197 protein-coding genes, 1 tRNA gene and 3 pseudogenes (1 of these 201 cut by a window edge) are annotated in these 228385 nt (G+C 65.6%); 94 read left to right on the forward strand and 107 right to left on the reverse strand.

Annotation, left to right across the window (positions count from 1 at the left end; genetic code table 11):
- From RS901_RS09030 to RS901_RS09055, 6 genes are all read right to left on the reverse strand, one after another.
- On the reverse strand, positions 1-128 hold the 5' portion of the coding sequence (locus RS901_RS09030) for an ABC transporter ATP-binding protein (protein WP_316153045.1). 1405 nt of this gene lie to the left of the window's left edge; the window shows 128 of its 1533 coding nt (coding positions 1-128); it begins with the start codon at positions 126-128; the stop codon falls past the left edge of the window.
- A gap of 972 nt (positions 129-1100) precedes the next feature.
- A tRNA-Met gene (locus tag RS901_RS09035) sits at positions 1101-1177 on the reverse strand.
- Between the two features lie 133 nt (positions 1178-1310).
- Positions 1311-3011 carry an MFS transporter gene (locus tag RS901_RS09040; protein WP_316153046.1) on the reverse strand — a complete coding sequence of 567 codons (1701 nt, stop codon included), beginning with the start codon at positions 3009-3011 and terminating at the stop codon, positions 1311-1313.
- Between the two features lie 243 nt (positions 3012-3254).
- Positions 3255-3590 carry a DUF4212 domain-containing protein gene (locus RS901_RS09045; protein ID WP_316153047.1) on the reverse strand — a complete coding sequence of 112 codons (336 nt, stop codon included), beginning with the start codon at positions 3588-3590 and terminating at the stop codon, positions 3255-3257.
- Positions 3587-5143: a sensor histidine kinase gene (locus RS901_RS09050; protein WP_316153049.1), complete on the reverse strand. Its 1557-nt coding sequence runs from the start codon at positions 5141-5143 to the stop codon at positions 3587-3589. Before RS901_RS09050 ends, RS901_RS09045 begins: the two co-directional genes overlap by 4 nt.
- A gap of 55 nt (positions 5144-5198) precedes the next feature.
- Positions 5199-5888 (reverse strand): response regulator transcription factor, encoded by a 690-nt coding sequence (locus RS901_RS09055; protein WP_316153050.1) that lies wholly within the window; start codon positions 5886-5888, stop codon positions 5199-5201.
- A 226-nt stretch (positions 5889-6114) separates the two neighbouring features.
- Here RS901_RS09055 and recA point away from each other — a divergent pair, with 226 nt between their 5' ends.
- The 8 genes from recA to RS901_RS09095 all read left to right on the forward strand — a co-directional run bounded on the left by recA (position 6115) and on the right by RS901_RS09095 (position 14653).
- Positions 6115-7179, forward strand: a complete 1065-nt coding sequence (recA, locus tag RS901_RS09060; protein WP_316153052.1) for a recombinase RecA — start codon at positions 6115-6117, stop codon at positions 7177-7179.
- Between the two features lie 101 nt (positions 7180-7280).
- Positions 7281-7748 (forward strand): recombination regulator RecX, encoded by a 468-nt coding sequence (gene recX / locus RS901_RS09065; RefSeq protein WP_211980735.1) that lies wholly within the window; start codon positions 7281-7283, stop codon positions 7746-7748.
- A 311-nt stretch (positions 7749-8059) separates the two neighbouring features.
- Positions 8060-8755 (forward strand): DUF2889 domain-containing protein, encoded by a 696-nt coding sequence (locus tag RS901_RS09070; protein ID WP_316153057.1) that lies wholly within the window; start codon positions 8060-8062, stop codon positions 8753-8755.
- Between the two features lie 89 nt (positions 8756-8844).
- Positions 8845-10011 carry an ADP-forming succinate--CoA ligase subunit beta gene (gene sucC / locus RS901_RS09075; RefSeq protein ID WP_013955623.1) on the forward strand — a complete coding sequence of 389 codons (1167 nt, stop codon included), beginning with the start codon at positions 8845-8847 and terminating at the stop codon, positions 10009-10011.
- Between the two features lie 99 nt (positions 10012-10110).
- Positions 10111-10992, forward strand: coding sequence for a succinate--CoA ligase subunit alpha (gene sucD / locus RS901_RS09080; protein ID WP_011614568.1), 882 nt, complete (start codon positions 10111-10113; stop codon positions 10990-10992).
- Positions 10993-11228: 236 nt separating this feature from the next.
- The gene (locus RS901_RS09085) at positions 11229-11924 is read left to right on the forward strand and encodes a TerC family protein (protein ID WP_013955624.1); all 696 of its coding nucleotides are present in this window, start codon (positions 11229-11231) and stop codon (positions 11922-11924) included.
- Between the two features lie 318 nt (positions 11925-12242).
- Entirely contained in the window at positions 12243-12755 is a 513-nt protein-coding gene (locus RS901_RS09090; RefSeq protein ID WP_316153062.1) for a pilin, read from the forward strand.
- Positions 12756-12850: 95 nt separating this feature from the next.
- Positions 12851-14653, forward strand: a complete 1803-nt coding sequence (locus tag RS901_RS09095) for a PglL family O-oligosaccharyltransferase (protein WP_316153064.1) — start codon at positions 12851-12853, stop codon at positions 14651-14653.
- Position 14654: 1 nt separating this feature from the next.
- On the opposite strand, the gene RS901_RS09100 is transcribed toward RS901_RS09095, so the two are convergent.
- The 3 genes and pseudogenes from RS901_RS09100 to moaC (RS901_RS09110) form a co-directional block, all read right to left on the reverse strand.
- Positions 14655-15170, reverse strand: a complete 516-nt coding sequence (locus RS901_RS09100) for a hypothetical protein (protein ID WP_316153067.1) — start codon at positions 15168-15170, stop codon at positions 14655-14657.
- Between the two features lie 14 nt (positions 15171-15184).
- Positions 15185-15619: a hypothetical protein gene (locus RS901_RS09105; protein ID WP_316153069.1), complete on the reverse strand. Its 435-nt coding sequence runs from the start codon at positions 15617-15619 to the stop codon at positions 15185-15187.
- Positions 15620-15847: 228 nt separating this feature from the next.
- A pseudogene (gene moaC / locus RS901_RS09110) lies at positions 15848-15955 on the reverse strand (cyclic pyranopterin monophosphate synthase MoaC); the annotation flags it as partial.
- A 452-nt stretch (positions 15956-16407) separates the two neighbouring features.
- Between moaC (RS901_RS09110) and RS901_RS09115 the strand changes: the two are divergent.
- Complete coding sequence (locus tag RS901_RS09115; RefSeq protein WP_316153071.1) at positions 16408-17418, forward strand: ADP-ribosylglycohydrolase family protein; 1011 nt, start codon at positions 16408-16410, stop codon at positions 17416-17418.
- Here the strand turns inward: RS901_RS09115 and RS901_RS09120 are convergent.
- The 4 genes from RS901_RS09120 to RS901_RS09135 form a co-directional block, all read right to left on the reverse strand.
- Positions 17405-18280, reverse strand: a complete 876-nt coding sequence (locus tag RS901_RS09120) for a hypothetical protein (RefSeq protein ID WP_316153072.1) — start codon at positions 18278-18280, stop codon at positions 17405-17407. The genes RS901_RS09115 and RS901_RS09120 overlap by 14 nt on opposite strands.
- Positions 18281-18294: 14 nt before the next feature.
- Positions 18295-19182 carry a hypothetical protein gene (locus tag RS901_RS09125; RefSeq protein WP_316153074.1) on the reverse strand — a complete coding sequence of 296 codons (888 nt, stop codon included), beginning with the start codon at positions 19180-19182 and terminating at the stop codon, positions 18295-18297.
- Between the two features lie 86 nt (positions 19183-19268).
- Positions 19269-19868, reverse strand: a complete 600-nt coding sequence (locus tag RS901_RS09130; protein WP_316153076.1) for an SLATT domain-containing protein — start codon at positions 19866-19868, stop codon at positions 19269-19271.
- A gap of 9 nt (positions 19869-19877) precedes the next feature.
- Positions 19878-21170 (reverse strand): SMODS domain-containing nucleotidyltransferase, encoded by a 1293-nt coding sequence (locus RS901_RS09135; RefSeq protein WP_316153078.1) that lies wholly within the window; start codon positions 21168-21170, stop codon positions 19878-19880.
- Between the two features lie 399 nt (positions 21171-21569).
- On the opposite strand from RS901_RS09135, the gene RS901_RS09140 reads away from it, so the two are divergent.
- The 5 genes from RS901_RS09140 to RS901_RS09160 all read left to right on the forward strand — a co-directional run bounded on the left by RS901_RS09140 (position 21570) and on the right by RS901_RS09160 (position 27580).
- Positions 21570-22151, forward strand: a complete 582-nt coding sequence (locus RS901_RS09140) for a recombinase family protein (protein ID WP_316153080.1) — start codon at positions 21570-21572, stop codon at positions 22149-22151.
- 89 nt (positions 22152-22240) lie between these two features.
- Positions 22241-22909 carry a hypothetical protein gene (locus RS901_RS09145; protein ID WP_316153081.1) on the forward strand — a complete coding sequence of 223 codons (669 nt, stop codon included), beginning with the start codon at positions 22241-22243 and terminating at the stop codon, positions 22907-22909.
- Between the two features lie 442 nt (positions 22910-23351).
- Positions 23352-25775 (forward strand): phage/plasmid primase, P4 family, encoded by a 2424-nt coding sequence (locus RS901_RS09150; protein WP_316153082.1) that lies wholly within the window; start codon positions 23352-23354, stop codon positions 25773-25775.
- Between the two features lie 26 nt (positions 25776-25801).
- Positions 25802-26806, forward strand: a complete 1005-nt coding sequence (locus tag RS901_RS09155; protein ID WP_316153438.1) for an FRG domain-containing protein — start codon at positions 25802-25804, stop codon at positions 26804-26806.
- 138 nt (positions 26807-26944) lie between these two features.
- Positions 26945-27580 (forward strand): recombinase family protein, encoded by a 636-nt coding sequence (locus RS901_RS09160; RefSeq protein WP_316153440.1) that lies wholly within the window; start codon positions 26945-26947, stop codon positions 27578-27580.
- On the opposite strand, the gene RS901_RS09165 is transcribed toward RS901_RS09160, so the two are convergent.
- Complete coding sequence (locus RS901_RS09165) at positions 27575-27817, reverse strand: helix-turn-helix transcriptional regulator (RefSeq protein ID WP_316153083.1); 243 nt, start codon at positions 27815-27817, stop codon at positions 27575-27577. The genes RS901_RS09160 and RS901_RS09165 overlap by 6 nt on opposite strands.
- A gap of 108 nt (positions 27818-27925) precedes the next feature.
- Between RS901_RS09165 and RS901_RS09170 the strand changes: the two genes are divergently transcribed.
- The 5 genes from RS901_RS09170 to RS901_RS09190 all read left to right on the forward strand — a co-directional run bounded on the left by RS901_RS09170 (position 27926) and on the right by RS901_RS09190 (position 32485).
- A complete protein-coding gene (locus RS901_RS09170; protein WP_316153085.1) occupies positions 27926-28894 on the forward strand; it encodes a lysozyme inhibitor LprI family protein in 969 nt (322 codons plus the stop codon).
- A 135-nt stretch (positions 28895-29029) separates the two neighbouring features.
- Positions 29030-30202, forward strand: coding sequence for a PIN domain-containing protein (locus RS901_RS09175; RefSeq protein ID WP_316153087.1), 1173 nt, complete (start codon positions 29030-29032; stop codon positions 30200-30202).
- Positions 30203-30637: 435 nt separating this feature from the next.
- A complete protein-coding gene (locus RS901_RS09180; protein WP_316153089.1) occupies positions 30638-31114 on the forward strand; it encodes a hypothetical protein in 477 nt (158 codons plus the stop codon).
- 250 nt (positions 31115-31364) lie between these two features.
- A complete protein-coding gene (locus RS901_RS09185; protein WP_316153091.1) occupies positions 31365-32243 on the forward strand; it encodes a restriction endonuclease in 879 nt (292 codons plus the stop codon).
- A gap of 14 nt (positions 32244-32257) precedes the next feature.
- A complete protein-coding gene (locus tag RS901_RS09190) occupies positions 32258-32485 on the forward strand; it encodes a hypothetical protein (protein WP_316153093.1) in 228 nt (75 codons plus the stop codon).
- On the opposite strand, the gene RS901_RS09195 is transcribed toward RS901_RS09190, so the two are convergent.
- From RS901_RS09195 to moaC (RS901_RS09205), 3 genes are all read right to left on the reverse strand, one after another.
- Positions 32486-33406, reverse strand: coding sequence for a hypothetical protein (locus tag RS901_RS09195; RefSeq protein ID WP_316153095.1), 921 nt, complete (start codon positions 33404-33406; stop codon positions 32486-32488).
- A 134-nt stretch (positions 33407-33540) separates the two neighbouring features.
- Positions 33541-34395, reverse strand: a complete 855-nt coding sequence (locus RS901_RS09200) for a site-specific integrase (RefSeq protein WP_316153097.1) — start codon at positions 34393-34395, stop codon at positions 33541-33543.
- 270 nt (positions 34396-34665) lie between these two features.
- The gene (gene moaC / locus RS901_RS09205) at positions 34666-35151 is read right to left on the reverse strand and encodes a cyclic pyranopterin monophosphate synthase MoaC (protein WP_316153099.1); all 486 of its coding nucleotides are present in this window, start codon (positions 35149-35151) and stop codon (positions 34666-34668) included.
- A 97-nt stretch (positions 35152-35248) separates the two neighbouring features.
- Between moaC (RS901_RS09205) and RS901_RS09210 the strand changes: the two genes are divergently transcribed.
- Positions 35249-37087 carry a M48 family metalloprotease gene (locus tag RS901_RS09210; RefSeq protein WP_316153101.1) on the forward strand — a complete coding sequence of 613 codons (1839 nt, stop codon included), beginning with the start codon at positions 35249-35251 and terminating at the stop codon, positions 37085-37087.
- Between the two features lie 80 nt (positions 37088-37167).
- Here the strand turns inward: RS901_RS09210 and RS901_RS09215 are convergent, their stop codons facing one another.
- A complete protein-coding gene (locus RS901_RS09215; protein ID WP_316153103.1) occupies positions 37168-38205 on the reverse strand; it encodes a helix-turn-helix domain-containing protein in 1038 nt (345 codons plus the stop codon).
- A 245-nt stretch (positions 38206-38450) separates the two neighbouring features.
- On the opposite strand from RS901_RS09215, the gene RS901_RS09220 reads away from it, so the two are divergent.
- The 3 genes from RS901_RS09220 to RS901_RS09230 are packed head-to-tail and all read left to right on the forward strand — an operon-like array spanning position 38451 to position 45334.
- Complete coding sequence (locus RS901_RS09220) at positions 38451-39473, forward strand: serine hydrolase (RefSeq protein ID WP_316153105.1); 1023 nt, start codon at positions 38451-38453, stop codon at positions 39471-39473.
- A gap of 18 nt (positions 39474-39491) precedes the next feature.
- Positions 39492-42383, forward strand: coding sequence for a hypothetical protein (locus tag RS901_RS09225; RefSeq protein ID WP_316153107.1), 2892 nt, complete (start codon positions 39492-39494; stop codon positions 42381-42383).
- The gene (locus RS901_RS09230) at positions 42380-45334 is read left to right on the forward strand and encodes an autotransporter outer membrane beta-barrel domain-containing protein (RefSeq protein WP_316153109.1); all 2955 of its coding nucleotides are present in this window, start codon (positions 42380-42382) and stop codon (positions 45332-45334) included. Before RS901_RS09225 ends, RS901_RS09230 begins: the two co-directional genes overlap by 4 nt.
- A gap of 14 nt (positions 45335-45348) precedes the next feature.
- Here RS901_RS09230 and RS901_RS09235 read toward each other — a convergent pair whose 3' ends face one another.
- The 6 genes from RS901_RS09235 to RS901_RS09260 form a co-directional block, all read right to left on the reverse strand.
- Entirely contained in the window at positions 45349-45930 is a 582-nt protein-coding gene (locus RS901_RS09235) for a DUF2946 family protein (protein WP_316153111.1), read from the reverse strand.
- A gap of 39 nt (positions 45931-45969) precedes the next feature.
- The gene (locus tag RS901_RS09240; protein ID WP_316153113.1) at positions 45970-47064 is read right to left on the reverse strand and encodes a YheT family hydrolase; all 1095 of its coding nucleotides are present in this window, start codon (positions 47062-47064) and stop codon (positions 45970-45972) included.
- Positions 47065-47125: 61 nt separating this feature from the next.
- Positions 47126-47566, reverse strand: a complete 441-nt coding sequence (locus RS901_RS09245; protein WP_316153115.1) for a YybH family protein — start codon at positions 47564-47566, stop codon at positions 47126-47128.
- Between the two features lie 31 nt (positions 47567-47597).
- Positions 47598-48620: a lipopolysaccharide heptosyltransferase II gene (waaF, locus tag RS901_RS09250; RefSeq protein WP_013955638.1), complete on the reverse strand. Its 1023-nt coding sequence runs from the start codon at positions 48618-48620 to the stop codon at positions 47598-47600.
- 112 nt (positions 48621-48732) lie between these two features.
- A complete protein-coding gene (locus tag RS901_RS09255) occupies positions 48733-48927 on the reverse strand; it encodes a zinc-finger domain-containing protein (RefSeq protein WP_010812205.1) in 195 nt (64 codons plus the stop codon).
- A 97-nt stretch (positions 48928-49024) separates the two neighbouring features.
- Positions 49025-49945 carry a branched-chain amino acid transaminase gene (locus tag RS901_RS09260; protein ID WP_316153118.1) on the reverse strand — a complete coding sequence of 307 codons (921 nt, stop codon included), beginning with the start codon at positions 49943-49945 and terminating at the stop codon, positions 49025-49027.
- Between the two features lie 181 nt (positions 49946-50126).
- On the opposite strand from RS901_RS09260, the gene RS901_RS09265 reads away from it, so the two are divergent.
- Together RS901_RS09265 and RS901_RS09270 are read left to right on the forward strand one after the other, a co-directional pair.
- A complete protein-coding gene (locus tag RS901_RS09265) occupies positions 50127-53123 on the forward strand; it encodes a DEAD/DEAH box helicase (RefSeq protein WP_410054164.1) in 2997 nt (998 codons plus the stop codon).
- 145 nt (positions 53124-53268) lie between these two features.
- Positions 53269-54288, forward strand: a complete 1020-nt coding sequence (locus tag RS901_RS09270; protein ID WP_316153119.1) for a tripartite tricarboxylate transporter substrate binding protein — start codon at positions 53269-53271, stop codon at positions 54286-54288.
- A 79-nt stretch (positions 54289-54367) separates the two neighbouring features.
- Here RS901_RS09270 and RS901_RS09275 read toward each other — a convergent pair whose 3' ends face one another.
- Both RS901_RS09275 and RS901_RS09280 read right to left on the reverse strand, forming a co-directional pair.
- Complete coding sequence (locus RS901_RS09275; protein WP_316153120.1) at positions 54368-55510, reverse strand: helix-turn-helix transcriptional regulator; 1143 nt, start codon at positions 55508-55510, stop codon at positions 54368-54370.
- A 108-nt stretch (positions 55511-55618) separates the two neighbouring features.
- Complete coding sequence (locus RS901_RS09280) at positions 55619-56725, reverse strand: helix-turn-helix transcriptional regulator (RefSeq protein ID WP_316153122.1); 1107 nt, start codon at positions 56723-56725, stop codon at positions 55619-55621.
- A 382-nt stretch (positions 56726-57107) separates the two neighbouring features.
- On the opposite strand from RS901_RS09280, the gene RS901_RS09285 reads away from it, so the two are divergent.
- The 7 genes from RS901_RS09285 to RS901_RS09315 all read left to right on the forward strand — a co-directional run bounded on the left by RS901_RS09285 (position 57108) and on the right by RS901_RS09315 (position 64969).
- Complete coding sequence (locus RS901_RS09285; RefSeq protein WP_316153124.1) at positions 57108-58304, forward strand: phosphoglycerate kinase; 1197 nt, start codon at positions 57108-57110, stop codon at positions 58302-58304.
- Between the two features lie 54 nt (positions 58305-58358).
- Positions 58359-59795, forward strand: a complete 1437-nt coding sequence (pyk, locus tag RS901_RS09290) for a pyruvate kinase (protein ID WP_013955647.1) — start codon at positions 58359-58361, stop codon at positions 59793-59795.
- Between the two features lie 168 nt (positions 59796-59963).
- Entirely contained in the window at positions 59964-61028 is a 1065-nt protein-coding gene (gene fba / locus RS901_RS09295; protein WP_035817682.1) for a class II fructose-bisphosphate aldolase, read from the forward strand.
- A 104-nt stretch (positions 61029-61132) separates the two neighbouring features.
- A complete protein-coding gene (locus tag RS901_RS09300) occupies positions 61133-62041 on the forward strand; it encodes a phosphoribosylaminoimidazolesuccinocarboxamide synthase (RefSeq protein ID WP_316153129.1) in 909 nt (302 codons plus the stop codon).
- A 146-nt stretch (positions 62042-62187) separates the two neighbouring features.
- Positions 62188-62685 (forward strand): 5-(carboxyamino)imidazole ribonucleotide mutase, encoded by a 498-nt coding sequence (gene purE / locus RS901_RS09305; RefSeq protein ID WP_316153130.1) that lies wholly within the window; start codon positions 62188-62190, stop codon positions 62683-62685.
- A gap of 28 nt (positions 62686-62713) precedes the next feature.
- Positions 62714-63958: a 5-(carboxyamino)imidazole ribonucleotide synthase gene (locus tag RS901_RS09310; RefSeq protein WP_316153132.1), complete on the forward strand. Its 1245-nt coding sequence runs from the start codon at positions 62714-62716 to the stop codon at positions 63956-63958.
- Positions 63959-63979: 21 nt separating this feature from the next.
- Positions 63980-64969, forward strand: a complete 990-nt coding sequence (locus RS901_RS09315) for an L-threonylcarbamoyladenylate synthase (protein WP_316153134.1) — start codon at positions 63980-63982, stop codon at positions 64967-64969.
- A 7-nt stretch (positions 64970-64976) separates the two neighbouring features.
- Here the strand turns inward: RS901_RS09315 and RS901_RS09320 are convergent, their stop codons facing one another.
- From RS901_RS09320 to RS901_RS09350, 7 genes are all read right to left on the reverse strand, one after another.
- Positions 64977-65303 carry an AzlD domain-containing protein gene (locus RS901_RS09320; RefSeq protein WP_013955653.1) on the reverse strand — a complete coding sequence of 109 codons (327 nt, stop codon included), beginning with the start codon at positions 65301-65303 and terminating at the stop codon, positions 64977-64979.
- Positions 65300-66127 carry an AzlC family ABC transporter permease gene (locus tag RS901_RS09325; protein WP_316153137.1) on the reverse strand — a complete coding sequence of 276 codons (828 nt, stop codon included), beginning with the start codon at positions 66125-66127 and terminating at the stop codon, positions 65300-65302. Before RS901_RS09325 ends, RS901_RS09320 begins: the two co-directional genes overlap by 4 nt.
- 189 nt (positions 66128-66316) lie before the next feature.
- Positions 66317-67909: a D-alanyl-D-alanine carboxypeptidase/D-alanyl-D-alanine endopeptidase gene (gene dacB / locus RS901_RS09330; RefSeq protein ID WP_316153139.1), complete on the reverse strand. Its 1593-nt coding sequence runs from the start codon at positions 67907-67909 to the stop codon at positions 66317-66319.
- A gap of 48 nt (positions 67910-67957) precedes the next feature.
- On the reverse strand, positions 67958-68545 hold the full coding sequence (locus RS901_RS09335; RefSeq protein ID WP_316153141.1) for a MarR family winged helix-turn-helix transcriptional regulator: 588 nt from the start codon (positions 68543-68545) through the stop codon (positions 67958-67960).
- Positions 68542-69693, reverse strand: coding sequence for an ABC transporter substrate-binding protein (locus RS901_RS09340; RefSeq protein ID WP_316153143.1), 1152 nt, complete (start codon positions 69691-69693; stop codon positions 68542-68544). Before RS901_RS09340 ends, RS901_RS09335 begins: the two co-directional genes overlap by 4 nt.
- Positions 69694-69744: 51 nt before the next feature.
- A complete protein-coding gene (locus RS901_RS09345) occupies positions 69745-70998 on the reverse strand; it encodes a flavin-dependent oxidoreductase (RefSeq protein ID WP_316153144.1) in 1254 nt (417 codons plus the stop codon).
- 156 nt (positions 70999-71154) lie between these two features.
- A complete protein-coding gene (locus RS901_RS09350; RefSeq protein ID WP_316153145.1) occupies positions 71155-71607 on the reverse strand; it encodes a PACE efflux transporter in 453 nt (150 codons plus the stop codon).
- A 111-nt stretch (positions 71608-71718) separates the two neighbouring features.
- On the opposite strand from RS901_RS09350, the gene RS901_RS09355 reads away from it, so the two are divergent.
- Positions 71719-72624: a LysR family transcriptional regulator gene (locus tag RS901_RS09355; protein ID WP_316153147.1), complete on the forward strand. Its 906-nt coding sequence runs from the start codon at positions 71719-71721 to the stop codon at positions 72622-72624.
- Here the strand turns inward: RS901_RS09355 and RS901_RS09360 are convergent.
- The 4 genes and pseudogenes from RS901_RS09360 to RS901_RS09375 all read right to left on the reverse strand — a co-directional run bounded on the left by RS901_RS09360 (position 72611) and on the right by RS901_RS09375 (position 81970).
- Positions 72611-74083 (reverse strand): efflux transporter outer membrane subunit, encoded by a 1473-nt coding sequence (locus RS901_RS09360; RefSeq protein ID WP_316153149.1) that lies wholly within the window; start codon positions 74081-74083, stop codon positions 72611-72613. The two genes, RS901_RS09355 and RS901_RS09360, sit on opposite strands and share 14 nt — an antisense overlap.
- A gap of 17 nt (positions 74084-74100) precedes the next feature.
- Complete coding sequence (locus RS901_RS09365; protein ID WP_316153151.1) at positions 74101-77400, reverse strand: efflux RND transporter permease subunit; 3300 nt, start codon at positions 77398-77400, stop codon at positions 74101-74103.
- A 2-nt stretch (positions 77401-77402) separates the two neighbouring features.
- Positions 77403-80524: pseudogene (locus RS901_RS09370) on the reverse strand (MdtB/MuxB family multidrug efflux RND transporter permease subunit).
- Between the two features lie 9 nt (positions 80525-80533).
- Complete coding sequence (locus RS901_RS09375) at positions 80534-81970, reverse strand: MdtA/MuxA family multidrug efflux RND transporter periplasmic adaptor subunit (protein WP_316153153.1); 1437 nt, start codon at positions 81968-81970, stop codon at positions 80534-80536.
- Positions 81971-82311: 341 nt separating this feature from the next.
- Here RS901_RS09375 and RS901_RS09380 point away from each other — a divergent pair, with 341 nt between their 5' ends.
- Entirely contained in the window at positions 82312-83055 is a 744-nt protein-coding gene (locus tag RS901_RS09380) for a response regulator (protein ID WP_010812236.1), read from the forward strand.
- Positions 83056-83107: 52 nt separating this feature from the next.
- Complete coding sequence (locus RS901_RS09385; protein ID WP_013955666.1) at positions 83108-84379, forward strand: ATP-binding protein; 1272 nt, start codon at positions 83108-83110, stop codon at positions 84377-84379.
- Positions 84380-84408: 29 nt separating this feature from the next.
- Here the strand turns inward: RS901_RS09385 and plsY are convergent, their stop codons facing one another.
- From plsY to RS901_RS09415, 6 genes are all read right to left on the reverse strand, one after another.
- Positions 84409-85017 carry a glycerol-3-phosphate 1-O-acyltransferase PlsY gene (gene plsY / locus RS901_RS09390; protein WP_011614592.1) on the reverse strand — a complete coding sequence of 203 codons (609 nt, stop codon included), beginning with the start codon at positions 85015-85017 and terminating at the stop codon, positions 84409-84411.
- Between the two features lie 122 nt (positions 85018-85139).
- Complete coding sequence (locus tag RS901_RS09395; protein WP_316153155.1) at positions 85140-85631, reverse strand: aminoacyl-tRNA deacylase; 492 nt, start codon at positions 85629-85631, stop codon at positions 85140-85142.
- A gap of 23 nt (positions 85632-85654) precedes the next feature.
- The gene (gene xerD, locus RS901_RS09400) at positions 85655-86593 is read right to left on the reverse strand and encodes a site-specific tyrosine recombinase XerD (protein ID WP_316153157.1); all 939 of its coding nucleotides are present in this window, start codon (positions 86591-86593) and stop codon (positions 85655-85657) included.
- On the reverse strand, positions 86590-87069 hold the full coding sequence (locus tag RS901_RS09405) for a methylated-DNA--[protein]-cysteine S-methyltransferase (protein ID WP_316153159.1): 480 nt from the start codon (positions 87067-87069) through the stop codon (positions 86590-86592). Before RS901_RS09405 ends, xerD begins: the two co-directional genes overlap by 4 nt.
- A 106-nt stretch (positions 87070-87175) precedes the next feature.
- Positions 87176-88144, reverse strand: coding sequence for a tripartite tricarboxylate transporter substrate binding protein BugE (locus RS901_RS09410; protein WP_013955671.1), 969 nt, complete (start codon positions 88142-88144; stop codon positions 87176-87178).
- 103 nt (positions 88145-88247) lie between these two features.
- Positions 88248-88919: a chalcone isomerase family protein gene (locus RS901_RS09415; RefSeq protein ID WP_316153161.1), complete on the reverse strand. Its 672-nt coding sequence runs from the start codon at positions 88917-88919 to the stop codon at positions 88248-88250.
- 186 nt (positions 88920-89105) lie between these two features.
- On the opposite strand from RS901_RS09415, the gene RS901_RS09420 reads away from it, so the two are divergent.
- Positions 89106-89999 (forward strand): AEC family transporter, encoded by an 894-nt coding sequence (locus RS901_RS09420; RefSeq protein WP_316153163.1) that lies wholly within the window; start codon positions 89106-89108, stop codon positions 89997-89999.
- On the opposite strand, the gene queG is transcribed toward RS901_RS09420, so the two are convergent.
- Positions 89996-91201: a tRNA epoxyqueuosine(34) reductase QueG gene (queG, locus tag RS901_RS09425; protein ID WP_316153165.1), complete on the reverse strand. Its 1206-nt coding sequence runs from the start codon at positions 91199-91201 to the stop codon at positions 89996-89998. The genes RS901_RS09420 and queG overlap by 4 nt on opposite strands.
- Before the next feature lie 16 nt (positions 91202-91217).
- Between queG and tsaE the strand changes: the two genes are divergently transcribed.
- Together tsaE and RS901_RS09435 are read left to right on the forward strand one after the other, a co-directional pair.
- Entirely contained in the window at positions 91218-91730 is a 513-nt protein-coding gene (gene tsaE, locus RS901_RS09430) for a tRNA (adenosine(37)-N6)-threonylcarbamoyltransferase complex ATPase subunit type 1 TsaE (RefSeq protein WP_013955673.1), read from the forward strand.
- Positions 91724-93226, forward strand: coding sequence for an N-acetylmuramoyl-L-alanine amidase (locus RS901_RS09435; RefSeq protein ID WP_316153166.1), 1503 nt, complete (start codon positions 91724-91726; stop codon positions 93224-93226). Before tsaE ends, RS901_RS09435 begins: the two co-directional genes overlap by 7 nt.
- A 56-nt stretch (positions 93227-93282) precedes the next feature.
- On the opposite strand, the gene RS901_RS09440 is transcribed toward RS901_RS09435, so the two are convergent.
- Positions 93283-94308 (reverse strand): bile acid:sodium symporter family protein, encoded by a 1026-nt coding sequence (locus RS901_RS09440; RefSeq protein WP_316153168.1) that lies wholly within the window; start codon positions 94306-94308, stop codon positions 93283-93285.
- 103 nt (positions 94309-94411) lie between these two features.
- On the opposite strand from RS901_RS09440, the gene RS901_RS09445 reads away from it, so the two are divergent.
- Positions 94412-95329 carry a LysR family transcriptional regulator gene (locus RS901_RS09445; RefSeq protein WP_035826059.1) on the forward strand — a complete coding sequence of 306 codons (918 nt, stop codon included), beginning with the start codon at positions 94412-94414 and terminating at the stop codon, positions 95327-95329.
- Positions 95330-95344: 15 nt separating this feature from the next.
- Here RS901_RS09445 and RS901_RS09450 read toward each other — a convergent pair whose 3' ends face one another.
- Entirely contained in the window at positions 95345-96124 is a 780-nt protein-coding gene (locus RS901_RS09450; protein WP_316153172.1) for a class I SAM-dependent methyltransferase, read from the reverse strand.
- A gap of 154 nt (positions 96125-96278) precedes the next feature.
- On the opposite strand from RS901_RS09450, the gene RS901_RS09455 reads away from it, so the two are divergent.
- A complete protein-coding gene (locus RS901_RS09455; protein WP_316153173.1) occupies positions 96279-97091 on the forward strand; it encodes a helix-turn-helix domain-containing protein in 813 nt (270 codons plus the stop codon).
- A gap of 18 nt (positions 97092-97109) precedes the next feature.
- Here the strand turns inward: RS901_RS09455 and RS901_RS09460 are convergent, their stop codons facing one another.
- The 7 genes from RS901_RS09460 to RS901_RS09490 all read right to left on the reverse strand — a co-directional run bounded on the left by RS901_RS09460 (position 97110) and on the right by RS901_RS09490 (position 102453).
- Complete coding sequence (locus RS901_RS09460; protein ID WP_316153174.1) at positions 97110-97868, reverse strand: 3-hydroxyacyl-CoA dehydrogenase; 759 nt, start codon at positions 97866-97868, stop codon at positions 97110-97112.
- 201 nt (positions 97869-98069) lie between these two features.
- Positions 98070-98735 carry an adenylate kinase gene (adk, locus tag RS901_RS09465; RefSeq protein WP_035822081.1) on the reverse strand — a complete coding sequence of 222 codons (666 nt, stop codon included), beginning with the start codon at positions 98733-98735 and terminating at the stop codon, positions 98070-98072.
- Between the two features lie 383 nt (positions 98736-99118).
- Entirely contained in the window at positions 99119-99928 is an 810-nt protein-coding gene (gene kdsB / locus RS901_RS09470) for a 3-deoxy-manno-octulosonate cytidylyltransferase (RefSeq protein ID WP_316153176.1), read from the reverse strand.
- Positions 99929-99937: 9 nt separating this feature from the next.
- The gene (locus RS901_RS09475; protein ID WP_013955684.1) at positions 99938-100144 is read right to left on the reverse strand and encodes a Trm112 family protein; all 207 of its coding nucleotides are present in this window, start codon (positions 100142-100144) and stop codon (positions 99938-99940) included.
- Positions 100125-101228 (reverse strand): tetraacyldisaccharide 4'-kinase, encoded by a 1104-nt coding sequence (gene lpxK, locus RS901_RS09480; protein WP_316153179.1) that lies wholly within the window; start codon positions 101226-101228, stop codon positions 100125-100127. Before lpxK ends, RS901_RS09475 begins: the two co-directional genes overlap by 20 nt.
- A gap of 151 nt (positions 101229-101379) precedes the next feature.
- The gene (locus tag RS901_RS09485; RefSeq protein ID WP_316153181.1) at positions 101380-101811 is read right to left on the reverse strand and encodes a biopolymer transporter ExbD; all 432 of its coding nucleotides are present in this window, start codon (positions 101809-101811) and stop codon (positions 101380-101382) included.
- A gap of 21 nt (positions 101812-101832) precedes the next feature.
- Positions 101833-102453, reverse strand: coding sequence for a MotA/TolQ/ExbB proton channel family protein (locus RS901_RS09490; RefSeq protein ID WP_316153182.1), 621 nt, complete (start codon positions 102451-102453; stop codon positions 101833-101835).
- A 1074-nt stretch (positions 102454-103527) separates the two neighbouring features.
- Between RS901_RS09490 and xseA the strand changes: the two genes are divergently transcribed.
- From xseA to RS901_RS09505, 3 genes are all read left to right on the forward strand, one after another.
- On the forward strand, positions 103528-104913 hold the full coding sequence (xseA, locus tag RS901_RS09495) for an exodeoxyribonuclease VII large subunit (RefSeq protein ID WP_316153184.1): 1386 nt from the start codon (positions 103528-103530) through the stop codon (positions 104911-104913).
- Between the two features lie 211 nt (positions 104914-105124).
- On the forward strand, positions 105125-105706 hold the full coding sequence (gene sodB, locus RS901_RS09500) for a superoxide dismutase [Fe] (protein ID WP_013955690.1): 582 nt from the start codon (positions 105125-105127) through the stop codon (positions 105704-105706).
- A 289-nt stretch (positions 105707-105995) separates the two neighbouring features.
- A complete protein-coding gene (locus RS901_RS09505; protein ID WP_316153185.1) occupies positions 105996-107372 on the forward strand; it encodes an alginate export family protein in 1377 nt (458 codons plus the stop codon).
- 65 nt (positions 107373-107437) lie between these two features.
- On the opposite strand, the gene RS901_RS09510 is transcribed toward RS901_RS09505, so the two are convergent.
- Genes RS901_RS09510 through RS901_RS09520 form a run of 3 tightly spaced genes read right to left on the reverse strand, consistent with a single transcriptional unit; the run spans position 107438 to position 109775 of the window.
- Positions 107438-107917: a GNAT family N-acetyltransferase gene (locus RS901_RS09510; protein ID WP_316153443.1), complete on the reverse strand. Its 480-nt coding sequence runs from the start codon at positions 107915-107917 to the stop codon at positions 107438-107440.
- A gap of 59 nt (positions 107918-107976) precedes the next feature.
- Positions 107977-109308 (reverse strand): GAF domain-containing protein, encoded by a 1332-nt coding sequence (locus tag RS901_RS09515; RefSeq protein WP_316153186.1) that lies wholly within the window; start codon positions 109306-109308, stop codon positions 107977-107979.
- The gene (locus tag RS901_RS09520; protein WP_316153188.1) at positions 109305-109775 is read right to left on the reverse strand and encodes a pyridoxamine 5'-phosphate oxidase family protein; all 471 of its coding nucleotides are present in this window, start codon (positions 109773-109775) and stop codon (positions 109305-109307) included. The genes RS901_RS09515 and RS901_RS09520 overlap by 4 nt, the downstream gene beginning before the upstream one ends.
- 119 nt (positions 109776-109894) lie before the next feature.
- Between RS901_RS09520 and RS901_RS09525 the strand changes: the two genes are divergently transcribed.
- Complete coding sequence (locus RS901_RS09525) at positions 109895-111418, forward strand: flavin-containing monooxygenase (RefSeq protein WP_316153190.1); 1524 nt, start codon at positions 109895-109897, stop codon at positions 111416-111418.
- 368 nt (positions 111419-111786) lie between these two features.
- Here RS901_RS09525 and RS901_RS09530 read toward each other — a convergent pair whose 3' ends face one another.
- Both RS901_RS09530 and RS901_RS09535 read right to left on the reverse strand, forming a co-directional pair.
- A complete protein-coding gene (locus tag RS901_RS09530; protein WP_316153445.1) occupies positions 111787-112137 on the reverse strand; it encodes a tripartite tricarboxylate transporter substrate-binding protein in 351 nt (116 codons plus the stop codon).
- The gene (locus RS901_RS09535; protein WP_316153192.1) at positions 112026-112580 is read right to left on the reverse strand and encodes a cupin; all 555 of its coding nucleotides are present in this window, start codon (positions 112578-112580) and stop codon (positions 112026-112028) included. The genes RS901_RS09530 and RS901_RS09535 overlap by 112 nt, the downstream gene beginning before the upstream one ends.
- Before the next feature lie 439 nt (positions 112581-113019).
- On the opposite strand from RS901_RS09535, the gene fdxA reads away from it, so the two are divergent.
- Complete coding sequence (gene fdxA, locus RS901_RS09540; protein WP_316153193.1) at positions 113020-113349, forward strand: ferredoxin FdxA; 330 nt, start codon at positions 113020-113022, stop codon at positions 113347-113349.
- Here the strand turns inward: fdxA and RS901_RS09545 are convergent.
- Complete coding sequence (locus tag RS901_RS09545; protein WP_316153195.1) at positions 113346-114446, reverse strand: substrate-binding domain-containing protein; 1101 nt, start codon at positions 114444-114446, stop codon at positions 113346-113348. The two genes, fdxA and RS901_RS09545, sit on opposite strands and share 4 nt — an antisense overlap.
- Before the next feature lie 150 nt (positions 114447-114596).
- Here RS901_RS09545 and RS901_RS09550 point away from each other — a divergent pair, with 150 nt between their 5' ends.
- The 5 genes from RS901_RS09550 to RS901_RS09570 are packed head-to-tail and all read left to right on the forward strand — an operon-like array spanning position 114597 to position 120701.
- A complete protein-coding gene (locus RS901_RS09550; protein WP_316153197.1) occupies positions 114597-115124 on the forward strand; it encodes a formate dehydrogenase subunit gamma in 528 nt (175 codons plus the stop codon).
- A complete protein-coding gene (locus RS901_RS09555) occupies positions 115121-116683 on the forward strand; it encodes a formate dehydrogenase beta subunit (protein ID WP_316153199.1) in 1563 nt (520 codons plus the stop codon). Before RS901_RS09550 ends, RS901_RS09555 begins: the two co-directional genes overlap by 4 nt.
- A gap of 35 nt (positions 116684-116718) precedes the next feature.
- Positions 116719-119598, forward strand: coding sequence for a formate dehydrogenase subunit alpha (gene fdhF / locus RS901_RS09560; protein WP_316153200.1), 2880 nt, complete (start codon positions 116719-116721; stop codon positions 119596-119598).
- A 15-nt stretch (positions 119599-119613) separates the two neighbouring features.
- Entirely contained in the window at positions 119614-120480 is an 867-nt protein-coding gene (gene fdhD, locus RS901_RS09565; protein ID WP_316153202.1) for a formate dehydrogenase accessory sulfurtransferase FdhD, read from the forward strand.
- Entirely contained in the window at positions 120477-120701 is a 225-nt protein-coding gene (locus RS901_RS09570) for a formate dehydrogenase subunit delta (RefSeq protein WP_010811246.1), read from the forward strand. The genes fdhD and RS901_RS09570 overlap by 4 nt, the downstream gene beginning before the upstream one ends.
- 18 nt (positions 120702-120719) lie before the next feature.
- On the opposite strand, the gene tssA is transcribed toward RS901_RS09570, so the two are convergent.
- Complete coding sequence (gene tssA / locus RS901_RS09575) at positions 120720-121766, reverse strand: type VI secretion system protein TssA (RefSeq protein ID WP_316153205.1); 1047 nt, start codon at positions 121764-121766, stop codon at positions 120720-120722.
- 89 nt (positions 121767-121855) lie between these two features.
- Between tssA and RS901_RS09580 the strand changes: the two genes are divergently transcribed.
- The gene (locus RS901_RS09580; protein ID WP_316153446.1) at positions 121856-122905 is read left to right on the forward strand and encodes a transposase; all 1050 of its coding nucleotides are present in this window, start codon (positions 121856-121858) and stop codon (positions 122903-122905) included.
- Positions 122906-122924: 19 nt separating this feature from the next.
- On the opposite strand, the gene tssG is transcribed toward RS901_RS09580, so the two are convergent.
- Genes tssG through RS901_RS09605 form a run of 5 tightly spaced genes read right to left on the reverse strand, consistent with a single transcriptional unit; the run spans position 122925 to position 127795 of the window.
- Positions 122925-123965, reverse strand: a complete 1041-nt coding sequence (tssG, locus tag RS901_RS09585) for a type VI secretion system baseplate subunit TssG (RefSeq protein WP_316153207.1) — start codon at positions 123963-123965, stop codon at positions 122925-122927.
- A gap of 2 nt (positions 123966-123967) precedes the next feature.
- Positions 123968-125848, reverse strand: a complete 1881-nt coding sequence (tssF, locus tag RS901_RS09590) for a type VI secretion system baseplate subunit TssF (protein WP_316153209.1) — start codon at positions 125846-125848, stop codon at positions 123968-123970.
- A gap of 4 nt (positions 125849-125852) precedes the next feature.
- A complete protein-coding gene (gene tssE, locus RS901_RS09595; RefSeq protein WP_227312681.1) occupies positions 125853-126374 on the reverse strand; it encodes a type VI secretion system baseplate subunit TssE in 522 nt (173 codons plus the stop codon).
- Entirely contained in the window at positions 126367-127203 is an 837-nt protein-coding gene (locus RS901_RS09600; protein ID WP_316153212.1) for a type VI secretion system accessory protein TagJ, read from the reverse strand. The genes tssE and RS901_RS09600 overlap by 8 nt, the downstream gene beginning before the upstream one ends.
- Positions 127193-127795 (reverse strand): TagK domain-containing protein, encoded by a 603-nt coding sequence (locus RS901_RS09605; RefSeq protein WP_316153213.1) that lies wholly within the window; start codon positions 127793-127795, stop codon positions 127193-127195. Before RS901_RS09605 ends, RS901_RS09600 begins: the two co-directional genes overlap by 11 nt.
- 454 nt (positions 127796-128249) lie before the next feature.
- Here RS901_RS09605 and tssH point away from each other — a divergent pair, with 454 nt between their 5' ends.
- From tssH to RS901_RS09695, 18 genes are all read left to right on the forward strand, one after another.
- Entirely contained in the window at positions 128250-130964 is a 2715-nt protein-coding gene (gene tssH / locus RS901_RS09610; protein WP_316153215.1) for a type VI secretion system ATPase TssH, read from the forward strand.
- Positions 130965-131003: 39 nt separating this feature from the next.
- Positions 131004-131537, forward strand: a complete 534-nt coding sequence (tssB, locus tag RS901_RS09615) for a type VI secretion system contractile sheath small subunit (RefSeq protein ID WP_316153216.1) — start codon at positions 131004-131006, stop codon at positions 131535-131537.
- Between the two features lie 49 nt (positions 131538-131586).
- The gene (gene tssC, locus RS901_RS09620) at positions 131587-133080 is read left to right on the forward strand and encodes a type VI secretion system contractile sheath large subunit (RefSeq protein WP_316153218.1); all 1494 of its coding nucleotides are present in this window, start codon (positions 131587-131589) and stop codon (positions 133078-133080) included.
- Between the two features lie 130 nt (positions 133081-133210).
- Positions 133211-133696, forward strand: coding sequence for an Hcp family type VI secretion system effector (locus tag RS901_RS09625; RefSeq protein ID WP_316153219.1), 486 nt, complete (start codon positions 133211-133213; stop codon positions 133694-133696).
- Between the two features lie 130 nt (positions 133697-133826).
- On the forward strand, positions 133827-136424 hold the full coding sequence (locus RS901_RS09630; protein ID WP_316153221.1) for a type VI secretion system Vgr family protein: 2598 nt from the start codon (positions 133827-133829) through the stop codon (positions 136422-136424).
- Between the two features lie 21 nt (positions 136425-136445).
- Positions 136446-138122 (forward strand): hypothetical protein, encoded by a 1677-nt coding sequence (locus RS901_RS09635; protein WP_316153223.1) that lies wholly within the window; start codon positions 136446-136448, stop codon positions 138120-138122.
- Positions 138119-139207, forward strand: coding sequence for a T6SS immunity protein Tli4 family protein (locus RS901_RS09640; protein WP_316153225.1), 1089 nt, complete (start codon positions 138119-138121; stop codon positions 139205-139207). Before RS901_RS09635 ends, RS901_RS09640 begins: the two co-directional genes overlap by 4 nt.
- A complete protein-coding gene (locus tag RS901_RS09645; protein ID WP_316153227.1) occupies positions 139204-141825 on the forward strand; it encodes a type VI secretion system Vgr family protein in 2622 nt (873 codons plus the stop codon). Before RS901_RS09640 ends, RS901_RS09645 begins: the two co-directional genes overlap by 4 nt.
- A gap of 33 nt (positions 141826-141858) precedes the next feature.
- Positions 141859-144207 carry a T6SS effector phospholipase Tle3 domain-containing protein gene (locus RS901_RS09650; protein WP_316153228.1) on the forward strand — a complete coding sequence of 783 codons (2349 nt, stop codon included), beginning with the start codon at positions 141859-141861 and terminating at the stop codon, positions 144205-144207.
- A gap of 91 nt (positions 144208-144298) precedes the next feature.
- Complete coding sequence (locus RS901_RS09655; RefSeq protein WP_410054169.1) at positions 144299-145756, forward strand: hypothetical protein; 1458 nt, start codon at positions 144299-144301, stop codon at positions 145754-145756.
- A gap of 115 nt (positions 145757-145871) precedes the next feature.
- The gene (locus tag RS901_RS09660; protein WP_316153447.1) at positions 145872-147332 is read left to right on the forward strand and encodes a hypothetical protein; all 1461 of its coding nucleotides are present in this window, start codon (positions 145872-145874) and stop codon (positions 147330-147332) included.
- Positions 147333-147411: 79 nt separating this feature from the next.
- Entirely contained in the window at positions 147412-147834 is a 423-nt protein-coding gene (locus tag RS901_RS09665; protein ID WP_316153232.1) for a hypothetical protein, read from the forward strand.
- A 71-nt stretch (positions 147835-147905) separates the two neighbouring features.
- A complete protein-coding gene (locus RS901_RS09670; protein ID WP_316153234.1) occupies positions 147906-148166 on the forward strand; it encodes a PAAR domain-containing protein in 261 nt (86 codons plus the stop codon).
- Between the two features lie 29 nt (positions 148167-148195).
- Positions 148196-148702, forward strand: a complete 507-nt coding sequence (tssJ, locus tag RS901_RS09675; RefSeq protein WP_410054170.1) for a type VI secretion system lipoprotein TssJ — start codon at positions 148196-148198, stop codon at positions 148700-148702.
- 4 nt (positions 148703-148706) lie between these two features.
- Positions 148707-150050: a type VI secretion system baseplate subunit TssK gene (gene tssK / locus RS901_RS09680; RefSeq protein ID WP_316153238.1), complete on the forward strand. Its 1344-nt coding sequence runs from the start codon at positions 148707-148709 to the stop codon at positions 150048-150050.
- Positions 150047-151324 (forward strand): type VI secretion system protein TssL, long form, encoded by a 1278-nt coding sequence (gene tssL, locus RS901_RS09685; RefSeq protein ID WP_316153240.1) that lies wholly within the window; start codon positions 150047-150049, stop codon positions 151322-151324. The genes tssK and tssL overlap by 4 nt, the downstream gene beginning before the upstream one ends.
- A 12-nt stretch (positions 151325-151336) precedes the next feature.
- Positions 151337-155155: a type VI secretion system membrane subunit TssM gene (gene tssM, locus RS901_RS09690; protein ID WP_316153242.1), complete on the forward strand. Its 3819-nt coding sequence runs from the start codon at positions 151337-151339 to the stop codon at positions 155153-155155.
- Positions 155152-155871 carry a TagF domain-containing protein gene (locus RS901_RS09695; protein WP_316153243.1) on the forward strand — a complete coding sequence of 240 codons (720 nt, stop codon included), beginning with the start codon at positions 155152-155154 and terminating at the stop codon, positions 155869-155871. The genes tssM and RS901_RS09695 overlap by 4 nt, the downstream gene beginning before the upstream one ends.
- 47 nt (positions 155872-155918) lie before the next feature.
- On the opposite strand, the gene RS901_RS09700 is transcribed toward RS901_RS09695, so the two are convergent.
- The gene (locus RS901_RS09700) at positions 155919-156614 is read right to left on the reverse strand and encodes a transglycosylase domain-containing protein (protein WP_316153245.1); all 696 of its coding nucleotides are present in this window, start codon (positions 156612-156614) and stop codon (positions 155919-155921) included.
- A gap of 324 nt (positions 156615-156938) precedes the next feature.
- Here RS901_RS09700 and RS901_RS09705 point away from each other — a divergent pair, with 324 nt between their 5' ends.
- Together RS901_RS09705 and RS901_RS09710 are read left to right on the forward strand one after the other, a co-directional pair.
- A complete protein-coding gene (locus RS901_RS09705; protein ID WP_010811526.1) occupies positions 156939-157184 on the forward strand; it encodes a hypothetical protein in 246 nt (81 codons plus the stop codon).
- Between the two features lie 50 nt (positions 157185-157234).
- A complete protein-coding gene (locus RS901_RS09710) occupies positions 157235-158056 on the forward strand; it encodes a tyrosine-protein phosphatase (RefSeq protein ID WP_316153247.1) in 822 nt (273 codons plus the stop codon).
- A 1-nt stretch (position 158057) separates the two neighbouring features.
- Here the strand turns inward: RS901_RS09710 and RS901_RS09715 are convergent, their stop codons facing one another.
- Positions 158058-159293, reverse strand: coding sequence for an acetate/propionate family kinase (locus RS901_RS09715; protein WP_316153249.1), 1236 nt, complete (start codon positions 159291-159293; stop codon positions 158058-158060).
- Positions 159294-159340: 47 nt separating this feature from the next.
- Complete coding sequence (locus RS901_RS09720) at positions 159341-160303, reverse strand: phosphate acetyltransferase (RefSeq protein WP_410054171.1); 963 nt, start codon at positions 160301-160303, stop codon at positions 159341-159343.
- 353 nt (positions 160304-160656) lie between these two features.
- Between RS901_RS09720 and RS901_RS09725 the strand changes: the two genes are divergently transcribed.
- The 5 genes from RS901_RS09725 to RS901_RS09745 all read left to right on the forward strand — a co-directional run bounded on the left by RS901_RS09725 (position 160657) and on the right by RS901_RS09745 (position 165996).
- Positions 160657-163038, forward strand: a complete 2382-nt coding sequence (locus RS901_RS09725; RefSeq protein WP_316153252.1) for a DUF3141 domain-containing protein — start codon at positions 160657-160659, stop codon at positions 163036-163038.
- Positions 163039-163079: 41 nt separating this feature from the next.
- Positions 163080-163859 carry an enoyl-ACP reductase FabI gene (gene fabI, locus RS901_RS09730; RefSeq protein WP_316153253.1) on the forward strand — a complete coding sequence of 260 codons (780 nt, stop codon included), beginning with the start codon at positions 163080-163082 and terminating at the stop codon, positions 163857-163859.
- Positions 163860-163947: 88 nt separating this feature from the next.
- Entirely contained in the window at positions 163948-164742 is a 795-nt protein-coding gene (locus RS901_RS09735) for a TOBE domain-containing protein (RefSeq protein WP_316153255.1), read from the forward strand.
- 96 nt (positions 164743-164838) lie between these two features.
- Positions 164839-165438, forward strand: a complete 600-nt coding sequence (locus tag RS901_RS09740; protein ID WP_316153256.1) for a LysE/ArgO family amino acid transporter — start codon at positions 164839-164841, stop codon at positions 165436-165438.
- 18 nt (positions 165439-165456) lie between these two features.
- Positions 165457-165996, forward strand: coding sequence for a class IV adenylate cyclase (locus RS901_RS09745; protein WP_316153257.1), 540 nt, complete (start codon positions 165457-165459; stop codon positions 165994-165996).
- On the opposite strand, the gene RS901_RS09750 is transcribed toward RS901_RS09745, so the two are convergent.
- The 4 genes from RS901_RS09750 to RS901_RS09765 all read right to left on the reverse strand — a co-directional run bounded on the left by RS901_RS09750 (position 165966) and on the right by RS901_RS09765 (position 168611).
- Positions 165966-166688, reverse strand: a complete 723-nt coding sequence (locus RS901_RS09750) for an ATP-binding cassette domain-containing protein (RefSeq protein WP_035821992.1) — start codon at positions 166686-166688, stop codon at positions 165966-165968. The two genes, RS901_RS09745 and RS901_RS09750, sit on opposite strands and share 31 nt — an antisense overlap.
- 11 nt (positions 166689-166699) lie before the next feature.
- Complete coding sequence (modB, locus tag RS901_RS09755) at positions 166700-167410, reverse strand: molybdate ABC transporter permease subunit (RefSeq protein ID WP_013955716.1); 711 nt, start codon at positions 167408-167410, stop codon at positions 166700-166702.
- 18 nt (positions 167411-167428) lie between these two features.
- Positions 167429-168202 (reverse strand): molybdate ABC transporter substrate-binding protein, encoded by a 774-nt coding sequence (modA, locus tag RS901_RS09760; protein ID WP_316153260.1) that lies wholly within the window; start codon positions 168200-168202, stop codon positions 167429-167431.
- Positions 168203-168416: 214 nt separating this feature from the next.
- Positions 168417-168611, reverse strand: a complete 195-nt coding sequence (locus tag RS901_RS09765) for a DUF1059 domain-containing protein (RefSeq protein ID WP_013955718.1) — start codon at positions 168609-168611, stop codon at positions 168417-168419.
- 210 nt (positions 168612-168821) lie between these two features.
- Here RS901_RS09765 and RS901_RS09770 point away from each other — a divergent pair, with 210 nt between their 5' ends.
- Complete coding sequence (locus RS901_RS09770; protein WP_316153261.1) at positions 168822-169382, forward strand: nucleoside 2-deoxyribosyltransferase; 561 nt, start codon at positions 168822-168824, stop codon at positions 169380-169382.
- A 16-nt stretch (positions 169383-169398) separates the two neighbouring features.
- Here RS901_RS09770 and RS901_RS09775 read toward each other — a convergent pair whose 3' ends face one another.
- The 6 genes from RS901_RS09775 to RS901_RS09800 all read right to left on the reverse strand — a co-directional run bounded on the left by RS901_RS09775 (position 169399) and on the right by RS901_RS09800 (position 175974).
- Positions 169399-170004 (reverse strand): PqiC family protein, encoded by a 606-nt coding sequence (locus RS901_RS09775; RefSeq protein ID WP_316153262.1) that lies wholly within the window; start codon positions 170002-170004, stop codon positions 169399-169401.
- The gene (locus tag RS901_RS09780) at positions 170001-171665 is read right to left on the reverse strand and encodes an intermembrane transport protein PqiB (protein WP_316153263.1); all 1665 of its coding nucleotides are present in this window, start codon (positions 171663-171665) and stop codon (positions 170001-170003) included. Before RS901_RS09780 ends, RS901_RS09775 begins: the two co-directional genes overlap by 4 nt.
- Positions 171652-172404, reverse strand: coding sequence for a paraquat-inducible protein A (locus tag RS901_RS09785; protein ID WP_316153264.1), 753 nt, complete (start codon positions 172402-172404; stop codon positions 171652-171654). Before RS901_RS09785 ends, RS901_RS09780 begins: the two co-directional genes overlap by 14 nt.
- Positions 172401-173090, reverse strand: coding sequence for a paraquat-inducible protein A (locus RS901_RS09790; RefSeq protein ID WP_316153265.1), 690 nt, complete (start codon positions 173088-173090; stop codon positions 172401-172403). The genes RS901_RS09785 and RS901_RS09790 overlap by 4 nt, the downstream gene beginning before the upstream one ends.
- Positions 173090-174247: an AI-2E family transporter gene (locus RS901_RS09795; protein ID WP_316153266.1), complete on the reverse strand. Its 1158-nt coding sequence runs from the start codon at positions 174245-174247 to the stop codon at positions 173090-173092. The genes RS901_RS09790 and RS901_RS09795 overlap by 1 nt, the downstream gene beginning before the upstream one ends.
- A 587-nt stretch (positions 174248-174834) precedes the next feature.
- On the reverse strand, positions 174835-175974 hold the full coding sequence (locus RS901_RS09800) for an HPP family protein (protein WP_316153268.1): 1140 nt from the start codon (positions 175972-175974) through the stop codon (positions 174835-174837).
- A 137-nt stretch (positions 175975-176111) separates the two neighbouring features.
- Between RS901_RS09800 and RS901_RS09805 the strand changes: the two genes are divergently transcribed.
- On the forward strand, positions 176112-177869 hold the full coding sequence (locus tag RS901_RS09805) for a chloride channel protein (RefSeq protein WP_316153269.1): 1758 nt from the start codon (positions 176112-176114) through the stop codon (positions 177867-177869).
- An 8-nt stretch (positions 177870-177877) separates the two neighbouring features.
- Here RS901_RS09805 and RS901_RS09810 read toward each other — a convergent pair whose 3' ends face one another.
- Complete coding sequence (locus RS901_RS09810; RefSeq protein ID WP_316153270.1) at positions 177878-178297, reverse strand: Lrp/AsnC family transcriptional regulator; 420 nt, start codon at positions 178295-178297, stop codon at positions 177878-177880.
- A 162-nt stretch (positions 178298-178459) separates the two neighbouring features.
- On the opposite strand from RS901_RS09810, the gene RS901_RS09815 reads away from it, so the two are divergent.
- Together RS901_RS09815 and RS901_RS09820 are read left to right on the forward strand one after the other, a co-directional pair.
- Positions 178460-179338, forward strand: coding sequence for a dimethylarginine dimethylaminohydrolase family protein (locus tag RS901_RS09815; RefSeq protein ID WP_316153272.1), 879 nt, complete (start codon positions 178460-178462; stop codon positions 179336-179338).
- A 35-nt stretch (positions 179339-179373) separates the two neighbouring features.
- Positions 179374-180459, forward strand: coding sequence for an ornithine cyclodeaminase (locus RS901_RS09820; protein ID WP_316153274.1), 1086 nt, complete (start codon positions 179374-179376; stop codon positions 180457-180459).
- Between the two features lie 46 nt (positions 180460-180505).
- On the opposite strand, the gene RS901_RS09825 is transcribed toward RS901_RS09820, so the two are convergent.
- From RS901_RS09825 to RS901_RS09860, 8 genes are all read right to left on the reverse strand, one after another.
- Positions 180506-181102 (reverse strand): helix-turn-helix domain-containing protein, encoded by a 597-nt coding sequence (locus RS901_RS09825; protein ID WP_013955733.1) that lies wholly within the window; start codon positions 181100-181102, stop codon positions 180506-180508.
- Between the two features lie 489 nt (positions 181103-181591).
- A complete protein-coding gene (locus RS901_RS09830; protein ID WP_316153276.1) occupies positions 181592-182911 on the reverse strand; it encodes a sigma-54 dependent transcriptional regulator in 1320 nt (439 codons plus the stop codon).
- Positions 182901-184850, reverse strand: coding sequence for a sensor histidine kinase (locus RS901_RS09835; RefSeq protein ID WP_316153278.1), 1950 nt, complete (start codon positions 184848-184850; stop codon positions 182901-182903). The genes RS901_RS09830 and RS901_RS09835 overlap by 11 nt, the downstream gene beginning before the upstream one ends.
- 182 nt (positions 184851-185032) lie before the next feature.
- The gene (locus tag RS901_RS09840; protein WP_316153280.1) at positions 185033-186343 is read right to left on the reverse strand and encodes a dicarboxylate/amino acid:cation symporter; all 1311 of its coding nucleotides are present in this window, start codon (positions 186341-186343) and stop codon (positions 185033-185035) included.
- Positions 186344-186886: 543 nt separating this feature from the next.
- A complete protein-coding gene (locus RS901_RS09845) occupies positions 186887-188185 on the reverse strand; it encodes an MFS transporter (RefSeq protein ID WP_316153282.1) in 1299 nt (432 codons plus the stop codon).
- 81 nt (positions 188186-188266) lie between these two features.
- Positions 188267-189961 (reverse strand): urocanate hydratase, encoded by a 1695-nt coding sequence (hutU, locus tag RS901_RS09850; RefSeq protein WP_316153284.1) that lies wholly within the window; start codon positions 189959-189961, stop codon positions 188267-188269.
- Positions 189962-190149: 188 nt separating this feature from the next.
- Positions 190150-190896, reverse strand: a complete 747-nt coding sequence (gene hutC, locus RS901_RS09855) for a histidine utilization repressor (protein WP_013955740.1) — start codon at positions 190894-190896, stop codon at positions 190150-190152.
- A 46-nt stretch (positions 190897-190942) separates the two neighbouring features.
- Positions 190943-194326, reverse strand: a complete 3384-nt coding sequence (locus RS901_RS09860; protein WP_316153285.1) for a diguanylate cyclase — start codon at positions 194324-194326, stop codon at positions 190943-190945.
- Positions 194327-194668: 342 nt separating this feature from the next.
- Between RS901_RS09860 and RS901_RS09865 the strand changes: the two genes are divergently transcribed.
- Positions 194669-195067: a nuclear transport factor 2 family protein gene (locus tag RS901_RS09865; protein ID WP_153954881.1), complete on the forward strand. Its 399-nt coding sequence runs from the start codon at positions 194669-194671 to the stop codon at positions 195065-195067.
- A gap of 99 nt (positions 195068-195166) precedes the next feature.
- Positions 195167-196054: a c-type cytochrome gene (locus tag RS901_RS09870; RefSeq protein ID WP_316153287.1), complete on the forward strand. Its 888-nt coding sequence runs from the start codon at positions 195167-195169 to the stop codon at positions 196052-196054.
- Positions 196055-196063: 9 nt separating this feature from the next.
- Here the strand turns inward: RS901_RS09870 and RS901_RS09875 are convergent, their stop codons facing one another.
- Positions 196064-197152, reverse strand: a complete 1089-nt coding sequence (locus tag RS901_RS09875; RefSeq protein WP_316153448.1) for an acyltransferase — start codon at positions 197150-197152, stop codon at positions 196064-196066.
- Positions 197153-197483: 331 nt separating this feature from the next.
- On the opposite strand from RS901_RS09875, the gene RS901_RS09880 reads away from it, so the two are divergent.
- A complete protein-coding gene (locus tag RS901_RS09880; protein WP_010813052.1) occupies positions 197484-197948 on the forward strand; it encodes a (2Fe-2S)-binding protein in 465 nt (154 codons plus the stop codon).
- Between the two features lie 15 nt (positions 197949-197963).
- Complete coding sequence (locus RS901_RS09885) at positions 197964-200222, forward strand: xanthine dehydrogenase family protein molybdopterin-binding subunit (protein WP_316153290.1); 2259 nt, start codon at positions 197964-197966, stop codon at positions 200220-200222.
- 36 nt (positions 200223-200258) lie between these two features.
- On the opposite strand, the gene RS901_RS09890 is transcribed toward RS901_RS09885, so the two are convergent.
- Complete coding sequence (locus RS901_RS09890; protein WP_316153292.1) at positions 200259-201062, reverse strand: anti-sigma factor; 804 nt, start codon at positions 201060-201062, stop codon at positions 200259-200261.
- A complete protein-coding gene (locus RS901_RS09895; protein ID WP_316153294.1) occupies positions 201049-201681 on the reverse strand; it encodes an RNA polymerase sigma factor in 633 nt (210 codons plus the stop codon). The genes RS901_RS09890 and RS901_RS09895 overlap by 14 nt, the downstream gene beginning before the upstream one ends.
- Positions 201682-201855: 174 nt before the next feature.
- Here RS901_RS09895 and RS901_RS09900 point away from each other — a divergent pair, with 174 nt between their 5' ends.
- From RS901_RS09900 to RS901_RS09910, 3 genes are all read left to right on the forward strand, one after another.
- Positions 201856-202734 carry a metallophosphoesterase family protein gene (locus RS901_RS09900; protein WP_316153296.1) on the forward strand — a complete coding sequence of 293 codons (879 nt, stop codon included), beginning with the start codon at positions 201856-201858 and terminating at the stop codon, positions 202732-202734.
- 12 nt (positions 202735-202746) lie between these two features.
- Positions 202747-203121 carry a cupredoxin domain-containing protein gene (locus tag RS901_RS09905; RefSeq protein ID WP_013955750.1) on the forward strand — a complete coding sequence of 125 codons (375 nt, stop codon included), beginning with the start codon at positions 202747-202749 and terminating at the stop codon, positions 203119-203121.
- A 187-nt stretch (positions 203122-203308) separates the two neighbouring features.
- The gene (locus RS901_RS09910; RefSeq protein WP_316153298.1) at positions 203309-203596 is read left to right on the forward strand and encodes an ArsR family transcriptional regulator; all 288 of its coding nucleotides are present in this window, start codon (positions 203309-203311) and stop codon (positions 203594-203596) included.
- 78 nt (positions 203597-203674) lie between these two features.
- Here the strand turns inward: RS901_RS09910 and RS901_RS09915 are convergent, their stop codons facing one another.
- The 3 genes from RS901_RS09915 to RS901_RS09925 form a co-directional block, all read right to left on the reverse strand.
- Positions 203675-205216: a transglycosylase SLT domain-containing protein gene (locus RS901_RS09915; protein ID WP_316153299.1), complete on the reverse strand. Its 1542-nt coding sequence runs from the start codon at positions 205214-205216 to the stop codon at positions 203675-203677.
- A gap of 181 nt (positions 205217-205397) precedes the next feature.
- A complete protein-coding gene (locus tag RS901_RS09920) occupies positions 205398-205808 on the reverse strand; it encodes a hypothetical protein (RefSeq protein ID WP_316153301.1) in 411 nt (136 codons plus the stop codon).
- A 326-nt stretch (positions 205809-206134) separates the two neighbouring features.
- A complete protein-coding gene (locus tag RS901_RS09925) occupies positions 206135-207886 on the reverse strand; it encodes a SulP family inorganic anion transporter (RefSeq protein ID WP_316153303.1) in 1752 nt (583 codons plus the stop codon).
- A gap of 347 nt (positions 207887-208233) precedes the next feature.
- Here RS901_RS09925 and groES point away from each other — a divergent pair, with 347 nt between their 5' ends.
- Both groES and groL read left to right on the forward strand, forming a co-directional pair.
- Positions 208234-208524, forward strand: a complete 291-nt coding sequence (groES, locus tag RS901_RS09930; protein WP_010813047.1) for a co-chaperone GroES — start codon at positions 208234-208236, stop codon at positions 208522-208524.
- Positions 208525-208569: 45 nt separating this feature from the next.
- Positions 208570-210213 carry a chaperonin GroEL gene (groL, locus tag RS901_RS09935; protein ID WP_013955756.1) on the forward strand — a complete coding sequence of 548 codons (1644 nt, stop codon included), beginning with the start codon at positions 208570-208572 and terminating at the stop codon, positions 210211-210213.
- Between the two features lie 390 nt (positions 210214-210603).
- Here the strand turns inward: groL and RS901_RS09940 are convergent, their stop codons facing one another.
- Positions 210604-210819, reverse strand: a complete 216-nt coding sequence (locus RS901_RS09940; RefSeq protein ID WP_316153306.1) for a hypothetical protein — start codon at positions 210817-210819, stop codon at positions 210604-210606.
- 282 nt (positions 210820-211101) lie between these two features.
- Between RS901_RS09940 and RS901_RS09945 the strand changes: the two genes are divergently transcribed.
- Positions 211102-211662, forward strand: a complete 561-nt coding sequence (locus RS901_RS09945; protein ID WP_316153307.1) for a fimbrial protein — start codon at positions 211102-211104, stop codon at positions 211660-211662.
- Positions 211663-211778: 116 nt separating this feature from the next.
- On the opposite strand, the pseudogene RS901_RS09950 reads toward RS901_RS09945, so the two are convergent.
- A pseudogene (locus RS901_RS09950) lies at positions 211779-211919 on the reverse strand (metallophosphoesterase); the annotation flags it as partial.
- A gap of 464 nt (positions 211920-212383) precedes the next feature.
- On the opposite strand from RS901_RS09950, the gene RS901_RS09955 reads away from it, so the two are divergent.
- Genes RS901_RS09955 through RS901_RS09965 form a run of 3 tightly spaced genes read left to right on the forward strand, consistent with a single transcriptional unit; the run spans position 212384 to position 214562 of the window.
- A complete protein-coding gene (locus tag RS901_RS09955) occupies positions 212384-213622 on the forward strand; it encodes a pilus assembly protein TadG-related protein (RefSeq protein ID WP_316153309.1) in 1239 nt (412 codons plus the stop codon).
- Positions 213623-213631: 9 nt separating this feature from the next.
- Entirely contained in the window at positions 213632-214123 is a 492-nt protein-coding gene (locus RS901_RS09960; RefSeq protein ID WP_316153311.1) for a TadE/TadG family type IV pilus assembly protein, read from the forward strand.
- The gene (locus tag RS901_RS09965; protein ID WP_316153312.1) at positions 214116-214562 is read left to right on the forward strand and encodes a pilus assembly protein; all 447 of its coding nucleotides are present in this window, start codon (positions 214116-214118) and stop codon (positions 214560-214562) included. The genes RS901_RS09960 and RS901_RS09965 overlap by 8 nt, the downstream gene beginning before the upstream one ends.
- Before the next feature lie 85 nt (positions 214563-214647).
- Here RS901_RS09965 and RS901_RS09970 read toward each other — a convergent pair whose 3' ends face one another.
- The 12 genes from RS901_RS09970 to RS901_RS10025 form a co-directional block, all read right to left on the reverse strand.
- Positions 214648-215433, reverse strand: coding sequence for a metallophosphoesterase (locus tag RS901_RS09970; RefSeq protein ID WP_316153314.1), 786 nt, complete (start codon positions 215431-215433; stop codon positions 214648-214650).
- A 219-nt stretch (positions 215434-215652) separates the two neighbouring features.
- Entirely contained in the window at positions 215653-216627 is a 975-nt protein-coding gene (locus tag RS901_RS09975) for a type II secretion system F family protein (RefSeq protein WP_316153316.1), read from the reverse strand.
- 76 nt (positions 216628-216703) lie between these two features.
- On the reverse strand, positions 216704-217681 hold the full coding sequence (locus RS901_RS09980) for a type II secretion system F family protein (RefSeq protein WP_316153319.1): 978 nt from the start codon (positions 217679-217681) through the stop codon (positions 216704-216706).
- Between the two features lie 42 nt (positions 217682-217723).
- Positions 217724-219094: a CpaF family protein gene (locus tag RS901_RS09985; RefSeq protein ID WP_316153321.1), complete on the reverse strand. Its 1371-nt coding sequence runs from the start codon at positions 219092-219094 to the stop codon at positions 217724-217726.
- A 61-nt stretch (positions 219095-219155) separates the two neighbouring features.
- Complete coding sequence (locus tag RS901_RS09990; RefSeq protein WP_316153323.1) at positions 219156-220349, reverse strand: AAA family ATPase; 1194 nt, start codon at positions 220347-220349, stop codon at positions 219156-219158.
- 64 nt (positions 220350-220413) lie between these two features.
- Positions 220414-220758, reverse strand: a complete 345-nt coding sequence (locus RS901_RS09995; RefSeq protein ID WP_316153325.1) for a hypothetical protein — start codon at positions 220756-220758, stop codon at positions 220414-220416.
- Between the two features lie 34 nt (positions 220759-220792).
- Positions 220793-222661 (reverse strand): type II and III secretion system protein family protein, encoded by a 1869-nt coding sequence (locus RS901_RS10000; protein ID WP_316153328.1) that lies wholly within the window; start codon positions 222659-222661, stop codon positions 220793-220795.
- 66 nt (positions 222662-222727) lie between these two features.
- Positions 222728-223567, reverse strand: a complete 840-nt coding sequence (cpaB, locus tag RS901_RS10005) for a Flp pilus assembly protein CpaB (RefSeq protein WP_316153330.1) — start codon at positions 223565-223567, stop codon at positions 222728-222730.
- A gap of 44 nt (positions 223568-223611) precedes the next feature.
- Complete coding sequence (locus tag RS901_RS10010; protein WP_316153331.1) at positions 223612-225030, reverse strand: ATP-binding protein; 1419 nt, start codon at positions 225028-225030, stop codon at positions 223612-223614.
- A gap of 51 nt (positions 225031-225081) precedes the next feature.
- Positions 225082-225588, reverse strand: coding sequence for an A24 family peptidase (locus tag RS901_RS10015; protein ID WP_316153332.1), 507 nt, complete (start codon positions 225586-225588; stop codon positions 225082-225084).
- Between the two features lie 24 nt (positions 225589-225612).
- A complete protein-coding gene (locus RS901_RS10020) occupies positions 225613-225786 on the reverse strand; it encodes a Flp family type IVb pilin (protein ID WP_316153334.1) in 174 nt (57 codons plus the stop codon).
- A gap of 179 nt (positions 225787-225965) precedes the next feature.
- Entirely contained in the window at positions 225966-226136 is a 171-nt protein-coding gene (locus RS901_RS10025; RefSeq protein WP_316153335.1) for a Flp family type IVb pilin, read from the reverse strand.
- A gap of 907 nt (positions 226137-227043) precedes the next feature.
- On the opposite strand from RS901_RS10025, the gene RS901_RS10030 reads away from it, so the two are divergent.
- On the forward strand, positions 227044-228381 hold the full coding sequence (locus tag RS901_RS10030; RefSeq protein WP_316153337.1) for a glycosyltransferase family 87 protein: 1338 nt from the start codon (positions 227044-227046) through the stop codon (positions 228379-228381).
- Positions 228382-228385 lie beyond the last annotated feature (4 nt).

A 228385-nucleotide genomic window follows, 5' to 3' on the forward strand; every position in this document is an offset into this window, starting at 1 on the left:
GAAAGTCCGGCCACGAATGCCACAAAAAGCGTGGCACCGATGAAATGCATTGGCAATGCCTGGTATCTACTGGCCGTGATCCGGTAGGCAATGAGCCAATCCTTGAACAATTGAGCAATGAACTGCATCGCTTCTTCCTCGAGGAATTCTCGGTCTGAGCACGTCGGCGTCGTTGGCCGAGTCAACGAGAATTGTTTCTTCTGCCCCGCGCTTGCCGGCCATGCAGTCAAACTCCGCGGTCAAGCCCGCGCATAAACATTTCCACGGAATAGAGGCGTGCTCTAAGGCTGATCCCGGAACAAGCGGTTATCGATCCGTTCAAGGGATAGTAGGAAGCGAATCGAACAAATCTACGTGGAAAGATCTGAAAACTAAGTGTGAAATTTCTGCTCTTCGGAGCCCCGGATGGACTTCGTGAAGGGCAATATTTACGGTCGCTCAGAATCGATGCTGCAGTTGCTGCGGCTGTCTATGTGGGGGAGGGAAGAATGACCCAAGGGGGTCGCGATCCTGGTTGCGCCGGGCCCGAGGCCAGCCGAGGTATTCCGGCTCTCGCTGCGTTGCGGCCGCCCATCTCTAACTCTGCTGCACTTCCGGTTCAGTGATATTCAGGCGGTGCAATGGGATCGCTTCGCGCTGATGAAGCGGGTGGATGTGGGGCGGTTGCTTCTTTACCGGAGAGTTCGACGTTGTCATGACCAGGGAAGAATGGCCAGCGCGGATAGTCGTGGGTGCCGCAGAAGAATGTCTGTCGTTAGCGGGGAGGCGTGTTGGCTACGACTTGCAAGCTCTTGGTGGGGGCGCACGCCGCTTCAGGCCACCAAGAGGCATATTAGGCACCCCGGCGTGGCGTGAAAGGCTTGGCAGGCTGTTGCGGGCAGAAGGCGTTATTTCGGACAAGAACCGGAGTCCGCTGAGGGCAAGTGTCTCGCGGCTTGCCCCTGAGAGGCTGATTAGCTCTCCAGGGAAGAACGCAGTCCCATGTCGCGGTTGCCACAGGAAATCGCCTGCCACAAGACCTCCGTGCATGACCGCATCCTCAGCAATTCCCCAAAGAAAAAAGCCGCGAACCCATACGGGATCGCGGCTTTTTAAATAGATGGTGGCGAATCAGGGACTCGAACCCCGGACCTGCGGATTATGATTCCGTCGCTCTAACCGACTGAGCTAATTCGCCAACGAAGACTGAGATTATACCTGGGCTTTCGAGGCTGTCAACACCTTCCTGCGAAGATTTTGCATGAAGGGCCGGTGCATAAAAAAACGGCAGGCCGGATGGCCTGCCGTTTCCGTTAGTGCCGGACGACCGCTCAGTCGTTGGCGTAGATGTTCACGTCCTTGGTCTCGCGGATGAACAGCGCGCCGATCACGAAGGTGATGGCTGCGATGATGATCGGGTACCAGAGGCCGTAGTAGATGTTGCCGTTCTGGGCGACCAGCGCGAACGAGATGGTGGGCAGCAGGCCGCCGAACCAGCCGTTGCCGATATGGTAGGGCAGCGACATCGAGGTGTAGCGGATGCGGGTCGGGAACAGTTCCACCAGCATGGCGGCGATCGGGCCGTAGACCATGGTGACGTAGATCACCAGGATGGTCAGCAGCACCAGCACCATGATGGTGTTCATCTGTGCCGGGTCCGCCTTGGTCGGGTAGCCGGCGGCGGCCATGGAGTCCGCCACTTGCTTCTTGAAGCTGGCAATCTGCTTCTTGCTGGCGTCGTCGAAGCTGTGGCCGGCGGGGACCAGGCTGGCGTTGAAGGAGGGGATCTCCGTGTCGCCGATCTTTACCGTGGCGGTGGTGCCGGCGGGCGCGTCGACGACTTCATAGCTGGCCGATGCCTGGGCCAGGGTGCGCTTGACGATGTCGCACGAGCTGCGGAAGTCGATCTCGCGGGCGATCGGGCTGCCCTGGAAGGAGCACTGCTTCGGATCGGCGGTGACGACGATCTGTGCGCTTTGCTGGGCGCGCTCGAGCGAGGGGTTGGCGTAGTGGGTCAGGCCCTTGAAGATGGGGAAGTAGGTCAGCACTGCCAGCGCGCAACCGGCCATGATGATCCACTTGCGGCCGATCTTGTCGGACAGCGAACCGAAGAAGACGAAGAAGGGGGTGCCCAGCACCAGCGCGCCGGCGATCAGCAGGTTGGCGGTCTTGGCGTCGACCTTCAGCACCTGGGTGAGGAAGAACAGCGTGTAGAACTGGCCGGTGTACCACACCACCGCCTGCCCGGCGGTCAGGCCGACCAGCGCCAGGATCACGATCTTCAGGTTGCGCCACTGGCCGAAGGACTCGGTCAGCGGGGCCTTGGAGGTCTTGCCCTCTGCCTTCATGCGCTGGAACGCCGGGGATTCGCTCATCGACAGGCGGATATACACCGACACGCCCAGCAGCAGGATCGACACCAGGAACGGGATGCGCCAGCCCCAGGTCTCGAAGTCGGGCCCGGTCATTTCGCGGCACAGCAGGATCACGATCAGCGACAGGAACAGGCCCAGCGTGGCCGTGGTCTGGATCCACGAGGTATAGGCGCCGCGCTTGCCGTGCGGTGCGTGCTCGGCCACGTAGGTGGCGGCACCGCCGTACTCGCCGCCGAGCGCCAGGCCCTGCAGCATGCGCAGTGCGATCAGGATGATCGGCGCGGCCCAGCCGATGGTGGCATAGCCCGGCAGCAGGCCGACGATGAAGGTCGACAGGCCCATGAGCAGGATCGTCACCAGGAAGGTGTACTTGCGTCCGATCATGTCGCCCAGGCGGCCGAACACCAGCGCGCCGAACGGCCGCACGATAAAGCCGGCGGCGAATGCGAGCAGCGCGAAGATGAAGGCCGAGGTGGGATCCAGTCCGGCGAAGAACTGCTTTGCAATGATCGCCGCCAGCGAGCCGTAGAGATAAAAGTCGTACCACTCGAACACCGTGCCCAGCGATGAGGCAAAGATCACCTTGCGCTCTTCAGCTGTCATCGGTGCGTTCTGCGCGCCCCCTCCGGGCACCGCAACGTTTTGCACGTTTGCCATATTGTCTCCTCCGTCTGGAATGGATCTCGGGTGGGCGTGGCGCGGGAAAGACCGCGCGGCTGGCCGCTATGCCTGAGTTGCAGAGGATTGTGGGTGGCGAAACTTACTGCGTTCTGACAGACCCGGGCGCGGAATCGTCAAAGAATGTCGGGGTATACGCTAGCCGCCGGCGGGCGGCTGGATGCTGCGCTGCGGGGAGCGATGTGCTTGTGCGGCTGAATGGCGCGCTTTGCAGGGGTGCGGCTATGCAGCATCGGCGCCCGTGCCGCGCGACGCGCCCTGCGAAGGCGCCGGGGCGGGCGCGGCCAGGCTGTCGGTGCCGGCTTCGCCGTCGGCGCGGTTCATGCGCCAGGCGTAGAGCGCGGCCATCAGCACGTAGACCACCAGCGCGCCTTGCGCGCCGACCCAGAACGAGAACGGCCAGCCAAAGAAGTCGAAGCGCAGCTCGCGCGCAAACCATGCCACCACGAAGGTGACGGTGAACCAGATCGCGAGCAGGCCGCAGATCCAGCGCAGGTTGCGCCGCCAGGCCTGGCGCTGGCGGGCTTCGGCACTATCGGGGGCGGGGCTGTCGTTCATGCGGGCGGGAGGTAGTCGGGCCGGCGCAGCGTCACGCGGAAATGCGCGCCGGCCAGCCGTGGCGATTGCTGGTAGACATGGTCGGAGATCTGGACGTCGCCGCCGTGCTGCTGCACGATCTCGCGCACGATGGCCAGGCCCAGGCCGCTGCCTTCGGTATTGGTGCCGAGCACGCGGTAGAAGCGCTCCATCACGCGCTCGCGCTCGGCCGGCGCAATGCCCGGGCCAGTGTCTTCCACATCCAGGTAGGCGAACGGCTCGAAGGCATCGGCGCTGACGCGCACGGTGGCATGCCCGCCGCGCGGCGTGTAGCGGATGGCGTTGTCGAGCAGGTTGTTCAGCATCTCGGTCAGCATCAGGCGGTTGCCCTGCACCATCACAGGATGGTCGTCCGCATCCAGTCCCAGGTCGATGTCGCGCGCCCAGGCCTGCGGCAGCCAGTCCTTGATCACCTCGCGCGCGAGCGCCGCCAGGTCCAGCGCCGCCATGCCGCCGGTGCCCGCCAGGTTTTCCATGCGCGCCAGCGACAGCAGCTGCGTGACCAGGTGCGCGGTGCGCTCAGAGCTGCCGGCGATCTGCGCCAGCGAGCGCCGCAGCTCTTCCGGCGACTGCTCGCGCTGCGCCAGTTCGGCCTGCATGCGCAGGCCCGCCAGCGGTGTCTTCATCTGGTGCGCGGCATCGGCGATAAAGCGCTTCTGCGTCTGCACCGACTGGTCCAGGCGCGCCAGCAGGTCGTTGAACGAACCCACCAGCGGCGTGATTTCCTGCGGCGCAGCGCGTTCGTCGATCGGGCTGGTGTCGCCGGGGTTGCGCGCGCGGATGCGCTGCTGGATCGCGGTCAGCGGCGCCAGCCCGCGCGACAGCCCGAACCACACCAGCACCACCGCCAGCGGCAGGATCACGAACTGCGGCAGGATCACGCCCTTGATGATCTCGTTGGCCAGGCGCGCGCGCTTGTCCAGGGTCTCGGCCACCTGCACCAGCACCGGCTGAGTGCCGCTGACCTGCTTCAGGTCGATATAGGTGTAGGCCACGCGCACGTCGTTGCCGGCCACGTGGTCATCGCGCAGGGACACCAGGCCCGCATGGCCCTGGTCTTCCTCGGACGGCAGCGGCAGGTCGTGGTCGCCGGCGATGTACTCGCCGCGCTTGCCGACCACCTGGTAATAGATGTTGTCGGTCTCGTCCGCGCGCAGGATCTCGCGCGCCGACAGCGGCAGCTGCAGCGTGATGCGCCCGTTGACCTCGCGCACCTGCTGCGACAGCACGATGGCGCTGGCTTCCAGCGCGCGGTCGAAGGGCCCGTTGGCGATCGACTTGGCCACCAGGTAGGTCACCGCGATGCTCATCGGCCAGAGCAGCAGCAGCGGCGCCAGCATCCAGTCGAGGATCTCGCCGAACAATGAGCGCGGCGACGGATGCGCGGTGCTTTCCTCCAGGTGCGGCAGCGCGTCGGCCAGGTCCTGGTCGGCGGCGTCCGGGGCCGGGGCGGCGGAAGGAGGGGGTGGCGCGGCGCGGGGCGCGCGCCGCCAGGGCAGTCGCAGCAGGCTCATCTCGGCGGTTTGCGCTCAGGTCGGTCGCTTGGCCTGCGGTGGCGTCGGGCGGGGATCAGTGGTGCGTGGCCACCGCCGGCTGGAATTTCTCCAGGCAGTAGCCCAGCCCGCGCACGGTGGCGATGCGGATGCCGCCGACTTCGATCTTCTTGCGCAGCCGATGCACGTAGACCTCGATGGCGTTGTTGCTGACTTCCTCGCCCCACTCGCACAGGTGGTCCACCAGCTGCTCTTTCGATACCAGGCGGCCGCTGCGTGTCAGCAGGATCTCCAGCAATCCGATCTCGCGCGCGGACAGGTCCAGCATCTGGTCGTTGAGATAGGCGATGCGCCCGACCTGGTCGTAGGCCAGCGGCCCGTGCCGCATCAGCGTGGCGCCCCCGCCGGCGCCGCGCCGCACCAGCGCGCGCACGCGCGCTTCAAGCTCGGACAGGGCAAAGGGCTTGGCCATATAGTCGTCGGCGCCCAGGTCCAGGCCCTTGACGCGCTCGTCGACGCTGTCGGCGGCGGTCAGGATCAGCACCGGCAGCATGGCGCCGCGCGCGCGCAGGCGCTTGAGCACTTCCAGCCCGGACATGCGCGGCAGGCCCAGATCCAGGATCAGCAGGTCGAAGGTCTGGGTCGACAGCGCGGAATCGGCTTCCAGGCCGTTGGTGACGTGGTCGACGGCATAGCCCGAGTGGCGTAGCGAGCGCGTCAGGCCGTCGGCCAGCACGTCGTCATCTTCGGCGATCAGAATGCGCATGGTTGTCTCCACCCTGGCCGGCATAGCCGGCGCCGGCGGAATGGGGCGCGATGGGGCTTGCCAAGCATACTGTTTTTTTATACAGTACCCGCACGTTCCGCTGGGGCCGCCCGGGGAGACCCCCTGGAGAGCGGCCGCGCAGACAGCCGGGCCGGCACTGGCGCCGGAAAATGCCGGTGCCGCGCCACATGCGGCCTATTTATACACCATTGATTCAAGGACGACCATGGACGACAAGAAGGCAGGTGCCGGCGTGAGCGCCGAGAAGCAGAAGGCGCTTGCCGCCGCGCTCTCCCAGATCGAGAAGCAGTTCGGCAAGGGCTCGATCATGCGCCTGGGCGACGGCGAGGTCGAAAAGGACATCCAGGTGGTATCCACCGGTTCGCTCGGCCTGGACATCGCGCTTGGCGTCGGCGGCCTGCCGCGTGGCCGCGTGGTCGAGATCTATGGTCCGGAATCGTCGGGCAAGACCACGCTGACGCTGCAGGTCGTGGCCGAGATGCAGAAGCTGGGCGGCACCTGCGCCTTTATCGACGCCGAGCACGCGCTGGACGTCAGCTACGCCAACAAGCTGGGCGTCAATGTCGGCGACCTGCTGATCTCGCAGCCGGACACCGGCGAACAGGCGCTGGAAATCACCGACGCGCTGGTGCGCTCGGGCTCGATCGACCTGATCGTGATCGACTCGGTGGCGGCGCTGGTGCCCAAGGCCGAAATCGAAGGCGAAATGGGCGACTCGCTGCCGGGCCTGCAGGCCCGCCTGATGAGCCAGGCGCTGCGCAAGCTGACCGGCACTATCAAGCGCACCAACTGCCTGGTGATCTTCATCAACCAGATCCGCATGAAGATCGGCGTGATGTTCGGCTCGCCGGAAACCACCACCGGCGGCAACGCGCTGAAGTTCTACGCCTCGGTGCGCCTGGATATCCGCCGCATCGGCTCGATCAAGAAGGGCGACGACGTGATCGGCAACGAGACCAAGGTCAAGGTGGTCAAGAACAAGGTGTCGCCGCCGTTCCGCGAAGCCTTCTTCGATATCCTGTACGGCCAGGGCATCTCGCGCCAGGGCGAGATCATCGACCTGGGCGTGGACGCCAAGATCGTTGAAAAATCCGGCGCCTGGTACAGCTACAACGGCGACAAGATCGGCCAGGGCAAGGACAACGCGCGCGAATACCTGCGCGAGAACCCGGACATTGCCGACGAGATTGAAAACAAGGTGCGCGCGGCGCTGGGCGTGGTGGCCATGAACCCCACGGCGGCTGCCACGGCGGTAGCGGTCGAAGACTGACCGCGCCAGCGGCCATTGCGCCATCCGGAAGGCCGGGGCATCGCCGATGCCCCGGCCTTTTTGCTTGGCGCGGCCCCCCCATCCACAGAATCCGGTAACCCATGGCAACCCGTCCCCCGCTTTCGCTGAAGGCCCGCGCCGTCGGCTACCTGTCGCGCCGCGAGCACAGCCGTGCCGAGCTGGCGCGCAAGCTGGCGCCGCATGCCGAGTCGGCCGAGCAGCTGGAGCAGTTGCTGGACGCGCTGGAGCGCGAGAACTGGCTGTCGAACCAGCGCTTTGCCGACAGCCTTGTGCACCGCCGCGGCGCCCGCTACGGCACCGCGCGCGTGATGCAGGAAGCCAAGACCCACAAGCTCGGCAGCGAGCAGCTGGGTGATCTGCAGGAGCGGCTGCGCGCCACGGAAGTAGAGCGCGCCCGTGAGGTCTGGCGCAAGCGCTTTGGCACACCACCCGACACGCCCGAGGCGCGGGCCAAGCAGATCCGCTTCATGGTGGCGCGCGGGTTTTCGCGTTCGGTCGTCAGCAAGATCATCCAGGGTGCGGACGAAGACTACGGCGACGAGGGTTAAGTACCGGCGTATGGCGCATGCGCCATTTTTCACCCGGAGTACCTGCACTGTTATCAGGGTGTATTCGCTGCATTGCGTCATCTCGGGGCTGGACTGGGGACGATCTTGTTGCCACCGCTGAGCCCGTGTCACTGGTGCGTTGCGGCAAGGCGCGATGCCATGGCGGGGTGCCATGGTCGGCCGACAATCCTGCCGCGACAGTTGCTGCGCAAGGATGTTCCCGGCCAACGCAGCGCGGCATGTTAAACTCCCCGGGTTATTCGGTGCTCCGGCACCGCCGTTCCCCAGCCCCCCGTATTTCCAGCCTGGCCATGCCTCTGTCCCAGCCCGTCAACCGCTCCCAGCGTCACCGTCGCGCCATTACGGCCGAGGCGTACCAGAGAGAGGACGGCTTGTGGGACATCGAGGTGCGCCTGACCGACACCAAACCTCGCGACATCGAACTGGCCGGCGACCGCGTCCGCCCGGTGGGCCAGCCCCTGCACGACCTGTGGCTGCGCGTCACGATCAATGAGGAAATGACGGTGCTGGATGCCGAGGCCTGCTCGGACTGGGTGCCGTATCCGGCTCATTGCGACACGATTGGCCCGGCTTACCGCAAGCTGATCGGCCTGAACCTGCGCAAGGGCTTTCGCAAGGCCGTGCGCGAGCGCCTGGGCGGCATGCACGGTTGCTCGCACCTGACCGAGGCCGCCGGCGTGCTGCCCAGCACGGCGATCCAGGCCTTTGCCGGTGAAGTCATCAATATCCGCGACAACGGCGAGGACGACCCGAATCCGGAGCCGCCCTATCAGTTGAACGGCTGCCACGCCCTGCGTTTCGATGGCGAGGTGGTTCGTCAGTTTTACCCGCGCTGGTATGGTCACCAGCCGACGCCCAAGGTACGGGCCGAGGCAGCACCTGCCGTCGCATCTGCGCCTCAGGCGCCAGCCGCGGCCAATGGCGACCGCGGCGAACACGGCAACGACGCTGTCCCGGCCGAGCGGCCGACCGGCACCTCCGGCTGATTCTCAGGATTGGCCAGCCTGACGAGAGAGTTCGTCTTCTTTCAGATTCTTCCCTTCTACCTTTTACGCCTACCCGAAAGGAAACACGCATGAATATCCATGAGTATCAAGGCAAGGAAATCCTGCGCAAATACAATGTGCCGGTTCCGCGCGGCATCCCCGCGTTCTCGGTTGACGAGGCCCTGAAGGCCGCAGAAACGCTCGGCGGCCCGGTGTGGGTCGTCAAGGCCCAGATTCATGCGGGTGGCCGCGGCAAGGGCGGCGGCGTGAAGGTTGCCAAGAGCATCGACGACGTCAAGACCTACGCCTCGAACATCCTGGGCATGCAACTGGTCACGCACCAGACCGGCCCGGAAGGCAAGAAGGTCAACCGCCTGCTGATCGAAGAAGGCGCCGACATCAAGAAGGAACTGTACGTTTCGCTGGTGGTGGACCGTGTTTCGCAGAAGGTCGCGCTGATGGCCTCGAGCGAAGGCGGCATGGACATCGAGGAAGTCGCTGCCCACAGCCCGGAAAAGATCCACACCCTGATCATCGAGCCGTCGGTCGGCCTGACCGACGCTGAAGCCGACGACATCGCCCGCAAGATCGGCGTGCCCGACGCGAGCGTGGCGCAAGCCCGCCAGGCCCTGCAAGGCCTGTACAAGGCGTTCTATGAAACCGACGCTTCGCTGGCTGAAATCAACCCGCTGATCCTGACCGGCGACGGCAAGGTCATCGCGCTGGACGCCAAGTTCAACTTCGACTCGAACGCGCTGTTCCGTCACCCGGAAATCGTCGCCTACCGCGACCTGGATGAAGAAGACGCCAACGAAATCGAAGCCTCGAAGTTCGACCTGGCCTACATCTCGCTGGACGGCAACATCGGCTGCCTGGTGAACGGCGCCGGCCTGGCCATGGCCACCATGGACACCATCAAGCTGTTCGGCGGCGAGCCGGCCAACTTCCTCGACGTGGGCGGCGGTGCCACCACCGAGAAGGTGACCGAAGCCTTCAAGCTGATGCTGAGCAACCCGAACGTGGAGGCCATCCTGGTCAACATCTTCGGCGGCATCATGCGTTGCGACGTGATCGCCGAAGGCGTGATCTCCGCGTCCAAGGCGGTGCACCTGACGGTGCCGCTGGTCGTGCGCATGAAGGGCACCAACGAAGACCTCGGCAAGAAGATGCTGGCCGACTCGGGCCTGCCCATCATCTCGGCCGACACGATGGAAGAAGCCGCCCAGAAGGTGGTGGCCGCTGCCGCTGGCAAGTAAGCCGTCGCACGAACGCAACCATACGCGAACGCGGGCGGTGCGCAGGCGCTTTGATGCGCCCTCGCGCGCGCCGCTCGTAGCCAAGCAAAGGATTACAGCATGTCGATTCTGATCAACAAAGACACCAAGGTCATCACCCAGGGCATCACCGGCAAGACCGGCCAGTTCCACACCCGTGGCTGCCGCGACTACGCCAACGGCAAGAACTGCTTCGTCGCGGGCGTGAACCCGAAGAAGGCCGGTGAAGACTTCGAAGGCATTCCCATCTACGCCAGCGTCAAGGACGCCAAGGCCCAGACCGGCGCCACCGTGTCGGTCATCTACGTGCCGCCCGCAGGCGCCGCTGCCGCGATCTGGGAAGCCGTTGACGCCGACCTGGACCTGGTGGTCTGCATTACCGAAGGCATCCCCGTGCGCGACATGATGGAAGTCAAGGACCGCATGCGCCGCGAGAAGAAGAAGACCCTGCTGCTGGGACCGAACTGCCCGGGCCTGATCACGCCGGACGAAATCAAGATCGGCATCATGCCGGGCCATATCCACAAGAAGGGCCGCATCGGCGTGGTGTCGCGCTCGGGCACGCTGACGTATGAAGCCGTGGGCCAGCTGACCGCGCTGGGCCTGGGCCAGTCGTCGGCTGTCGGCATTGGTGGCGACCCCATCAACGGCCTGAAGCACATCGACGTGATGAAGATGTTCAACGACGATCCGGAAACGGACGCCGTGGTCATGATCGGCGAGATCGGCGGTCCGGACGAAGCCAACGCGGCTTACTGGATCAAGGAAAACATGAAGAAGCCGGTGGTTGGCTTCATCGCTGGCGTGACCGCGCCTCCGGGCAAGCGCATGGGCCACGCCGGCGCGCTGATCTCGGGCGGTGCCGATACCGCCCAGGCCAAGCTGGAAATCATGGAAGCCTGCGGTATCAAGGTGACCAAGAACCCGTCGGAGATGGGCCGCCTGCTGAAGGCAATGCTGTAAGACGTACCTTGCCATTCCCGCCAGCGCGGGGATGGCGCACCAGGCAATGCCCCCGCCCGCGCGGGGGCATTGTCATTCTGGCGCAGCGGGGGTCAGGGATACCCCCTAGGCGAAACATGACAGGATTGAAATGTAATCGAAAGGTTCATGCGGTAAATAGTCATGTTCGTATTTTGAGACATCCGAAACCCGTCAGATGACGGGTGTGCCACCTAAAAAAATCGAGGAGCCCTGCCGTGGAACTGCTGTCTTCCACCACATTCTGGATTGCGTTGGGATCGATCATCCTGACCAATATCGTCCTGTCCGGCGACAACGCGGTGGTGATCGCGCTCGCCTCGCGCAACCTGCCGCCCGCCCAGCAGAAGAAGGCCATCTTCTGGGGCAGCGCCGCCGCCATCATCATGCGCGTGGTGCTGACCGTGGCCGCGGTCAAGCTGCTGAGCCTGCCGTACCTGAAGATCGTCGGCGCCGTGCTGCTGGTCTACATTGGCGTGCAGCTGCTGACCGGCGATGACGACGAGGAAGGCCACGACGGCAAGGACAATATCTGGGCCGCCATCCGTACCATCCTGATCGCCGACCTGGTGATGTCGCTGGACAACGTGGTGGCCGTGGCCGCCGCCGCGCAGAAGGGCCCCGAGGGCAGCCAGCTGATGCTGCTGATCATCGGTCTGGGCCTGTCGATCCCGCTGATCGTGTTCGGCAGCACGCTGCTGCTCAAGGTCATGGAGCGCTTCCCGGTCATCATCGTGCTGGGCGCCGCGCTGCTGGGCTACCTGGCTGGCGAAATGCTGGTCAGCGACCCGGTCGACGCCGCCTGGTTCGAAGTCCACGTGCCGCACGCCCACCTGGTATTCGGCGCCGCCGGCGCGATCCTGGTGGTGCTTATGGGCAAGCTGCTGAGCCGCCGGTCGGCACAGACCGCCTGACGAGGTTCCGCCCAGGCGAGAAGGGCGGCCATCTGGCCGCCCTTTTTCATTGGTGCGCCGGCAAGGCGGCCGTCGGTGCCTTGGCCAACTAACTCATGTGAGTGATCGCACATTTTGTCGCTTCGCGCGGTGGTAGCGGGCGCAAGTGACAAATTTTGGCGCATCCGGCAAGCATCCCCCTGACGGGTGACGAAATTTGTCGCTTTTTGCCCCCTACGGATGGGGGATGCCGCTGGCACGCTTACTGCTCCATGGTCCCCGCGTCACGAAACCGAAGACGTGCAACGCTTAACCAAAATCTCTTCGAGGGGTCAAATCATGCAACGGGTACAACTGAAGAAACTGGGCCGTCGTGTCCAGAAGGGCTTTACGCTGATCGAGCTGATGATCGTGGTGGCGATCATTGGTATTTTGGCGGCGATTGCTATTCCGGCGTATCAGGACTATCTGATTCGTTCTCGGGTTACCGAAGGCCTGAGCTTGGCCGCTTCAGCCAAGACGTCAGTTACGGAAAATGCAGCAAACGGCATTGCGCTTGCTAACGGTTGGACGGCTCCGTCGCCGACGCAAAACATAACGGCTATGGCAGTCGGCGCTACTGGGCAAATCACGATCACGTATTCTGCTCGCGCCGGTGGCGGTACGCTGGTCCTGGTGCCCTCGTCTGCCGCCGCCGCTCTGGTAGTCGGCACTCCGCCGGCCGGTGGTTCGGTGGATTGGGAGTGCTTCTCGGCGGCCAAGGCTGCGTCGACTCTGCCGACTCCGGGCCCGGCACCTGCCGCGGCCGCCACGCTTCCGGGTAACGTCGCCCCTGCAAGCTGCCGCAGCTAATACCATTTCATAGCCAAAGAAAAAGCGCCTTCGGGCGCTTTTTCTTTGCCCGTGCGCCAAGCTATCATGCGCCTTTCCCCTATCCAGGCGCCTCAATGCCGCCGTCCAGGACCAACCACTCATCGGCTTGCCTCATCGCGGCCATCGTTATCCCGCTGCTAGTCTCCCGGCACACCCTGCCGTTGGCCACGTTCTACGGTGAATGGATAGCCGCACTGTGTGCGATCGCCGTCCTAGCGATCCAAGCGGGTCGCCGCCCCGCTGCATCGCCTGGCGTGTCGCTGCCTTGGGTGTCACTGCTGTTTCTCTGGCTGGTCGCCGTCGGCCTTGTATTGGGCGCCACTGGCCACCACGACATCACCGGTAGCCGCGTTACCACCATCCTCACGCTGTTCCTAGGCGCAACGGTGACATGCGCCGTATGGTCGTACCAAGGCACGCCTGCGGCATCCACTCAGAACATCGGCGATACCCTCGCCACCGCCTTCCTAACCGCCGGTCTGCTCGGTACCCTCACACAATGGGTGCAGCTCTTCCACCTCGAACCCCGCGCCTTCGGCCTCGTCTCCACCTACTTCTACGACACCAACCGCCGCCTCTGGGGCAACCTGAACCAGCCCAACCACCAGGCCACCGTTGAAGGCCTGGCGCTGGTGGCATCAGTGTGGCTGGCCTCGCGGGGCCGCTTGCGTTTCCCGATGTGGCTCGCCGCGGTGGCCTTGCTGGAGGGCGGCATTGTGCTGTCCGGTTCGCGAACCGGCGTGCTGCATGTTGGCCTGGCTGCGGTCTATGCACTGGTCGCGGCGTGGCTGGCACGAGGCGCTCGACGTGACTCGGATCCAATGCAGCGGCCAGTCGGTCTGCTCGTCGCAGCAGTAGCAATCGTGGCGATGCTGCTGATCCTGCAGCCAGCAATCCGCGCAGCAGGGCAAGCGTTCGACTGGCGCCTGTTCGACACCATCGCGCAACTCGAAGCCGAAGACCAGATGTCCGCGCGCGGCGCGCTGTGGACCCACGCGCTGGCAATGTTCCGCTCCCACCCCTGGTTCGGCGTCGGCTGGGGCGAGTTCGGCTGGGCCCAATTCCAGCAAATGCAGCAAGTCGGCGTGAAGGTGGAGATGTCCCTGCACGCCCACAACGCCATCCTCGACTTGCTGGCGAAGACGGGCATCGTCGGCACCGCCGGCGTGGGCCTGATCCTGCTGGCGTGGCTATGGCGCGTGGTTCGCGTTCGCCTGTGGCACGGCGATACCGAAGAGCGCAAGCAGACCGTGCTGGTTCTTACCTGGCTGGCGATGCTGTGCGCGCATTCGATGCTCGAATACCCGCTGCATTACCTCTATTTCTTCCTGCCGTTCTGCTTCATGCTCGGTTGGCTGGAGCCGTCGGGCTTCGGGCGTTGGCGCGTGCCGGTGCCAGTGGCACGGGGGCTGGCGATCGCGTTTGTCGTGGTGGCTGTGGCAGTGCTGGCCACCATGTGGCAAGACTACCGCCGCGCCGAAGCCCGCGAATACGCCAGCAGCGAAGACCGCCGCAATGCCTTGCCGATGCCGCGCTTCTGGTTCCGCCAGCACGCGCAGGCCGACGCTGCCGGCCAGGCCACCATCACACCGGCCAATGCGGCAGAGTTGTTGCCCGCCCACATCGCCGCCGTCCACCTGCTGCCCACGCCGACCATGATTGCGCGCACGGCATGGCTGCTGGCGCTGACCGGCGATCCTGCGCAAGGCCGCCAGTGGATGGAGCGGCTGCGCTGGTACTACCTTGGCGATGAAGTTGCGCAATACGCTGCGATTGCGAAGGCATGCCGCGATCTGGCACCAGACCAACGTCCGCAGGCATTCTGCGCATGGGTTGGCGACCGTTCGCGTCGGTACTCCGAATGGCCCCGGGACTGACCTAATAGTACGGATACGGGCTGTAATAGACCGGTGGCGGGGGCGGCGGATAGTAGTACCGCGGTGCCGGCGGCGGCGCAGCGGCGACGCGTCCGGGGGCCGGCACGCGGTTGCCGCTGGCGTACATGCACTGGACATAGGCCGCATCGTATTGCTGCTGTGTGCCGTAACCGGCGTACTGGGCATTGCCCGCGCCGACCGCCGCGCCAGTCAGCAGGCCGACGCCAGCACCCACCGCCGCACCCGATCCGCCATTAAAGGCCGCGCCCGCCGCTGCGCCCAGCGCGGTGCCGACCACGGCGCTGCCGACGGCGGCATTGTTGGCGGCCTGCGAGGATGAGACACCGCCCACCCGCCCGAAGGCGAACTGGCGGCAGTTGTAGTCGTCGGCGCGGAACTGGTCGAAGCTCTTGCCGGTGCCCGGCAGCACCATCACGCTGGGGCCGGCAGGCATCACGGCGCACGCGCCGAGGGTCAGGGTGGCCACGGCCAGCGTGGCGCGGGTCAGGGCATGCATGGTGTCACCCCGCATCAGGAGTTTGCCGGCGGCTGTGCCAGTATGCGCTGCCAGCCGCCGGGGCAGGACTGCACATAGGGGTAGTAGCCTTCGGGCTGGTCGCATTGGTACCACCAGCCCTGCTGCGGCGCTACGCCGTCCGGGCCGGGGACCGGCACGGGGCCGTTCGGTCCCTGTTCGATGTACTGCGGCGGCGCCGCGGGTGCGGTGACCACGGCGGGCGGGTAGTAGTACGGGGCGGGGTAGCCATACGGGTAGCCGCCGTAGAACACGCCAGGCCCGAAATAGAGGCCCACGCCGACGCTTGTGCGCGTCTTGATAAAGCCGCCGCGTGCGTCGCTATCGTGTAAAGCGGCATCGTGGAGATTGGCCCGCCCGGCGAGGGCGGCGCCGCTTGCGGCCGTGGCCGCCAGTGCCAGGGCGATCTGGCAGAGCATGCGCCCGTTCATGGTATTCACCTCTTCCCCGCGCGCACCGCATGGCACGCCACGGACAGGGTCAGCAGGCCGCAACCAACGCGGGCCTGCAATCGTATTGAATACCAAATTGTCCCGCGCCGGCGCCACGGCGGCGCGGCTGGAAATGCGGCGTTACCTTTATTACCGGGGAACGACGTTGGCGTAAGACGCCGTGACAGGGCCCATCGCGGCGCGTGTTGCAGGCGTCACGTGCGGAGGTCAGCCTGCCGCCACCCAATCCCCCGACTTGCCCCCATGCTTTTCCAGCAACTTCACATTGCCGATCACCATGCCGCGGTCCACCGCCTTGCACATTCCGAGCATGGTTGCGGGCGTTGATATAAACGCCTTGAAAATCAAGGTGTTACGGAGATCGATGTCTTCGATCTTGACCAGATTCGTTGGTCAAATTGGACAGCGTTTGGACAAGGCTTGGACAACAATCGCACCGGGCCAAACGCGCCGCCCATAAGTTTACGAGATGGCGTTGGGATTTGCGATAGCTGTCTGCTTGATGGATCGCCGCTTGACAGTCGATCACTGTTGGCCTGCCAATGCCGGGGCAGTTGCCACCGTCCGACATTCGCAGCGAGGGCTGTAAACGGATCGCCGCATCAACCGTTGTGTATGTCCCCAATGATTGTCACAGTCGCAGTGCCGGTGGCACGACCATTGTTCCGGCAACCATTGGTGGACACTGGTCCAGTGGAACGAATGTCACCCTTGGTCGCGACAGTCGCTTCCATTGGGGGACAACCATCACCATTAGGGGGTCGCATTTGACGGACAAAAACAGCAAGAAGAATGGGTTCGCCGCACTGCTGCCGGGCTATGGCACCAATCAGGCGGTTGGAGGACTTATCGGCCTTTTGGTTGGCGACGCTGTTGGTGTCCCATATGAATTCAATGCACCAGAACACCTACCAGACCGCCACCAGATCGACATGGTGCCACCCATTGATTTCAGACGGTCCCATGCTGGCGTAGGGCCGGGGGTGTGGTCGGATGATGGTGCACAAGCCCTCTGTTTGGCAGCAAGCCTTCTCGAATGTGGGACCTTCAGCTTGCCAGATTTCGCCGACCGGCTGCTGCGGTGGTACGACGATGGCTATATGGCAGTTGACGGCCACGTATTCGACTGCGGCTTACAAACAGCGGATTCCATCGAGAAGCTAAGGGATGGCGTGTCGCCATATCTTACGGGCGGAATGGACGAACGCAGCAACGGCAATGGTTCCGTCATGCGCTGTTTGCCGTTGGCCCTGTGGCACACCGGTAGCGACGAAGAACTGGTCCGAGACGCGGCCCTACAATCTATTCCGACCCATGCACACCCCCGGTCACTGGTATGTTGCGCGTACCTGTGCATGGTGGCCCGAGGCTATCTGCATCAGCTTGCCGACCCGTGGGACTGGGCTGATCAAAGGCTGGCCGACATCTACGATGACTGGCCCAACGGACAGGAACGGCAGGCATTGCTGCGTGAACTGGATGTGCTGAGATGGTTCCTGAAGACTGAACAGGCACGCGGGACCGGCTACGTGTTGGATTGCCTGGCTACAGTCAAGCGAAGTATGGAAGATGGGGATTCGTTCGAAGACGTGATCAAGACCGCTATCCAGTTCGGCCACGATACGGATACGAGCGCAGCGGTTGCGGGCGGACTGGCAGGCATCCGCCATCGACTTCGGTCCATCCCCGTGCGTTGGCTGGGAAAGTTGCGAGGGTTCGAACTGGTGGAGCCGCTAATCGCCACGCTGGTAGCAACGCAACGCGTCAGAGTTTTCTGATGAAGTCTGCAAACTGGTGGGACGTAAAGATGACCTTTCCTTTTGGTTTCCACAGGTCCTCGAACGCTTGACGCAGGAACCCTTGTTCGTTTGAAACAAGCGCATCGGCATGCAAGAGATGCGTCATCAAGTCCAAGTCGGCTTGGGCGTTGAGGTCGATCTTATCGTTGTGCCGGGTCATCGCATGATGCCCGGCATAGCACATATTGATAGCAAACATCGTAAAGTAGGGGTACTGCATCTTCGCCCTAGCCCATCGGTCTGCGACGGCAGCAGGATTCCAACAGCTAACCAACGTGGTCAGAAGCTGTCGGCCCATTCCCTCAACTTCGCTCTCGAAGAACTCATCCAGCCGACTTGTATCGCCCCGTTTGGGCCGGTAGTTCATCATCTTTCGCACGTCAGCCACTTCCTTTCGGATGGCCTTCGATGTAGCGAACTGGGCTTCTCGCTTGACATTGTCCGCAAGCCGTTCCGCCGTTGATTCCTGCCAAGCCCGCCAACTGCCATCCAACGGGATATTCGGCAACCTACGCAGCAGCGTTTCTTGATCCTTTGGGGCCATGAAGATGTTGCATTTCACCCCACGTCCCTGTACCAACTCCTTGCGCCAGATGCCGACGAAATCGTTACAAAGCCGGTCGGCTGTACCTGAAATGAACGGCAACCAGCGTTCAATTAAGTCTTGCCGCTTGTTCTCTGATTCATAGGCCCGGAGCGTTTCTTCGAGAAATACATGCCCATAGATAGGGACAAGGCGTCCAATGGCACACAGTGCACGCATAGGGCTGTCCGCGAGAGCATCGAAGTTCTCGCGGGTAAAGGCATTCGTATCGAAGACGACGCGAAAGGGATGCGCCATGGTGCCTTAGTGCATTAGCCCGCGAGCAGGCTTGAGACGGCTGATGTTAGGCCCGATGCAACGAGGTTACCGGCCGCTCCCTCGCAGACTTGTCGAAGAGAGGCCAAGGTCGCCCTTAACTTGCTTTCATTTGGCCGAGCCTTCCGAGACTCACCATCCAGTTCGGCTAATATGCTCGACACTTGGTCTGCCATGTTTTTAGGTAACTGACTGACGAGCGAGTTTGCTTGATGCACTAGGTCGCGTACATTACCAATAGATAGCGAACCTGTAATCTGCTGATTATTAGTTACCGCAGCATTGTCAGAAACACTTCCAACTACCCCGGCATTTTGAATGAAAAATTGTTGCGTCACGGGTGCTGCCTCCTTTTTTTCCGAAACTGAGAATGACATATTCGCGCCAAGAACGCCTGCTTGTTCCAGTTTAAGGCACCAATCTAAAGTCAAATTTCGAACTGCGTCAAATATTCCAGCTAGATGTCCTTTGGTTAAATAAATCCCAAACTTCATGTCCTCTCTGAATAATGTTTGGAGAATCTTTTCTTGCTCAAATGTGAATGGAAAGATGGCATGGTCGCTATCTCCAAATACCAAAGGCTCCATGGACCCAAGAGACTGAGCTACATTAGCCTCGGAGCAGAGGTCATGAAGTTCTGAGTTCGGAAACTGTGCGGGTATCCATCCTCGATAAGGATTGAACGCCCTACATTCGCCAAACAAAACCCTATATTTGGGGAGCGGTTGATTGCGATATCCGTTCAATTCTGCGTCGATCCAATCGGCGACATCCGCCAGTGCCAGCTTGCCCGCAATTAATTTTGCGGTTCGCACTAACTGTACGACCGACGTGCGTTCATCCACGGCCATGCGTTGCAGTTCAATAACAAGCGGAAGACTCATTGTAAATTACTGCTATATTGAAATGGCTAGAAAATGTCATTCGACCCCGAAAGGTCGCACTCCAACGAGACCTAATTCTGGTTATGTCAGGACGGCAAGGTGCACCACTTGACGTGGTACGCAGCAGCGACGCCCATGGCAACTAACGCAACTATGAGCGTGGCCGTAAAACTGAGAGGAACTTTATCTCGCCAAAATCTAAAGTTCTTTTGTTCATCGATCCAGTCGATTTGATGCTGCCAGAAGAATTTGTAATGCGCATACCAATCACTGAAGGTGATTTGCTTGCTTAAACTTATTCCATAATAGGTTTGCTCTATCGCGGAAAGCTGCTGAACATAAGCACTTAAGTCGGGATTGGTTGTTGTTTGTACCGTTCGATACAAATCGCGGAGGCCGTTAAATTGCTTCGTCAGTTCGATTCCCGCATTTTCATACGCAGTCTTCTTGGAGTCGTAAAATGTGATATAAAGCGCCACGATTCCAAAGACTACGAATGTCGCAGAGAGAAACTTGGTCGATAAGCTGTCGAAGACAAGAGCGTAAACGCCGAACGCGGTAGAAATAAACCCAATCCAGCCAGGTGTTTTCTCAACGATGTCGTATGTTGCGAAATGTTTCTTGGCACCAAAACCGACATTATATCCAGTCGTGGCGATATTTTTTAGGAGATTATCCTTTTGCATATTGTCGGCTCAATTCGAGATTGGCACTTCGATCCTGTCTTTTGCTATTACCACACCATTTTTTATGGCATAACATTCCACAATGTGGTCGCCTGCAAAATCGGTGGATTCTGAGATCGACATGGCACCATCATCTTTTCGGATTTGACCTCGTATGCAATCCCTTCTTACTGCTTCGGGGCCACGATTCAGAACTTTCCAATACAGGTCGAAGTTGCCGCCAATGTTGTGTTCAGTTACAAAGAAGCGAAGATTCTTCCTGACCCTGAGAGGCAGTCGTCGGCGAAGCATTTCTCTTAATGGAGATTCGCGAAAGCCGTTCTGTGAGACGTCGCATTCGATTTTAAGAACGGCACGAATATCAATGGAATGTTGATTTTCGATGAATTGCTCAGTGTCTCGCGCAGCTTCCAATGCAATCTTTCTCGCTTCAGCCTTCTCTTTCGCCTGCGGAAATGGAGTGCCGAAAACTTTTCGCCACTTATCACATTGTTTAGCTTCGTCTGACTCTTCGATGGCCTTCACTGCGAGATCGTGAGCGATTTTCGCTTTCTTCTGAAATTTGTCTTTGACTCGGACACGTTGGCCGCTACCAAGTGCCGCAAAGTAATCCTGATTGGGTAAGTCTGCGAGATACTTGAAGAAGTCGCGTGACATCCAATCATAATAAAGGTAGCTTTTGCTATCAAAATCGGAAGTGCCCTTGAGGAAATTATGAGCAAGGGTATCAATCAAGAGGCCGCCTATGCCGACTCCATGTTTATTCTTCCAGGCTCTTGCCATTTTGCAAAGGCGACGCAAATTCTTGTTTTTTTGGTCGTCGAATTCCTTGATGGCGCTTATCTCGTCACGCGGCTTGGTGATTTTCCAGCTTCCACCATTATATGTGTCGGGATATTTGAAACTGCCGTCATTTTGTTCGAAAACGGGCTGAACTTCAACGTGAAAGTCTTTGTACAGTACCCGAACGACAAGGCGATCAACGAATACTTCTGTACGAGGGTATCTTGCCTTAATTGCGTCCTTTGTGCGGGTAAGCAGTCGGGATTGACCGCCCGCGCAATTATAGTCGGACCAAACGGAGGCTGGGACAATATAGAGCATATCGAGGTCTGAGATGCCCCGAATGGCAGTCCAGCGCCCATAAGACCCAACCTGCAAATTATTCGCAGACTTTGAATCCGTATCACGGAACTCATTGTTTAGCGCGCCGGTAATTTCTCCATATCGTAGCGAAATCTGATCGTCATTATCGACCGCGAGATTCGATATAAAATCCCGAAAAATGTCAGCAGTACTCACTTTGCCCTTTCTTTTTGTTACCGGTTGGCGGCTTGTGATCGATCTGTGCCGAACCCACGTCCCATATGGCACTTTGGCAATCTACCAGCAAGGCTCCCGTGCTCGTTACCTGCAAGAACTGAGACGGCAGGCGTAGACCCGCCTTGTAGTCTGCCACGAATCGAACGTGATTTCCCGGACTGTCCCTGCGTTAGGCACGACCATCGTGTTCAAAGGCATACCAACAGCCTTTGTTCAGCCGGACTTCGTTTTGTCCCCGCGACGAGCGTTGGGAATCTCGAAGCGTCCGAAACCGAGCACTGTCGGACTCCCATGTGAACCCATGTCCGAAAGTAGGCTTGTAAACCTTGCGGACATGATGTATATTCCGTACTCCTATTTCGGACATGCGAGGTGCGGATGTCACGACTATTTGCGTATTGCCGGGTATCGACTGCGGACCAAACGACCGAGAACCAAGTGAAGGAGATTGAGGCTGCGGGATTCACCGTCGCCAAGCAGCGGATCATCGCTGAAACCGTCTCCGGTTCGGTGGCCGCTTGCGAACGCAAGGGCTTCTCCAAGTTGATGGACAAGCTGGAAGAAGGCGATGTGCTGATCGTGACCAAGCTGGACCGACTTGGCCGCAACGCCATTGACGTGCGGGCGACGGTGGAACGGCTGGATGCCGCTGGCGTTCGCGTTCACTGTCTGGCGCTTGGCGGTGTAGACCTGACCAGTCCGGCAGGCAAGATGACCATGCAGGTCATCAACGCGGTAGCCGAATTCGAACGGGACCTTCTCATCGAACGGACGCAGGCTGGCATCCGACGTGCGAAATCCGAAGGGAAGACCTTTGGCAGGCCCTCCGCCCTGACACCCGATCAGCGTGCCGTGGTCGTGGACCGGCTGAATACTGGTGTCTCAGTCGCCCAGATCGCCCGCGACATGAAGACAAGCCGCCAGACGATCATGCGGGTTCGGGAAGCTACGGCGGGTTGATAGCCCGATGGTGGATTGATCGTGGGTCGTGCAGGCATTACAGATTGAGTGGTCAGCCTCGATACACGATCAATCTTGCAGGAGAGCCGATGTCCATCGCTGATGCCGAAAGGCTTGCTCAGTTCGTCCGGTCTCTTCCTGACTTCGTGGTCTCGGAGAACATGGATTGCAACTACAACCACATGGGTGCGACGGTTGCCGATGCGGTTCTCCAAGCCAACTTGCGATATTCAACACATGTGAAACCACGCGTGAACCGCATCTTGGCCGAATACCCGGTGGCACGAACGACCACTGCCGTCCTTGCCCTACTGCGAACAATCAGTGCCACGGACTTCCTTAACTGGCGGGGCCAAGACCGGGCGGACCGGTTCTGCCATGTTCTTAGCCTGTTCGCATCGCAAGGCATAGACGACGAAGCCGATCTTCGGAACTGGCTTACCGGCAATGACAGCCCTTCAAAGCTTCGGTCCATCAAAGGCATCGGCCCGAAGACGGTGGACTATTTCCGCATCTTGGTCGGGGTATCGACCAGTGCGATTGACCGGCATCTCCGCAATTTTCTCTGGCTGGCAGGACTGGTGCCAAAGGGCTACGGCGAAGACCAAGCCATAATCAACGCTGCGGCAGACATCCTTGGCATCGACCGCGCCCACTTCGATCACAGCATCTGGCACTACATGAGCAAGCGTGGGATGACATCTCGCATTGCCGATTGCAGTCGCGGCAGGGACGGTGGCAATTTGCAATGGACCTGACCAACGGTCGCGCTGCCGTTTGGTCGAGGGGCCTGACTGGAAGGCGCGGTGTCGTGTGGTAATGCGTGACAACAAATCCGTCTGCATGTCAAGAATTTTGTTGACAAAAACGGTCCTGCCATGGCATAATGCGCACTATGTCGTTCATGCTTTCGGCTGAACGCTACGTGGCTTCTGCCACAACGCTTCGACTGTTCTGGTCAAGCGTCTACATGAATTCCCTTAGCAGTACCTAAGCCGTTCTCGGGCTTGTTGCGTTCGCATTCCGCATGGCGTTTCTGCGTCTGCTGCGGCCATCCGTCTCCGAGAACTCAATTCAATACCGGAGGCTTCCTTCCTTGCTGTCTGGTCGCGTTTCTGCGCCATGCGGTGCGTCCGTTCGCGCCCTTTCCAAGGCTGGCGGGGAAGGCCTATTGCTATGCGCAATTGTGCGCAACAACTAATGAATCAAACCAAAAACAATGTAGTTTTCACCCAAGACCTATATGGTGCCTTCGCCCAAGTGGGCATCCCGTTCCCGAAGTGCAAGCTGGAACGTGGTCAGTTTGTCCGGTTCCCGACTGATGGAACCCAAGCCGACGACGCCGGTTGGTGCAAGCTTTTCCCTGATGGCATAGGCGCGGTGTTCGGCGACTACCGTACTGGCGAAAAGTACGTGTGGCAGCAGCGTGATCTCCATGCACCGCCGCCGTCTGCGGACGAACTGAAGGAAGCCCGCCGCCGCGCAAAGGAACAGCGCGAACAGGCTGAGGCAGACCTTGCAGCCAAACACGCTCAGGGTCGCGAGACAGCGGTTCGCATTTTTGCCGACAGCACGGAACTTGAAGCGGCACACCCGTATGTAATGCAAAAGGGCATCACTCCCTTCGGCGCACGGCAGTGTTCGGATGGTGTGCTGGTTCTGCCGGTGTTTGGCCCTGACGACGAGTTGCAGAGTTTGCAGTTTATCGAAGACGACGGGGGAAAGCGGTTTCTCACCAATGGAAAGATGAAATCCGGGCGTCTGATCTTGGGTGATCCGGTTGAAGGGCTTCCGTTGATCGTGTGCGAAGGCTGGGCGACTGGTTGTTCGTTGCATGAAGCGACCGGCCAACCGACGGTGATTTGCTTCAATGGCAGCAACCTTGCTGCGGTGGTCCAGGACCTTGGACCGCAGTATCCGAATACTCGCATTGTTGTCGCTGGTGATCTGGACAAGTCCGGTGCAGGTAAGCGGTATGCCGAAGACGCCATTGCTGTCGCGGCTAACGCGGTTGCGGTCTACCCGGTCTTTGCTGATGGTCGTGATGCGGGCGACTTTAATGACCTGCACAAGGCTGAAGGAATCGAGGCAGTGGAAGGACTGATTCGGGGAATCCCTCAGACAGCGGTGGTGGTGCCTGTGACGGATGTAATCGGCCCGTCCACCGTGCCCAACTTGCCGGGGTTCGATGTCCGCAACGGTACTGCGACAACGCATCCCCTGACTGACTATGGCAATGCGCAAAGGTTGTTCGATCTCGTTGGCAATCGCTTGAAGTACGTGTTCGACATCAACAAGTGGCTTGTCTGGGACGGCACCGCGTGGCAATGGGACGATGGGTCTTGGGTCTACACGCTTGCCGCCAAGCAGTTGCCGGTAATGCTTCACGCCGAGGCCGGGCAATACCTATCGCATTCGATTGAATTTGCGAAGTGGTCCCGGCAGTGCCAGCAGCAGAAGGTGCTAACCAATGCGATTTCTGCGTTGAAGAACTTTCAGCAGGTCCGCGTCTCCCTAGCAAGTCTCGATGCCGATGACACGCTGGTCGGCTTTGACAACGCTCGGCAAGTCCTTGATCTGCGCACCGGTCGGGCACGGTCTGCGACACCCGTGGATTACGTCACCAAGTCGCTCAATGTGACCGAACTTGGGGACCCGGACCGCGCCGAACGTTGGACGCAGTTTCTTTGTGAGGTCTTCAGAGGCGATCTGGAACTGCTTGATTGGTTCCAGCGGTTCTGTGGCTACTTGCTGACGGCTTCGACGGAAGAACAGTTTTTCCTGTTCCTGCATGGACGCGGGGCCAACGGCAAATCCGTGCTTGCTGAGACGCTGAAACATCTCATGGGTGACTACGCCCGCGTGGTGGCTCCCGAGACGCTGTGTGCGACCAACCGGCAGGGCGGCGCAGCTACGCCTGACCTTGTTCCGCTTGTCGGCGCACGCATGGTGATGTCCTCCGAGGCAGAGGAAAACTCGAAATTCGCGCAATCGCGGATCAAGAGCCTTGTGGCTGGTGATTCGATGACTGTGCGGGCGAACTACGGTGAACCGATTACCTTCACGCCGGTGATGAAACTCATCATCACCGGTAATCACATGCCGGACTACTCGGGTAACGATGGCGGCTTGGAACGCCGGTTGAAGATCATCCCGTTCAAGAAGACGTTTGCGCCGGAAGAAAGGGACCAGCAACTTCCGGCGAAGCTGCGGGAAGAGGCGGCGCACATCCTTGCGTGGATGGCGAAAGGTTGTTTGGAATGGCGTCGTCGTGGCTTGTCCGATACGCCTCGTGCGGTTCTCGAAGCAACGGCGTCTTACAAGGAAGACCAAGACATCATCGGGCAGTGGTTGAAAGAATGCACTGAATCTTCGTCCAGCGATCTGCCTTGTCCGGAAGCCTACGACAACTACACGTTGTGGGCACAAGACAACGGCATCCGCCCCATCAGCTCGCGCAAATTCAATAGCGGATTGCGTGATCGCGGCCGTGACATCAGAAAATCGAACAGCAAGATGCTGATCTCCGGTCTCGCCTTGACCGATTTCCGCCACTCCCTCCGGGGCGGTGTCTCGCCGGAAAGAAAGCAGGTTCAACCTGTACCGAGACCGGTGCTCAACTGATCCGCTGGTCGATCAGTGACGAAGTGATGAACTACGTCTGTTTTTGGAAACTTCTTCTATATCAATCAGATAAGAAAAAGTTTACGAAATCGACCGCTGTTCGTCACTTCGTCACTGGTCTTTTTCTTCCGGCGGGGGTTTCGGGGTTCCGTTGCGAGGAAGGGGGTATGCGACCGCTGTGTTCGCGAAGCGGGCGACCGCAGGTCGCTACACCAGTGATCGACCGGTTCCTGATTCACATCGGCTGCGCAGTGCTGTATCTGCGAGAATTTCAGGCATCGGGGAATTCGACCAACAACCAATCGAAGAACATGGAATACGGGACGATCAAGCTGACCGACGTGGATATGCTTCACAAGGTCTTTCGCGGATTCAGAAGCCACGACGGGGTAGGGTGGCTATTCAGAGGTCATGCTCAGGCGAGTTGGGAACTGCTGCCGAAGGCGGGACGGCCCGAGTTTTATTTACCGGATAACAGGGACCTTGGTCGATTCCATAACTGGACCAAAAGCGCCGTTGCATACACTTCGCTGTCATCAAGCTATCTTGAACAACTTGCATTGGCGCAACATCACGGCCTTGCGACGCGGTTGCTTGACTGGTCGATGAACCCTTTGGTCGCGTGTTACTTTGCGTGTTCCGATCATGCCGACAGGGATGGTGCGATATGGATGTACGAGATGGGTGACACATTGATGACTGACCAAATCACCCAAGACACATTGAAAGGGTGCCACGGAGTATTTGGCTACATTCCCAAAGCTGCGTTCCCGCGAATCATCAATCAGAAAGGTCTGTTCACCGTTCACTGCGATGCAGCGCATGCGATTGGCGTGAAGGAGTCGCGTCTGGGAAATGGAGACCCCAATCTGATATGCCTTCACATCCCGGCGAACCTGAAGCCCGATATCGTGAAGCTTCTCGCGGACTACGGCATTGATCGGACGCATCTGTTTCCCGACCTTGATGGTCTTTCAGCACACATCAACGCTGCTACGGCGCGAATGCGAAAACCCGGTTCAGGGGATTAGCCGATTCCATGCTGCAACCAGTTCCAGACGGGTATGCCTTTCGCGAACCGGTCTGGAATTGGTTCGGTATGTGGATTGACACAACCCTAATCGAACTTGTATTATTCGAACTATCCTAAAGGAACCGATAGGGTGGTTATGTACGTCAGAGCGTACCTTCGTGCATCAACCAAGGAACAGGATGCTGGTCGTGCCAAGTCGGACCTGGTCGAGTTCGCGAAGGACCGGGGATTACAGATCGTGTCCTTCTACATCGAGAACGAATCCGGGGCTTCGCTTCAAAGACCTGAGTTGTTCCGTCTGTTGTCTGACTGCCATGAAGGCGACATTTTGCTGTGCGAGCAAGTGGATCGGTTGTCGAGACTGAACAATGAAGACTGGCAACGGCTGAAGTCTGAACTTCAAGCCCGTCGCGTTCGGGTCGTTGCACTTGACCTGCCGACCTCATGGATGTTGACCACCAGCACTGACGACATTACCGGTCGAATGATGGATGCCCTCAATGCCATGATGCTGGACATGCTGGCCGCGATTGCTCGGAAGGATTACACCGACCGCAGGCGGCGGCAGGCGCAAGGAATCGCCAAACTGAAGGCGGAAGGTGGCTACAAGGGGCGCAAGCCTGATGTCCAGCGGAACGCTGCCATCATGAACATGCTGCGCCGGGGCGATAGCTGGAACACCATCATCGCGGCCACCGGCTGTTCCCGGTCCACGCTGTCGCGGCTGGCACAGCAGGTCAAGGAAGAAGCTGCCGTTGAGGCTGTCTCATAACCCGGCTTCGGCCATCAGTTCGGCCAAAGAAATGCCAAGGGCATTTGCCAGTCTTTTCAATGTCAGTGTTGCGGCGTTGTTGGTGCCGCGTTCCACCCGTCCCACATAGCTTCGGTCTACGTCGGCATGCAAGGCCAATGATTCCTGCGACAGGTCTTTGGCTTCGCGGAGGCGGCGAATCGCTTCTCCAAGAGCAACTAAAGAGGGGTCTTTGCGTTTGTGGGTCCGAATTGGCATCCCCGCATCGTGTGCGGTATCATCGCGCCCTGACGACGGACCATGGTCCCCATTGAGGCGCCGGACTGCGTCGAAGCGGGCTTGGGAAAGGGTTCAAGGGGAGATTCGATGAAAAAATGCGTTTTCTGTAGTGAAGACATTCAGGATGCAGCGATCCGTTGCAAGCACTGTGGCGGTGATATAGCCGCAGCCGAAGCTGCCGCCGCAGAGGTCGAAGCGGAAAAGGGACTGAACTGGGCCCTTGGCATCTTCTTCGGCATCGTGGGTGCGGCCATCTTCGGATTCTTCGCCTACCGGGCTTTCGTGGGCAGTGAACAGAAGGTTGCTATGGTCATTGGCGGGTTCGCGGCAGCCTTCTTGGTCGTCGGACCCGTGGCGTCCCGGTTGGGCGATGCATTCAGGCAGGCCGTGATGCCGGACGTTGTGTTCGCACGTAGTGCGTCGGAACTTGCCGGACAACAGTTGTTTTGGAGTTTTGGGCCGCAAACCATCGGCGCCGTTGCAGCCTTCATTGGCATGGCAGTGCTGCTGACCAAGGTAGTTCCGATGGAAGACATCGTGAATGAGGCGTTCGGATCGGCCCCGGCCAAGACTGCGCAGGTTGCCGAAGTCCAGAACGAACCGACCAGCCCTGTAGTGCCGGTTGAGGCGGACAAGTCGTCTGACCGAGTTGTAGCGCAGCAGCAGGCTGTAACCGTTCCGAACCCGGTACAGCCACCGGCTGTTCAAGAATCAGCAGCACCGGCACAGGTAATGCCCGCGCCTGAAGCCAAGGAAGAACCTGCGACTGCTGCGACGGTGCTTGCCCGCCCTGAGAAATCCGTGATCGAGGCAAGCTTTGACTGTGGCAGGGCGGCTTCCAAGATCGAGAAGCTCATTTGTTCGACCCCCGAGACTGCGGCTGCGGACAGACGCCTTGCAAAGGCATACGGTGAAGCCAAGGCGAAGTCCACCGACATCAATGCCCTGAAGGCACAACAAGTCGAATGGATGAAACAAGAGCGAAACGCCTGTACCGATTCGGCCTGTCTGTTGAAGGCGGTGAACGACAGAATCCAGAAGCTGGCGGCGTCATAATCGACCACACTCATATCACGAAGGATGCCTCGGCATCCTTTTTTTCGTTCTTGCGCAACCAAACTTGGGTCGGTATCACTAATGACGTGCTTCTGCACGAAGCGGCTATTTCTGCAAGGGCCAACGGTGCTACGCTTGCAGCACCGTGATGCCGGTCAGGGAAGCGACGACATTGCGGCAGAATTAATGGAACAACGGGAACAGTTCGTCGGGCACGACTTCCTACAGCGTTGGCAAGAACAACTATCCAAACCAATGTTCAACCTGCTCATCGACACCAGTGTCTGGCTTGACCTTGCTGAGAACGCCAAACAGACGCCTCTGCTGGAACTACTCGAAGACCTTGTTGCTGCCGGACGTGTGAACCTTCTGGTGCCGCACATCGTTGTCAATGAATTTCAGAAGAATCGAACGCGGGTTGCCAAGTCCAGCGCCAAGAGCCTTTCCACCCATTTCAATCTGGTCAAGGACGCCATCCGAAAAGCTGACGGCGACAGACGGCAGAAGGACAGGGTGCTGGCCTACCTGTCAGACGTAGACCACCGGATTCCCATCATGGGCGGCGCAGCGGAGGGCGTGCTAAACCGGATCAGTACAATTCTCACTTCGACGACCGCCATTGAGGCCAGCGACGAGGTAAAGATTCGGGCAGCAGACCGCGCACTGCACCGGAAGGCTCCCTGTCACCATGAAAACAAGAACTCGATGGCAGACGCGGTCCTGATCGAGACTTACTTCGACTACGTGCGGACAATGGGCGGCGCGGGACAGCGGTTCGCTTTCGTGACACACAACAAGCACGATTTCAGCGTTGTCAACGGCAATCAGAAACTGCCGCACCCCGATCTAGCGGGCTCGTTCTCGAAGATCAAGTCCATGTACTTCATCAACTTGGCTGAATGCCTGCGACGTATCGACCCAATGCATGTCACCCACGCTATGTGGGAACAGGAATGGCATCAAGAACCAAGAAGTCTCACAGAGATTCTGGAAGCAATGGACCGCTTGACGACGCAGGTCTGGTACAACAGGCACAAGAACCGCGAGTGGTGGGTCGAGCAAGGCAAACTGAAGATTATTAGCCGGGCGGATTGGGAAGACGGGTGGAACAAGAAGAAGTTGACGACGCAGACCCACATCGCAGACGACATCTGGAAGGGAGCCTTAAGGGCAGCAAAAAAGGCGGAACGGCAGCTTGGCGCTGGCAACTTTGGCCCGTGGACCGATTTCGAGTGGGGCATGATCAATGGCAAACTGTCCGCTCTTCGCTGGATGCTTGGCGATGAATGGGATCAGTTGGACACGTAAGCCGAGACCGACAAACTTTGCAGACATCAAGCCGTGACTAGCTACACAAGGAACTTGCATGAAAGGCTGACTAACCGTGGACCGAGCATCGGGTACTGTGCGATCTGCCGCGCTCATGGCTCCCTTACGAAGGACCATGTCCCGCCGAAGGGTTGCGGGAACATAAATGACTCAGTCATTAGCCACGTCTACGAGAGCAGATCGCAAGGACGGCTAAAGCCCGTTCTGTCACAAGGTGGATCGCATTTCCGAACGATTTGCGGGCATTGCAACAGCACCCTGCTTGGCACCCAATACGATCCCGCACTGAGCAAGGTTGTTCTCGACATCGAACAGTATTTCCGACAGGCGTCAGGCAGCCGGTTGGCGTTGCCTCGGACACGGCTATTCGACTATCAGCCGAACCGGTTTCTTCGTTCTGTACTCGGACATTTGTTGGCCGCCAACGCTGTCAGAGACGTTGTGGCGAATGACCTCGCAATTCCGCTGGACGATGCACTGAGGGCGTATGTGCTTGACCCGACAAGACGTTTGCCCAACGAGGTGTGCATCTACTACTGGTTCTACCCACATCGGCGGCGGGTCGTCATGAAGCATTCGGTGATGGGCTTCTTCGGCGGGAACGGGGCGTCGATCTATGGACACGTATTCAAGTTCTTCCCCTTCGGCTTCTGGATCGTCTGGGATGAACAAGGCGACCGTAGTCGCCAGTTTGGCCTGAGAAGGCTTGATGACTCGTCACAGTTCATCGCTGCAACTTCCCGTTTGCCGGTAGACCTGTCACCACTACGGTCGCCGAACTTTCCCGAAGCCCCGCCTGATACCGGTATGTGGCTCACTGCCGACTACCTTGCCTCCCAAGCCGAGGATCGGGCCTCTGCGCCATCGTCGAAGGGAGCGGAAACGTCATAGCTTGCGACAGAACGGTTGCTGTGGTGACAGCGCAAATTGCTACCGTGGTCCGTCGTTGAGCCAGCCTGAAAATAGCCAATACGTGGGGTGTTGGTCCCGCACAACCGGCATGCCACGGTACTTCTGCTAGATTGGACGCCAATACGATTTGAACAAGAAATGAGGTGGCTTAATGGGTCGAAGGAGAAGGGAACCGTCTCTGAGTGACATCCTGCTGGATGCGCCGTGGTGGGTATCGGCTGCATTGGCCTTGGGCAGCTACATCGGGTTCTATGCAATTCTGCCTGCCTTGTTCGCGTCAAATCCCTTCTTGATCGGCCTTGCTATGGTCAGCCGGTCCCTCGCATGGGTCCCGGCGACGATGTTCGGCTTTCTTGGGCTGCTTGCCTACCTGCGCGCACGAAAGCGCCAATCCGACGTAGTTGCGGCATCTGGCAATGCACGGCCCTTACGCCGGGAACATACCATCCGTGTAGTTCCTAGTCCTAGCCCCGTGGTGAACAGGAATCCAGAGGCGAAAGACCGGATTGATGAGGCGCTCTCAGTCCTGCGCCAGAAGACTGCGCCTGCAAAACCCACAGAATGGTCCCTGGATGCACTCAAACAACTGGAATGGAAGCGGTTTGAGATGCTATGCGTTTGGTACTACGAGGCCCTGGATTTCACCGTCAAGACGGTGTCGCATGGGGCAGACGGCGGTATCGATGCCACGCTGTACAAGGATGGACTGTCGGCCCCTATTGCGGTCGTCCAGTGCAAGGCATGGCGTTCACGGGTCAAGGTCGAACCGGTTCGGGCACTTGGTGGGGTCATGCACTCGAAGCAGGTGAAGCGGGGCGTCTTCTGGTCGTTGGCGGGGTACATCGGCCAGCCAGTGCAGACCTATGCCGCCGAGGCGGGCATCCAGCTACTGGACGGTGCGGGCATCGTCGAACGTATTCGCGCACTCGATCAGTATAAGCAGGCGACGTTGCTGGCGCAGGCGTTCAAAGGCGACTACTGGACACCGACATGTGCGGCCTGCGGCGTGAAGATGGTGGAGCGGCAAGGTAAGGACAGTTCATTCTGGGGTTGCCGAAACTATCCCAAATGTCGCGTCAAGATTGCCCGTGCGGCTAACCTTGTTTGACGCGGCTTGACCCGGTGAACCAGTCCCAACTGCGAGAGAGGGGCATTGCAGCTATCGACTGGACACAGCTTGCTCCCCATGCCAAGGTTGGCATGACACGGAAGGAACTGATCGATCTGTACTTGCAGATTGAACCGGGAACGAAAGAAAAGACGGCGATTTCAGGGGCGGCGCAGGTTTGGCGGTTCATGAACGCGAAGGCCCACCATGTAGTGGGCCTTCTGCTTTATGGCGTTCTCTAGTTACAGCGGTGATACCTTGCCTGTGCCGCCAAGTCCCATTTTGAGAAACCCTTCCTTGGCATGGGCGGCGTGTTGCTCGTTGAAGTTGCGCCTGTCGCAAGGATGAGCAAGAGGGAGGTAAGGAATGGTACGTTTACCGCAGATCAGTTCCAAGGGGCGACCAAAACCTTCCGGCGAACGTGCGTGAACGCAAATCCCAAGGGGCTTCTGTAGATCAGCAACCTGCTTCCTTAGCAGTTCCCAAACGTTTGCTCCCCAACTAATGACCTGAACCTTGAAGTTTCTACTGACTGCATCGACGAGCGCATTGAAGCCCTCTGAACAGCGGGCATACGGTTCAAAGGGGCCCACTGTTGGTGAGTTGGGCGGGCGAAAGTCAGGCTTGAAGTTCAAAAAGATCAGCATCTCCGATTTGTCCATGATGGACGCAGGTACAGCGCCGACATTGATGTACTTAATGAGGCCACGCAACCCGGCATAGCGCGACAACGGCACATCAACAGGGTGTGGCGTCTTCGCACGCGCCGGGACAATGGGATACCAGTCGTGACCGAGGATGATGGTCAATCGTCCCTTTCCCTTGTTCTGCTCATAAGTTTGAAACAGTCCGTGATCCGTCCAAGGGCAGGGCCCGAGACTCAAGCCAACCTTTGTCTGCCGTGTCACTTCACGTAGGGCATGCCCGCGTTGAACCGGATCGAAAATGGTTGCCTCAACCTGCATCGCAAGCTTGCTGGCTTGCTCATACTGATCGAAAGTGGCGACTTGGAAGTCGCTTGTCAGGCAACCCCATTCACGCTTCCGGTCCAAGTCCCAGTATTCCCGCAGTTCACCACCGATAGGCCCAAAAACATGCCGGTATGCGTCAGTGATTAGCTTTACCTGATCACTTGTATAAAAGATTCGCTGGATTGATTCCATTGAAAGCCTGTCAACGCGTAGAGGGATCAATGGAGACTGATAGCATCGCCGGGCGCGACAGGCAACTACTCCTTGGTGTGTAGCAGGAAGGCCACCGTAAAACCGATGTCCTTCCGTTACGAACACCAGCCCGGTCAGCCGATCTTCTTCGCCAGATCGGCGGCGGACGGGTGGTAATACCGCTTCAGCATTGACAAGCTTCGATGACCGGACACCGCTGCAAGCTCGATCAGGTTCGGTAGTTTTGCCGCCAGCCGGGTGATTGCCGTGTGACGAAGATCGTGCCAGTGCAGGTCAACCAGTCCGGCCCGTTTGCATGCTCGTTTGAACGCCTTATGGTGCGCTGGGGCATTGATCGGGAATACGGTTCCATCAATGCAACGAGGCAGGTCGCGTAACAGTTCCACGGCTTTCCGGGACAGGGGCACAGTCCGTGCCGTTCCGTTCTTGGTCATCGGCAAGAAGGCGGTCTGGTCTTCAAAGTTGATGTTCGACCAGCGAAGGGCTAGTAGTTCACCACGACGCATGGCAGTTTCTAAGCTCAAAATTGCCATTGGTCGAAGCCACGGATTCCGGCGTCCGGTCGGTGCCAGTGCAGTCAGCAATCGAGATTCTTCCTCTGCCGACAGTATCCTGTCTCGTCCCTGTGGCATCGCCGGTTTTCGAACCGATGCGACGGGGTTTGTGATGTTGATGCCCCATTCGCGCCGTGCGTGGTTGATGATTGAGGATAGGTAAGCCAGTTCGCGGATCACGGTGCCCGCCTGTACTTGCTTCAGTCGTTCATCGCGATAGGCGGCGATTGCCATTGGCGTCAGCGCAGCCATGCTCAGTTTGGCAAGTCTCGTGCGACACATTGCACGCAGTCTGATGCTGTCTTCAGTGCCGCCACGCATCGACGGGCAAATGTCGGTTATGTAGCGTTCGAGAACATCCCCGAGGATGGTCGATTCAGCCTCATTGCGGCTGACGTAGGTGCCCCGGTCCATCCCTGTTTCGATGGACCTTGCCCATCGTTCGGCGTCCTGCCGCAATCCAAAAGTCTTTACTTCAGGTGGAAATCCATTGCGCGTTGCCCGCGCCTGCCACCGGTTCCCTCGTTGCCTTATCGATGCCATCCCCTGTCTCCACTTGGACAGAATTTGGACAAGATCGATTTTTCGTCACTCCGTGGCAGCCGTTGCGGTCAGGCAGGCAGGCAGTAAGGTCAGTGAGTAGGGCGGACAAGTGGTAGCGTCAAACTAAGGCTTATAAAACAATCACTTAACGTCGTCCGCCATCCAGTCTCCCGACTTGCCGCCGTGCTTTTCCAGCAGACGCACATTGCCGATGACCATGCCACGGTCCACGGCCTTGCACATGTCGTAGATCGTCAGCAGCGCCACCTGCACGCCGGTCAGCGCTTCCATCTCCACGCCGGTCTGGCCGCGGGTTTCGGTGCGCACGGTGCAGGCGACGGTGGCGGTGGCCTCGTCCAGCGCGAACTCGACCGCCACCTTGGTCAGGCCGATCGGGTGGCATAGCGGGATCAGGTCGGCGGTGCGCTTGGTGGCCATGATCGCCGCCACGCGGGCGATGCCGATCACGTCGCCTTTTTTTGCGCTGCCGTCGCGCACCAGCGCGAAGGTGGCGGGCTCCATGGTGATGGTGCCGGTGGCCACGGCGATGCGGTGGGTGCTGGCCTTGTCGCCGACGTCGACCATGTGGGCCTGTCCGGCGGTATCGAAATGGGTGAGCTGGGTCATGATCGTGAGCTTCAGTGCGAACTGCGTGCAGGTGGCCGCCAGCGTCCCTGGGAAGCATCCGATGGGAACGGCCACGGGAGGCCGCTATCATAGCAACATGCCAAAACACCCATCGCTTCGCAGGTCTGCCGCACGCGGCCCTGGCGCCGTGGCGGACGCTGTTCCTGCCGGTTCCGCGTCACATCGCGGCGACGACAGCCATTGCCGCGCCGGCGGCGCATGGACGCCATGGCGGCGGCCGCTGGCGGCGCTGCTGGCGCTGACGTTGGCGGCGCCGGCCTGGCCCCAGGGTACGCCGCGCACGACCACGGCGCCAGCCACGCCGGTGGCGGCTGCGCCCGTGGCCAGGCCGCCGCAGCCGGTGCCCGCCATCTCGGGCGAGGCCAGCGACCAGGTCTATGACAACCTGAACCGCAGCGTGAAGGCGGGCCAGAAGTCCGAGTTCGGCCTGCGCACCAACAACGCGGTGGTGGAGGCCGGCGGCGTGCAGCTGCCAGACCTGGGCGATCCGTCCACGGCGTCGCTGTCGCCCGACATGGAAAAGCGCCTGGGCGACCGCATCATGCGCGATATCCGCCGCGACCCGCAGTACGTGCCGGATCCGCTGCTGTCCGATTACCTGAACGCGCTGGGCTACCGGCTGGTGCAGGCGGCGCGGCGCCAGAGTATCTCCGGTTCGACCGGCGCGGGCACCTTTGCCACCGGCTTCGACCTGTTCGCGGTGCGTGACCGCAGCATCAACGCGTTTGCGCTGCCGGGCGGATATATCGGCGTGCATACCGGGCTGCTGGTGCAGTCCGATACGGAATCGGAACTGGCCTCGGTGCTGGGCCATGAAATCGGCCACGTGATGCAGCGGCATATCGCGCGCGGCATCACCTCGCAGGACCAGTCGATGTGGATCGCGCTGGCCTCGATGGTGCTGGCGGGCCTGGCCGCCACGCGCAGCCCGGATGCGGCGGCGGCGCTGGCGATGGGCGGGCAGGGCGCGGCCATTGCCAACCAGCTGTCGTTCTCGCGCGGGGCCGAGCGCGAGGCCGACCGGGTCGGCTTCCAGATCCTGACCGCGGCGGGGTTTGACCCGCAGGGCATGCCCGATTTCTTCATGCGGCTGCAGCGCGCATCCGGGACTGCGGAAAACTCGGTGCCGTCCTATGTGCGGACCCACCCGCTGACCTCCGAGCGGATTGCCGACATGCAGGATCGCGTCAGCCATGCCAGCAAGCGCAAGGTCGCCAATACGCCGGAATACGAGTTCGCGCGGATGCGGGCCCGCGTGATCCAGGAATCGTCGCCCAGCGACCTGCAGAACCTGCGCGCGGCGCTGCGCGCGCAACTGCCGGGAGCAACGGTGCTGCGCGCTCCGGCGCTGCACTACGGCCTTGCCTTTACCGAGCAGCGGCTGGGCCGCTACCCGGCCGCCGAGCAGGAACTGGCCGAGGCGCGCCGCCTCTACGGCAATATTCCCGGCGCCACCTCGGGCAGCCCCATGCTGGACGTGATGGCGGTGGAACTGGCGCGCGCCCAGGGCCGCGTGCCCGAGGCGCTGTCCCAGGCCACTGCCTCGATGAAGGCGTTCCCGCTGTCGCATGCGGTGGCGATTGCCTATGCCGATACCCTGGTCGGCTCAGGCCGCTATGAAGAGGCCGTGCGCTTCCTGCGCGATCGCACGCGCCAGGAGACCAGCCGCAGCGATTGGTGGGAGCTGCTGGCACGCGCCTACGCGGGCCAGGGCAAGCGCTTGCAGCAGCACCAGGCGCTGGCCGAGAAGTATGCGATGGACGGCGCCTACCAGGCCGCGATCGAGCAGCTGCAGATCGCGCGCAAGGCCGGTGACGGCGACTTCTACACGCTGTCCGAGGTCGATGCGCGCCTGCACCAGCTGGAGCGCCAGTACCGCGAAGACAAGCAGGACAGCAAGGGCATGCCTAACTGAGGCACGCTGCACTTGTTGTCACGAAGTCATCGCGGGCACCAGCGTCGTCCCCGCATGCAGCCGGGGACGCCCCCTTCCATTCACCCTGCAAGCCGGGCCGGCTCGATGGCGCCGGCCAGGGCCTGCCGCGGCGTCATGCCGAAACGCTCCCGGAACAATTTGCCGAACGCCGACGGATCGGCAAAGCCGCAGGCATGCGCGATCGCGCCGATGTGCGCGGACTGGCCGGCCCGCTCCAGGTATTCGCGGCTGCGGCGCAGGCGAATCTCGCGCAGGGCCGCCATGACGCGTAGGGGCTCTCCCTCGAACAGCCGGTACAACTGCGCGCGCGAGCAGTGCAGGAACGCGGCAATCCGGTCGGGCGTGAGGTCGTGCTCGTGCGCATGCTGCTCCATGAAGCGATACGCGGCCTGCAGTTGCAGCTTGCCGGAGCGCCACCGGGCATTCCCGGCATCCGCTCTGGCGATGTCCGGATGCGTGGCGATAAGCTGCAACGCCATGCCGACCGTGCTCTCCATGACCACGCCAAGGGCGGCGCGGTCAAGCCGGGGGCCGTGGGCGGCAAGCATGCGCAGCTGCATGGAAACAAACGGGGCAAGCGAGGACGCCGTCAGCAGCGTGGCGATACGGCCCGGATTCGCGGGATCGTGGCCAAGCGCCTGGCGCACGGTCTCGCGCGGCAGGCGCAGGTAGCAGGTGGAGGACTCGGTCCAGTCCGATGACATCGGCTGGCCGCAATCGAACATGAAGAGTTCGCCGGTGCGCACGACGGTGCGCATGCCGTCCTGCCGCTCCACCCGGTACTCGCCGCGGTCAAGCAGGCAGATGGCGATGTGCTCGTCGGTGCTGCGCACGCGCTGCGGCGTCAGCCAGGTGCGAACGGCCGAGCTGGTGCAGTGGATAAACTGGGCGCCGGCGCCTTCGCAGCTCGCGACGCTGCCGTACAGCGCAACGTCCGGGTCGGGGCGCGCCTCGACCGAGCGATAGGCATTGGCCATCCAGAAGTCGAGACGGTCGGACTCGGCCAGGTCGCTGGTGGAGAAACTGCGGAACGTGGCTTCCGTGCCTGCGCGTGGCTTCGGCATGACGGCATGCGCGCCGCGGCTTGTTGTTGTCATGACCCTGCCCCCGAAACAAGAAACCACCATGGCGTGGCAACCCATGCAGCGGTGGCGGTTGCCTTGCATGCCCTTGCGACGCTTTGACCAGACTTCGAGACCCGTTGACTACTTTTGATGGCTGATTCTGGCATAAACTCGCCGCAAAATCAGCCAGCTTGTGCAGCGCGGCAACACCGTGCCGACACAGGCCATATCAACGTGCCGGCGCCGCCGGCCAGTCCTTTCAGTACGGGAACCTTCGCATGTCTGCCTTCCAGCCCGCCAAGCGGCGCACGCTCAAGCTCGCCGCCACGTCCCTGGTATTGCCCGCCATCGCCGCCTGCGGCGGCAGCGCCGAAGCTGCCGCGCCGCCGAACGTGGAAGGCGCGATCGCGCGCTTTGCCGCGCTGGCGCCGGATACCGCCAACTGCCTGGTGCGCGCCGAGCCGGCTGGCGGCGGCGCCAATGCATGGTCGGCTGGCTACAATCCGGACCGCCAACTGTTCGTCGGCAGTGCGGTCAAGACCTTCATCCTGGCGCAGTTCCTGCGCGACGCCGAGACCGGCCGCGGCGGGCTGAGCGAGAACCTGGCCTGCGATGTCAGCGATACCTTCCGTTCCCCCGGCAGTCCGGTGTTCCTGGGGCTGACCGGCAAGACGCCGTACCGCAATGCGCTGGAGGCCATGATCACGCACAGCGACAACACCGGTACCGATATCGCGCTCGCCGCCGTCGGCCCCGACCGCGTGCGCGCGCTGATCGCCGAAGCGGGCCTGGCCCAGACCCGCATCCCGGACTCGACCCGCAAGCTGTTCTCCTACCTGGCCGGGGCGGAATCCGGCGTCGACCTCGGCTGGGACGGCATGGTCAGGATGGACAACGGCGAGGATCTTGGCCTCACGTCGCGCACCAATGTCATCAACGACAAGCAGGCCATGCTGAGCACCGCGACCGAGATGGTGAACTGGTACCGGCAAGCGCTGGCGGGCAAGTTCTTCGCGCAGCCGGCAACGCTGACGGAGTTCAGGCGCATCCAGGCCATGGCCGATGCGGTGTGGATGGCCGTGCCGGCCGGTGCGCAGGGCTTCGGCAAGGGCGGCAGCATCGACTGGGAGAGCTTCCATTGCCTGTGCTTCGCCGGCCAGATGCTGGTGGGCGCGGTGCCGGTGACCTTCTGCCTGACGCTGAACTGGAACGGCGGCCCGCCAAGCACCGAACGCACCGGCGAGTTCATCCGCGCGGCGGCCGACGTGCTGGGCGAAGCGGCAAAGGCCGCCAAGGCCTGACGCACCGGCCTGCGCGTCGTGAAGCCACGGATTTCCCCCCTGCCGCTCGCGTTGGCGCTCGGCATCCACCACCTGACGCTCGGCACGCCGGTGCTTGCCCAGTCGGGACCGGTGGTGCAGGACTTGCGCGGGACCGACGGCGGCCACTGCGCTGGCAGCAATGGCTGCGCCGGCGCAGACGGCAGAAGCGACCTGGTGCTGACCCAGTCGGGCCTGAACATCAGGGCGGCAGGCACCGCCGTGACGCTCGATGTGAGCGGCGGCAACGGTGGCGACGGCGACGATGTCGACAGCCAGAATCACTGGGGCGGCAAGGGCGGCATGGGCCGGATCATCGAGTACACGGCCCAGCGCAGCGCCATTGTCAGTTCCGGGGGCACCGGCATTTCCGCCATCTCCCGGGGCGGCGACGGCGGCAAGTGGGCAGACGCCGGGCGCCACCCATCCTTTGGCAGCGGCGGCGATGGCCACGCCGTGGTGCTGGCGGTCACGGGGTCGACCATCGACGCGGTCGGCTACGGTATCTCGGCGCAATCGATCGGCGGCAACGGGCAGGACAGCGCGATCCCGCAGTTTGGCGCCGCGGAGCGGGATGCCGGGGCCGGCGGCAATGCCGTCGGGCCGGTCAGTGTCACCCTGGACGGCAAGTCCACCGTCACCGTGCAGGCGGGCGGCGTTGGCGCCTTCCCCGGGGAAATGGGTGCGGGCATACGCGCCCAGGCGCTGGGCGGCCAGGGCGGCGGGGGACGCAACGACAGTGAGTTCGGCGGCCACGCTAATTCAGGCCAGGGAGGTTCCGCGAGCGACGTCACGGTGACTGCGGCGGACGGCATCATCACGACCCAGGGTGCCGGGGTGGCGGGCATCCTGGCGCGCTCGATCGGCGGCACCGCGCGGACCTGGCATGCTGTGGACGCCGACGGCCTGCCCATTCCCCTGGTAAACGTCAAAGCGGCCGACGGAGGCAATGCCGGCCATGTGACGGTGGTCAACGGCGCGGCGCTCACGACCGATGGGGCGCGCTCGCCCGGCATTCTTGCCGCGAGCATCGGCGGGAACGGCTCGAATGGCGGGCAGGGCAGCTGGCTCGACGGGCACGATGGCGGCAAAGGGGGAGCGGCCGGCGGGGTTGCCATTACCAACACGGGCTCGATCACCACGCATGGCGCCAATGCGCATGGCATTTCCGCCATGGTGATTGGCGGTAGCGGTGGTGCTGGCGGTCCCGCGGGGACTTTCGGGCGCGGCGGCAACGGCGGCGCCGGGGCAGGTACCGGTGCGATCGCCGTCCAGATTGACAACAGCGGCACCATTGCCACTGAGGGACAGGATGCCGCCGGCATCTTTGCACATGCCGTCGGCGGCGGCGGCGGGGCCGGCACGAGCAGCCATGGCGTGTTCCGGGTCGGAGGCGGCAACGGTGGCAATGGAGGCAACGGCGGCGTGCTGGCCGCCAGCAACCAGGGCACGATCCGGACCGCCGGCGACCACAGCCAGGCCGTCTTGCTGCAGAGCATCGGCGGTGGCGGCGGCGCGGGTGGCGATGCCGACAGCGTTGGCCTTATCACGGCCATGGCCGTGGGCGGGCGCGGCGGCGCGGCCGGTGACGGCGGCAACATCACCGTGGGCACGTCCGGCGATATCGCTACGGCGGGGGCGGCGGCGTCGGGCCTGACGTTGCAGAGCATTGGCGGTGGCGGCGGGCTGGGCGGGTCGGCGCGCGCGACGTCCGCCGGCGTGCTGCTGGGGGTGTCCATGAGCGTTGGCGGCGATGGCGGGGCAGGCGGCTCGGCCGGCGCGGTTGCGGTGAACCTGGCGCAGGGTGCGCGCGTGGCGACCAGCGGCGCCCTGGCGAACGCGGTAGTCGCGCAGACGATTGGCGGCGGTGGCGGCAATGGCGCCTTCGCGGATTCGACCCAGGTCACCATCGCGCCGGTACTCGGCCCCGACCTGCCCAGCGGGGCTGCCAGCATCGGGCACACGGTGGGCGGCACGGGCGGCGCCGGCGGCAGTGGCGGCACGATCGGCATCGCCAGCCGCGCGCAACTGGCGACGGCCGGTGCGCGCGCCGACGGCATCCTGGCGCAGAGCATCGGCGGCGGCGGCGGCAACGGCGGCACCGCCGCGGCGCCGTTGCGGCCGACCACGCTCGGGGCATCGGATATCACCATCAGCTACGGCACCACGGTGGGCGGCAATGGCGGCGGGGCCGGCAACGGCTCGACCGTCACGGTCGACAACCTTTACCCGGGGAGCATCCGCACCGACGGCGATCATGCGATCGGCATCCTGGCGCAGAGCATCGGCGGAGGCGGGGGCAGCGGCGGCAGCGTCCAGCAGGAGACCAATCGCTCGTTCTCGACGCTGGGCTCGCCGGCTGCGCTCACTGGTGTGCTGGGCAAGGTGGTGGAATGGCTGGAGAAGGCGCCGGAGATGAGGCTTGGCGGCTTCTCGAACGCGTTCGACATGCGCATCGGCGGCCAGGGCGGCAGCGGTGGCAACGGCGGCGCGGTCACGGTTTCCAACGAGGGTTCCATCACCACCGGCGGCGGCAGTGCGCCGGCGCTGGTCGCGCAGAGCATCGGCGGCGGCGGCGGCCGGGGCGGGGCGGTGCATGCCACTGGCGCGTCGAGCCTGTTGTCCAGCCTGGACAGCATGATCGCCACCGTGAGCAGGGGCGTCAGCGGGGCGTTCGCGCTGGCCGCATCGAAACGGCGGGCGACGGCTCTCCCGCGATCCTGGCGCAAAGCATCGGGGGTGGCGGCGGCACGGCCGACGTCCAGAGCAGCCTGCTCGGCGCCGGCGGCCTTGCCGCGCTGGCCGGCACCGCCGCGCGCCCGCTGGCGATCCGGCTGGGTGCGACCAGCGTCTTCACCGGCGACACCTTTGCGGCCGGCAGCGGCCAGGTGACGGCGACAAGCGGCGCCAATGTGGGCACCCTGGGCCGGAACGCGGTTGGCATCTTCGCGCAAAGCATCAACGGCGGCGGCGGTGCCGCCTCGGTCAGCATGGCTGGCACGGACGCGGCGCGGTTGGGCGGGGGCCAGGCCCCGCAGGTCCCGGAGATCGCCCTCGGCGCGACCATGACCGGGCTTTTCGGCTTCAGCGGGATCAGTGCCGGCGGTGCGGCGATCACGCAGAACGGCACGGTCCGGACTGCCGGCCTGCTGTCCCATGGGGTGCTGGCGCAGAGCATCAGTGGCGGTGGCGGCGCCGCCAGCCTGGCGATCAGTCCGACCGCGCTTGCGCTGACGGGCCCCGCCCGCATCACGCTGGGCGCGAGCGGCATGGCGGGGGGCAGCATGCGCACTGATGGCGGCTCGGTCAGCATCGACAGTGCGGGCACCAGCGATGGCGCAAGCACCATCGTCACTACCGGTGCACTGGCGTTCGGCATGATGGCGCAAAGCGTGGGGGCCGGCGGCGGTTATGTTGCGCTCACCAGCGGGGAGACGGCGGCGCTGCCGGTCACCCTGTCACTGAACGCGAGCGATGGCCTTGCCGGCGGCGGCGGGGCAGTCAGCCTCTCGCTCGGTGCCGGCGCCAGCATCACGACCGGCGGGCAGAATGCCGTCGGCATGCTCGGCCAGAGCATCGGCGGCGGCGGCGGCATTGCCGCGCTCGGCACCCGGCCGGGCCTGGTCACGCTGGCGGCCTCGGCCTCGGCCTCGAACGGCAGCGGCGATGGCGGCCCGGTGCGCGCGGTGGTCGACGGCGGCCTCCAGACCACCGGCAGCGGCGGGGTGGGCGTGCTCGCGCAAAGCGTTGGCGGGGGCGGCGGGCTGGCCGGCGACCTGTCGGCGGTCAGCTACGGCCTGGGCCTGGTCCGGAGCGCCGGCATCGCAGGCGGCTTGGGCAGGGGCGGTGCGGTCACGGTCGAGGTGGGCGGGCAAGGCATGGTCTACACGTCCGGGGACAACGCCCCGGGCATCCTGGCGATGAGCCTTGGCGGCGGCGCCGTGTTCAAGGACGGTGGCATCTACATGAAGGACGGCCAGACGTCGTCCAGTGCGGCCGGCGGCCCGGTGTCGGTCCATCTTGCCGCGAACGGAGCGGTCAGCACGCAGGGGGCGAATTCCCCCGCCATCGCCGCGCTCAGCTGGGGCGCGGCCACGGGCGACAGCGCCGCCACGGTCGACATCGCCGTCGACAAGGGCGCCAGCGTGAGCGCGAACGGCCGCTCCGGCACCGGCGTGCTGGCGTACGCCCAGTCCATGACCACGATCCGCAACGCCGGCCTGATTGATGCCGACACGGCGATCAGCGCAAAGCGTCAGGCCGTGGTCGAGAACACCGGCACCATCCGCGGCAATGTCGACATCGGCCGCGATTCCGGCCTGGCCAGCACGTTCAACAACCGTGCCGGCGCCACCTTCTACAGCGGCAACACGCTGTACATCAACAATGGCACGCTGAACAATGCCGGCACCCTCAACCCCGGCGGCCCGGGTGTCATGACGACCACGCGGTTGAACTTCGGCAGTTTCAACCAGCTTGCCTCGGGCACCTTCGCCGCCGATCTCGATTTCGCGGGCAAGGCCAGCGACCAGCTCTCGAATGCCGGCGGGTCCCGCTTCGCGGGCACCGTCACGCCTCTTACCAGATATCCCGTGCGCGGCACGGCGCTTGCGATCATCCATTCGGACCAGCCGCTGGCTGGCGATGCGGTGCAGCTAGGCATCGCCAGCGCGTCGCCCGTCTTTGCCTATGCCCTGCACCAGAGCGACGACAAGCGCGATGTGCTGGTCTCGGTCGATGCCCACTTCCAGTCCCCGGGTGTCGCGCTCAACCGCGACCAGGCGGGTGTGGCGAACCATCTGCAGGCCTTGTGGAACACGGCCGATGCCAAGGCCGCGGCCGTATTCGACCCGCTCGCGGCCATCGCCGACCCGTCCGCTTATGCGCGCGCCCTCAACACCATCGCTTCCGACGTGGCGCTGGCCCGCGCGAGCAGCCGCCGCCACGAAAGCTACGCCTTCCTGAACCGCCTGATGAGCTGCCCCTACTTCAGCGAGGGCGATGCCCGCCAGGCGGAGGGCGAGTGTGCGTGGGGCCGTGCGATTGGCGGCAGTGTCGAGCGCACCGCCACCAGTGAGGATGCGGGCTATCGCAGCACGCAGGGCGGCGTCCAGTTTGGCGTGCAGAAGGCGATCGCGCCCGATTGGTACCTGGGCGGCTCGTTCAGCTATGCGCATACCAGCATCCGCTCTGCCGATGGCACCATGCGGGCCTCGAGCGACGGCGGCCAGGCCGGCCTGACGCTCAAGCGGCAGCTTGGCAACTGGCTGTTCGCCGGGGCGCTGTTCGGCGGCTATGAAGCGTCGGCGCAGCGGCGGGACATCGCGCTGCCACGCATGTTCGCCACCGCGGACAGCAAGCCCGACACGTACTTCTTCGGGGCCCGCGCCCGCGCGTCATACCAGGTGCCGTTCCAGGCGTGGTACCTCAAGCCGTTCGCCGACCTCGATGTCACCTACGACCACACGCCCGCCTATCGCGAGTCCGGGGCCGGTGTCTTCAACCTGGCCTACGGCGCGCGCGGGCGCACCGCCTGGATGGTGACGCCGGGTCTCGAGGTGGGCGGCCGGGTTGAGCTCGCCGGGGCGACCCTGCGTCCTTACCTGGCCGTGGGCGCCAGCGCCTTGCTGAGCGGCGACGCCACTGCCAGTGTCAGCCTGGCGGAGTTCTCGGCGGCACCGTTCCAGATCACGACGCGCATGCCGAAATGGTACGGCGACGCCACGGCCGGCTTCGAGCTGCTGACCCAGGGGGGATGGGCCGTGCGCGCCGAGTACCGCTTGCGCGGCGCCAGGGACTACGTGGACCAGAGCGGCATGCTCAGGGTGGCCAGGTACTTCTGACGGGGGCAGTTGCGTCAGGCCGCCGGCTGGCGCAAGAAGCCAAAGCGCTTGGGCACTTCGCTCTCGGCAATCGGCTCGATCGGGATGTCGCGGCCATCGTGATGGAATACGCCCAGGTCCGTGCCGCAGGCTTCGCCATGCCAGGTGCTGGCGCCACTGAACAGTTCCAGGTCGTGGTCGTGCAGCAGGGCGGCCTGCTGTGCCGGCAGGCTGCCTTGCGCCATGCCTTCGACCGTGCCGGCCAGCACCACGTTGCCGTGTTCGTCGGCGTAGCAGGCCTGCAGCGTGAAGGGCTGCTGCGTGGTCGTGCGCAACGCGCCTTCATGCAGCCGCACGACCCACGGTGCATAGCCCAGCGATACGAACACCCGCTGCGGACCGTTCTGGAAGAACCAGGCGCCGCGCCCGTCGCACAGGTAGTTGCGTTCGATAAAGCCGATCAGCGCTTCATGGCGGATGGGGTCGCCCGACAGCCCGTGCTGCTGGGCGTATTCATTGCGCAGGCGCCACTGGCCGCGGCGGTCCAGCGCGAGCCAGCCGTAGGCATTGGGCACGTTGGGCCAGCGTGCCATGGCTTGCCTGACGATCTCGTCCATGTCTGTCTCCTAGGCGGGCCGTGGGGGGCCGCGCCCGCCTTACATCATGCTGTCAAAAAATCTCAGGATCCGTGCCGGCAGCCATTCAATATCGCCGCTGAAGCGCCCGTCGGGCAGCAGCGGCAGGTGCCGGCGCCAGCCCTCGGGCGGGGTCATGAAGCCGACATGACCGCCGTGCTCGGGCTGTTCCAGCCATACCTGGGGGCTGGCGTCGGCCGGGCCGGGCAGGTGCCGGGCCGGCAGGAAGGGATCGTTGCGCGCATTGAGCACCAGCGTGGGCACGGCGATGTCGCGCAGCACGGGTTTGCTGGCGGCGCGGCGCCAGTAGTCGTCGGTATCGACAAAGCCGTGCAGCGGCGCGGTGACGACGTTGTCGAAGGCGTACAGGTCGCGGCTGGCCAGCATCGTGTCGCGGTCGAACAGCCCCGGGAACTGCCCCAGCTTGGCCAGTGACTTGCGCTTGAGCGTCTGCAGGAACATGCGCGTGTAGACCAGGTTGAAGCCTGCCGACAGCGCCGCGCCGCCGGCAGCCAGGTCCAGCGGCGCGGAGATCGCCGCGGCCGCACGCACGTGGCCGGCGCTGGTGCCGTCTTCGCCCAGGAAGCGCAGCAGCGCGTTGCCGCCCAGCGAGATCCCCACCACCAGCAGCTTGCGCCCGCTGGCGCAGTGGCGCTGGCGCATGCGCTCCAGCACCCAGCGGATTTCGGCCGAATCGCCCGAGTGGTAGAAGCGCGGCGCGAGGTTGAGCTCGCCCGAGCAGCCGCGGAAATGCGGAACCACACCCTGCCAGCCGCGCAGGGACAGCGCATGCATCAGCGCCTGCGCGTAATGGCTGCCGGAATCGCCCTCCAGGCCGTGGAACATCACCACCAGCGGCGTGTCCGGGCGCACCGGGTGGGTGGTCCAGTCGAGGTCGATGAAGTCCTGGTCGGGGGTGTCCCAGCGCTCGCGGCGGAAGCTCACGCGCGGCGGGCGGCGCGTGAAGCGCGCGGGGAGGATGGTCTGGGCATGGCCGCCGCGCAGCCACCAGGGCATTGGCACGCCTTCGCCGTAGCCATGGCCGGGTGCCGTGGCGGGGTCGGCCTCGGCGGCGTGGACGGCCTGGGGAAGGCGGTGGTGCGGAAGCTGCGTCATGCCGGCGTGGTGTTGCAGCAGGCCGCGGCGCGGCCGTGCGGGTTTAGAACCAGACGGGTTCTTAATGCAGCGCCTGCCCCGGCGCGGCGGCCACTGCGGCAACCTGCACCGCGTTGGCCGGGCTGCAGTGGATATGTGCCAGGCGCCAGCCTTCGTGGTTCTGCATCAGCACATAGGTGGTGTGCACGTACAGGTCGGCCTCGACGCGGTCGCTGCCAAAGCGCAGCGCCTCGGTCACGTCGAAGATCGACACGGCCATCGACGCATGGCTGCTGGTCTCGATCGCATCGACCAGCACCGGCTGTTCTTCCAGCAGTTGCAGGAAGGCCTGGCGCAGCTGTTCGTGGCCGATCAGGCGCTGCCCGTCGGGCAGCACGCAGGTGATCGAGTCTTCGTCCAGCCACAGGCGCAGCGCGCCGTCGGCGTCGCGCAGCTTCAGTGCTTCGCGAAAGGCTTCGACGATGTCTTCGGCGGAATCGAACAGGCGGGCAAAGCGAGGCATGGTGGCAGTAGAAGTGGCGGGGGCAGTGAAGTCAGGGCCGGTGAAGCAGCTTGCGCAGCTCGACGAACACCATTTCAGGTTCGATCTCTTTCAGGCAGCGCAGGTGGCCCAGCGGACACTCGCGCTTGAAGCAGGGACTGCACTCCAGTTGCAGCCACATGATACTCGCTGCCTGTGACAGCGGCGGCGTGTGGCGCGGGTCGCTCGAGCCGAACACCGCCACCTGGGGCCGGTTCAGCGCCGCCGTGACATGCATCAGGCCGGAGTCGTTGCAGACCGCGGCCTCGGACAGCGCCAGCAGGTCCACGGCGTCATCCAGCGAGGTCTGGCCGCACAGGTTGCGCACGAATGGGGCCTCGCTGACGATCTCGGCGGCGATCTCGGCGTCCTTGGCCGAGCCCAGCGTGATCATCTGCGCATACGGGTAGGAACGCCGCAGCATCTGCGCAAGCCTGGCGAAATGCCCGGCCGGCCAGCGCTTGGCCGGGCCGAACTCGGCACCCGGGCAGAACGCGATCACGCGCGTGTGCGGCGCGATGCCAAAGCGCTCGGCGGTGGCCGCCATGCGCGTCGGGTCGACGCGCAGGCGCGGCTCGGGCAGGTCTTCGGGCAGGCGCGCGCCGGGCCTGAGCGCCAGGCGGGCGTAGTGCTCCACCATCGGCGGGCGCTTGTCGCGCGGCGGGTTGGCGTGGCGCACGTTGAGCAGGCCGAAGCGGGCTTCGCCGCGGTAGCCGATGCGCAGCGGGATGCCGGCCAGCCAGGGGACCAGTGCCGACTTGAGCGAGTTCGGCAGCACGTAGGCGAGGTCGTAGCCTTCGTTCTTGAGCTGCTGCGCGAACATCAGCCGTGCCGATAGCTGCAGCTTGCCGTGCGCGAGGTCGGACGGGAACACGCGGCCGATCTCCGGCATGCGCGCGAGCACGGGCGCGACCCACTTGGGCGCGAGTGCGTCGATGACCAGGCGCGGATGGCGCGCCTTGAGCAGCGCAAAGAGCGGCTGCGCCATCAGGGCGTCGCCGATCCAGTTGGGGGCGATGACGAGGGCTTTCTTCATGGGCGGGGCGCGTGGAGCCGGCACGCCGGCGCGGACGCCGGGAACGCCGACGCTCCGGGGCGCCTGCAAGCGGCCCGGAGCGTCAGGATCGTGCGAATGCGGGCGGCTCGGGTCAGTGGTGGCCCTTCAGCACGGTGCCCGGCTTGAGCTTGTAGACGGTGCCGCAGTAAGGGCACTTGGCTTCGCCGGTGTCTGCCACGTCGAGGAACACGCGCGGATGGTAGTTCCATGCCGGGGTGTTGGCGGTCGGGCAGTGCAGCGGAATGTCTTCAGCGCCGATTTCGATGATGGTGGCGGTTTGCGTCATGGTGTTGCAGGGAGTGATGCTTATTGTTCGATGAAAACAGCGGGAGTGCCGCGCCCGGCAGTACCGGGCGCGCGCAGAAGGGGCTGGCAGCCGGTGCTCAGACCAGCGTCAGCCACTTCTTGTACTTTTCGTTGGTGCCGCCCACGGCGGCAAAGAACGTGTCCTGGATCTGCTTGGTCACCGAGCCGCGGCGGCCTTCGCCGATGACGCGGTCGTCCAGTTCGCGGATCGGCGTGACTTCGGCGGCGGTGCCGGTGAAGAAGGCTTCGTCGGCGCAGTACATCTCGTCGCGGGTGATGCGCTTTTCACGCACCTCGATGCCCAGGTCGCGCGCGATGGTCAGGGTGGCGTCGCGGGTGATGCCGTCCAGGCACGAGGCCAGGTCCGGCGTGTAGATCACGCCGTTGCGCACGATGAAGACGTTCTCGCCCGAGCCTTCGCTGACGTAGCCGTCGGTGTCCAGCAGCAGCGCTTCGTCGTAGCCCAGGCCGGTGGCTTCCTGGTTGGCCAGGATCGAGTTGATGTAGTAGCCGCTGGCCTTGGCGCGCACCAGCGACACGTTGACGTGGTGGCGCGTGAACGACGAGGTCTTCACGCGGATGCCGCGCTCCATGCCCTCCTCGCCCAGGTAGGCGCCCCACGGCCAGGCCGCGATCGCCACGTGGATGGTGTTGCCCTTGGCCGAGACGCCCAGTTTCTCGTCGCCGACCCACACGATCGGGCGGATGTAGCAGGATTCCAGCTTGTTGGCGCGCACCACTTCGCGCTGCGCCGCTTCCAGCGTGGCCTCGTCGAAGGGCATGACCATCTGGAAGATCTTGGCCGAGTTGAACAGGCGGCGGGTGTGCTCCTTCAGGCGGAAGATGGCGGTGCCTTCGGGGGTCTTGTAGGCGCGCACGCCCTCGAACACGCCCATGCCGTAGTGCAGCGTATGCGTCAGCACATGGATCTTGGCGTCGCGCCATTCGATCAGCTTGCCGTCCATCCAAATCTTGCCGTCGCGATCAGCCATCGACATGTCTGTTCTCCTTGCCGTCAAATTAGCAAAAACGACATTGTAAGCCGCGGGGGCATGGGTCACAACGCGATGCAGGCGTTGCGGCGGTCTAGAATCCTCTTTTCCGGGCGTTTGCCGCATTTCGGACGCCATTTCCTGTTGTTGCCACCGTTGTCGCACGTTTCCCTATCCCAGAACCGCCGTGCCTTTGACCACACATCCCGGCCATGACGACCTGCCTGAACCCGGCCAGGACGGCGCCAGCCCCGCGCCGGGCCCGGACTGGCAGCAGGCGCTGGCAGCACTGCGTGCGCTGGCCGGCGCCGAACCCGCCGCCGGCGCCGAGGCCCGGCGCCTGCTGTGGGCGCTGACGCTGGACGCCGACGGCGTGCCGGGCACGATCGAGCCACTCGAGCAGGTGCGCGGCGCGCGCGGCTGGGGCAAGCCGAAGCCGGTGCCACTGGCCCGGGTCGCCGAGGACGACCGGCTCGAGCCATGGGATGCCCGCGTGGCGCGCGCCATCCGCCGCGACCAGTCGCATAACCGGCGCTGCGTGCTGGACCGCGCCGCCGCGGTGATGGCGTTGGTGGGCCACCCGGGCGTGGTGCTGGCGCATGCGCCATCGCAGACGCTGGAGGTGGTCGAGGACGCCCCCGCGCTGGAATCGGTCCACAGCGCCGGCCGTTATGTGCTGCGCATCTTCCCGCCGGTGCGCGAGGCGCCGGCGATGGAAGCCTTGCTGCCCGCTGCCGCGCGCCAGGAGGCCGAGGCGCTGCGCCAGGTCACGGTGGTGCGCGACGGCCCGCACCGGCTGCGGGTGATCCGCTACACCCCGGCGCAGTTCGATGCCGCGCGGCTGGTCGGCGACGGTCTGGCGATCCCGGAGGACGGCCAGGCGCAGCTCGACAAGACCCTGCGCGCGCTGGCCGGCCACTTCCAGGTCCATGCCGACCAGGCCGTCGGCACACGCGCGGTGGAGGCCGAGACACGGCTGCGCGCCGAGGTGGCGCCGGTGGCCCGCGGCATCTCGCTGCGGCTGGTGGTGACGCCGCTGGGCCCGCTCGGGCCGCGGCTGGCGCCCGGTGCCGGGCGCGAGCGCCTGATGGCCGCGGTGCGCGGCGAGACCCTGGCCACGCAACGCGACCTCGAGGCCGAGCTGGCGAGCGTGGCCGAGGTCTTCGCCGCGCTGCCCCTGCTGGTGACCCAGTCGCCGCCCGGCGGGGAGTACAGCTGGGCCCTGGACGATCCCGAAGACGCGCTGGCCGTGCTGGAAGCACTGCCCGGACTGCCCGCCGTGCAGGCCGTGGAATGGCCGCGCGGCAAGGAGATCCGCGTGCTGCCGGCCGACCTGCCGCAGTTGGGCGTACAGATCGAGAGCCGCGGCGCGTGGTACCGGCTGGCCGGCGAGCTGCGCGTGGCCGAGGGGCTGGTGCTGGAGCTGGGCAAGCTGATCGACTGGACCGGTAGTCACGCCGGGCGCTTCGTGCCGATGGGGCAGGGCGTCTACGTGGCGCTGACGCGCACGCTGCGCGGCCGGCTGCGCGACCTGGCCGGCGTCGGTGAGCATGTGCCCGACGGCATTCGCGTCCCGCAGATGGCCACGCCGTGGCTGGATGACGTGCTGGCCGGCGCGGGCGTCGATCCCGACGCGCATTTCCGCCAGCGCATCGCCCGGCTGCGCGCCGCGCGCGAGGCGGACCTCGCGCTGCCAGCCACGCTGGCGGCTGAGCTGCGGCCCTACCAGGAGGCCGGCTACCGCTGGGCCATGTCGCTCGCGGCCTCGGGCCTGGGCGCCTGCCTGGCCGACGACATGGGCCTGGGCAAGACCCTGCAGGCGCTGGCGGTGCTGGTGGCGCGCGCCGGCGGCGGCGCCGCGCTGGTGATCGCGCCGACCTCGGTGTGCGGCAACTGGGCGGCCGAGGCGCGGCGCTTTGCGCCCACGCTCAACGTCCATGTCTATGCCGAGGGCGATCGTGAGACGCTGCTGGCGCAGGCCGGGCCGCATGACCTGGTGATCGTCTCGTACACGCTGCTGCAGCAGGCCAGCAAGGCGTTCTGCGCGCGCGAATGGCATACCGTGGTCGCGGACGAGGCACAGGCCTTCAAGAACGCGGTCACGCGGCGGGCGCAGGCGATGATCGCGCTGCCGTCGGGCTTCCGCATGGCGCTGACAGGCACGCCGGTGGAGAACCGGCTGGCCGAGCTGTGGTCGGTGATGCGGTTCTGCAATCCGGGCCTGCTGGGCTCGCTGGCCCGCTTCAACGAACACTTTGCCAACCCGATCGAGCGCGGCGGCGTGCGCGAGGCGCGCCAGCGGCTGCGCCGCATGATCGCGCCGTTCGTGCTGCGCCGGACCAAGGCGCAGGTGCTGGACGAACTGCCGCCGCGCACGGAGCTGGTGATCCGGGTCGAGCCCGAGCCGGTCGAAGCCGCGCACTACGAGGCCCTGCGCCGCCAGGCCCAGACCGAGGCCGAGGCCGCGCTGGCGCGCGTGGAAGCGGCACGCAAGGCCACCAGAGGCGCGCCTGCCGGGGGCCGTGCGCGCGCCCTGGCGCAGGCCCAGCACCACGCGCAGGCGCGCATCCACGTGCTGGCGCAGCTGATGCGGCTGCGGCGCGCCGCGTGCGATCCGCGCCTGGTCACGCCGGAACTCAGCGGCCAGCTGTCCGAAGGCGCCAAGGTGCGCGCCTTTGTCGAGCTGGCCAGCGAGCTTGCCGCGAGCGGGCACAAGACCCTGGTGTTCAGCCAGTTTGTCGACTTCCTGCAGCTGCTGCGCCAGGGGCTGGAGCGGGCCGGGCTGGCGCTGCAGTACCTGGACGGCGCCACCCCCGCGGCCGAGCGCACCCGCCGCGTGGCCGCCTTCCAGGCGGGCGAGGGCGATGTCTTCCTGATCAGCCTGAAGGCCGGCGGCTTCGGCCTGAACCTGACCGCGGCCGACTACGTGATCATTGCCGACCCCTGGTGGAACCCCGCCGCCGAAGACCAGGCCATGGGCCGCGCGCACCGCATCGGCCAGCAGCGCCCGGTGACGGTGTACCGGCTGATCAATGCGGGCACCATCGAAGAGCGCATCGTCGACCTGCACCGCGACAAGCGCGCGCTGGCCGACGGGCTGCTGGAGGCCGACGACGACAGCACCGCGGGAACCGGTGCGCCGCTGCCGGACGTGGACGAACTGGTGGGCCTGCTGCGGCGCTGAGCGACCATATGCCAGCATGGCATACCCTCAAGCGAACTCGGTCGTTTGGTTTTGGCAGGATCCTTGCTATCTTGTGGGGCTGGCGCGGGGCTCAGATCCCGGCCGGCCCCATGTTCAGTCCCTGACTTTTTCCGACGGTGCCCCCATGCCTACTTCGTCCCGCCTGCTTCCGCGCTTGTCCTTCCGTTCCGCTACCGGCCTGGCCGTGCTGTGCGCCGCCGCTGCCATCAGCACGGTCAGCATGCCCGCCCGCGCGCAAGGGGAGTGGCCGACGCAGCCGGTGACGATCCTGATGGGCTTCACCGCCGGCTCCGGCGTCGACATCGTCGGCCGCACGCTGCAGGAGTCGCTGCAGAAGTCGCTGAAGACCACCATCATCTACGACTACCGGCCGGGCGCCGGCGGCAACGTCGCCTCCGAGGCGGTCGCGCATGCCAGGCCGGATGGCTACACGCTGCTGCTGGGCACCGCCGCCACGCACGGCATCAACCCGGCGCTTTACAAGAGCCTGCCATTCGACGCCGAGGCCGATTTCACCCCGATCGCGCCGCTGGTCGAGGTCTCCAACGTGCTGACCGTCAACCCGGCGGTGATCGACGTGAAGTCGGTCAAGGAGTTTATCGAGAAGGTCAAGGCCAACCCGGGCAAGTACAACTTTGCCTCCACCGGCAACGGCACCGGCACGCACCTGGCCTTTGCCGAGTTCAACGCGCGCGCCGGCCTGGACATGGTCCACGTGCCCTATAAGGGCGGCCCGGACGCGCTGCAGGCGGTGGTGAAGGGCGAGGTCTGCTGCATCTTCAACCAGGTGCAGAGCGTGCTGCCGCAGTACCGCGCCGGCAAGGTGCGCCTGCTGGGCGTGACCACCAGGCAGCGGGTGCAAGTGATTCCCGACGTGCCGACCATTGCCGAGAGCGGCCTGCCCGGCTTCAACAGCACCATCTGGTTCGGCTTCTTCGGGCCGAAGGGGCTGGATCCCAAGATCGCGCGCAAGGTCAACGATGCGGTGAAGGTGGCGCTGGAAACGCCGGCGATCCGGCAGAAGCTGATCGATGCGGGCAACACGCCGCGGGTCGAGACCGTGGATCAGTTCAAGGCTACGGTGAAGGGGGATCGGCAGAAGTGGGCGGGGGTGGTTAAGACTGTGGGGGCTTCGGTGGATTGAAGGTGGTTGGGGGATGGTTTGCTATGAGCAAAAGCGGCCTGCATCCCCGAGGAGCGGCAAGCGCCCCCAAGCCCCGCCCCTAAGCTCTTACCGCCAACCGAGTCAACAAATGCGCCAACTGCGCCTGCGTCCCCGTAGCCGTCTTGGTAAAAATGGCCTTCAACTGCGTGCGCCCGGTCTCGCGCCGGATGCCGATCAGCTCGCACGCCTCGGGCAGGCCGATGCCCGATGACAGCTGCAATGCCAGCCGGGTCTCGGCCGGCGTGAGGCCGTAGAGGTCGCGCAGAACGGCCGGCAGCGTCATCGGCGCGGTGCCGGGCTCGTGGATCGCCACCAGCACGCTGGGGCGCTGCCAGTCCATCGCCAGATGGTGCGCGGGCGGCAGCGGCAGCAGGACGACCTGGGCCTGGCGGCCAGCGCTGTCGGCGGCGCGCAGCGCCTGCGCCGGCTGCGGGTTGGCGGGGTTGCACGCCGCCCGCAGCGCTTCGGCAAACGGGCGCGACAGCTGCCAGTCGGCTTCCTCGCGCACGGCCGCGGCAGGCGGCGCCACGGCGCTGGTTTCGATCGACGCCGCCGGCAGCAGCCGGCGCACCCAGGCCTCGCCAATGCTGTTGGCCAGCAGCGGCTTGCCGTCATCGCGGAACACGATCACGCCGAACGGCAGCCGCTCCATCAGCTGCGCCGACGCATGCGCCAGTGCCGACACCTGGTGGGTGCGGTCGCGCAGCGCCATCGCATTGCGCACGTGCGGGATGGCCCAGTCGAGCGCGCGCGCGTCTTCGGGCGAATAGTGGTCGTGGCCGTGCGGGCGCTGCAGCGACAGGAACACGTCGTAGTGCGGCTGGCGCTCGATCAGGCAGGCCATCACCGACGACTGCTCGAATTGCCGCAGGAACTCGCCGTAGAAGGGCGACCTGCGCATCGCCGGCACGCCCAGCTCGCGTGAATCGATATACCAGTTGCCCACCGACATGCGCCTGGCGAACGGCAGGGCCGGGTCGATGGCCACGTACTGTTCGCTGTAGGCGGCCACCGCCTCCGGCATGGGGTTGACCTCCTGGTTCACCAGCACGCGCTCGTTGACCGTGTCGAGCACCAGCAGATGGGCATGCGTGCTGCCGCTGGCCTGGCACAGCGCGCCCAGGCTGCGCTGCCAGGCGTCGGCATCGAAGATCCCTTCGTACAGCGCGCGAATGGTGTCGTGCATCTGTGTGTCGCTCATGGCTTCCCTTCTTTTTTCTTTTTACTTCTTGTATTTTTAGCACTTTCTTCGCGGGGCAACGGGCGGGCCGCAGGCGCGGCGCCGGCCCGATGCCGGGCGCGGTTGTGTTCAGGCCTCGTCCAGCGCCGCGCCGAGGCGCGAGAGCAGATGCGTCAGCTGGGCCTGGCTGTTGCAGCCGGTCTTGTGGAACACGGACTTGAGCTGGGTGCGCGCGGTTTCGTGGCGGATGTTCAGTTGCTGGCTGGCTTCGGGCAGGCCCTGGCCGGTGGCCAGTTGGTTGGTCAGCCGGGTCTCCGCCGGGGTCAGTCCGTACAGGTCGCGCAGCACCGGCGCCAGCAACAGCGGCGCGCTGTCCTGCTCATGCACGATTACCAGCGCCGCCGGTTCCTGCCATTGCGCGGCAAAGGCGTGCGAGGGCGGCAGCGGCAGCACGATCACCTGCGCGCCGGCGCCGCTGCCGTCGGTGGCGCGGGCGGCCTGCGCCGCGACCGCGCGCTGCGGGTCGCAGGCGGCCTGCACCATGTCGGCGAACGGGCGCGACAGGGTCCAGTCCGACACCTTGCCGGCCGGGTCCAGGCGCCGCGCCCAGCGCTCGCCGGCGCGGTTGCTCAGCAGCACCTGGCGCTGCGGCGAGAACACCAGCAGCGCAAAATTGAGCCGCTCCACCAGTTGCGTCGACAGCCGCGCCAGCACCGTCAGCCCCAGCGTGCGGTCGCGCATGGCCATGGCGCTGCGCATATGCGGGATGATCCAGTCCATGCCGCGGGTGTCGTCGGTCGAGAACAGCTCCTGCGTGCGCGCGCGCTGCATCGAGAAATAGACTTCGTAGTGGGGCTGGCGCTCGACCAGGCAAGCCACGTAGGAGCGCAGGTCGTAGCGGTGGAAGAAGTCGCGGTAGAACGGATGGCGGGCCATGGTGCCTTCGCCCAGTTCGCGCGCGTCGATATACCAGTCGCCCGGCCGCAGGCGCGGCGCGAACTGCTTGGCCGGATCGATGGCCTGGTAGTCCGATTCGTACTCGGAAAACAGTTCCACCACCGGATTGACGATCTCATTGACGGTGACCTGGTCGCGGACGGTGTCCCAGACCATCATCGAGGCGTGTGCCGTGCCCGCCAGTTCCGTCAGGATGCGCAGGCTCTGCTGCCAGGCACCGGGATCGAGAATGCCCTCGTACAAGCCACGGATCGCTCCGTGCATGTCGGCTTCTTTCATCTGACTCACCCCCTGCATTCGCGACAAGGAAATGCGCGGCGCCGGCGGTGCGTCTGATCGCACACCGGCTACATTCTTTTTGGCTGCTTGTTATTTTGGCCGCCTGTTGTCATGGCCGTTTCAAGACCGGCTCTGGCGCTTTTTGCGTGTCTGTTGTAGCAGACGTTGCATACATTACCGCACTCGGGGGTCAAGAGGTGCATGGAGCAGACCCTTCTTTCGTGGGGAGGTATGTCACCAGCACCCTGTGGGGTTGCCATGAATGTGCCGCATGGGTCATATCACAAGTGCGTAGCGGTCCGGAATCGGCAAAGCGTTGACCACGATCAGGTAAAATGCCCGTTTCCCCGAATTCCAGCGAAATCTCGCGCCATTCATCGCCATGACCTCTGTCCTGCGTCTTTCCGACCTGATTTCCCAAGGCAAAATCTCCGGCAAGCGGGTGTTTATCCGCGCCGACCTGAACGTGCCGCAGGACGACGCCGGCAACATCACCGAGGACACCCGCATCCGCGCCTCGGTGCCGGCCATCGAGGCCTGCCTGGCTGGCGGCGCCGCGGTGATGGTCACCTCCCACCTGGGCCGCCCGACCGAGGGCGAGTTCAAGCCCGAAGACTCGCTGGCGCCGATCGCCACGCGCTTGTCCGAGCTGCTGGGCAAGCCGGTCAGGCTGGTGCAGAACTGGGTCGACGGCGTCGAGGTGGCGCCGGGCCAGGTAGTGCTGCTGGAAAACTGCCGCGTGAACAAGGGCGAAAAGAAGAACAGCGACGAACTGGCCCAGAAGATGGCCAAGCTGTGTGACGTCTACGTGAACGATGCCTTCGGCACCGCCCACCGTGCCGAAGCCACCACGCATGGCATCGCCAAGTACGCCCCGATCGCCTGCGCCGGCCCGCTGCTGGCCGCCGAGATCGACGCGCTGGGCAAGGCGCTGGGCCAGCCGGCGCGTCCGCTGGTGGCAATCGTGGCCGGCTCCAAAGTTTCGACCAAGCTGACCATCCTGAAGTCGCTGGCCGACAAGGTCGACAACCTGGTCGTCGGCGGCGGCATTGCCAATACCTTCATGCTGGCCGCCGGCCTGAAGATCGGCAAGTCGCTGGCCGAAGCCGACCTGGTCGGCGACGCCAAGACCATCATCGACATCATGGCCGCCCGCGGCGCCTCGGTGCCGATCCCGGTCGACGTGGTGTGCGCCAAGGAATTCAGCGCCACCGCCGCGGCCACGGTCAAGGACGTCAAGGATGTGGCCGACGACGACATGATCCTGGACATCGGCCCCAAGACCGCCGCGATGCTGGCCGAGCAACTCAAGGCCGCCGGCACCATCGTCTGGAACGGCCCGGTGGGCGTGTTCGAATTCGACCAGTTCGGCAACGGCACCAAGGTGCTGGCCCAGGCCATCGCTGAATCGAAGGCGTTCTCGATCGCCGGCGGCGGCGACACGCTGGCGGCCATTGCCAAGTACGGCATCGCCGACCGCGTGGGCTATATCTCCACGGGCGGCGGCGCGTTCCTGGAATTCCTGGAAGGCAAGAAGCTGCCCGCATTCGAAGTGCTGGAGCAGCGCGCCGCAGGCTGACGCATCCGCCGGGCCCGGCGGTGTTGCCGGGGCCCTGAACCAGGAAATCCGCGCATGACTCGTTCCACCAAGATCGTCGCCACCATCGGCCCCGCCTCCAGTTCGCTGGAAATCCTGACCCGCATGATCGCGGCGGGGGTCGACGTGGTGCGGCTGAATTTTTCGCACGGCACGGCCCAGGACCATCTCGACCGCGCCCGCCTGGTGCGCGAAGCCGCGCAGGCATGCGGGCGCGAGGTCGCCATCATGGCCGACCTGCAGGGCCCCAAGATCCGCGTCGGCAAGTTCGAGCACGGCAAGATCACCCTCAAGCCGGGCGATCCGTTCATCCTGGATTCGAACTGCCAGCTCGGCAATGAGCAGCGCGCCGGCCTGGACTACCAGGACCTGCCGCGCGACGTCGGCCCGGGCGACCTGCTGCTGCTCAACGACGGCCTGATTGTGCTGGTGGTGGACCGCGTGTTCGGCAGCGAGATCTTCACCACCGTGCGCGTGGGCGGCGAGCTGTCCAACAACAAGGGCATCAACCGCCAGGGCGGCGGGCTGTCGGCGCCGGCGCTGACCGCCAAGGACATGGACGATATCAAGACCGCCATGGCCCTGGGCGCCGACTACGTCGCCGTCAGCTTCCCCAAGAACGCCACCGACATGGAAATGGCGCGCCAGCTGACCGCCGTGGCCGGCCAGCCGCACGGCCACAAGGCCCGCATGATCGCCAAGATCGAGCGTGCCGAAGCGATCCGCCCGGGCGTGCTGGAAGAGATCCTGCAGGCGTCCGACGGCATCATGGTGGCGCGCGGCGACCTGGCCGTGGAAGTGGGCAATGCCGCCGTACCGGCGCTGCAGAAGCGCATGATCAAGCTGGCGCGTGAGGCCAACAAGCTGACCATCACCGCCACCCAGATGATGGAGAGCATGATCGTCAACCCGGTGCCCACGCGCGCCGAGGTCTCGGACGTGGCCAACGCCGTGCTGGACGGCACCGATGCAGTGATGCTGTCGGCCGAAACCGCCGCCGGCCGCTACCCCGTGGAGACAGTCGAGGCCATGGCCGCGGTCTGCGTCGAAGCCGAGAAGTCCGAGGTGGTGCAGCTCGACACCGATTTCCTGAACCAGACCTTTTCGCGCATCGACCAGTCGGTGGCGATGGGTGCGCTGTTCACGGCCTATCATTTGCAGGTGAAGGCGATTGCCGCGCTGACCGATTCCGGCGCCACCGCCTTGTGGATGAGCCGTCACCGCATCCATGTGCCGATCTATGCGATGACGCCCAACCTGGCCTCGCAGCGCAAGATGCAGCTGTACCGCAACGTGGTGCCGCTGCCGCTGCAGTCCAGCGCTGACCGCGACACCGCGCTGGAGCAGGCAGAAGAACTGCTGCTGGCGCAGGGCGTGGTGCAGCGCGGCGATTTCATCGTGCTGACCATTGGCGAGCCGATGGGCCAGCCGGGCGGCACCAACACCCTGAAGATCGTCAGGGTGGGCAGCTGAAAGTGAGATGAGGCAATGCGTGCCATGCCGGACGGAGCGCCCGCGCGGAATGCGCAAGGCTGACGGCGCCGGCAGGCACGGGCGATGCGCTACGTAAGTTAATGCACTGCGTAAGCGCCGACTAGAAGAATACGCGGAAGACACCCCATTTTTTATTAGGAGTTAGACATGCCACTCGTATCGATGCGCCAGCTGCTGGACCACGCGGCCGAGAACAGCTACGGCCTGCCGGCCTTCAACGTCAACAACCTCGAGCAAGTGCAGGCCATCATGCAGGCCGCCGACGAGGTCAATGCCCCGGTGATCATGCAAGCCTCGGCCGGCGCGCGCAAATACGCCGGTGAGCATTTCCTGCGCCACCTGATCGAAGCCGCGGTCGAAGCCTATCCGCATATCCCGGTGGTGATGCACCAGGATCACGGCCAGTCGCCGGCAATCTGCCAGGGCGCGATCGACCTGGGCTTCTCGTCGGTGATGATGGACGGCTCGCTGCGCGAAGACGGCAAGACCCCGGCCGAGTACGACTACAACATCGACGTCACCCGCAAGGTGGTGCAGCTGGCCCACGCCGTCGGCGTGACCGTGGAAGGCGAACTGGGCTGCCTGGGCTCGCTGGAAACCGGTGAAGCCGGCGAAGAAGACGGCATCGGCGCCGTCGGCGTGCTGGACCACTCCCAGTTGCTGACCGATCCGGAGCAGGCCGCCGACTTCGTCAAGGCCACCCAGCTGGATGCCCTGGCCATCGCCATCGGCACTTCGCACGGCGCCTACAAGTTCACGCGCAAGCCCACCGGCGACATCCTGGCGATCAGCCGCATCAAGGAAATCCACGCCCGCATCCCCAACACCCACCTGGTGATGCACGGCTCGTCGTCGGTGCCGCAGGAACTGCTCGAAGAGATCCGCAAGTTCGGCGGCGACATGAAGGAAACCTACGGCGTGCCGGTCGAGGAAATCCAGGAAGCGATCAAGTACGGCGTGCGCAAGATCAACATCGACACCGACATCCGCCTGGCCATGACCGGCGCGATCCGCCGCTTCTTCGCCGAGAACCCGAGCAAGTTCGATCCGCGTGAATACCTGAAGCCGGCCCGCGAAGCCGCCAAGCAGGTGTGCAAGGCGCGCTACATCGCCTTCGGCTGCGAAGGCCAGGCCGGCAAGATCAAGCCGATCGGCCTGACCGACATCGCGCAGCAGTACAAGGCGGGCAAGCTGTCGCAGGTCGTGCAGTAAATGTCCCTAGTCCGCCTTCCGCGCAAGGGGAAGGCGGATTGCAGTTCCGGCCGCCGCGGCACGCATCCAGCGCCCGGCGGCTTCGCCGTTTTATCGGAACCATCATGTCCAACGCTCTCTACCAGTCCTCCATCAACTCGCTGCCGCTGCTGGGCCACGGCAAAGTGCGCGACAACTATGCCGTCGGCAATGACAAGCTGCTGATCGTCACCACCGACCGCCTGTCGGCGTTCGACGTCATCATGGGCGAGCCGATCCCTGACAAGGGCCGCGTGCTGAACCAGATGGCGAATTTCTGGTTCCGCAAGCTCGCGCACATCGTGCCGAACCACGAGACCGGCATCGCGCCCGAGACCGTGGTCGCGCCAGAGGAGGTGGAGCAGGTCAAGGGCCGCGCGGTGGTGGTCAAGCGCCTGAGGCCGATCCTGGTCGAAGCCGTGGTGCGCGGCTACCTCGCCGGCAGCGGCTGGAAGGACTACCAGGCCACCGGCAAGGTGTGCGGGATCGAGCTGCCCGCCGGCCTGCAGAACGCGCAGAAGCTGCCCGAGCCGATCTTCACCCCGGCCGCCAAGGCCGAGATGGGCGAGCACGACGAGAACATCTCGTTCGCCGAAGTCGAGGCCCGCATCGGCATCGCGCTGGCGCGCCAGATGCGCGAGATCTCGATCCGCCTGTACAAGGAAGCGGCCGAGTTTGCCGCCACGCGCGGCATCATTATCGCCGATACCAAGTTCGAGTTCGGCCTGGACGACAATGGCGTGCTGACGCTGATGGACGAAGTGCTGACCGCCGATTCGTCGCGCTTCTGGCCGGCCGATTCGTACCAGGTGGGCACCAACCCGCCGTCGTTCGACAAGCAGTTTGTGCGCGACTGGCTGGAAGCCGTGCGCATCGACGGCAAGCCCTGGCCCAAGACCGCGCCGGCGCCGCAACTGCCGGACGACGTGATCGAAAAGACCGCCGCCAAGTACCGTGAAGCGCTGACGCGCCTGACGGGCGAAGAACTGCAGTAACCAAAATGGTGTTCCCCTCTCCCCTCATGGGGAGAGGGCAGGGTGAGGGGTGGTTCGGCAAGGCGCCATGCATCGGGAAGCGCCGGCCCTCATCCCCGCCCCTCTCCCGCAAGCGGGAGAGGGGAGCAAACAAGGAAGGATCAAACGTGAGCAAGCAAGACAAGCCGCTGGTCGGCGTGGTGATGGGTAGCAGTTCCGACTGGGACGTGATGCAGCACGCAGTGGCCATGCTGAAGGATTTCGGCGTGCCGTTCGAAGCCCAGGTGGTGTCCGCGCACCGCATGGCGGACGACATGTTCCGCTATGCCGAGACCGCGCGCAGCCGCGGCATCCGCGCCATCATCGCCGGTGCCGGCGGGGCCGCGCACCTGCCCGGCATGATCGCCGCCAAGACCATCGTGCCGGTGTTCGGCGTGCCGGTGCCGTCCAAGTACCTGCGCGGCGAGGATTCGCTGCTGTCGATCGTGCAGATGCCCAAGGGCGTGCCGGTGGCCACCTTCGCCATCGGCGAGGCCGGTGCCGCCAATGCCGCGCTGCACGCGATCGCCACGCTGGCCACCACCGACGAGGCGCTGGCCGGCGCGCTGGAAGCGTTCCGCGCGAAGCAGACCGAAGCCGCGCGCGCGATGACGCTGCCGCTGTAATCATCCGGACATCCCACGGAACCTAGCAATGCCTACCGATATCCATCCCTACCTCTCCGAAGCCCACACGCCGGAATCGCGCGCCGAGTTCGGCGTCGACCGTCCCGACGCGCCCATCCTGCCCGGTGCGTGGCTCGGCATGCTGGGCGGCGGCCAGCTCGGCCGCATGTTCACGCATGCGGCACAGGCGATGGGCTATCGCGTATGCGTGCTCGATCCGGACCAGGACAGCCCGGCCGGCTCGGTGGCGGACAAGCATATTTGTGCGCAATACACCGACGAGGCCGCGCTCGCCGAGATGGGCAAGCTGTGCCAGGCGGTAAGCACCGAGTTCGAGAACGTGCCGTCGCTGTCGCTGGACCGGCTCGAGCAGCTGGGCGCCTTTGTCGCGCCGCGCGGCTACTGCGTGTCGATTGCGCAGAACCGCATCGGCGAGAAGAAGTTCTTTGCGGCGTGCGCCGAGCGCACCGGCGTGTCGCCGGCCCCGCACTGGGTGATCCAGCACGATGCCGATGTCGACCAGTTGCCCGACCACGTGCTGCCCGGCATCCTGAAGACCGCGCGCATGGGCTACGACGGCAAGGGCCAGGCGCGCGTGAAGACGCGCGATGACGTGCGCGCCGCCTGGAACGCCATGCAGCACGTGCCGTGTGTGCTGGAGCAGATGCTGCCGCTGGCCTATGAGGTCTCGGTGCTGGCCGCGCGTGCCGCGAACGGCGCCACCGCCACCTGGCCGCTGGCCGAGAACGTGCATCGCGACGGCATCCTGTTCTCGACGGAAATGCCGTCGACCAGCGTGTCGCCTGACATTGCCGACCGCGCCCGTGCCGCAGCCGCTGCCATCGCTACGGAGTTGGGCTACGTGGGCGTACTGTGCATCGAGTTCTTCGTGCTGACCGACGGCTCGCTGGTCGCCAACGAGATGGCGCCGCGCCCGCACAACTCCGGCCATATCACCATGGATGCGTGCGAGACCAGCCAGTTCGAGCAGCAGGTGCGCGCCATGGCGCGGCTGCCGCTGGGCAGCACGCGCCAGCACTCGGCCGGCAAGATGCTGAACCTGCTGGGCGACGTGTGGTTCGAGTTCGGCCTGGAACGCACGCCGTCCTGGGACGAGGTGGTGGCGCAACCCGGCGCCAAGCTGCACCTGTACGGCAAGGGCGATGCACGCCCGTCGCGCAAGATGGGCCACGTCAACTGCGTGGGCGAGCATGCCGAAGCGGCCGCCGCCGCCTTTGCCGCCGCCGCGCAGGCGCTGCATATCCCGCTCTGAAGCCATAGCTCAAGGAACACGATGTCGCCGCGCATGCCCACGGCCGCTGAACTGGACGAAGCCGTCCGCCTGCTCGAGGCCGGGCAACTGGTCGCCTTTCCCACCGAAACCGTCTACGGGCTCGGTGCGGATGCCGAGAACCCCGAGGCGGTCGCCCGCATCTTCGCGCTGAAGGGCCGGCCGTCGAACCATCCGGTGATCGTCCACGTGGTGGACGGCGCCGATATCGGCTACTGGACCGACGAGGTCCCCGAGGCCGCGCAGCTGCTGATCGACGCCTTCTGGCCCGGCCCGCTGACGCTGATCCTGAAGCGCGCCGCGCATATCCATCCGGCCGTCGCCGGCGGCCAGGACAGCATCGGCGTGCGTTGCCCCTCTCACCCCGTAGCGCAGGCGCTGCTGGCGCGCTTCAAGCGCGGCCGCGGCGGCATTGCCGCGCCGTCGGCCAACAAGTTCGGCCAGGTCAGCCCGACCACCGCGCAGCATGTGCGCGATGAATTCGGCGATGCGGTCTATGTGCTGGAAGGCGATGGCGTGGAGGTCGGTATCGAATCGACCATCGTCGACCTGTCGCGGCTGGACCAGGGCATCGGCCCGGTGCTGTTGCGGCCGGGGGCGATCACCGCGGCGATGATGGCGCAGGTATTGGGCGCGGCCCCGCTGCCGTCCGATGCGGCCGCGCCGCGGGCTTCAGGCACGCTCAAGGCACATTACGCGCCGCACACACCGCTGCTGCTGGCCGATGCGCAAGCGGCTTCGGCGCTGCTGGCCGCGCTGCCGGACGATGCGCGCGTGGCGTGGGTTGGCCGGGCGCCGCTGGTGGACCAGCGTTGTACCTGGGTGCAGGCGCCTGCGGACGCGGCGGCCTATGCGCGTGAGCTTTACCGCTTGCTGCGCAAGCTCGACAAGCAGGGCTATACGCAGCTGATGTTCGAGGTGCTGCCTGAAGGGCAGGATTGGGCCGGGGTGCGGGACCGGCTGGAGCGGGCGGCGGCGGCGTTTGAGGGGTGAGGGTCCCTTAGCCCCCCAGCAACCGCAACGCCGTATACACTGCCATCCCCACCATGATCATCCCCACCATCTTCCGGGTCAGCAGGTAGAACAACGTGGCAGCAATCCCGGCCATCAGCTTGTCGTTGGAAAACGCCACCGTGAAATGCCCCTGCCAGGTCATCAGGTCCGGCAGGATGATCGCCGCCAGCGCCGCGGCCGGCGCATAGCGCAGCGCCCGCGCAATGCGGTCTGGCACGGTGACATGCTCGCCGGCCATCAGGAACAGCGCCCGCGTGACAATGGTGACGACCGCCATGCCAAGGATGGCAATCCAGATTTCAAGATGGCTCATGCGCGGTCTCCCGGCGGCGTTTCCGGCGCGGCGGCGTTGGTGACCTCGGGGATCTTGGGCTTGCGCCGGCGGATGCCGCGCAGCGCCGCGCGCGCGGCCAGGTCGTCGCTGGCCATGCCGGCAGCGATCGCGCCCACCACCGCCACCACCAGGCTGAGGCGGTACGGCAAGTCGAAGCACAGCAGTGCCAGCACCGCCGATACCACCACCGCCAGCAGCGTGGAGCGCGAGTTGATGGTGGCGATCATCACCGGGATCAGTGCCATGGTGCCCGCCAGTCCCAGGCCCCAGCTGTCGGGGAACAGGCTGGCCAGCACGATGCCGATGATCGACGACAGCTGCCACATGCAGAAGTTGGTCAGCGCCATGCCCCAGAAATAGCCTTCCTTGCCGGGCTCGTAGCCGGGCGTGCTGTACTTCTGCAGGAAGTAGACGAAGTGCAGGTCGCCGTTGAAAGAACCCAGGATGGTGCGCCGCCATAGCGGCATGTAGCTGAAGTGCGGCTGCATGCCGGCGCTGAAGATCACGAAGCGCAGGTTGACCACAGCCGCGGTCAGCCAGATGGTCCACAGCGGCAAGCCCGCGGCGAACAGCGGCAGCACCGCCAGCTGCGCCGAGCCGGCATAGACCAGCAGCGACATGCCGATGGCTTCGGGCACGGTCATCACGGATTTGCTCATCGCCACGCCGGTCACCAGGCCCCAGGAGAAGACCGCGGGCAGGGACGGGGCAAAGTAGCGCGCGCCGTCGATAAAGCCGGCGCGTTCGGCGGGTGCGAAGCGATGCCAGAGGCGCAACCACACCGGGGGTTGTCGGGAAGTCATGTCAGAGGGCGAGGGGGCAATGCAGGCCCGGGGCCGAGGGCCGGCCCGGAAGGCTGCCGCCGCAGGACGCGGCCGGCACCCTGGCATTATAGGGGCGGATCGGGCGCTGGTAAGTGTCCGCTTAACAAAATGCGGCCACGGCGTTGGCGCCAGGCCACGGTGCCGCGCCGCGGCCTGCCCGGCGCGGACTCAGGGTGCGCCGCGGTACACCCATTGCAGCAGGGCGTCGTGCGCTCCCTGCACCTGCGCGGCGTTGGGGTGGTTGATCATGCTGACCACCACGTAGCGGCCGCCGTCGGCAGCATCCACATAGCCGGCCAGCGCGCGCACGTCGGCCAGCGTGCCGGTCTTCAGGTAGCCGTTCCCGGCCGCGTTGGCGCGCGTCAGGCGGTTGCGCAGCGTGCCGTCGACGCCCAGCACCGGCAGCGAATCGATCAGCACCGGCCCCACGTTGCTGGCGGCGGCCTGCTGCAGCAGGCGCGCCATGTCATAGGCGCTGATGCGTTCTTCGCGCGACAGGCCCGAGCCGTTGTCCAGCACCAGGCCGGGCATGTCCAGCCCCTGGCGCGCCAGCCAGCGCTGCACCACGCGGGTCGAGCGTGCCGTGCTGGCCGGGCCGCCGCGGTCTATTTCAGCGCCGATGGTCAGGAACAGCTGGCGTGCCATCACGTTGTTCGAGAACTTGTTGATGTCGCGCACGATGTCTGCCAGCGGCAGGCCGTAGTGGCGCGCCAGCAGCACCGCGCCGCGCGGCACCTTGCCGCTGCGCAGCCCGGGCAGATGGGCAAAGCGCCCGCCGGCACGCTGCCACTCGGCGACGAAGCCACCCCAGGTGAATTCCGCGTGCGACAGCGTGGCGATATTGAGCACGTGCTCGCCGCAGTCGCTGGCATAGTTGCCCGAGAACGACGCCAGCACGGTGCCGTCCGCCTGCGGCAGCACGCTCGGGCTGGCGCTGGACTGCCAGTCGCCGCAGCGGCCGTTGGTCAGCGTCAGCCGGTTGTCCAGCTTGAGCTGCGCCAGCTCGGGCGTGACGCTGACTGCCACGGTCTGGCTGGCCGGGTCCGGCGTTAGCGTGAATGACAGCGTCTTGAACGCATAGAGCAGCGCATCCGGGCCGACGTTGTAGGCGCGCTGCACCTCGCCGTCGATGGTGCCGTTGCCGTCCAGGCCATCGGCAAAGTAGCTGCGGTCCAGCACCAGGTCGCCGTTGATGCCGGTGGCGCCCGCGGCGCGCGCCTTCGCCACCAGCTTGGCCATTTCCTCGGGCACCAGCTTGGGGTCGCCGTGGCCGCGCAGGTAGACATTGCCGTTGACGGTGCCGTCGAAGTCGGGCTGGGCATCGGCGTAGAGCGAGGTCTGCCAGCGGTAGTCGGGCCCCAGCAGCTGCAGCCCGGCAAAGGTGGTGACCAGTTTCATGGTCGAGGCCGGGTTCATCGGCTGCTGCGCATTCCAGCTGGCGCGGGCGGTGCCCGCGCCCAGCCTGACCACGTAGAAGCTGGCGGCCGAGGCCGGCACGCCGGCGCGGCGCAGCGCCGCGGCCACCGGGGCCGGCACGCCGGCGCGCACCAGTGCGGGATCGGCGGCGGTTTTTGCGGCGGTAGCTGCCTTGGCTGCTTTGGCCGCCTTGGCGGGCGCTTTGGCTTGCGCCGGGGTGAGTGCGGGTCCGCCGGCCAGCAGCACGGCGGCAAGGATGGGCGAGAGCAGTGGCGACAGGCGGCGCAGCAGGGCGCCGGGTCGCGATGCAGTAGGCGCGGCGATTGTTCTTGGCATGGCGGCCATGTTAACGCATGGCCGCTGGCAGGCGGGTGACAGTCTTGCCGACTGCCCTCAGCCGGCGCGCGGCGGCGCCAGCCGTGCCAGCAGCGACTTCAGCGTAGCCTGCTCGGCCCCGGTCAGCGCCGAGCCGACATGCGCGTCGTGCGCCACCACCGCCTGCGTGGCGGCTTCCAGCGTGCGGCGGCCGGCTGCCGTCAGCACCAGGCTGTAGGCGCGGCGATCCGCGGCTGCCGGGCGGCGCGCCACCAGGTTCATCTCTTCCAGCGCGTCGACCAGCAGCACCGCCCCCGAGCGAGCGATGCCGAGGATCTGCGCCAGCTCGGTCAGCTTCAGGTGCGGGTTGCGCGAGATGATGATCAGCGCCGAAAAGCGCGGCGGCGTGATCTGCCATTGCGCCAGCGACAGCACAAAGTCTTCATAGATGCGGATCTGTGCGCGGCGGATGGCGTAGCCGATCAGGTTGTCGAGCACGCCATAGTCGATATTCGGCACATGCGGGTCGAAACCGGCATCGGCACCGCCGCTTGCGGCCGGATCCGGCGCGAGCGGGTCCCGCGCCTTGCGCCGCGCGGACGCGGTGGTGGTGCTGCCCGGGCGCGGGGGCGCGGCGGGCGGTGTGCTGGATGCGTCGGGATTCATTTCAGCAGCTTCCAGTTGCCGTTGTCGATGGTCAGCATAACCCGCCCGCGCTGGTCGAAGCCATAGTGGTCTTGCCCACTGTAATTCAGCACGCCGTGCGAGACCACGATGTCGCGCTCGGTCTCCAGCGCCTGCCGCAGCGCCTGGCGGAACGCAGGCGTCCCCGGCCTGGCGTGCTTGAGCGCCACCGGCACGATGCGCTCCAGCACCAGCCCGGCGTCGTAGGCATGGGCGCCGAACTGCGTGCGGCTGTCGGCCCCGTATTGCTTCTCATAGCGGGTGACGTAGTCCAGCCCCGGCTTGCGCACCGGGTCGCCCGCGGGCAATTGCTCCGGCACGATCACCGGCCCGGCCGGCAGGATTGCGCCATTGACCATGCGCCCGCCGATGCGGATCAGGTCCTTGGTGGCCGCGCCGTGGGTATGGTAGATGGTGCCGCCGTAGCCGCGCTCGCGCAGCGTGGTGTGCGGCAGCGCGGCGCCGGTGCCGGCGCCGGCGATCAGGATGGCATCGGGCCTGGCGGCAATCAGCTTGATGGCCTGCGCGGTCACGCTGGTATCGGCGCGACCGTAGCGCTCGGTGGCGATCAGGCGGATGCCGTTGGCACTGGCAGCGGCGGTGAAGTCCTTCAGCCAGGTCTCGCCGTAGGCATCGGCAAAGCCGATAAAGCCGATGGTCTTGACGCCGTTGGTCTTGGCGGTGGCGGCCACGGCATTGGCCATCAGCCGCACCGGCTGCGCCAGCCGGAAGGTCCAGGCGCCGCGCCCGGGCTTGAGTTCGATCGGCGAGAACGCCAGCTGCACGGTCTGGGCTTCATCGGCCACCTCGGCAATGGCGATCGACGGTGCCACGGCGGACGAGCCCAGGATGATGTCGACCTTGTCCTCGGAGACAAAGCGGCGCGCTACCTTGGCGCCCTGCGTGGGGTCCGAGGCATCGTCCAGCACGATGTAGCGCACCGCCTCGCCGCCGATCTTCTGCGGCAGGTAGGCCAGCGAGTTCTTCTGCGGGATGCCCAGCGACGCCGACGGGCCGGTGGTGGACAGGCTGACGCCGACGGTGATGTCGGCCAGCGCGCTGCCTGCGCTGAAGGCGAGGGCCGCGGCCAGTGCGAGGCGGGCCAGCTTGGTGGTGGTCAGGGGCGCCATGGTGTCTGCTCTCTCGATGGTCTTGTTCTGCATTGTCAAACCTGCCGGATCCTACCGGTTGCCTTGCATCGACTGCCGGTCGAATCCCGCCAGCTGCTTGTACCGCAGCGAAATTGCCTCCAGTTCCGCGCGCGGGATCACCTGCTCGATGTCGGCAAAGCCCCGCGGCGCGCGCTCCTCGGCCAGCTGCATCACCTGCTCGGGCCCGTTCATGCGGTTGCGCAGCACGATGCCGGCGGTGCGCGGCAGGCGCTCGGCCTCGTATTCGCGCAGCGCGTAGCCGGTGTCGGGCGTGCCGAGCAGGCTGTCGACCAGGTAGCGCGCGTCCAGGATGGCCTGGGCGCTGCCGTTCGAGCCGATCGGGTACATCGGGTGCGCGGCGTCGCCCAGCAGCGTGACGCGGTCGAAGGTCCAGCGCGGCAGCGGGTCCTTGTCGACCATCGGGAATTCGTAGATCGCCCCGGCACCGTCGATCAGCGCCGGGATGTCGATCCAGTCCCACCGCCAGTCGGCAAACGCGGCGCAGAACACGGATTTGTCGACCCGCTTGTTCCAGTCGCTGCGCGGCGGGGTGTCGGGCACGTTGTCGGGCACGCGCAGCTCGGCAATCCAGTTGACCAGCGAGCGGCCCTTGCGGCGCAGCGGTTCCGAGATCGGATACGCCACGAACTTCTGGTCCTGGTGCCCGGCCATGAACATCGAGCGGCCGTCCAGGTAGGGCGGCGCCTCGGTGACCGCGCGCCACAGCAGGCGGCGCGAAAAACGCGGCAGGTCACCAATGGGGTAGAAGTGGCGGCGCGTCGCCGAGTGGATGCCGTCGGCGCCGACCAGCACATCGGCGCTGGCCTCGACCTCGGCATTGTCGCTGCGGCGGCGCAGGCCAAAGCGCGCCTGTCCGCCCGCGCCGGCGTCCAGCACGGTCTCGAAGCTATGGCCGGTATGCACGGCGCCGGCGCCGAGGCGCTCCACCACTGTACGGTGCAGCAGCATCTGGAACTCGCCGCGATGGATCGAGAACTGCGGCCAGTCATAGCCGGCCGCCAGCCCGCGCGGCTCATGCCAGATGCCCTGGCCGCGCTTGTTGTAGTAGGAGAGAGACGAGGTCTCGATGGCGATATCCGCCAGCGCGTCGCGCAGTCCCAGCTCGGACAGGATGCGCACGGCATGCGGCAGCAGGTTGATGCCCACGCCCAGCGGGCGCAGCGTTTCGCTGGCCTCCCAGACCTCGGCCTCGATGCCGTGGCGGTGGCATAGCAGCGCCAGCGTCAGTCCGCCGATGCCGCCACCGGCAATTGCGATCTTCATGGTGTCTCCCCCGCGTGCAGGATGCGCCGGTACGCAAGCGCGGGCGCGTTGCATCCGGTCGAATTGAATTTGTTATTGAGTATAACAATTCGACCGGATGCGACAAGACGGGGAAGAGCCCGGAGTGACGCCTCCGGGGTCGGGAAAAACCCGCGCTCAGCCGAGCGCGGCGCCTTCCGGCTTGGCTTGTGCCTTCAGTGAAGGCACCGGGAAGACAGTGTCGTACAGCCAGTTGTACACCAGCGCGTAGACCATGTAGAAGCCGGCCACGGCGAGGTCCATGATGAGCGCGTCGACCAGGCTGATGTTCAGGTACAGGGCCACCGACGGCAGGAACACCACCAGCAGGCCCAGCTCGAACAGCACGGCGTGCAGCACGCGCACCCGCACCGACTTGCGCAGCTGGCCGGTGAACCGCAGCATGCCCTTGTCGAACAGCACGTTGTACAGGTAGTTCCAGCCGGTGGCGATCAGCGAGGCGACCGCGCCGATCACGCCCATCTCGTGCAGTTCATAGCCGAAGGCCCAGCTGGCCAGCGGCGCGAAAATCAGCAGGCCGACCACCTCGAAGCCGATGGCGTGGCGAATCCGGTCCCAGGTCTTGCGCATCGTTGTTCTCCTTGCGTGTCAAACGCGATGGGAGCTAGTCTATCTGGTAGGTAGGGATTGCCAAGTTGGATACTATCTGCAAAACAGATAGATAAACGTTGAAAGTAATTTATGAGCCTCTCCATCGAGCAATTGCAGGCATTCGTCGCGGCGGCTGACACCGGTTCGTTCTCGGCCGCCGCGCGCCGGCTGGGCAAGGCGCAGTCGGTGGTCAGCGCGGCGGTGTCCAACCTGGAAATCGACGCCGGCAACGCGCTGTTCGACCGCTCCGGCCGTTACCCGGTACTGACCCCCGCGGGCGAGCGGCTGCTGGCCGAGGCGCGCGTGATCCTGGAGCGCTGCGAACACTTCCGCGGCGTGGCCAAGAGCCTGGGCGAGGGCGTGGAGACGCGGCTGGTGCTGGCGGTGGACGAGCTTTATCCGGAAGAGACGCTGGGCATGCTTCTGGAAGAGTTCTCCAGCCGCTTCCCGGCGGTGGAGCTTGAGCTGCTGTTTCCGCTGATGGAGGACGTCAGCCGGCTGGTGCTGGAGGGCGGCGCCGACCTGGGCATCATGTGGCGGCAGGAGGTGCTGCCGCCGGCGCTGGGCTTCCATGCGCTGGGCTGGGTGCCGATGCAGATCCTGTGCGCGCCCGAGCATCCGCTGGCCGGCCAGCGCGTCGACTGGGAGGAGCTGAAGCGCTACCGCCAGCTGATGGTCGCCACCCGCTCTGACAGCGAAGAGAAGATGCGTCTGCGCGTGGCCGCGGACGTGTGGTGGGTGGAAAGCCAGTGGGTGATCGTGGAGCTGGTCAAGCGCGGGCTGGGCTGGGCCTTCGTGCCGTGGCACGTGGTGGCGAATTCGCCGGCCGCGGCGCGGCTGGTGACGCCGCCGCTGGCGTTCCAGCAGCAGGACTGGCCGGTGGCGATGGAACTGGTCTGGCACAAGCAGCGGCCGCTGGGCAAGGCCGCCACCTGGCTGCGCGAGCGCATCTGCCAACAGCCGCTGCCGCGCGCCCCGTCGGCTAGCGCTGGCTGACCGACTGGTCCGCGCCGGCCTGGGCGGCCTCTGTGCCGGGCGCATGCCAGCCGCCGCCCAGGGCCTTGATCAGCACCACCGCCGCCGTGTACTGGCGGCCGGCGATCGACAGTGCGGTGCGCTCGGCGGTATAGGCGCTGGTCTGCGCCGTCAGCACGTCGAGCAGGCCAGCGGTGCCGGCGCGGTAGCGGTTGTTCACCAGCACCAGCGCCTCGCGCGCCGAGCGCAGCGCGTCGTTCTGCACCACCGCTTCCTGTTCCAGCAGCCGTTGCGCGGCGAGGTTGTCCTCGACTTCCTGGAACGCGCCCAGCACGGTCTGGCGGTAGTTGGCCACGGTCTGGTCGTAGGCCGCCACCGCCTGCGCCTTGGCCGCGCTGCGCAGGCCGCCGTCGAACAGCGTGCCGGCCAGCCCGCCGCCGATCGACCAGATCCGGTCCGGCAGCGACATCCAGCGCGCCAGCGTGCTGGCGGTCAGGCCGCCGCTGGCCGACAGCGACAGGGTCGGGTAGTAGGCGGCCTGCGCCACGCCGATCTGCGCATTGGCCGAGGCCATGCGGCGCTCGGCCGCGCCGATGTCGGGGCGGCGCTCCAGCAACTGCGACGGCACCGCGGCCGGCACGCGCGGCGGCGCGGTGCGGAAGTCGTCGGCGGCCAGCGTCAGCGCCGCGGGGGGCTTGCCCACCAGCACGGCGATGGCGTGCTCCAGCTGCGCGCGCGTGATCTGGATGTCGATCTGCTGCGCCTGCGCGCTCTTGAGCTGGGTCTCGGACTGCAGCACGTCCGAGCGCTGCGCGGTGCCCGCCGCATACTGATTCTGCACCAGTTGCAGCGACTTCTGGTAGTCGGCCACGGTGCGGTCCAGCAGGGCCTTCTGCGCATCGGCCACGCGCAGCAGGAAGTAGCTCTGCGCCAGCGTCGCCTGCGTCGATAGCAGCGTCGAGGCCAGGTCGGCCTGGCTGGCCTGCGCGCTGGCCTCGCTGCTTTCCACCTGGCGCCGCACGCGGCCCCAGACGTCGATTTCCCAGGTTGCGCCCAGGGTCGCGCTCTGCCCGTTGAGCGTGCTGCCGCTGGCGCCGCGCGCGCGCGAGGCGCCAGCCTGTGCGTCCACGGTCGGGAAGAAACCGGCGCGTGCGGCCTGCAGCGAAGCCACCGCCTGGCGGTACTGCGCCTCGGCGGCCTTGATGTTCTGGTTCGAGATCTGCACCTCGGACATCAGCGCGTCGAGCTGCGCATCGCCGAACACGGTCCACCAGTCGGCGCGTGCCAGCGCATCCTGCGGCTCGGCGGGCTTCCAGTCGCCGCTCCAGGCGGGGGTGGCGGCATCGGCTTCCTTGAAGGATGCGGAAACCGGCGCGTCGGGGCGCTGGTAGTCGGGGCCGACGGCGCAGCCGGCCAACAGCAGGGCGCAGGCGAGCGGCACCGGCAGGGCATGGGTCAGGAAGCGGGAAAGAACTGTCATGTCGAGTCTTCGCAAATCTAGACGGCGGCCGGCTGGTCCGGCGTGCCGGCACCACGGCGGCGCTGGCGCCAGGCCTTGACCTTCAGGCGCCATCGGTCCAGCGTCAGGTAGACCACCGGCGTGGTGTACAGCGTCAGCAGCTGGCTTACCACCAGCCCGCCGACAATGGAGATGCCCAGCGGCGCGCGCAGCTCGGCGCCGTCGCCGCGGCCGATCGCCAGCGGCACCGCGCCCAGCAGGGCGGCCATGGTGGTCATCAGGATCGGGCGGAAGCGCAGCAGGCAGGCGCGGTAAATCGCGTCGCGCGGCGACAGCCCCTCGCGCCGTTCGGCATCGATGGCGAAGTCGATCATCATGATCGCGTTCTTCTTGACGATGCCGATCAGCAGGATCACGCCGATCAGCGCGATGATGCTGAAGTCGGTCTTCGATGCCAGCAACGCCAGCAGCGCGCCCACGCCCGCCGAGGGCAGCGTCGACAGGATCGTCAGCGGGTGCACGTAGCTTTCATACAGCACGCCCAGCACGATATAGATCGTGATCAGCGCCGCCAGGATCAGGATCGGCTGGCTCTTGAGGGAATCCTGGAACGCCTTGGCGCCGCCCTGGAAGTTGGCGCGCAGCGCCTCCGGCACGCCGATGCGCGCCATCTCGCGCGTGATCGCGTCGGTCGCCTGCGACAGCGAAGTGCCCTCGGCCAGGTTGAACGAGATCGTCGAGGCCGCGAACTGGCCCTGGTGGTTCACGCCCAGCGGCGTGCTGGTCGGGGTCACGCGCGCGAACGCCGCCAGCGGCACGCGGTTGCCGTTGCCGGTGACCACGTAGATGTCCTTGAGCGCATCGGGCCCCTGCAGGTACTCCTGGCTCAGCTCCATCACCACGCGGTACTGGTTGAGCGGATGGTAGATGGTGGACACCAGCCGCTGGCCGAAGGCATCGTTGAGCACCGCATCGATCTGCTGCGCGGTCACGCCCAGGCGCGAGGCCGCATCGCGGTCGATGATCACCGAGGTCTGCAGGCCCTTGTCGTTGGTATCGGTGTCGATATCCTCCAGCCCCTTCAGGTTCGACAACGCCGCACGCACCTTGGGCTCCCACGCACGCAGCACTTCCAGGTCGTCGGACTGCAGCGTGAACTGGTATTGCGAACTGCTCTGCCGCCCGCCGATGCGGATATCCTGCACCGACTGCAGGAACAGGCTCGCGCCCGGTTCCTTGGCCAGCTTGCCGCGCAGCCGCGCGATGATCGCGTCGGCCGATTCCTTGCGCTCCGACAGCGGCTTGAGCGTGACGAACATCTGCCCGGAATTGCGCTGCGAGCCGCCGGTAAAGCCGGTCACGTTCTCCACCGCCGGATCCGACCGCACGATGGTGATGAAGTTGTCGAGCTTGCCGCGCATGGCCTGGAACGAGGTGGCCTGGTCGGCGCGGATAAAGCCGATCAGCCGGCCCGTGTCCTGCTGCGGGAAGAAGCCCTTGGGTACGATCACGTACAGGTACACGTTCAGCGCGATGGTGGCGATCAGCACCAGCCATACCAGCGGGCTGAAGCGCAGCGCCGTGGACAGCGAGCGCGCATAGCCGTCGTGCAGCCACTGGAACATGCGCTCGGTGGCGCGGAAGAAGTGGCCCTGCTTTTCCGGCTCGGGCGGACGCAGCAGCCGAGCGCACATCATCGGCGTGGTGGTCAGCGACACCACCAGCGACACCAGGATCGCCACCGACAGCGTGATCGCGAACTCCTGGAACAACCGGCCGACGATGCCGCCCATCATCAACAGCGGAATGAATACCGCGATCAGCGACAGGCTCATCGACAGCACCGTGAAGCCGACCTCGCGCGCGCCGCGCAGCGCGGCGGCGAGCGGCTTCATGCCTTCCTCGATATGGCGCGAGATGTTCTCCAGCACCACGATGGCATCGTCGACCACGAAGCCGGTGGCGATGGTCAGCGCCATCAGCGACAGGTTGTTCAGCGAGAACCCGGCCAGGTACATCACCGAGAAGGTGCCGATCAGCGACACCGGCACCGCCACGCTGGGGATCAAGGTGGCGCGCACATTGCGCAGGAACACGAACACCACCATGATCACCAGCGCCACCGAGATCATCAGCGTGTGCTCGACCTCGCGCAGTGAGGCGCGGATGGTGGGCGTGCGGTCCATCATCACGTCCATCGAGATCGCAGCCGGGATCATCTTCTGGAGCTGCGGCAGCATCTCGTTGACGCGGTCGACGGTCTCGATGATGTTGGCGCCGGGCGAGCGGTTCAGCACCAGCAGCACCGATGGCTTGCCGTTGGCCGAGCCCGCGTTGCGGATGTCCTGCACCGAGTCGACCACATTGGCCACGTCGTGCAGCCGCACCGGCACCGCGAACGATTTGGGCCCGCTGGTGGCGCTGGTGCCGCCGGTAGCGCCGCTGGTGATGGTGGTGGTGCCGCTGCTGGTGGTCAGCGTGGTCACGGTGACGCCGTTGACCACCTTGGTGCTGATGCCGCCGCTGGCGGCGGCGTTGGCGGTGCTGGCAATCAGCGCGCCCGCGGACGTGGACGAGAAGGTCCCCGGCGTGGCGTAGCGGATGATCAGCGGCATGTAGTCTTCCGCCTTCATCGCCTGGTCGTTGGCATAGACCTGCCAGTTGCTGGCGGCGTTCTCCAGCGTGCCCAGCGGCCGGTTGGCATTGGTCGCGCTGATGGTGTTGCGCACGTCTTCCAGCGAGATGCCGTAGTGGTTCAGCGCGGTCGGGTTCAGCTCCACCCGCACCGCCGGCAGCGAGGCCCCGCCGATGGTGACCTGGCCCACGCCATCGACCTGCGACAGCTTCTGCGCCAGGATGGTCGAGGCCGCGTCGTAGAGCTGCCCGCGCGTCATGGTCGGCGAGGTCAGCGCGATGATCATGATCGGCGCGTCGGCCGGGTTGACCTTGCGGTAGGTCGGGTTGTTGGGCAGGCTGGTCGGCAGCGTCGCGCGCGAGGCATTGATCGCCGCCTGCACGTCGCGCGCGGCGCCGTCGATATTGCGCGACAGGTCGAACTGCAGCGTCACCCGGGTGGAGCCGAGCGAGCTGCTCGACGTGATCTCGGTCACGCCGGCGATGGTGCCGAGCGCGCGTTCCAGGGGCGTGGCCACGGTGGCGGCCATCGTTTCCGGGCTCGCACCCGGCAGCGACGCCGATACTGAGATGGTCGGGAAATCCACCTGCGGCAGCGGCGACACCGGCAGCAGCCGCAGCGCGGCCAGCCCCGCCAGCAGGATGCCGAGCGTCAGCAGCGCGGTCGCGACGGGGCGGTGGATGAAGGCAGCCGAGAGATTCATCGTTACACCGGCTCCTCGCCCGTACCGCCTTCCTCCGGATCGCCGAAGCGCCGCTTGCGCCAGCCCTTCACGCGCGTGGCGATGCGGTCGAAGGCCAGGTAGATCACCGGCGTGGTGAACAGCGTCAGCACCTGGCTGACCAGCAGGCCGCCCACCATGGTCACGCCCAGCGGCCGGCGCAGCTCGCTGCCGATGCCGGAACCCAGCATCAGCGGTAGCGCCGCCAGCAGGGCCGCCATGGTGGTCATCATGATCGGGCGGAAGCGCAGCAGGCAGGCCTGGAAGATCGCGTCGCGCGGGCGCATGCCGCCCTCGCGCTCAGCCTCGAGCGCGAAGTCGATCATCATGATCGCGTTCTTCTTGACGATGCCGATCAGCAGGATGATGCCGATGATCGCGATGATGCCCAGGTCCTGGCCTGCCACCAGCAGCGCCAGCAGCGCGCCCACGCCGGCAGACGGCAGCGTCGACAGGATGGTGACCGGGTGGATGGTGCTTTCATACAGCACGCCCAGCACGATATACATCGTCACCACCGCGGCCAGGATCAGCCACAGCGTGTTCGACAGCGACGCGCGGAAGGCCAGCGCGGCGCCCTGGAAGCTGGTCTGCATCGAGATCGGCAGGCCCAGTTCGTGTTCCACCTTGGTGATCTTGTCGACCGCGGCGCCCAGCGATTCGCCGTGCGCGAGGTTGAACGAGATCGTCGCTGCCGGGAACTGGCCCTGGTGGTTGACCACCAGCGGGCCGGTGCGCTCGGTGATTCGCGCGAACGAGCCCAGCGGCACTTGCCCGCCGGAAGAAGAGGGCAGGCGCAGGTCGGCCAGCGACTGCGGGTTCTTGCGGAACTCCGGCATGGTCTCCAGCACCACGCGGTACTGGCTGGACTGCGTGAAGATGGTCGACACCAGCCGCTGGCCGAAAGCGCTGTACAGCGCGCTGTCGATCACCGCGGTGGTGATGCCGAAGCGCGCCGCGGCGTCGCGGTCGATATCGACATAGGCGCGCAGGCCGTTGTTCTGCTGGTCGCTGGTGACGTCGCGCAGCTCCGGTTCCTGGCGCAGGCGTTCCACCAGCTTGGGCACCCACGCGGCCAGGGTTGCGGGATCGGGGTCCTCGACGGTGAACTGGTACTGCGTACGCGAGACCTTGTCCTCGATGGTCAGGTCCTGCACCGGCTGCGTGTACAGCGACACGCCGCCGAGGTCATGCACCGCCTGCTGCAGCCGCTGTGTCACCACCTCGATCGGATCGCGATCGCCTTTGGGCTTGAGGTTGATCAACATGCGCCCGGCGTTGAGCGTGGTGTTGGTGCCGTCCACGCCGATGAACGACGACAGGCTTGCCACGGCCGGGTCCTGCATCACCACCTTGGCCACGGCCTGCTGCCGGCGCGCCATGGCGTCGAACGAGGTGGTCTGCGCGGCTTCCGTAATGCCCTGGATCACGCCGGTGTCCTGCACCGGGAAGAAGCCCTTGGGCACCAGCAGGTAAAGCAGCACGGTCAGCACCAGCGTGGCCACTGCCACCACCAGCGTCGCCTTCTGGCGATCGAGCACCCAGTCCAGCGCGCGGCCGTAGCGGTCGATCACGTTGTCGAAGAAGCGGCCGCTGGCGCGGTGAAAGCGCGACAGCTTCTCTTCCGGCACATGGTGCAGTAGGCGCGCGCACATCATCGGCGTAAGCGTCAGCGACACCACCGCCGAGATCAGGATCGACACCGCCAGCGTGATCGCGAACTCGCGGAACAGGCGCCCGACCACGTCGCCCATGAACAGCAGCGGGATCAGCACCGCCACCAGCGAGAAGGTCAGCGAGATGATGGTGAAGCCAATCTGCTTGGAACCCTTCAGCGCTGCCGCCATGGGCGAATCGCCTTTCTCGATGTAGCGCATGATGTTCTCGATCATCACGATCGCATCGTCGACCACGAAGCCGGTGGCGATGGTCAGCGCCATCAGCGTCAGGTTGTTGATCGAGAACCCGGCCAGGTACATCACGCCGAAGGTGCCCACCAGCGAGAGCGGCACCGCCACGCCCGGGATGATGGTGGCCGGTATATTGCGCAGGAACAGGAAGATTACCAGGACCACCAGCGCGATCGCCAGCAGCAGTTCGAACTGCACGTCCTCGACCGAGGCGCGGATGGTGGTGGTGCGGTCGGTCAGCAGCTGCACGTGGACCGAGGCCGGCAGCGCGTTCTGCAGCTGCGGTAGCAGCGTCTTGATGCGGTCCACCACTTCGATCACGTTGGCGCCCGGCTGGCGCTGGATGTTCAGCACGATCGCGGGCTTCTCATTGGCCCAGGCGGCCAGGCGGCTGTTCTCGGGGCCGTCGACGATCTCGGCCACGTCGGTGATGCGGATCGGCGCGCCGTTCTTGTAGCCCAGGATGATCTGGCGGTACTCGTCGGCCGAGCGCAGCTGGTCGTTGGCGTCGATGGTGGAGGCGCGCGCGGGCCCGTCGAAGCTGCCCTTGGCGCCGTTCACGTTGGAGGCGCCGATGGCGGTGCGCAGGTCGTCGATCGACATGCCCAGCGACGCCAGCGCGGTCGGGTTGGCCTGGATACGCACCGCGGGGCGCTGGCCGCCGCTGATGGTGACCAGGCCCACGCCCTGGATCTGCGAGATCTTCTGCGCCACGCGCGTGTCGACCATGTCCTGCAGCTTGGGCAGCGGCATGGTGTCCGAGGTCATGGCAATGGTCATGACCGGCGCGTCGGCCGGGTTGACCTTGCTGTAGACCGGCGGCATCGGCAGGTCTGACGGCAGCAGGTTGCTGCCGGCGTTGATGGCGGCCTGCACCTCCTGCTCGGCCACGTCCAGTGGCAGCGTCAGTTCGAACTGCAGCGTGATCACCGAGGCGCCGCCCGACGAGGACGACGACATCTGTTTCAGGCCCGGCATCTGGCCGAACTGGCGCTCCAGTGGCGCGGTCACCGACGAGGTCATCACGTCCGGGCTGGCGCCGGGGTAGAGCGTGGTGACCTGGATGGTCGGGTAGTCGACCTCGGGCAGCGCCGACAGCGGCAGCAGCCGGTACGCCACCAGCCCGGACAGCAGGATGGCCAGCATCAGCAGCGCGTGGCGACCGGGCGCTCGATGAAGAGGCGTGAGGGGTTCATGCGGTGTCCTTACTGCTGCGCGCCGCTGGCGCCGGCCTCGCGGTGGCGGCGATGTTCGCCGGCCGCGCCGGAGGCCGCGGCCCCGCTGGCGTCGGCGTGCGCGCCGCTGGCGCCGCCCCCGTCCCGGTTGCGGCGGCCGCGCCCGCGCGGCTGGCTGGCCGGCACCACCGCGGCGGCGCGTGCGGCCGGATCGACGGCCTCCACCGTCATGCCTTCCTTGAGGCGGTCGGCGCCGTCCACCACCACGCGCTGGCCGGGCTCCAGGCCCTTGAGCACGGCGTTGCGGCTGCCGTCGCCCGGGCCGAGCGTGACCACCTGCACCTTGACCTTGCTGGCCTCGTCCACGGTGTAGACAAAGGTGCCCTGCTGGCCGCGCTGGATTGCCGCGACCGGGATCACGGTGGCGTCCCTGAGGGTATCGACGCGCGTGCGCACGTTGACGAACTGGTTGGGGAACAGCATGCCGTCTTCATTGGGGAAGACCGCCTTGAGCTTGACCGTGCCGGTGGTGGTGTCGATCTGGTTGTCGGTGGTCAGCAGCGTGCCTTCGCCCAGCTGGTTGCGCACCTGGCGGTCCCAGGCCTGCACCGGCAGCTTTTCGCCGGCGTTGAGCTTCTTCAGCACCGAGGGCAGGTTGTCCTCGGGGATGGTGTACATCACGGCAATCGGCTGGATCTGCGTGATCAGCGCGATGCCGTTGGTGTCGCCGGTATTGACGATATTGCCCGGGTCCACCTGGCGTAGGCCGATGCGGCCCGACACCGGCGCCACGATCCTGGTGTAGCCCAGCTGCAGGCGCGCGTTGGCGACATTGCCCTGGTCGGTCTTGACCACGCCCTCGTACTGGCGCACCAGCGCGTCCTGGGTATCGACCTGCTGCTTGGAGATCGAGTCCTGGCCCAGCAGGGTGCGGTAGCGCTGCTGGTCCAGCCTGGCGTTCTGCAGCAGCGCCTGGTCGCGCGCCAGCTGGCCCACGGCCTGGTCCAGCGCGGCCTGGAACGGGCGCGGGTCGATCTCGGCCAGCACGTCGCCGGCCTTGACCATCTGGCCTTCCTTGAACAGCACCTTGAGCAGCGGGCCGGACACCTGCGCGCGCACTGTGACGTTGGACACCGGGGTCACATTGCCCAGGCCGTTGAGCACCACGTCCATATCGCGCTTGGCCACGGTGGCGACCACCACGGGCGAGCGCGGCATGCCGGGGCCACCGGCGCCACCACGCGCGCCCGGGCCGCTGGCGCCCCGCTGCGCGCCTGCCGCCCCGGTTGCCTCCTGCGGCGCCTGGCCGCGATGGGCATGCCAGTACCAGGCGCCCCCCGCGAGCAGCAGCACCAGCACGCCGGCAGTCAGCCTGCGCCGGCCGGCGCGCCGCGGCGGAGTGCCCTCGGGCGGACGCGAAGACGGGGTCGGGTTGGGGGTAGGTTGGCCTTGTTCGGGGTTGGACATGTCCGCAAATCCTGGGGGCGGCGCACGCGCGGCGCGCCGGCAATGTTCGGTCTGGCAAGTGACGATGCAGCAGTATGCCGCAACGCCACGGGCGCCGGCCTGCCGCGTGGGAGGGCACGCCGCGGGGTGGCCGGCAGGCCGGCAAGTGCCGTGTGGCGCGCAATGCGGCGGCCCCGGTGGCACGTCATGCCGCAAGGATAATGTGCGGGCCCGGACGCCCGTATTTCGGCGCCCGGCGCTTTTATTACAGCGGATTACCAGCGCCCCGGGTGTAACCTCCGGAAACAAAACCGCCCGGCCAAACCGGCATGTGTGGCGCCGGGGCTGACTATCATGTGCCTATGCGAACGAACCAGCCTACCCAGATCCTCGTCGTCGACGACGATCCCGAACTTCGCGACCTGCTGCGCGAGTACCTGACCCAGCAGGGTTTTGCCGTCTCGGTGATGCATGACGGCGACGGCCTGCAGGCGCGCCTGGAGCGCGAGCGGCCGGCGCTGATCGTGCTGGACCTGATGATGCCCAAGGTCGACGGCCTGACCGCGCTGCGCAACCTGCGCGCCAAGAACGACGATATCCCGGTGATCCTGCTCACGGCCCGCAGCGACGAGATCGACCGCATCGTCGGGCTTGAGATCGGCGCCGACGACTACCTTGGCAAGCCGTTTTCGCCGCGCGAACTGCTGGCGCGCATCAATGCCGTGCTGCGCCGCAAGCTGGCGCGCCCGGCGGCGGCGCCCGAAGACCGCGAATCGGTCGCCTTCGGCCCGTTCCGCGTCAATTTCCGCCAGCGCACACTGAGCCGTGCCGGCCAGACGCTGTCGATCAGCGATACCGAGTTTGCGCTGCTCAAGCTGCTGCTGATGCATCCGCTGGAAGTGCTGTCGCGCGAGCGCATCGTCGAGCTGATGTACGGCAGCGCCAGCGGCATCAGCGACCGCGGCATCGACGTGCAGATCTGGCGCCTGCGCCGGCTGCTCGATGAAGACGCGCAGCGCCCGCGCTATATCCAGACCGTGCGCGGGCGCGGCTATACCTTCGTTCCCGACGAAGCGGAAGAGATGTCCGCGGGGCTCCCCGAATAATGGCCGCGGCGCCCGCACCCTGGCGCCGCTTGCCACCAGATCCTTGTTTGCGATGAAGTTGCGACGTATCGACACCCTGTTCGGCCGCATTGCGCTGCTGATTGCCGCCGTGCTCGTGATCAGCCATTTCTCATGGCTCGCCATCCTGCGCATGGACCGCCGCCAGCAGCAGGTGGACTATTCCGTCGAGCAGATGCTGTTCCAACTCGACAGCATCGAGCGCGCGCTCGACGCGCGTCCGCCGGCGAAGCTGCCCAGCCTGGTGGAGACGGCCAACACGGCCGACGCGGAAGAGCATGCCACCGTGCCCAAGGGCGGGCGCTCGCGCCGGCTGGTCGAGCAGTTCATCGGCAGGCTGCCGCAGGGCACCGAGATCCGGCTGGAGGACGAGACCACGCCGCGCATCTGGATCAAGCTGCCCAGCCGCGCCCGCTGGATCGCCATGCCGATCCTGTGGGTCCACAATCCGCCGCCTGACAACCGGCTGGTGCCGGGCGTGATGCTGGTGGTGGGCGTGGCAATCATCTTCGCGGTGCTGATCGCCTGGCAGATCCAGCGGCCGGTGCGCGACATGGCCAATGCGGCGGAGCTGCTGTCGCGCCAGCACGCCGTGCCGCCGCTGCGCGAGCGCGGCCCGCATGAGCTGCGCCAGCTGATCGAGCGTTTCAACCGCATGGTGGCCGACCTGGCGCGCATCGACCAGGAGCGCAACACCATGCTGGCAGGCATCGCGCATGACCTGAAGACGCCGCTGGCGCGGCTGCGCCTGCGCGCCGAGATGCTGGCCGATCCCAAGGCCGCCGCGGGGGTGACGCGCGACGTGGAGTCCATGTCGGCCATCGTCGAACAGTTCCTGAGCTTCGCGCAGACCAGCGAGTCGACCGCGCGGCCGGTGCCGGTGGACCGGCGCGTCAATGAGCTGGCCGCGTCGCTGGCCGAGCAGGAGCGCCAGGTGGTGCTGTCGCTGGGCGCGGGCGAGGGCTTCCGCATGATCGCCACGCAGCTGGACCGCATCGTCGGCAACCTGGTCGACAACGCCTACGCCTATGGCAAGCCGCCGGTGTGCATTGCGACCGCGCGCACGCCGGAGGGTTACCTGCTGGTGGTGGAGGACCAGGGCGCCGGCATTCCCGAGGATGACAAGGACCGCGCCACGCTGCCCTTTGTGCGGCTGGACCCGGCTCGGGGCGGCAATGCGCATTCCGGGCTGGGGCTGGCGATCGTGGACCGGCTGGTGCGGCAGGCGGGCGGGAAGCTGAACCTGGTGAATGCCGACGGCGGCGGCTTCCGGGTGGAGATGCTGTTTGGGGCAGCCGAGGCCTGAGCCGGGGTCAGGGCTGCCTCAGGCCGTTTTCAGACCTTCTTCTTCTCGCCGATCCGGCTTTCCTTGCCGGCCAGCAGCTTGGCAATATTCTGCCGGTGCCGCGCAATCAGCAGCACGCTGATCACGAAGATCGCCCCCGTCATCACATCCACGCCGTTCATCAGCACATGGAAGAACGGTGCGAAGATCGCCGCCACCAGCGCTGCCAGCGACGAGTAGCGGAAAAAGAACGCGATGATCAGCCACGTGGCCAGCGTGCCCAGGCCCAGGATCGGGTCGATGGCCAGCAGGATCCCGGCCGCGGTGGCTACGCCCTTGCCGCCGGCGAAGCGGTGGTACACCGGGAACAGGTGCCCCAGGAAGACCGCCAGTGCCACCATGGCCAGTCCGGTTTCGTTCAGCCCGTAGGCCGGCCCGAAGCGCGCCGCCAGCCATACCGCCAGCCAGCCCTTCAGGGCATCGCCGATCAGCGTCAGGATGGCGGCCTTCTTGTTGCCGGTGCGCAGCACGTTGGTGGCGCCGGGATTGCCGGAGCCATAGGAGTGCGGGTCCGGCAGCCCCATCAGCTTGCTGACGACCACAGCGAAGGAAACGGAGCCGATCAGGTAGGCGGCAAGGGCGAAAAGCAGATTGGCCATGTGTAGTGGGGTGTTTTCAGGCTGGCGCGATTGTAGCGCGGCAGGGGCCTCGCTACGTCCGTGACTTCCCGGATTGGCATCGAGGCTTCCCTCGGTTTGCGCGGGGGCGCCCGGTCATGTGCTCAGTCAGGCAGTGCGCATTGCACCGGCTGGGCGTCCACCAGCGTGGGCAGCAGCTTCGGGTCCACGCTGACCAGGTAGCCGCGGCGCCCGCCGTTGATATAGATGCGCGCCAGTTCCAGCACGGTCGACTCCACGTAGACCGGCATGCGCTTGCGCGTGCCGAAGGGCGAGGTGCCGCCCACCATGTAGCCGCTGTGGCGCTGCGCCACCTCGGGCTTGCACGGCTGCACGCTCTTGCGGCTGGCTTGGCGTGCCAGGTTCTTGGTCGAGACCGAGCAGTCGCCGTGCATCAGCACCACCATCGGCTGCGCGCGCTCGTCTTCCATGATCAGCGTCTTGATCACGTCGTGCTCGGGAACGCCCAGCTGGCGCGCCGATTCGCCGGTGCCGCCGTGCTCGACATAGTCATACGGATGCTCGCCGAAGGCGACGCCATGCTTGCGCAGGTACTGCGTGGCGGGGGTTTCTGATACGTGCCTGGTCTTGCTCATGACAGTGGTCGCTGCCCGCTTGCTCAACCGCGCGGATGGTGCTGCTGGTGCAGCTCGCGCAGGCGTTCGCGGGCGACGTGCGTATAGATCTGGGTGGTGGAAATATCGGCGTGGCCCAGCAGCAGCTGCACCACGCGCAGGTCGGCGCCGTGGTTGAGCAGGTGCGTGGCAAAGGCGTGCCGCAGCGTGTGCGGCGACAGCGGCGCGTGCACGCCGGCATCGCGCGCATGGCGCTTGATCAGGTGCCAGAACGCCTGCCGCGTCATGCCTTCGCCGCGCTGCGTGACAAAGAGCGCGTCGCAGGCGCGCCCGGCCAGCAGCGCGGGGCGCGCACTGGCCAGGTAGCGGCGCAGCCAGTCGCCGGCCTGCTGGCCGAACGGCACCAGCCGCTCCTTGTCGCCCTTGCCGCCGACCACGCGCGCCACGCCTTCGTTCAGGCCGATCTCGATGGTCTTCATCTGCGTGAGCTCCGACACACGCAGCCCGCTGGCGTACATCAGCTCCAGCATGGTGCGGTCGCGCAGCCCCAGCGGCGTGTCGGTGTCGGGCGCTTCGAGCAGCGCGTCGACCTGGGACTCGGTCAGGGTCTTGGGGTAGCGCGGCGGCTGCTTGGCGGGGCGCAGCAGCAGGCAGGGGTCGGCTTCGACCAGGTGTTCGCGCAGCGCCCACTGGTAGAAGCGGCGGAACACCGCCAGGCGACGGTTGGCCGACGAGGCGCGGGTCTGCGTGTGGCGCGCGTTGAAGTAGGCCGACAGCGCGCTGTCGTCCACGCCCAGCAGTTCACTGCGGTGTTCATGCTGCAGCCAGCGCGCCAGCAGCGTCAGGTCGCGCCGGTAGGCATCGATGGTGTTGCGCGAGAGGCCGTCTTCCAGCCACAGCGCGTCGCAGAAGCGGCTGACCAGCGCCACGTCGGCGTCGCTGGGCGCGGCCGCCTGCGCGGGTGCCTGGGCGGCGCCGCTCATATCAGCATGGCGCCCTCATGGCGCAGCAGCCAGCGTTTGACGTCGAGGTAGAAGCCGTCTTCGGCATGGTGCGAGAAGCCGCCGATGCCGCGTGCCGAGACCACGCGATGGCAGGGGATCACGATCGGGAACGGGTTCTGCCCGCAGGCCTGGCCCACCGCGCGCGGCATCGCGCCGATGGCCTCGGCGATGGTGCCATAGGTGGTCACCGCGCCGCGCGGCACCGCGCTGATGGCCTGCCACACGCGCTGCTGGAAGTCGCTGCCGGCCGGGGCCAGCGGCAGGTCGAAGGCGGCGTCGGGATTGGCGTAGTAGGCCTCCAGTTGCGCCGCGAGCTGTTGCGTCAGCGCGTCCGCCGGGGCGCGTGCCTCGACGTGCTCGGGAAGATACACGATGGCCCGGATGCGCACGCCGTCCGTGCGCACCCCGATCTTGCCGAACGGGGCGGTGAGGATGGCGTCATAGGTGGCGGGCATGGCGGTCAGGCTGGGGCGAATGCTGGATTTTAGTGCTTTTTGGCGCGGGCAAGAAAAAAGGGCCGCCTCGCGGCGGCCCTTTGCGGGTGGCGTCACACCGGCCGGATCATTGCTCCAGCTTGATGTTCTGCACCTTCACAAGATTCTTCATCTTGTCGAATTCCTTCTTGATCTCGGCCGCATGCTGCGCCGGCGTGTTGCCCGACGGCTCGGCGCCGGCGGTGCGCAGGCGCTGCTGGAAGTCCTTGTCCTGCAGGGCCTTGACGGCGGCTTCGTTGAGCTTCTTGATGACGTCGTCAGGCGTGCCGGCCGGTGCCACCAGGCCGTACCAGGCCGGGTCGTTCGGCTCCTTCAGGCCCATTTCGCCGAAGGTCGGCACGTTGGGCATGGATTCCAGGCGCTTGTTCCAGGCCACCACGATCGGGCGCAGCTTGCCGGCCTTGATGTAGGGAATCGAAGAGGGCAGGTTGTCCACCATGATCGGCACCTGGCCGGCCAGCACGTCGTTCAGCGCCGGGCCCGCGCCGCGGTACGGGATATGGACCATGAAGGTCTTGGTCGAGACCTTGAACTGCTCGCCCAGCATGTGGCCGAAGCCGCAGGTGCCCGACGAGGCGTACGAATACTTGCCCGGGTTGGCCTTCAGCACGGCCAGGAACTCCTTGTAGTCCTTGGCCGGGAAGTTCGGGTTCACGGCGATCACGTTGGCCACGTTGGCCAGGTTGGTGATGGGCTTGAAGTCCTTGATCGGGTCGTACGACAGCTTGGGGTTGCAGGCCGGGTTCACGGCCATGGTCGAGACCGTGGAGATGCCGATGGTGTACCCGTCCGGCGCGGCCTTGGCGATCGCGTCTGCACCGATCGAACCACCCCCGCCGGCGCGGTTCTCCACCACTACGGGCTGGCCCAGGATGCGGCTCATCTGGTCCGCGGCGCCGCGGCCGACGATGTCGGTGGTGCCGCCGGGTGCGAACGGAATGATCAGTCGGATCGGCTTGGTGGGGTAGCTCTGGGCCTGCGCCGCGGTGGCGGCGGCGGCCAGGGCCAGGGTCAGTGCGAGTTTGCCAGCTTGCATGAGATCATGTCTCCCGTCAGGAAATCCGGGCAGGGTGCCGCCCGGAAGCAAAAAAACCGTCGCAGTGCCACAGGTGGGGCCGTGCGCCGGCAGCGTAATTGTGTCAGCCGCCCAGCAGCCCGCGCTTGACCTCGGCGTCGACCGGGCGCTCGCCCAGGAAGACCCGCAGCACGGCCTGGTAGAAGTCTTCGCCGGGGATCGGCCGGCCGCGAGGCGTGCCGTTGATGGCGACGACGGTCCCCGTCTGCGGGGAAAAATCCAGGTTGATCACGTCGCCCTTGTGCGCGGTGCCGACCTCGCCCAGGGTGCGCTCGAACTGTACCAGCCGCGTGGCCAGTTCCTGCATCTGCTGCTCGCTGTGGTTGTTGCGGAGGCCCTGGCGGATGGCGCGCATGAGGGCCGGCGGTTCGGCCTCGCGCAGCATGCGCAACTGCAGCCGCTTGGTGCCGGGCGTGCCCAGCACCAGGGCCGCGTTGCGGGCCCTCTCCTGCAGGTACAGGGCGGCCACGTAGCCCTTGGCCAGGAAGCCCGCGCGCAGGGCGGTGCCGTTGAGCCGCAGTTCCTTGCCGCCCACGCGTGCCGCATCGTCAAAACGTATCCCTTCGATCTCCACCGAGCGCGCCGGCACGGGTACGGCGCCCGCGGCCATGGCGGCGCACAGCGCCGCCAGCACGGCGGCCAGGCGCAGGCAGCGGCCCGGGTGCAGACCAGGGCGGAAGGGGGCTCGGAGGTGGGTGTCCGGGCGCGGCGGCGCGGACCGGGTGCGGGACAACATGGCGGCAGGCGTACAACTTGGCATGCCATGCTGGCCTAAATCTGGAAAAATACCTATCCGTATCTGCCCTAGTCTGCACATTCCGGTTTTTTGCCGTTATCCACCCCCGCCGCCGCCGCTGCAATCCCGTGCGACGGCCCGCAGGGCAGCTGCCGCGTCATGCCACCGCCACCAAAACAACGATAAATGTCTTCTGCCCTCCTGCTGGTCCCGGACTTCAGCCTGATCCTCATCGGTTGGCTGCTGGTGCGCTATACCCCGTTCGACCGCGCCTTCTGGGGCGGCGTGGAACGCCTGGTCTACTTCGTGCTGTTCCCGGCGCTGCTGCTGCAGTCGACCAATACCGCGGTGCTGGATTTCTCCTCGACCTCGGCCATGCTGGGGCTGGCGCTGCTGGTGATGGCCACCGGCATGGCCGGCGGCTACGCCGTCAAATGGGTGTTGCGCCCGAACGCGCTGAGCTTTGCCTCGGGCCTGCAGACCGCGTTCCGCTTCAATTCCTATATCGGGCTGGCGCTGGCCTCGCGCCTGGGCGGCTCCGAGGGGCTGGCGCTGATGGCGGTGATCGTCGGCTGCACGGTGCCGCTGTGCAACGTGGCGGCGGTGTGGGCGCTGGCGCGGCACGGCCAGACCGCGCTGTGGAAAGAGCTGGCGCGCAACCCGCTGATCCTGGCCACTGCCGGCGGCCTGCTCACCAACCTGATGGGGCTGCATGCGCCCGAGGTGCTGGGGATGACACTGAACCGGCTGGGCTCGGCCTCGACCGCGCTGGGGCTGATGACGGTGGGTGCCGGGCTGCAGATGAGTGGCGCCACCGGTACCGCCGGCCCGGTGGCCTGGTGGACCGGGGTCAAGCTGCTGGCGATGCCGTGCGTGGCCTGGCTGGTGGGGCGGCACCTGCCGCTGACCGCGCTGCAGTACCAGATCGTGGTGCTGTATGCCTCGCTGCCCACGGCCTCCAGCGCCTATATCCTGGCGGTGCGCATGGGCGGCAACGGGCCGATGGTGGCGGCGACGATTTCGCTGATGACGGTGGCGGCGATCGTGACCACGCCGCTGTGGCTGGCGCTGGTCAGCTAGTCCGGCGGCGGGCCGCCCTGGGCCAGGGCCCAGTCGATATGCTCGCGCACCAGCGGCGTGGCGGCCTCGCGCCGCTCCTGCAGCGCTGCGCGGATGCGCGCGGCCAGGGCCGCGTCTTCGGCGCTCGTGCCCGACAGCGCCGCGCGCAGGCTGTTGCCCAGCCCCACCGCCAGGTTGCGCAGCCAGCGCTCATGGCCGATGCGGCGGATCGGGCTGCCTTCGAGCCGCTGGTTGAATTCCGCTTCGGTCCACTGGAACAGCGCCACCATGTCGGGCGCGTCCAGCCCGTTGCGCACGTCGAAGTCCGGCACCATGGCCACATGCGCGAACTTGTTCCACGGGCAGGCCAGCTGGCAGTCGTCGCAGCCGTAGACGCGGTTGCCCATGGGCGCGCGGAACTCCACCGGGATCGGGCCCTTGTGCTCGATGGTCAGGTACGAGATGCAGCGGCGCGCATCCAGCCGGTACGGCGCCACGATGGCACGCGTCGGGCAGATGTCCAGGCAGCGGTGGCAGTTGCCGCAGTGGCCCGATTCGGGCGCGTCGGCCGGCAGCGGGATGTCGACCAGGATCTCGCCGAGGAAGAACATCGAGCCGCCGTCGCGGTCCAGCAGCAGCGTATGCTTGCCGCGCCAGCCGAGTCCGCCCTGGCTGGCCAGCGCCACTTCCATGACGGGTGCGGAATCGGTAAAGACGCGGTAGCCGAATTTTCCGATTTCGGCCTCGATCCGGCTGGCCAGTTGCTGCAGGCGGCTGCGCAGCACCTTGTGATAATCGCGGCCGCGCGCATACAGCGACACCACCGCGGTGGCCGGATCATCCAGCCGCGCCAGCTCGTGGCGGCGCCAGTCGGTGGCGCCGGCCTGGGCGCCGGCGGCCGGAATGTACGGCATCCGCGCCACGATCGCACGCACGGTGCCGGGCACCAGTTCGGCCGGCCGGGCGCGCCGCAGGCCGTGGTTCGCCATATAATCCATGTCGCCGTGGTAGCCCTGCGCCAGCCACGCCATCAGCCCCGGCTCGGCATGACTGAGGTCGACATCGGCAATGCGCACGGAGGCAAAGCCCAGTTCCGCGCCCCATGCGCGGATCGACGCGGCCAGTGCCGCAAGTTCCCCGGGGCCCGCGGCCAGGTGGCCGGCGGTGCCGGGAACGGGGGTAGGTGGCGCATCTGCCTGCCCTGGGGCGACTCGGTCGATCATCCCTGAATTGTACGCAATGCCCTTGCTCGAAGAACGCACCCTGACGCTGCCCGACGAAGCCGCCACCGCGCGCCTGGGCGCCGCGCTGGCCGCCACCGTGCAGGCCATGCCGCCGCACACGGTGCATGTGCAGCTGTCCGGCGACCTGGGCGCCGGCAAGACCACGCTGACGCGCGCGATCCTGCGCGCACTCGGCCATGCGGGCAAGGTCCGCAGCCCCACCTATACGCTGTGCGAGCCCTACGAGGTGGCCCGCGCCGACGGCTCGCCGCTGACCGTCTACCACTTCGACCTGTACCGCTTTGCCGATCCCGAAGAGTGGATCGACGCGGGTTTTCGCGACTGCTTCGCCGAACCGGCCTTCAACCTGGTCGAGTGGCCGGAGAAGGCCGGCCGCCTGCTCGGGGAACCGGATCTCCATATGTTGCTCCAATCGGACATGGCCGGGGCGGATGACGCCGGCGAGCGGCGGATCGCGACGATGCGCGCCTATACTCACACTGGACTTACCCTGCTGAACGCATGCTGATCAAGCGACTTGCCACCGACCGCCCCGATGGACCCGACGGCCTGCTGCAGGCGCGCCGCAAATGGATGGCGCAGGCACTGAAGCTGGGCGCGGGCACGGCCGTGCTGACACTGGCCGGCCCGCAGATCGCGTTTGGCGCCGGCATCGTCGCGGTGCGCGTGTGGCCGGCCGAGGACTACACCCGCGTCACCATCGAATCCGATTCCCCGCTGGCCGCCGTGCACCAGATGATCCGCGACCCCGACCGGCTGGTGGTGGACATCGACGGCCTGGACCTGTCGCCCACGCTGCGCGAGCTGGTGGCCAAGATCACCCCGAACGACCCCTATATCCAGACCGTGCGCGTCGGCCAGAACCGCCCGCGCGTGGTCCGCATGGTGTTCGACCTGAAGGAAAACGTGGCGCCGCAGGTGTTCACGCTGGCGCCGATCGGCAGCTACCGCAACCGCCTGGTGTTCGACCTGTACCCGGTCAATCCGCCCGATCCGCTGTGGAAGCTGGTGCGTGACACCGAGGAAAAGCAGCGCCGCTTCGCCACCTCGGACCCGGCGCCGGGCAACGATGGCATCGCCGGCGCGCCGGCTGGCGCCGAGGAAGACGCGATCGGCGCGCTGGTGCGCCGCTTCGACGAGAAGGGCGAGGTGCCGCCCACCACCGCGCCGCTGCCGCCGCCGGTGGCCTCGGCCCGGCCCAGGCCGTCCGCGCCGCCGGTGCCGACCCCCAATGCTCCGGTGGTGCCGCCGGTCGCACGCGACAATCCCACTGCCGAACGGCCCTTCAAGATGCGCCGCCTGCTGACCGTGGCGATCGATCCCGGCCACGGCGGCGAAGACCCCGGCGCGATCGGCGCCGCCGGCTCGCGCGAGAAAGACGTGGTGCTGCAGATCGCGCACCGCCTGCGCGCCAAGATCGATGCCCAGCCCAATATGCGCGCGATGATGACGCGCGACGCCGACTTCTTCGTGCCGCTGAACGTGCGCGTGCAGAAGGCGCGCCGGGTGCAGGCCGACCTGTTCGTGTCGATTCACGCCGATGCCTTCCTGTCGCCCGAGGCGCGCGGCGCGTCAGTGTTCGCGCTGTCCGAGCGCGGTGCCTCCAGTACCGCGGCACGCTGGCTGGCCAACAAGGAAAACGCAGCCGACCTGATCGGTGGCGCCAATATGGGCAACAAGGATGCGCAGGTGGCGCGCGTGCTGCTGGACCTGTCCACCACCGCGCAGATCAACGACAGCCTCCAGGTCGGCAAGGCCGTGCTGGGCGAGATCGGCGGCATCAACAAGCTGCACAAGGGCAGCGTCGAGCAGGCCGGGTTTGCGGTGCTGAAGGCCCCGGATATTCCGTCGATCCTGATCGAGACGGCCTTCATCAGCAATCCGGAAGAAGAGCGCAAGCTCAACGACAACGCGCACCAGGAGCAGCTGGCCAATGCGATCCTGAAGGGGATCCGGTCGTACTTTGCGCGCAATCCGCCGCTGTCGAAAAATCCGTCCGTGTAAATCTGGCGGGCACAAAAAAACCGGGGCATGCCCCGGTTTTTTCATGGCGGCGTGCCTCAGGCCCGCGCCGCGGCCCGGTCTTCCAGCAAGGCATCGCGGTCCGCATAGCGCGATGCAATCACCGAGCACACGATCAGCTGCAGCTGGTGATAGACCATCAGCGGCAGCACCAGCAGGCCCAGCGCCGGATGGCCGGCAAACAGGATCTTGGCCATCGGGATGCCGTTGGCCAGGCTCTTCTTGGAGCCGCAGAACACCGCCGTGATCTCGTCCTCGACAGAAAAGCCAAGGCGGCGCGCGGTCAGCGTGGTAAAGCCCAGCACCACGAACAGCAGCACCGCGGCGATCAGCATCACTGCGCCGATGGTCTGCCACTGGTACTGGTGCCACAGGCCCTTGGCGGTGGCGTCGCAGAATGAGGAATAGACGATCAGCACGATCACGCCACGGTCGATCTTGTTGGTGATGTTCTTCTTCTTTGCCAGCCAGTTGCCGATCAGCGGGCGCAGCAACTGGCCCAGCGCGAACGGCAGCAGCAGTTGCAGCGCCACGCCGGTGAGCGCCTTGCCCAGCGGCATCGAGGCGCCGCTGGCGCTGATCACCAGCCCCATCAGCAGCGGCGTGACCAGCATGCCGATCAGGCCCGAGATGGTGGCGTTGAAGATCGCGCCGGATACATTGCCGCGCGCCATCGAGGTCATGGCCACCGACGACGATACCGTCGACGGCAGCGCGCACAGGAAGAACACGCCCAGCAGCAGGTCCGGCGGCAGCGTATTGCGCAGCGACAGCATCAGCAGCGCGCCCACCAGCGGGAACACCACGTAGGTGAAGGCCTGCACGAAGACATGCAGGCGCCAGTGCTTGGCGCCCGACACCAGCTTGTCGCGCGAGAGTGCCGCGCCGTGCAGGAAGAACACCAGCGCCACGCCCAGGCTGGTCACCACGCCCAGGTGCAGCGGGCCGTTGCCGCTGCCGATTTCAGGGGCGGCCAGTGCAATGGCGATGGCCGTCAACATGACGAGAACGAAGCCGTCGATCAGGTCATAAAGTTTCTTGAGCTTGCGGACAATGCGAGACATGACTGCGGGTGGATCCTGCAATGTTAGGGTTTTGCCTAGTATTGGACGCCAGCCAAGTCTAGAATGCAAATTCATTTATAGAATCTATTTATCCGGCCGTTGCATGAATTACACACTGCGCCAGTTGCGCGTCTTCCTGGCCGTGGCCAATACCGGTGGCTTCAGCCGGGCCGCCGATGTGGTCGGTCTGACCCAGCCTGCGGTGAGCCGCGGCGTGGCTGAGCTGGAAGAGGCACTTGGCGTGCGCCTGCTGGACCGCACCACGCGCGAGGTGGTGCTGACCGAGGCCGGCCACGCGCTGGCGCCGGCGCTGGAGCGGCTGCTCGGACAGCTCGACGACACGCTGGAAGAGACGCGCCAGCTAGGCGAACGCTATCGCGGACGTGTAGTGATAGCCGGTGCGCCGACGATCTCGGCCCGGCTGATGCCGCTGTACGTGGCCGCCTGCGCCGCCCAATACCCCGAGATCCGCCTGACCGTGCGTGACAACGTGCAGGCCGACGGCCTGGAGCAGGTGCGCGCCGGCGCCGTGGACTTTGGCGTGCTGATCGATCCGCTGGTGCGCGACGGGCTGGTGGTGGAGCCGGTGGCGACCGACCCGTTCTGCTTTGTCTGCCGGCGCGACCATCCGCTGGCGCAGTCGGCCTCGGTGCCGTGGTCGGCGCTGCATGGGATGCAGCTGGTGCTGCTGGACTTTGCCTCGGGCAGCCGGCCGCTGATCGACCGTGTGTTCGGCCGGCATGGCGTGGTGCCCCTGGTGGTGCAGGAACTGGGCCACTCGGCCAGCGTGTTCGGCATGGTCGAGGCCGGCATAGGCGCCTCGGTGCTGCCGTCGTTCTCGCTGCCGCTGCCGGCGGCGTCGCCGCTGGTGTGGCGGCCGCTGGTGCCGCGCGAGGAGCGCAGCATCGTCATGGTCCGGCGCGAGGACCGTTCACTGTCGCCGGCCGCGGCGGCGGTGTGGGACCTGGTGCGCCGCCTGACCGTGCGCGCCGAGGCGCCCGCAATGAGCGCCGCGGCCTGACCTGGTCCCACTCTGTCAACGCGCGGTGACCATCACCGCTTCCAGTTCGAAGCTGCCGTCGGCCTGCACGCGATAGTGCTCGCGCACTTCCGCGGGCGCCATCTGCCACAGGTGGCGGATGGCCTCCACGGCCACCGGCGCGGTGCGCATGCGCCTGACCCAGCTGTCGAACTCGATGCCGATGCGCCAGATGTCCGATACGGCGATGCCATCGGCGCCAAAGCCCGCCGCCTCGAACATTGCCCGCCAGCCCGCCGGCGTGTAATCGCGCACATGCGAGGGGTCGCGCAGCAGTTCCACCGATTGCAGCCAGGTATCGCGCAGCGGGTCCGGCGCACCGGCAATATCAATCAGCACCACTCTGCCGCCGGGCCTGAGCACCCGGCGGATCTCGGCCAATGCCGCCGGGACGTCGCGCCAGTGGTGCGCGCTCATGCGCGAGACCACCGCGCAGAAGCTGGCATCGTCGAACGGCAGCTGCTCGGCCGCGCCCTGGCGCGCGCGGATATTGGCCAGCCCGCGCTCGCGCGCCGCGGCCTCGACCACGGCCAGCATGTCCGCCGACAGGTCGTAAGCCGTCACTTCGCCCGCAACCGTTGCCGCGGCAAAGCTGGCATGGCCGGCGCCGCAGCCCAGGTCCAGCACGCGGCTGCGCGGGCGGTTGGCTGCGGGGATCAGCGCGGCCAGTTCGTCTTGCAGTTGCTGCAGGTCTGCGCCGCTGGCGTGGACGGTGCTGGTGAGGTAGGCACTGGCGGTGGCGCCGAACTGGGCGGCGACGAGTTCCTGCTGTTGCATGGTGCTGGGCTCCTTGGGCCACGCCCAGGTGGGCGGGCGGCCTTCTTGTTGGGGGAGGGGACTTGCCCGCGGGGCGGGTTCGGCATACTGTAGGCGGGCGGTTTTCCCGGTACAAGTTACCGATTTATCCTGGTATAAGCGACACCAGCCTGCCATGCCCCTGTCTGCCGATTCCCCTGTTGCCCCGTCTGCATCGCCATCGTCGCGCGAATCCGTGCTGGGCGCTTTCCTGCGCGCGCACCGCGAACGGCTGGCGCCGGCCGATGTCGGGCTCGCACCGGGCCGGCGCCGCCGCACCCCCGGCCTGCGCCGCGAGGAGGTTGCGCAACTGGCAGGCTTGAGCGCGACCTGGGTGACGTGGCTGGAGCAGGGGCGGCCGGTATCGCTGTCGGCACGCGCGCTGGCCAGCCTGGCCGCCGCGCTGCGGCTGTCGCGCGCCGAGCGCGCCTACCTGTTCGAACTGGCGGGGCGCCGCGACCCGCAGCAGGCCCCGGACGAAACCGTGCCGCCGGTGGTGCTGGCCAGTGTGCATGCCATCGGCGGGCCGGCCTACCTGCTCGACCGGCAATGGACCGCGCTGGCCTGGAATGACGCCGCCGCGGACCTGTTTATCGGCTGGCTCGATGGCGCCAGCGCCGAGCGCAACCTGCTGCGCGCGATGTTCCTGTCGCCGGGGCTGATGGCGCTGGTGGAAGACTGGCCGCACCGCGCGGCGCGGCTGGTGGCGGAATTCCGCGCGCACATCATCCGCCATGCGGACGAGGCGCCGACGCGTGCGTTGATCGAGGGTCTGATGGCAGAGAGCGCGGCCTTCCGCGATGCCTGGCTGTCGCAGGACGTGGAAGACCGCGAGGGCGGCCGCCGCAGCTTTCGCCATCCGCAGCAGGGCGCGCTACAGTTCGAGCAGCTGACGCTGGCGCCTGCGGCGGCGCCGGGTTTGATGCTGGTGATGCTGCTGCCCGGCTGAGCGGGCAGCGCCGGGGCTTTACTTGGGCTGCATCCGGATCGCGCCGTCCAGGCGGATCACTTCGCCGTTGAGCATGGTGTTTTCGATGATCGAGCGGGCCAGCTTGGCGTACTCCGCAGGGCGGCCAAGGCGCGGCGGGAACGGCACCATTCTGCCGAGCGCGTCCTGCACCTCCTGCGGCATGCCCAGCAGCATCGGCGTTTCGAAGATGCCCGGGGCGATGGTCATGCAGCGCACGCCGTCGCGCGACAGGTCGCGCGCGATCGCCAGCGTCATCGCCACCACGCCGCCCTTGGACGCGGCATATGCGGCCTGCCCGATCTGGCCGTCAAAGGCCGCCACCGACGCCGTATTGATGATCACGCCGCGCTCGCCTTCGCTGTCGGGGGTGTTTTGCACCATGGCCGCGGCGGCCAGGCGGATCATGTTGAAGGTGCCGACCAGGTTGATGCGGATGGTCTTGTCGAAGGCGTCGAGCGGATGCGGGCCGTTCTTGCCGACGGTCTTGTTGGCGGTGGCGATGCCGGCGCAGTTGACGATGCCCGAGAGCCGGCCCAGTGCCTGGGCGGCGGCCACCACGGCCTGGCCGTCGGCCTCGGAGGTGACGTCGCAGCGGATGAACTGGCCGCCCAGTTCAGTTGCCAGTGCCTGGCCGGTGGCCTCGTTCAGGTCGGCGATCACGACCTTGGCGCCGGCCTCGGCCAGCATGCGGGCGGTGCCTGCGCCCAGTCCTGAGGCGCCGCCGGTGACGATGAATACGTTGCCCTGGATTTGCATTAGGTTGTCTCCTTGGGATTGGGTTTTTGTTGCCGTTTACGTAAACGTCAATTCGTTGGCGGTATTTTACGGGGTGGTGGGCGATGTGCAAGGGGTGGGTTTGTTGCCACGCCCGCCAAGAGCGACCCGGAATCCATCGCCCAAAACAAAAGCGGCCCGAAGGCCGCTTTCATGACGCATAAAACCGAGCAGTCGAAACAATTACTTCAACGCCTCAAACACCCGGCCAGTAATCTCATCAACATTACCCACGCCCAGAATCTTCCGATACTTCGGCGGCGCCACCTTGGCGGAAGCATCCCCCTTGGCAGCCCAGTCCGAATAGTAATCCACCAGCGGACGCGTCTGCTGCGAATAGACATCGAGACGCTTCTTGACCGTCTCTTCCTTGTCATCGTCACGTTGGATCAGTGCCTCGCCGGTCTCGTCGTCCACGCCCTCGGTCTTGGGCGGGTTGTACTTGACGTGGTAGGTGCGGCCCGAGGCCACGTGCACGCGGCGGCCGCTCATGCGCTCGATGATGGCGTCGAACGGCACGTCGATTTCCAGAACGTAGTCGATCGCCACGCCCGCTTCCTTCATCGCCTCGGCCTGCGGAATGGTGCGCGGGAAGCCGTCGAACAGGTAGCCGTTCTTGCAGTCGTCTTCCTTCAGGCGGTCCTTCACCAGGCCGATGATGATGTCGTCCGACACCAGTCCGCCCGCGTCCATGACCTTCTTGGCTTCCACGCCCAAGGGGGTGCCGGCCTTCACCGCGGCGCGCAGCATGTCGCCCGTGGAGATTTGCGGAATGCCGAACTTCTCGCAGATGAACTTGGCTTGCGTGCCTTTGCCGGCGCCAGGCGCGCCCAACAGGATCAAACGCATTTACGGGTCCTCAGAGTTTTTAATCTGGTATGGCGGGAGATCAGAAGGAGGGTAACGCCGTAACTTGACGCAGGACTTACTGCGGTCCTGATGCGTTCTGACTGCGTTCAGCGCGGGCACTGCTCAGGCGTACCCACGCGTGCGGCCGGCGGCGGCTGCCAGGGGGATGGCGGCGCGGCATACCGGACGGGCTCTATCTTTATCTCCCCACCGAGCCTTGGCCGGCGGCACGCTTGCGCATGCCGGCCGGGCGGCTCTGTATCGGTAAGCATTATGCCATGAGGCGGCGCCAAATCGGCCCGAAATCCGCCCCCCGGTTCAGGTTGCAGCAGTATGAACCTGAGCGGGCAGGCGCCCGCGCGGGTCACTATCCGCCGGTTTTGTCAGGGCCCTTCCTGGGCCATCGCCTGCGCCCACAGTGCGCGCACCCGTTCCAGGTCGGCCGGGGTGTCGACGCCGGGGGCCGGCGCGGCACTGGTTTGCAGCACCGCAATGCGCTCGCCATGCCACATGGCGCGCAGTTGCTCCAGCGCCTCGGTCTGCTCCAGCGGCGCCGCCGCCAGCGTCGGGAAGCGGCGCAGGAAGCCCGCCCGATAGGCGTACAGCCCGATATGGCGCAGCACCGGCATGCCGGGCAGCGGCACCTGTGCCAGCGCCGCGGGCACGGCCGGCACGCCCGACCAGGCATCGCGCGCCCACGGGATCGGCGCGCGCGAGAAATACAGTGCGCGGCCGGCGGCGTCACACACCACCTTGACCACATTGGGATTGAAGACTTCGGCGATGTCCTGCAGCGGATGCGCCGCGGTGGCGATGGCGCAGTCGGCGTGGTGCGCGAGGTGCAGTGCCACCTCGTCGATCAGCGATGGTTCGATCAGCGGCTCGTCGCCCTGCACATTGACCACGATGGCGTCGTCGGCCAGGCCCAGCTGGGCGGCCACTTCGGACAGCCGGTCGGTGCCGGAAGGGTGGTCGGCGCGGGTCAGCACGGCTTCGATGCCGTGCGCGGCGCAGGCCTGCGCCACCGCGGGCGCATCGGTGGCGACCACGGTGCGCCGCGCCGACGACGCATGCGCGCGTTCGGCCACGCGCACGATCATCGGGCGCCCGCCGATATCGGCCAGGGGCTTGTCAGGCAGGCGCGTCGAGGCGAGCCGCGCGGGAATGACGACGGTGAACGCGGGGACGGTCATGGCGCGCGCTCAGTTGCCGGCGGCAGGGGCGTCCGGGTTGACCACACGGCCCGGCACCGACTGGCGGGCCTCGTCGGCCAGCATCACGGGGATGCCGTCGCGGATCGGGTATGCCAGCTTGTCGGCGTGGCAGATCAGCTCCTGCGCGGCGCGGTCATATTCCAGCTTGCCCTTGCACAGCGGGCAGACCAGGATTTCAAGCAGCCGGTTGTCCATCTCGGTGTTCCTCGTTGCGCCCTGCGGCACCGGGCGTGGTTGCCGGCGCGGTCGGCGCGGGTTTGACTTGCGCCAGCACGGCGCGGCGGATTTTTTCGATCAGGCCGGCATCGATCACGGGCCTGGTGGGGACGACCCAGATGCGCGGGTCGTCGAAGCGCTCGCATTTTACGGCATCCTTCTCGGTGATCAGGATCACGTCGGCGTCGAGCGCATCGGCATTGTCGACGAACGGATCGACGACGAAGTCATAGTGGTCCGGCAGCGGCAGTGTCTTCGGCGTCAGGCCCGCGCCGCGCAGGCTGGCGAAGAAGCGTTCGGGGTTGCCGATGCCGGCGGCGGCCAGCACGCGCCGGCCGGCAAAGGCGCCGACCGGCCGCGCCATGGCGGGATCGTTCAGTTGCCAGGCGTCGTCCAGCTCCAGCCGCATGCCGTACACGCCGGGGCGGTCGGGCGTGGCGCGGAAGGTGGGGTCGTTGATCAGCGTGGCGTCGCGCGGGCGCGAAAGCGGCTCGCGCAGCGGGCCGGCCGGCAGCAGCAGGCCGTTGCCGCCCATGCGCGAGTCGAACATCACGATCTCGAAGTCGCGCTGCAGCTTGTAGTGCTGCAGGCCGTCGTCGAGCAGCAGCACATTGACGCCCGGGTGCGATACCAGCATCGTCTGCGCGCACAGCGCGCGGTCGGGGAAGACCCAGACCGGCACATCGGTGGCGCGCGCGATCAGGAGCGGTTCATCGCCTACGTCGGACGCCTTCGAGGTCGGCTTCACGCGGCGCGGGTGCTTGAGTTCCACGCCGTAGCCGCGCGACACCACGCCGGGGCGCAGCCCTGCCTCGGTCAGCGCTTGTGCCAGCGCGATCACCGCCGGCGTCTTGCCGGTGCCGCCCACGGTCACGTTGCCGACCACCACCACCGGCATCGGCAGGCGCGTCGACTTGAACCAGCCACGCTGGTAGCCATGGCGGCGCACCCGCGCGATCAGCCCGAACAGCAGCGAGAACGGCAGCATCACCCACGCGAACCAGCCACGGCGTTGCCACTGGGCGGTGACGAAGTCGGCAAGGGCATGTCGGGGAACGGGCATGGGCGCGGCGGGCGGTGGAGTCGGTGGTTGGGATGGGATTGTAGTGCGCCCGCGGCTTCGCCCCCCTGGGGGCGCGGGTGGCTCAACCATTATGGGCATTGCTCAGCGCACGCGGCAAGCCCGCCGGCCGCATGCGCCAGGGTGCCCGGAGTCAGCGCGGCTGCGCGCTCTGCGTGGCGAAGGTCAGGCGCGACAGCCCGGCCAGCCGCGCGGCCTCCATCACGTTGATCACGGCCTGGTGGCTGGCCTGCGCGTCGGCATTGACGATCACTACCGGCGGCTGGCCGCTGGCACTGGTGCCCGAGGCGGCGCGCAGCTGGTCGGCCAGGCTGGTGACGTCCTTCTGCTCCATCACCTGCTTGTTGACGGAGTAGACCCCGCGCGATGACACCGACACCACGATCTCCCGCGGCCGCTGCTGGGCGCGCTCGGCGTCGGCGGTGGGCAGCTGGATCTGCAGCTCGGTAAAGCGCGAGTAGGTGGTCGTGATCATCAGGAAGATCAGGATCACGAGCAGCACGTCGATCAGCGGGATCAGGTTGATCTCCGGCTCTTCGCGCCGCTGGCGGGAACGGAATTGCATGGCGTTCGTTCCGTTCGGCGATCAGGCGCGGCGTTGCGGCAGGATCGCGTCGAGGAACGACGTGGCGCGGAATTCCAGCTCGGCCACGTAGTCATCCACGCGGCGGCGGAAGTAGCGCCAGAAGATCAGCGCCGGGATTGCCACGATCAGTCCGAAGGCGGTGTTGTACAGCGCCACCGAGATGCCGTGCGCCAGTTGTTCAGGGCTGGCGCCGGTGCCACCCTGGCTGCCGAAGATCTCGATCATGCCGATCACCGTGCCCAGCAGGCCCATCAGCGGCGCCACCGAGGCGATCGTGCCGAGCGCGTTCAGGTAGCGCTCCAGCTCATGCGCGACCACGCGGCCGGCTTCCTCCACCACGTCCTTGGCGGCATCGCGCGAGGTATGCGGCTGCAGCACCACGTGGCGCAGCCCGGCGGCCAGCACCCGGCCCAGCGGCGAGTTCTGCTCAAGCGTGTTGACCACTTCCGGCGTGGCGCGGCGTTGCTGCGCGGCCGCCAGCGCCTCTTCATAGAGCCTGGCGGGCAGGATCTTGCTGCGCTTGAGGGTGAGAAAACGTTCGACGATCAGCGCCAGCGCGATGACCGAGGCGAGCAACAGCGGCCAGATCGGCCAGCCGGCCGCTTGAATGATGGAAAACAATTGGACCCCCGGGATCGACAACCGAATAACAAAACCCCAAACCACCTGGACGGCATGCCTTGATGCACGTCTGGCCGCTGGCGGCGCGCGCTCCGGCATTGCTCTGAAAAATCAGGCGCCACTCTAACCTGCGCCCTGTCGCACGGCAAGACGGCACCCGACGCTGTCTCGGCCACGCATCGCCCGTTTCCACAGCAAAGTCCACAGCAAAGCGGGACAGTGTTGTGGATCGATTGTGGAAAGCTACCTGACAAGCGTGCTAACACATTGATCCGTAAGAGCAAAAACATTGCTGCTTAAATTTTGTGCAAAAGCCTGCCGCAGACCCTGAGGCGCATGGTGCACGCCGCCAGGCACCGCTTTCCACAACCTGGCGGGGCGCGTCGGTGTGCTGGCACGCATTCCTGTGCGGCTTTCCACACAGCGCCGGGACAGGATTGTGGAGCGCTTGTGGAAAGCTGCCTGAGAGGTCACCTAAGTCTTTGATTTATAAGGTAGCACCATGGGTTGCTCAAAAAACAGGCAAACGGGTGTATCCGGGCGGTCCGCGGTCGATATGGCGCCAGGCAGGGCGGAATCCGGGTTTTTCCACATTCCGCAGGGAGAGCATTGTGGACGGCCTGTGGACAAATCCGGGAGAAGCAGGTTAACCAATTGATTTTTAAGGACTGCCATCGTCCTGCCCAGAAATTGTGCAAACGCAGCATGGACGCAGCGCCCCGGATGGCCAGCAGCGCTGCGATACGCCACGCGCCGGGTCGGTCGCTTTCCATCGGGCAGCAAGCGGGTTTGGGGCCACTTGCGTCGGAAAAGTGTGGTTTACGGCGCCTCTTATCCAGAGAAGCTGTGGATAACTTTGTGAACAAGCCTGCCAGGCGCTATGTAAGTGATTGATGCAAAAGAGAATTGGTTATATTGCCTAATTTTTGTTTTGCTCGTAAAACTCATAAGAATCAAAGGGTTGGACGAGCCCATGCGCCTTTCGGGGCAGGGCACTGGCATCAACGCTACCCCCTTGACATAGCGGTTATGCTGTGGACATGTCCCATTCACGCCTCTTGCCGCCAGTGCGCTATGCCAGACTTGCCGAATTTTTCGCGTGACCCTTCCTCCACCGCGCCGCGCAGCGGCCGCGACGTCATTCCTGTCGGTGAGCTGAACCACACCATCGCCAGGCTGCTGGAACGCAGTTTTCCGCTGGCCTGGGTGCGCGGCGAGATTTCCAATTTCACGCGCGCCGCCAGCGGGCACTGGTATTTCTCGCTCAAGGATGCACGCGCGCAGATCCGCTGCGTGATGTTCCGCGGGCGCAACCAGCATGTCGACTTCCAGCCGCGCGAGGGCGAGGCGGTGGAGGTGCGCGCCGTGGTCACCATGTATGAGGCGCGTGGCGAGGTGCAACTTGGCGTGGAGGCAATGCGCCGGGCGGGGCTGGGCAACCTGTACGAAGCCTTCCTGCGCCTGAAGGAAAAGCTGGCGCAGGCGGGGCTGTTCGCGCCGGAGCGCAAGCGCCCGGTGCCGGCGCATCCGCGCACCATCGGCGTGGTCACCTCGCTGCAGGCGGCGGCGCTGCGCGATGTGCTGACCACCTTGCGCCGGCGCGCGCCGCATGTGCCGGTGGTGGTCTATCCGGTACCGGTGCAGGGCGCGGGCGCGGCGCAGAAGATCGCCGACATGCTCGATGCGGCCAGTGCGCGGCGCGAGTGCGACGTGTTGATCCTGTGCCGCGGCGGGGGCAGCATCGAAGACCTGTGGTCGTTCAACGAAGAGGTGGTGGCGCAGGCAATTGCGCGCTGCGCGCTGCCCGTCATCTCCGGCGTGGGCCACGAAACCGACTTCACCATCGCCGACTTTGTCGCCGATGTGCGTGCGCCCACGCCGACCGGAGCGGCCGAGCTGGTCAGCCCGGATCGCGCGCACCTGCTGGCGCAGGCGATGCGTGCGCGCGACGCGCTCACGCAGTGCATGCGGCGCGGGCTGGACCTGCGCGCGCAGCACCTGGACTGGCTGGCGCGGCGCGTGCGCAGCCCGCAGGCGCAACTGCAGGAGCGGCGCGCGCGCGTCGACAATCTGGCGCGACACTTGCGGTCAGCATTGCGTGACACGGTGGTGTCGCAGCGCCACCGCCAGCAATTGCTGGCGATGCGCTGGAGCGCGTGCCGCCCCGATGCCAGCGCCGCCCATGCCGACGTGGCCCGCCTGTGGCAACGCCTGCAGGCCGCCGCCGCACGCCAGCACGAGCGCGCCGGCCAGCGCCTGGCGCGCAGCGCCGGCGCGCTGGAGCTGCTGGCGCCGCAGCGCACGCTGGAACGCGGCTATGCGGTGCTGCTGGACCAGGGCGGACGCGCGCTGCGCTCTCCCGCCGAGATCCGCGCCGGCAGCGTGCTCGAAGCGCACCTGGCCGAGGGCGTGGCCGACCTGGCGATTGCCGGCGTGCAGGCCAAGCTGCCGGATTTCTGAGCGCCTGCGCGGCCCGGGAACGCCTCCCATTCGCGATGCCGCGGCGGGCCCGAAGCGTTCCGGCAAGCCGGGCGGAAATCCCCCCGGAAACCCCTGCCCGGACAAACTAACATCGGAGCAGGGGGCTTTGTCCCGCGGTTTGCGCGGGTCTTGCAAGTCCCCTACAATCGGCAATTCCGGACCCACAACCCCAACCCACAGAGACAGAACAATGGAACACAAGCTCCCCCCGCTCCCGTACGCGCATGATGCCCTGGCTCCGCACATCTCCAAGGAGACGCTGGAGTTCCATCATGACAAGCACCACCAGACCTACGTCACCAACCTGAACAACCTCATCAAGGGCACCGAGTTCGAGAACTCGACCCTGGAAGAGATCGTCAAGAAGTCGTCGGGCGGCATCTTCAACAACGCTGCCCAGGTGTGGAACCACACCTTCTACTGGGATTCGATGAAGCCCAACGGCGGCGGCCAGCCGACCGGCGCGCTGGCTGATGCCATCAACGCCAAGTGGGGCTCGTTCGACAAGTTCAAGGAAGAGTTCACCAAGACCGCCGTGGGCACCTTCGGTTCGGGCTGGGCCTGGCTGGTCAAGAAGACCGACGGCTCGCTGGACCTGGTCTCGACCTCCAACGCCGCCACCCCGCTGACCACCGACGCCAAGGCGCTGCTGACCTGCGACGTGTGGGAACACGCCTACTACATCGACTACCGCAATGCCCGCCCGAAGTACGTCGAGGCATTCTGGAACGTCGTGAACTGGGACTTCGCTGGCAAGAACTTCGCCGGCTGATCCGCGGATCATCCTTGCAGCAAGAAAGGGCCATCTGGCCCTTTTTTGTTTTTGGGCGCGCACGGGGCGGGATTGGGTTTGAATCTGTCCGCGGGATCGTCCATATTTGTCCGTATCCGGTCGCCAGCTTTCGGTGCGTCCGCGCGCGCTCCGTGCCATCGTGCACTTCGCAGGCCGACCGTTCCCCACAGCCAGGTGCACGATGGCCCGATGGAAGGCATGTTCCCCTTGCAGCCACGCCGGTGCCTGGCGCGTCCGCCGTCCATGGGCCGCTCTGCCTGTCGCACTCTTGCTGCTCACCGTCGTCGTCGGCGCCAGCGCGCAGCCGCTGCCGTCCCTGCCGGGCGTGCCGCCCCCGTTCAAACTGTTGCGCTATGACGAGGACTATCGCTACCTGCGCGATCCGGCCATGCGCGCGGATTTCTGGGATCCGGTCAAGTATGTCCCGCTCGGCAGTCCTGGCTGGTTCCTGAGCCTCGGCGGAGAGATCCGCGAGCGCTTTGAGGACTACTCGGCCAGCAATTTCGGCGTGCCGGGTCCGCGTGGCGATGGCTACCTGATGCACCGGGCGCTGCTGCATGCCGACCTGCATGCCGGCGAATCCCTGCGCGCGTTCGTGCAGCTGGGCAACCAGCTGGCCATGGGCAAGGACGTCACCACGCCGCCCTATGTCGACCAGCTCGATGTGCAGCAGGCATTCGTCGACCTGCGCGTGCCGCTCCCGGCGCCCGCGCAGGACCCGCTGCTGGTGCGCGTGGGCCGGCAGGAAATGGCGTTCGGCGCGCAGCGCCTGGTTTCGATCCGCGATGCCCCCAATGTGCGGCGCGCCTTCGACGGACTGAGGCTTGGCTCAAGCCTGGGCAGCGCGCGGGTGGATGCCTTCGCCACGCGTCCGGTGCTGCTCAAGGACGGCAGCTTCGACGACCGGCCCAATCAGGCGCAGGGCTTCTGGGGCGTCTATGCAACGATGCCGGCGGCTTTCCTGCCGGCAACCTCCGCCGATCTCTACTACCTAGGCTTCGAGAATGACCGCGCGCTGTTCAGCGATGGCAGCGGCGCGGAGCGGCGGCATTCGCTCGGGGGCCGCCTGTTCGGCCGCCACGGCCGCTGGGACTGGGACTGGGAGGCGCTGTTCCAGTTCGGCAGCCTGGCCTCGCAACAGATCCGCGCATGGGGCTTCTCGACCGATACCGGGTACACCTTCGCAGCGTCGGCCTGGCACCCGCGCGCAGGCATCAAGGCGACCATGGGCAGCGGTGACCGCAATCCGCACGACGGCACCATCGGCACGTACAACGGCTTGTTTCCCAAGCTGGCCTACTTCAACCAGGCCGGCCTGATCGGCGCCTCCAACGTGCTGGATATCCAACCGTCGCTGACGCTGGTTCCCGCGGCCGGCATCAAGCTGACCTTCGCCTGTGACTTCATCTGGCGGGCAACCACGCACGACGCGGTCTACACCTCGGCGGGCATCCCGGTTCCCGGCACCGCTGGCCGCTCCGGCCAGTACAGCAGCAGCCAGCTCTCCGTGGATGTTGCATGGCAGGCGAGCCGGCATGTGCTGGTCAATGGCGGTGCCGTGTATGTGGACGAGAGCGGGACGCTGAAGGCCGTCGGCGGACACAACACGCGCTTTCTCTACCTGGCGCTCGGCTATACGTTCTGATGCGGCGGGCACCATGCGGCGCATGAATGCTTGCACCGCAATCCCTGATCTCCATCAGCCGCGGTTCAAAGCTGCTTGCGGTACACCACGAATCCGGACTTCTCAGCGACGGTGTCGTAAAGGCGCATGGCGGTGGTGTTCGTTTCGTGGGTCTGCCAGTACACCCTTGCCACGCCCAGTGCTTTGGCACGTGCATAGACCTGATCTATGAGTCGACGCGCGACGCCTTTTCCCCTTGCTTCCTCGGCAGTGAAGAGGTCCTGCAAATAGCAGTTCGGATTGAGTTGAATGGTGCTTCGATGCAGCAGAAAATGCGCCAGCCCGATCAATTCGCCCGCTTGCTCTGCAACTAACGCGTACATCGGCTCGTAGGCGTCGAAAAAGCGTGACCAGGTCGCGAGCGTGATTTCCGCCGGCAAGGCAGTGGCGCCGTGCCGACCGTAGAATGCGTTATAGCCGTCCCAGAGGACTTTCCACGCAGGGAAGTCGTCCGGCTCGACGGCACGGACCTCCACCGGTTCAGCGGCTGGATCGATCGCTTGCATCATTTTCCTTTTCGGGAGTTCGACTGACTTGGCCCAATGCAGCGCAGTGATTTGCGTCGTTACCCGCTGGTCGAAAGCACCGGTACGCCAGCGATGACCAGCCTGACCTGGCCGCGGCCCGCATGGATCAGCCTGACCGGCAGATTTCGTTCATCCAGGCGCCGCCGCAGCAGCAGAAGGCGCGTTTCGAGATTGTCCTTGATTTCCGGCAGCCTCAGCGAGTCCGCCAGGCGGATCTCCCGATTGGTGAACTCGCTCCTGCCTTCTTCGATATAGGCGCGCAGCATGAAGGAGAGAAGGCGTCCCGCGACACCCTTGATGGCATAGGCATTGTCGATGAACACGCTGTCGTCGAAGCGGTGATGGCTCACCTGGATGACCCGGCCACGCGGCAGTTCCGGCGCCCGGCAGGGCATCGCCGGCTGGCCATCGGGCGCAAGCGCTTCGCAAAGCGCCAGCGCGGTGGCGCACTGGTGCGCGATCATTTCCATTGGCGTTTCGTGCGCCGCACTGAATGCAAGCCGCTGGCGGCTTTCCATGAACAGTACGCCACGCAAGGTCCCTTGCGCCATCAGCGGAACCGCCATCTGACTCATCGCATCCGGCAGGGTGGGCAGCGCGATGGACCTGGTGCGGTTTTCATCGGCAGGGCTGGTGCCTTCTATGGCAGCGCCCAGCCGGCGGACCCGGCTCATGTCATTGATCCTGACGGGGTGCTCGCTGACGGCAGCAATGCCGATCAGGCCGTCGTCAAAGGCAATTTCCGCACCAGCGCCGGAGCGCTCGTAGCCCCTGCTGACCACCGTGGTCAGCAGGCGGCGCGTATTGTCGCCAAGCAAGACGATCGCCTGGCTGAAGCCCAGGGCCTCGCACGCGTCGAGCGCTGCGCATAGCACCCCTTCGGTATCGTGCTGCGCGCTGATCGCCTTCATTGCGCGACCGAGGGCGGCGAGGTCAGGCGCCGGCGACGGAGGGCCTGTACGGGCAGGCTCGACCGTGGATGTCACGGCGGCAATCGCGTTGACCCGGAAGATATCGATCGCCTTGAGGCGCATGATCCCGGTCATGCCTACCTGTGCGCTGCTGGCTCGCAACTGGTTCGACACGCGCTCGAACAGCGGGCCCTCATCTCGCGACGAGACCCAGGTGAGGTCGAGCGTGAACTGTCCGCCGTGGCGCGCACTGACCAGGAGCAGGGAAGCCTGGGGATTGGCGCGGATATTGGCGGCCGTCTTGGCAAAGAACTGGTTGGAGATCGCCACGTGCGTATCGTCCACCAGTACGACATGCGAGAGGTAGGAGATATTGGGCGTGCCGTCGGCCGCGGTCGTGGCGATGATCGAGGGGATCACGCCCTCGAGGCAGTCATCGAGATCGCAGAGCTGGATCATGCGACGTCCGTCCCGGCAGCAGTGCCGGCCCTAGGGCCGGGCGTCTGGACATAGGCCTCCCTGACGAAGACACGCGCAACCGTCAGTTCCCGTTCGGACATCCATGGCATAACCAGTTCGGCCGGGAGGCCGAGACCGCCGAACAGTCCAATCATCTCGGCCTGATAGCGGCGCGAGAGTTCCAGGTCTGGCTGTGTCGCGGCGCGGAGCTGGGCAGTGCCTTTCAATTGGAAGGACACATAATCCGTGGGCCGCGAAAAAGTGACCGCGGCCTGACCATTGGCGGACAGGTTGGAAGTCGTTCCGGGCCATTGCCAGGCGGACAAGACCAGTTCGACGTTTTCCTCATCGACGACACGCGCACCCACGGCCCGGCCGATCGACGGCCGATTCACCGTGTCTCGCGTGCCGACGATGATCATCACCGGGCTCGCGATAAAGCGCCTGATCTCCTCTGACAGCCGCATGGTGTGCCTTTTTCGTTATTTTTTAGGAAACCCGAGCCCCTGCTTAGGAACCATTTAGCGACATCGCTTCCAGGCGCGGATTATAACTTCCGGACTTGCCACAAAAGGGGAGCTCCGGCATGCACCATCCGAATGAGAAGACTGTCGCCATCATCGGCGCCGGGCCAGCGGGCCTGGTCTCGGCCCGCTGGCTCGCGCAACATGGTTTTGATCCGATGGTGTTTGAGGCAAGCGAGAGACTGGGCGGTCAATGGAACCCGGCTGCCGAGGCGAGCGCGACCTGGGCCGGGATGCGCACCAACACCAGCCGCGTCATGTCGGCCTTTTCCGATCTCGATCACGAATCGGACGTGGCGACTTATCCCCGACAGGATCAGATGCTGGCCTACCTGGAGCGCTATGCCGACAGGTTCGGTCTGGTGCGACGCATCCGGTTTGGAAAACGTATCGAGCTTCTTGAGGCCGCGCCGGATGGCCGCTGGCGTATCCGTTCCCGGAGCGCGCAAGGCATGGTGGAGGAGACGTTCAGCCACATCATCGTGGCCACGGGAGCCCAGGCCCGTCCGCTTGTACCGGAGATACCCGGGGTGGAAAGCTTTACCGGTGCGCTTGGCATCGCGCATACGTCGCAATATGAAGGGCCTGAGCGCTACCGGAATCATGCCGTGGTGGTGGCCGGCTGCTCGATCAGTGCGTTGGAAATTGCCTCCGATCTGGCCTATGGCGGAGCCCGTGTCACGTCGGCCTACCGTCGTCAGCGCTATATCGTTCCCAAGCTGATAGCGGGTGTGCCCGCCGAACACGTCTTGTTCAACCGCGCCGCGGCGCTGGCACTGGAAGCATTACCGCCCGAGGCGCTTGCTGAGGGGCTCAAGGCAGCGGTGCTGAAGGCGGGCGGCAGTCCGGACCAGTTTGGTGCGCCCGTGCCGGCCGGAAATATCTTCGCGGCCGGGGTGTCGCAGTCACAGGGTTTTCTCCCGGCAGTGGCCGAAGGCCGCATCATCGTCCGTCCCTGGATCGAGCGTATCGACGGCAGTACTGTGCTGTTCAGCGACGGTAGCCACGCGAGACCCGATGCCATCCTCTTTGGTACCGGCTACGGCCTGTCATTGCCATGGCTGGATCCGGCCATCGCGAGGACCCTGAACTTCGACGGCACGAGTCTCGATTTATACGCGCACACTTTCCATCCGGACCTCAAGGGCCTGGCATTTGTCGGACTCTGCAATCTCGTGGGCCCATACCTGCCGGTGATGGAACTGCAGGCCCGCTGGATCGCCTACGTACTGGCTGGCAATGTCGCCATGCCATCGCGGGCCCGGATGGAGCAAGGTCTCGAAGCCAGTCGCGCAATGCGCGAACGTGGCCAGCAGCCGGTGTTGCACGAACTCGCGGTCTCCCTTGCTCGTCATGCGGGGGTGGAACCGGACCTGGAGCGCTGGCCTCACCTGGAGCGCGCGCTACTGTTCGGCCCGCTGTCGCCCGTCTCATTCCGGTTGCAAGGCACCGACCATCTGGACGATGCACCAGTGCGGACGCGAGCCGCAGCCGAGGCATTCGGGGCGATACGATCCTCGACGTTCACACCCGAAGAAATGCACCTCCGACGCCTGCTTGAGGAACACGCATCGGTCTTGCCCTGAAGCTTGCACTGGGTTGCGCTGGAGTCAGCCGGGTGGAGCAGTATCCGTCGGAAAACCATCCTCGCACGTCATCCACGATGGAAGGTCGATGGCGTGAAATTGGCTTCGCTCCGATCGGGAGCGAAGTCAGGATTCCTTCGCCAGCTGCGAGATCCGCTTCCAGCGCGCATCCTCCTTCGGCAGCTCGGCAAGAAACTGGCGGCGATCCGCGGTGTCGACGCGCGAGCGCACTTTCTGCGGAAGCAGATGTCATGATGGTCGGCTCCTGATGATTGAAAGGGTCGATGTTGCGTGATGAGGAGAGGGGCATTGGCGCCCGGTCTCAGTCGCTCTGGATACGCGAGTTCCGTGGGCTGGCTCGCCACGACCTAGAATCCGAGACTGCCCGCCTGCTGCCGCACTTCGCTGCCCTGCAGGATGCGACGGAACTCGGCGTGCAGGCGCCGGACGACAGCTTCGGGCGCGCCTGCCGGAGTAAACAACGCCTGTATGGTGTCGGAACGATAGCCCGGAAAGCCGGATTCGGCCACGGTCGGAATCTGCGGCAGCCCGGGCCGGCGCCGAAGGCTACCGACCGCAAGCACCCTGAGCGCCCCGGCGGCCGTCTTCAGTCTGCGGCGCGGTGCTCTGCCTTGTCCGCTTCCGTTTCCTTGATGTAGCCGTCCTCGCCGTAGACGAGACCGGTGGCCTCGGCTGCCTTCACTACGTCCGGGTGCCAGGCGATGCGGCCGCACTCCTCGTCGGTGCCGCCGACCACCGAGTACACGACCAGGGCGTGGTCGTTAGGGTTGCGGAAGCCTCTCATCACGCCGATCGGGCAGGAGATCACATCCCACTGGTTCAGCATCAGCGAGTACTGGCCCTTCTCGCCCCAGATGACTTCCATCTGGCCATTCAACGGGCAGAACACTTCCTCGGTCTTGTGCGCGTGCAGGCTGGCGCCTTGCCCGACCGGGATTTCGATGAAGGTCACGCCGAAGCGGTGGTTGCCCGGAATCGCCGGCTCGACGCCTTTGTTCTCGAGCACGCCGCGGTTCATGATCTTGTAGATGTTCTTCTTCATGCCGGGCAGGCGGCTTTCGATGAAGGTCTCTCCGTAAGGTTTGACCTTGCCCCAGCGCGCGATGCGGGTGGCTTCCATTTCCTGAGGAGTGGGATCCATGCTGATTCCTTGGTGCAATGAAGTTGGGGGAACGGAAGGGCGATTGCCTTCTGTCCGTGCCACTTTAAGAAGCGCTCAGCGATTAATCCATTACCATTTTTCTCGCGACCCGATAACAATTCGGTATCGAGAACTTGCGAGACTTCGGTACTTTGTCGTGAGGGTATCCGGCTGGCCGATGTCCTCGGCGAGGCGGGCGATTCCGGTGGCGAAATGCCGATGATCTTCCGCCAGGGACTCTGGGTGGCCCTTGCGGGCGCCGCGCTGGTCGTCGCTGGATGGCTGACGTCGATGGTGCGTGCCCTCATTGTTGGTCGTGGGGGTAGGCTTTAGCGTGCCTTCAGCGGATTTGAAGGAGTCGCACAATGGGGGGCGCCCCGCGCCCACGGGCGGGACGCTACGATGACGCGGTCATCACCCGCCGTACCGCAACTGCCCCATGACCTTTGTCGTGACGGATGCCTGCATCCAGTGCCGCCATACCGATTGCGTCGAAGTCTGCCCGATGTCGTGCTTCCACGAAGGGCCCAACTTCCTCGCCATCGACCCCGACCAGTGCATCGATTGCTCGATGTGCGTGCCGCTGTGCCCGGTTGGCGCGATCTACTCGGAGCATGACCTGCCCGAGGACCAGCGCCACTTCATTGCCCTCAATGCCGAACTGTCGCAGCGCGCGAACTGGCTGCCGTTGCTCAAGGCCAAGGGGCCAATCCCCGGCCACGAGCAGTGGGCCGGCCATCCTGACCGCTTGTCGTTGCTCAAGCGCTAGCGCTGGGGCGTGGCGCCGTAGTCCGGGAAGGCTTCCTTCAGGGTGAGCACGGTGCCGGTCAGCGTGCCGTCGTAGCCTGGCAGTGCATTGACGCGCTGGCGGAAGGCTTCGCTGGTGAGCGCGTCCACCGCGCCGGCCAGTGCCGTGCTGCGCAGCTTGGCACGCTCGATCGCAAAGAAGTAGCGCTCCTTGATCACTGGCACGAACGCCAGCCCGAAGCGCCGCGCCGCGGTTTCCACGCCAAAGCCCACGTCCGCCATGCCGCTGCCGATATACGCGGCCACCGCGGCGTGGGTGAATTCACCATTGCTGTAGCCCTCGATGCGGGCCGTGTCGATGCCGCGCGCGGCCAGCATCAGGTCCAGCAGCAGGCGCGTGCCCGAGCCCACCTGGCGGTTGACGAAGCGCACCTCGCGCCGGGTCAGGTCTTCCAGCGTGTGGATGCCAAGCGGGTTGCCCGGCCGCACGAACAGCCCCTGGCTGCGCACCGCCAGGTGCACCAGGCAGTGGGTGTCCGGTTTGAGCCAGGTGGTGAAATGCCGCCACATGCCGTGCTCGAACTCGCCCACCGGCACATGGAAGCCGGCGATATCGCAGGCGCCTTCGGCCAGGGCCGCCACGGCCTCGACGCTGCCGCAGTACTTCAGGTCGTGCCGCACCTGCTGCTCGTCGAGGAAGTCGCGCAGCGCCGCCACCGCGAAGCCGTGGCTGGCATGCAGCCGCGCCGTGGCTTCGGGCTGGTCCATCAGCTTCTTCAACTCGATCTCCAGCTCGGACGCCAGGCTGTCCAGCGTCGGCGACAGCCGCGCGCCGATCCGCTTGCTGGCCCACACCAGCTGCTGCGCCAGCGGCGTCAGCGCGCTGCCGCGCCCGCGGGTCTTGTCGATCAGCGGGCCGCCGAACAGCGCTTCGGCATCGCGCAGGATGCCCCAGGCGTAGCGGTAGGACAGCGATACCGCCTGTGCCGAGTGGCTGATGCTGCCGGATTCCTCGATATGACCGAGCAGCGCCACCAGCCGGGACACGTCCAGGGCCTCGCCGCCGGGGCTGGCGTCGTCCCGGATCTGCAGGTGCGGGTGGATCGAGATGCGGATCATATGTAGAAAATAGCTTATTGAAGGGGCGCTGTCACTCTCATATAGTCCTTCCAACGGGAAAAACGGCGACGCCACAGCCCGTAAATAGGAAAAAAATAGCATATAAGAGGCCGCGCTGCACGCTCCGTGCGACGCCTCACAGGAGACGCTATGCCAGAAATTGCCCCCCACGCAGCGGCATCCGCCGATGCCACGCGCATCGCTGCCATCGTGGCGGCACGCCAGGACATCCCGGGCGCCTTGCTGCCGATCCTGCATGAGATCCAGGACGCACAGGGCTATATTCCCGACGCCGCCGTGCCCGTGATTGCCCGCGCGCTGAACTTGTCGCGCGCCGAGGTGCATGGCGTGATCACCTTCTACCACCACTTCCGCCAGCAGCCGGCCGGCCGCCATGTGGTGCAGGTCTGCCGCGCCGAAGCCTGCCAGTCGGTCGGTGCCGAGGCGCTGGCCGAGCATGCGCAGCGCGCACTTGGCTGTGGCTTCCATGAAACCACTGCGGACGGGCAGGTGACGCTGGAGCCGGTCTATTGCCTGGGCCAGTGCGCCTGCGGCCCGGCGGTGATGGTAGGCGAGCAACTGCACGGCTATGTCGACGCGAAGCGCTTCGACGCGCTGGTGCGCGCGCTGCGCGAGTCTTCGAAAGAAACCCCGGAAGCGGCGGAGGCACAGGCATGATCACGGTCACCACCATCTTCGTGCCGCGCGACTCCACCGCGCTGGCGCTGGGCGCCGACGACGTGGCGCGCGCCATTGCGCGCGAAGCCGCCGCGCGCAATGAGCACGTGCGCATTGTCCGCAACGGCTCGCGCGGCATGTTCTGGCTGGAGCCGCTGGTCGAGGTGCAGACCGGAGCCGGCCGCGTGGCCTATGGCCCGGTCAGCGCCGCGGACGTGCCGGAATTGTTCGACGCTGGCCTGCTGCAAGGCGGCGAGCACGCGCTGTCGCACGGCCCGACCGAAGCGATCCCTTTCCTGAAGCAGCAGGAGCGCCTGACCTTCGCCCGCGTCGGCATCACCGATCCGCTATCGCTGGACGACTACCGCGCGCATGAGGGCTTCGCCGGCCTGGAGCGCGCGCTGGCGATGCAGCCCGCCGAGATCGTGCAGGAGGTCACCGACTCCGGCCTGCGCGGCCGCGGCGGCGCGGCATTCCCGACCGGCATCAAGTGGAAGACCGTGCTGGGCGCGCAGTCCGCGGTCAAGTACATCGTCTGCAATGCCGACGAAGGCGACTCGGGCACGTTCTCCGACCGCATGGTGATGGAAGACGACCCGTTCATGCTGATCGAAGGCATGACCATTGCCGCCCTGGCGGTGGGTGCTGAGCAGGGCTACATCTACTGCCGTTCCGAATATCCGCACGCGATTGCCGTGCTGGAAAGCGCGATCGGCATCGCCAACGCCGCCGGCTGGCTCGGCGACGACATCCGCGGCAGCGGCAAGCGCTTTCACCTGGAAGTGCGCAAGGGCGCCGGCGCCTATGTCTGCGGCGAGGAAACCGCGCTGCTGGAAAGCCTGGAAGGACGGCGCGGCGTGGTGCGCGCCAAGCCGCCGCTGCCGGCGCTGCAGGGGCTGTTCGGCAAGCCCACGGTGATCAACAACGTGATCTCGCTGGCCACCGTGCCGGTGATCCTGGCGCGCGGCGCGCAGTACTACCGCGACTACGGCATGGGCCGCTCGCGCGGCACGCTGCCGTTCCAGCTGGCCGGCAACATCAAGCGCGGTGGACTGGTGGAGAAAGCATTCGGCGTCACGCTGCGCGAGCTGCTGGTCGACTACGGCGGCGGCACGCGCAGCGGCCGCGCCATCCGCGCGGTGCAGGTGGGCGGGCCGCTGGGCGCCTACCTGCCCGAGTCGCGCTTCGACATCCCGCTGGACTATGAAGCCTATGCCGCGTTCGGCGGCGTGGTCGGCCACGGCGGCATCGTGGTGTTCGATGAAACCGTCGACATGGCGAAGCAGGCCCGCTACGCGATGGAGTTCTGCGCGATCGAATCGTGTGGCAAGTGCACCCCGTGCCGGATCGGCTCGACCCGCGGGGTCGAAGTGATGGACCGCATCATCGCCGGCGAGCAACCCGTCAAGCATGTCGCACTGGTGCGAGACCTGTGCGACACCATGCTCAACGGCTCGCTGTGCGCAATGGGCGGCATGACGCCGTACCCGGTGCTGTCCGCGCTGAATGAATTCCCCGAGGACTTCGGCCTCGCCTCCAACCCAGCCAAGGCCGCCTGAGCCAGGTCCAGCAGAGACACGGGAGACAAACCGCCATGAACGCCCGCAACGAGATCGATTTCGGCACGCCCGCCAGCCCATCCACCGAACTGGTCACCCTGGAGGTCGATGGCGTCAGTGTCACCGTGCCTGCCGGCACCTCAGTGATGCGCGCCGCGATGGAAGCGCAGATCGCCGTCCCCAAGCTGTGCGCCACCGACAGCCTCGAAGCCTTTGGCTCGTGCCGGCTGTGCCTGGTCGAGATCGAAGGGCGCCGCGGCTATCCGGCATCGTGCACCACGCCGGTCGAAGCCGGCATGAAGGTCAAGACCCAGAGCGACAAGCTGGCCGACCTGCGCCGCGGCGTGATGGAGCTGTATATCTCCGACCACCCGCTCGATTGCCTGACCTGCCCGACCAACGGCAATTGCGAACTGCAGGACATGGCCGGCGTGGTCGGCCTGCGCGAAGTGCGCTACAACGACGGCGGCCCGGAAGCCGCGCCGATCGCAACGCACACGCAGATGAAGAAGGACGAATCCAATCCTTACTTCACCTACGACCCCTCCAAGTGCATCGTCTGCAACCGCTGCGTGCGCGCCTGCGAGGAAACGCAGGGCACCTTCGCCCTGACCATCAGCGGCCGCGGGTTCGATTCGCGCGTGTCGCCCGGCACCAGCCAGTCGTTCATGGAATCGGACTGCGTCTCGTGCGGCGCCTGCGTGCAGGCGTGCCCGACCGCGACGCTGACCGAGACCTCGGTGATCAAGTTCGGCCAGCCCTCGCACAGCACCGTGACCACCTGTGCCTATTGCGGCGTGGGCTGTTCGTTCAAGGCCGAGATGAAGGGCAATGAAGTGGTGCGCATGGTGCCGTACAAGGACGGCAAGGCCAACGAAGGCCACGCCTGCGTCAAGGGACGCTTTGCCTGGGGCTACGCCACGCACAAGGACCGCATCCTCAAGCCGATGATCCGCGCCAAGATCACCGATCCGTGGCGCGAGGTGTCGTGGGAAGAGGCAATCGACTACGCCGCATCGGAGTTCAAGCGCATCCAGTCAAGGCATGGCAAGGACTCCATCGGCGGCATCGTGTCGTCGCGCTGCACCAACGAAGAGGGCTACCTGGTGCAGAAGCTGGTGCGCGCCGCCTTCGGCAACAACAACGTCGACACCTGCGCGCGCGTGTGCCATTCGCCGACCGGCTATGGCCTGAAGCAGACCCTGGGCGAATCGGCTGGCACGCAGACCTTCAAGTCGGTGGAGAAGGCCGACGTGATCATGGTGATCGGCGCCAATCCGACCGACGGCCACCCGGTGTTTGCCTCGCGCATGAAGAAGCGCCTGCGCGCCGGCGCCAGGCTGATCGTGGTCGATCCGCGCCGCATCGACCTGGTGGATTCGCCGCATATCCGTGCCGACTATCACCTGCAACTGCGCCCGGGCACCAACGTGGCGCTGGTGACCTCGCTGGCCCACGTCATCGTCACCGAAGGCCTGCTCAATGAAGCCTTCATCGCCGAGCGCTGCGAGGACCGCGCCTTCCAGCAATGGCGCGATTTCGTCTCGTTGACGGAGAACTCGCCCGAGGCCATGGAAAGCGTCACCGGCATTCCGGCGGAACAACTGCGCGGCGCCGCACGCCTGTACGCTACCGGCGGCAACGCCGCGATCTACTACGGCCTGGGCGTGACCGAGCATGCGCAAGGCTCCACCACTGTGATGGGCATTGCCAACCTGGCCATGGCCACCGGCAATATCGGCCGTGAAGGCGTGGGCGTGAACCCGCTGCGCGGGCAGAACAATGTGCAGGGCTCGTGCGACATCGGTTCGTTCCCGCATGAGCTGCCGGGCTACCGCCACGTGTCGGACTCGACCACGCGCGGCCTGTTCGAAGCCGCGTGGAATGTCGAGATCAGCCCCGAGCCGGGCCTGCGCATCCCCAATATGTTTGAAGCCGCGCTGGCCGGCAGCTTCAAGGGCCTGTACTGCCAGGGCGAGGACATCGTCCAGTCCGACCCGAACACGCAGCACGTGTCCGAAGCGCTGTCGTCGATGGAATGCATCGTGGTGCAGGACATCTTTCTCAACGAGACCGCCAAGTACGCGCACGTGTTCCTGCCGGGCTCGTCCTTCCTGGAAAAGGATGGCACCTTCACCAATGCCGAGCGCCGCATCTCGCGCGTGCGCAAGGTGATGCCGCCCAAGGCGCGTTATGCCGACTGGGAGGCGACCATCCTGCTGGCCAATGCGCTCGGCTATCCGATGGAGTACAAGCATCCGTCGGAGATCATGGATGAGATCGCGCGCCTGACGCCGACCTTCGCGGGCGTCAGCTACAAGCGCCTGGACCAGCTGGGCAGCATCCAGTGGCCTTGCAACGCCGACGCGCCGGAAGGCACGCCGACCATGCATATCGACGCCTTCGTGCGCGGCAAGGGCAAGTTCATCATCACCAAGTACGTGCCCACTACCGAGAAGATCACGCGCGCCTTCCCGCTGATCCTGACCACCGGCCGCATCCTGTCGCAGTACAACGTCGGCGCGCAGACGCGCCGCACTGACAACGTCTACTGGCATGCCGAGGACCGGCTGGAGATCCATCCGCACGATGCCGAGGAGCGGGGTATCAAGGACGGCGACTGGGTCGGCGTGCAGAGCCGGGCAGGGGATACCGTGCTGCGCGCGATTGTCAGCGAGCGCATGCAGCCGGGCGTGGTCTACACCACCTTCCACTTCCCGGAATCCGGCGCCAACGTGATCACCACCGACAACTCCGACTGGGCCACCAACTGCCCCGAGTACAAGGTGACCGCGGTGCAGGTGCTGCCGGTGGCGCAGCCGTCGGCGTGGCAGCGGGAGTACCAGGAGTTCAACACCCAGCAGCTGCAACTGCTGGAAGCCGCCAGCGCCGACCCGGCGCAGGCCGCGGGCTGAGCGGAGGGCCGCACCATGATGCGCTGCATGCAGTCGCCGGAGATGCATCCGGCCGCGGCCGGAGACGCCGAGCCGGCCACCCACAGCACCTTCGCCGTCAGCCGCTGGCGCCGCGGTGAGCTGATGCTGAGCCCCGATGAAGTGGCCGAGGAAGTGCCGGTCGCGCTGGTGTACAACGGCATCTCGCACGCGGTGATGCTGGCAACGCCGGCTGACCTGGAAGACTTTGCGCTCGGGTTCAGCCTGAGCGAAGGTATCGTTACCCGCGCCAGCGATGTCTATGACATCGAGATCGATACGCGCGAGCACGGCATCGCCGTGCAGCTGGAGATCGCCTCCGAAGCCTTCATGCGGCTCAAGGACCGCCGCCGCTCGCTGGCCGGGCGCACCGGCTGCGGGCTGTGCGGCACCGAATCGCTGGAACAGGTGATGCGCCTGCCGGCACCGGTGCGCAGCGATGCCAGCTTCCACACCGACGTGATCCAGGCCGCCTTCGTGCAACTGCAACTGCGACAGGCGCTGCAGCAACACACGGGTGCGACGCACGCTGCCGCATGGCTGCGTGCCGATGGCCATGTATCACTGGTGCGCGAAGACGTGGGCCGCCATAACGCGCTGGACAAGCTGGCGGGCGCGCTTGCCGGCAGCGGCGAGGACATCTCCAGCGGCGCGGTGCTGGTGACCAGCCGCGCCAGCTATGAAATGGTGCTGAAGACCGCCGCCATCGGCGCCGGCGTGCTCGCCGCAGTATCCGCACCGACGGCGCTGGCCGTGCGGCTTGCCGAACAAGCCAACATCACCCTGGCCGGCTTCGTGCGCGCCGGCGCGCACGTGGTCTATGCCCATCCCCAACGTCTGCAGCACGAAGTGAGCCTGGCATGAAGATCGACAACCTCATCACCATGGCCAACCAGATCGGCAGCTTCTTCGAGGCCATGCCGGATCGGGAAGAGGCCGTCTCGGATATTGCGGGGCACATCAAGCGGTTTTGGGAGCCGCGGATGCGCAAGGCGCTGCTGGGGCATGTGGATGCCGAGGCAGGGAGCGGGCTGCTGGACATCGTGCGCGAAGCGCTGGGGCGGCATCGGGCGATGCTGGAGTAGCCTGCAGGCCGGTCCCCGCTAAGTGTCCTGCGCCCAACGCTCCACCAGATCCGCAGGGATCGCCTGGAACACTTCATCGAAGCGCTTGCCGGTCAGCCGCTCGGCTTGCCTGAGCAGCAGTGCCACGGGGCTGCTGGGTTCGTGGAACTCGAACCATTGACGCGCGGTGCGGATGCCGGCCAGGGCGGCATCGCGATCCCGCGGTTTGCAGGCGCCTGAGTGCACGGCGGTTGCGGCAGGGGAAAGACCGCCGGCAGCATCGCCGCATGAAGGAGCAGCGACTGGCGCGGCCGTTGATGCAGCGACCGGCGGTGCCGGGGCGGTCGCGACAGTGCTCGTCATCATGCCAAGCAGCTTGAGCAGAGGGATCAAGTCGGGGCTGTCCTGCCGGAGGTTGGTTTTGGCCCAACCGTCAATGGCCGCTGCTTGGGCTGCGGCCTCTTCGAGTGCCGTGAGGGTGGGGCTGTTCCGCTGGCGCAGATCCTGCATTTGCTGCCGCACCGATTCCGGCGCCAGGGCCTCCGCGGGCCGCGGCACGCCGAGCGACCGCTCGACATCCCGGATCTGCAGCCGGAGCGTCGCGTTGCCAGTGATCGTCAATTCCCGCACGTCCCGCATCAGCCCCTCCGGGTCGGTCAGCGCGGCCAGCGCATTGGCGCGCATCGCGGGATCGGCCTCGCCATCGACGCATAACTGCGGATGGATGGCATCCGGCCATTTTGCCAGCAGGTGCGCCATGGCCGCGAGTCCGTCGCGCAGGCCGCTTGCCTGGCCCAGCCGGGTACGGCAGCGCAGCAACAGCGCCAGGATGCGGATGTCGCGCGTGCGCAGCAGCAGGTGCCGGCAGTCGCGCTCCAGATCCGCCCAGTTGATGGCCTCGGGCTCGCTGACGAAGTTGCCATACTGCGCGTCGGGTTTCGGCGCCGCCTTGGCCAGCAGCACGACGAACTCAGGGTCGTACTCCAGGTCGTCACCGCATGGCCTGTCGGGTGCGACAGGTTCCAGCAGCTCTGGGAAGGGAAAGTCAGGTCTTGGCGCCGGTACGGCCTTGGCTTTGGCATTCATCAGACTTGCTCCGCGAAACCTCGCCCTTCAGGGCGGGGAGTGAAAGGAGTGCTGCCGGCAGCAAGCAATCCCAATTTAGAATGACCGGCATGCTTCTGGTCTATCGCTACCGGGTGAAGTCGCTGAACGGCCTGCTCAATCAGCAGAGCCGCGCGGCGAACTACGTCTGGAACTTCTGCAATGACACGCAGAAGCACGCGCTCAAATGGGGCAAGAAGTGGCCCACGGGCTTTGATCTGAACGTGTTGACCACCGGCAGCAGCAAGGAACTCCGTATCCATTCCGGCACCATCAACGCGGTTTGCGAGCGGTACGCCAAGTCGCGCAGCCAGCACCGCCGGCCGTACCTGCGCTATCGCGGCCGCAAGTTCCTCGGCTGGGTGCCACTCAAGGGCCGGGATCTCAAGCGCTCTGGCGACGCACTCCGCTTTGCTGGCAGCACGTTTCGCGTGTTCAACTGCAGGCCCCTTCCCGAGGGCAAGATCAAGGACGGCACGAATTTCTCCCGCGACGCGCGAGGCAACTGGTTCCTGAACATCGTGATTGAAGTTGCCGACACCCAGGCCCGGTTCCCGGCACGCGGCGTCGGCATTGATCTTGGCTTGAAGGATCTGGCCACGCTCTCCAACGGCGAGAAGATCGGGAATCCGCGTCACCTTGGCCAACTCGAGCAAGCCCTTGCCAAGGCGCAGCGGGCGCGCAAGAAGCGACGGGCCACGAACCTCCACGCCCGCGTCAAAAATGCACGGCGTGACTTCCTGCACAAGCTCTCGCATCGCATCGTGCGGGACTTCGACTACATCGCGGTGGGTAATGTGAATGCCGCCGGCCTCGCCAGGACCAGCATGGCGAAGTCCGTCATCGATGCGGGCTGGTCGTCCTTCCGCACAATGCTCGCGTACAAGGCGATTGCGCATGGCGTGTGGTACGAGGAAGTCGACGAACGTTTCACCACCCAGGTTTGCTCTTCGTGCGACGCGATGCCGCCGGAGAGGCCGAAAGGTATCGCAGATCTTGGAATAAGGCAGTGGGTATGCAGTGAATGCGGTGCTGTACATGATCGCGATGTGAACGCTGCGCTAAATATCCTTGCCCGATCGGGACATCGATCGCCTGCAGAGGGAATCCCCTCTCTTTAGGGAGGGGAGGATGTCAAGGTCAGTGTGTTGCATAGTGTTCGGGCTCGAACACCATGCCGGTGATTGCGCGGCTGTGATCCGGTTCGCCCAGCCATGTAGACCAGCCCAGGCGTTCTTGCGAGCCCAAAATGGCAGGTGGCGCCGAGTCAGGGATCACCTGCAGCTCGGCTTCCCAGACGAACTCGAAACCGACGAACGCGCGCACCCATTCAATGAGCGTCGGAAGATCCCTGCCGTTCGGCGTGAAGTTCAAGTATTGCTGCAACCCGAGCGGACCAATCACCAGGCGGAACTTGTGTTGGCGGTCCGGCACCATTTCGCCAAGCATGGCGCCTTGCCCGATGATGCCTGGGGCACCCGGGTGTCCCAGCCGGCTGTGCTCGGCCGGATTGACGGCGATCCAGTGCAATACGTATTCTTCAAGCCTGACGGGCACACCAAAGAAGTGTGAAAGCGTGGCCGCGATGCCGTCGGGATTGCGTGCTTCGCGCACCTGGTGTGCGCTCGCAGCGAGCCGGGCGTGCGGCGGCAGCGTGCTGTGCGCGATTTCGTCGGCTTCATTGCCCGCCAGCCAGCCGACATAGCGGGAGAACACCTCTTCGTCGCGCCGATCGAGGCCCGCGGTGGCTTGCGCGCTTGCCCACGCGCGGTAGAACTGCGTGAAGGCGCGATGGTGGAAAAGATCCAGGAAGTCGGCGGTGGTGTTGTCCCGGTGTGCCTCGCTACGCTCGCGTACAACTTCCGTCAGGTGAATTGGCAGCGCCCCGTTTGGCCCCAGCATGCCCAAACCGAACAATTGCACCTTGAGCCGGCCGGACAGCGGCTGCACCTGCGCGATCTCGCGGGGCGCGAAGGTGAGCGCGGCCTGCTGGCCAGCCCGGAAAGGCTCGTCGCGTGGCCGGCTCGCCTGCCCGATCGGGGGCAAATCAGGATGCCGGGCGGACAGATGCCGCAGGAGCCCCAGAAAGCTCAGCTTCCACGACGCCTGGCCGGCATAGTTTCCCAGCGCGGGCGTTGCCGCCGGCGAGGGCGGCACATTGTCGTCATTGCCTTTGAACATGGCTACACGGCGCTGCGGCCGCCCATGCGCACGGGCCAACGATGCACCAGGCCGCGTTGCATGGAGTGCAGTTCGGTTTGCGTAAAGACATTGACCGAGACGTGGCGCGCCAGGAAATGCTCCAGCACTACGCCGAACAGGTATGGGCTGATGCCGGAGAAGCCGCCTTCGTCCACCGTGAGCTGGCACTGGATGCCGCGGCCGTAGATCAAGGGCCCGTTGCCTGGCAGCCGGCGCATGACTGGCTTCACGTTAGCGCCGATCAGGCTCTGAATCTGCCCCTGGTGCGCGAGGTCGTCGTTCGCTACGAAAAGCCGCAGCATGTCACGCAGGCCCTGGCCGCCTGAGCGATGCTCCAGGTCAGTCAGCGACAAGTAGTTGAAGCCCAGCAGCCGTATCAGGCGCCACGCCATTTCACCGTCCGCATAGGGCGGCCGAGGTGCCGACGGCGCGCGGATCAGGCCGATCCCGTCCACGGGGATGGAAGCTGCCGGGGTCAGGTCGTGCCGGCCATTGCGCGGTACCAGATTGGGCAAATCGCGATTTGTGACCAACGATTCCACTGACAGGTAGCGCAAGGCGTCCGGGTAGGGAGCTTCGTTCTGATCCACCAGCGACACGAACAGCTCGGTGCCGATATATGCCGTGCGCGTGCCGTACTTGCGAGCCTGCTCAGAGATCAGCCGACGCTCGCGCCGCAGGGAAAAGTAGCGGCCGTGGTTGCCTTCATCACCATTCAGGGTGGTAAAGAGCGGCTGGAAGTCGATGCCTGCGCTGTGCTGGGACCTCTGTGCGGAGAGCTGCTTGACGGTGTGGATTTCGTAGTCAAGCGGATGCTGCCGGTCGGCGACAAGATGAAACTCGGCGCGGCCCGGCGTGACCTCGATGCGATCGGTGCGCTTTGGAAACAGATTGACCACCGGTGTGCAAAACAACGCGAACTGTTCGCGGTCGACCTTGCTGGTCAGATCCCGGGGCGGCTTTGACAGCAGCACAACGATCTCGGCTTCCTTGCCGCGGATCCGGCTCAGGCCCTGAGCGAGCTTGTTGAGGCCGAAGAAATAGAAGCGTTGCGGGCAAGCGAAGTACTCATGCAACAGGTTGTGCCCGTGGAAGCTGTTCCACTGCAAAGGCAGCGCGCCTTCGCCCGGTCCCATTCCTAGGTAACTGACAGCATCCTGCGCCACTGCGCAGGGGCGCTCGCTCATGGCCCCGGGCTGTCCGATCAGCGTCGCCACACCGGCGCTGTGCAACAGCTCGAATAGTTGTGAGGCGATCAGGTCATCGCCGCGCAGATAGACCGGCAGGTGGTCCAGGCCGGGCAGTTGGTCGAAGGTGGCGTCTCGCGTACAGCGCAGGCGCAACCGCAGGGCACCCTGGACTGTCACATGGGCGGGCACATAGCGCTCCGGTCCCCTGACATCGGGCGGAATGCCGGTGAGCCGCGCTTCGGTGATCTCAACCGGCCACAGTATCAATGGCTGCGTGGTCCTGAACTGGCAGGCCGTCTTCTCTCCGGGTGCCGTCGCCGCGTTGACCTCCGTGCCGCGCGGAACCTCCACTCCATGCGCAAAATCGCCCTCGCTCTGGCTAGGACGGAACTGCGCGACCGCAATCGATGGCGTCGGCGCCACATAGTTGGGGTAGATCACCTCCAGCAGCCGCTGCGTGAAGCGTGGGAACTCTGCATCCAGCTTGATCTCGGTACGCGCTGACAGGAAGCAGAACGCCTCGATCAGGCGCTCCACGTAGGGGTCGGCCACCTCGATGCCCTGCATGCCCAGCCGTTTCGCGACCTTCGGGTGCTGTTTGGCGAATTCCCTGGCCAGTTCGCGCATATAGACGAGCTCGCGATTGTAGTAGTCGAGCAGTTGCGGATCCATGATGTCAGCTGGCGTGAATCGATTGGACACTCATCCGACTGGTTTCCAGGTCGAGCGAGCTTTGGGCAGTGAACGCCATCGGATACGGATTCATATGGATCAGGCCTTTGATCTCGAACACCAGGGTGTTGTAGCGTTGTGGCGCGTCTTCTTTCAGAAGCGGCTTCACTTCCAGCGAGCCGGGGATGAGCCGGGGTTCGAAGTCCAGGATCGCACGCCTGACGATGGTGACGATATCGTTCCACTTGTGTTCGGCCAGATAACTGCCGGCGACCGGAGACACGCCGTAGTTGATGGTCGATGCGGCAGCAGCGGGATAGCGCTTGCGATCGATTTCATCCTCGCGATTGGTGGTGTTGAGCAGATAGGTGAGATCGCGCTGGATGATCTCGCGCATCTGGGCCCGCGTGACGGTGTATTCGTCCGCGCTTTCCGTCTGGCGCTGGGGCGCGTCGTCGCGCAGCCGGTCCAGCAACGTCGGCAGCAGTTGCGAATTCGGACGGCGCGGCGGGCGGTGTTCAGCCATGCTCCGCGTCCAAGGTGAGCGTTGTCACATCCAGCATGGCGACATCACCCGCGTCTGTCATCCAGGTCTTCTGGCCGATACCGATGACACCTGTCTCGCCCGCTTCAGCCCAGCTGGTTTCGCGAGCCAGCCGAATGCCGTCGCTGCCTTGCTCGGAGCCTGGGTAGCGCACCGGCAGGAAGCCACGGCTGACCACCCCGTCGGCGAGTGTCACCGTGGCCGGGCGCCATAACAGATCCAGCAACCCGGACGCCTTGCCCAACTCGACCTTTTGCATCTGCGCAAAGGGCAGCCAGGCGTAGCGCCCCGCGGTCACGATCTCGCAGGTCGGTCCCAGCCGTGTGTCAGTGTCGGTGATCCAGGCAAAGCGCACGCCGTCATGCGCGCCGGCTGAGGCTGGCACCTGGGACAGGGCCAGGTGCCGGCTGATGTCCGCGGCTGAGCAATCGCCGGCCTTGTTCTCCGCCAGAGCCGTGTGGAGCTTTGCCACCCACGCCGGGGCCGGCAGCAGGGAGCCGGGGGTGCGCTGGCCAGCGAATACCTCGCCACGGAACACCTCCGCACGGATCAGATCGCGGTACACATGCGCGGTTTGCGCGAAGTCGGGCGCAAGCTGCGTGGCGACCTGCACTTGCTTGAGGGCCCTGGGCCAGTCACCAACCACGCAGAGCCACTGGAATAGCTGCCAACGGAAAGCGAAAGAGCCAGGATGCTCGCGGACCTGCGCCTCCGTCTCGGCCAGCACGCCTTTGACCGAGCCGCTTCGGCGAAGGATTGATGACAGCCCCGTGTCGGGTGCCTGACGAGGGGTGCGCGATTTAAGCGTCATGATCAGGATCAGGCGTCAGCGCCGGCGCGGGACGGTAGGCGCTGTCCATCGAGACCAGGTGGTGTTCGCGACGGGTAAGCGGGGCCGTGACATCGCGGCGCCGCGTGGGCGCAATGTCGCCAGCGAACAGCCACAGCACGTCCGGCGCAGCCGGGGTTGAAAAGAGTTCGTGCCCTTCCAGGGATTCTTGGGAGCCGATCAGGGAATCAATATGGCCAGCCGTGTCCAGCATGTCCATCAAGCTATCGGCATGGTTCGCTTCGCGCGCGAGAGTTTGCAGCGGCTTTGGGCCGCCCTCCGCCGGAATCGGAGCCGTCGACGCTGCATTGAAGCTGGCATGTGCACTGACGTAGTTCGGATCCCGTAGCGCCGCCTCGGCCTCGCGTTTGAGCCAATCGAGCACGTCGGCCGGCTCAGGGGCGGCCGCCTCCGTTGTCCCCGCGCCACGGGCTGGCTTCACCAGCGAGAACGGATCGGCAGCGTCTGGCTGCGTCCCGCCGAGCGCATCCCAAGGCCAGGGCGCATTGCTGTGGCCACCGAGTCCGGCGTGGACGGCGTGGATTTCTGCGGTGCGGTTCTGCCAGTCGCTCATAGCCCAGCCCCCTGAGGTTATTGGTTTTCGAAAGCGTCTGATGATAATCGCAAATCCCGGCGCAACGAAATTCTAAATCGAATGGAATTTTCCTATTAAATATCGAGAAAATCAGAATTAAAAATTGATCATAAAAATTTAAGGATGATCCTATGGACATTGGATGAAAAGGATATGTGTCTCGAGTGAATTGTCAAAAATTGTAATATTCCATGGAAGCGTGGTGTTGGGTCATTGTCGGCGCGAAGAAATCGTGATAATCGCGCGATTGAGTGAATAAAGTACGTAAAATCAATGAGTTAGATGAATTTGAGGTGCCGGTGCGCAAGAGGCCTTGTCGCGGATGAGACGTTTGCTAGCGTATTGTTTTGGTCATATCCTAAAAAGCCAATGACAAAATCTCTGTGTAACGGCATTCCTCTCATCCAAGGGGGGCGAACGGCAAAGGCATCGAATGGATATTTCGCGTCAGGCATTATTTGGCCGACTCAATCTCACGCTATTCAAGGCAATCGAAAGTGCGACGGCCTTTTGCAAGCTCCGCGGCAACCCGTACGTGGAGCTTGTGCATTGGCTCCACCAACTGCTGCAAGCCCCGGATGGCGACCTGCAGCGGATGCTGCGCCATGCCGGCGCCGACCTGTCCGTGCTGGAAGCCGACCTGACCCGCGCGCTGGCCGCGTTGCCTGCCGGGGCCACCTCGATTAGTGACTTTTCGTTCCAGCTTGAGTCGGCGATCGAGCGGGCCTGGGTCTATGCGACGCTTGCTTTTTCCGATGACCGCGTGCGCGGCGCCTACCTGCTCGCTGCGCTGCTCAAGACGCCGGAGTTGCGCCGTACGGTGCTGGGCATCTCAAGCCAGTTCGCGAAGCTGCGGCCCGACGACGTGGTGGAAATGGCACCGGCGCTGATCGCGCAATCGCCTGAGAGCCGTGAAGCGGCCTATGACGGCAGTGGCCTGGCACCCGCCACACCGGGTGAAGCCAGTGGCGCGATGGCTCCTGCCAGTGCCGGCAAGCCCGCCCTGGGCAGGTATTGCCGCGACCTGACCGAGGAGGCACGCGCGGGCCGGCTGGATCCGGTGATCGGCCGCGAGCATGAGATCCGCACCATGACGGACATTCTGCTGCGCCGCCGTCAGAACAATCCGCTTCTGACCGGAGAGGCGGGTGTCGGCAAGACCGCCGTCGTCGAGGGGCTGGCACAGGCCATTGCCGCGGGTGAGGTGCCGCCTAGCCTGAAGGACGTCAGGCTGCTGAGCCTCGACGTGGGTGCGCTGCTGGCGGGCGCCAGCATGAAGGGCGAGTTCGAGGCGCGGTTGAAGGGCGTGCTTGAGGAAGCTGCCAAATCCCCGACGCCCGTGATCCTGTTCGTCGATGAAGTCCACACGCTGGTTGGCGCCGGTGGCCAGGCCGGCACTGGCGATGCCGCGAACCTGCTCAAACCGGCGCTGGCGCGTGGGGCACTGCGCACGATCGGCGCCACCACCTGGAGCGAATACAAGCGCCACATCGAGAAGGATCCGGCGCTTGCGCGCCGCTTCCAGGTCCTGCAGGTCATGGAACCGGATGAAGCCAGGGCGGTCGCCATGGTGCGGGGTCTGGTCCGGACGTTCGAGGCGCATCACCAGGTGCTGATCCGCGACGAGGCGGTGCGCGCCGCCGTCAGGCTATCGCATCGCTTTATACCGTCGCGGCAGTTGCCCGACAAGGCGATCAGCCTGCTCGACACCGCTTGTGCACGCGTAGCCCTGTCATTGCATGCACCCCCGGCAGAAGTCGAACATCTGCGCCACGAACTCGCCGCGGCCGACGCCGAGTGCACGCTATTGGCCCGGGAAGCCGGCTTTGGCCGGCCGGACGCTGCGCGGATTGAGCTCGCACGGGTTCGGCGCGAGCAGGTCGAAGCCGACCTGGTTTTGGCCGAAGCGCGCTGGGACCGGGTGCGCGTTCTGGCGACCGACCTCGTCGCCCGCCGACACGCGCTGGTGCAGTCCGCGTCGGATGAATCGACGGTCACCGCCCCGGCGCGGCGATCCCTGGCTGAGCTCGAGGGCCGTCTTCATGCCGCGCAAGTGGATGCGCCGCTTGTGTACACGGAAGTGGATGAAGCCGTGGTCGCTGCAACCGTCGCCGACTGGACCGGTATCCCGGTTGGGCGCATGGTCGCGGACGAGGTGGCAACCGTGATGCAGTTGCCGCAGACACTTGGCGAACGCGTGATCGGGCAAGGCCATGCGCTGATCCAGCTCGGGGAGCGCGTCACGACCGCCCGCGCACAACTGACTGACCCCAACAAACCGGTCGGGGTCTTCCTGCTGGCAGGTCCGTCGGGTGTTGGCAAGACCGAGACTGCGCTGGCGTTGGCCGACGCCCTGTACGGTGGCGAGCAAAACCTCATCACCATCAACCTCTCGGAGTTCCAGGAGCCGCACACCGTCTCGACCCTCAAGGGCGCGCCGCCGGGTTATGTCGGCTACGGCGAAGGGGGCGTACTGACCGAAGCGGTGCGCCGCCGGCCCTACAGCGTGGTGTTGCTCGACGAGGTCGAGAAGGCCCATGCGGATGTCCACGAAGTCTTCTACCAGGTCTTCGACAAGGGCTACATGGAGGATGGCGAGGGGCGCCATATCGACTTCAGGAACACCATCCTGCTGCTCACCAGCAATGCCGGATCCGATCTGCTGGCGAATCTCTGTGAAGACGCGGCGCTGATGCCGGAGCCCGCTGCGCTGCGCGATGCGCTGATGCCCGAGCTGCGCAAGGTGTTCACGGCGGCGTTCCTTGGGCGGCTGGTAGTCGTGCCCTATCTGCCGCTGGCGGCCGACAACCTTGGCCGCATCGTGCGGCTGCACCTCGATCGCGTGGTGGCGCGCATGCAGCATCAGCACGGCATTGTGCTGACGTACGACGACCCGGTGGTCGAGTTCATCGTGGCGCGCTGTCCGGTCGGCGAGACCGGAGCCCGGCAGCTGATCGGCTTTATTGAACAGGTGGTCCAGCCTCAACTGGCACGCCTGTGGCTGTTGGCCCTGTCTGAGAAGCGCCAGCTCGCGGTGATCGGGATGCGCGTCGCCGACAACGCGCCTGCCGGGCTCGCCTACCACACCGAATACCGCGCTGGCCACGATGCCGTTGTGCCGGAGTGTCCCGAGGCCGGCTCGGCTTGACGCCGGCCGGCATGTCCATGTAACCCGCTGGGGAGATCCATGTCTGTTGTGAACAGTTCGCAGAAATTCATCGCGCGCAACCGCGCGCCGCGCGTGCAGATCGAGTACGACGTCGAAGTCTATGGCTCGGAGAAGCGTATCGAGCTGCCCTTCGTGATGGGCGTCCTGGCCGATCTGTCGGGCAAGCCAGCCGAGCCGCTGCCGGCGGTTGCCGATCGCAAGTTTCTTGAGATCGATATCGACAACTTCGACGAGCGCATGAAGGCCATGAAGCCGCGCGTGGCGTTTGCGGTGCCCAGCACGCTGTCCGGCGACGGCCAGCTCATGGTCGACATGACATTCGAGAGCATCGAAGATTTTTCGCCCGCGGCGGTAGCCGGAAAGGTCGATGCGCTCAGGCAATTGCTCGAAGCCCGCACCCAGCTCGCCAACCTGCAGACCTACATGGATGGCAAGTCCGGCGCCGAATCGCTGATCAACCAGTTGCTGCAGGATCCCGCGCTGCTGCAGTCGCTTGCCAAGGCGCCCAAGCCCAGGGCCGGCGACGACGAACTTCAGTCGCCGCAGTCCTGAATGGATCGGCTACTTGCCTACCTGAACCACCTCATCAAGCAAGGAATCCATGGCCTCCGCCCAACAAGCACAACAGCAAGCGCTCGCGAGCGCTGACCATTCCGACTTCGCCACGCTGATCAGCCGCGAATTTTCGCCCAAGACCGACCAGGCCCGCGAGGCCGTCGATCTCGCCGTCAAGACCCTGGCCGAGCAGGCGCTCGCCAGCTCGTTCACCATGAGCGATGATGCCTACAAGAGCATCGAAGCCATCATCGGCGCCATCGACAAGAAGCTTTCCGAGCAGATCAACCTGATCCTGCACCATGAGGACTTCCAGAAGCTGGAGTCAGCCTGGCGCGGCCTGCACCACCTGGTCTCAAACACCGAAACCGACGACAAGCTGCGCATCCGCGTGATGGATGTGTCCAAGGAAGAGCTGCGCCGGACCCTGCGCCGCTACAAGGGCATCGGCTGGGACCAAAGCCCGTTCTTCAAGCGCATCTATGAGGAAGAGTACGGCCAGCTTGGTGGCGAGCCATACGGCTGCCTGGTGGCCGACTACTACTTCGACCACACTCCGCCCGACGTCGAACTCCTTGGCTCGCTCGCCAAGATCTCGGCAGCGGCTCACGCCCCGTTCATTGCCGGTGCCTCGCCGTCTGTGCTGCAGATGGATTCGTGGCAGGAACTGGCCAATCCGCGCGATCTGTCCAAGATATTTCAGAACCTGGAATACGCGCCGTGGAACAGCCTGCGCAACTCGGAAGATGCCCGCTATGTCGGCCTCGCCATGCCGCGTTTCCTGTCGCGCCTTCCCTACGGCATCAACACCAATCCGGTCGATGAGTTTGACTTCGAGGAAGACACCGACGGTGCGGATCACCGCAAGTACGTGTGGAGCAATGCCGCCTACGCCATGGCGGTCAACATCAACCGCTCGTTCAAGCTCTATGGCTGGTGCACGCTGATCCGAGGCGTCGAAAGCGGCGGCGTGGTCGAGAACCTGCCGTGCCACACCTTCCCGACCGATGATGGCGGTATCGACATGAAGTGCCCGACCGAGATCGCCATCTCGGACCGCCGTGAAGCCGAACTGTCGAAGAACGGCTTCATCTCGCTGGTGCACCGCAAGAACACCGACTACGCAGCATTTATCGGCGCCCAGTCGATGCAGAAGCCAGCCGAGTACTACGACGCTGATGCGACCGCCAACGCCAACCTCTCGGCACGCCTGCCGTACCTGTTCGCCTGCTCGCGCTTTGCCCATTACCTGAAGTGCATCGTGCGCGACAAGATCGGTGCTTTCAAGGAGCGCGAGGACATGCAGCGCTGGCTCAACGAATGGATCATGAACTACGTTGATGCCGACCCGGCCAACTCGTCGCAGGAGACCAAGGCGCGCCGACCGCTGGCGGCAGCCGAGGTGGTCGTCGAGGAATTGGAAGGCAACCCCGGCTACTACAGCGCCAAGTTCTTCCTGCGTCCGCACTTCCAGCTCGAGGGCCTGACCGTCTCGCTGCGGCTGGTCGCGCGCCTGCCATCGGTCAAGGACGCCGCCTGAGCGTCGCTCAGGCATTGAAACGTACCGGTAGTTCCACGCCGAGGTATCGCGCCCCCTGAGCTAATTGGGGACGCAGCCCTGGTTGTGGCTCTTGTCTGTAGTACCTGTCTTTACGTCAAGGAGTTTTGCAATGGCACAGGACATTTTCCTGAAGATCAACGGCATCGACGGCGAGTCGCAGGATTCGTCGCACAAGAACGAAGTCGAAGTACTGGCCTGGGACTGGAACATCGAGCAGCAGTCCACCATGCACGCGGGCAGTGGCGGCGGCGCCGGCAAGGCGACCGTGTCGGACTTGTCCTTCGAGCACTTCATCGACCGCGCCTCGCCCAACCTGATGAAGTACTGCCTGACCGGCAAGCACATCAACGAAGCCGTGCTGGTGGTGCGAAAGGCCGGCGGCAATCCGCTCGAATACCTGAAGCTCACCATGACCGACGTGATCGTCACCAAGGTGAGCCCCAAGGGTTCGGTGGATGACGAAGTACGCATGCGCGAGAAGGTGGCGCTGTCGTTCTCCAAGGTGAAGCAGGAGTATGTGGTGCAGAACGCCCAGGGCGGCAGCGGCGGGGCCGTGACCGCGGGCTACGACATCAAGGGCAACAAGGAAGCCTGATTGTCATGGCTGGCCTCGCCGGCTACCAGTGTTGAAGCTGGCGAGGCCAAGGAGTCTGGCACTGACCGAGTGTGGAATCCGCGTGGATGACAACGGCCCGACTCTGAGCGGCCGTTAAAGAGATGACCTCATGAGTGCGCTAGATAATCTGAAAAACCTGGCCGTTGGGCGGAATCGCACCGTCAGCGTCTCCAGCGCGGCGATACCCGACCTGCTGGGACAGTCCCAGTTGGAGTTCGTGCGGCTCTCAGGTCATGAGGGATTGAGCGAACTCTTCACCTACAAGGTAGACCTGCGTGCGGTCTCGCCTGCCGCGGAACAGTATCTTGCCGAGGCAGATCCCGATGCGATGATCGGCCGCGAGATGACCGTCACCATCCAGCTCGATGGCATGGGCACGGGCCTGCTGGGCAGGGTGGGGGCTGGGCACCGTGAGATCACCGGTGTCGTCTCCGATATCGAGCATGTCGGTGGCGTTGCGGAGAATCGCATGTACCGGTTCACGCTGCGCCCCTGGCTGTGGCTGGCGACGCAGACGTCCGACTTCAAGCCTTTCCAGAAGAAGACGGTCATCGAAATTCTGGATGAGGTCCTCGCAGACTATCCTTTCGCGGTGGAGAAGCGCCTCGATACATCGGTCTATCCGAAGCTGGTCTGGGAGGTGCAGCATGGCGAGACCGATGCCCATTTCATTCAACGCCTGACCGAAGAGTATGGCATTACATATTTCTTCGAGCATGACGGCGGGCACCACCGGCTGATCCTGGCCGCCGAGTCGGGGGCGTACCGCGAGTTTCCCAGCGAGGCCTATCACACGCTGCCGATCTATCCGCGTGGCTTCAAGATCGACCAGGAACATCTGGTTCGCTTCGATCCTGTCAACCGGCTGCGCACGGGCAAGGTGACGCTGAACGACTACGATCCGCGCAAGCCGCGCGCGAATCTGACCACCGGCAACAGCCAGCCGCGCGATACCAGCTTCGCCGACTTCGAGCGCTATGAGCACCCGGGCGACTATGTCGACCCGGCGGTGGGCGAGATGCGGGCGAGGATCCGCATGGAGGAGCGCCGCTCGCGTGGCCGGCGTGCGCGTGGCGTGGGTGCGCTGCGCGGGGTTGCGGCGGGCTGCACCTATCTGGTGAGCAATCACAGCAACCCGACGATGAACCGCGAGTACCTCGTGACCGGCGCCACGCTGGATCTGGAGGATGTCGGCGGCGAATCCGGCAGCGGGCAACAGTTTTCGTGCCGCGTTGCGTTTGAAGCGCATCCCACTGATGAAGTCTTCCGCCCGCCGCGCACGGTCGGCAAACCACGCGTGGCCGGCGTGCAGCGGGCGGTGGTGACCGGCCCGAAGAACCAGGAGATCTGGTGCAACGATCACGGCAACGTGATCATTCAATTCGAATGGGACCGCTACGGGAAGTACGACGAGAACTCGTCGCCATGGATTCGGGTGGTCAATGGCTGGTCGGGCGACCAGTTCGGCGCGATGCACATTCCGCGGATCAGGCAGGAGGTCATTGTGGCGTTCATCAACGGCGATCCAAACCGTCCGGTGATCGTCGGGCGGGCGCCGAACCAGCTCAATCTGCCGCCCTGGGCGCTGCCGGGGCAGCATGCCTTGTCGGGGATCCGCAGCAAGGAGCTGTTTGGCGGGCGCCACAACCACCTGTTGATGGACGACACGCAGGACCAGATCCAGGCGCAGCTGTCCTCGGACCACCAGGCATCGCAACTGAACCTGGGCTATCTGACCGGGGTGCCGGACCACGCCGGTCGCAAGGACCGGCGTGGCGAAGGCTTTGATCTGCGCACCGATGGGCAGGGTGCGATACGCGGCGCGAAGGGGTTGTTCGTCACGGCCGAAGGGCAGGTAGGCGCCATGGGCGGGCACCTGTCGCGCGACGAGTTTATCCGCTGCATGGAGGCGGCGCTGGAGGCGGCGAAGTCGTTGGGGGACTATGGCCATGCCCATGAAGGGCTGGCTGCCGATACGGATCCGCAGGCCGAACTCACGCGGGCCGTGAGGGAGTGGGACGCTGGCGCCAACAACCACAAGGACGCGCCTGGTAAGGGAGGTCAGCCGTTGATCGGTGCCTATGCGCCGGCGGGCATGGCGCTGGCCACGCCCAAGGTATTGACTACCTATGCCGGCGCGCATATCGACACCGTCTCACGGTTGAACCAGCAAATGACCGCAGGGCAGCAGTTCGTTGTCAATGCGGGGCAGGGAATCGGGTTCTTCGCGCACAGCGGTGAGCTGCGCGGCATCGCGCACCAGGGCAATCTGGTTCTGCAGGCGCAGAAATCCAACATCGAAGCGAATGCCAGACAGAACGTAGTGGTGACCGCAACCGACGGCGCGATCCTGCTCAATGCCAAGGCCAGCATCACTCTCATGAGCGGCAACGCGGGCATCCGCATCGCCGATGGCGGTGTGGAGGTGTTCGGGCCGTCGCGTGTGCATCTCAATACCGGGGACTTCGATATGCCGGGGGCGCAGAGCATTTCACAAGCGATGAACGATTGGGAGCACACCCAGTTCAACGAGGGCTTTCGTCTGGTTGATACCGCGGACAAGCCCCTCGTTAACTATGCCTATGAATTGGTCCGACAGGATGGAACGATGCTCCGAGGTGTCACCGATGCGCAAGGGCATCTTGCGCATCAGAAGAGTGAGATTGCCGAGATGCTTGAACTGCGAATTCTCGGTCCGGTGGCATAGGCGAGAACATTGGGTACGAACATGTCAGAGGAACTTGGCAAAGCGGCAAGCAGCGAACGTATGGCTACGGGCTTCCCTGACGGGGACGGCTCGATGCGATATGGCTGGACCATGACTCCGAGCCCGTTGACTGATCTGGTCAAGCTGGTGATTAAGCCTGTCAATGTGCTTCCGGTGATCTTTGTGCCGGGGATTATGGGCAGCAACTTAAAGAGCCGGGAGCGCGGCACGCCGGTGTGGCGCTTGGATGCGACGCTGGGACAGCCACTAGGCTTGCTTAGGAAACTGGGGACGAAGGGGGCCGGAGAGCGCCAGTCCTTGCTTCACCCGGACGAAACACTGGTCGACGATGACGGCGCAGTGCCCATCTCCGCTGCGGGCAGTATTGCGGGCAAGTCCGGCTACAAGGCGCGTGGCTGGGGCGAAGTCGGAGAGACTAGCTACGGAGCCTTCCTGCTCTGGCTGGAGCGCACCCTGAACGATCCCGGAAAGCGCCACGACAAGGGCTGGCCGGATGCGCTGAGGCCAGCCTTCTCCGACCCTTCGGGGCCTTGGGGGGCACACCGGCCGTTCGCGCAATGCTTGCCAGGCGAAGTGGACAGAGCGCGGAACTGGTTCTATCCGGTCTATGCCTGCGGCTACAACTGGCTTGGGGACAATGCCCTGTCGGCGCAGCGCCTAAAGGCCCGCATCGATCAGGTTATCGAGATCCATCGCCAGGGCCTTGGCCGATGCGAACAGGTGATGCTCGTTACCCATTCAATGGGTGGTCTGGTTGCACGCGCTTGCGCGCAAATGGATGGAATGGCCGAAAAGATCGTGGGGATTATGCATGGCGTGATGCCGGCCACAGGCGCTCCCGTTGCGTATCGTCGATGCAAGGTAGGTATGCGAGACGAGGACTATGGCGCGAGCCTGGTCATCGGCCAGACGGGGCAGGAAGTGACCGCGGTGTTCGCGCAGGCGCCAGGCGCGCTGGAGTTGCTACCCACGCAACAGTACAACAGCAGCTGGCTGCTAGTGAAGGACCCCAGTGGTATCGACCTGCTGCCGCCACAGCCAGATCCTTACGAGGGCATCTATGCCGTGAAGGATCGCTGGTGGGCACTCATCAAGGAAGAGTGGCTTGCACCACAGGAGGGGGTGCCTATCCGGTGGAAGATCGTGAAGGCAAACATAGACACGGCAAAGCAATTCCATACGAGCATATGTGACCGCTACCATTCCCAAACCTATGGGTTCTATGGCGCCGACTCGAGGCAGAAAAGCTTCGAACATATGGTCTGGCGTATGAAAGTGGGGATCGAACCGGGAGATGGCACTGGGAAGGCAGCGCTAGCGGAGGTTATGCGCATGCCGCCGCGAGAGCAAGTGCGAATGGATGGCGTGAGTCCGGAGTTTGTAGGTGGCCAACGCATTATGCAGATTGTGCCTTCGACCTTGGGCGCTTCAGTTGTGCAATACGACACCAGCCACTACGAGTTGCATGCCTCCCCGCAGGATGGCGGTGGAGACGGAACGGTTCCGATCAGCTCAGGCCGGGCACCAGCTGCAGCCGCCAACGTCCGGCAATGGTTTGCGCTCAAGGGCTTTGCACATGAGCCTGCATACAAGGACGATACCGCGCGTGCGGTGACGCTATACGCCATCGTCAAGCTGACGGCGCTGGCAAGGGAACCTCAGCGAGCAGGGCTATGAGCACCATAAGATCCCTCGCCGGCCTGCTGTTGGCAGCGCTCCTTAGCACCGGTTGCCAGCGTGCAGCCTCCAACCCATTTCCTCCTATGGATATCCATCAGCCCTTCAAGACGCACTGTATTGGCCGCTTCCTGATTGATTTGCCGGAGGAGTTTCATCCAATACCCGATTCGATCGACGGCTTGGGTAACGCGGAGCTTTTCTACGGCAGGGATGCGAATTTTCAACGTATCTATATCCAAGTGCCGAAACAGCGTTCACCAGAGATTGAACCGGTCTTGTTACGAGAGGATTTCAACCGCGTCGTCGGTGATCGAGAACAAGAACTGCATACCAAGAAGAATGACAAGAGCGGGCTTCCCATGCTACGGGCAATGGAGCGTATAGGGCAAAGCGCGGTGATGTTTCGACGCTATAGCAATCAGCAGATCGATGGCTATTTTGTAAGTGAGCTTCACCTCCAGGTGGACAGTGTCAGGTATGTCGTGCTGAAGACGGACGTGCTGGAGGCCGATGACCTGCGTTCGGAGGAAGCGAGACTGAAGAATCTTGCCGGCAAAACGTATGCCTACACCGATGCAGAAGCGGCCGGGCCGGGATTCTGTGTCAACGGATTGGCGCTCAACGACCAGCATGACGAAGAGGTTGGAAGGTTCTACTTCAGGAGCGATATTCATAAGGATATGTTCTTCGAAATCTATTCGCGCGCACTGGCCGAGCAGGATGAAGGACTGTTCGCAAGAGTGGATCGGCACAGGGAAGGTGCCACGCTGGAATTGAGAATGGCGATTCACTCATTGCGAAAAGACCGGCCTCGTGTGGCTGGTATGGAGGCGGAGGAGCTTCTCGATACCTTCAAGGAGAATGGCTATCGGATGCAGGGATTCACTGTGGAAACTCGGCGTGACAACCCGGGACACATGCGACCACAAATGAAGCTTGAGCTAACGGCAGGTGGCCAGATTCCGGGAGCATCCGACTATGTTGACTCATCGCTTTCGAATGACAACGCGCTGTTGTTGTGGGACAAGGTGGTAAGTTCGATCCGGCCCCGGCCAGGTGCGGTGGGGGGAGAGAAGAGATGAGCGGGGAAACCAGAGTCGATCCCATGAATAGGCTAGCTGCTCTTGCTTCGCGTTCTCGCACCGTCAGCGTTTCGAGCGCAGCCATTCCTGATTTGCTGGGACAGCCCCAGTTGGAGTTCGTGCGGCTCTCAGGTCATGAGGGATTGAGCGAACTCTTCACCTACAAGGTAGACCTGCGTGCGGTCTCGCCTGCCGCGGAACAGTATCTTGCCGAGGCAGATCCCGATGCGATGATCGGCCGCGAGATGACCGTCACCATCGAGCTCGATGGCATGGGCACCGGCCTGCTGGGTGGGGTGGGGGTTGGGCATCGCGAGATCACCGGTGTCATCTCCGATATCGAACATGTCGGTGGCGTTGCGGAGAATCGCCTGTACCGGTTCACGCTGCGCCCCTGGCTGTGGCTGGCGACGCAGACGTCCGACTTCAAGCCTTTCCAGAAGAAGACGGTCATCGAAATTCTGGATGAGGTCCTCGCAGACTATCCTTTCGCGGTGGAGAAGCGCCTCGATACATCGGTCTATCCGAAGCTGGTCTGGGAGGTGCAGCATGGCGAGACCGATGCCCATTTCATTCAACGCCTGACCGAAGAGTATGGCATTACATATTTCTTCGAGCATGACGGCGGGCACCACCGGCTGATCCTGGCCGCCGAGTCGGGGGCGTACCGCGAGTTTCCCAGCGAGGCCTATCACACGCTGCCGATCTATCCGCGTGGCTTCAAGATCGACCAGGAACATCTGGTTCGCTTCGATCCTGTCAACCGGCTGCGCACGGGCAAGGTGACGCTGAACGACTACGATCCGCGCAAGCCGCGCGCGAATCTGACCACCGGCAACAGCCAGCCGCGCGATACCAGCTTCGCCGACTTCGAGCGCTATGAGCACCCGGGCGACTATGTCGACCCGGCGGTGGGCGAGATGCGGGCGAGGATCCGCATGGAGGAGCGCCGCTCGCGTGGCCGGCGTGCGCGTGGCGTGGGTGCGCTGCGCGGGGTTGCGGCGGGCTGCACCTATCTGGTGAGCAATCACAGCAACCCGACGATGAACCGCGAGTACCTCGTGACCGGCGCCACGCTGGATCTGGAGGATGTCGGCGGCGAATCCGGCAGCGGGCAACAGTTTTCGTGCCGCGTTGCGTTTGAAGCGCATCCCACTGATGAAGTCTTCCGCCCGCCGCGCACGGTCGGCAAACCACGCGTGGCCGGCGTGCAGCGGGCGGTGGTGACCGGCCCGAAGAACCAGGAGATCTGGTGCAACGATCACGGCAACGTGATCATTCAATTCGAATGGGACCGCTACGGGAAGTACGACGAGAACTCGTCGCCATGGATTCGGGTGGTCAATGGCTGGTCGGGCGACCAGTTCGGCGCGATGCACATTCCGCGGATCAGGCAGGAGGTCATTGTGGCGTTCATCAACGGCGATCCAAACCGTCCGGTGATCGTCGGGCGGGCGCCGAACCAGCTCAATCTGCCGCCCTGGGCGCTGCCGGGGCAGCATGCCTTGTCGGGGATCCGCAGCAAGGAGCTGTTTGGCGGGCGCCACAACCACCTGTTGATGGACGACACGCAGGACCAGATCCAGGCGCAGCTGTCCTCGGACCACCAGGCATCGCAACTGAACCTGGGCTATCTGACCGGGGTGCCGGACCACGCCGGTCGCAAGGACCGGCGTGGCGAAGGCTTTGATCTGCGCACCGATGGGCAGGGTGCGATACGCGGCGCGAAGGGGTTGTTCGTCACGGCCGAAGGGCAGGTAGGCGCCATGGGCGGGCACCTGTCGCGCGACGAGTTTATCCGCTGCATGGAGGCGGCGCTGGAGGCGGCGAAGTCGTTGGGGGACTATGGCCATGCCCATGAAGGGCTGGCTGCCGATACGGATCCGCAGGCCGAACTCACGCGGGCCGTGAGGGAGTGGGACGCTGGCGCCAACAACCACAAGGACGCGCCTGGTAAGGGAGGTCAGCCGTTGATCGGTGCCTATGCGCCGGCGGGCATGGCGCTGGCCACGCCCAAGGTATTGACTACCTATGCCGGCGCGCATATCGACACCGTCTCACGGTTGAACCAGCAAATGACCGCAGGGCAGCAGTTTGTTGTCAATGCGGGGCAGGGAATCGGGTTCTTCGCGCACAGCGGTGAACTGCGCGGCATCGCGCATCAGGGCAATCTGATTCTGCAGGCGCAGAAATCCAACATCGAAGCGAATGCCAGACAGAACGTAGTGGTGACCGCAACCGACGGCAACATCGTTCTGAATGCGGGCAAGAGCCTGAGCTTGATGACAGCGGACGGCGCCGGCATCCGCATTGGCGGAGGCAAGGTGGACATCTATGGTCCTGGCGGGATTCTGCTGCATACCTCGGATTTCGACATCGTCGGGCCGTCCAGCCTGAGCGGACCGTTGCCGCAGTTTAGCCAGGGTGACGCGGGCCGGAAGTTCCTGCTGAAGGCAGGCGAGCTTGAGCGACCGGTCGCCAATGCACCCTACCAGATTGTCAAGGCGGACGGCAGTGTGGTGGAAGGTGTAACCAATGCCGCTGGCGAAACCGCGCAGTCGGCTTCGGATCTGATCGAGGCGGTAAGCGTAAAAATATTTGCGCCCAAGCTGTACTGAGCCCGCTTTGCATTGATCACCACGGAACGAGAGATGAGTGAATCCACAGTATCCAAGCAAGGGGTCAACCCGATTGCCAGCGCCGACGATATTCACGTCCCAAGTAAGGCGCCCCGCAAACTCGACCTGAAGACACTGCCCGGCATCATCATCTTCGTGCACGGCGTGAACTCGAACGGCGAATGGTTCGCTAGCGCCGAAGAAGGCTTGTGCAAAGGCTTGAATCAGCGCCAGCAGCGCGGGGAAACGGGCGATACGTACGATATGGGGGCGCTACGGCCAGCGCAGTATCTGCCGGAACTGACGACCAAAGGCTACCTGTCCCGAGAAGTCAAGGCGACGAACTTCGTTGCCGATGGCGACCAGAGCCCTGTCATCCGATTCCGTTGGGGCTACGCGGCGAACAAAGCCGATCTGAAAAGGGTTGGCAAGAATATCCTACTCGACGAGGACAATGCCTGGGGCGGGGGGCCCTTCGCCAACGGATGCTCTGCCTTGCCGGATCTGTGGACCACTGGCACGGTCACCGACCTGTTTGCCGGGTTGCAGGCGCAGGACCTGAATACGGAGACCAGCCGGCTGATCTACGGCTGCCCCCCACGCCACTACGGCGCGCATGCTGCCCGGCGCCTGGCCGCACTGGTGGCGCAAGTCCGGGTCAAGCACAAGGAAGCCTATGGCAAGGTGTGTCCGGTCACGGTGGTCTGTCACAGCCAGGGCAATATGGTCGGCCTGGCCTCGGCATTTATCGGCAAGCATGACTTTGCCGGCGACGGCGTGGCGGATACCTATGTACTCGCCAATCCGCCATACAGCGTCCTGCCTAACTTCTTCGATAACTTCGCGCAGTACAACGCTGACACTGACCTGGGCCGCGTCACCGTTTTTGCGCGGCGCAAGACGCTGGATCGCTTCTTTGAGATTGTTGGTAGCTCTAGCTTTGATCATGCCAGCGACGACTGTGTCAACGCCCTGACGCCAACGCGGCGTCCCAAGGAGGGCGAAGTCCCATGGACGGCCGGCCAAGACAGCAAGGAGCGTCAGACGCGCAAGCACGTCTTCCTCTACAGCAATCCCCACGATCAAGTGATTTCAGTGAGCACCGTCCAGGGCATGGGCTGGCTGGGCTTGTCGAAGGAGGTGCTGGCCGGTACCGATCACGACATGCTGGAGTCGGCCAAGGCGCGCGGCGATCGCCCCTATGCTTTCGCGCATCATGCCGACGTCTTGTTTCAGCGTGTGTGGGCCCAAGGCAATCCGGGCAAGTATGGCCAGATGCCATTCGAAGTGGGTGCCAAGCCAAGCAACTTCATCTATTACGACAAGGGTAACCCGTCGAAGGTCGATCCGATCCAGGGCAATGGGAGGGCATTCTGGTACCGCAAGCCATTGCCGCTGCGCTTTCACCTGACGCGGGTATGGCAGGACGACCAGCGCGGCTTCGGAGAGAAGCTCGGCGCAACCGTGCTCGGTGGTATCTACGAAATGACTTTCGCCCTGCTGCGGGCAACGACCTTCGGACATGTCAGTTATGTACCCGTAAACGCCGATCCGCCGAACGGCTGGTCCGTGCCGATCAATGCCCCGGCCGTGAAGGAGCCCATCGCACCGCGGGCGATCCACCTGTATCACACCGACAAGCGGGCGCCTGACGATGGCGGGCAAAGCGCGAAAGCCGGGACGGTGGAAGGGGTCTTCAACCAGGGACCGGAGTCGCACACGGATGCGCTCAATCGGAAAGGCCGGAGCGACGACATCTACGACCAGTACCGGAGCGCGGGGCAGGGCGCGGCAGACTACAGCGACGAAGCGGCGCTGCGCTATGAACACAATGCCAGCGTGCGTCAGCTTGCCCGGCGCAAGGCTGGCGACCCCTATGAAGCGGCCATCGAGCAGATGAAGGATGGCGGGGATCTTACGGGAGACGAGTTCGCGGAATTCCGCGAGTTCGATACCGAAAAGCGCGAGTACTTCCTGAAGTATGCGGTGGACCTGAATGCCACGAACCACTCGACCATCCTGACAAATCCCGAGCATTGCGAAAAGGTACTGGCTTATGACGTGGATGTGGGCATCTGCTTGATGCCGCAGAAGGAGTTGAAGTGGCTGCGGCAGTTCGCAGACTGGCGGCGCTGTGATCCGAAAGACGATCAAATGAAGGAATGGAGTTGGTACTACGGTTCCGGTCGTATTAGCGACCAAAAATTGGAAGAGCGTGAAGAGTATGCGCCAGAAGCGCCGCGCACTCTTGGCATGGATGACGAGCGCTCGGACAGCCGTATCTCCCAGACACCTTCCGCAAGCAAGCATCAACGACCCACCGAGCGTGACCCAGTCTTCGGTGGGCAAATTCCGCAGGGAGGGCTCGGTGAACACCACTGATCGATTCAAACAGCACACCAATCGTCTAGCCATCGCCATCGCGGGAGCCGCCACTGCGGCGCTGCTGTCGGCCTGTTCATCGGGAAAACCCATGTCTACCTATCACCGAGACCCGTCGCCGTATCCAATTACTGCGCGCGCACCCGTGAGCGGCCCTGACGCCCCAGCCGCATATGTCCTTGGCGTGCAATGGATGAATCCCCTGATGTGGAAGGACTACCCGACCCACTGGAATCTGCTGTGGGCGCAGGGAATGGCGGATCGCAATCCGTCCGATACGGACAGCCCGCATCTGAAGCTCGGTGATGCGCCGGGGCTGCTCGTCGGCGGCGTCAACCCAGTCTGGAAGGACGACAATCCCAACCCGGTGTACTGGAAAGCGCTTAATGCCCTGATTCGTGAACCGCTCTATCCACTGGGATACCACACCGCGGTCAACGCTAATTACTTCTATTCGATCCGGAACGGCACGCGACGGCCGGACTTTGCCGACATCCGGGTGTTCGCCGGCATGCCGCAGGCGTGGATCAATACACCGACCTATATCAAGGAGTCGAATCGGTATTTGAATGGCCGAGACGAACTTGCTCAACATATCCGGCTTGGCATGCCGGCACCCTCAATATTGGCGGAGAACGAGGAGCACGCCGAGGCGCGCATGGTTGACCTCTTCATAAAAACATACGACAACAGGGGTAGCCTGATACGGGGGCTGTCTCATGACAGCGATATGACAATCGGCCTGCCCACCTTCACGCTCAATGCCGCGCGCCGGTTGTTCTTCATGGGGATTTATAGCGCAGCTGAGGCGATGGATCTGGAGGCTTTCCCCGAACCAAAACTAGCCAATGTCACGGTGATGGCGGGCGCGGAAACCGTGGGCTTCTATGACCTGCAGGCGGCGATTGCCTACCTGAACGCCAATCCGAAGAAGACGGTGTGGGTGTACACCATGGACGCGCCCAACTATCCGAAAGGCGAGCAGACCAACGAAAATTCGGTGCTGCTGATCCTGGGCCATCCCAGCGCGGACTGGGGCTATGCGCCGCTGGCCGCGTTGTACACCCCGCAGCAGCATGAGGGCGGCATCGGAGCAAGGGCAGCCACGCCCGGCGGCGCTTGGCAGGGTCTGCTGCAAGCGGTGCAAGTGCAGGCGCCACAGGCCTTTCCGGTCGACCGCATCTACCACGACATTGACCGGCGCGCGCCCATTGTGAATACGGCGCTCGCCCCGCTGCGCGCGGCGGTGCATCAGCGGTGGCCGGACCTGGACCAGCTGAAAGACTTCCGCAGCGTCTCGGAACATATGGTGGGACCGGCCCGCGCGGTCAGTGCGGGACTGAACATTGCCTATGCGGTCGCGTATGCGGACCAGACCGGGCATAGCGCAGTGGTGACCAGTGTGGCGAATCCCAACGATGCGTGGACGGTGCTGGTGGCGCCACCGCCAGGCTGGACCAAGCGCGAACCGCCCAGGGAATGGCCGCGGGCGCGGGGCAGGACAACTGCCTACTACCCGTGGTTCGGCAAGCAGACGGACCGGCGTTGAGGGGATGAGAACAATGGTCAATTGGATGAACAAGGTGGTCGTACGGCGCGCGATTGCCGTCTTGGTGGGCGCCGCCGTCGCGGCGCTGCTGTCGGCCTGTTCATCGGGAAAACCCATGTCCAACTATCACCGAGATCCGTCGCCGTATCCACTTGCTGCGCGCACACCCGCGAGCGGCCCCAACGCCCCAGCCGCATATGTGCTTGGCGTGCAATGGATGAATCCGCTGATGTGGAAGGACTACCCGACCCACTGGAATCTGCTGTGGGCGCAGGGGCTGGCGGACCGCAATCCGTCCGATACGGACAGCCCGCATCTGAAGCTCGGCGACGCGCCGGGGCTGCTCGTCCGCGGCGTCAACCCAGTCTGGAAGGACGACAATCCCAACCCGGTCTACTGGAAAGCGCTTAATGCCCTGATCCGTGAGCCGCTCTATCCACTGGGCTACCACACCGCGGTCAACGCGAATTACTTCTATTCGATCCGGAACGGCACGCGACGGCCGGAATTTGCCGACATCCGCATCTTTGCTGGGATGCCGCAGCCGTGGATCAATACACCGACCTATATCAAGGAGTCGAATCGGTACATGAATGGCCGGGACCGATTGGCAGAGCAGGTCGATTGGGGAATGCCGGCACCGTCGATTCTGGCCGAGAACGAAGAGCATGCCGATGAGCGTATGGCGGACTACTTTGTGAAGAACTATGCCGGTTATGACGGTCAGCCCAGAAGGGGACTCCCTTATGACTCGGACATGGTGATTGGCCTGCCCACCTTCACGCTAAATGCCGCGCGCCGGTTGTTCTTCATGGAGATCTATAGCGCGGCCGAGGCGATGAGCCTGAAGCTCTTCCCCGAACCAAAGCTAGCCAACGTCACGGTGATGGCTGGCATAGAAACGGTGGGTTTCTACGATCTGCAGGCGGCGATTGCGTACCTGAAGGCCAATCCGAAGAAGACGGTGTGGGTGTACACCGTGGACGCGCCCAACTATCCGAAAGGCGAGCAGACCAACGAAAACTCGGTGCTGCTGATCCTGGGCCATCCCAGCGCGGACTGGGGCTATGCGCCGCTGGCCGCGTTGTACACCCCGCAACAGCATGAGGGCGGCATCGGAGCAAGGGCAGCCTCGCCCGGCGGCGCTTGGCAGGGTCTGCTGCAAGCGGTGCAAGTGCAGGCGCCACAGGCCTTTCCGGTCGACCGCGTCTACCACGACATGGACCGGCGCGCGCCCAATGTGAATACGGCGCTCGCCCCGCTGCGCGCGGCGGTGCATCAGCAGTGGCCGGACCTGGACCAGTTGAAAGACTTCCGCAGCGTCTCGGAACATATGGTGGGCCCGGCTCGCGCGGCCAGCGCGGGACTGAACATTGCCTATGCGGTCGCGTATGCGGACCAGACTGGGCATAGCGCCGTCGTGACCAGTGTGGCGAATCCCAACGATGCGTGGACGGTGCTGGTGGCGCCCCCGCCAGGCTGGACCAAGCGCGAGCCGCCCAAGGAATGGCCGCGGGCGCGGGGCAGGACAACTGCCTACTACCCGTGGTTCGGCAAGCAGACGGACGCGCGCTAGGCAGACGGGACGCCCGACGGGGTGGCAGTGCTTTGCGCACACAAGGGCCGCACAGGCCATTAACACGGAGTAGCTCCTCATGATGAATCCCAACCGATGTACTACGGTTGTTCTTGCTGCAACGACCTGCCTGCTTTCTGGTCTTGCCAGGGCAGATATCACACCCGGGCAATTGACTGAACTGCAAGGCCAGGCAGCGATGCAACAAGTGGCGGCGACGGGCGCCATGATTGCCATGGTCGAAGGGTGCGCCCAGACCTATCCAGCGCTGCGTGCAGCCGCCCACAACGTATATGTTGCGTTCGGAGTGGATAGTGAGGGAGAGGTTAGCTTTTCCAAGGCGGTAGGCGCTTGCATGGATAAGCGCAGCGCACCGAAGGAGAGTGAATGCCGAGGCCTGGTTCGGCTGGCCAAGCCGCCGCAGAACAGTCGCGACCTGGAAGCCTTCTTTGAGTCGGCAAGTCCTACCGCGGCTGCGAAGATGATTGCGTCATGCAAATAGGTCCGCTGCTGGCGAAGGTTGTACCGGCCCATTGCAGTCAGTACGTCTTTTACCCCGGAGCAAAGATATCAATGGCAGATTCCCTTGTTGTCGTTGGCGATGGTCACACGCATGGTGGCTTCGTGCTGACAGGCTCGCCCAACCGCAGGATCAACGGTCGCCCTATCGCACGTCAGGGGGATGCCGTCAGTTGTCCCTTGCATGGGATAAGCCGCATTTCGCAGGTAAGAGGCCTGTACAAGGTCGATGGCGTGCCGGGTGCGGCCAGCGGTGATATGACGGAATGCGGTGCGGTACTGATTGGCTCGGTGTCGGCGCGGGTGGGCTCATGACTCGCAAGGTTTTCCTGATACGGCACAGGATGGGGAGGACCGTGTCGCTGCTTGGCCTGATCGCAGTATCGGTCCTTGGCTCGGCATGCTCCACAGCGCCGGCCCAGCGCGAGCAGATGAAGCTGGATCTGGCTGTAACCGCCAAAGACACCGTCAACCCTGACGACAAGGGCAGGCCCTCTCCGGTCCTGGTTCGCGTCTACGAACTCAAGACCGACAGCGCGTTTGAGAATGCGGACTACTACTCGCTGGAGAAGTCAGACAAGACGCTGCTGACGCAGGATCTGCTGGCACGGGACGAGTTCATCCTCCGGCCCGGCGAGTCGCGGGGCATCGAGCGCAAGCTCAATCCGGACACGCAAGCCATCGGCATTCTGGTCGGGTACAGGGAGCTTGGCAAAGCCACCTGGAGATCCGTCTACAAACTGCCGCCAGCGCCGGACGCCGCGTGGTACCGCATGGCAATTCCGGCACGCAAGGTCAAGCTGCAAGTCTCGTTGGAACAGCAGACCATCACAATTTCCAAACCTGATTGAATCCATGAGCTGGTACAACAAGATCGTCTGGAGCGAGGGATTGTTCCTGCGCCCGCAACTCTTTCAGCAGCAGGAGCGCTATCTGGAGCACTACGCGCACAAGCGTAGCGCCGCGCTCAGCCCGTTCTTCTGGGGCTTTCACCACTTCTCGATCGACGCTGAAGCGCTCTCGCTGGGTAAGCTGGTGGTCTCCAGTGCCGCTGGAATCTTCCAGGACGGCACGCCCTTTGATGCTCCGGCGCACACGGCGGTGCCGGCGCCGCTTGCGCTTCAGGCCGAGCACCTGAATCAGATCATCTGTCTGGCGGTGCCGATCCGCACGCCAAATGCGGAAGAGACGAACTTCGAGGATGCCACGGATTCGCTGGCGCGATACCGTGCCTTTGAGCAGGAATTGCTGGATGCGAATTCGATCGCACAGGGACCAAAACTGGTGCAGTTGGCAGACTTGCGTCTTCGGCTTTTGCCGGAGAAGGAACTCTCCGAGTCCTGGCTTGGCCTGCCGTTGACAAGAGTGACAGAAATCCGCGCCGATGGCAGTGCCAGACTGGATGCAGCACTGATTCCGCCGGTCAATGTCTACACGGCCAGTGCATTGCTTCAAACATGGCTTACCGAAATCCACGGTCTCCTGCATCTCAGGGCCGATGCGATGGCGGAGCGGCTGTCTGCCGCCACTATGCGGGGCGGGGATGCTGCCGAAGTATCGGAATACCTGATCCTCCAATTGCTGAACCGGTACGAGCCGATTCTGACCCACCTGCTGAAGGCCAAGGCCGCGTCGCCAGAGGTGTTGTACCTGCACCTGGCGGCATTGTCCGGGGAACTGTCGACGTTCGTGCGCACCCAGACCCGTCGTCCGGCTGAGCATGCGGCCTATCGGCACGATGCCCCGCATCTTTGCCTGAAGCCATTGGTTGACGATCTGCGCTTCCTGCTCAATGTGGTGCTGGAACGCGCTGCGCAGCGGATTGAAATCACGGAGCAGTCGCATGGGATCCGGATGGCGGTGCTCGATCCGGGCGAGATCGGCCGTTTTGCGACCTTTGTGCTGGCGGTGACCGCGCAGGTTCCGGCGGATCTGTTGCAGCAGCAGTTTCCGGCCCAGACCAAGGTGGGGCCGTCCGCGCGGCTGGCGGAACTGGTTCGGTCCCATCTTCCTGGCATTCCGCTGCAGTCATTGCCGGTGCCCCCACGGCAGATCCCGTTCAATGCTGGCCATGTCTACTTTGAACTGTCCCAGCAGCACCCGCTCTGGGACCAGGTAGCGCAGTACGGTGGGCTGGCGCTGCACGTAGCGGGGACCTTTCCTGAGTTGCGTATGGAACTGTGGGGAGTGCGGCAATGAGCAAGCCACTTGTGTCGAGTGATCCCCAATTGGACTCGCAAGCAGCGCAGCCTGCCAGGGCAGGAGACCACGCGAGCTCACGCGCCGCAGCAGAGGCGAGCAGCCAGAACGACGTGCGCAAGTCCGTTGAGCAGCGGGTGGAAGAGATCAGCCGCAAGGCCAATCCGTTGCTTGCGGCAGCGCGGCCGCTGTTGCGCGCACTGGCCGACATGCAGACATCGCTGCGACAGGATCAGGCGGTTGCACTGAAGAGAATTCTGGTGGGGGAAGCGAAAGATTTTCAGGCAGTCTGCGAGCGCGCCAATATTCGGCGCGAGCACGTTCTGGCTGCACAGTATTGTCTGTGCACGGCGCTGGATGAGGCTGCCAATGGCATGCCATGGGGGCGCCATACCTGGGCGAACAACAGCTTGCTGATCCAGCTGCATGGCGAGAACGATGGCGGCGAGAAAGTGTTCCAGTTGCTGGGGCGGCTGGCGAGCTCCCCCGCAGAGCACATGGACGTGATCGAGGTGATCTATCACATCTTGTCACTTGGCTTCCTTGGCCGCTATGCCGGCCACGCCGATGGCGATCGCCAGCTCGACGCCATTCGGCAGCGGTTGTTGCACCTGATCAGCGGGGCACGCGAAAGCGTGCCGCGCGACCTGTCGCCACACTGGCGCGGCGCGGACGCCGGGCGCCTCAGCCTGCTTCGCACTGTGCCGGTGTGGGTCACGGTGTCGGTGCTGGCACTGGCGGTCTTTGGCCAGTTCGCCTGGTACAAGTACCAACTCTTGTTCCGCACCCACGATCTCGAACAGCAGATCCTCGCCATCGGCAAGGCGACGCCGCCGGAGCCGCCCAAGGCGCTGCGCCTCGCCGAGTTGCTCAAGGAAGAGATTGCGCGTGGGGTTGTCAGCGTACAGGAGGATGCGACGCGCAGCGCCGTCACGTTCCGCGGGGATGACATGTTCGGCGGCGGCAGCGCCGAGGTCAGCGACAAGGTCCTGCCGTTGCTGGACAAGGTTGCCGGGGAAATCAACAAGGTATCCGGCAAGGTGACCGTGATCGGCCACAGCGACAACGTTCCCATCAAGACGGCGAAGTACCCGTCAAACCAGGCGCTGTCGGAAGAGCGTGCTGCGACCGTGACAGAGTATCTGGCCAGCAAGGGTGTCGCAAAGAATCGGCTCGAAGCGATTGGCAAGGGCGATTCGGAGCCGCTTACCGACAACAAGACGCCCGCCGCCCGGGCAAGGAATCGCCGGGTCGAAATCGTTGTAACGCAGTAATCGGGGTCAGGCATGGAATTTCTGAAACGTATCGGCGCTGTGCTGTTCTCCCGGCAGACGCTCGCGCTCATTGCCGTGCTCATGGTCGCGGCAGCTATCTGGTTCATCGGACCGCTGCTCGGGTTCAGTGGTATGCATCCGCTGGCGGGCATCGGCGCGCGCGTCACGCTCATGGTGCTGTTGCTGGCAATGACGCTGTTCTGGCTGCTTGGCTGGCCGGTCTCCACGATCGGCCTCGCAGCGCTGTGTTTGCTGATCTGGCATGCGGGGCCGTTGCTTGCGATTGGCGCCAGCCATCCGCTGGAGCCGAGTTCAGTCCGCATTCTGCTGATCGCAGCGATTGTGTTCGTGTTCGTCGTCTATGTGTTGTACCTGCTTTGGCAGCGCGCACGCATGGACAAGACTTTTGTTGAGAGCCTGCTGAACTTTGGCGGGAAGCGCGAGGAGGTTGTGGCCAAGGATGAAATCGCCAGGCTGAACACGGCGGTCCAGACTGCCCTGCGGCAACTCAAGGGCATGCGTAGCGGCAGCCGGGTCGGTCGCCTGTTCGAAGGCCGCCGCTACCTCTATGAACTGCCCTGGTACATGATGGTTGGCGTGCCGGGGGCCGGCAAGACGACGGCGTTGCTGAACGCCGGACTGCAATTCCCCATCGCGGATCAGATGAGTGCGGCGGCTCGCGCACGGGATGGCACCGAGCAGGCAGATTGGTGGTTCACCAATGAGGCGGTGCTGATCGACACGGCAGGCCGCTATACGGCGCAGGAAGCGGGTTCGGCGATCGACCCGGCAGAATGGAAGGGATTCCTCGGCCTGCTGCGAAAGTATCGCGCCCGCGCCCCGATCAACGGCGCGCTGGTGACGATCAGCGTGGAGGACCTGCTTCGGCACTCCAAAGAGGAGCGGGTGATCGAAGCGGCCAGGATTCGGTCGCGCCTGGCCGAACTGCGCGAGGAACTGGGCATCCAGTTTCCTGTCTACGTGCTGGTGACCAAGGTCGATCAGCTTGCCGGCTTCACGGATTATTGCCAGTACCTGACCAGCGAAGGCCGTGCCCAGCCTTTGGGGTTCACCTTTCCGGTCGCGGGAAAGCGGCGGCGGGGACAGCCAGCAATCGATGTTGTTGCGCAGTGCCGTGAGGAGATGTGGGCACTGGTGGAGCGCCTGGAAGCCGGGCAGGTCGGGCGGCTGTATGAGGAGTTCGATCTGGCCCGACGCCGGGCGCTTTACGCGCTGAGCGACGAGTTCGCGAGCGTGACGGAGCCGCTTGTCGCGATGCTGGAGCAAATATTCCTTGACTCGCGCTATGACAACACCGAGCGGAATTCCACCTTGCGCGGCGTGTATTTCACCAGCGCGGCGCAAACTGGGGAAGCGATCGTCGCGGATGCGAGCACCGTAGTCCGACGGGTGCGTGGCAACGGGAAGTCTGGCGCCCAGGACGCCGCCGCGGAAAAGTCAAGCGGCAACCGCAGCTACTTCCTGCAGGACGTCTTCAAGCGCATCATCGTGCCCGAGGCGCACCTGGTGAAGCCGAACCTGCGCTGGGAGTTCCGCTTCCGCCTGCTGCGCCTGCTTGGCCATGCGCTGGTGCTGGTCATTTCCCTGTGGCTGGCCGGAGCGCTCTATACGAGCTTTGGCGACAATCGCAACTATCTGGCGGTGGTGCAGGAGAAAGCCAAGGCGCTGGCCGCCACGGTTACGGCGTTTTACAAGAAGCCGCAGCCTGATTCGATGCCGGAGGTGTTGGGAGCGGCCCGCGACCTGCCTGCCTACGCCGGCCTGGATCTGGTCAATCCTTCTGCTGACTGGCGCTATGGCCTGTACAGCGTGCCGCCGGTGCTGGGCGCCGCGACCTTGACCCATACCAGGCTGCAGGACAACCTGCTGGTGCCGTACCTGGTGCGCAGGGTCGAAGCGGTGTTGTCAACGGCGCTCAGCCAGCGCGACGCCAAGCAGGCCTACGACACCCTGCGGGTCTACCTGATGCTGCATGACAAGGACAAGTTCAACGCATCAGACGTGCGTAGCTGGGTGCGCAGCGACTGGGCGACGGGCAACGGGGCGGATGCTTTTGGTGGCCGCGTGGCCGTGCTGGAGCATCTGGACAGCCTGCTCGATGGCAGCCGGCCTGTATTGTCGCCCTATGCAAAGAACGAGGCACTGATCCGTTCAGCGCGCGATTTCCTGGACAGCGATACCTCGGTCGAACGCCTGTATGACCGCGCCAAGGCGGCCATGATGGAAGAGGCACCGCAGGATTTCACGCTGGTGCGCGCTGTCGGTCCCCAGGCAGGCACGGTCTTTACCCGGGCCAGCGGTGAGCCGCTGGAGCGCGGTATTCCGGGGCTTTTTACCTATGCGGGCTACCACGACCTGTTCAATGTCCGCTTGCCGGAGTTTGTCGCCAGGGCGCAGGCGGTCGACATTTGGGTGATGGGGCGTGGAACAGGGCCTGGCGCTCAAAAAAAAACGCCTGATAATGCCATCGGCCAGCTCACGGGCAATGATCCGCTCATGCGCGAGATCCGGCGCCTTTACCTGAGCGAATATGCCCGGAACTGGGAGAAGTTTCTGGGTGACATCCGGACCGTGACGGGAGGCAACCTGGCCTTTGACCTGGAGATTCTGCGCAACTTTGCCGCGCCGGATTCACCGCTTGCCCGGCTGGGCCGGGCAGCGGTGCAAGAAACGACGCTCAGCCGCCCGCTCGAGCCCGAGGAAAAGTCCCTTGCGGAGAAGGCGTTGTCAGCGCTGGACAAGAAGGCCGAAAAAGCCAGTGCTCTGAGCGTGCGTGCCGAGGCCCGTCAGGAACGTGAACTGGTCGATAACCGCTTCGCCGCGCTGCGCGAAGTGGTTACCGGCCAGGCCGACCCGGCGGCGCCAGGCGCGCGGGACACCGCCGGCAAGCCGCAACTGGATGCGATTGCCGGCATCGTCAATGCTTACTACACCAGTCTGGTAGTGGCCAATAACGCGCTGAGCACCCGGAACCTGCCGCCGCCCGCGGATGCAGGCGAGCAGTTGCGCATGGAGGCGGCGAAGCTGCCGGCGCCCTTCAAGGCGGTGCTGGCTGATCTGGTCGTGCAGGGCGCCAGGGACGTCAACAAGGGCGTGGGCGATATCCTGATTGCGCAGATGGACGCCGTCATCGGCGAGAGCTGCCGCGGCGCCATCGACGGCAAGTATCCGTTCACGCCGACGTCAATGCAGGACGTGGACCCGGAAGACTTTGCACGCGTCTTCGCCGCGGGCGGAGTGCTGGACGACTTTTTCCAGAAGGTGTTGGCGCCGCACGTGGATACCACCATCTCGCCTTGGCGCTACAAGTTGACCGCCCCCGACGTGCCGCCCGTGGCTGGCCCGAGTCTGGTGCCGTTCCAGCGCGCCAGGGAGATCCGGGAAGTGTTCTTCCGGGATCCGGGAGCGAAGAAGATGGCCTGGAAGGTCGACCTGAAGGTGGTGGAACTCGATCCCGAGATCGTCGAGCTGAACATGGACTTCGACGGACAGAGCCAGCGTTACGTGCACGGTCCGGTCATCCCGCTCAAGGTGACCTGGCCGGGACCGCGGAACGGGCAAGGGGCTGAGATCACTGCCAGCCCCCGGATTCGTCCAGATACCTCGACGCTGGCCGCCAACGGCCCGTGGGCCCTGATGCGGGTGATCGCCAAGGGCAGGCTCGCCGGCTCCGCTAGCGCCAGCCACTTCATGGCCGAATATGACTTCGACGGCCGCAAGGCGAAGCTCGATATCAATACCGGCAGCCTCGCCAACCCCTGGACCACCGGGCTGCTGCAGGGCTTCCAGTGTCCCGGGAGGTCCGGGTGATCACGGCGCCGTCGATTTTCGGCAAGCTGCCTGCGCTGGGAGACTTTGTTCGCCACAATGCGCCGCTGGACCAGGTGCAGGCGTGGCGGAGCTGGTTCGATCATCGGGACGACGAATTCCCGGCGAGGGCGGCGTCGCATTCCGCGGGCGGCAACGTCCGGCATTGGCTGCACCTGACCCCGCCCAGTCTCTCGGTTCAGTCCCGCTTGCGGCGGTCTGAACCATGCCTCTTCATCCTGCGGCCGCGCGGCCTGCAGTTTCCCAGCGAGAGCAGCTACCTGTTCGGTGTCTTGGCTGCATCGCATGACCGGGTTGGGCGCCGCTATCCGCTGGTGGTCTGGCAGGCCGCGAGCGCCCAATGGGCCGGTCATATCCTTGCCGCGCCCGCGCAGTGGCTTACCGACTTGGTGCACATCGTGCACGACCACACGCGCATGGCGGGCCGAACCGGCCTGGCTGCCGCGGTAGATGACCTCTGGGCCCGCCACCGGCCTGGTTGGCGGGATCGTATCCAGCTTTCGCTCAAGCGGCTGGCCGATGCATCCCGGCCTGGCGCGTCAAGCGACGGCGTTATCGGGCCAACGTCAACGCGAGCCGACTGGCCCCCCGGCCTGTTGCGCGATGGCAGCCTTGGCAGCGTTTGGCAGTCCGCTGCCCACTGCGCTATCGAAATTGATGGCGTTGCTTCCATTCGCCGGATCGTGGCCGGACTCTGATCCTTCCCCCAGGGCGAGACATTTTCCGCCAGCGCCATCACCCACGCTTACCTCAACCTCAACGGCTCCAGCAACGCCCCGTCATACTCCCCCCGCGAGATCCGCCCAAGCTCCAGCATCCGCTGCAGGATATAAACCTGCCGCTGCCGCGCCCGCCTGGGATTCGCCACCGGATTGTTAGCCGAAGGCGCCTTTGGCAACCCCGCCAGCATCGCACACTCAGCCAGTGTCAACTGGTCCAGCCGCTTGCCAAAGTAAGTCCGCGCCGCATCGGCAAAGCCATACGCCCCCTGGCCCAGGTAGATCTTGTTCATGTACAGCTCCAGGATCTCGTCCTTGGTCAGGGCCTTCTCGATCCGATACGACAGCAACACCTCATACAGCTTGCGCGTGTAGGTTTTATCCCGCGACAGGTAGAAATTGCGTGCCACCTGCATGGTGATGGTCGATGCCCCCTGCGACAGCTCGTCCGACAGGTTGGCAACGCCGGCACGGACGACGCCGATGTAGTCGATGCCGTCATGCACATAGAAGCGTTCGTCCTCGATCGCCACCACGGCGTCGGTCAGCTCGCGCGGGATCTTGCCGATGGGCACATAGTCGGGCGTATGGCGGAAGGCGGTGAGGGCGTCGAGCGACGGCAGTTGCCGGTTGGCGGCCAGGATGGCGATGGCGGCCAGCAGCGCGCCGCCGATCACGGCGAGCACCAGCAGCTTGATGAAGGCGGACCAGAGGCTTTTCATGGCACGTATTGTGCCAGCCGCCCGCGGCAGGGCGCGAGCCCCGCCGCGGCTTCATGCTCGCCGGGATACTGCACGCGTTCGACATGATAGGAATTTTCCGACTGGCAGCCGGCCCTGTCGACGGCAACTCCACGCTATTTCCGCCCGCCATGAGCCAGATCAAATCCACGCGTGATCAATGGATATCCGGGCCGCCGCAGGCGTCATACCGGTGAGAAGCTCGCTACATAAGGTCTGGCGGCGGTGTGTGTGCGCAAGCACGCCACCATGGCCCCGGCCGGGTGATGCATGAGCGGGAATGATCTGAAATAATTGGAGCCGACCATGAAGGTTTTAGTGCGAGGACTGAAAGCTGGGCTGGACGCGGCGGCGCTGCGCGAGGCGCTGGCGCGGTATGCGAAGATCCGTTCGGTGGAGCTGGTGGAAGCGGGCGACCCGAAGCACCCGTGGGCGTGGGTCGATATCGATGCCAGTGCGCTGACGGTGTGGAAGCTGGTGGCGCGGCTGGACCGGCGCTATATCGCCGGCTGCCACCTGCGCTGGCATGTGCCGGCGTACCGCGCGCGCTGAAGCGCCGGCACGGCATCGGCCCGCATCGCAAGGACAATCAGGAAAGAACAATGATCAAGTGGCTTCAACGCGCAGGATGCTTGCCCGCCCATGCCGTCGTGCCGCAGGCTCCGGCCGCGGCCAGCGTGCAGGGCCGGCATGACCTGGCCTTCGACACCATCAGCAATGCGCGCGACCTGGGCGGCCTGGCCGGCGCGGGCGGACGCCGCGTGCGCCAGGGGCGCCTGTACCGCAGCGGCAACCCCGCGCTGGCCAGCGCGGCGGACCTGGAGCGGCTTCAGATGCTCGGGCTCGACATGGTGGTGGATTTCCGTTCGCCCGGCGAGAAGTCGCCCGAAGAGGCCGCCTTCGGCCAGCGCTTCCACTGGGTGGCGGCGCCGGTGCTGGAGGGCAGCATGGCGATGGACGTGCTGATGCCGCGCCTGCGCGCCAGCACGCCGGCACAGATGGATGCTTTCATGCTGGAGGTCTATGGCGACTTCCCGGTGCGCTACCGCGAGGCCTTCGCCGGCTTCATGCGTGCCGCGCAGGGCGGCAAGACGCTGCTGTTCCACTGCACCGCCGGCAAGGACCGCACCGGCTTTGCCGCACTGCTGTTGCTGGCGGCGCTGGGCGTGGCGCAGGACGATATCCTGGCCAACTACCTGGAGTCGAACCAGCGCAATGCGCAGTTCAACCAGACTGCGCTGGCGCGCATGGCCGGGCTTGGCGTGGCCCCCGCGGTGATGACGCCGCTGCTGGAAGTCCGCGCCAGCTATCTCGATGCTTCGATGCAGGCCATCGACGCAGGCTGGGGCAGCGTCGACAACTACCTGCGCGACGCGCTCGAAGTGGACGTCGCGCAGCTGCGCGGGCACTACCTGGCAGGCTGACTCAGAGCTGCCCGCATTCGCGCAGGATGCGGGCGGTGTTCAGCGCAATCATCCCTTCTTCATCGGTCGGCAGCACCAGCACCGGCACGCGGCTGTCGTCGCGGCTGATGCGCTGGCTGTTCTCGCCGTTGGCGCCGCCGTCGAGAGCGATGCCGAACAGGCCCGCCAGGCGTTCGCAGATGCGTGCGCGCACCGGCGGCGAGTTGGCGCCGATGCCCGCGGTGAACACCAGCGCGTCAAGGCCGCCCAGCGTGGTGGCGAGTTTGCCGATCTCCTGCGCGGCGCGGTAGGTGTAGAAGTCCACCGCCAGCCGCGCGCGCGGCGCATCGCTGGCCAGCAGCGCGCGCATGTCGCTGCTCACGCCTGACAGTCCCTTCAGCCCGGATTCCTGGTACAGCATCGCCTGGATCTCGGCCGGCTTCATGCCCTGCTGCGCCAGCCACAGCAGCGCGCCGGGATCGACCGAGCCGCAGCGCGTGCCCATGGGCAGGCCGTCGAGCGCGGTCAGGCCCATGGTGCTTTCCACGCTGCGGCCGTTGCGCATGGCGCACAGGCTGGCGCCGTTGCCCAGGTGCGCCACGATCACGCGGCCCTCGGCCAGGTCGGGTGCGACCTGGCGCAGCCGGCGCGCGATGTACTCGTACGACAGCCCGTGGAAGCCATAGCGCCGGATACCGCGCTCGTAGTACGCGTAGGGCAGCGCCATCAGCTGCGCCAGCACGTCGTGGCCGGCATGGAAGGCGGTGTCGAAGCAGGCGACCTGCAGCAGGTCCGGCACGGCCTCGCGCACCGCGCGGATGGCAGTCAGGTTGTGTGGCTGGTGCAGCGGCGCCAGCGGCACCAGCGCTTCCAGCTTTGCGATCACCTCGTCGTCGATGCGCACGGCCTGCGCATAGTCGGCGCCGCCGTGCACCACGCGATGGCCGATCGCCACCGGCGGGTTGTCGCGCAGGCCCACGCTCAGCACCAGGCGCACCAGGCGGAAGGCGGCGTCGTGGTCAGCCACCTGGGCCTGCGGGAAGGTCTCGTCAGCGACCACGCGCCCGTCGGCCATGCGCGCGGTCAGGCGCGGCGCCACGCCGATGCCCTCGATCTGGCCGTGCGCGCTCAGCACCGGGTTGATGTCGGCATTGCCATGCGCGGCGTCGGGCACGGCGTAGACCGAGACCTTGACGCTGGACGAGCCGGCGTTGACAACGAGGATGACGGGATGCACGGCAGGATGGATGGCGGTCACGCTGGATGGACTCCCAAGTGGTTGCGCAAGGGCCGCACGGGCACGGCTCAGACCTGCGCCGCGGCTGCGGCGTTGCGGCGTGCGTGCGCCAGCAGCACGGCAATGGCGCAGCTGCCGATGCGCGCGCGCACGCTGTCGGCCCGGCTGGTGAGGATGATGGGCACGCGCGCGCCCAGCACGATGCCGGCGGCTTCGGCGCCGGCCAGGAAGGTCAGCTGCTTGGCCAGCATATTGCCCGCTTCCAGGTCCGGCACCAGCAGGATGTCGGGGTCGCCGGCCACGTCCGAGTCGATGCCCTTGGTGATGGCGGCCTCGCGGCTGATGGCGTTGTCGAAGGCGAGCGGGCCGTCCAGCATGCCGCCGGTGATCTGGCCGCGCCGTGCCATGGTGCATAGTGCCGCGGCGTCGATGGTGGAGGGGATCTTGTCGGTGACGGTTTCCACTGCCGACAGGATCGCCACCTTGGGCTGCCCGATGCCCAGCATGCGCACCAGGTCGATGGCATTGCGGCAGATATCGGCCTTCTCGTTGAGCGTTGGGAAGATGTTGACCGCCGCGTCAGTGATGAACAGCGGCTTGTGGTAGCGCGGCACGCTCATGGCGAATACATGCGACAGGCGCCGCCCGGTGCGCAAGCCACTGGCCGAGGCGGTGACCGCGTGCAGCAGCTCGTCGGTGTGCAGGCTGCCCTTCATCAGCAGCTCGGCGTCACCGGCCCGCACGGCTTCGACCGCGCGCTCGGCCGAGGCATGGCTGTGCGCGGTGTCGATGATCCGGGTGTCGCCCAGCGCAAGTCCATGCTCGGCGGCGACCTGCCGGATGCGCGCGGCGGGCCCGACCAGGATCGGCACGATCAGGCCAAGCTCCGCGGCCTCGAGCGCGCCGCTCAGCGATGAGACATCGCAGGGGTGCGCCACTGCGGTGGGGATGGGCGGCAGCCCGGCGCAGCGCGCGAGTAGCGCGGCGTACTTGTCCGGCGCCTCGGCGGCGGGCGCGGCAAGTCCGGACATGGCAGACATGGCAGTCGAGGCAGCGGTCATGGCGATGTTCCGAGAGCGGATGCTGGGCAAGGATACTGGTCTGGCGCGGTGGCGTCGAGGGATGGCCGTCGGTCTCGCGCCGGGTGCTCCGAGCACCGCCTTGCTGCATTGCGCAAGCGCACTGCGCCAGTATAGGCGACGAATTTGTCGGGCTGATGACGGATGGATGCTGCGTGCCGCGAGGCTTTCGGGGCGCCGGTCAGCGGGTTGCATGGCATCGCCGCGGCTGCTAGGCTTGTTTGAGTTGCAATGCAACATGCGTCACTCCGGTGGCCGGCCAGCGCGCCAGCGCCCGGCAGCGGCGCCAATCAGGGGAAAGTGGAATGACCGCACGCCTACCCGCCAAGCCGCCGCAAGGCAGCTCCGGCCCATCACCCTCCACCACGCAGGCCGCTGCAGCCGCCAATCCGTTCGCGGCGCTCGGCCAGCCGGCGCTGGAATACTTCACCGACGCCTGGCAGCGCACCGTGCTGCTGTTCGACATCCTGCGCGAGCGCGGCAACGAGACCGCCGAGCATGAGCGCGAGGGCATGCCGCCTGTGCTCGTGTTCGAGCATGAACTGCTGGCCGACGGCCGCGAACTGCCCGAGCCCGTCAACTACGCGCTGCTGCGCATCGTGCCGCCGGCCAACAGCCCGACCGACCCTGCCAAGCGCCCCTTCGTGGTGATCGACCCGCGCGCGGGCCACGGCCCCGGCATCGGTGGCTTCAAGGCCGACAGCGAGATCGGCATCGCGCTGCGCACCGGGCATCCGTGCTATTTCGTGACCTTCTTCCCGGAGCCCTGCCCGGGGCAGACGATCGAATCGGTGGCGCGCGCCGAGGCCGACTTCCTCAAGATCGTCGGCGAGCGGCACCCGGACGCACCCGGCAAGCCCTTCGTCATCGGCAATTGCCAGGCCGGCTGGGCACTGATGATCCTGGCCGCGGTCGCGCCCGAGCGCACCGGGCCGCTGCTGGTGGCCGGCGCACCGCTGGCGTACTGGTCGGGCGTGCGCGGGCGCAACCCGATGCGCTACAGCGGCGGGCTGCTGGGCGGCTCGTTTCTGGCCTCGCTGACCGCCGACATGGGCAATGGCCGCTTCGACGGAGCCTGGCTGGTGCAGAACTTCGAGCAGCTCAATCCGGCCAATACGCTGTGGAAGAAGCTCTACGACGTCTACGCCAGGGCGGACACGGAAGGCCCGCGCTTCCTTGAGTTCGAGCGCTGGTGGGGCGGCCACTTCCTGATGAACCGCGCCGAGATCGACTGGATCGTGCAGAACCTGTTCGTCGGCAACCGGCTGACCGCGGGCGAGGTGCGCAGCAGCGACGGCAAGACCGTGGTGGACCTGCGCAACATCCGTTCGCCGGTGGTCGTCTTCGCGTCCTGGGGGGACAACATCACGCCGCCGCAGCAGGCGCTGAACTGGATCCCGGACCTGTACCCCACCGATGAGGAACTGGTCGCCAACGACCAGGTGATCGTCTACTGCCTGCACGAGACCGTGGGGCACCTGGGCATCTTTGTTTCCGCCGGCGTCGCCAATCGCGAACACAGCGAACTGTTCTGCGCGCTGGACCTGATCGATGTGCTGCCGCCAGGCCTGTACGAGGCCAAGATCGAGGACGTGGCGCCTGACCTGCCGCACCAGGACCTGATCGAAGGGCGCTACCTGGTGCGCTTCGAGCGCCGCAGCGTCAACGACATCCTGGCGCTGGACGACGGCCGCGAGGACGAACGCCCGTTCGAGGTGGTGCGGCGCGTGGCCGAGATCAACCAGCACATGTACGACACCTTCGTCTCGCCATGGGTGCGCGCGATGTCCAATGAACTGGGCGCGCAGTGGATGCGCGCGCTGCACCCGGCGCGGCTGGAGCGCTCGCTGGCGACCGACATGAATCCGTGGATGGCGTGGATCGGCGCGATGGCGCCGATGGTGCGCGCGCATCGCGCGCCGGTGGCGCCGGACAACCCGTTCCTGACCATGGAGAAGGCCGCGTCGGCGCAGATCGTCAGCGCGCTCGACCAGTATCGCGATGTACGCGACGCGTGGTACGAGCGGACCTTCGAGGCAATCTACGGCTCGCCGGCAATGGCGGCGCTGGTGGGCATGAGCGGGCAGGTGCCGGCCAACGTGGAGTCGCCCGTCACCGTGGCGTTGCGCAAGGAGCTGGCGCAGCGCCGGCTGCACGATGCCGAGGCGGCGATCGGGCAGGGTGGCACGCTGGAGGCCTTTGTGCGCGTGCTGGCCTACGTGGCCGATCGCCCCAGCGCCATCGAGGAGCGGCCGTTCAACCTGCTGCGCCGCATTGCGCGCGAACAGCAGCAAGCCACCGAGCAATCCGGCGGCCAGGCCGACCTGGCCGCGTTCAAGACCGCGGTGCGCCAGCAGAGCTTTATCGTCAGGCTGGATCCGCAGCGCGCGATCCGGGCGCTGCCGGCACTGGTGCCGGACCGCGAGACCCGCCGCAAGCTGATGGTGGCGGCGCATCGCGTGATGACGGTCGGCGGCCCGCTGTCAGGCGAGCGGCTGGGGCGTTATCGCGAAGTCGCCGAAGTGATGGGCACGGGTCATCCGCCCGAGGCTGCCGACGCAGTTGCGCCCGTGGACGCGGCCGATACCGCGTCTGCCCTCAGCCATGCCGGGAACGGCAAGCCGCAGGCCGCGCGCGCCGCCGGCAAGCGCAAGGCCGCGCCGCGCGCCACGCGGCCGCGCAGCTGAGGGTTGCGCGCCGCATCCGGTTCGGTCCAACAGGAGCCGCCATGGTCAACGTATCCAATCCGCCGCTTGCCGGCGCCCGTGTGCTGGTGGCCGGCGTGGCCAATGCCGATTCGATTGCGTGGGGCTGTGCCAGGGCGTTCCATGAACTGGGCGCACAGGTCGCCATGACCTACCTGAACGACAAGGCCTACCCGCACGTGGCGCCGCTGGCCGAAGCCATTCAGGCGCCCATCCTGATGCCGCTGGACGTGGAAGACGCGCAGCAGATGACGGCGCTCTTTGCGCGTATCGAGAGCGTGTGGGGCGGTCTGGATTCGATGGTCCATTCGCTTGCGTTCGCGCCCAAGGCCGACCTGCAGGGCGGCCTGCTCAATTCGTCGGCACAGGGATTTGGGCGCGCCATGGACATCTCATGCCACTCCTTCGTGCGCATGGCGCGCCTGGCCGTGCCGCTGATGCCGCAGGGCGGCACGCTGTTCGCGATGAGCTATGAAGGCGCCAACCGCGTCGTGCCCAACTATGACCTGATGGGCCCGGTCAAGGCGGCGCTGGAAGCCAGCTGCCGCTACCTGGCGCACGAGCTGGGGCCGCTGGGTATCCGCGTCCACGCGATCTCGCCCGGGCCTCTGAAGACGCGCGCGGCCTCGGGCCTGAAGGACTTCGACCTGCTGCTGGCCGACGCCGCCGGGCGCGCGCCGCTGGGCGAGGTGGTCGACATCATGGACGTGGGCTTTGCCACTGCCTACCTGGCCACGCCGTATGCGCGGCGCATCTCGGGCAATACCGTCTATGTGGATGGCGGCGTGCACATCATGGCCTAGTGTCCTGTGCTGGACCGATCCGCAATTCGGATTACCATAGCCGTGTCTCGGACTCCATTGCGGTGCCGGCCACCGGCACCCGACATCCATGCTTGAACTCCAGGGAGCCATCTGGTTCCGCTCCGGCTCGCAAGACTGGGGCGGCAAGGACCGCATCGCGCTGCTCGCCGCCATCGGCGAACACGGCTCGATCACCGCGGCCGCGCGCGCGGTCGGCATCAGCTACAAGGCCGCGTGGGACGCCATCGATGCCATGAACAACAGCGCGGGCGAGCCGCTGGTGGTGCGCGCCGCCGGTGGCAAGGGCGGCGGCGGCACGAACCTGACCGCTCGCGGCGAGCAACTGATCCGCACCTATCGCGCGCTGGAAGATGAACACCAGCGCTTTGTCGCGCAGCTGTCGCGCCTGGGCGAGGGGGCGGCCGACGATATCCACCTGATGAGGCGAATGATGATCAAGACCAGTGCACGCAACAAGCTGTTCGGGCGCGTGGTCAGCGTGCGCGGCGGCGCGGTCAATGACGAGGTCGTGCTGGCGCTGCCCGGCGGGCAGCAGGTCGTGGCCACCATCACGCATGAAAGCGTCGAAACGCTGGCGCTGGCCGAGGGCGCGGAGGCGTTTGCGCTGATCAAGGCATCGTCCGTGCTGGTGGGGCTGCCCGATCCGGGGATGCGGCTGTCGGCGCGCAACCAGCTGCCGGGGGTGGTGTCGCGCGTGATGCCTGGCGCGGTGAACGCCGAGGTGGTGATCGAACTCGACGGCGGCGGTACGGTTGCGGCGATCGTGACCAATGGCAGTGTGGAGGCGTTGGGGCTGGAGGTGGGGGTGGCAGCGGTGGCGGTGTTCAAGGCGTCGAGCGTGATCCTGGGCGTAGTGGCGTGAGGTAGTCCTGTGGCAGGAATGGGAAGGTGGGCGGACATGGCGGCTGCCCCCGGCGTGCAATAATAGCCACCCAAAAAAACAGCCGTTCCACATCAAATGCACGCCGCCCTGGCCGGCTTCTCCCTCGGCCTTTCTTTGATTCTTGCCATCGGTTCCCAGAATGCTTTCGTGCTGCGTCAAGGGTTGCGGCGCGAGCATGTATTCTGGGTCTGCCTGGTCTGCGCTCTCTCTGATGCGCTGCTGATCCTGCTGGGCGTTTCCGGCTTTGCCGTGATGATCCGCGAGCTGCCCTGGCTGGGTGCGGCGATGCGCTATGGCGGCGCGGCTTTCCTGATCTGGTATGGCGCGCGCAGCTTCCTGGCCGCGTGGCGCTCGAACGCGGTGCTGGATCCCAGCGACGCCGCGCCGCGGCCGCTTGGGGCCACGCTGGCGGTGTGCCTGGCGTTCACCTGGCTCAATCCGCATGTGTATCTCGATACGGTGATGCTGATCGGCTCGGTGTCGACGCAGTTCGCAGGGAACGCGCGTGAGTTCGCCGCGGGAGCCATGACCGGGTCGTTCCTGTTCTTCTTTTCGCTGGGCTATGGCGCGGCGCTGCTGCGGCCGGTGTTTGCGCGGCCGCGCGCGTGGCAGGTGCTGGAAGTGGTGATCGGCATCACCATGTGGGTGATTGCCGCGCGGCTGCTGCTGGACTGACCGCAAGGAGAGAGACACATGCCAAGAAACGTCGAGATCAAGGCCCGCATTGACAGTATCGAAGCCGTGCTGCCGCATGCGGCGGCGCTGGCCGACAGCGGTCCCGAGTACATTCGCCAGGACGATACCTTCTTCCCCTGCGCCAACGGCCGGCTCAAGCTGCGCGAGTTCGCCCCCGACCGCGGCGAGCTGATCTTCTATGCGCGTGCCGACGAGGCGGGGCCGAAGGAGAGCTTCTACATCCTGTCGCCGACGCAATCGCCGGATACCTTGCGCGCGGCGCTGGCCGCGGCGCATGGCGAGGGCGGGCGGGTGCGCAAGCTGCGCACGCTGTACCTGGCTGGCCGCACGCGCGTGCACCTGGACCGGGTCGAGGCGCTGGGCGACTTCCTGGAACTGGAGGTGGTGCTGGCCGAAGACGAGCGCCTGGAGCACGGCGTGGCCGAAGCCCACGCATTGCTGGCGCAGCTGGGCATTCCCGCGTCGAACCTGATTGAAGGCGCCTACGTCGACCTGCTGCGCTCGGCTCAGGCCACGCGCGCCGACACCGGCGCGTAGACCGGCGGATGGTGACGGCTGGTGCCGCTGCCGAAGATGCGGCCCTCGCGGATTTCCAGCACGTGGTCGCCCAGCGCCTCGACATCGGCGGGATCGTGCGAGATCACCAGCATCGGCACATCCAGGCTGGCCTGCAGCGTGCGCAACTCCGCGCGCATGCGCGCGCGCAGCGCGGGGTCCAGCGCGGAGAAGGGTTCATCCAGCAGGACGATGTCGGGCTGCGCCACCAGCGCGCGCGCCAGTGCCACGCGCTGCTTCTGGCCACCGGAGATCTCCGCCGGGTAGTTGCCGACGATGTCGGCCAGGCCGAAGGCGTCGATCCAGCGCTGCGCTTCCGGATGCACGGCGCCGCGGCGCGGGTTGCGCCAGCCGCGCGACAGGCCGAAGCCGATGTTCTGGCCCACGTTCAGGTGCGGGAACAGCGCGTATTCCTGGAACAGGTAGGCCACGCGGCGCTCTTGCGGGCGCACGTCGATACCGGCGTCGGCATCGAACAGCGTGCGGCCGTTCAGCACGATGCGGCCGCTGTCTGGCGCCAGCAGGCCGGCGATGGCGCGCAGCGTCAGGCTCTTGCCGGCGCCCGAGGGCCCGAACAGCGCAATGCGCCGGCTGGCCGAATCGAAATCGATATCCAGTGCAAAGTGGCGGTCGGCCGAAACCATCTGCTTGCGGATGCTGACGTGCATGCTCATGGCGACTCGGCTTAGCGGATGCGCGGGCGCAGGCGCCGGCGTTCATAGAGTTCAGCGGGATTGCGCGTGGCGGCGGGCACCAGGCGCCCGGCGACCACCAGCAGCAGCACGCAGGTGACGGAGGTCACCAGCACCAGCAGGTTGGCGGTGTTGTCGTCGCCGGCCTGTACCGCCTCATAGATGGCGACTGACAGCGTCTGCGTGCGTCCGGGCAGGTTGCCCGCGATCATCAGTGTGGCGCCGAACTCGCCCAGCGCGCGGGCAAAGGCCAGCAGCACGCCGGCGATGATGCCGCGCGCGGCCAGCGGCAGCGTGACGCGGAAGAAGATGCCGGCTTCGGGCACGCCCAGCACGCGGGCGGCGTTTTCCAGCTGATGGTCCACGCCTTCAAAGGCGGCGCGCGCGGACTTGAGCACCAGCGGGAAGGCGACGATGGTGGAGGCCAGCACCGCGCCCTGCCAGGTAAAGACCAGTTCGATGCCCAGGCGCGCCAGCCACTCGCCGAAGACGCCACGGCGCCCGACCAGCACCAGCAGGTAGTAGCCCAGCACCGTGGGCGGCAGCACCAGCGGCAGCGTCAGCACCGCATCGACCACGTCGCGCAGCGGCGAGCGCCAGCGCGCCAGCGCCCAGGCCGCGCCGACGCCGAGCACGGCATTCAGCGCGGTGGCCCAGCCGGCCACCTTCAGCGACAGCAGCAGCGGTACCCAGACGGCGTCCATGGCGCGCGCAACGCTCCGTCAGGGCTTCTGGAAGCCGAAACGCGACAGGATAGCCTGGCCTTCCGGCGAGGCGACGTAGTCCACGAACTGCGCCGCTTCCTTCTGCTGGCGTGTCTGGCTGGTGATGGCAATGGGGTAGGTCACCGGCGTGCGGCTTGGCACGCGCACGGCCACCTTGACCTTGTTCGGCATCACCGCGGCGTCGGTGGCAAAGACGAAGCCGGCCTCGACCTCGCCGCGCGCGACGTAGTCCAGGCTCTGGCGCACGTTCTGCGCCGGCACGCCCTTGGCGGCCACGGCGTCCCACAGCCCGGCCGCTTCCAGCGCGCCGCGGGTGTAGCGGCCCACCGGCACCGAGGCCGGGTTGCCGTAGGCGACGCGCTTCACTTCCGGGCGCGTCAGGTCCTGCAGCGAGGCGATGGCCAGCTTGCTGTCCGCGGGCACGATCAGCACCACCTGGTTGGCGGCGAAGTTGCGGCGCGAGGCCGGCGCGATCACCTTCTCGGCCTCGGCCTTGTTCATCGCCTCCTGGTCGGCCGAGGCGAACACGTCGGCCGGCGCGCCCTTGATGATCTGCTGCATCAGCACGTCGGACGCGCCGAAGTTCAGCACCACGTGCGTGCCGGGATGGGCGCGCTCGAACGACTCGGCCAGCGACTTGAAGGCGTTGGTCAGGCTGGACGCGGCGGACACCACCAGGTCGGCGGCAAAGGCGGGCGGCGCGGCCAGCGCCAGCGTGGCGACGGAGGCGGCCAGCAGGAACCCGCGGCGGCAGGAACGGAAGGCAGACATCGGAATCCTCGGGAATCGGCCGGCCGGCGTGTGCGGCAAGGCCTGTGCGGGTGGACTGTCAGGCGCAATATACGTCTGTATATAGCGTTGCGTCAATGATGCGCCATGACCGCCATCATGGGTATTCGAAGTGGCTTAAGTGCTGTATCAGTGACCGCGAATGTGCCCTGGGGGAGGATGGGCTGGCACCTGCCCGGCGCCAGCCACGCCGGTTTCAGGCCGGCGGCATGCCTTCCTTGAACAATGACTTCAACTGGGTGCGCAGCTCAGGCGTGTCCTGATGCTGGTGCACCGCTACCGCGTGCTGGACCGCGGCTTCGAGCAGTTCGTCTTCGCTGTCGGCGCTCATTGCCACCGTGCAGTGGGTGTCGCTCGGGAACTCGCGGCAATCGATAAACTTGCGTGCCATGTTGCCTCCTGACGCCGGCCCGCAGAGTGGGCTGGAGCCGGTGCATCCAGTATAGGCACGCAGGTAGCCGTCTACACGCGCGTGGTCATCGGGAAGCCGCCCTGCGGCCAGCGCCCGGCGCGCATGAAGCGGTCGCCATGGGATGGTATCGCGCCCGCGGGCGGCGGGTTATGCTGCGATCCTGATCCCTGTTGCCACACTCCACGTGCCATGAAAACCATCTACCTGGCTGGCTTCGACGTCTTTCGCAAGGATGCGCGCGCCTGGGGCGAGCACCTCAAGGCGCTGTGCGCAGCGCACGGCTTCAGCGGCCTGTATCCACTCGACAAATCCGCGCCCGAAGGCCTGTCGGGCGCCGACACCGCGCGCTGGATCTATGACGCCAATCTTGCGCTGCTGCGGCGCGCCGACATGGTGATGGCCAACCTCGACGATTTCCGCGGGCCGGGCGAGCCCGATTCCGGCACGGCGTTCGAGGTGGGCTTTGCGGTGGCGCTGCAGAAGCCGGTCTGGGCCTACAGCGCGGATGCCGGCACGCTGCGCCAGCGCGTCACCGTAGCCACCGACGAGGACGGCTCGCCGCTGGATGCGCGCGGCTTCGTGGTGGAGGATTTCGGGCTGGGCCAGAACCTGATGCTGGCGTGTGCGGCGAAGCTGGTGCACGGTGGGGCGGCCGAGTGCCTGGCGGCGATGGCCGAGGCGATTCACCGGCGGGCCGCTGAAGCCGCCGCGCGCCGCGAGCGCGACACCGCGGTGTGGGGCGACGACTAGGGCCTGTGAACAGGCCCTAGGGCCGCAGCGACTGTACCCCGGCCGCGATATCGGCCGCCGTGCTGGCGACGATCTCGCGGTACGCCGCCACGACGCCATCGACCGCGCCGGGCGCCGGCAGCTCTGCCTGGGTGCGGCCGCTGACCACCTTGCCGTCCGGCAGCCGCCGCACGGTCCAGTTGATGGTGGCGCCGGCACGCTGGCCCACGTCGGCATCCAGGCGCAGCACTTCCGTGGTGATCCGGTACAGCGGCTGCACGTCCGACATCCCCTGCTGGTAGGTGTCGACCGCGCCCAGCGTGGCCTGCAGGCGTTGCGACAGCGCGTCGCGCAGCTCGTCGGGCAGCGGCGCGGACCAGCGCGCCAGATCCAGCAGGCGCAGGCCGGCGTCGCCGCCATCGCGAACCACCAGTTGCGGGCGGTTGAGCCGCTCCGGCACGCGCACCGGCGCGACTTCCAGCCATAGCGTGTTGGTCGATGCCGGCGTCGTCGTGGCCGGCAGCGGCGCGGCCGCGCCCTGCGCCAGCGTGTAGTAGCGCGGCTCGGGCGAGGCGCATCCGGCCAGCGCGGCCGCGACCAGCGCGCCGGCGACGAGGCTGGTGATAGTAAGGCGCTTCATCATTCTTGCTCCGGCTTGCCGCGCAGCAGCGCTTCAGGGTGGCGTTCCAGGTAATCGGTCAGCGTGCGCAGCGATGTGGCGGTGCGCGTCAGCTCCTGCAGCATGCGGCGCGTGTCCTGCTGCAGCGGTGCGTCCGAGGCCAGCGTGCCGTTGGCCGTGGTCAGGGTCTTGCGCGCGTCCTGCAGCGCGGCCAGCACCTGCGGCGCAACGTCGCCGTTGAGCTGCTGCACCAGCTTGTCGGCGGTTGCCAGCGTCTTGTTCAGGCTGGCCACCGTGGCGCGCAGGTCCTGGCCGATCTGGTCGAACGGCACCTTGTCGATGCGGTTGACGATGTCGCCTACCTGCGCCTGGATCTGGTCGAAGGTGCCTGGGGTAGTGGCGAACTCAGGAATCGGCGCGTCCAGGTCGACCTTGGCCGGCGGCGCCTTCGGGAAGAAGTCGAGCGCCACGTACAGCTGGCCGGTGAGCAGGTTGCCGGTGCGCAACTGTGCGCGCATGCCACGCTGCAGCAGGCCCTGGATGATCTTGCGCGCGCGCTCGCGGTCTTCGACATCGCGTTCGCGGAAGCCCATGCGCGACGGGTACAGCTCCACCACCACGGGCATGCGGAACGCCTTCTTGTCGCGCTGGTACTCGATGCCGATCGAACGCACCTGGCCCACGATCACGCCGCGGAAGTCCACCGGTGCACCCGGCGACAGCCCGCGCACGGACTGGTCGAAATTGAGCACCGCCAGCGTGGGCGCCAGTTCTTCCGGCTCCTTCATCGCCTCGGCCTGGTCGTTGGCCAGCAGGAACTGCGTGTTCTCGGCCGCGGCGTCGGTGGCGGTGGTGTGGTCCGGCGCCTGGAAGGCGACGCCGCCCAGCAGCACCGTCACCAGCGACTGCGTCGACAGCTTGAGCCCGCCGGCATCGAGCTTCAGGTCGACGCCGCTGGCATGCCAGAAGCGCGTGTCGGCGGTGACCAGCTTGTCATAGGGTTTGTTGACGAACACGCGCAGCGTGAGGTCGCGCCCGTTGGGGTCAAGCTGGTAGGCCACCACCTGGCCCACCAGCACGCGCCGGTAGTAGACCGGCGAGCCGATATCGAGCGAGCCCAGCTCGGAGGCGCGCAGTACGAACTGCTTGCCGGAGGCATCGGTGGTGACCGCCGGCGGCACCTCCAGCCCCTTGAAGTCGCGTGCGGATTCCTGCGACTTGCCCGCGTCCACGCCGATATAGGCGCCCGACAGCAGCGTCTCCAGCCCGGACACGCCGCTGGCCGCAAAGCGCGGGCGCACCACCCAGAAGCGGGTGTCGGCCACGGCGAAGTTCTCAGCGTCCTTGGTCAGGTCGATCGACGCCACCACGTGCGAGCGGTCGCGCGCCAGCCGCACTGACTTGACCAGCCCGATGTCGACGTCCTTGTAGCGCACCGCCGTCTTGCCGGGCGTCAGGCCTTCGGCGGTGCGGAAGGTGACGGTGATCTCCGGCCCGCGCGAGGTCAGCGTATGCACCAGCAGCGAGATGCCGACCACCGCGGCCACGATCGGGATCAGCCAGACCAGCGAGGGCAGCCAGCGCGCGCGGCGCCGGCGTTCAGGCCGCGGCAGGCCCGGCGGTGCCGGCGGTGCCGGCGGGGGCGAACCCGCGGGCGTGGTGGCTTGGTTGTCAGTGTCGGGCATTGTCGTCTTCCAGCGAATCCCACAGCAGGCGCGGATCGAAGCTGAGCGAGGCCAGCATGGTCATGACCACGACCGCGCCAAAGGCCATGGCGCCGCCGCCGGGGATGATGGTGGCAAGCGCCCCGGCCCGCACCAGCGAGGCCAGCAGCGCCACCACGAAAATATCGAGCATCGACCAGCGGCCGATCACCTCTACCAGCCCGTACAGCCGGGTTTGCTGCCGGATCCGCCAGGTCGAGCGGAAATGCACGGACAGCAGCAGGAAGGTGAGGATCACCATCTTCAGCAGCGGCACGATGATGCTGGCGATCAGCACCAGCCCGGCCAGCATGTGCGAGCCGGACAGCCACAGGTAGATCACGCCGGACAGGATGGTGTCCTGCTGCGTGCCGAGGATGGACTGCGTCACCATCACCGGCAGCACATTGGCCGGAATATAGAGGATAAAGGCGGCGAGCAGGAAGGCCCAGGTGCGCGCCAGGCTGTCGGGCTTGCGAAGGTGCAGGGTGGCGCCGCAGCGCGGGCAGGGCTCGCCCTCCAGTGTGCGCGGGCTGACCAGGTCGCAGGCGTGGCACGACAGCAGGCCCAGCCGGCTGGCGGTCGGGACTTGCGGCAGCGGGCTGCGCTCATCGTCGTCGGTGAGTTCGGCCACCACCTCGCGCGCCAGCTGGCGCGGGCGGGCCAGGCGGCCGCCTGGCTGGCGGGGATGCTGTGTCGGCCGTTGCGGCTGGTCCGTCATCGGCCTTCCTCGCCCGCGGCCGCGGCGTTGTCATCGGGCGTTTCCAGATGGCGCCACAGGTCGCGCGGATCGAACGACAGCATCGCCGCCAGCACGATCACCAGCGCCGCGAACGACCACAGCGCGACGCCGGGCAGCACGCGCGCCATGCTGGACAGCTTCACCAGCGTCACCAGCACGCCGATCATGAAGACTTCGATCATGCCCCAGGGCCGGGTCTGGCGGATGCCGCGCACGATGCGGTCGAAGCCGGCGGGCATGCGGTGCTGCGCCATCGGCACCAGCAGGTAGGCCATCATCAGCATTTCGGCCAGCGGGAACAGGATGGTGGTGGCGAACACCAGTGCCGCCACCAGCCCCATCTTGTCGGTGTACAGGGCCTGCACGGCGCCGAGCAGCGTGGTCTGGGTGCGGACCCCCTGCAGGTCCATCTCGACGATCGGGTAGGCGTTGGAAACCAGGAACAGGATCAGCGCGGTGATCACCAGCGGCAGCAGCCGTTGATACTGGCGGCGGCTTTCGCGGTAGAGCTGGCCGCCGCAGCGAATGCACAGCGCGCGCTCGCCGGGCGAGATCGGCGTGCGTTCGTAGACCGCGTCGCAGTATTCGCACGCCACCAGCCGGTGCAGCGCGGCCGGCGAGAGGTCGGGGGTGGCGGGCGCGCTGGCCGCGTCGTGTCCTGCCATCAGCCGGGGTGCTTGCCGGTCGTGGCCGGCGGGACGTCGGGGTTGTCGACCACGGCCGGCGCCGGCGGTGCGGCCGCCAGTGCCTCGCCCTGCTTCAGGTCATGATTTACTTCTGCCTGCGAGCCGATGGTCCAGTCGCGCAGCAGCGCATAGGCCACGGCCAGCAGCGTCGGGCCGATGAACACGCCCAGGAAGCCGAACGCCAGCGCGCCGCCGAGTACGCCCAGCATGATCCAGATCAGCGGCATGCCGGTGCCCTTGCTGATCAGCAGCGGCTTGACGATGTTGTCAGCCATGCTGACCACGCCCACGCCCCATATCACCAGGAAGACGGCCCAGCCGGTGGCGCCGGTGTGGTACAGCCACAGCGCGGCCGGCAGCCACACCAGCGGCGGGCCGACCGGGATCACCGACAGGAAGAAGGTCACGAAGCCCAGGATGGCCGCGCCCGGCACGCCCGCGATCCACAGGCCGATGCCGGCCAACACCGCCTGGATGAAGGCCGTGCCCAGCACGCCGTAGACCACGCCCTTGACGGTGCTGCCGGCCAGCTCCAGCAGGTGGTCGGCGCGCTCGCCGGCGATGCGGTGCATGCCCGCGCGCAGCCAGGCAATGGCAAACTCGCCGCCGGTGTAGAAGAAGAATGCCAGGATGATGGACAGCGCCAGCTGGCCCAGCCCGGCGCCGATCGACAGCCCGGCGCCCAGCACCACGTGGCCAACCGGGGCGATCAGCTTGCGCAGGTTGGCGACCATCTCGGAATCGGCATTGATGACGCTGTTCCAGGAGTTCTGCAGGTAGGAGCCGACATAGGGCAGGCTGCTCAGCCAGGCGGGCAGCTGCGGGATGCCATGTTCCATATAGCGGTCGACCAGCGCGGACAGTTCGTCCAGGTGCGCCGAGAAGCTGGCGCCGGCGTAGACGAACGGACCCAGCACCACCACGGTGGCGAGCAGCACGCAGATCAGCGCCGCCAGGCTGCGCCGGTTGCCCAGCCAGCGCGACAGTACCGTGTAGGGGTACCACGAGCTGAAGGCCAGGATCGCGCCCCACAGCAGCGCGGTGGTAAACGGCGCGAGCACCAGCAGCGAGCCGCCGATCAGCACGATCAGCGCGAAGACGGCTGCGATTTTCTCAATTAACTGGCCGGAACTCATGGTTGGCTCTCCCTGGGCCCCGCCGGTGTGACGGGAACGGCGTAAATATAGCCTACGTTGGGTGGGGCGATGCGGAAGGGGGATGGTGGGTTAGTCGTCACTATGGCGGTGGGCCGCTGCATGCGGCGTGTTCCCCTGGTTGGGGGCACAGTGCCATAGGTTTGTGAAGGTGGATAGCGGGTGGGTGTTTGGCTTCTTGCCAGCGGTCGGTATGTGGCGCTTGGTGGGCGTGGCTGTTTCGCCGGCGTAGCCGGTGAGTCACTTTTTGTCCGAGCGACAAAAAGTAACCAAAAAACGCGTCGCCTATGCGGCTGGCAATCAATTTCACGGCGTTGGTGGTTCGCACGGTGGTGCTTGCCGTTTGGGCGTGGTTGCCCGTTCGGCCCTGCTACGCCATGTGAGTCAGAGATAGTGCCTGCGTTAACCCACTATTGAACGATCCCCATGCAGGGTGTAGGCCGCCTGCTGCCAACCGTATCGCGGGGACGCCTAGGGCTGCTGCGCAGGCTCAAGGTGCGCTGATGGTCATTGGGCGCTTGCGCGGAGCGCAGCCGAAGGCGTGTTGATGCGATGTCCGTGGATAGCCCTCAATCCGGCACCGCCATGATCCCACTCTTGAGCAACGCGGCAACCAGATCAGACTGCGTCACCATGCCAACCACGCGGCGCTGATCATCGATCACCGGCGCGTGGTGCAACCCGCCGTCAGAGAAGGCCTGTGCCAGTTCCACCATCGGCTGGTCGGCACGGGCAGTCACCACCGCGCGCGTCATCAGGTTGCGCACGGTACCAGCCAGCCGCCGCGCACCGGTATCACGCTGCGCTGCAAAAAAGTCGCTCTGGGTAACGATCCCCACCAGCCGCCGGGTGGCGTCCACCACCGGCAGCGCCTTGATGCGGTGCCGCGACAGCAGGTGCCCGGCCTCATGCGCTGGCTGGTCCGGGGTCACCATGATCACGTCGCGCGACATGATCTCGCCGCACAGCACGTTGCCGAAGTGGCGCCGGTAGGCGCGCAACTGCGCGGCCACGAGGATCTGTTCGAGGTCGTCTTCTTCGATATCCAGGAATTCGCCGCGCACCTTCAGCGCAGCATCGAGGTCGGCGCGGGTGACGCCCACGCGCTGGGATGGCGGCACGTCCTTGGTCCCGTGCTGCATGGCAGGCTCGGGCGGGCGGTGCGGGTAGCGCCGCCGCGACAGGTTGTTGAAGGCAAGCGCCATCATCAGCAGCAGCATCGAATTGAACAGTACCGGCACCGCAACAAAGCCGAAGCCCAGCGCACTGACCGCCGGTCCGCCGAATACGGCGGTGATGGCCACGGCGCCGCTGGGCGGGTGCACGCAGTGGAACTGGAACATCAGGGCGATGGCGATTGCCACGGCGACAGCTGCGGCCAGGCCAGGGTCCGGGATCCAGCGCGCGCACGCCACGCCGATCACCGCGGCAATCAGGTTGCCGCCAATGATCGACCAGGGCTGTGCCAGCGGCGATGACGGCACGGCGAACAGCAGCACTGCGGAGGCCCCCATCGGCGCGACAAACCAGGGATTGAAGCCGCCCAGGGTCTGGTGGCTAATCCATTCAGTGCAGATCAGGCCCAGCAGGGCGCCCAGGCAGCTCTTGAAGCGCTCCTTGCGGCTGGCGGGGACGGGCAGCGGAACGAATGTGCGCAGCCATGCACGGGCATTCTGCGCCAGGGCGGAGACGGCGGGGGCGGTTGGCATTCTTGTGACGGGGGCGCTTTGGAATGGTGCGCGTAATATATCACGAGGTGATATATTTGGCCGCCTTTGGTGCAGTGCATCCCAATCGTGGGGCATGGCGCACCGCACAAGAGCGCATAAGAGCAAGGAGGCCCCCAATGTCGTCTGTTATGCCGGTCGAGAAACGCGACTATGCCGTCAATCGCCGCCTGCTGATGCTGTCCGTGATCGCGCTGGGCATCGGTGCGCTCAGCACCGTGGCGGCGGATGTGCTGGTGAACCTGATCCGTTTCTTCACCAACCTGTTTTTCTACCAGACACTGTCGCTGGCCGAGCGCTCGCCCGCCAAACATGCATTGGGTGCGTGGGTGATCGCGATGCCGGTCATCGGGGGGCTGATCGTCGGACTGATGGCGCGCTACGGCAGCGACAAGATCCGTGGCCATGGCATTCCCGAGGCGATCGAGGCGGTGCTGTTCGGCAAGAGCAAGATGTCGCCGCGAGTGGCGGTGCTCAAGCCGCTGTCGTCCGGCATCGTGATCGGCAGCGGCGGGCCGTTTGGCGCCGAGGGGCCGATCATCATGACCGGCGGCTCGCTGGCGTCGCTGCTGGCGCAGTACCTGCACCTGACCGCGGGCGAGCGCAAGGCGCTGCTGGTGGCGGGCGCGTGCGCGGGCATGACCGCGATCTTCGGCACGCCGGTGGCGGCGGTGCTGCTGGCGGTCGAGCTGCTGCTGTTCGAGCTGCGCCCGCGCAGCCTGCTGCCGGTGGCGCTGGCCTGCGCGGTGGCGGGGTTCCTGCGGCCGCTGTTCTTCGAGGCCGGTCCGTTGTTTCCGCTGCAGACGGCCGCAGCGGGCACGCCGGCGCTGCTGTCCTGTGTGCTGGCTGGCCTGCTCTGCGGCGTGCTGGGGGCAGGGCTGACGCTGGCGCTGTACCGCACCGAAGACGCGTTCTCGCGCCTGCCGCTGCACTGGATGTGGTGGCCGGCGCTGGGCGGGCTGGTGGTCGGCATCGGCGGCTACTTTGAGCCGCGCGCGCTGGGGGTGGGCTATGACGTGATCGGCGACCTGCTGAACAACCGCATCGCCATCGAGATTGCGCTGGCACTGCTGGCGGTCAAGGCCGTGATCTGGATTGCGGCGCTGGGTTCGGGCACCTCGGGCGGCGTGCTGGCGCCACTGCTGATGCTGGGCGCGGGCCTGGGCGTGGTGCTGGCGCCGTGGCTGCCGGGCGGCTCGCCGCAGCTGTGGGCGCTGGTGTGCATGGCCGGCGTGCTGGGCAGCGTGCTGGGCGCGCCGCTGACGGCGATCGTATTCGCCTTCGGGCTCACGCACGACACGCAGGCGCTGCTGCCGTTGCTGCTGACCACGGCGGTGGCCTACGGCTTTTCGGTGCTGACCATGAAGCGTTCGATCATGACCGAGAAGATCGCCCGGCGCGGCCTGCATATCTATCGCGAATACGGTGTGGATCCGCTCGAGCGCGCCCATGTCGACGAGCTGATGACACGCGAGGTGGTTGCCATCGACGCCGAGCTGCCGGCGGCCGAGGCGATGGTGCGCTACTTTGGCGAGCATGCGGCCCATCGTGCCTACCCGGTGGTAGCCGAAGGGCGCGTGCTGGGCATGCTGGAGCGCGCTGCGATCCGTGGCCTGGCCGCTGGTGAGATCCCGTCCGGCATGCGTTGCCGCGATCTGCTGAGTGCGCCGGCGCATGTGCTGCTGCCTGGCCAGACGGCACGCGCCGCCGCGGGCCGCATGGCCGCGCTGAGCGTGGCGCGCCTGCCGGTGGTGGAAAGCGCCGAGACCATGCGCCTGGCCGGCATCCTGTCGCTGCGCGACCTGCTGCGTCCCAGCGGCAGCGTGTTCCACGAGGAATCGCGGCGCGAGCGCCTGCGCGGCCGCGCTGCGGCCTGAACGGGTTCCTATTTGTAGGTCGACAGCAGGATGCTGGTCTCGGTGGCGCTGATGCCGTCGATCAGCCGGATCCGGTCCAGCGTGCGGTCGAACGCTTCCAGCGTATCGGCGCGCAGCTCGGCAATGATGTCCCAGCGGCCGTTGGTGGTGTGCAGGGCCTGCACATTGGGTTCGCCGCGCAACGCCTGCAGCACGGTGCGGGCCTTGTTGCCTTCCACGGCGATCGTCATCCAGGCGCGAATGCGGTGCGCTTCGGCCTCGGGCCGCAGGCGCACCGTGTAGCCAACGATCACGCCTTCCTGTTCCAGCTTGTCGATGCGGTTCTGCACGGTCGCGCGCGACACGCGCAGCGCCTGCGCCAGCGCCGTGACCGGCATGCGCGCGTCGTCGCGCAGGAGGGAAATCAGCTGGTGATCGGTGGCATCCATGGGGTGGGAAAACGGCCTTTGCAAAGCGCCAGCATGGGCTGGCATTTTGATAAATGGCTCGCGCAAATTGCGCAAGTTGCTGGCTATTAGTTAACACCAGCTTGCCCGAGAATTCAATCAACCGATTGATTTCCCAATGCCTGCCATTAAAAAGGAGCCGCCGTGACCCACACCCCAACGATCCTGCTTGTCGAGCCGACCTTCTACGACGTGTCGTACAGCATCAATCCGTGGATGGATCCGGCTGCCTGGGCGCGCGACCCGCACGGCATGCACCGCAGCGCCATGCAGTCGTTCGACGCGCTGCGCGAGGCGCTGGGCCGGGCCGGCTTTGCGGTGGAGGTGGCCCCCGGCGCGCCGGGGCTGCCCGACATGGTGTTCCCGGCCAACGCCGCGGTGGTGCTCGATGGCCGCGCGCTGCTGGCGCGCTTCCGCTACCCGCAACGTCGTGGTGAAGAGGCGCCGTTCGCCGACATCTTCGGCACGCTGCGCGAGCGCGGCCTGCTCGACGAAGTCGCGCTGCTGCCCGAGGGCTGCTTCCAGGAAGGCGCGGGCGACTGCATCTGGGATGCGGGCCGCGGCCACTTCTGGGCCGGGTTCGGTCCGCGCTCGTCGCATGAGGCGGCCGTGGCGGTGTCGGACTACTTCGGCAAGGACGTGGTGGCGCTGGAGCTGGCCACCGAGCAGAGCTACCACCTCGACGTCTGCTTCTGCCCGCTTTCCGGCGGCGAGGTGCTGTACTACCCGCCGGCCTTCAGCGAAGCGGCGCTGCGCGAGCTGCGCGCGCGCGTGCCGGCGCGGCTGCGTATCGAGGCCAGCGCCGACGACCTGCGCCACTTCAGCGTCAATGCCGTCAACCTCGATGACCAGGTGGTGATGACCCGCACCACGCCGCACCTGCGCACCGAGCTGGGCCGGCGCGGCTACCAGCTGCATGAGGTCGACCTGTCGCCCTTCATGCTGTCCGGCGGCGGCGCCTATTGCATGACGCTGCGCCTGGATCGCCGCAGCGGGCCGGGCATTGCCGCGGTCGCGGCCTGAGCGCAGGCACCGCACCAACAGCCAAGGAGACGGTCATGAAAAGCACCGCCCGATCCCTGTTCCTGGACGCCAGTGACGTGGCCCGGCTGGTGGCCGCCATCGGCCCGCAGGCCGCCATCGTGGACCTGGCCGGGCAGGTCCGGCAGGCCTTCCTGCGCTGGCACGACTTCGACAAGTCCGCGCGGCTGGCGAGCCATTCCGCGCGTGGCGTGATCGAGTTGATGCCGGTCAGCGACGGCATCCAGTATGCATTCAAGTATGTGAACGGCCATCCGCGCAATGCGCAGCACGGCATGCCGACGGTGATGGCCTGCGGCTTGCTGGCCGAAGTGGAAACCGGCTTCCCGCTGATGCTGGCCGACCTGACGCTGGCCACCGCGCTGCGCACCGCGGCCACCTCGGCGCTGGCGGCACGCGCCATGGCGCGGCCCGGTGCGGCGACGATGGCGCTGATCGGCAACGGCGCGCAGGCCGAGTTCCAGGTGCTGGCCTTCCAGGCGATGCTGGGCGTGCGCGAGATCGCCGCTTATGACATCGATCCGGCCGCCACCACCCGGCTGATGCGCAACCTTGCTGGCGTACCCGGTCTTTCGATCCGCCGTGCCGAATCGATCGAGGCCGCGCTGGCCGGGGCGGACATTGTCTCCACGGTCACCGCCGACAAGACTCGCGCCACCATCCTCACGCCGGAAATGGTGCGGCCTGGCATGCACCTTAATGCGGTAGGCGGCGACTGCCCCGGCAAGACTGAACTGCATCCCGATATCCTGCGCCGCGCGCGCATCGTGGTGGAGTACGAAGCCCAGACACGCATCGAAGGCGAGATCCAGCAGTTGCCGGCCGACGCTCCGGTGACCGAGCTGTGGCAGGTGCTGGCTGGCCACGCGCCCGGCCGCGCGGCGGCGGACGAGGTGACCGTGTTCGATTCGGTTGGCTTTGCGCTGGAAGACTACGCCGCGCTGCGCTGGCTCTACGCCGCAGCGCAGGCGCACCGGGCGGGCAGGGCGGTTGAACTGGTGGCGATGCCGCCGGATCCGCGCAACCTGTACGGGTGGATGATGGCGCAGGCCGACGGCAACGAAACGGGGCTGGCGACGCCCAGGCAGGCGGCAGTGGCCTGAGGCCGCAGGCGATACCGGGGCCGGCATGGCCCCGGTGCAGCCGTGCTCAGGCGGTGCGGCCCATCATCAGCTGGGCGCGCAGGAAGCCCTTGACCTCTTCCAGCGACGGCGTCTTCAGGAACACCATGATGCCCCAGTGCTGCAGGGCATCGGCCACGCCTTCATAGGCCTGGCGGTTGGTGATCACGGCGAAGATCACGTGCTGGCTGGCAAAGAAATTCTGCAGCTTCTCGATGGTGGCCGATTCGGCGTCGTTCAGTTCGTCGACGTAGTACAGCACCACGCGCGGATGCTCGCTGACCGAGGTGATGACGGTATCCAGCACATCGTCGACCACCACGCTCTTGAGCGGCAGCCCCCACTTGGCAAGCTGGGCGTGGATGCGCTGCGCTTCCTGGTGGTTGGGGTGGAACACCACCAGGTCCAGGCCGTGCGGCGACGCCGATTCCGGCCCGATGCGCGTCGCCAGCAGGCGGTGCACGGTTTCCTTGTGGATGCGCCGATGGCCGCCGTTGGTCTTCCAGGCACCAAGTTCGCCGCGCTCGACCATCTTCTGGACGGTGCCCAGAGAGACGTTAAGCAGTTTTGCCGCTGTACGCGTGCTGTAATAAGGCTTTTCAGCCAGTGCCGGATCCAGTTTCATCCCATCACCCGTAGTCCTGAAGGCAGCCGCGCCGGGATGGCGCCCGCGGCGCCAGGCACAAGCGCCGCGCGGTTGTCACTGCCAATGGTTGACTGACCCTGAGTCCTGGCCCGCTCCCCCGCCGGCCGGACGGCTTTCTTTATAAATTTGTTATTTCTTTCATTTCCAGCCGATCAGCGACTTTCTGGACATATTGAATGTCTGGGACCCTGATCTGCTGGAAGCCAATAATATGCCGCAAACGCCAATCGATCTGTAAGAAAAAACATAAATCCATCGCGTATTGGTTGTTTAACGCACATTGGTGCTTGCAGGCAGACACGACAGTAACGCAGACATTGATCTGCAGGGGTGGTTCCCCATGATTGGGCACAGCGTCTGAAGCATCCGCTGAATACAGCGGCCGCTTCAGAGTTCTGTCGTGACGTGACAGATCTGAGCGGCATGGCTGCTGTCCGCGGTTCACGGTCCGCGCTTCACCGCGGCACTTCACAGCCCGTGCTTGCGCACCTTATCGAACAGCGTGGTCTTGGCCACGCCCAGGGCTTCGCTGGCGCGGCTCAGGTTGCCGTCGTGGCGGCGCATGGCATCGGCAATCAGTGCGCGCTCGAATTGCTCGACCGCCTGCGCCAGCGGCAGGGCTTCGGGAGCGGTGGTGCCATGGCCGGGGTTGCAGCCCAGCCCCAGCACATGGCGCTCGGCCAGGTTGCGCAGCTCGCGCACATTGCCGGGCCATGGGTAGGCTACCAGCGCGGCCAGCTCGGCCGGGGTGGCAGGAACAGCCTCGCGGCTGAAGCGCAGCGCGGCCTGCGCGACAAAATGTTCGAACAATGCCGGCACGTCTTCGCGCCGCTCGCGCAGCGGCGGCAACTCCAGCGTGATCACGTTCAGGCGGTAGTACAGGTCAGCGCGGAACTGGCCGGCATCGGAGAGCGCGCGCAGGTCGGCCTTGGTGGCAGCCACCACGCGCGTGTTGACCGGCACCGGCTGGTTGGAGCCAAGCCGTTCCACCACGCGTTCCTGCAGCACCCGCAGCAGCTTGATCTGCAGCGGCATCGGCATGCTCTCGATCTCGTCGAGAAACAGCGTGCCGCCTTCGGCGTGCTCGATCTTGCCGATGCGGCGGCGCGCGGCACCGGTGAACGAGCCGGCTTCATGGCCGAAGATCTCGCTCTCGAACAACTGCTCTGGCAGGCCGCCGCAGTTGATGGCAACAAAGTTGCGCGCGTGGCGCTGGCTGGCCTCATGCAGGCAGCGCGCCACCAGCTCCTTGCCGGTGCCGGTCTCGCCGTGGATCAGCACATTGGCGTCGGTGCCGGCCAGGTCGGCGATCAGGCGGCGCAGCCGCTCGACCGTGGGCGAATGGCCGATCAGGTGGGCTTCCAGCTTCTGACGGCCCGCCAGCCGTTCTCGCAGTTCTGACACTTCCAACGCCAGCCGGCGCTGCTCCAGCGCGCGGCGCGTGGCGTCCACCAACTGCTCGGGCGAGAACGGCTTTTCCAGGAAGTCGTAGGCGCCTTGCTTCATCGCCTGCACCGCCAGCCCCACGTCGCCGTGGCCGGTGATCATGATCACCGGCAGGGCCGGGTCGCGCTCGCGCAGTTGCGCGAGCAGCGCCATGCCGTCCTGGCCCGGCAGGCGAATGTCGCTGACGACCACGCCGGCATAGCCCGGTCCGGCCTCGCGCAGCGCGGCCTCGGCGCTGCCCACGCCGCGCGTGGCAATGCCTTCCAGGCGCAGCGCCTGCTCGCAGCCCAGGCGCACGTCGGCATCGTCCTCGACGATCAGTACGGTCAGGTCAGCCGGCATGCTTTGCGTCCTGTGGGTTGGCGTCCTGCGGCGCCAGCGGCAGCACCAGCGTGAAGCAGGCGCCGCCGTCCGGGTGGTTGGCGGCGGACAGGCTGCCGCCGCTTTCATTGAGGATGCCGGCCGACAGCGTGAGGCCGAGCCCCAGGCCTTGCCCGGCGGGCTTGGTGGTGAAGAAGGGCTCGAACAGCCGTGCGAAGGCTTCCTCGGACAAGCCGGCGCCGTTGTCGCGCACGGTCAGGTGGACCATGGCGCCCGCCACGTGCGCGTGCAGCGCAATGCGCGGCGCGGACTGGCCGGCGACGGCATCGAGCGCGTTGCCGAGCAGGTTCACCAGCACCTGTTCCAGGCGGTTGGGATCGCACACCACCGCCAGCGTCGGATCGATATCGCGCTGCAGCGCGGGCTGGACCGCGTCCACGCGCGTCTGCAGCAGGAACAGCGCGTTGTCCACCGCTTCGGCCAGCCTGGCCAGGCGGCGGCCGTTGCCGGACTTGCGTGCAAAGGACTTGAGCGCGCCGGTGATGCGGCCCATGCGCTCGACCAGCCCGATGATGGTGTCGAGGTTGGCGCGCACGGTGGCGTAGTCGCCGCGCTCGAGGAACTTGCCGGTATTGCCGGAGATGGTGCGCAGCGCCGCCAGCGGCTGGTTCAGCTCATGCGCGATGCCGGTCGACATCTGGCCCACGGCGGCCAGCTTGCCGGCCTGCAGCAGCCCATCCTGGGCCTGGCGCAGCACGGTCTCGGCACGGATGCGTTCGGCTACCTCGGCCTGCAGGCGCTGGTTGGAGGTGGACAGGTCGGCGGTGCGGTCGGCCACCTTGCGCTCCAGTTCGCTGTTGGCCGCCTCCAGCGCCGCGCGCGCCGCCAGGCGCTCGTTGACGATGCGCCGGCGCACGTTCCACGCCGCCCCCAGCAGCAGCACGAAGGCGGTCAGCACGCCGGCCAGCGCCGCCGTGTTGAGCGCGGCCACGCGCGCCTGCGAGGTATTGGTCAGCAGCGTCAGCTGCCAGTCGGTGCCGGGCAGCGCGGCATGCTGCGCCAGCATCGGCGGGCCGCGGTGCAGGCGCACCAGTTCGTCGCTGCTGCTGCCGCTGCCGTTGTTCAGCTTGCGCACCAGGGCCAGCGGCAACTGCGGCAGCGGGGCGCGGTTGTACTGCAGGCTGCGCGTGAGCCGCTCGCGCGCCTCGGGTGACAGGGGGCGCAGCGCGGCGAGCTTCCACGACGGGTCCGAGGCCAGTATCACCACGCCGTTCTCGTCGGTCAGCAGCATCTGGCTGTCGGCGCCCTGCCAGCGGTTCTCCAGCGGCTCCAGGCCGATCTTGACCACCGCCACGCCGACCGGGTTGTCGCGCTCGCCCAGTGGCGCCGACAGGTAGTAGCCCGATTCGCTGCGGGTGGTGCCCACGCCGTAGAAGCGGCCCAGCTGGCCGTCCATGGCCGACTGGAAGTACGGGCGGAAACTCAGCGCTTCGCCCAGGTAGCTGTCCGGGCGCTGCCAGTTGCTGCTGGCCAGCACCTTGCCGTGCGCATCCAGCACATAGATCACGCGCGTGCCGGCGCGGGTATTTAGGGCGCTCAGGTAGTCATTGGCGCGTGCCGCGCGGGCGGCGTCGTCCGGGCGCAGCAGCAGCGCGGCGATGCGCTCGTCCAGCGACAGCAGGCCGGGCACGTAGTCGTAGTGGGCCAGCTCGCTTTCCAGTGCCTGCGTGTACAGCCGCAGCTGCACCTGGCCGCGTTCGGCCTGGCGCGCCAGCGCGGTGTCGTAGCTGTAGCGGTAGCCGAGCGAGCCCGCCAGGCCCACCAGCACGGCCAGCGCCAGCAGTGCGAGCAGCGGGGCGAGGCCGCGCAGGCCGTGAGGCAGGCGCGAGCCGGCGGGTGCGGCGAACGCAGGTGCGGTGGCGCGGGTGGTATCGCCGGGAGGGTGTAGCGGACCGGTCATCAGGTGGTGGGTGAGGCAGGTGGCAAAGCCGCCGCGCGGGCAGGACGGGCGGGGGCCGGCGGGTGCCTACTTTTACCACACCAGGGGGGCAGTGCCACGCCAGAATGCAAAAAGGCCCGGTTGCCGTATCAGCAACCGGGCCCGAGGGCCTGAACAGGCCCTGGCACGCCTGGCGGACGGTATTACTTGCCCGCGAGGACCTGGGCAGGTGCCAGGCCGGTGGTGGTATCCGCGGCGGGTTCATCCTCCTCGGACGGTACCGGCGCGCCGATGGCGCCTTCGCTTTTGGCGACGACGGCAGTGGCAATCGCATTGCCAAGCACATTGGTCACGGTGCGACCCATGTCGAGTACGTGGTCGATGCCCAGCACCAGCAGGATGCCGGCTTCCGGCAGGCCGAACATCGGCAGCACGGCGGCGACCACCACCAGCGAGGCGCGCGGCACGCCCGCGATGCCCTTGCTGGTGACAAGCAGGACCAGCAGCATGGTGATCTGCTGGGTCAGCGACAGCTGGATGCCATACACCTGGGCCACGAACAGCGCGGCAAACGAGGTGTACATGATCGAGCCATCCAGGTTGAACGAGTAGCCCAGCGGCAGCACGAAGTTGGTGATGCGCTCCTTGACGCCGAAGTGGGTCAGCTGGTCGATCACCTTCGGGTAGGCCGATTCGCTGCTGGCGGTGGCGAAGCCGATCATCAGCGGCGCGCGCATCAGCTTGAGCAGGCGGAACACGTCGCGGCCCAGGAAGAAGTAGCCGCCGGCGATCAGCGCCATCCACAGCAGCGCCAGCGCCAGGTACAGGCTGCCCAGCAGCTTGGCGTACACCACCAGCACGCCCAGGCCCTGCGCGGTGATCACCGCGGCGATCGCGCCGAACACGCCCACCGGGGCAAACGCCATCACGTAGTTGGTGACCTTCAGCATCACCGTGGCGAGGCCCTCGATGCCTTGCAGCACGGGCTTGCCCACGCCGTCCTTGACCGTGCCCAGCGCAAAGCCGAAGAACAGCGAGAACACCACGATCTGCAGGATCTCGTTGTTCGCCATGGCCTCGACAAAGCTCTTGGGGAACATGTGGGCGATGAAGTCGCGCAGGTTCAGCGCGCCGGTCTTCAGGTTCGAGGCAGCGTCAGCCGGCGGCAGCGGCAGGTTCATGCCGTGGCCGGGCTCCAGCAGGTTGGCCATCACCAGGCCCAGCAGCAGCGAGGTGATCGAGGCGCCAACGAACCACATCATCGCCTTCAGGCCGATGCGGCCCACGGCGCGGCCATCGCCCATGCTGGCGATGCCGGCCACCAGCGTGGCGAATACCAGCGGGCCGATGATCATCTTGATCATCCGCAGGAATACGTCGGTCAGGATGGACAGGTGGTCCGCAATCGATTTGGCGGTGGCGGCGTCCGGCGCCATGTTGTGCGCGGCGGTGCCGACCAGCACGCCTAGCAGCATCGCAATGAAGATCAGGGTGGGCAGTCGATTCAGTTTCATCGTGGATCAGGCCTCTGCGTCCGTCTCCTGTGGCAGGGACGGGCGTCTGTGTATTGCAGGAAGGCTGGGCGGCGATGTCGGGGCGCCGGGCCGGCCTTGTCGTGGTTCAGCGCGGCAACAGGTGCCGGGGGTTCGCCGGGGTGGCGAAGGGGGTGGGCAAGGCGGGGTCGGTCATGTGTGTCCTCCTTTGTTTTTGGCATCGGCCGGGACGCCGGGCGGCATGCCGGCATACCTGTCTGGCGCTGTGAGCGGCGGCCTATATTGCACGCGCCGTGCCAGGCCGAAAGGGCGGCAGGCGTTGTGCAACTTGTTGAATACAAAGGAGAAAAGGATGTGATTCCGGCGCACGGTTCGGGAATCCGGACCGGAATGCGACAACGCCGTTCGGGAATCCGAACGGCGTTGTAGGTGTTAACCCGCGGTTTTAAGGGGCTGGCGGCAGGCTCCCCGCTCCCGCACGCGGGACAGGGAGAGCAAGGCCCAGACAAGCTTGGGTGGCGTCGGCGCACCCTGCGTGAGCGGTCTGCGCCGGCGCCAGGAAACTCATTTCAGTCGCCGTCCCAGCGTTTCGGGCACCATCGCCAGACCGATCAGCGACACCAGGCCGCAGCCGATCACGTACAGCGCGGGCGCATTGACGTCAGCGGTGACCTGGATCAGCCGGGTCGAAAAATACTGCGCAAAGCCGCCGAAGATCGCGATCGCCACGCAATAGGCGATCGACAGCCCGGTGGCGCGCAGCCGCTGCGGCAGCACTTCGCTGACCAGCACCATCGAGGCCGGCGCGGTCATCGACATCGGCACCGACAGGCAGCCCACCACCACCAGCAGGCGCATGAGCGACGGTTCGGCGTTGATCAGCACGAAGGCCGGGTAGACCATCGCCAGCAGTGCCACGCGCGACCACAGCACCACGGTCTTGCGGCCGATGCGGTCAGCCAGCCAGCCCGCGAACGGCGACAGCACCACCTGCACCAGCGCCGCCACGCACGCCGCCCAGATGCCCAGCGACAGCGGCATCTTCAGCACGCTGACCGCGTAGTTGCTGAGGTAGTACACGACGATATAGGTCGACGAAGCCAGGCCGATCATCAGCAGGATGCTGGCGATCACCTCGCGGCCATGGCGGCGCAGCAGCGGCCATTGCGCGGCGTGCTCGCCATGGCGCACGGGCGTGGCGGTTTCTTCGAGCCGGCGGCGGATCACCAGCCCGACCGGGATCACCAGGATGCCGATCATGAAGGCGAGGCGCCAGCCCCAGGCTTCCAGCTCGGCCGGCGCCAGCACGTTGCTCAGCACCAGGCCGGTGATCGCGCCCAGCAGCGCCGCCAGGCCCTGGCTGAACGGCTGCCATGCGGTATAGAAGCCGCGCGTGCGGTCATCGGCGTATTCCAGCAGCAGCGCGGTCGATGCGCCCATCTCGCCGCCGATGGCAAAGCCCTGCACCAGCCGCGCCACCACCACCAGCACCGGCGCCAGGATGCCGATCTGCGCGTAAGGCGGCGTCACCACGAAGATCAGCGAGCTCAGCCCCATCAGCCACAGCGTCAGCGCCACCGCCGGCTTGCGCCCGGCGCGGTCGGCGTACATGCCGATCAGCAGGCCGCCCAGCGGGCGCATCAGGAAGCCGACGCCAAAGGTGGCGAACGACATCAGCAGCTGCCCGGTGGGGTTGTCGACCGGGAAGTAGAGCCGGCCGATCAGCGTGGCAAAGAAGCTGTAGACGACGAAATCGTAGAACTCCAGGCCATTGCCGATGGTGATGGCGGCAATGGCGCGCGTGCGTGACAGCTGCGCCTGGGGCGCAGCGACCGCCACGCCGGCGGTGGTGTCGATGGACATGGGTGTCTCCGTAAAACGATAAGGCGCCGGCCGGGGCGCACGTGGCGGCCCGGCGGCAGAACGGCTCTTGCTGGCCGCGGGTCAGTCGCGCGATGCGTGGTTCAGCATCGGCAGGTCCAGGCCCTGCTCGCGCGCGCAGTCGACGGCGATCTGGTAGCCGGCGTCGGCATGGCGCATCACGCCGGTGGCCGGGTCGTTGTGCAGCACGCGGGCGATGCGCGCGGCGGCCTCGTCGGTGCCGTCGCAGACGATCACCACGCCCGAATGCTGCGAGAAGCCCATGCCCACGCCGCCGCCATGGTGCAGGCTGACCCAGGTGGCGCCGCTGGCGGTGTTGAGCAGCGCGTTCAGCAGCGGCCAGTCGGACACCGCATCCGAGCCGTCCTGCATGGCCTCGGTCTCGCGGTTGGGGCTGGCGACCGAGCCCGAGTCCAGGTGGTCGCGGCCGATCACCACCGGCGCCGACAGCTCGCCGCTGCGCACCATCTCGTTGAAGGCCAGGCCCAGCTTGGCGCGCAGGCCCAGGCCCACCCAGCAGATCCGCGCCGGCAGGCCCTGGAAGCTGATGCGCTCGCGCGCCATGTCGAGCCAGCGGTGCAGGTGCTCGTCATCGGGGATCAGTTCCTTGACCTTGGCGTCGGTCTTGTAGATGTCCTGCGGGTCGCCCGACAGCGCGGCCCAGCGGAACGGCCCGATGCCGCGGCAGAACAGCGGACGGATATAGGCGGGTACGAAGCCGGGGAAGTCGAAGGCGTTGGCCACGCCTTCTTCCTTGGCCATCTGGCGGATATTGTTGCCGTAGTCGAAGGTCGGCACGCCCATCTGCTGGAACGCCAGCATGGCGCGCACATGCGCGGCCATCGAGGCCTTGGCGGCCTTGACCACCGCCGCCGGCTCGCGCTGCGCGCGCTCGCGGTATTCATCCCAGCTCCAGCCTGCCGGCAGGTAGCCGTTGAGCGGGTCATGCGCGCTGGTCTGGTCGGTGACCATGTCCGGGCGCACGCCGCGGCGCACCAGCTCGGGCAGCACCTCGGCGGCATTGGCGCACAGCGCGATCGAGATCGCCTTGCCTTGCGAGGTATAGCGGTCGATGCGGGCCAGCGCGTCGTCAAGGTCGGTGGCCTGCTCATCGACATAGCGGGTCTTCAGGCGGAAGTCGATGCGGCTCTGCTGGCATTCGATGTTCAGCGAACAGGCGCCGGCCAGCGTCGCGGCCAGCGGCTGCGCGCCGCCCATGCCGCCCAGGCCGGCGGTCAGCACCCAGCGGCCCTTCAGGTTGCCGCCGAAGTGCTGGCGGCCGGCCTCGACGAAGGTCTCATAGGTGCCCTGCACGATGCCCTGGCTGCCGATGTAGATCCAGCTGCCGGCGGTCATCTGGCCATACATGGCCAGGCCCTTGGCATCGAGTTCGTTGAAGTGTTCCCAGTTAGCCCAGTGCGGCACCAGGTTGGAGTTGGCGATCAGCACGCGCGGCGCGTCGCGATGGGTGCGGAACACGCCCACGGGCTTGCCCGACTGCACCAGCAGGGTCTGGTCGTCTTCCAGGCGGGTCAGGGCCTCGACGATGCGGTCATAGCATTCCCAGTTGCGGGCGGCGCGGCCGATGCCGCCATAGACCACCAGCTCCTTCGGGTTCTCCGCCACCTCGGGGTCGAGGTTGTTCATCAGCATGCGCAGCGGGGCTTCCGTGAGCCAGCTCCTGGCCGTCAGCGTGGTGCCGCGGGGGGCGCGGATTTCGGTGTCGCGGAAACGCGTGGTGGTGGTGGTCTTGGTCACGGGAACTCCTTCGGTCGTGCTGGTCTGGAACGCTCGCCTTCTTGGGCGATGCATAGGCATGTATATTCCTGTATATACAAGTACGTATGAATCGGGGTTATCCCGTAGATCGGCCAGCGCCGCCGCGGCGTTTTAATCACAAATGATGTTGGAGTCCCTTGCGCCCTGGCGCGCGGGCAGCTACGGGCCTAGGACGTGAACCGGCCTTCCAGGCGATGCAGGGAGCCGGGATGCACCAGCCGCACCGACGTCACCACGCGGCCCGCGGACCAGGTGCGGCGCCGGATCAGCAGGCAGGGCTCGCCCCGCTGGATGGCAAGCAACCCGCACTCTTCCGGCAGCGCCAGCACGGCCTCGACCACGTGCTCGCCTTCGGTCAGCGGCGCGATGCGGGACAGGTATTGGTAGGGCGTTTCGCTGGTGAAGTCCTGCGCCAGGTAGTCCGGCGCCACCGCGGCATTGACATAGCGGTCCTCCAGCTGAATCGCCACGTCGTCCTCGTAATGCACGATCACGGAATGGAAGACCCGCTCCTCCAGCGCCACCTCCAGTGCCGCGGCCTGTGCCGGGCCGGCGCGTTCCGCCTCCAGGCTGATGACCTGCGCGTGATGCCGGTGCCCGCGTGAAGCAATGTCTTCGGCAATATTGTTCACCGCATACAGCGCGGTCCGCCGCTTGGGTTCGGCGACGAAGGTGCCCACGCCCTGCAGCCGCACCAGCATGCCTTCCGCGGTCAGCTCGCGCAGCGCGCGATGCACGGTCATGCGGCTCACGCCCAGGGACTCAACCAGTTCGGTCTCGGACGGCACGCGGTGATGCGGCGGCCAGCTGCCGTCAGCGATCCTGCTGCTGATGTGCTGCTTGACGCGCGCATAGAGCGGCGCCGGCATAGAGTCGGACACGAGCGACAACGGGTTCCCCTTGGGTTTGGCCATGCGGCCATGTGACAGGCGCCGAATTTATCATGGCCCGGCGCCCTGGCTACGATGCCTGCGTGTCGCGCTGCTGGCATCCGGCCAGGAACACGTCCAGCGCCACCGGCCGCCCGATCACATACCCCTGCGCATAGTCCACCCCGATCGCGCGCAGCGCATCGAGGGTGCGTTCATCCTCCACCCACTCCGCCACCGTGCGCACCCCCAGCCGGTGCCCGATGTCGTTGATCGAACTGACGATCTCGCGGTCGACCGCGTTGTCGGCCAGTTGCCGGATAAAGCTGCCGTCGATCTTCAGGAAGTCCACCGGGAACTGCTTCAGGTAGGCGAACGACGACAGGCCCGAGCCAAAGTCGTCCAGCGACACGGTGCAGCCGGCGCGCCTCATCTCCGCCACCAGCCGGTTGGCCGCGGCCATGTTGTTGATCAGCGCGGTTTCCGTGATCTCCAGCCGGATGCGGCTGGCGGGCAGTGCGCTGGCCTCCAGCTCGCCATGCAGGAAGGGCAGCAGGAAGGGCTCGCCGAGCGAATTGGCCGACAGGTTGATCGATACCGACAGCCCGGGCACGGCGCCCAGGCGTTCGCCGTAGCCGCGCAGCACGTTGCGGATGACCCAGCGGTCGACATGGCCCATCAGGTCGTAGCGCTCGGCGGCGGGAATGAAGGCGCCGGGCATGATCAGCTCGCCATGCTCGTCGACCATGCGCACCAGGATTTCGATATGGCGGTGTTCGGCGCCGTCTTCGCTCTCCTCGGGCTGCAGTGCGCGGATTTCCTGCGCAAACAGGCGGAAGCGGTTGGCTTCGAGCGCCGAATGAATGCCGGCGGCGACTTCCAGCTCGCGGTGGTGGCGGCGGGCGTCGCTCTCGTCGCGGCGGTAGACCGAGACGCGGCTGCGGCCGGCGGCCTTGGCGGCGTAGCAGGCCACGTCGGCGCGGCTCATCAGTTCGCTGACCGGGGGCACGTCCAGGTCGATGGCGGCGATGCCGATGCTGGCGCCCACATCGTACACGCGCCCTTCCCACGGGAAGCGGCGGCCGCGGATGGCGTCGATCACGCCCTGGCAGACCTGCTCGGCCTGGTCGACGGTGCAGTCCTTGAGCAGCAGCGCGAACTCGTCGCCGCCCAGGCGCGCCAGCACGTCGTCGGGACGCACATGGTTGCGGATCATGTAGCCCAGTTCGCGCAGCAGCACGTCGCCGGCGCCGTGGCCGGCGGTGTCGTTGACGATCTTGAAGCGGTCCAGGTCGATGAAGCACAGCGCGGCGCGGTGGCCGTGCAGCCGCGCCGCGTCGCAGGCTTCGCGCAGGCGCTTCTCGAACCAGGTGCGGTTGGGCAGCCCGGTCAGCGCATCGTGCATGGCCGACCGCGCCAGCTCGCGCTGCAGCGCGCGCGCGGTGGTGATGTCCTGGAACACCAGCACCGCGCCCAGCACCTCGCCGCGCGCGGTCAGCACGGGCGCGGCCGAGTCCTGCACGTCGTGGCGCTCGCCGGTCAGGCTCTGCAGTACCGCACCGTCCTGCAGGTAGGCGGGTGCGAGCGTGCGCAGGCAGGCTTCGACCGGGCTGGGGATGGGGTCGCCGGTGGCTTCGTCGACGATGCGGAAGACCTGCTCCAGCGGCAGGCCGATGGCGCTGGCCATGGTCCAGCCGGTCAGCTGTTCGGCAATCGGGTTCATGAAGGTCACGTGCATGGTCGCATCGGTGCAGATCACCGCATCGCCGATCGAGCGCAGCGTGATGTGCAGGCGTTCCTTCTCTTCGAACAGCGCCTCGGTCAGGCGCCGCTGCTCGGTGATGTCCCAGTTGGTGCCTACCAGGGCCTGCGCGGTGCCATCGCCGGTGCGCGTGACCATGGCCATCGCGCGCACGTGGCGCACATTGCCGCCGGGACGCGCGATGCGGTATTCGGTATCGAACGGCGCCTCGCCGCGGATGGCCTGGCGCATCTCGCCGCTGACGCGGCTGACGTCGTCCGGATGCAGCATCGCGATCCATTGCTCCACCACTGGCGTGCCGCCCGCGGGGTCGGTGCCGTGCAGCGCGTGCATGCGCGCGTCCCAGCTGATGCCGGCGCTGGTGAAGTCCCACTCCCAGATGCCCACGCCGCCGGCTTCAGTCGCCAGCTGGATGCGGCGCGACAGCCGTTCCAGCTCTTGCTGCGCCAGCTTGCGCGCGTGGACGTCTTCCGCCTGGGTGATGAATTGCTGCGGCTCGCCGGTCTGTTCGTCGCGCACCAGCGATACCGCCAGCAGGACCCAGCGGTAGTGGCCGTCCTTGTGGCGGTAGCGCTTTTCCAGGCGGTAAGACTCGATCTGCCCGGACAGCAGGTTGTCGACCTGGCGCAGGTCGCCGGTCAGGTCGTCGGGGTGGGTCAGCTGCTGGTAGCTCAGCTCGCGCAGCTCGGCCGCGCTGTAGCCCAGCAGCTCGGTCATGGCGCGGTTGACGGTCTGCCAGCGGCCGTCCATGCCGACCAGCGCCATGCCGATGGCCGAATGCTCCATGGCCTGGCGAAAGCGCTTGTCGCTGCTGCGCAGGCTGGCGCGGCCATGCCGGTTCTGCTCGGTCAGGTAGGCGATGCAGACCGGGAACACCATGATCACCGCCGCCGACAGCGGCACCGCTTCATGGCGGTGCGCGAGCAGCATCAGCGCCTGCAGGCAGAGCGTGGCAACCAGCGTCAGCAGCGCGGTGGCAAACGGATTGCCGGCCAGCGCCACCAGCACCAGCGGTAGCGACATCGCGGCAAACGGGTCATGGCCCTGCCACTGCGCGACGACGCCGATGGCCAGGCACAGCGCCAGAGCGCCCGCCTGCGGCGCCAGCAGCAGCCGCGCGATGGCGGCGCGCACACGCACCGCCGTCATCGACAACATCATCGGCAGCAACAGCGCCATGCCGAGCGCGTCCGCCTGCCACCAGGTCCACCAGACCGAGGCGAAACTGGTGCCATGTGTCGTGGCGATGGCCATGGCGCCGGCAGTGGCCCCCAGTGCCGGCGCCAGGATGCCGCCCACCGCCAGCATCACCGCAAACGCGGCCAGCGGACCGTGGCGTCCCAGGACGGCATGCCGGTCCAGCAGACGCAGCAGCCCGAGCGCGAACAGCATCTCGGCCAGGTTGGCGCCGGTCAGCATCAGCGCGGTGGCGACGCTGTCGCCGGCCGCGTAGTTGGCCAGCACGCTGGCGCCCAGCATACCGGCCAGCAGCCATGGCCCTTCCGTGCGCGGCCGGTGCAGCAGCAGGCCCAGGCCGAAGGCGTTGGGCAGCCACACCGCCGCCACCGTACCGGGCAGCCGCGCCAGCCACAGCGCCGCCGCCGCCAGCACGAAATAGCCGGCGCCGGCCAGCAGCAAGGGCAGCCAGCGGCGCGGCGGGGCAGGATGGTCGTTGGCGGCCTGGTGGCTCGGCGGGGCCGTGTCTGGCGTCATGGACGAGAACGATGCAAAGGCGGTGCGTCTGGGTGGGAAGGAGGCGGATTGGCCGGCGCGCCCTGGGCGGCACGGCCCCGGATGCGCGGACGGACTGCCGCCCAGCGTAGGGGCAATGTAGCGAGGATAAGGAGGCGGCCATCGGCAGGACAGGGGGCAGGTTGGGGGCTTTCTTGCCACTGGTGCTGGGGGCAATTTTTTGGTAGGAGCCATCAGGCATGCGCGGGTAACCCAGTTCATAACCTCACGGGTAATCGCGCCGCGGCCCCGCCGCGCCCATCATGCAGACATGGCCTGACCCCAGGCCCTTTACGGATTCCCAACCAAGACCAGGAGTACGCCATGTCTGCCGCCATCCAAGCCCAAGTCACTGCCGATCCCGCCGCCCTTGCCGACCGCTACCTCGCCGCCTGGAACGAGACCGACGCCGCGCGCCGGCGCGAGCTGGTCGCGCTGGCGTGGACGGAATCGGCAAGCTATGTCGATCCGCTGATGCGCGGCGACGGCCATGCTGGCATTGACGCGATGATCGCCGCGGTGCAGGGGAAATTCCCCGGGTTCCGCTTTACCCGCGTGAGCCCGGTTGATGCGCACGGCGAACACCTGCGCTTTACCTGGGAGCTGGGCCCGGCGGGAGAGCCGGCGCTGGTGGTCGGCACCGACTTCGCCACGATTTCCGCCGATGGCCGGCTCGCGCGCATGACCGGCTTCATCGACCGGGCCCCGGCCGGGCTGGCATGACCGAGGCGCGCGCCGCCGCTATGTGGCCTTCCCCACCGACAGCCCCCCGCCCACTGGCCGCAAGCTGCTGCATCCAGTGCGGCGGACAGGGGAGAGCAAATGGCGCGATTTCTGCGGGTGGCGGCATGGGGGCTGGCCGGCACGGCTGTCGTCGTGGCCGTGGCGGCCTATGTCGCGGTATGGGTCGGCGAGCGCAAGGCGGCGCGCATTGTCGAGGTCAAGGTTTCACCCATCGCAATCCGTGAAGACGCCGCCGGCATTGCCCACGGCAAGTACCTGTTTGAATCGCGCGGCTGCATGGAGTGCCACGGTGCCGGCGCCGGCGGCAAGCAGGTGATCGACGATCCCGGCGGCCTGCGCGTGCGCGCGCCGGACCTGACGCGCGCCAATCCGGCCATCGCCGCCTACCAGCCGGTTGACTGGGTACGGAGCATCCGCCATGGCGTGGCACCCTCGCACCGGCCGCTGCTGATCATGCCCAGCGAGGATTACAACCGCCTGAGCGATGAGGACCTGGGCGCGCTGGTGGGATACCTGCGCAGCCTGCCGCCGGCGATGGGGGCGCCCGCGGAGATCCGCATGCCATGGCTGGTGCGGGCGTTGTACGGTGTGGGCATCGTGCAGGACGCGGCCGCCAAGATCGACCACCGCCTGCCGGTGCAGCCTGCAATGGTGCCGGCGCCCACGGCCAGGTATGGCGGCTACGTCGCCAATGCCTGCCTGGGGTGTCACAGGCCGGACTTCCGCGGCGGCAAGATCCCGGGCGGGCCGCCCGACTGGCCGCCCGCGGCGGACTTGCGCCCCGTGCCGGGCGGCGCCATGTCGCGCTACGGCCAGGCTTCGGCCTTTATCGCGATGATGCGCAGCGGCAAGCGGCCCGATGGCACCGAAGTGAGCCGTGTGATGCCGTTCGATTCGTTCGGACGCATGAACGATACCGACCTGACCGCGCTTTATCTGTTCCTGGCCGGCATGCCGCAGCGCTGAGCGCGCGCGTCAGCGCCGTGCCAGCCGCCGGCCGGCGGCGATGCCGGGCAGCTCTACCCAACGGTGCAGCAGCAAGGCCAGCGCCAGCGCCAGGCCGGCATCGATGGCAAAGCGCAGCAGCTGCAGCGCGGTCTGGTCGGGCGCCAGTTCGGGCATTAGGCGCTTGACGCCCTCGATCACGGTGGGGTGCGTCAGGTAGAGCGCATACGACAGCTCGCCCAGCCAGACCAGCGCGCGCGGCACGCGCAGCACGCCGGCGTGCTCGGCCGCCACGGCGCCGGCCAGCAGCAGCGCCGCGGGCAGCCCGCGTCCGGCCAGGCTGAAGTCGGGCCCGACCAGCGGCAGCGACAGCGCGAACGCGGCGCAACCGGTTGCCAGCATGCCCGCCGCGATGGCCGGCGTCAGCAGGTGGCGCCAGCGCGCGTAGGCCCACGCCAGCCCGCAGCCCAGCAGGAACTCCAGCACCAGCGGATTGCTGGCCATGGCCAGCCACGGCGTGGCGAACGGGTAGCCCTGCGCGGGATCGGCCGCCAGCGCGCCGAAGCGCCACCACGGCAGCACCAGCGTGGTCAACGCAAAGACCCCCAGCACCACCAGCAGCGCGCGCCGCCCGGCCAGCAGCAGGCCCAGCGCGAAGGCGGCGTAGAACGCCAGCTCATAGTTGAGCGACCAGCCCACGTACAGCGCCGGATAGCCGTAGTACGGCGCGTGGCCGGTGGCAGTCGGCAGGAATGCCAGTGACGCCGCGAACACCGCCGGCGTGACCGGATTGAGCAGCAGCGCATGGATGGCCGACATGGTCCAGTACGGCGGCGCCAGCCGGCAGCAGCGCCGGATCATGAAGCTGAGCGGGCGCTCAGGCTGGGGCCGGGCCAGCACCGCGACCCAGGCGATGATGAAGCCGCTGATGACAAAGAACACGTCCACGCCGACATGGCCGCGCTTGATCACGTTGTCGGTCAGCCAGCTGAGCGCCGGCGCATCGGCGCCGCCCAGCGCCAGGCCGGAGTGGTAGACCACCACGAACGCGGCGGCCAGCCCGCGCAGGGCCTGGATGCTGTCGAGCCGCGCCACCGACGGGGACTGGGCAGCGGGCACGCGCGTGGCAGCGGTGGCGTGCGGGGCCGGTGCCGTGGAGGCGCCGGGATAAGTGTGTTCTGGAATAGTCGATGGCACTGTTGCGGCGACAGGAATCGGAAGGCGAAGGGATTCATGAGGGACAGCCGCCGCATGCCCAAAGTTCGTGCAAAACGGATCCGGGGGCAGGGTAGTGCGCATGGTGTTCGGCAAGGTGACCGAAATTCCACTATCCTCACTTGTCCCTTGCGCCAGGCTGCGGCGCATGGGCAGTGCCCGCGCGCCGTATGATTGCGCCCGGCGGGGGCACTGGAAAGAACCAGCGGGCAACGTACCCAAGGAGTGTCCCCCCATGACCACCCTCAATATCAACGTCAACGGCAAGACCCGTGAAGTCGACGTGGACCCGTCCACGCCGCTGCTGTGGGCGCTGCGTGACAACCTTGAAATGACCGGCACCAAGTTCGGCTGCGGCATGGCCGCATGCGGTGCCTGCACCGTGCACGTCAACGGCCAGGCCACGCGCAGCTGCGTGACGCCGGTATCCGCCGCTGCTGGCGCGCGCATCACCACCATCGAAGGCATCGGCACTGACAAGGTCGGGCGCGCCGTGATGGACGCCTGGCTCAAGCATGACGTGGCGCAATGCGGCTACTGCCAGAACGGGCAGGTGATGAGCGCCATCGGCCTGCTGCGCACCAAGCCGCGGCCCACCGACGCCGACATCGACCAGGCCATGGCCGGCAACCTGTGCCGCTGCGGCACGTACCAGCGCATCCGCGCGGCGATCAAAGACGCCGCCCGTGCGCTGGCCTAAGCGGGAGGAGTGATTATGCGAATCCGAGGCATCGAGGCACTGGCCGGCGGCCAGGGCGGCAATGATGGCGAAGCGGTCCAGCACGGCGGTATCGCCACGCTGGACCGCCGCAGTTTCCTGAAGCTGACCGGCCTGGCCGGCGGCGGGCTGGCACTGGGCGTGGCGCCGCTGGCGCAGGCGCAGGACGCGGCCAGGCCCAGGACCACAGCGCCGCCGCCGCAGGCGTTCCTGATCATCGCGCCGGACAACACCGTCACCGTGGCCGTGAACCGGCTCGAGTTCGGCCAGGGCGTGCACACCGCGCTGCCGATGGCGCTGGCCGAAGAGCTGGACGCCGACTGGCGCAACGTGCGCGCCACGCTGGCGCCGGCTGGCGACCCGTACAAGGACCCCGCCTTCGGCATGCAGATGACCGGCGGCTCCACGGCACTGAACCACTCGTTCGAGCAATATCGTGAACTGGGCGCGCGCGCCCGCGCCATGCTGGTGGCAGCGGCCGCGCAGCAGTGGAAGGTTGATCCGGCCAGCTGCAAGGTGGAGCAGGGCGCCATCACGTCCGGCAGCCATCGCGCCACCTTCGGCGAACTGGCGCCCGCGGCGATGGAGCTGCCCGTGCCGCAGCGGGTCACGCTGAAAGACCCGTCGCAGTTCCGCATCGTCGGCAAGCCCACGCCGCGGCTGGACTCGCGCGGCAAGATGGACGCGACCACGCCGTTCGGCATCGACACGCACCTGAAGGGCATGGTGGTGGCCGTGGTGGCGCGCCCGCCGCGCTTTGGCGGCAAGGTCAAGAGCTTCAGTGCCGACAAGGCCCGCGCGGTGCAGGGCGTACGCGGCGTGCTGCAGGTGCCGGTCGACCGCGGCGGTAGCGGCGTGGCCGTGATTGCCAGCGGCTACTGGCCGGCCAAGATGGGCCGCGATGCGCTCGACATCCAGTGGGAAGACGCGGGCTCGAAGGTGTCATCGCAGGCGCTCTTCGACGAGTACGCAAAGCTGGCCGGCCAGCCCGGCACGGTGGCGCGCGCGGGGAGCGGGGATATCGGCTCGGCCATCAACGGTGCCGCGCGCAAGATCGAGGCCGATTTCCGCTTCCCGTACCTGGCGCACGCGCCGATGGAGCCGCTGAACTGCACGCTGCAGCCGGAAGTGGCCGGCGGCAAGGTGCAGTCGGTCAAGGTCTGGGTGGGCTCGCAGTTCCAGACCGTCGACCAGGCCGCGGTGGCGCGCACGCTGGGGCTGGCGCCGGACAAGGTGGTGCTCAACACCATGATGGCCGGCGGCGGCTTCGGCCGGCGCGCGGTGCCGACCTCGGACTACATCGTGGAGGCGGCCAACGTGCTCAAGGCCTGGGTGGCCGCCGGCCACACCGAGCCGCTCAAGGTGGTCTGGAGCCGCGAGGACGATATCCGCGGCGGCTACTACCGCCCGCTGCACCTGCACCGCGCCCGCATCGGGCTGGATGCGCAGGGCAAGGTGGTGGGCTGGCAGCACACCATCGTCGGCCAGTCGATCCTGAAGGGCACGCCGTTCGAGGCCTTCATGGTCAAGAACGGCGTCGATGCCACCATGACCGAGGGCATCGTCGAGAACGACTATGACCTGCCGCTGCAGATGTCTGTGCACCATCCGCAGGTGGACGTGCCGGTGCTCTGGTGGCGCTCCGTGGGCAACACGCACACCGCCTTCGTCAAGGAAACGCTGGCCGACGAAATGGCCGCCGCCGCGAAGCAGGACCCGGTGGCATTCCGCCTGGCCCGGCTTGACGAGAAGAAGCACGCGCGCCACCGCGCCGCGCTGCAGCTGGCGGTGGACAAGTCCGGCTATGGCAAGCGCAAGCTGCCCAAGGGCCATGCCTGGGGCGTGGCCGTGCACGAGTCGTTCAACACCGTGGTGGCGTATGTGGTCGACGTCTCGGTGGTGAAGGGCGAGCCGCGCGTGCATCGCGTCACCGCCGGCGTGCATGCCAACCGCGTGGTCAACCCGATGTCGGCCGAGGCCCAGATCCAGGGCGCGTGCATCTTCGGGCTGGCGATGACCAGGCCGGGGTTTGCCATCGAGATCGAGAACGGCGCCGTGAAGAACAGCAACTTCCCGGACTATCCGCCGCCGCGCATCACCGATGCGCCGGTGGTGGACGTGTTCTTCGTGCCCTCGCAGGAGAACCCCACCGGCCTGGGCGAGCCGGGCGTGCCGCCGATCGCGCCGGCGGTGGCCAATGCGCTGTTCACGCTGACCGGCAAGCGCCAGCGGCAGTTGCCGTTCGTGATGGCGTAGACGGGCCTGGCACGATGACCGGCGGCGGCGCGAGCGCTATGGCGTGCCACCGCCGGCCACGCGCCATGCCTTGCTGAAGCGCTGCAGGTCGGCCGCCGAGGCATCGGTCACGGCCCAGTAGTCCATGCCGCCTGCCTGCCAGTGCGTGATCTGGTAGCCCTGCCGGGTCAGGGTGCTGTCAAAGCCCGGCGCCGCCTTGCGCGCACCCGCGCCGCGCAGCACGAACACATCGATCGGATGCTGGTTGCGTCGATAGACCAGCACCGCCACGCGCTGCCCGTGGAGGTAGTCGAGCCGTCCGCCAACGAGCGGAAAGCCTTCGGCCGCCATGTCCTGGACCGGCGGCGCGAAATCCAGCCGCCCGTTGAACCATGGCTTGACCGTGTGGCGATCGGTGGATGCCACGTCGACGGCGTGGTCGGCGATCAGCGCGCGCACGTGGCCGCTGACAACTTCACGCGCCATGGCGTCTTGCGGGGAATCCTGCAGCAGGAACAGCGTCAGCCCGAACGCCATCGATGCCACGGTCAGCGCCGCCAGCCCGGCGTTGACGGCGGGGCGCCAGGCAAACCAGTCGAGCCAGCGCGAGCGCGATGCCTCTCCACCTGCCGGCACGCGGGCCGCGGGCAGCGCGGCAGCGATCCGGGCGCGCAGGGCGGGACCTGCGCGATGGTAAGCCGCGCCCTCCCGTACCGCCGTGCGCAGCGCGCGCAGGCGTCCCAGTTCGGTCGTGCACGCGGCACATTGCGCCAGGTGCTGCTCCAGGCGCAGGCTTTCCGCCGCGCCGAGTTCGTCGTCGGCGCAGGCGGGCAGCAGTTCGCAAACCTCATTGCAGTCCATGACCTGTCTCCCCGGCGGGGTGCGGTGGCGGCGCCAGCGCACCGGATGGCGGGCGAACGTGTGCCGGCCCTTGCGCCGTACTCTGCTGCTGCAGCGCCGTCACGGCAGCCGCCAGCATGCGCCGCCCGCGCGCGAGCCGCGACATGACCGTGCCGATGGCGATATCCGCGACGCGCGCGATGTCGCGGTAGGGCAACTCCTCCAGTTCGCGCAGCACCAGCACTTCGCGAAACGCCACCGGCAGCTGCTCCAGCGCCCGGTGCACCAGCCGCACGTCTTCCTGCCGCAGCAGCCACTGCTCAGGGTCGTCCCGGCCATCGTGCCAGGCCGGCAGGGGCTGGTTCTCGCGCAGGTCGTCATAGCCGCACACCTCGCCGGCCGCTTTGCGCTTCTGGCAGGTGGTGAACCACGTATTGCGCACGATGGCGAGCAGCCACGGCCGCGGCTGCTCGCCGCGGAAACTGCCAAAGAGCCGGTAAGCGCGCAGGAAGGCTTCCTGGACCACGTCGTCGGCCTCGCTGGCGCTGCCCGACAACCAGCGCGCGAGGTTGTAGGCGGCATCCAGGTGCGGCAGCACCAGCTCATCGAAGCGGCGGCGTTCGTCGGATGCGTGATCCATGCGTGCCTTGGTCGGTTTGTGCGCCGGCGCCGGTGGCGCACGTCCTCTGTATACCGGCGTTCCATGCAGTTTATTCCCACTGCGCGCGGATTTTCTGCGGTTCCGCATTGCGGGGAATAAAGCTCCCCGCAAGCCGGTATGACAGGCACATCCCTGCAACCAGACGGAGGCACCATGGACACACTGAAGCGCCGCGATTTCCTTAGGCTGGCAGGCGCCGCAGGCGGCGCGGTATTTGCCTCCGGGCTCCCGGGCTGGGCCTTCGGGCGCGATGAGGACTTCTATTTTGTGCAGCTGTCGGACGCACACTGGGGCTTCCAGGGGCCGGCCAATCCCGATGCGCGCGGCACGCTGCCCAAGGCCGTCGCCGCCGTCAATGCGCTGCGCCAGCCGCCCGACTTCATCATGTTCACCGGCGATCTCACGCACACCACCGACGATCCGCAGGAGCGCCGCCGGCGCCTGCGCGAGTTCCAGTCCGTGATTGCCGGCCTGGGCGTCAGGACGATCCACCTGATGCCGGGCGAGCACGACGCCAGCCTCGATGCGGGCGCGGCCTACCAGGAGCTGTTCGGGCCGACGCACTACACCTTCGATCACAAGGGCGTGCATTTCATTGTGCTGGACAACGTTTCCGATCCGGCCGGTCGGGTCGGGGATGCGCAGCGCGCATGGCTGGCGGCGGACCTCGCGCGGCAACCGAAGGGCGCGCGCATCGTGGTGTTCACGCACCGCCCGCTGTTCGACCTGTATCCGCAATGGGACTGGGCCACGCGCGACGGCGCGCAGGTGATCGACACACTGATGCCCTATCCGAACGTGACCGTGTTCTACGGTCACATCCATCAGGAACATCACCACACGACGGGCCACATTGCGCATCACGCCGCACGCTCGCTGATGTTCCCGCTGCCGCCGCCGGGCTCGCAGCCGCAGCGCCTGCCGGTGCCATGGGATGCCGCGCAGCCCTATCGCGGACTGGGCTGGCGCGAGATCGAAGCGAAACCGGCGCCCGGCGCGTTCGCGCTGGCCGAGCAGCCGATCGCGGCCTGACCGGAGCCGGCCATGAGAATGTCATCGATGGTCGGGCGGCGCACGGCGCTGGCCTGGATGCTTGGCCTCGGGGCGGCCGTGCTGGCCGGCACCGGCCGGGGCGATGCGGCGGCGCCGCGCGTCATTCGTGTCCACGCGCGCAAGTTCGTCTTCACCCCGAATCACATCCCGCTGCGTGCCGGCGAGTCGGTCGTATTCGAACTGACGGCACAGGACGTGATCATGGGCTTCAGCGTGCCGGATTTCGGCGTGCGTGCCGACGTGCCGCCAGGCGCGACCGTGCGTTTGCCGGCAACGGCGCGCGGCAGCGGCAACTATGGCTTCCTGTGCGACATCTTCTGCGGATCGGGGCACGAGACCATGAACGGCGTGATCGAGGTCATGTAGGCGCCGCCCGCCGGATCCCTGGAGCCCGCGGGCGTGACGGCTGGTGTTGTAATCGCGCAGCCCGTGGGCGGCCCTATTGCCTTTGCCCTGCGAGCCGCGTAGAACGTTGGAAAACGGCGCCTGGAGAGGGCCGGCAGCCGCTCTTGGTGGGCGGCGGAGCACAACGCCAGAGGATCGAGGTGTGGCCATGGAGACCCAAGAGAGCGCGCTGACGCTTGCCCTGATGACCGAACCCGCGCGCGCCAGGATCTGCCGCGCGCTGCTGGAAGCCGGCGAGGGCGGGCTGCCCGCCGCCGCTCTGGCGCAACTGGCCGGGCTGAGCCTGCCGCGTGCCGCACACATGTTCCAGGAACTGATGCAGGCTGAAGTGGTGGCGCTGTCCATCCGCGAGCGCCAGGTCTGCTATGTGCTCAAGGCCCGGCGCGCGGTGCGCGATGCGTTGGGCTATATCGACAGCAGCGGCCTGGCCGACTGATCCTTGCCGCGTGGCCGGGCGCAGGTTGGCGCGGCCCGGTTCCACCGCCGTCCTGCCAGCGCGGGCGCCGGTGGCAGGCTACTTCCGGACTTCCTTCAGTGCCCGCTCACGCGCGGCTTCCCTGTCCTCCATGAGCCGGTAGGCCGCGTAGTACTTGAAGATGTTGCGCACATAGGTGGTGGTTTCGATGCCGATCTTCTCCGCCACCACGATCTCGACATTGTTGAACCACTTGTCGGGGTCCAGCCCGCGCGCCGCAGCCTCCTTGCGCATCTTGGCGATATTGCCCGGCCCGGCGTTGTAGCTGGCGAAGGCGAACAGCGGCCGGTTCGATTCCGAGAAGTGCGCGTCGGGGAAGTACTTGGTCATCAGCCGGTCCATGTACTTGGCGCCGGCGTGGATGTTGGACTCGACCATCTTGATATTGCCCACATTCAGTTCCTTGCCGGTGGCGGGCATGATCTGCATGATGCCGACGGCGCCCACGCGACTGCGCGCCTGCTGGTTGAGCTGTGATTCCTGGAAGCCCTGTGCGGCGAGCATCAGCGGGTCGAAGTGATAGTCCTTGCCGTACTTCTCGAAGAAGGCAACGGTCTGCTGGAAGCGCTTGTATTCGGCATCTTCAGTGTTGTTCTTGATCTGCTTGATCCGGCGCATGTATTGCTTGAGCAGGTATTCCGCCACGCCCTGCTTCTTGACGTGGTTGATATAGAAATCGTCGATTGCCTGCCGCAACTGCGGGCTGTTCTTGCGGAAGGCCCAGCCGGTATAGCCGCCTTCGCGCACCGCCAGGTCCTGCCGCACCTTGATCTCAGGCAGGATCTGCGCCCACATCGCCGCCTTCCAGTCATCGACCACCACGATTGCCAGCAGGCCCGCATTGACCATCTCGAGCACGTCTTCATCTTCGAGGGCATCGGGCAGCAGCACCAGGTGCATCGGCGCCTTGCCGGACTGGCGCAGGCGCTCGTTCAGCGCGGTCAGGCTTTCGTAGTAGCTGCTTGCGCGGCGCACGTGGACGGTCTTGCCTGCCAGGTCGTCCAGGCTCTTCAGCGCCGGTGACTTGGGGCCGGTCACGATCAGCTCGCGCACCGGCTTGCGGTCACGCGGCGCGAAAAAATCAACCTGCTTCAGCCGGGTCTCGGTCTCGGTCAGGTTGCCGGCGGCGATATCGCCCAGGCCCGCCGCCAGGTCGGGCAGCAGGTGGTCGCGCGTGGTGGGGATGATGATCACGGTGAGCGGACGCTTGCCAAGACGATCGGCGTAGGTCTTGTTCAGGTAGCGCTCGAATTCCCGCACCAGCTCTGCGGTCAGTCCGCGCTCGTGACCTTTGTCGCTGAAGTAGAGGGTGCGGCTGTATGGCACCAGCACGCGGATGACGCGGCTGTTGACCATCACGTCGAAGTCGCCTGTGCGCGGCTTGTTGGCCAGGTTTAGCCCGCGCGGCTTCGCGGGCGCTGCCGTGCCGGCCGCGGCTTTCGCAGCCGGCGCCGCCGCGGGTGCCGACGCCGGCGCCGGCTTCTGCTGTGCTACGGCAAACGTGCTGCCCAGGCTGAACGCGGCCATCAGGCCTGACAGGAGCAGGCCTGTAAACCAGTGGTGCGGGCGGAGAGCGGGCATGGCGCAGATGGCGAGCCGGGCGAAAAAGCGCGCGACTTGTTCTTATCGAGTCTAGGCGCGATCCGGCTTGTTACAAGCCGCCAATCCCCGATGCTCCCGCGGGCAAAAGGAGGGAAGACGACAGGCAAAAAAAAGAAGGTGGCCTGCTGATCCCGGCCACCTCGTTCTGCGCCGGCTGGCGCTATTGCTTAGGCGCGGCCATCTGGTCCTTGGCCACTGCGTCCGCGGCCTTGTTCTCGACCTTGCGCTCCTGCTTGGCAGCGCCGACGTCCTGCTTGTACTCGCCCTTGGCCGCCTTCTTCTTGGCCTTGTACTCGGCCGAGGCCTTCTGGCGTGCCTCACGGCGCTCGACCAGTGGATCCTTGGGTGGTTGGACCTGGGTCATGCCGGGCGATGCACTTTGGGAGCCTGCCGCGGCGGCAGGGGCGGCTGGGGTTGCCGGGGTGGCCGGCATGCCCTGGGCGGCCGGAGTTGCCGGCGTGGCCGGGCTGGCCGGCGTCTGGGCAATCGCCGTGGCGCAAGTGAGGCCTGCCAGTCCTGCGGCAATCGCGCCGACGATCTTGGGAAGGCGAGCGGGCTGTTTCAGATCCATGGAGAACCTCCGGAGTCGTTGTCCGAGACGCCGGCGACGGATGCGCCGGCGCGGCGTAGGCCGCACATCCCTGCCGAAGCGGGAATGCAACGGTGCCCTCAGTCTAGGCAGCGAGGCGGTGTTGCGCTGTCGGGCAAGCGCCGAAGCGGGGCCGGAATACTCCTACAAGCGCGCCGTGGCGAAGATGTTGCGCGCTTGCGACAGCGGCGCCAACGCCGCACGCCATCCGTCGCCACGGTACGCGCTCGGCGATGTCGCCTTGCGCCAGTACGATGGCCGGCCCAGGCGCCAGGCTCGCGGCGGTTGCTGCGCAATGCATTCGCGCTTCAGGCGGGCGTAGCGGTCTTGTTCGCAAGGTAGTGGTTGACCGCAAGATCCATGCTTTGGAACAAGCGCTCGCGCCCGAGTGTGTCCCCAAGGGATGACCGCCGAACCATCTCCAGCACATTGGGATTCAGTTCCACCAGCCAGAGCATCACGCCGCCTTCGCGCATCTTCTTTTCGGCTTCCGTCAGCATCCGCAGCGCCGTGTACTCGAGGTCAAAGACGCCGGCAAGGTCGAGCACCACCACCCGGGGATTCGCTGCAGCAATGATGGGCCGCATCTTGTGCCCGATGTGTCTCGCATTGGCGAAGTAGACGCGGCCCTCCGGCCTCAGCATCACCATGCCGGGATAGGTCACGTCGGCGGGATGCTCGGCGGACTGCGGCCGGAATACATTGGTGCCGGGCTTGCGTGCCAGGACATAGACTGGCGGATCGGAAGTCTGGTAGGCCAGCGCCAGCAGCGAAACAATGATGGCGGCGGCAATGCCGTTCAATGTCCCTAGCAGCACGACGCCGGCAAAGGCTACCACTGCCCAGATGAACTCCGTGCGCCGGATGCCGAGGATGGCGCGAAACTCCGCCGGCTGGATCAGTCCCACCGAATAGGCGATGACCACTGCCGCCAGCGCGGCCTCCGGCATCAGGCCGATCAGCGGTGCCAGCACCAGCATCGCGCCCAGCGCGACGGCCGCAGTGACCAGTCCCGCCAGCTGCGATCTGGCGCCGCAGCGGCGGTTCACCGCGGTCTGCGTGGTCCCGCCGCCGGCAGCCATCGCGCCGAGGAATGCGCCACCCAGGCAGGCGAACCCCGTGGCCAGCAGCTCGCGGTTCGGGTCCGGCGCGGGTTCGCCGCTCTGCGCGAAGGCGCGTCCGGCTGCGATGGTTTCCGTAAAGCTCATCAGGGCGATGCCCATGGCCGGTACCAGGAGCTGCATGACCAGATCGGGATCCGGCAGCGTGAGGGGCGGCAGGCCAGTCGGGACATGGCCAACGGTTTCGACGCCATGAGACTGCAACCCGAGCAGGCTGACTGCCGCAATCCCGATCCCCACCGCGATCAGCGGTGCCGGCGCGCGCGGCACCAGGCGCTCCATGCCGATCAGCAGCGCCAGGACCGTGACCCCAACGGCCATGGTTGCCAGCGAAGCGTGGGGAACGCCCTGGACCATGGCTGCGAGGTTGTGGAAAAACGCGCCCTTCTGGAAATGGATGCCGAGCAGCTTCGGAAGCTGGTCCACCACGATCACCAGCCCGATCCCGGCCTTGAAGCCGATCAGGACGGGCTCGGAGATGAAATCGGCAACAAAGCCCAGGCGCAGCAAGCGGGCGGCGACCAGGATGATGCCCACCAGGCAGGTGAGCGTGGCCGAAGCCGTCAGCAAGCTCGCGGTACCGCCTGCCTTCGTGGTATCGCTAAGCGCGGCTGCTGCCAGGATCGCCAGGGTGGTCGTGGTGCTGACGCTGAGCGGGCGCGAGGTTCCCAGCATGGCGTAGATCAGCATCGGCGCGAAGACCGTATAGAGTCCGACCTCGACCGGCAGGCCCGCGATGGTGGCGTAGGCGAGGGCCTTCGGGATGACGACTGCCGCAACGGTCAGCCCGGCCATGACATCGGGCTTCAGCCAGTCGCGGTGGTAGTGACGCAGCCACTCGGGCCACGGCAATGCAAGCACGCCGGCCGAGTTGCGCAAGGTGCGGCAGGGATCGCGACCGGCGCGGTTGCGGCGACGGGAGTGGGATTCCACGTTCATGGAGGGTGATCCGGGCGGCGGGCTTGATGTTTGTCGTTGTCGTGCGGCGACCCATGTACAGTTTGGTCGAAATTACACGGAGCGGCAAATGCACGTTAAGTGGCTAAAGCTCCCCTTTCAATGGCTCTCCAAGGCGATATCCCTCGAGAATTTCACGTCCAAGGGAAAACCCGTATCAAGTCCCTGTCTTGAAATGGCCATACCCCGTCCCTATAATTAGCACTCGCCGGGGGTGAGTGCTAACAGCATGAAAGCGCCCCTTGCGGCACCTGAACATTTCAGACGGCCGTCGCCTCGGTAGCCGGCCGATTTGTGATTAAAAACTCACTTTGCATCTAGGAGTCCGTATGAATCTGCGTCCTTTGCACGACCGCGTGATCGTGAAGCGTCTGGACAACGAAACCAAGACCGCGTCCGGTATCGTGATTCCCGACAACGCTGCCGAGAAGCCCGATCAAGGCGAAGTACTGGCAATCGGTCCTGGCAAGAAGGATGACAAGGGCAACAACATCGCCCTCGACGTCAAGGTCGGCGACCGCGTGCTGTTCGGCAAGTACGCCGGCCAGGCAGTGAAGGTGGAAGGCCAGGAACTGCTGGTCATGCGCGAAGAAGACATCATGGCCGTGGTGAACAAGTAATTCACCGACTGACCGCCACCCGTACAGATTTCAGGAGATTCAAGAATGGCAGCTAAAGACGTAGTGTTCGGCGACGCCGCACGTGCCAAGATGGTCGAAGGCGTGAACATCCTCGCCAACGCAGTCAAGGTGACCCTGGGCCCGAAGGGCCGCAATGTGGTGCTGGAGCGCAGCTTCGGCGGCCCGACCGTGACCAAGGACGGCGTGTCCGTGGCCAAGGAAATCGAGCTGAAGGACAAGCTGCAGAACATGGGTGCCCAGATGGTCAAGGAAGTGGCTTCCAAAACCAGCGACAACGCCGGTGACGGTACCACCACCGCTACCGTGCTGGCCCAGTCGATCGTGCGCGAAGGCATGAAGTTCGTCGCCGCCGGCATGAACCCGATGGACCTGAAGCGCGGCATCGACAAGGCTGTCGCCGCCGCCGTGGAAGAGCTGAAGAAGGTCAGCAAGCCCACCACCACCAGCAAGGAAATCGCCCAGGTTGGCGCGATCTCGGCCAACAGCGACACCTCGATCGGTGAGCGCATTGCCGAAGCCATGGACAAGGTCGGCAAGGAAGGCGTGATCACGGTTGAAGACGGCAAGTCGCTGGCCGACGAGCTGGAAGTCGTGGAAGGCATGCAGTTCGACCGCGGCTACCTGTCGCCGTACTTCATCAACAACCCGGAAAAGCAGGTTGTCCAGCTGGACAACCCGTTCGTGCTGCTGTTCGACAAGAAGGTCTCGAACATCCGCGACCTGCTGCCGGTGCTGGAGCAAGTGGCCAAGGCTGGCCGCCCGCTGCTGATCATCGCTGAAGACGTCGAGGGCGAAGCCCTGGCGACCCTGGTGGTGAACAACATCCGTGGCATCCTGAAGACCGCCGCCGTCAAGGCCCCGGGCTTCGGCGACCGCCGCAAGGCCATGCTGGAAGACATCGCCATCCTGACCGGCGGCACCGTCATCGCTGAAGAAATCGGCCTGACGCTGGAAAAGGCTGGCCTGAACGACCTGGGCCAGGCCAAGCGCATCGAGATCGGCAAGGAAAACACCATCATCATCGATGGCGCCGGCGACGCAGGTGCGATCGAAGGCCGCGTGAAGCAGATCCGCGCCCAGATCGAAGAAGCGACCTCGGACTACGACCGTGAGAAGCTGCAAGAGCGCGTGGCCAAGCTGGCCGGCGGTGTTGCCGTGATCAAGGTTGGCGCTGCCACCGAAGTTGAAATGAAGGAAAAGAAGGCCCGCGTTGAAGACGCCTTGCACGCCACCCGCGCTGCGGTGGAAGAAGGCATCGTCCCCGGCGGCGGTGTGGCCCTGCTGCGTGCCCGCGCTGCGATCTCGGCACTGACCGGCGAAAACGCCGACCAGAACGCCGGTATCAAGATCGTGCTGCGTGCCATGGAAGAGCCGCTGCGCCAGATCGTGCTGAACGCCGGTGAAGAAGCTTCGGTGGTCGTTGCCAAGGTTATCGAAGGCAAGGGCAACTACGGCTACAACGCGGCTTCGGGCGAGTACGGCGACCTGGTGGAAATGGGCGTGCTGGACCCGACCAAGGTCACCCGCACCGCACTGCAGAACGCCGCTTCGGTGGCTTCGCTGATGCTGACCACGGACTGCGCAGTTGCCGAATCGCCGAAGGAAGAGTCGGCTCCGGCAATGCCGGGCGGCATGGGCGGCATGGGCGGCATGGAAGGCATGATGTAAATCATTGCCGACTGACTGCCCTTACGGGCAGGCTGTCTTGAAAAACCCCCGCGGGCTCGCGCCCGCGGGGGTTTTTGCGTTTCGAGAGAGGGATGCCTGCTCCTCATCCGTCTGCCATGCGACCCGGCCGGCCACGGCCGGACCATACCGCTGCGTGCCATCCACGCCAATCCGACGCCAATCCCAATTGCCGGAGCTTCATGCAACGCACGTGTGGCAAGAAGATTCTCAGCCTGATCTAAGGCTTGGCCTATTCGAGGCGCTGGCAGCGCTGGCTACATTCTGTGTTGACGGTGGCAAGAGGTCGTCGGCAAGCCCCGCTTCAATTCACATTCCCCGCATGGCTGCCATGGAACCTCGAACCATCACATCGTTACGACGCCGCCTTTTTCATGCCGGATCGCGCACAAGGCAAGCCTGGCGCGCCCCCTTGATCCTTGTCTGCATGGTGTTCATGTGCCTGGCACACACGCGGGCATATGCTGCCTGTTCCGGAACCACCTCGACATCGCCTTTCTCGCCGTCCACGGTAAGCATCAGCAAGACCACCGGTATCGGCCAGGTGATTTCCAGCGCTACCATCACCCTGACGGTGACTTGCGACAACACCGGACTCGTGAGTCCTGCTACCAGTGGCTGGGCCTTGAACTACACGCCACAGTCGCCGCTGGTGACCACCTCAATCTCGCAGCAGACCTTTGCCACCGCCATGCCGGGGTTGGGCTGTCGCATGTATCTGCCCAATGGCAATGTGATTGCCCCAACCAGCTATGGCACCAACGGTGGCGACAACTTTGGCGTGAATTGCATGGGAGCGGCCTCGGCGGGCTCGCTTGCACGATGCCGTTGGGAACCTCGTCGCATACATTCCTGTTCCGGTTGGACCTGGTGCGAACCAGCAACGCGCTGACGAGCGGCACGTTCAGCAATAGCCTGATGCGCTTCGGCTACCAGGACAGCGGGACCGGAGCTTCGGGGCCTGGGCCGGCTACGGCCCAGTTTGGTGACGAAATCACTTCGCCCGTGACCTTCCAGTTCATCGCCCCAAGCTGCACCCTGAGCGCGGGCACGGCGAATCAGGTCATCACGCTGCCCAAGATCGGAAACTCGGCCCTGCCTTCGGTCGGCGCGACAGCCGGTGCAACGGGCTTCATGCTCAATCTCGAGAATTGCGTCACCCAGTCGGTCGTCACGCTGACTGTCGGCGGTACCACCGAGACGGTGAGCAGCGTGCTGCAAAACAACGGATCGGCGCAGGGCGTCGGCCTGCAACTGCTGAATGGCGGCGCCAATGGCACGCCGCTGCCACTGAATGCCAACGTCGCCATGGGAAATGTCGGCACGGCAACGGCCATGGGCATTCCATTGGGCGTGCGGTACTACCGGCTCGACACGGTAGGGCCCGGCACGGTAAGCAGCGTGGCAACGGTCAATTTCGACTACAACTGACGCAGCGCCAGGCCGACCATCGGCATGGTCGCGCTCTCGTCGCAGGAGACGGCCACCGCGCAATAAAATTGTAACGACATCGTGCTTGCCGAACCTGTGGCTGGCCGCGCAGCGCGTCAGACCTCAACCACGCAGCACCAGTCGAAGCGCTGGTTCTCCAACTCGCCGGTGCGGCGGCTGACATAGCCGCGCGGGTTGCAGACCACGCGCGAATCGTCGATGCAGTAGTCGAAGCTGGTGTGGGTGTGGCCGTGGATCGGCAAGCCCACCCCGCGTGATGCTCAACTCGTGAGCCGAGGTATGAGTCAATTCTGTAACACACGTCGTTGCTACAGGAGGCCTCTTTTCACTTGCTTGCAGAGCTGAGTAGCCACAGCAAGTAATTTCTGAGCCCGGTAAGTGATCTTGATCGCACCATTGGAGCGAAGTATGCCGATTTGGGTGAGCTGTGAGCTGGAAGCGGGACCCTATTGATCGGGGTTCCAGTATCCCGGTGAGTCGTCCAGCGAACTCTCTCCAGGCTGTGACCCTACCTACTGATTCCGCCATAGGGCCGATACCAATTGCCGTTGGCATGACCAAGAATGCTTGTACGAAGCGAGCTATCGGGATGTTCCCGGCGTAGTCAGCTGGTCGCCCATGTGTCGCTGGCAGCCGTGGAGTCCGGCTATGACAGCGGATCCAAGCTGGGTGCTCATGTCTCCCATCCAAGGCGATGCATATGTCCACGTATGGCAAAAAGAAGGCAAAAGGGGTCATTCTTCCGATTGTGGGCCTGACCCTGGCCGTGTTGTTAGGCATGGCCGGACTGGTCATCGACCTGGGCGCGATGTTTGTCGCGAAGACGGAGCTACAGTCCGCTGTCGATAGCTGCGCGCTGGCGGCAGCGCAGGAACTCGATGGGACGGCGGATGCCCTGACAAGGGCTACGAGCGCTGGAATGACCGCCGGGAACGCCAACAAGGTCAAATACCAGAATAGCTCTGCGGGCATCGTCGATACAGACGTAACCTTCAGCGATACGCTAACCGGTGCCTACAGTGCGACCTTCGCGCCTGTGGCAAATGCGCGCTACGCAAGATGCCAGCATGCTACCTCGGGGATTGCGGCCTACCTGATTCAGATGGTCGGAGGCCCAACCAGCACGGCTGTTTCTGCAGTCGGTGTTGCGACGCGCACTCATGCTCAGAGCACTTGCCCGATTCCGGTTGGCTTGCTTCCCAAGACGGGGGGCAGTGCGCCTGACTATGGGTTCGCAACTGGCGAATGGGTGACTGTGCTTTACGACGGTACGAAGACAGCATCCCCTGGGGAAATGGGCTGGTACAACCTTGATGGATCAAAAAACGCCAACGAAACAAAACAAGAAATGGCCGTCGGGTACTGCAACTCCAAGGTCAACGATACGGTTGGAACCCCTGGGGCCAAGGTCGCCGTTGACGACCAGTGGAACAGCCGCTTTGGCATCTACAAGAACAACAGCGACAAGACAGTCATGCGGCCGGACCTTACGGGTTACGCCTATACGAGCACGAACTGGCCGAACGGCAAGCAGGCATATTCCGGTTCGTCGGGTGGTACCGACCCTACGGCGACCAATTTCAAGGCCAAGCGGCTCACATACGCGAGCTACGCGGACACGAGTACAGATGTCGGGGTTGGCGACACGATCACCAGTCTGAACATGAAGGGCGGCTACCAAAATCTGGCCGTACCGGGCGGCACTGGCGATCACGCAAAACTGGGGATGAGCCGCCGCCTTGTGATCGTGCCGGTCGTCTCGACCGCCTCGAAAGTCATCGACTTTGCCTGCATGCTCATGCTTCAACCGATCAGCGGACCTACCGCTTCGGTTCAGTTCGAATATCTGGGCAATGCCGCAACGATCAGTAGTCCCTGCACGACGAATGGACTCGCCGGCGGGAACTTTGGTCCCATGATCCCGGCCCTTGTTGAGTAGGGGAAATCGATGAAGAAGCGACAAAAAGGTGTAGCGCTCGTCGAGTTCGCCATCACGTTCGCCTTGCTGCTGGCGATCTGCTTCGGACTCACTGAGTTCGGCCGGGCCATCTACACATACAACACGCTGGCAAAATCGGTTCGTGATGCGGCACGCTACCTGAGTACGCAGGCGGCGGGCAGCGCGACCGCGCACGACATGGCCAAGCAGCTGGTCGTCTACGGCACGCCAGTTGCCATCGACACCCAGCCGGCCCTGGTGCCTGGCCTCAATACCAGCATGGTGGTCATCTGCGATGCGGCGGATCCGGCATGCATCGCCAACATGGGCCAGGGCAGCAACCCGGCAATCAACACGGTAACGGTCCGGGTGACCGGCTATACCTTCACGCCTATCCTGGATCTGCTCGGATTTACGCGGTTCTATACCGGTGGCAGCACTTCCCTTACCTCCATTCCTTTCAGCGATATCTCCGCTACGATGAGGCAAGCTTATGAATAGGCATCAGAGAGGTACGACAGCGGTTGAATTCGCCATCGTGGCAGTGCTCTTCTTTTCGGTGCTGCTTGGCATACTGGAGTTCGGCCGGGTGCTATACACCTGGAATGCTGTCGCAGAAGCAACCCGGTGGGGAGCACGACAAGCCGTGGTTTGCGGCCGGGGATCGCCGTCAGTGCTCAACCGCATGCAGGAAATTCTGCCAAGCCTTAAATCTGCCAATGTCTCCGTCAGCTGGTACGACGCAAACGGACTCAGTGCCAGTTGCGACAGCGCGTCCTGCACGGGAGTCGCTGTCAGCGTGACGGGATTGACCGTTTCCCCGGCATCTCCGGCATCCTGGGTCGGTTTTTCCAGCCTGGCAGTGCCCGGATTCCTGACTTACCTTCCGCGAGAAATCATGGGGCAGGATGCAGGGAGTAGCGCAGTCTGCGACAGCTAGACCTCGGGCCAAGGAGGGGAGGCCCCTGCCGGCGCAGGTCGGCTGGAACTTCTTGCGTTCTGGTCTCCAGATGCCTGCGCAGGCATCAGATGTCGATGACGCAGCCCCAGTCAAAGCGCGGATTCTCCGGCTCGCCAGTGCGGCGGCTGACATAGCCGCGCGGGTTGCAGACCACGCGCGAATCGTCGATGCAGTAGTCGAAGCTGGTGTGGGTGTGCCCGTGGATCCACAGGTCGGTCTGCGCCACCAGGTCCGGCCGGCGTGACAGGAAGCCTCCGGAGACTAGGTCGTGCGAGTAGCGCGGGTCGAGGCTGCCGAGGTCAGGGCCGTGGTGCGTGACCACCACGGTCTTGCCATCGTAAGGCTGTGCCAGTTGCGCCCCCAGCCAGTCCGACGCAGCCAGGTGGCGCGCCAGCGCATCCTGCGGCGTGAAATGGCGCAGCCGGCCATCGTCGACCCCCATTTCGATCAGCCGGTGATCCAGCATCACTGCCGCGCAAGCCTGCATCGCATCCTCGCGCCGGTCGGTGCCGAAGAGCGCGTAGTCCGTCCACCAGGTGGTGCCGATGATGCGCACGCGCCCGCGCACGCCGGCGAATTCAGCCACCGAGCCGTTGAGCAGATGCATCCCCGGATACGCCGCGGCGGCATTGGTCATCAACCGGTCCACGGCGTCGAAATTACTCTCGTAGTATTCGTGATTGCCCGGCACGTAGACCACCGGCTGGCTGAAGATGCGCGCGGCCCAGTCGATGCCATCGCGTCCATTGGCGATATCGCCAGCCAGCACCACGATGTCGGCATCGCAGGCCGACACGGCCTGCGGCATGTTGTGTTCGATGTGGAGGTCGCTCAGGATGCGTAGCTTCATGGGGACTCCGGAGGCGATTGGCGCTCGCTGCATCGGCTGCGGCGGCGGCATGGGGGACTGCCTGCATTCTTAAGAAGACCGCCGGTCTGGTCAAGTCCCAGGATATCCGGGAGGAGATCCGGAAGCAAAAAAGCCCGGAACCGGTCCGGGCAAGTGACTGTCTTGCCGGCATTGCACCGGGAGACAGCCGGGGGAAACGTTCGCGGTTTCCCGGGAGTATTAGCCGCCCTGTCCGGTCATCGTCGGCAGCAGGACGCGATAGATCTGGATAAATGCGGGCCCCAGGAGTACCAGGAGCAGCGACGGGAAGATGGTGAAGATCAGCGGGAACAGCAGCTTCAGCGCAATCTTGGCAGCCTGTTCCTCGGCGCGCATGCGGCGCTTGGTGCGCAGCATGTCGGACAGCACGCGCAGGGACTCACCCAGACTCGTGCCGAAGCGATCCGCCTGGATCAGCATGGAGGCAAACTTGTCCACGTCTTCCACACCGGTGCGCAGAGACAGATTCGACAGCGCTTTTTCCTTCGAGAAGCCCGAGCGCAACTCCAGCAGCATCAGCTGGACTTCATCGGCCAGAACCGGGCAGCGAAGCGCGAGTTCGTCGGCCACGCGCATCAGCGCGGCATCCAGCCCGAGGCCGGCCTCTACGCAGACCGTCAGCAGGTCGATCATATCGGGAAACTCTTCAAACACCGTGCGTTGGCGTTGCGCCACCTTTCGCGCCAGCACGATGCTCGGCAGGTAGTAGCCGATTGCGCCCAGCACCGCCAGCAACAAGAGCATGACCTGCTGGTCCTGCAGCTCCGGCTGACCGCTTGCTGCCAGCAGTCCGATCATCGGCAGAGCGACGGCCAGGACGGTCTTGGCCGCAAAGTACAACGATGCGGCGCTGGCGTTACGCCAGCCGGCGTTCATGAAACGCACGCGCAGCTGTGAATGCTCCCAGCCTTGCTTGGGCAGCGACAGGCGCGAGACAGGCTGTGCCCATTGCACCAGCTTATCGAGCCAGGCGTGCTGCCGGTCCGGCTCCCCCCCAGCTTGGCCGCCCTGGCCGGCAATCTGTTCGGCCCGCCCGCGCATGCGGTTGGGCGAGAACACATAGAGCACACCGAACACCGTGCCGAACGCCGCCACAAAGATCAGCGCGAGCACGACAAACTGGTCTGCCTGAAACCCCTGGATGATGCCTTGCATGATGGACTCCCGTCAGGATGGCTGTCCAAGCCCTGCTTCTTAGAGCACTGCGTGATCTGGCCAGCGCCTTGGCGGCTCATACTCGGATTCGGATGATCTTGCGCATCCAAAGTACGCCGAAAGTCATCGACACAAGCGCGCTACCGACCAGCTGCAACCCGATCGGGTCTTCCCACAACACCTTCATGAACCCTGGATTGACTACCATGATCATTCCGGCAGTGCAGAAGGGCAGCAGGCCCAGCACCCATGCAGACATCTTGCCTTCCGCCGACAGCACGCGGATCTTGTCGAACAGCTTCAGGCGTTCACGCACCATTCTGCCGATCGTGTCGAGGATCTCCGCCAGATTGCCGCCGCTTTCACGCTGGATCAGCACCGCGATGACGAAGTAGCGCAGGTCGCCGACCGGCACGCGGATGGCCAGGTTGGTCATGGCTTCGTCCAGCGCCACACCGTAGTTGATCTCTTCGAAGGTTGTGCGGAACTCCGGCCCGATCGGGGCCTTCATTTCCTGCCCGACCATGCCGAGCGCCCCGCTGAACGAGTGCCCGGCGCGCAATGCGCGGCTGATCATGTCGACGGCATCGGGGAGCTGCGCTTCCATCAGCTTGAGCCGCTTTCCGCGCAGGCGCATCACATGAAGCACTGGCAGCAAAGCTGCCAACGCCGCGCAGGCCAGTACCAGCGGCACAGGCACTGGCAACAGCGGGATCAGTGCCACCGCGCACAGCGCCACCATTGCACAGTAGCCGAGCAACTGCGCTACCGACCAGGTGCTGCCGGATTGCTCCAGCCAGCGGTCCAGTGCGCCGATGCGGGGTACGCTCATCAGCCATTGCTGCATGCGCGGAGAGCCGGCAAGCAAGCGCTTCTTCAGGATCGACAACTGCTCGGCACTGACGTGCCCTCCTGCCGACAGGGCCCGCAGCCGTGCTTCGATACGCTTGGCCGCAGGCCCGTGGGCGTTATTCCACCACAGGTAGATGCCCTCGACACAGAGCACCACGGCAACGAACAGCAGGATGCCGAAGGTGTAGAAGATTGTGCTCATGTGTAGCTCCCCGGATTGTTTGTCGTTGTATCGGTCGGCGGATCAGACTTCGAAGCGTTTGGCCGGGTTATAGGTCTCGTCCGGCAGCCCCACGCCGAACACGCGCAGCCGCTCGGCAAACTTGGGATACACACCGGTCGCCCGGAAATTGCCGCGGACCGTGCCATCCTTGTCCACGCCCGTGCGCTGGAAGGTGAAGATCTCCTGCATGTTGATGATGTCGCCCTCCATGCCGGTGATCTCCTGGATGCTGACGATCTTGCGCCGGCCGTCGGTCATGCGCGCCGCCTGCACGATCACCGTGATGGCCGAGGCGATCTGCTGGCGCATGGCCTTGGCCGGCATGGTCAGGCCGGCCATGCTGACCATGTTCTCCAGGCGCGTTAGCGCATCGCGCGGGGTGTTGGCGTGGATGGTGGTGAGCGAGCCCTCGTGGCCGGTGTTCATCGCGTTGAGCATGTCCAGCGCCTCGCCGCCGCGCACTTCGCCCAGGATGATGCGGTCGGGGCGCATGCGCAGCGCGTTGCGCACCAGGGCGCGCTGGGTGATCTCGCCCTTGCCTTCGATATTGGGCGGGCGCGTTTCCAGCCGCAGCACATGGGGCTGGCGCAGCTGCAGTTCGGCCGCATCCTCGATGGTGACCACGCGCTCGTCTTCCGGAATAAAGCCCGACAAGATGTTCAGCAGCGTGGTCTTGCCGCTGCCGGTGCCGCCCGACACCAGCACGTTGACCTTGGCCTGCGAGAGCGCCTGCAACAGCTGCGCCATCGGCGGCGTCAGGCTGCGCAGGTTCACCAGGTCGGACACCTGCAGCGGATTCACGGAAAAGCGGCGGATCGACAGCAGCGGCCCGTCGATGGCAGAGGGCGGGATGATGGCATTGACGCGCGAGCCGTCCGGCAGGCGTGCGTCGACCATCGGGCTGGTCTCGTCGATGCGGCGCCCCACGCGCGACACGATCTTCTCGATCACCTTCATCAGGTGTGCGTCGTCGTAGAACACCACGTCGGTCAGTTCCAGCTTGCCGCGCCGCTCCACATAGGTCTGGCGTGCGGTGTTGACCAGGATGTCCGACACGGTGGGGTCCTGCAGCAGGGGCTCGAGCGGGCCGAAGCCGAACATCTCGTCATAGATTTCCACCGTCAGCTGGCGCCGCTCGTTGTCGTTGAGCAGCACCTTCTGTTCGTCGACGATCAGGTTGACCAGCGCGGCGATCTCCTGCCGCACCTGCTCCTGCGGATAGCGCGCCAGCCGCTCCAGCTCCACGCGGTCCAGCACGGTCTCGTGCACGTCGCGCTTAAGCTGGTGGTAGCCGCCCGACACGGAGGCTGCCGAGCTCGCAAACTGGATTGCGGCGTGGCCGTTAGCAGTGAAGGCGGGCCCGGTATTGGCCAGCTGTTCGCGAATGGACATGATGAACTCCTCGTTATCGGCTTCGGTTGGCCGCCGCCCTGGCTGGCCGTCGTCAGGGTATTCAGGTGCTCCGCGCGCGCAGCATCAGCCTGCGTAGCGGTGATACTGCTTCGGCGCGATTGCGCCGCTCGGATTCCGGCGTGGTGCACAACTGCGTGGCCATGGCCTGCAGCGCGCGCGCCATGGCGCTGCGCCGACTCAGCTTGGCGACTGGCTCGCCGTGGCTGACGGCCTCATCCACGGCGGCGGGGTCGTCGGGCAGGGTAAAGGCGACCTTCATGCCGAAGATCTCCTCCATCGTTGCGCGCGGCATCTCGTTCTTGCGGCCGGTGCGGTTCAGCACCAGGCGGATTTTGTCGGTGGGGTAGTGCAGCGCACGCAGGATATCGAGCAGCCGACGGCCCGGCCGCCCGAAAGAGATGGCTGGTTCGGCCACCACGCAGATGCGGTCGCTGTGGTCCAGCATGCCGATCGACAAGGGGTCGATGCTCTGGCCCAGGTCGAAGATCACGAAGTCATAGGCCGGCTGCACCACCGACAGGATCCACTCCAGCTTGTCCTTCTGGATCTGGCTGGCCTTGATGGGATCGGCCGCACCCGCCAGCACGTCGAAGCCGTTGTCCACATGCACCAGGCAGGCTTCCAAAAAGGCCGCATCCATACGGTCGATCTGGCTGCAGATATCGGGCAGCGTAGAGGGCGGGGTCTTGTCGCTGACGATATAGGTCAGGTCGCCGAAGTGCCGGTTCAGGTCCACCACCAGCACGCGCTTGTCAAGGTGCCGGGCCAGCGCATCGCCCAGGTTGGCCGCCACGAAGCTGGTGCCCGCGCCGCCCTTGCACGAGATCACCGAAATCACCTGTCCGGTCTCTTGCGCACGCGGCACGTGGCCGGATTCCACGCGCTTGAGCGCCTCGGCCAGTTGCCCCTTGTCCAGCGGCCAGGACAGCACATCGCGGATGCCGGCACGCATGGCCTTGATCAGCACCTCGGAACTGGGCGCCTGCGTGATCAGGATGCAGGGCAGTTCAGGGTGCTGCTGGCGCAGGCTCTCGATGGCCTGCATCTGCGGGGCATTGATGGCAGGCAGTTCCAGGATGAGCAGGTCGGCCATGCGCAGCCGGCTGGCATGGAACGGGAGACGCGCCAGGCCCTCCTGCAGTGTCATGGCCTGGAAGTTGCCAACCACGGCGCTGAGCCGGTTGATCTCGGCCAGCCGCTCGGCATCTTCGGATGCGATCAGGATCTTCAGCATGGTGTCCTCACAAATTCTCTTCCGCTTGCCTGGGTTGGACGTGCTGGCGTCACCCTCGGCTGTCTCAGCGCGCGCCGCCGCCGCCCATGCCCACACCACCGTAGCCACTGGCGCCGAAGTCGACGCTGAAGCCGCTCGGTGCACCGGCGCCCGGCTGGGCCCGGATCAGCGAACGATCAAGATTCCTCATTGCCGCCACCGCCGTCTTGCCATCCGTACCGGTGACGGTGGGCAGCCCCGCAGGCGCGTCCGGGTTGATGATCTGCATCTGCGTGACGGTGGCCAGCGCCACGCCGCGCTGGCCGTCCCACACCGGCGTCGAGGTCATGCAGGCCGACAGGCCCAGGCAGGCCAGGCTGCCCAGCACCAGGACGGATGCGCCGCGCGAAAGCTTCAATGTCTTGTTCATGGTCGTTCTCCGGTTCTGCTGGTGGCGCGGCGGATCAGTTGCCGCCCGATGCGGTGCGGCCGGCCGTAGCCGCGGCCCTGGCCTGGGCCAGGCGGGCGGCGGTGGCTTCGATGCGGGCGATGCGGGCGGCGGTGTCCTCGGCCGGCGGCGCGGCCGCCGTGGTGCGGGCGGGCGCCGGGGATGGCAGGGCAGGGCGCGTGCTGGTGGCAGCGGCTGGTTCCAGCGCGGCCTGCGCGGGCTCATCCAGCGGCTTGCCATTCGGCACGGCCGAGACCGAGGTGTTGGGCGTGCCTTCGCTGCGCGGTGCCGTGGGCGGCGTGGCGGGCGCCGCGGCCGGTGCGGCGGGCTGCGACGGTGCCGGCGCGGGTTGCGGCGCACGCTTGCCGTCGCCTTCCATATTGCCCATGAAGTACAGCGACAGCGGGTTGGGCGTGGAGAAGCTGTCGGTCGGCAGCGGGTAGTTGTTGGTCTGCATCGGCTTGACCAGGCGCGGCGTGATGATGAACACCAGTTCGGTCAGGTCCTGCTGGTACTGCGTGCTGCGGAACAGCGTGCCCAGCACCGGCACTTCGCCCGCACCTGGCACCGCCTTGAGCGAGCCGCGCGCGCTGTCCGTCAGCAGGCCGCCGATGGCAAAGCTCTCGCCGTCGCGCATCTGCACGGTCGTGGAAGCGCGGCGGGTGGTGATCACCGGCAGCACAGTCTGGCCGGACAGGGTGCCGCCGCGGACGGTGGCGCCGGTCGGCGACAGCTCTGACACTTCGGGTGCCACTTTCAGGTGAATGCGGCCGTTGGCCAGCACCGTGGGCGTGAATTTCAGTCCCACTCCGAACTCTTCTTCCTGCAGCGTGACGGTGCCGGCACCGTTCAGCACATTGGCCTGCGCCACCGGAATATAGATCTTGCCGCCGGCGAGGAAGCTGGCTTCCTGGCCGCTGATGGTGACCAGGTTCGGCTCGGCCAGGATCTTGACCAGGCTGTCGTTCTTCTGGGCATCGATGGTGATGTCGAACGGCCGGTTGTTGGCCTTGCTGCCGAAGAACGCCGCCGAGGCGCCGGTCAGCAGCGATGTCACCAGCCCGCCGGTCCAGGAGCCGAAGCCGCCCTGCAGGTTCACCGCTGAGCCGAGCTGGTTCAGCAGGGTCTTCGAAACCTCGGCGACCTTGACTTCCAGCATCACTTGCTGCGGGCTGTCAACCGAGAGCATGTTGAGCACGCCGCCTTTCTTGTTGCCGTCCCCGTTCTTGCCGTCGCCCTGCGCAGCGTTAGCATACGCCTGGGCGATGTCCATGGCTTGCTGCGCGGCCTGCGCGTTGGTGACGCTGCCGGTCAGCACCAGGTTGTCGGCAGCGGTCATCACCCGGATCCCGGACTCGCCCGGCAACAGTTGGCCGAGCGAAGTCTGCAGCCCGCCGGCATCGGCGTTGACCACCACGTTGATGATGCTGCAGCTGCCGCTGCGGCCTTGGACGATCATGTTGGTGGTGCCCACGCTGCGGCCCAGCACATAGAGCGTCTGCGGCGACACCATCGTGGCCTGGACCACGTTGGGGTTCCCGAGGGTGCGGTTACGCACCGGCTCCTGCAGCGTAATCAGCTGCGACTTACCAACTGGCACCATCACGCTTGACTCGCTACGGATCGCGCCGGCGCAATTGGGGCCGCGCGCTTCCGCGGACGGCACGGGCGGGGCCGAGGTGGTCGGCGCGGCCGCTCCAGGCGTCATGCTGATGGTCATTTGCATCGGGCCCTGGGGTGCCTTGGCGGCGGCGGGCGCGGTCGCCTTGGTCAGGTTGCCGGCCTCGATGGCGGCCTGTGCCGCGGCGGCCAGCGGGGTGCAGAGGATGGCGGCCAGCACCAGGATGCGGGTGCCGCCTGCAGCTTCGGATCGTTTCTGGTTCATTTTGAATCTCCCCCCGGAGAGGCTGTGTTGCAGCGAAGGATTCGTTGGATGTCTTGCGGAACGTGGTCAGAAGCACTCGACGCCGCCCTGCATGCCTGCCAACACACCGATGCAATTACCGGAGCGGGCTGGCGCTGCAACCGTGCGGGTCTTCACCACAGTGCGCGTCGCGGTCTGGGTGACAACCTTGACGGGCGCTTCCGGCGCCTTGCCGAGCAGCGTGCCCTTGGTGGCGCCGCCGGTGTTGATGTCGGCTACGTCCATCTGATTGCGCAGCACTAGCGACAGGGTGCCCACGCTGCGCGCGACGTCAAGCTTCTCCGCCTGTTCGGGCGTGACTTCCAGCGTCACCGCATTGACCACCTTGGGCTGGGTGTCGTCGCGGCTGACCTGTTGCGCCACCGCCAGCACCAGGATCTTCTCGAGCACGATCTTCGAGATGCTGCCGTTCTGCGTGCTCTTGGCTTCTTCGTTGGTATTGACGATCACGTCGACGTAGTTGCCCGGCAGCGCGAAGCCGGCTACGCCGACCACGTCGTTGACGCGGACCGTGATGGCACGCTTGCCGTCATTGATCACCGCGGACAGGCCGCCCTTGGTGCCGACCGGCGCCAGCTTGGCGTCGATGACGGGCTCGCCACGCTGCAGGCTGGTGCGGACCACGCGGCCCTCCAGCACTTTGAGATCTTCGAATGCACCCGGCGGTACGCTGCCCGCCGGCCAGCTGACCAGTCGTAGCTGGCTGCCGTTGAGCGGCTGCCCGAGATTCAGGTCGTTGGCGGCGACGACCACCTGCTTGACCGAGCTGGAGGATTGCTGGACCAGCCATCGCGACGCCGATACCACTGCCGCCACGCCGGCGACGAGGGCAATCAGCAGCATCAGGATTGCGCGTGTGTTCTTCATGATGATTCTCCCCCTACAGTTGTACGATGATTCGGTGGTGCGGTTCAGCTTGCGGCGCGATGGTCATCCGTCCATCGATGGGCAGCGCCTAACGATGGCATGGCGTCGGCCGAGGCGCGCAGCCCGTAGTAGCCTTGCCATGCAGACAGCAGGCCTGCCTCGGTAACCTGTGCGGCATGGCCGTGGTAGCGCACGCCCGAGTCCACCAGGCGCAGCAGGTCGCGCGGGATGCAGGCCAGCAGCGGCGTATCGCTTGCGTAGTGCAGGCTGTCAACCAGGAAGTCGAACATCGCATCCGTGCTGGCCAGCCCGAAGTCAGCGGCGGTGCGCTGGTAGACTTCGCGGTAGTCGTCCACCGACAGCGGGCCCACATAGAGCTTGCTGCCGAGCCGGCGCAGGAAGGCGTCGTCGCCCAGTTCCGACGGCTCGAGGTTGGTCGAGAACACCGGCCACACATCGAACGGCACCGAGAAGCGCACGCCGGTCTGCAGCGTGAACATGTCAATGCCGCGGTCCAGCGGCACGATCCAGCGGTTCAGCAGGTCGGTGACGCCGACCAGCTGGCGGCCCAGGTCATCGACAATGTAGATGCCGTTGTTGGCCTTCATATGCGGGGGCGCCTGGTAGAAGCCGGAGGCGCGGTCATAGCGCAGGTCCAGCATGGACAGCGTCAGCTCGCCGCCAGACAGCACCACTGGGCGATGGCACAGAACCCAGCGGCGGTCCAGCGAGCGGCGCGCCAGCGATGCTTCGCTGTCGTCGAACGGCACATGGACCAGCGGGTCGAACACCTGGATGATTTCGCCGGCCACGGTGATCGCATGGGGCACCGGCACCGCGCCGGGCAGCAGCGTGCCCAGGCGCTGCGCCAGGTAGGTCTTGCCACTGCCGGGCGGGCCGTAGATCATCAACGCGCGGCAGGTGTTCAGCGCCATGCCGATTGCGTCGAGCAGGTGGAGCGGGATCACCAGGTCATGGAAGGCGGCAGTAACGTCCGCCTTGGTCACGGAAGCGTGGTTCACCGAGTGGCGCTTGACGGCTTCGAGGTATGCATCCAGCGTGACCGGCGCAGTGCCGACATAGCTGCAGCGCGCCGAGGCTTCCGCCGCGCGGGCATAGCCGGCGTCAGTGAGCCGGAAGCGCACATCCAGGTCGCTGGCGCCGCGGTGCGCGATTTCCAGCAGGCGCTCGCGCACGGCGACGGCGGCAATTTCATTGACCACCAGTGCCGGCAGCTTGAGCGTGTCGGTCAGCACCGCCAGCGTGACGGTGCGGTGTTGGTAGGCGGCCTTCATCAGCAGCCCGAGCAACTGCGCGATCTCCAGGCCGGTATCGGCAATCGTGCGCGGCAGCACGTGCCAGGGCGGCAGCGGCAGCGTGCCATGCTCGGCATGGACATTCCTGCCGGTCGCGACCGGCTCGAGGAGCCGTGGTGCGTGACCTGTGTCGTGATGCTCGTTCATTGCGTCCCCCTGGAAGGCTTGTTGGCGTTCTCGTTAATTGGCTGGTGGTTGTCAGGCACTCATGAACAGCGTGCCTACGGTGCCGGCGGCGATGGCGACGCCGTAGGGCAGCGTGCCTACCGAAGGCATGCTGCGGCCTGTCGTGACAAAGCCGACCATGCTTTCGAAGAGCTGTCGACCCTGCCCTGACCGTAATGCGACCGCGATGCCCCACAGACCGCCCAGTAAAAACGTTGCCAAGGCAACGCGTAACGCCATTCCTGCGCCTAGCCATGCGCCGACGGCTGAGATCAGCTTCACGTCACCGGCAGCCATGCCACGTAGCAAGTAGAACGGCAGGAAGAGCGAAAAACCCGTGAGCCAGCCCAGTGTCCACATCCACATACCCGTGTGGAATCCATGCAGGTAGATTTGGACCGGGCAAGCAAGCAGCCAGGCACCGAACGTGAGCCAGTTGGGAATGCGCCGCCACTGAATATCGGTCGCTGCGGCTGTCAGCACTAGCGCAATGACGCATGGTCCAACCAGCGGCGCCAGGGGGGAGAGTTCGGCAGACATGATTCGTTCCGGCTGGTCAGGTGCTTAGGGCATTGCCGCGGCAACGGCGTCATACAAGCTGCGAACCTTCTCCCCGAGTGTCGTAATCGATGCGATGATCACCAGTGCAATGAGCATGGCGATGAGCGCGTACTCGATGGATGTCACGCCACGCTCGGATCGAAAGAATGCCTCTACGCCTTCACACTGCTTGAGCATGACGATTCTCCGGTGGGGTGGACACTCTTTCGCATATGCAGTCCGCGGGGAGTCGGGCCGGTACTGCCTGTCGGGAGCGTTGCAGCCAAATCGGGTATTCCAATGTGTACACGTCCTGGTGCGGTACGCGCGAACGGCTCTCGTAGCTTGAGTGCCGCTCGCGCATGCACGCACACCGATTACAGCGCGCTTTGGATTTTGTCGAAGACGGTGCTGAGCTTGGTGCCGACAAGCGTGGCACCGGCAATGATCATGAGTGCGATGAGTGCGGCAATCAGGCCGTACTCGATCGCGGTAACGCCATCTTCTTCAAGGATGAAGCGCTTGGTGTTGTCGAAGAGTTTTCGCATGATGATCTCCTTCAGGTAAGGGCATTGCTGCTATGGGTGGGAAGGCTGATTGAATGAAGGATGCAGGGGCGGACCGCAGGTGGCGCACTCATGAAACGGCCATTGGCCACCACGAATCGGCTTCCGCATTTGGCGGGCAGACCGAAATGCTCGGGCGGAAAGTGAACCCAGCTGTTTTTCCGTGATTCTCTTTCGCCCCGATTCTCCGGGGCGTGCCACGAGGACCATCCGCGTGCGCGATGCGGCGGCTTCGCGAGGGCGAATGTGCTGGGCAAGTTTTCGATCTGCTTGCATGTCTCTCGAGGGCTTCCGTTCGCTGTTGTTGGTTGGCCGTCGCTGCCTGTTATCGGCCAACGCGCGGTTCGTGATACTTGCCCCAGGCGATCAGTGTCACGTGGGGTTGCCAAGCCAACGCAAAAGGCGGGCCACCACCGCGAAAGTGCTTGTTTCATAAGGATTCTCGTTCGGTGAGGCTCGCGGCTTGCTGCTACCCATTCGTTGGAGTGCTACCGGCGTTTCTAAGGAGAATCATGCTTATTTCTATGAGATCAATCGCCGGGTGAAGGGCGGCGGCTACATAGGGGTTTGCCTGAGCCAAAAGGATGAGCGAGGACACGTGGTCCACAGTGCTTCTGGAGGATGCTGCGCCGCTACATCGCAGCTGGACGGTCCAAAGGGATGTATCGCTTGAGGGAGGGCGCTGCAGCTGTCAACGTTTCAGCCAAGAAACGGCGGGACTTTTCAGAAGAGAGTCGGCTACTCGATCATGCTGGCGAACCGCGGGACGTAACACAGGAATGGACGGCAAGCCGGTGCACGTTCAATGTCGAAACGTCATTGGAGGCGACTCTAACGGGCCTATTCCGTGCCGTCGTTCTGCTTGTTTAATCGCAGCCGAGCGATAAGAATGAAACGGAATATCGAGGCATTGCCTTGGTCTGTAAGAAGGGAATCAGACATCCGCGGTGCGGTAGAACGGAATCAAGGGCGGGGAGAAATGGGCCTGGACCATAGCTCGGCGGTAGCGCCGAAATCAGCGATCTCGAGACATTGGCTGGACCTGGAGCGCGTGCGGGTCTACAGCATAGCCATGCTGCTTATCTATGGTGTGCTGATGGTGCTGTGGGCCTGGGAATCGAAGGGTTTCACCTCCGACCGGATAGTACGCCCCGGGGGAGATTATTCCGTCTTTTGGAGTGCGTCGTACCTGGCGCTGAAAGGTGACGCAGCCAAGGTTTATGACTATGCGTCGCTTAAGCCGGTGATCATGGCCTTCGGCTCGATGAAGGGGGGCGCGAATTTCTTTCTGCCATGGCTTTATCCACCAACTTTTCTGCTGTTAGTCATGCCGTTGTCGTTACTGCCGTTCGTGTTGAGTTATCTGCTCTTCATCTGTGGAACGGCAGTTATGTATATGGCCGCGATTTTCAGGATTCTGGACATTCGTGTCGTGCCACGGCACGTGGTGCTGCTGCCTGTGGTGGCATTTCCTGGCGCCATTGAGGCCGCCATGATCGGGCAGAACTCGTTCCTGACTGCCGGGGTTGCAGCATGGTCACTTATCCATCTGAGAGGCCGTCCAGTGCTTGCCGGGATACTGATTGGATTGCTGAGTGTAAAGCCACAGCTGGCCGTGGTGTTTCCTGTGGCAATGCTGGCAGACCGTGCATGGAAAACATTCTTCATTGCCGCTGCAACCGCCATTGTGATGGCTGCCAGCAGTGTCGGCCTATTCGGTTGGGAGGCCATGTCAGGTTTTCTTGAGAACAGCAGCCTTTTCAGGGAGCAATTGCTGGAGCAGGGACGGAACGGGTGGTACTCCAGCCCGACAGCATTTGCCATGATGCGCCTGGCCGGGGCACCGGTGGCGTTAGCGTACGGCGCGCAGGCCGCGTGCGCAATTTTCGCGATTATTGCGTTGCTCAAAGTCTGGAGCGGCCAGACTTCGATGGAATTGCGCATTGCTGCAGTGGCAACTGCCACTCTGCTGGTAAGTCCATACCTGTGGTACTACGAACTGACCTGGCTGGGCATTGCTATTGCCGGCATGGCAATCGATGGTATGCGGCGTGGTTGGAAGAAGGGCGAGCGAGAATTGCTGCTTGCGGCCTGGCTTTTGCCCTTCTTGTTAGGCGTCAATCGCGTGGCAGAGCTACCGCAGGCCGGGGCGGTCGTGACGCTGCTGTTGATGGCGGCAATTCTTCGCAGGGCTCGGAGTGGAGCGGGTTCGAATAGCGTGCGATAAGGGC

The organism is Cupriavidus sp. BIC8F, from assembly GCF_032465815.1.
GTDB classification, from domain to species: Bacteria; Pseudomonadota; Gammaproteobacteria; order Burkholderiales; family Burkholderiaceae; genus Cupriavidus; species Cupriavidus necator.

What these genes read in the sequence shown, in the direction of transcription:
- RS901_RS09285 (WP_316153124.1), top strand. Translation starts at nt 57,108, where the DNA reads ATGACCTCTGTCCTGCGTCTTTCCGACCTGATTTCCCAAGGCAAAATC.
- tsaE (WP_013955673.1), top strand. Translation starts at nt 91,218, where the DNA reads ATGCCCTTGCTCGAAGAACGCACCCTGACGCTGCCCGACGAAGCCGCC.
- tssL (WP_316153240.1), top strand. Translation starts at nt 150,047, where the DNA reads ATGAGCAAGCCACTTGTGTCGAGTGATCCCCAATTGGACTCGCAAGCA.
- tssA (WP_316153205.1), bottom strand. Translation starts at nt 121,766, where the DNA reads ATGAATGCCAAAGCCAAGGCCGTACCGGCGCCAAGACCTGACTTTCCC.
- tssE (WP_227312681.1), bottom strand. Translation starts at nt 126,374, where the DNA reads ATGGCTGAACACCGCCCGCCGCGCCGTCCGAATTCGCAACTGCTGCCG.
- dacB (WP_316153139.1), bottom strand. Translation starts at nt 67,909, where the DNA reads ATGGCCGCCATGCCAAGAACAATCGCCGCGCCTACTGCATCGCGACCC.
- RS901_RS09435 (WP_316153166.1), top strand. Translation starts at nt 91,724, where the DNA reads ATGCTGATCAAGCGACTTGCCACCGACCGCCCCGATGGACCCGACGGC.
- RS901_RS09220 (WP_316153105.1), top strand. Translation starts at nt 38,451, where the DNA reads ATGTCTGCCTTCCAGCCCGCCAAGCGGCGCACGCTCAAGCTCGCCGCC.
- RS901_RS09340 (WP_316153143.1), bottom strand. Translation starts at nt 69,693, where the DNA reads ATGGCGCCCCTGACCACCACCAAGCTGGCCCGCCTCGCACTGGCCGCG.
- RS901_RS09600 (WP_316153212.1), bottom strand. Translation starts at nt 127,203, where the DNA reads ATGACGCTTAAATCGCGCACCCCTCGTCAGGCACCCGACACGGGGCTG.
- RS901_RS09990 (WP_316153323.1), bottom strand. Translation starts at nt 220,349, where the DNA reads ATGCTGAAGATCCTGATCGCATCCGAAGATGCCGAGCGGCTGGCCGAG.
- kdsB (WP_316153176.1), bottom strand. Translation starts at nt 99,928, where the DNA reads ATGACCGTCCCCGCGTTCACCGTCGTCATTCCCGCGCGGCTCGCCTCG.
- RS901_RS09355 (WP_316153147.1), top strand. Translation starts at nt 71,719, where the DNA reads ATGAGCCTCTCCATCGAGCAATTGCAGGCATTCGTCGCGGCGGCTGAC.
- RS901_RS09770 (WP_316153261.1), top strand. Translation starts at nt 168,822, where the DNA reads ATGAAAACCATCTACCTGGCTGGCTTCGACGTCTTTCGCAAGGATGCG.
- RS901_RS09375 (WP_316153153.1), bottom strand. Translation starts at nt 81,970, where the DNA reads ATGTCCAACCCCGAACAAGGCCAACCTACCCCCAACCCGACCCCGTCT.
- RS901_RS09335 (WP_316153141.1), bottom strand. Translation starts at nt 68,545, where the DNA reads ATGAATCCCGACGCATCCAGCACACCGCCCGCCGCGCCCCCGCGCCCG.
- RS901_RS09750 (WP_035821992.1), bottom strand. Translation starts at nt 166,688, where the DNA reads ATGAGCATGCACGTCAGCATCCGCAAGCAGATGGTTTCGGCCGACCGC.
- RS901_RS09445 (WP_035826059.1), top strand. Translation starts at nt 94,412, where the DNA reads ATGAATTACACACTGCGCCAGTTGCGCGTCTTCCTGGCCGTGGCCAAT.
- RS901_RS09665 (WP_316153232.1), top strand. Translation starts at nt 147,412, where the DNA reads ATGATGAATCCCAACCGATGTACTACGGTTGTTCTTGCTGCAACGACC.
- RS901_RS09485 (WP_316153181.1), bottom strand. Translation starts at nt 101,811, where the DNA reads ATGCAATTCCGTTCCCGCCAGCGGCGCGAAGAGCCGGAGATCAACCTG.
- RS901_RS09720 (WP_410054171.1), bottom strand. Translation starts at nt 160,303, where the DNA reads ATGTCCGGACTTGCCGCGCCCGCCGCCGAGGCGCCGGACAAGTACGCC.
- RS901_RS09910 (WP_316153298.1), top strand. Translation starts at nt 203,309, where the DNA reads ATGGAGACCCAAGAGAGCGCGCTGACGCTTGCCCTGATGACCGAACCC.
- RS901_RS09260 (WP_316153118.1), bottom strand. Translation starts at nt 49,945, where the DNA reads ATGTCGATGGCTGATCGCGACGGCAAGATTTGGATGGACGGCAAGCTG.
- RS901_RS09545 (WP_316153195.1), bottom strand. Translation starts at nt 114,446, where the DNA reads ATGATCCGCATCTCGATCCACCCGCACCTGCAGATCCGGGACGACGCC.
- RS901_RS09785 (WP_316153264.1), bottom strand. Translation starts at nt 172,404, where the DNA reads ATGACGGACCAGCCGCAACGGCCGACACAGCATCCCCGCCAGCCAGGC.
- RS901_RS09635 (WP_316153223.1), top strand. Translation starts at nt 136,446, where the DNA reads ATGTCAGAGGAACTTGGCAAAGCGGCAAGCAGCGAACGTATGGCTACG.
- RS901_RS09475 (WP_013955684.1), bottom strand. Translation starts at nt 100,144, where the DNA reads ATGGACAACCGGCTGCTTGAAATCCTGGTCTGCCCGCTGTGCAAGGGC.
- tssK (WP_316153238.1), top strand. Translation starts at nt 148,707, where the DNA reads ATGAGCTGGTACAACAAGATCGTCTGGAGCGAGGGATTGTTCCTGCGC.
- RS901_RS09915 (WP_316153299.1), bottom strand. Translation starts at nt 205,216, where the DNA reads ATGCCCGCTCTCCGCCCGCACCACTGGTTTACAGGCCTGCTCCTGTCA.
- RS901_RS09650 (WP_316153228.1), top strand. Translation starts at nt 141,859, where the DNA reads ATGAGTGAATCCACAGTATCCAAGCAAGGGGTCAACCCGATTGCCAGC.
- RS901_RS09645 (WP_316153227.1), top strand. Translation starts at nt 139,204, where the DNA reads ATGAGCGGGGAAACCAGAGTCGATCCCATGAATAGGCTAGCTGCTCTT.
- groL (WP_013955756.1), top strand. Translation starts at nt 208,570, where the DNA reads ATGGCAGCTAAAGACGTAGTGTTCGGCGACGCCGCACGTGCCAAGATG.
- RS901_RS09380 (WP_010812236.1), top strand. Translation starts at nt 82,312, where the DNA reads ATGCGAACGAACCAGCCTACCCAGATCCTCGTCGTCGACGACGATCCC.
- cpaB (WP_316153330.1), bottom strand. Translation starts at nt 223,567, where the DNA reads ATGAAGAACACACGCGCAATCCTGATGCTGCTGATTGCCCTCGTCGCC.
- RS901_RS09630 (WP_316153221.1), top strand. Translation starts at nt 133,827, where the DNA reads ATGAGTGCGCTAGATAATCTGAAAAACCTGGCCGTTGGGCGGAATCGC.
- fba (WP_035817682.1), top strand. Translation starts at nt 59,964, where the DNA reads ATGCCACTCGTATCGATGCGCCAGCTGCTGGACCACGCGGCCGAGAAC.
- RS901_RS09830 (WP_316153276.1), bottom strand. Translation starts at nt 182,911, where the DNA reads ATGCCGGCTGACCTGACCGTACTGATCGTCGAGGACGATGCCGACGTG.
- RS901_RS09845 (WP_316153282.1), bottom strand. Translation starts at nt 188,185, where the DNA reads ATGTCCATCGACACCACCGCCGGCGTGGCGGTCGCTGCGCCCCAGGCG.
- RS901_RS09170 (WP_316153085.1), top strand. Translation starts at nt 27,926, where the DNA reads ATGAAAAAATGCGTTTTCTGTAGTGAAGACATTCAGGATGCAGCGATC.
- RS901_RS09790 (WP_316153265.1), bottom strand. Translation starts at nt 173,090, where the DNA reads ATGGCAGGACACGACGCGGCCAGCGCGCCCGCCACCCCCGACCTCTCG.
- RS901_RS09520 (WP_316153188.1), bottom strand. Translation starts at nt 109,775, where the DNA reads ATGCGGCTGTCAGAGGAGATCAGGCGCTTTATCGCGAGCCCGGTGATG.
- RS901_RS09765 (WP_013955718.1), bottom strand. Translation starts at nt 168,611, where the DNA reads ATGGCACGCAAGTTTATCGATTGCCGCGAGTTCCCGAGCGACACCCAC.
- RS901_RS09145 (WP_316153081.1), top strand. Translation starts at nt 22,241, where the DNA reads ATGTCCATCGCTGATGCCGAAAGGCTTGCTCAGTTCGTCCGGTCTCTT.
- RS901_RS09130 (WP_316153076.1), bottom strand. Translation starts at nt 19,868, where the DNA reads ATGCAAAAGGATAATCTCCTAAAAAATATCGCCACGACTGGATATAAT.
- RS901_RS09805 (WP_316153269.1), top strand. Translation starts at nt 176,112, where the DNA reads ATGTCGTCTGTTATGCCGGTCGAGAAACGCGACTATGCCGTCAATCGC.
- RS901_RS09835 (WP_316153278.1), bottom strand. Translation starts at nt 184,850, where the DNA reads ATGACCGGTCCGCTACACCCTCCCGGCGATACCACCCGCGCCACCGCA.
- RS901_RS10025 (WP_316153335.1), bottom strand. Translation starts at nt 226,136, where the DNA reads ATGCGAAAACTCTTCGACAACACCAAGCGCTTCATCCTTGAAGAAGAT.
- RS901_RS09360 (WP_316153149.1), bottom strand. Translation starts at nt 74,083, where the DNA reads ATGACAGTTCTTTCCCGCTTCCTGACCCATGCCCTGCCGGTGCCGCTC.
- RS901_RS09350 (WP_316153145.1), bottom strand. Translation starts at nt 71,607, where the DNA reads ATGCGCAAGACCTGGGACCGGATTCGCCACGCCATCGGCTTCGAGGTG.
- RS901_RS09705 (WP_010811526.1), top strand. Translation starts at nt 156,939, where the DNA reads ATGAAGGTTTTAGTGCGAGGACTGAAAGCTGGGCTGGACGCGGCGGCG.
- RS901_RS09325 (WP_316153137.1), bottom strand. Translation starts at nt 66,127, where the DNA reads ATGACTTCCCGACAACCCCCGGTGTGGTTGCGCCTCTGGCATCGCTTC.
- moaC (WP_316153099.1), bottom strand. Translation starts at nt 35,151, where the DNA reads ATGACCCAGCTCACCCATTTCGATACCGCCGGACAGGCCCACATGGTC.
- RS901_RS09255 (WP_010812205.1), bottom strand. Translation starts at nt 48,927, where the DNA reads ATGACGCAAACCGCCACCATCATCGAAATCGGCGCTGAAGACATTCCG.
- tssC (WP_316153218.1), top strand. Translation starts at nt 131,587, where the DNA reads ATGGCCTCCGCCCAACAAGCACAACAGCAAGCGCTCGCGAGCGCTGAC.
- sucD (WP_011614568.1), top strand. Translation starts at nt 10,111, where the DNA reads ATGTCGATTCTGATCAACAAAGACACCAAGGTCATCACCCAGGGCATC.
- RS901_RS09140 (WP_316153080.1), top strand. Translation starts at nt 21,570, where the DNA reads ATGTCACGACTATTTGCGTATTGCCGGGTATCGACTGCGGACCAAACG.
- RS901_RS09900 (WP_316153296.1), top strand. Translation starts at nt 201,856, where the DNA reads ATGGACACACTGAAGCGCCGCGATTTCCTTAGGCTGGCAGGCGCCGCA.
- RS901_RS09050 (WP_316153049.1), bottom strand. Translation starts at nt 5,143, where the DNA reads ATGAGCCTGCTGCGACTGCCCTGGCGGCGCGCGCCCCGCGCCGCGCCA.
- recX (WP_211980735.1), top strand. Translation starts at nt 7,281, where the DNA reads ATGGCAACCCGTCCCCCGCTTTCGCTGAAGGCCCGCGCCGTCGGCTAC.
- RS901_RS09415 (WP_316153161.1), bottom strand. Translation starts at nt 88,919, where the DNA reads ATGTTGTCCCGCACCCGGTCCGCGCCGCCGCGCCCGGACACCCACCTC.
- RS901_RS09510 (WP_316153443.1), bottom strand. Translation starts at nt 107,917, where the DNA reads ATGCAAGCGATCGATCCAGCCGCTGAACCGGTGGAGGTCCGTGCCGTC.
- RS901_RS10000 (WP_316153328.1), bottom strand. Translation starts at nt 222,661, where the DNA reads ATGAACCAGAAACGATCCGAAGCTGCAGGCGGCACCCGCATCCTGGTG.
- RS901_RS09275 (WP_316153120.1), bottom strand. Translation starts at nt 55,510, where the DNA reads ATGAGCGACACACAGATGCACGACACCATTCGCGCGCTGTACGAAGGG.
- RS901_RS09670 (WP_316153234.1), top strand. Translation starts at nt 147,906, where the DNA reads ATGGCAGATTCCCTTGTTGTCGTTGGCGATGGTCACACGCATGGTGGC.
- RS901_RS09420 (WP_316153163.1), top strand. Translation starts at nt 89,106, where the DNA reads ATGTCTTCTGCCCTCCTGCTGGTCCCGGACTTCAGCCTGATCCTCATC.
- RS901_RS09045 (WP_316153047.1), bottom strand. Translation starts at nt 3,590, where the DNA reads ATGAACGACAGCCCCGCCCCCGATAGTGCCGAAGCCCGCCAGCGCCAG.
- RS901_RS09710 (WP_316153247.1), top strand. Translation starts at nt 157,235, where the DNA reads ATGATCAAGTGGCTTCAACGCGCAGGATGCTTGCCCGCCCATGCCGTC.
- queG (WP_316153165.1), bottom strand. Translation starts at nt 91,201, where the DNA reads ATGATCGACCGAGTCGCCCCAGGGCAGGCAGATGCGCCACCTACCCCC.
- tssF (WP_316153209.1), bottom strand. Translation starts at nt 125,848, where the DNA reads ATGGATCCGCAACTGCTCGACTACTACAATCGCGAGCTCGTCTATATG.
- RS901_RS09955 (WP_316153309.1), top strand. Translation starts at nt 212,384, where the DNA reads ATGTCCACGTATGGCAAAAAGAAGGCAAAAGGGGTCATTCTTCCGATT.
- RS901_RS09995 (WP_316153325.1), bottom strand. Translation starts at nt 220,758, where the DNA reads ATGAACAAGACATTGAAGCTTTCGCGCGGCGCATCCGTCCTGGTGCTG.
- fdhD (WP_316153202.1), top strand. Translation starts at nt 119,614, where the DNA reads ATGATGCGCTGCATGCAGTCGCCGGAGATGCATCCGGCCGCGGCCGGA.
- RS901_RS09825 (WP_013955733.1), bottom strand. Translation starts at nt 181,102, where the DNA reads ATGAAACTGGATCCGGCACTGGCTGAAAAGCCTTATTACAGCACGCGT.
- fdxA (WP_316153193.1), top strand. Translation starts at nt 113,020, where the DNA reads ATGACCTTTGTCGTGACGGATGCCTGCATCCAGTGCCGCCATACCGAT.
- fabI (WP_316153253.1), top strand. Translation starts at nt 163,080, where the DNA reads ATGGTCAACGTATCCAATCCGCCGCTTGCCGGCGCCCGTGTGCTGGTG.
- RS901_RS09095 (WP_316153064.1), top strand. Translation starts at nt 12,851, where the DNA reads ATGCCGCCGTCCAGGACCAACCACTCATCGGCTTGCCTCATCGCGGCC.
- RS901_RS09280 (WP_316153122.1), bottom strand. Translation starts at nt 56,725, where the DNA reads ATGAAAGAAGCCGACATGCACGGAGCGATCCGTGGCTTGTACGAGGGC.
- RS901_RS09965 (WP_316153312.1), top strand. Translation starts at nt 214,116, where the DNA reads ATGAATAGGCATCAGAGAGGTACGACAGCGGTTGAATTCGCCATCGTG.
- RS901_RS09300 (WP_316153129.1), top strand. Translation starts at nt 61,133, where the DNA reads ATGTCCAACGCTCTCTACCAGTCCTCCATCAACTCGCTGCCGCTGCTG.
- xseA (WP_316153184.1), top strand. Translation starts at nt 103,528, where the DNA reads ATGCCAGACTTGCCGAATTTTTCGCGTGACCCTTCCTCCACCGCGCCG.
- RS901_RS09820 (WP_316153274.1), top strand. Translation starts at nt 179,374, where the DNA reads ATGAAAAGCACCGCCCGATCCCTGTTCCTGGACGCCAGTGACGTGGCC.
- lpxK (WP_316153179.1), bottom strand. Translation starts at nt 101,228, where the DNA reads ATGCCCGTTCCCCGACATGCCCTTGCCGACTTCGTCACCGCCCAGTGG.
- RS901_RS09535 (WP_316153192.1), bottom strand. Translation starts at nt 112,580, where the DNA reads ATGGATCCCACTCCTCAGGAAATGGAAGCCACCCGCATCGCGCGCTGG.
- RS901_RS09555 (WP_316153199.1), top strand. Translation starts at nt 115,121, where the DNA reads ATGATCACGGTCACCACCATCTTCGTGCCGCGCGACTCCACCGCGCTG.
- RS901_RS09960 (WP_316153311.1), top strand. Translation starts at nt 213,632, where the DNA reads ATGAAGAAGCGACAAAAAGGTGTAGCGCTCGTCGAGTTCGCCATCACG.
- RS901_RS09215 (WP_316153103.1), bottom strand. Translation starts at nt 38,205, where the DNA reads ATGACAACAACAAGCCGCGGCGCGCATGCCGTCATGCCGAAGCCACGC.
- tssG (WP_316153207.1), bottom strand. Translation starts at nt 123,965, where the DNA reads ATGTTCAAAGGCAATGACGACAATGTGCCGCCCTCGCCGGCGGCAACG.
- RS901_RS09810 (WP_316153270.1), bottom strand. Translation starts at nt 178,297, where the DNA reads ATGGATGCCACCGATCACCAGCTGATTTCCCTCCTGCGCGACGACGCG.
- RS901_RS09725 (WP_316153252.1), top strand. Translation starts at nt 160,657, where the DNA reads ATGACCGCACGCCTACCCGCCAAGCCGCCGCAAGGCAGCTCCGGCCCA.
- RS901_RS09975 (WP_316153316.1), bottom strand. Translation starts at nt 216,627, where the DNA reads ATGCAAGGCATCATCCAGGGGTTTCAGGCAGACCAGTTTGTCGTGCTC.
- RS901_RS09740 (WP_316153256.1), top strand. Translation starts at nt 164,839, where the DNA reads ATGCACGCCGCCCTGGCCGGCTTCTCCCTCGGCCTTTCTTTGATTCTT.
- RS901_RS09515 (WP_316153186.1), bottom strand. Translation starts at nt 109,308, where the DNA reads ATGATCCAGCTCTGCGATCTCGATGACTGCCTCGAGGGCGTGATCCCC.
- RS901_RS09550 (WP_316153197.1), top strand. Translation starts at nt 114,597, where the DNA reads ATGCCAGAAATTGCCCCCCACGCAGCGGCATCCGCCGATGCCACGCGC.
- RS901_RS09455 (WP_316153173.1), top strand. Translation starts at nt 96,279, where the DNA reads ATGCCCCTGTCTGCCGATTCCCCTGTTGCCCCGTCTGCATCGCCATCG.
- tssH (WP_316153215.1), top strand. Translation starts at nt 128,250, where the DNA reads ATGGATATTTCGCGTCAGGCATTATTTGGCCGACTCAATCTCACGCTA.
- RS901_RS09165 (WP_316153083.1), bottom strand. Translation starts at nt 27,817, where the DNA reads ATGCCAATTCGGACCCACAAACGCAAAGACCCCTCTTTAGTTGCTCTT.
- RS901_RS09315 (WP_316153134.1), top strand. Translation starts at nt 63,980, where the DNA reads ATGTCGCCGCGCATGCCCACGGCCGCTGAACTGGACGAAGCCGTCCGC.
- RS901_RS10020 (WP_316153334.1), bottom strand. Translation starts at nt 225,786, where the DNA reads ATGCTCAAGCAGTGTGAAGGCGTAGAGGCATTCTTTCGATCCGAGCGT.
- RS901_RS09920 (WP_316153301.1), bottom strand. Translation starts at nt 205,808, where the DNA reads ATGGATCTGAAACAGCCCGCTCGCCTTCCCAAGATCGTCGGCGCGATT.
- hutC (WP_013955740.1), bottom strand. Translation starts at nt 190,896, where the DNA reads ATGGCCAAACCCAAGGGGAACCCGTTGTCGCTCGTGTCCGACTCTATG.
- RS901_RS09200 (WP_316153097.1), bottom strand. Translation starts at nt 34,395, where the DNA reads ATGGACCGGGGCACCTACGTCAGCCGCAATGAGGCTGAATCGACCATC.
- RS901_RS09865 (WP_153954881.1), top strand. Translation starts at nt 194,669, where the DNA reads ATGTCTGCCGCCATCCAAGCCCAAGTCACTGCCGATCCCGCCGCCCTT.
- RS901_RS09245 (WP_316153115.1), bottom strand. Translation starts at nt 47,566, where the DNA reads ATGCCTCGCTTTGCCCGCCTGTTCGATTCCGCCGAAGACATCGTCGAA.
- RS901_RS09410 (WP_013955671.1), bottom strand. Translation starts at nt 88,144, where the DNA reads ATGCAAGCTGGCAAACTCGCACTGACCCTGGCCCTGGCCGCCGCCGCC.
- RS901_RS09860 (WP_316153285.1), bottom strand. Translation starts at nt 194,326, where the DNA reads ATGACGCCAGACACGGCCCCGCCGAGCCACCAGGCCGCCAACGACCAT.
- RS901_RS09395 (WP_316153155.1), bottom strand. Translation starts at nt 85,631, where the DNA reads ATGAGCAAGACCAGGCACGTATCAGAAACCCCCGCCACGCAGTACCTG.
- RS901_RS09625 (WP_316153219.1), top strand. Translation starts at nt 133,211, where the DNA reads ATGGCACAGGACATTTTCCTGAAGATCAACGGCATCGACGGCGAGTCG.
- groES (WP_010813047.1), top strand. Translation starts at nt 208,234, where the DNA reads ATGAATCTGCGTCCTTTGCACGACCGCGTGATCGTGAAGCGTCTGGAC.
- RS901_RS09570 (WP_010811246.1), top strand. Translation starts at nt 120,477, where the DNA reads ATGAAGATCGACAACCTCATCACCATGGCCAACCAGATCGGCAGCTTC.
- RS901_RS09270 (WP_316153119.1), top strand. Translation starts at nt 53,269, where the DNA reads ATGCCTACTTCGTCCCGCCTGCTTCCGCGCTTGTCCTTCCGTTCCGCT.
- RS901_RS09655 (WP_410054169.1), top strand. Translation starts at nt 144,299, where the DNA reads ATGTCTACCTATCACCGAGACCCGTCGCCGTATCCAATTACTGCGCGC.
- pyk (WP_013955647.1), top strand. Translation starts at nt 58,359, where the DNA reads ATGACTCGTTCCACCAAGATCGTCGCCACCATCGGCCCCGCCTCCAGT.
- RS901_RS09800 (WP_316153268.1), bottom strand. Translation starts at nt 175,974, where the DNA reads ATGCCAACCGCCCCCGCCGTCTCCGCCCTGGCGCAGAATGCCCGTGCA.
- RS901_RS09070 (WP_316153057.1), top strand. Translation starts at nt 8,060, where the DNA reads ATGCCTCTGTCCCAGCCCGTCAACCGCTCCCAGCGTCACCGTCGCGCC.
- xerD (WP_316153157.1), bottom strand. Translation starts at nt 86,593, where the DNA reads ATGAGCGGCGCCGCCCAGGCACCCGCGCAGGCGGCCGCGCCCAGCGAC.
- RS901_RS09100 (WP_316153067.1), bottom strand. Translation starts at nt 15,170, where the DNA reads ATGCATGCCCTGACCCGCGCCACGCTGGCCGTGGCCACCCTGACCCTC.
- RS901_RS09440 (WP_316153168.1), bottom strand. Translation starts at nt 94,308, where the DNA reads ATGTCTCGCATTGTCCGCAAGCTCAAGAAACTTTATGACCTGATCGAC.
- RS901_RS09310 (WP_316153132.1), top strand. Translation starts at nt 62,714, where the DNA reads ATGCCTACCGATATCCATCCCTACCTCTCCGAAGCCCACACGCCGGAA.
- RS901_RS09320 (WP_013955653.1), bottom strand. Translation starts at nt 65,303, where the DNA reads ATGAGCCATCTTGAAATCTGGATTGCCATCCTTGGCATGGCGGTCGTC.
- RS901_RS09795 (WP_316153266.1), bottom strand. Translation starts at nt 174,247, where the DNA reads ATGAGTTCCGGCCAGTTAATTGAGAAAATCGCAGCCGTCTTCGCGCTG.
- RS901_RS10010 (WP_316153331.1), bottom strand. Translation starts at nt 225,030, where the DNA reads ATGAACGAGCATCACGACACAGGTCACGCACCACGGCTCCTCGAGCCG.
- RS901_RS09640 (WP_316153225.1), top strand. Translation starts at nt 138,119, where the DNA reads ATGAGCACCATAAGATCCCTCGCCGGCCTGCTGTTGGCAGCGCTCCTT.
- RS901_RS09150 (WP_316153082.1), top strand. Translation starts at nt 23,352, where the DNA reads ATGAATCAAACCAAAAACAATGTAGTTTTCACCCAAGACCTATATGGT.
- RS901_RS09460 (WP_316153174.1), bottom strand. Translation starts at nt 97,868, where the DNA reads ATGCAAATCCAGGGCAACGTATTCATCGTCACCGGCGGCGCCTCAGGA.
- sucC (WP_013955623.1), top strand. Translation starts at nt 8,845, where the DNA reads ATGAATATCCATGAGTATCAAGGCAAGGAAATCCTGCGCAAATACAAT.
- RS901_RS09385 (WP_013955666.1), top strand. Translation starts at nt 83,108, where the DNA reads ATGAAGTTGCGACGTATCGACACCCTGTTCGGCCGCATTGCGCTGCTG.
- RS901_RS09745 (WP_316153257.1), top strand. Translation starts at nt 165,457, where the DNA reads ATGCCAAGAAACGTCGAGATCAAGGCCCGCATTGACAGTATCGAAGCC.
- RS901_RS09925 (WP_316153303.1), bottom strand. Translation starts at nt 207,886, where the DNA reads ATGAACGTGGAATCCCACTCCCGTCGCCGCAACCGCGCCGGTCGCGAT.
- fdhF (WP_316153200.1), top strand. Translation starts at nt 116,719, where the DNA reads ATGAACGCCCGCAACGAGATCGATTTCGGCACGCCCGCCAGCCCATCC.
- RS901_RS09090 (WP_316153062.1), top strand. Translation starts at nt 12,243, where the DNA reads ATGCAACGGGTACAACTGAAGAAACTGGGCCGTCGTGTCCAGAAGGGC.
- RS901_RS09735 (WP_316153255.1), top strand. Translation starts at nt 163,948, where the DNA reads ATGCTTGAACTCCAGGGAGCCATCTGGTTCCGCTCCGGCTCGCAAGAC.
- RS901_RS09780 (WP_316153263.1), bottom strand. Translation starts at nt 171,665, where the DNA reads ATGCCCGACACTGACAACCAAGCCACCACGCCCGCGGGTTCGCCCCCG.
- RS901_RS09195 (WP_316153095.1), bottom strand. Translation starts at nt 33,406, where the DNA reads ATGGAATCAATCCAGCGAATCTTTTATACAAGTGATCAGGTAAAGCTA.
- RS901_RS09890 (WP_316153292.1), bottom strand. Translation starts at nt 201,062, where the DNA reads ATGGACTGCAATGAGGTTTGCGAACTGCTGCCCGCCTGCGCCGACGAC.
- RS901_RS09970 (WP_316153314.1), bottom strand. Translation starts at nt 215,433, where the DNA reads ATGAAGCTACGCATCCTGAGCGACCTCCACATCGAACACAACATGCCG.
- RS901_RS09055 (WP_316153050.1), bottom strand. Translation starts at nt 5,888, where the DNA reads ATGCGCATTCTGATCGCCGAAGATGACGACGTGCTGGCCGACGGCCTG.
- RS901_RS09365 (WP_316153151.1), bottom strand. Translation starts at nt 77,400, where the DNA reads ATGAATCTCTCGGCTGCCTTCATCCACCGCCCCGTCGCGACCGCGCTG.
- plsY (WP_011614592.1), bottom strand. Translation starts at nt 85,017, where the DNA reads ATGGCCAATCTGCTTTTCGCCCTTGCCGCCTACCTGATCGGCTCCGTT.
- RS901_RS09895 (WP_316153294.1), bottom strand. Translation starts at nt 201,681, where the DNA reads ATGGATCACGCATCCGACGAACGCCGCCGCTTCGATGAGCTGGTGCTG.
- RS901_RS09105 (WP_316153069.1), bottom strand. Translation starts at nt 15,619, where the DNA reads ATGAACGGGCGCATGCTCTGCCAGATCGCCCTGGCACTGGCGGCCACG.
- RS901_RS09405 (WP_316153159.1), bottom strand. Translation starts at nt 87,069, where the DNA reads ATGCCCGCCACCTATGACGCCATCCTCACCGCCCCGTTCGGCAAGATC.
- RS901_RS09775 (WP_316153262.1), bottom strand. Translation starts at nt 170,004, where the DNA reads ATGATGAAGCGCCTTACTATCACCAGCCTCGTCGCCGGCGCGCTGGTC.
- modA (WP_316153260.1), bottom strand. Translation starts at nt 168,202, where the DNA reads ATGTCTGCCTTCCGTTCCTGCCGCCGCGGGTTCCTGCTGGCCGCCTCC.
- waaF (WP_013955638.1), bottom strand. Translation starts at nt 48,620, where the DNA reads ATGAAGAAAGCCCTCGTCATCGCCCCCAACTGGATCGGCGACGCCCTG.
- RS901_RS09885 (WP_316153290.1), top strand. Translation starts at nt 197,964, where the DNA reads ATGCGAATCCGAGGCATCGAGGCACTGGCCGGCGGCCAGGGCGGCAAT.
- sodB (WP_013955690.1), top strand. Translation starts at nt 105,125, where the DNA reads ATGGAACACAAGCTCCCCCCGCTCCCGTACGCGCATGATGCCCTGGCT.
- RS901_RS09700 (WP_316153245.1), bottom strand. Translation starts at nt 156,614, where the DNA reads ATGAAAAGCCTCTGGTCCGCCTTCATCAAGCTGCTGGTGCTCGCCGTG.
- RS901_RS10015 (WP_316153332.1), bottom strand. Translation starts at nt 225,588, where the DNA reads ATGTCTGCCGAACTCTCCCCCCTGGCGCCGCTGGTTGGACCATGCGTC.
- RS901_RS09605 (WP_316153213.1), bottom strand. Translation starts at nt 127,795, where the DNA reads ATGAGCGACTGGCAGAACCGCACCGCAGAAATCCACGCCGTCCACGCC.
- tssJ (WP_410054170.1), top strand. Translation starts at nt 148,196, where the DNA reads ATGGGGAGGACCGTGTCGCTGCTTGGCCTGATCGCAGTATCGGTCCTT.
- RS901_RS09160 (WP_316153440.1), top strand. Translation starts at nt 26,945, where the DNA reads ATGTACGTCAGAGCGTACCTTCGTGCATCAACCAAGGAACAGGATGCT.
- RS901_RS09905 (WP_013955750.1), top strand. Translation starts at nt 202,747, where the DNA reads ATGAGAATGTCATCGATGGTCGGGCGGCGCACGGCGCTGGCCTGGATG.
- RS901_RS09840 (WP_316153280.1), bottom strand. Translation starts at nt 186,343, where the DNA reads ATGAAACTGAATCGACTGCCCACCCTGATCTTCATTGCGATGCTGCTA.
- modB (WP_013955716.1), bottom strand. Translation starts at nt 167,410, where the DNA reads ATGGACGCCGTCTGGGTACCGCTGCTGCTGTCGCTGAAGGTGGCCGGC.
- tssB (WP_316153216.1), top strand. Translation starts at nt 131,004, where the DNA reads ATGTCTGTTGTGAACAGTTCGCAGAAATTCATCGCGCGCAACCGCGCG.
- RS901_RS09125 (WP_316153074.1), bottom strand. Translation starts at nt 19,182, where the DNA reads ATGAGTCTTCCGCTTGTTATTGAACTGCAACGCATGGCCGTGGATGAA.
- RS901_RS09525 (WP_316153190.1), top strand. Translation starts at nt 109,895, where the DNA reads ATGCACCATCCGAATGAGAAGACTGTCGCCATCATCGGCGCCGGGCCA.
- RS901_RS09040 (WP_316153046.1), bottom strand. Translation starts at nt 3,011, where the DNA reads ATGGCAAACGTGCAAAACGTTGCGGTGCCCGGAGGGGGCGCGCAGAAC.
- RS901_RS09580 (WP_316153446.1), top strand. Translation starts at nt 121,856, where the DNA reads ATGCTTCTGGTCTATCGCTACCGGGTGAAGTCGCTGAACGGCCTGCTC.
- RS901_RS09155 (WP_316153438.1), top strand. Translation starts at nt 25,802, where the DNA reads ATGAACTACGTCTGTTTTTGGAAACTTCTTCTATATCAATCAGATAAG.
- RS901_RS09120 (WP_316153072.1), bottom strand. Translation starts at nt 18,280, where the DNA reads ATGGCGCATCCCTTTCGCGTCGTCTTCGATACGAATGCCTTTACCCGC.
- RS901_RS09235 (WP_316153111.1), bottom strand. Translation starts at nt 45,930, where the DNA reads ATGGACGAGATCGTCAGGCAAGCCATGGCACGCTGGCCCAACGTGCCC.
- RS901_RS09210 (WP_316153101.1), top strand. Translation starts at nt 35,249, where the DNA reads ATGCCAAAACACCCATCGCTTCGCAGGTCTGCCGCACGCGGCCCTGGC.
- tssM (WP_316153242.1), top strand. Translation starts at nt 151,337, where the DNA reads ATGGAATTTCTGAAACGTATCGGCGCTGTGCTGTTCTCCCGGCAGACG.
- RS901_RS09345 (WP_316153144.1), bottom strand. Translation starts at nt 70,998, where the DNA reads ATGAAGATCGCAATTGCCGGTGGCGGCATCGGCGGACTGACGCTGGCG.
- RS901_RS09980 (WP_316153319.1), bottom strand. Translation starts at nt 217,681, where the DNA reads ATGAGCACAATCTTCTACACCTTCGGCATCCTGCTGTTCGTTGCCGTG.
- RS901_RS09985 (WP_316153321.1), bottom strand. Translation starts at nt 219,094, where the DNA reads ATGTCCATTCGCGAACAGCTGGCCAATACCGGGCCCGCCTTCACTGCT.
- RS901_RS09880 (WP_010813052.1), top strand. Translation starts at nt 197,484, where the DNA reads ATGACCACCCTCAATATCAACGTCAACGGCAAGACCCGTGAAGTCGAC.
- RS901_RS10030 (WP_316153337.1), top strand. Translation starts at nt 227,044, where the DNA reads ATGAAACGGAATATCGAGGCATTGCCTTGGTCTGTAAGAAGGGAATCA.
- adk (WP_035822081.1), bottom strand. Translation starts at nt 98,735, where the DNA reads ATGCGTTTGATCCTGTTGGGCGCGCCTGGCGCCGGCAAAGGCACGCAA.
- RS901_RS09870 (WP_316153287.1), top strand. Translation starts at nt 195,167, where the DNA reads ATGGCGCGATTTCTGCGGGTGGCGGCATGGGGGCTGGCCGGCACGGCT.
- RS901_RS09240 (WP_316153113.1), bottom strand. Translation starts at nt 47,064, where the DNA reads ATGACGCAGCTTCCGCACCACCGCCTTCCCCAGGCCGTCCACGCCGCC.
- RS901_RS09660 (WP_316153447.1), top strand. Translation starts at nt 145,872, where the DNA reads ATGTCCAACTATCACCGAGATCCGTCGCCGTATCCACTTGCTGCGCGC.
- recA (WP_316153052.1), top strand. Translation starts at nt 6,115, where the DNA reads ATGGACGACAAGAAGGCAGGTGCCGGCGTGAGCGCCGAGAAGCAGAAG.
- RS901_RS09450 (WP_316153172.1), bottom strand. Translation starts at nt 96,124, where the DNA reads ATGCAACAGCAGGAACTCGTCGCCGCCCAGTTCGGCGCCACCGCCAGT.